234 protein-coding genes, 1 other RNA gene, 4 pseudogenes, 3 riboswitches and 1 other annotated feature (2 of these 243 cut by a window edge) are annotated in these 230,686 nt (G+C 44.9%); of the genes and pseudogenes, 66 read left to right on the forward strand and 173 right to left on the reverse strand.

From position 1 onward, the window contains the following. Together besA and NSQ16_RS16615 are read right to left on the reverse strand one after the other, a co-directional pair. A protein-coding gene (gene besA, locus NSQ16_RS16610) for a ferri-bacillibactin esterase BesA (RefSeq protein ID WP_032722448.1) crosses the window boundary here: on the reverse strand, positions 1 to 501 show its 5' portion. Its footprint begins 369 nt before the window's first position; 501 of the gene's 870 nt are visible here — the first part of the coding sequence; it begins with the start codon at positions 499 to 501; its stop codon lies beyond the left edge, outside the window. A 213-nt stretch (positions 502 to 714) separates the two neighbouring features. Continuing rightward, a complete protein-coding gene (locus NSQ16_RS16615) occupies positions 715 to 1,311 on the reverse strand; it encodes a sulfite oxidase-like oxidoreductase (protein WP_327837306.1) in 597 nt (198 codons plus the stop codon). A 100-nt stretch (positions 1,312 to 1,411) separates the two neighbouring features. Between NSQ16_RS16615 and NSQ16_RS16620 the strand changes: the two genes are divergently transcribed. Next, positions 1,412 to 2,014, forward strand: coding sequence for a BioY family transporter (locus NSQ16_RS16620; RefSeq protein ID WP_003228737.1), 603 nt, complete (start codon positions 1,412 to 1,414; stop codon positions 2,012 to 2,014). A 69-nt stretch (positions 2,015 to 2,083) separates the two neighbouring features. Here NSQ16_RS16620 and NSQ16_RS16625 read toward each other — a convergent pair whose 3' ends face one another. Next, on the reverse strand, positions 2,084 to 3,412 hold the full coding sequence (locus NSQ16_RS16625; protein WP_003228736.1) for a Na+/H+ antiporter family protein: 1,329 nt from the start codon (positions 3,410 to 3,412) through the stop codon (positions 2,084 to 2,086). A gap of 147 nt (positions 3,413 to 3,559) precedes the next feature. Beyond that, positions 3,560 to 5,062, reverse strand: a complete 1,503-nt coding sequence (locus NSQ16_RS16630; protein WP_327837308.1) for a leucyl aminopeptidase — start codon at positions 5,060 to 5,062, stop codon at positions 3,560 to 3,562. A gap of 157 nt (positions 5,063 to 5,219) precedes the next feature. On the opposite strand from NSQ16_RS16630, the gene NSQ16_RS16635 reads away from it, so the two are divergent. Continuing rightward, positions 5,220 to 5,696 (forward strand): divergent PAP2 family protein, encoded by a 477-nt coding sequence (locus tag NSQ16_RS16635; RefSeq protein WP_003244337.1) that lies wholly within the window; start codon positions 5,220 to 5,222, stop codon positions 5,694 to 5,696. A gap of 29 nt (positions 5,697 to 5,725) precedes the next feature. Here the strand turns inward: NSQ16_RS16635 and spsC are convergent, their stop codons facing one another. The 4 genes from spsC to NSQ16_RS16655 form a co-directional block, all read right to left on the reverse strand. Beyond that, complete coding sequence (spsC, locus tag NSQ16_RS16640; protein ID WP_072175151.1) at positions 5,726 to 6,382, reverse strand: stationary phase survival protein SpsC; 657 nt, start codon at positions 6,380 to 6,382, stop codon at positions 5,726 to 5,728. Positions 6,383 to 6,485: 103 nt separating this feature from the next. Next, complete coding sequence (locus tag NSQ16_RS16645; protein WP_339232334.1) at positions 6,486 to 6,806, reverse strand: YuiB family protein; 321 nt, start codon at positions 6,804 to 6,806, stop codon at positions 6,486 to 6,488. Positions 6,807 to 6,859: 53 nt separating this feature from the next. Further along, positions 6,860 to 7,003 (reverse strand): YuiA family protein, encoded by a 144-nt coding sequence (locus NSQ16_RS16650; RefSeq protein ID WP_003243733.1) that lies wholly within the window; start codon positions 7,001 to 7,003, stop codon positions 6,860 to 6,862. Between the two features lie 172 nt (positions 7,004 to 7,175). After that, positions 7,176 to 8,396 carry an NAD(P)/FAD-dependent oxidoreductase gene (locus tag NSQ16_RS16655; RefSeq protein ID WP_339232335.1) on the reverse strand — a complete coding sequence of 407 codons (1,221 nt, stop codon included), beginning with the start codon at positions 8,394 to 8,396 and terminating at the stop codon, positions 7,176 to 7,178. 331 nt (positions 8,397 to 8,727) lie between these two features. On the opposite strand from NSQ16_RS16655, the gene yumC reads away from it, so the two are divergent. After that, positions 8,728 to 9,726, forward strand: coding sequence for a ferredoxin--NADP reductase 2 (gene yumC / locus NSQ16_RS16660; RefSeq protein WP_003220618.1), 999 nt, complete (start codon positions 8,728 to 8,730; stop codon positions 9,724 to 9,726). A 39-nt stretch (positions 9,727 to 9,765) separates the two neighbouring features. Here the strand turns inward: yumC and NSQ16_RS16665 are convergent, their stop codons facing one another. After that, positions 9,766 to 9,906 (reverse strand): hypothetical protein, encoded by a 141-nt coding sequence (locus NSQ16_RS16665; protein WP_003228723.1) that lies wholly within the window; start codon positions 9,904 to 9,906, stop codon positions 9,766 to 9,768. A gap of 278 nt (positions 9,907 to 10,184) precedes the next feature. On the opposite strand from NSQ16_RS16665, the gene guaC reads away from it, so the two are divergent. After that, the gene (gene guaC, locus NSQ16_RS16670; protein ID WP_029318473.1) at positions 10,185 to 11,165 is read left to right on the forward strand and encodes a GMP reductase; all 981 of its coding nucleotides are present in this window, start codon (positions 10,185 to 10,187) and stop codon (positions 11,163 to 11,165) included. Positions 11,166 to 11,238: 73 nt separating this feature from the next. On the opposite strand, the gene paiB is transcribed toward guaC, so the two are convergent. The 6 genes from paiB to NSQ16_RS16700 form a co-directional block, all read right to left on the reverse strand. Further along, positions 11,239 to 11,862: a protease synthase/sporulation negative transcriptional regulator PaiB gene (paiB, locus tag NSQ16_RS16675; protein ID WP_032677055.1), complete on the reverse strand. Its 624-nt coding sequence runs from the start codon at positions 11,860 to 11,862 to the stop codon at positions 11,239 to 11,241. A 23-nt stretch (positions 11,863 to 11,885) separates the two neighbouring features. Beyond that, entirely contained in the window at positions 11,886 to 12,404 is a 519-nt protein-coding gene (paiA, locus tag NSQ16_RS16680; RefSeq protein ID WP_003228717.1) for a spermidine/spermine N(1)-acetyltransferase, read from the reverse strand. 339 nt (positions 12,405 to 12,743) lie between these two features. Continuing rightward, on the reverse strand, positions 12,744 to 13,106 hold the full coding sequence (locus NSQ16_RS16685) for an iron-sulfur cluster assembly accessory protein (RefSeq protein ID WP_003244166.1): 363 nt from the start codon (positions 13,104 to 13,106) through the stop codon (positions 12,744 to 12,746). A gap of 78 nt (positions 13,107 to 13,184) precedes the next feature. Continuing rightward, positions 13,185 to 14,039: a diaminopimelate epimerase gene (gene dapF, locus NSQ16_RS16690; RefSeq protein ID WP_032677054.1), complete on the reverse strand. Its 855-nt coding sequence runs from the start codon at positions 14,037 to 14,039 to the stop codon at positions 13,185 to 13,187. Positions 14,040 to 14,161: 122 nt separating this feature from the next. Beyond that, a complete protein-coding gene (locus NSQ16_RS16695; protein WP_003228710.1) occupies positions 14,162 to 15,376 on the reverse strand; it encodes a NupC/NupG family nucleoside CNT transporter in 1,215 nt (404 codons plus the stop codon). A 136-nt stretch (positions 15,377 to 15,512) separates the two neighbouring features. Further along, on the reverse strand, positions 15,513 to 15,749 hold the full coding sequence (locus tag NSQ16_RS16700; RefSeq protein ID WP_003222913.1) for a YuzB family protein: 237 nt from the start codon (positions 15,747 to 15,749) through the stop codon (positions 15,513 to 15,515). Positions 15,750 to 16,011: 262 nt separating this feature from the next. Between NSQ16_RS16700 and NSQ16_RS16705 the strand changes: the two genes are divergently transcribed. Continuing rightward, complete coding sequence (locus NSQ16_RS16705) at positions 16,012 to 17,079, forward strand: NAD(P)/FAD-dependent oxidoreductase (protein ID WP_003228707.1); 1,068 nt, start codon at positions 16,012 to 16,014, stop codon at positions 17,077 to 17,079. Positions 17,080 to 17,104: 25 nt separating this feature from the next. On the opposite strand, the gene NSQ16_RS16710 is transcribed toward NSQ16_RS16705, so the two are convergent. Beyond that, positions 17,105 to 17,431: a YuzD family protein gene (locus NSQ16_RS16710; RefSeq protein ID WP_049140550.1), complete on the reverse strand. Its 327-nt coding sequence runs from the start codon at positions 17,429 to 17,431 to the stop codon at positions 17,105 to 17,107. 99 nt (positions 17,432 to 17,530) lie between these two features. On the opposite strand from NSQ16_RS16710, the gene NSQ16_RS16715 reads away from it, so the two are divergent. Continuing rightward, positions 17,531 to 17,866: a NifU family protein gene (locus tag NSQ16_RS16715; RefSeq protein ID WP_010886606.1), complete on the forward strand. Its 336-nt coding sequence runs from the start codon at positions 17,531 to 17,533 to the stop codon at positions 17,864 to 17,866. 42 nt (positions 17,867 to 17,908) lie between these two features. On the opposite strand, the gene NSQ16_RS16720 is transcribed toward NSQ16_RS16715, so the two are convergent. From NSQ16_RS16720 to cotNH, 5 genes are all read right to left on the reverse strand, one after another. Continuing rightward, complete coding sequence (locus tag NSQ16_RS16720; protein ID WP_230488095.1) at positions 17,909 to 19,882, reverse strand: S9 family peptidase; 1,974 nt, start codon at positions 19,880 to 19,882, stop codon at positions 17,909 to 17,911. Positions 19,883 to 19,988: 106 nt separating this feature from the next. After that, entirely contained in the window at positions 19,989 to 20,918 is a 930-nt protein-coding gene (thrB, locus tag NSQ16_RS16725; RefSeq protein WP_003228699.1) for a homoserine kinase, read from the reverse strand. Beyond that, complete coding sequence (gene thrC, locus NSQ16_RS16730; RefSeq protein WP_026113691.1) at positions 20,915 to 21,973, reverse strand: threonine synthase; 1,059 nt, start codon at positions 21,971 to 21,973, stop codon at positions 20,915 to 20,917. The genes thrB and thrC overlap by 4 nt, the downstream gene beginning before the upstream one ends. Next, positions 21,973 to 23,274, reverse strand: a complete 1,302-nt coding sequence (locus tag NSQ16_RS16735) for a homoserine dehydrogenase (protein ID WP_003228694.1) — start codon at positions 23,272 to 23,274, stop codon at positions 21,973 to 21,975. Before NSQ16_RS16735 ends, thrC begins: the two co-directional genes overlap by 1 nt. Positions 23,275 to 23,474: 200 nt before the next feature. Next, positions 23,475 to 24,494, reverse strand: a complete 1,020-nt coding sequence (cotNH, locus tag NSQ16_RS16740; protein WP_003242649.1) for a spore coat-associated protein CotNH — start codon at positions 24,492 to 24,494, stop codon at positions 23,475 to 23,477. A gap of 152 nt (positions 24,495 to 24,646) precedes the next feature. On the opposite strand from cotNH, the gene NSQ16_RS16745 reads away from it, so the two are divergent. After that, on the forward strand, positions 24,647 to 25,147 hold the full coding sequence (locus tag NSQ16_RS16745; RefSeq protein ID WP_003243814.1) for a phosphatidylglycerophosphatase A: 501 nt from the start codon (positions 24,647 to 24,649) through the stop codon (positions 25,145 to 25,147). Between the two features lie 26 nt (positions 25,148 to 25,173). Here NSQ16_RS16745 and nucF read toward each other — a convergent pair whose 3' ends face one another. Genes nucF through NSQ16_RS16760 form a run of 3 tightly spaced genes read right to left on the reverse strand, consistent with a single transcriptional unit; the run spans position 25,174 to position 26,706 of the window. Next, positions 25,174 to 25,944 (reverse strand): 5' nucleotidase NucF, encoded by a 771-nt coding sequence (nucF, locus tag NSQ16_RS16750; RefSeq protein ID WP_003243196.1) that lies wholly within the window; start codon positions 25,942 to 25,944, stop codon positions 25,174 to 25,176. Positions 25,945 to 25,972: 28 nt separating this feature from the next. After that, a complete protein-coding gene (locus NSQ16_RS16755; protein WP_003228684.1) occupies positions 25,973 to 26,407 on the reverse strand; it encodes a DUF86 domain-containing protein in 435 nt (144 codons plus the stop codon). A 23-nt stretch (positions 26,408 to 26,430) separates the two neighbouring features. Next, positions 26,431 to 26,706 carry a YutD family protein gene (locus tag NSQ16_RS16760; RefSeq protein ID WP_003228682.1) on the reverse strand — a complete coding sequence of 92 codons (276 nt, stop codon included), beginning with the start codon at positions 26,704 to 26,706 and terminating at the stop codon, positions 26,431 to 26,433. Between the two features lie 113 nt (positions 26,707 to 26,819). Here NSQ16_RS16760 and NSQ16_RS16765 point away from each other — a divergent pair, with 113 nt between their 5' ends. Next, a complete protein-coding gene (locus tag NSQ16_RS16765; protein ID WP_128422387.1) occupies positions 26,820 to 27,452 on the forward strand; it encodes a YhcN/YlaJ family sporulation lipoprotein in 633 nt (210 codons plus the stop codon). A gap of 15 nt (positions 27,453 to 27,467) precedes the next feature. Here NSQ16_RS16765 and lipA read toward each other — a convergent pair whose 3' ends face one another. Continuing rightward, entirely contained in the window at positions 27,468 to 28,364 is an 897-nt protein-coding gene (gene lipA, locus NSQ16_RS16770) for a lipoyl synthase (protein ID WP_003222888.1), read from the reverse strand. 234 nt (positions 28,365 to 28,598) lie between these two features. Here lipA and lytH point away from each other — a divergent pair, with 234 nt between their 5' ends. Continuing rightward, a complete protein-coding gene (gene lytH, locus NSQ16_RS16775; RefSeq protein WP_003243462.1) occupies positions 28,599 to 29,579 on the forward strand; it encodes an L-Ala--D-Glu endopeptidase in 981 nt (326 codons plus the stop codon). Between the two features lie 27 nt (positions 29,580 to 29,606). On the opposite strand, the gene yunB is transcribed toward lytH, so the two are convergent. From yunB to NSQ16_RS16810, 7 genes are all read right to left on the reverse strand, one after another. Beyond that, entirely contained in the window at positions 29,607 to 30,371 is a 765-nt protein-coding gene (yunB, locus tag NSQ16_RS16780) for a sporulation protein YunB (RefSeq protein ID WP_009968113.1), read from the reverse strand. Between the two features lie 72 nt (positions 30,372 to 30,443). Next, positions 30,444 to 30,749 (reverse strand): YunC family protein, encoded by a 306-nt coding sequence (locus NSQ16_RS16785; protein WP_038429565.1) that lies wholly within the window; start codon positions 30,747 to 30,749, stop codon positions 30,444 to 30,446. A 64-nt stretch (positions 30,750 to 30,813) separates the two neighbouring features. Then, positions 30,814 to 32,202, reverse strand: a complete 1,389-nt coding sequence (locus NSQ16_RS16790; RefSeq protein ID WP_069837739.1) for a bifunctional UDP-sugar hydrolase/5'-nucleotidase — start codon at positions 32,200 to 32,202, stop codon at positions 30,814 to 30,816. 19 nt (positions 32,203 to 32,221) lie between these two features. Beyond that, positions 32,222 to 33,043, reverse strand: coding sequence for a sulfite exporter TauE/SafE family protein (locus tag NSQ16_RS16795; protein ID WP_230488094.1), 822 nt, complete (start codon positions 33,041 to 33,043; stop codon positions 32,222 to 32,224). A gap of 17 nt (positions 33,044 to 33,060) precedes the next feature. Beyond that, positions 33,061 to 33,909: a DUF72 domain-containing protein gene (locus tag NSQ16_RS16800; RefSeq protein WP_003243895.1), complete on the reverse strand. Its 849-nt coding sequence runs from the start codon at positions 33,907 to 33,909 to the stop codon at positions 33,061 to 33,063. A gap of 37 nt (positions 33,910 to 33,946) precedes the next feature. Continuing rightward, positions 33,947 to 34,294, reverse strand: coding sequence for a hypothetical protein (locus tag NSQ16_RS16805; protein WP_029318465.1), 348 nt, complete (start codon positions 34,292 to 34,294; stop codon positions 33,947 to 33,949). A 98-nt stretch (positions 34,295 to 34,392) separates the two neighbouring features. Next, on the reverse strand, positions 34,393 to 35,733 hold the full coding sequence (locus tag NSQ16_RS16810; protein ID WP_230488093.1) for an allantoinase: 1,341 nt from the start codon (positions 35,731 to 35,733) through the stop codon (positions 34,393 to 34,395). Between the two features lie 174 nt (positions 35,734 to 35,907). Between NSQ16_RS16810 and pucR the strand changes: the two genes are divergently transcribed. The 6 genes from pucR (at position 35,908) to yuzJ (ending at position 42,690) form a co-directional block, all read left to right on the forward strand. Next, on the forward strand, positions 35,908 to 37,503 hold the full coding sequence (pucR, locus tag NSQ16_RS16815; RefSeq protein ID WP_230488092.1) for a purine catabolism transcriptional regulator PucR: 1,596 nt from the start codon (positions 35,908 to 35,910) through the stop codon (positions 37,501 to 37,503). A 144-nt stretch (positions 37,504 to 37,647) separates the two neighbouring features. Beyond that, a complete protein-coding gene (pucJ, locus tag NSQ16_RS16820) occupies positions 37,648 to 38,997 on the forward strand; it encodes a uric acid permease PucJ (protein WP_085185902.1) in 1,350 nt (449 codons plus the stop codon). Between the two features lie 5 nt (positions 38,998 to 39,002). Next, the gene (gene pucK, locus NSQ16_RS16825) at positions 39,003 to 40,295 is read left to right on the forward strand and encodes a uric acid permease PucK (RefSeq protein WP_085185900.1); all 1,293 of its coding nucleotides are present in this window, start codon (positions 39,003 to 39,005) and stop codon (positions 40,293 to 40,295) included. 12 nt (positions 40,296 to 40,307) lie between these two features. Continuing rightward, the gene (gene pucL, locus NSQ16_RS16830; protein WP_106611026.1) at positions 40,308 to 41,792 is read left to right on the forward strand and encodes a factor-independent urate hydroxylase; all 1,485 of its coding nucleotides are present in this window, start codon (positions 40,308 to 40,310) and stop codon (positions 41,790 to 41,792) included. Then, entirely contained in the window at positions 41,792 to 42,136 is a 345-nt protein-coding gene (gene uraH / locus NSQ16_RS16835; protein WP_044052460.1) for a hydroxyisourate hydrolase, read from the forward strand. Before pucL ends, uraH begins: the two co-directional genes overlap by 1 nt. Positions 42,137 to 42,558: 422 nt before the next feature. Next, positions 42,559 to 42,690, forward strand: a complete 132-nt coding sequence (gene yuzJ / locus NSQ16_RS16840; RefSeq protein WP_009968115.1) for a YhzE/YjcZ family sporulation protein YuzJ — start codon at positions 42,559 to 42,561, stop codon at positions 42,688 to 42,690. A 205-nt stretch (positions 42,691 to 42,895) separates the two neighbouring features. Here the strand turns inward: yuzJ and pucE are convergent, their stop codons facing one another. The 7 genes from pucE to allC form a co-directional block, all read right to left on the reverse strand. Beyond that, the gene (gene pucE / locus NSQ16_RS16845) at positions 42,896 to 43,417 is read right to left on the reverse strand and encodes a xanthine dehydrogenase subunit E (RefSeq protein WP_032722466.1); all 522 of its coding nucleotides are present in this window, start codon (positions 43,415 to 43,417) and stop codon (positions 42,896 to 42,898) included. After that, positions 43,408 to 45,645, reverse strand: coding sequence for a xanthine dehydrogenase subunit D (gene pucD, locus NSQ16_RS16850; protein WP_160221797.1), 2,238 nt, complete (start codon positions 45,643 to 45,645; stop codon positions 43,408 to 43,410). The genes pucE and pucD overlap by 10 nt, the downstream gene beginning before the upstream one ends. After that, positions 45,646 to 46,479 carry a xanthine dehydrogenase subunit C gene (pucC, locus tag NSQ16_RS16855; protein WP_160221798.1) on the reverse strand — a complete coding sequence of 278 codons (834 nt, stop codon included), beginning with the start codon at positions 46,477 to 46,479 and terminating at the stop codon, positions 45,646 to 45,648. Next, positions 46,476 to 47,093 (reverse strand): xanthine dehydrogenase accessory protein PucB, encoded by a 618-nt coding sequence (gene pucB, locus NSQ16_RS16860; protein ID WP_038427899.1) that lies wholly within the window; start codon positions 47,091 to 47,093, stop codon positions 46,476 to 46,478. The genes pucC and pucB overlap by 4 nt, the downstream gene beginning before the upstream one ends. Then, positions 47,090 to 48,082 carry an XdhC family protein gene (locus NSQ16_RS16865; protein WP_160221799.1) on the reverse strand — a complete coding sequence of 331 codons (993 nt, stop codon included), beginning with the start codon at positions 48,080 to 48,082 and terminating at the stop codon, positions 47,090 to 47,092. The genes pucB and NSQ16_RS16865 overlap by 4 nt, the downstream gene beginning before the upstream one ends. Positions 48,083 to 48,310: 228 nt before the next feature. Next, positions 48,311 to 49,561 (reverse strand): (S)-ureidoglycine--glyoxylate transaminase, encoded by a 1,251-nt coding sequence (gene pucG, locus NSQ16_RS16870; RefSeq protein ID WP_160221800.1) that lies wholly within the window; start codon positions 49,559 to 49,561, stop codon positions 48,311 to 48,313. A 16-nt stretch (positions 49,562 to 49,577) separates the two neighbouring features. Beyond that, positions 49,578 to 50,816 (reverse strand): allantoate deiminase, encoded by a 1,239-nt coding sequence (gene allC / locus NSQ16_RS16875; RefSeq protein ID WP_160221801.1) that lies wholly within the window; start codon positions 50,814 to 50,816, stop codon positions 49,578 to 49,580. A gap of 224 nt (positions 50,817 to 51,040) precedes the next feature. On the opposite strand from allC, the pseudogene NSQ16_RS16880 reads away from it, so the two are divergent. Beyond that, positions 51,041 to 51,160: pseudogene (locus NSQ16_RS16880) on the forward strand (hypothetical protein); the annotation flags it as partial. Positions 51,161 to 51,241: 81 nt separating this feature from the next. Next, on the forward strand, positions 51,242 to 52,108 hold the full coding sequence (locus NSQ16_RS16885; RefSeq protein ID WP_014480775.1) for an endonuclease I family protein: 867 nt from the start codon (positions 51,242 to 51,244) through the stop codon (positions 52,106 to 52,108). A 33-nt stretch (positions 52,109 to 52,141) separates the two neighbouring features. Here the strand turns inward: NSQ16_RS16885 and ugpC are convergent, their stop codons facing one another. Then, the gene (gene ugpC / locus NSQ16_RS16890) at positions 52,142 to 53,245 is read right to left on the reverse strand and encodes a sn-glycerol-3-phosphate ABC transporter ATP-binding protein UgpC (RefSeq protein ID WP_160221802.1); all 1,104 of its coding nucleotides are present in this window, start codon (positions 53,243 to 53,245) and stop codon (positions 52,142 to 52,144) included. Between the two features lie 181 nt (positions 53,246 to 53,426). On the opposite strand from ugpC, the gene frlR reads away from it, so the two are divergent. Further along, on the forward strand, positions 53,427 to 54,155 hold the full coding sequence (gene frlR / locus NSQ16_RS16895) for a transcriptional regulator FrlR (protein ID WP_014480777.1): 729 nt from the start codon (positions 53,427 to 53,429) through the stop codon (positions 54,153 to 54,155). A 24-nt stretch (positions 54,156 to 54,179) separates the two neighbouring features. On the opposite strand, the gene frlD is transcribed toward frlR, so the two are convergent. From frlD to NSQ16_RS16930, 7 genes are all read right to left on the reverse strand, one after another. Next, a complete protein-coding gene (frlD, locus tag NSQ16_RS16900; protein WP_003228626.1) occupies positions 54,180 to 55,034 on the reverse strand; it encodes a fructosamine kinase FrlD in 855 nt (284 codons plus the stop codon). A gap of 13 nt (positions 55,035 to 55,047) precedes the next feature. Beyond that, positions 55,048 to 55,950: a carbohydrate ABC transporter permease gene (locus NSQ16_RS16905; RefSeq protein ID WP_003228625.1), complete on the reverse strand. Its 903-nt coding sequence runs from the start codon at positions 55,948 to 55,950 to the stop codon at positions 55,048 to 55,050. A 3-nt stretch (positions 55,951 to 55,953) separates the two neighbouring features. Then, the gene (locus NSQ16_RS16910; protein WP_014477910.1) at positions 55,954 to 56,832 is read right to left on the reverse strand and encodes a sugar ABC transporter permease; all 879 of its coding nucleotides are present in this window, start codon (positions 56,830 to 56,832) and stop codon (positions 55,954 to 55,956) included. Positions 56,833 to 56,889: 57 nt separating this feature from the next. Next, positions 56,890 to 58,158 (reverse strand): ABC transporter substrate-binding protein, encoded by a 1,269-nt coding sequence (locus NSQ16_RS16915; protein WP_230488091.1) that lies wholly within the window; start codon positions 58,156 to 58,158, stop codon positions 56,890 to 56,892. An 80-nt stretch (positions 58,159 to 58,238) separates the two neighbouring features. Beyond that, positions 58,239 to 59,225, reverse strand: a complete 987-nt coding sequence (gene frlB, locus NSQ16_RS16920; protein WP_015251278.1) for a fructosamine deglycase FrlB — start codon at positions 59,223 to 59,225, stop codon at positions 58,239 to 58,241. A 215-nt stretch (positions 59,226 to 59,440) separates the two neighbouring features. Continuing rightward, a complete protein-coding gene (locus tag NSQ16_RS16925) occupies positions 59,441 to 59,815 on the reverse strand; it encodes a nucleotide excision repair endonuclease (protein WP_230488090.1) in 375 nt (124 codons plus the stop codon). A gap of 102 nt (positions 59,816 to 59,917) precedes the next feature. Beyond that, positions 59,918 to 61,036, reverse strand: a complete 1,119-nt coding sequence (locus tag NSQ16_RS16930; RefSeq protein ID WP_230488089.1) for an FAD-binding oxidoreductase — start codon at positions 61,034 to 61,036, stop codon at positions 59,918 to 59,920. A gap of 158 nt (positions 61,037 to 61,194) precedes the next feature. Between NSQ16_RS16930 and sspG the strand changes: the two genes are divergently transcribed. Together sspG and NSQ16_RS16940 are read left to right on the forward strand one after the other, a co-directional pair. Further along, entirely contained in the window at positions 61,195 to 61,341 is a 147-nt protein-coding gene (gene sspG, locus NSQ16_RS16935; protein WP_003228613.1) for an acid-soluble spore protein SspG, read from the forward strand. After that, a complete protein-coding gene (locus NSQ16_RS16940; protein ID WP_003243521.1) occupies positions 61,341 to 61,616 on the forward strand; it encodes a hypothetical protein in 276 nt (91 codons plus the stop codon). Before sspG ends, NSQ16_RS16940 begins: the two co-directional genes overlap by 1 nt. A gap of 63 nt (positions 61,617 to 61,679) precedes the next feature. Here NSQ16_RS16940 and glxB read toward each other — a convergent pair whose 3' ends face one another. Both glxB and NSQ16_RS16950 read right to left on the reverse strand, forming a co-directional pair. Beyond that, the gene (glxB, locus tag NSQ16_RS16945) at positions 61,680 to 62,063 is read right to left on the reverse strand and encodes a methylglyoxalase (RefSeq protein WP_003240869.1); all 384 of its coding nucleotides are present in this window, start codon (positions 62,061 to 62,063) and stop codon (positions 61,680 to 61,682) included. Between the two features lie 109 nt (positions 62,064 to 62,172). Beyond that, positions 62,173 to 62,451 carry a metalloregulator ArsR/SmtB family transcription factor gene (locus NSQ16_RS16950; protein ID WP_009968126.1) on the reverse strand — a complete coding sequence of 93 codons (279 nt, stop codon included), beginning with the start codon at positions 62,449 to 62,451 and terminating at the stop codon, positions 62,173 to 62,175. Positions 62,452 to 62,740: 289 nt separating this feature from the next. Between NSQ16_RS16950 and NSQ16_RS16955 the strand changes: the two genes are divergently transcribed. Continuing rightward, entirely contained in the window at positions 62,741 to 64,093 is a 1,353-nt protein-coding gene (locus tag NSQ16_RS16955; protein ID WP_230488785.1) for an IS1182 family transposase, read from the forward strand. A 449-nt stretch (positions 64,094 to 64,542) separates the two neighbouring features. Here the strand turns inward: NSQ16_RS16955 and NSQ16_RS16960 are convergent, their stop codons facing one another. The 4 genes from NSQ16_RS16960 to NSQ16_RS16975 all read right to left on the reverse strand — a co-directional run bounded on the left by NSQ16_RS16960 (position 64,543) and on the right by NSQ16_RS16975 (position 68,043). Continuing rightward, positions 64,543 to 64,698 carry a hypothetical protein gene (locus NSQ16_RS16960; protein WP_230488680.1) on the reverse strand — a complete coding sequence of 52 codons (156 nt, stop codon included), beginning with the start codon at positions 64,696 to 64,698 and terminating at the stop codon, positions 64,543 to 64,545. Between the two features lie 18 nt (positions 64,699 to 64,716). Continuing rightward, the gene (locus NSQ16_RS16965; protein WP_230488679.1) at positions 64,717 to 64,890 is read right to left on the reverse strand and encodes a hypothetical protein; all 174 of its coding nucleotides are present in this window, start codon (positions 64,888 to 64,890) and stop codon (positions 64,717 to 64,719) included. Between the two features lie 250 nt (positions 64,891 to 65,140). Further along, positions 65,141 to 66,760: a DNA methyltransferase gene (locus NSQ16_RS16970; protein WP_230488678.1), complete on the reverse strand. Its 1,620-nt coding sequence runs from the start codon at positions 66,758 to 66,760 to the stop codon at positions 65,141 to 65,143. 17 nt (positions 66,761 to 66,777) lie between these two features. After that, positions 66,778 to 68,043: a DNA adenine methylase gene (locus tag NSQ16_RS16975; protein WP_230488677.1), complete on the reverse strand. Its 1,266-nt coding sequence runs from the start codon at positions 68,041 to 68,043 to the stop codon at positions 66,778 to 66,780. A 181-nt stretch (positions 68,044 to 68,224) separates the two neighbouring features. On the opposite strand from NSQ16_RS16975, the gene NSQ16_RS16980 reads away from it, so the two are divergent. Both NSQ16_RS16980 and NSQ16_RS16985 read left to right on the forward strand, forming a co-directional pair. Next, a complete protein-coding gene (locus NSQ16_RS16980) occupies positions 68,225 to 68,764 on the forward strand; it encodes a hypothetical protein (RefSeq protein ID WP_230488676.1) in 540 nt (179 codons plus the stop codon). A gap of 1 nt (position 68,765) precedes the next feature. Next, complete coding sequence (locus NSQ16_RS16985; RefSeq protein WP_230488675.1) at positions 68,766 to 71,189, forward strand: restriction endonuclease; 2,424 nt, start codon at positions 68,766 to 68,768, stop codon at positions 71,187 to 71,189. Positions 71,190 to 71,390: 201 nt separating this feature from the next. On the opposite strand, the gene NSQ16_RS16990 is transcribed toward NSQ16_RS16985, so the two are convergent. Then, the gene (locus NSQ16_RS16990) at positions 71,391 to 71,816 is read right to left on the reverse strand and encodes a hypothetical protein (RefSeq protein WP_339232340.1); all 426 of its coding nucleotides are present in this window, start codon (positions 71,814 to 71,816) and stop codon (positions 71,391 to 71,393) included. On the opposite strand from NSQ16_RS16990, the gene NSQ16_RS16995 reads away from it, so the two are divergent. After that, positions 71,806 to 72,072 (forward strand): hypothetical protein, encoded by a 267-nt coding sequence (locus tag NSQ16_RS16995; protein ID WP_230488673.1) that lies wholly within the window; start codon positions 71,806 to 71,808, stop codon positions 72,070 to 72,072. The two genes, NSQ16_RS16990 and NSQ16_RS16995, sit on opposite strands and share 11 nt — an antisense overlap. A 196-nt stretch (positions 72,073 to 72,268) precedes the next feature. Continuing rightward, on the forward strand, positions 72,269 to 72,514 hold the full coding sequence (locus NSQ16_RS17000; RefSeq protein WP_230488672.1) for a tyrosine-type recombinase/integrase: 246 nt from the start codon (positions 72,269 to 72,271) through the stop codon (positions 72,512 to 72,514). 131 nt (positions 72,515 to 72,645) lie between these two features. Here the strand turns inward: NSQ16_RS17000 and sufB are convergent, their stop codons facing one another. From sufB to NSQ16_RS17095, 19 genes are all read right to left on the reverse strand, one after another. Then, positions 72,646 to 74,043 (reverse strand): Fe-S cluster assembly protein SufB, encoded by a 1,398-nt coding sequence (sufB, locus tag NSQ16_RS17005; RefSeq protein ID WP_003228608.1) that lies wholly within the window; start codon positions 74,041 to 74,043, stop codon positions 72,646 to 72,648. 20 nt (positions 74,044 to 74,063) lie between these two features. Then, on the reverse strand, positions 74,064 to 74,507 hold the full coding sequence (gene sufU, locus NSQ16_RS17010) for a Fe-S cluster assembly sulfur transfer protein SufU (RefSeq protein ID WP_003222809.1): 444 nt from the start codon (positions 74,505 to 74,507) through the stop codon (positions 74,064 to 74,066). Beyond that, positions 74,497 to 75,717, reverse strand: a complete 1,221-nt coding sequence (sufS, locus tag NSQ16_RS17015; protein WP_015251273.1) for a cysteine desulfurase SufS — start codon at positions 75,715 to 75,717, stop codon at positions 74,497 to 74,499. Before sufS ends, sufU begins: the two co-directional genes overlap by 11 nt. Continuing rightward, positions 75,717 to 77,030 (reverse strand): Fe-S cluster assembly protein SufD, encoded by a 1,314-nt coding sequence (gene sufD, locus NSQ16_RS17020; protein WP_208556102.1) that lies wholly within the window; start codon positions 77,028 to 77,030, stop codon positions 75,717 to 75,719. The genes sufS and sufD overlap by 1 nt, the downstream gene beginning before the upstream one ends. A 17-nt stretch (positions 77,031 to 77,047) precedes the next feature. Continuing rightward, positions 77,048 to 77,833, reverse strand: coding sequence for a Fe-S cluster assembly ATPase SufC (sufC, locus tag NSQ16_RS17025; protein ID WP_003151872.1), 786 nt, complete (start codon positions 77,831 to 77,833; stop codon positions 77,048 to 77,050). A gap of 193 nt (positions 77,834 to 78,026) precedes the next feature. After that, a complete protein-coding gene (locus NSQ16_RS17030) occupies positions 78,027 to 78,164 on the reverse strand; it encodes a hypothetical protein (protein ID WP_003228600.1) in 138 nt (45 codons plus the stop codon). Positions 78,165 to 78,357: 193 nt separating this feature from the next. Beyond that, positions 78,358 to 78,735: a carboxymuconolactone decarboxylase family protein gene (locus tag NSQ16_RS17035; RefSeq protein ID WP_014477920.1), complete on the reverse strand. Its 378-nt coding sequence runs from the start codon at positions 78,733 to 78,735 to the stop codon at positions 78,358 to 78,360. 285 nt (positions 78,736 to 79,020) lie between these two features. Continuing rightward, positions 79,021 to 79,845 (reverse strand): methionine ABC transporter substrate-binding lipoprotein MetQ, encoded by an 825-nt coding sequence (metQ, locus tag NSQ16_RS17040; protein ID WP_003228595.1) that lies wholly within the window; start codon positions 79,843 to 79,845, stop codon positions 79,021 to 79,023. Between the two features lie 13 nt (positions 79,846 to 79,858). Then, the gene (metP, locus tag NSQ16_RS17045) at positions 79,859 to 80,527 is read right to left on the reverse strand and encodes a methionine ABC transporter permease MetP (RefSeq protein WP_003228593.1); all 669 of its coding nucleotides are present in this window, start codon (positions 80,525 to 80,527) and stop codon (positions 79,859 to 79,861) included. After that, positions 80,520 to 81,545 carry a methionine ABC transporter ATP-binding protein MetN gene (gene metN / locus NSQ16_RS17050; RefSeq protein WP_003242531.1) on the reverse strand — a complete coding sequence of 342 codons (1,026 nt, stop codon included), beginning with the start codon at positions 81,543 to 81,545 and terminating at the stop codon, positions 80,520 to 80,522. The genes metP and metN overlap by 8 nt, the downstream gene beginning before the upstream one ends. A gap of 105 nt (positions 81,546 to 81,650) precedes the next feature. Then, positions 81,651 to 81,757, reverse strand: a riboswitch (SAM riboswitch). Positions 81,758 to 81,871: 114 nt separating this feature from the next. Further along, positions 81,872 to 82,216 (reverse strand): SCP2 sterol-binding domain-containing protein, encoded by a 345-nt coding sequence (locus tag NSQ16_RS17055; protein ID WP_003228587.1) that lies wholly within the window; start codon positions 82,214 to 82,216, stop codon positions 81,872 to 81,874. A 106-nt stretch (positions 82,217 to 82,322) separates the two neighbouring features. Continuing rightward, complete coding sequence (locus NSQ16_RS17060) at positions 82,323 to 82,643, reverse strand: thioredoxin family protein (protein WP_014480792.1); 321 nt, start codon at positions 82,641 to 82,643, stop codon at positions 82,323 to 82,325. 1 nt (position 82,644) lies between these two features. Continuing rightward, the gene (locus NSQ16_RS17065) at positions 82,645 to 83,007 is read right to left on the reverse strand and encodes a toprim domain-containing protein (protein ID WP_205589320.1); all 363 of its coding nucleotides are present in this window, start codon (positions 83,005 to 83,007) and stop codon (positions 82,645 to 82,647) included. Between the two features lie 77 nt (positions 83,008 to 83,084). After that, the gene (locus tag NSQ16_RS17070) at positions 83,085 to 83,321 is read right to left on the reverse strand and encodes a YusG family protein (protein WP_003228581.1); all 237 of its coding nucleotides are present in this window, start codon (positions 83,319 to 83,321) and stop codon (positions 83,085 to 83,087) included. 55 nt (positions 83,322 to 83,376) lie between these two features. Further along, complete coding sequence (gene gcvH / locus NSQ16_RS17075; RefSeq protein ID WP_003222781.1) at positions 83,377 to 83,760, reverse strand: glycine cleavage system protein GcvH; 384 nt, start codon at positions 83,758 to 83,760, stop codon at positions 83,377 to 83,379. 66 nt (positions 83,761 to 83,826) lie between these two features. Further along, positions 83,827 to 84,183: an arsenate reductase family protein gene (locus tag NSQ16_RS17080; RefSeq protein WP_003222779.1), complete on the reverse strand. Its 357-nt coding sequence runs from the start codon at positions 84,181 to 84,183 to the stop codon at positions 83,827 to 83,829. Positions 84,184 to 84,293: 110 nt separating this feature from the next. After that, the gene (fadE, locus tag NSQ16_RS17085) at positions 84,294 to 86,078 is read right to left on the reverse strand and encodes an acyl-CoA dehydrogenase FadE (RefSeq protein ID WP_015714672.1); all 1,785 of its coding nucleotides are present in this window, start codon (positions 86,076 to 86,078) and stop codon (positions 84,294 to 84,296) included. A 14-nt stretch (positions 86,079 to 86,092) separates the two neighbouring features. Beyond that, positions 86,093 to 87,268: an acetyl-CoA C-acyltransferase gene (locus NSQ16_RS17090; RefSeq protein WP_003228574.1), complete on the reverse strand. Its 1,176-nt coding sequence runs from the start codon at positions 87,266 to 87,268 to the stop codon at positions 86,093 to 86,095. Positions 87,269 to 87,278: 10 nt separating this feature from the next. Beyond that, positions 87,279 to 89,648, reverse strand: a complete 2,370-nt coding sequence (locus tag NSQ16_RS17095; RefSeq protein WP_131228072.1) for a 3-hydroxyacyl-CoA dehydrogenase/enoyl-CoA hydratase family protein — start codon at positions 89,646 to 89,648, stop codon at positions 87,279 to 87,281. A 175-nt stretch (positions 89,649 to 89,823) separates the two neighbouring features. Between NSQ16_RS17095 and NSQ16_RS17100 the strand changes: the two genes are divergently transcribed. Continuing rightward, positions 89,824 to 89,970: a YuzL family protein gene (locus NSQ16_RS17100; protein ID WP_003240817.1), complete on the forward strand. Its 147-nt coding sequence runs from the start codon at positions 89,824 to 89,826 to the stop codon at positions 89,968 to 89,970. 24 nt (positions 89,971 to 89,994) lie between these two features. On the opposite strand, the gene NSQ16_RS17105 is transcribed toward NSQ16_RS17100, so the two are convergent. Then, positions 89,995 to 90,903, reverse strand: a complete 909-nt coding sequence (locus tag NSQ16_RS17105) for a proline dehydrogenase (RefSeq protein ID WP_339232343.1) — start codon at positions 90,901 to 90,903, stop codon at positions 89,995 to 89,997. Positions 90,904 to 90,997: 94 nt separating this feature from the next. Between NSQ16_RS17105 and NSQ16_RS17110 the strand changes: the two genes are divergently transcribed. The 4 genes from NSQ16_RS17110 to mdtP all read left to right on the forward strand — a co-directional run bounded on the left by NSQ16_RS17110 (position 90,998) and on the right by mdtP (position 93,836). Next, entirely contained in the window at positions 90,998 to 91,243 is a 246-nt protein-coding gene (locus NSQ16_RS17110; protein WP_003228567.1) for a hypothetical protein, read from the forward strand. 12 nt (positions 91,244 to 91,255) lie between these two features. After that, on the forward strand, positions 91,256 to 91,588 hold the full coding sequence (locus NSQ16_RS17115; protein WP_003222766.1) for a spore coat protein: 333 nt from the start codon (positions 91,256 to 91,258) through the stop codon (positions 91,586 to 91,588). Between the two features lie 158 nt (positions 91,589 to 91,746). Continuing rightward, positions 91,747 to 92,214 (forward strand): MarR family transcriptional regulator MdtR, encoded by a 468-nt coding sequence (mdtR, locus tag NSQ16_RS17120; RefSeq protein ID WP_015251263.1) that lies wholly within the window; start codon positions 91,747 to 91,749, stop codon positions 92,212 to 92,214. After that, positions 92,211 to 93,836, forward strand: a complete 1,626-nt coding sequence (mdtP, locus tag NSQ16_RS17125) for a multidrug efflux MFS transporter MdtP (protein WP_015384597.1) — start codon at positions 92,211 to 92,213, stop codon at positions 93,834 to 93,836. Before mdtR ends, mdtP begins: the two co-directional genes overlap by 4 nt. Before the next feature lie 35 nt (positions 93,837 to 93,871). Here mdtP and NSQ16_RS17130 read toward each other — a convergent pair whose 3' ends face one another. Beyond that, positions 93,872 to 94,255 carry a tautomerase family protein gene (locus tag NSQ16_RS17130; RefSeq protein ID WP_029318438.1) on the reverse strand — a complete coding sequence of 128 codons (384 nt, stop codon included), beginning with the start codon at positions 94,253 to 94,255 and terminating at the stop codon, positions 93,872 to 93,874. An 18-nt stretch (positions 94,256 to 94,273) separates the two neighbouring features. Next, a complete protein-coding gene (locus tag NSQ16_RS17135; RefSeq protein ID WP_144500532.1) occupies positions 94,274 to 95,014 on the reverse strand; it encodes an SDR family NAD(P)-dependent oxidoreductase in 741 nt (246 codons plus the stop codon). 134 nt (positions 95,015 to 95,148) lie between these two features. On the opposite strand from NSQ16_RS17135, the gene NSQ16_RS17140 reads away from it, so the two are divergent. Next, a complete protein-coding gene (locus NSQ16_RS17140; RefSeq protein WP_015714676.1) occupies positions 95,149 to 96,036 on the forward strand; it encodes a LysR family transcriptional regulator in 888 nt (295 codons plus the stop codon). Between the two features lie 19 nt (positions 96,037 to 96,055). Here NSQ16_RS17140 and NSQ16_RS17145 read toward each other — a convergent pair whose 3' ends face one another. The 4 genes and pseudogenes from NSQ16_RS17145 to NSQ16_RS17160 form a co-directional block, all read right to left on the reverse strand. Continuing rightward, positions 96,056 to 96,343, reverse strand: coding sequence for a YusU family protein (locus NSQ16_RS17145; protein ID WP_021480568.1), 288 nt, complete (start codon positions 96,341 to 96,343; stop codon positions 96,056 to 96,058). Between the two features lie 24 nt (positions 96,344 to 96,367). Continuing rightward, positions 96,368 to 97,195 carry an ABC transporter ATP-binding protein gene (locus NSQ16_RS17150; RefSeq protein WP_010886609.1) on the reverse strand — a complete coding sequence of 276 codons (828 nt, stop codon included), beginning with the start codon at positions 97,193 to 97,195 and terminating at the stop codon, positions 96,368 to 96,370. Positions 97,196 to 97,412: 217 nt separating this feature from the next. Beyond that, a complete protein-coding gene (locus NSQ16_RS17155; RefSeq protein ID WP_014477935.1) occupies positions 97,413 to 97,850 on the reverse strand; it encodes a YusW family protein in 438 nt (145 codons plus the stop codon). Between the two features lie 109 nt (positions 97,851 to 97,959). Then, positions 97,960 to 99,755: pseudogene (locus NSQ16_RS17160) on the reverse strand (M3 family oligoendopeptidase). A 134-nt stretch (positions 99,756 to 99,889) separates the two neighbouring features. Here NSQ16_RS17160 and NSQ16_RS17165 point away from each other — a divergent pair. Both NSQ16_RS17165 and mrgA read left to right on the forward strand, forming a co-directional pair. Beyond that, positions 99,890 to 100,732 carry an oxidoreductase gene (locus NSQ16_RS17165; RefSeq protein ID WP_129138198.1) on the forward strand — a complete coding sequence of 281 codons (843 nt, stop codon included), beginning with the start codon at positions 99,890 to 99,892 and terminating at the stop codon, positions 100,730 to 100,732. An 89-nt stretch (positions 100,733 to 100,821) separates the two neighbouring features. Beyond that, positions 100,822 to 101,283 (forward strand): metalloregulation DNA-binding stress protein MgrA, encoded by a 462-nt coding sequence (gene mrgA, locus NSQ16_RS17170; RefSeq protein ID WP_128422402.1) that lies wholly within the window; start codon positions 100,822 to 100,824, stop codon positions 101,281 to 101,283. Positions 101,284 to 101,326: 43 nt separating this feature from the next. On the opposite strand, the gene htrB is transcribed toward mrgA, so the two are convergent. Continuing rightward, positions 101,327 to 102,703, reverse strand: a complete 1,377-nt coding sequence (gene htrB, locus NSQ16_RS17175) for a serine protease Do-like protein HtrB (protein ID WP_032726833.1) — start codon at positions 102,701 to 102,703, stop codon at positions 101,327 to 101,329. A 277-nt stretch (positions 102,704 to 102,980) separates the two neighbouring features. Here htrB and cssR point away from each other — a divergent pair, with 277 nt between their 5' ends. Continuing rightward, positions 102,981 to 103,658: a secretion stress-responsive two-component system response regulator CssR gene (gene cssR / locus NSQ16_RS17180; RefSeq protein WP_003228529.1), complete on the forward strand. Its 678-nt coding sequence runs from the start codon at positions 102,981 to 102,983 to the stop codon at positions 103,656 to 103,658. Beyond that, positions 103,655 to 105,010 (forward strand): secretion stress-responsive two-component system sensor histidine kinase CssS, encoded by a 1,356-nt coding sequence (gene cssS / locus NSQ16_RS17185; RefSeq protein WP_003228527.1) that lies wholly within the window; start codon positions 103,655 to 103,657, stop codon positions 105,008 to 105,010. The genes cssR and cssS overlap by 4 nt, the downstream gene beginning before the upstream one ends. Positions 105,011 to 105,037: 27 nt before the next feature. Here cssS and spxO read toward each other — a convergent pair whose 3' ends face one another. Beyond that, positions 105,038 to 105,202, reverse strand: coding sequence for an anti-adapter protein SpxO (gene spxO, locus NSQ16_RS17190; protein ID WP_003221681.1), 165 nt, complete (start codon positions 105,200 to 105,202; stop codon positions 105,038 to 105,040). Between the two features lie 167 nt (positions 105,203 to 105,369). On the opposite strand from spxO, the gene NSQ16_RS17195 reads away from it, so the two are divergent. Beyond that, the gene (locus tag NSQ16_RS17195; protein ID WP_198878514.1) at positions 105,370 to 106,245 is read left to right on the forward strand and encodes a TetR/AcrR family transcriptional regulator; all 876 of its coding nucleotides are present in this window, start codon (positions 105,370 to 105,372) and stop codon (positions 106,243 to 106,245) included. 39 nt (positions 106,246 to 106,284) lie between these two features. On the opposite strand, the gene fumC is transcribed toward NSQ16_RS17195, so the two are convergent. Both fumC and NSQ16_RS17205 read right to left on the reverse strand, forming a co-directional pair. Further along, the gene (fumC, locus tag NSQ16_RS17200) at positions 106,285 to 107,673 is read right to left on the reverse strand and encodes a class II fumarate hydratase (RefSeq protein ID WP_003228523.1); all 1,389 of its coding nucleotides are present in this window, start codon (positions 107,671 to 107,673) and stop codon (positions 106,285 to 106,287) included. Between the two features lie 66 nt (positions 107,674 to 107,739). Next, positions 107,740 to 107,925 (reverse strand): YvzF family protein, encoded by a 186-nt coding sequence (locus NSQ16_RS17205; RefSeq protein ID WP_003244599.1) that lies wholly within the window; start codon positions 107,923 to 107,925, stop codon positions 107,740 to 107,742. Between the two features lie 117 nt (positions 107,926 to 108,042). On the opposite strand from NSQ16_RS17205, the gene gerAA reads away from it, so the two are divergent. Genes gerAA through gerAC form a run of 3 tightly spaced genes read left to right on the forward strand, consistent with a single transcriptional unit; the run spans position 108,043 to position 111,675 of the window. Beyond that, entirely contained in the window at positions 108,043 to 109,491 is a 1,449-nt protein-coding gene (gene gerAA, locus NSQ16_RS17210; protein WP_003243555.1) for a spore germination receptor protein GerAA, read from the forward strand. After that, positions 109,460 to 110,557, forward strand: a complete 1,098-nt coding sequence (gene gerAB / locus NSQ16_RS17215; protein WP_009968145.1) for a spore germination receptor protein GerAB — start codon at positions 109,460 to 109,462, stop codon at positions 110,555 to 110,557. Before gerAA ends, gerAB begins: the two co-directional genes overlap by 32 nt. After that, entirely contained in the window at positions 110,554 to 111,675 is a 1,122-nt protein-coding gene (gerAC, locus tag NSQ16_RS17220) for a spore germination receptor protein GerAC (protein WP_003243203.1), read from the forward strand. Before gerAB ends, gerAC begins: the two co-directional genes overlap by 4 nt. A 7-nt stretch (positions 111,676 to 111,682) precedes the next feature. On the opposite strand, the gene liaR is transcribed toward gerAC, so the two are convergent. The 11 genes from liaR to NSQ16_RS17275 form a co-directional block, all read right to left on the reverse strand. Next, positions 111,683 to 112,318: a two-component system response regulator LiaR gene (gene liaR, locus NSQ16_RS17225; protein WP_003243201.1), complete on the reverse strand. Its 636-nt coding sequence runs from the start codon at positions 112,316 to 112,318 to the stop codon at positions 111,683 to 111,685. Further along, positions 112,296 to 113,378: a two-component system sensor histidine kinase LiaS gene (liaS, locus tag NSQ16_RS17230; protein WP_003244464.1), complete on the reverse strand. Its 1,083-nt coding sequence runs from the start codon at positions 113,376 to 113,378 to the stop codon at positions 112,296 to 112,298. Before liaS ends, liaR begins: the two co-directional genes overlap by 23 nt. Beyond that, positions 113,375 to 114,100, reverse strand: coding sequence for a LiaRS two-component regulatory system accessory protein LiaF (gene liaF / locus NSQ16_RS17235; protein ID WP_003228510.1), 726 nt, complete (start codon positions 114,098 to 114,100; stop codon positions 113,375 to 113,377). Before liaF ends, liaS begins: the two co-directional genes overlap by 4 nt. 33 nt (positions 114,101 to 114,133) lie before the next feature. Further along, a complete protein-coding gene (locus NSQ16_RS17240; RefSeq protein ID WP_198878513.1) occupies positions 114,134 to 115,006 on the reverse strand; it encodes a DUF4097 domain-containing protein in 873 nt (290 codons plus the stop codon). A gap of 101 nt (positions 115,007 to 115,107) precedes the next feature. After that, entirely contained in the window at positions 115,108 to 115,785 is a 678-nt protein-coding gene (locus tag NSQ16_RS17245) for a PspA/IM30 family protein (RefSeq protein ID WP_003228506.1), read from the reverse strand. A gap of 26 nt (positions 115,786 to 115,811) precedes the next feature. Next, on the reverse strand, positions 115,812 to 116,192 hold the full coding sequence (gene liaI, locus NSQ16_RS17250) for a cell envelope stress-induced membrane anchor protein LiaI (RefSeq protein ID WP_003243447.1): 381 nt from the start codon (positions 116,190 to 116,192) through the stop codon (positions 115,812 to 115,814). Positions 116,193 to 116,353: 161 nt separating this feature from the next. After that, complete coding sequence (locus NSQ16_RS17255) at positions 116,354 to 117,622, reverse strand: MFS transporter (RefSeq protein ID WP_015714685.1); 1,269 nt, start codon at positions 117,620 to 117,622, stop codon at positions 116,354 to 116,356. Positions 117,623 to 117,798: 176 nt separating this feature from the next. Continuing rightward, positions 117,799 to 118,380, reverse strand: coding sequence for a cob(I)yrinic acid a,c-diamide adenosyltransferase (locus tag NSQ16_RS17260; protein ID WP_033884696.1), 582 nt, complete (start codon positions 118,378 to 118,380; stop codon positions 117,799 to 117,801). 22 nt (positions 118,381 to 118,402) lie between these two features. After that, positions 118,403 to 119,731, reverse strand: coding sequence for an ATP-binding cassette domain-containing protein (locus NSQ16_RS17265; protein WP_106073456.1), 1,329 nt, complete (start codon positions 119,729 to 119,731; stop codon positions 118,403 to 118,405). After that, on the reverse strand, positions 119,731 to 120,792 hold the full coding sequence (locus tag NSQ16_RS17270) for an iron ABC transporter permease (protein ID WP_106073414.1): 1,062 nt from the start codon (positions 120,790 to 120,792) through the stop codon (positions 119,731 to 119,733). The genes NSQ16_RS17265 and NSQ16_RS17270 overlap by 1 nt, the downstream gene beginning before the upstream one ends. Further along, the gene (locus NSQ16_RS17275; RefSeq protein WP_046663939.1) at positions 120,755 to 121,699 is read right to left on the reverse strand and encodes an ABC transporter substrate-binding protein; all 945 of its coding nucleotides are present in this window, start codon (positions 121,697 to 121,699) and stop codon (positions 120,755 to 120,757) included. Before NSQ16_RS17275 ends, NSQ16_RS17270 begins: the two co-directional genes overlap by 38 nt. A gap of 104 nt (positions 121,700 to 121,803) precedes the next feature. After that, positions 121,804 to 121,943, reverse strand: a riboswitch (cobalamin riboswitch). A gap of 153 nt (positions 121,944 to 122,096) precedes the next feature. On the opposite strand from NSQ16_RS17275, the gene NSQ16_RS17280 reads away from it, so the two are divergent. Further along, on the forward strand, positions 122,097 to 122,888 hold the full coding sequence (locus NSQ16_RS17280; protein ID WP_003228495.1) for an SDR family oxidoreductase: 792 nt from the start codon (positions 122,097 to 122,099) through the stop codon (positions 122,886 to 122,888). Between the two features lie 37 nt (positions 122,889 to 122,925). On the opposite strand, the gene NSQ16_RS17285 is transcribed toward NSQ16_RS17280, so the two are convergent. The 5 genes from NSQ16_RS17285 to sigO all read right to left on the reverse strand — a co-directional run bounded on the left by NSQ16_RS17285 (position 122,926) and on the right by sigO (position 127,253). Next, positions 122,926 to 123,804, reverse strand: coding sequence for an SMP-30/gluconolactonase/LRE family protein (locus NSQ16_RS17285; protein ID WP_003228493.1), 879 nt, complete (start codon positions 123,802 to 123,804; stop codon positions 122,926 to 122,928). A gap of 71 nt (positions 123,805 to 123,875) precedes the next feature. After that, complete coding sequence (gene yvrG / locus NSQ16_RS17290) at positions 123,876 to 125,618, reverse strand: two-component system sensor histidine kinase YvrG (protein WP_131228089.1); 1,743 nt, start codon at positions 125,616 to 125,618, stop codon at positions 123,876 to 123,878. After that, on the reverse strand, positions 125,615 to 126,328 hold the full coding sequence (gene yvrH / locus NSQ16_RS17295; RefSeq protein ID WP_003243545.1) for a two-component system response regulator YvrH: 714 nt from the start codon (positions 126,326 to 126,328) through the stop codon (positions 125,615 to 125,617). The genes yvrG and yvrH overlap by 4 nt, the downstream gene beginning before the upstream one ends. Positions 126,329 to 126,479: 151 nt before the next feature. Continuing rightward, complete coding sequence (gene rsoA, locus NSQ16_RS17300; protein ID WP_003228484.1) at positions 126,480 to 126,719, reverse strand: sigma-O factor regulator RsoA; 240 nt, start codon at positions 126,717 to 126,719, stop codon at positions 126,480 to 126,482. 3 nt (positions 126,720 to 126,722) lie between these two features. Next, positions 126,723 to 127,253 (reverse strand): RNA polymerase sigma factor SigO, encoded by a 531-nt coding sequence (gene sigO, locus NSQ16_RS17305; RefSeq protein ID WP_014477957.1) that lies wholly within the window; start codon positions 127,251 to 127,253, stop codon positions 126,723 to 126,725. Between the two features lie 201 nt (positions 127,254 to 127,454). Between sigO and NSQ16_RS17310 the strand changes: the two genes are divergently transcribed. The 3 genes from NSQ16_RS17310 (at position 127,455) to rsiO (ending at position 129,356) form a co-directional block, all read left to right on the forward strand. Further along, positions 127,455 to 127,607, forward strand: a complete 153-nt coding sequence (locus NSQ16_RS17310) for a YvrJ family protein (RefSeq protein ID WP_003244090.1) — start codon at positions 127,455 to 127,457, stop codon at positions 127,605 to 127,607. Between the two features lie 120 nt (positions 127,608 to 127,727). Continuing rightward, complete coding sequence (gene oxdC / locus NSQ16_RS17315) at positions 127,728 to 128,885, forward strand: oxalate decarboxylase (protein WP_014477958.1); 1,158 nt, start codon at positions 127,728 to 127,730, stop codon at positions 128,883 to 128,885. 60 nt (positions 128,886 to 128,945) lie between these two features. Further along, positions 128,946 to 129,356, forward strand: coding sequence for an acid stress-sensitive anti sigma factor RsiO (rsiO, locus tag NSQ16_RS17320; protein ID WP_003243579.1), 411 nt, complete (start codon positions 128,946 to 128,948; stop codon positions 129,354 to 129,356). A gap of 33 nt (positions 129,357 to 129,389) precedes the next feature. Here the strand turns inward: rsiO and NSQ16_RS17325 are convergent, their stop codons facing one another. From NSQ16_RS17325 to NSQ16_RS17350, 6 genes are all read right to left on the reverse strand, one after another. Then, positions 129,390 to 130,619, reverse strand: coding sequence for an ABC transporter permease (locus NSQ16_RS17325; protein WP_327836515.1), 1,230 nt, complete (start codon positions 130,617 to 130,619; stop codon positions 129,390 to 129,392). Beyond that, the gene (locus tag NSQ16_RS17330; RefSeq protein ID WP_021480586.1) at positions 130,612 to 131,301 is read right to left on the reverse strand and encodes an ABC transporter ATP-binding protein; all 690 of its coding nucleotides are present in this window, start codon (positions 131,299 to 131,301) and stop codon (positions 130,612 to 130,614) included. The genes NSQ16_RS17325 and NSQ16_RS17330 overlap by 8 nt, the downstream gene beginning before the upstream one ends. Further along, positions 131,285 to 132,478, reverse strand: coding sequence for an efflux RND transporter periplasmic adaptor subunit (locus NSQ16_RS17335; protein WP_339232348.1), 1,194 nt, complete (start codon positions 132,476 to 132,478; stop codon positions 131,285 to 131,287). Before NSQ16_RS17335 ends, NSQ16_RS17330 begins: the two co-directional genes overlap by 17 nt. Positions 132,479 to 132,647: 169 nt before the next feature. After that, positions 132,648 to 133,457, reverse strand: a complete 810-nt coding sequence (locus NSQ16_RS17340) for an ABC transporter ATP-binding protein (protein ID WP_339232351.1) — start codon at positions 133,455 to 133,457, stop codon at positions 132,648 to 132,650. A 15-nt stretch (positions 133,458 to 133,472) separates the two neighbouring features. Next, positions 133,473 to 134,483, reverse strand: a complete 1,011-nt coding sequence (locus NSQ16_RS17345) for an iron ABC transporter permease (RefSeq protein ID WP_048655209.1) — start codon at positions 134,481 to 134,483, stop codon at positions 133,473 to 133,475. Continuing rightward, complete coding sequence (locus tag NSQ16_RS17350; RefSeq protein ID WP_327836510.1) at positions 134,483 to 135,529, reverse strand: iron ABC transporter permease; 1,047 nt, start codon at positions 135,527 to 135,529, stop codon at positions 134,483 to 134,485. Before NSQ16_RS17350 ends, NSQ16_RS17345 begins: the two co-directional genes overlap by 1 nt. Positions 135,530 to 135,735: 206 nt before the next feature. On the opposite strand from NSQ16_RS17350, the gene NSQ16_RS17355 reads away from it, so the two are divergent. Beyond that, a complete protein-coding gene (locus NSQ16_RS17355) occupies positions 135,736 to 136,683 on the forward strand; it encodes an iron-hydroxamate ABC transporter substrate-binding protein (protein ID WP_029318412.1) in 948 nt (315 codons plus the stop codon). A gap of 234 nt (positions 136,684 to 136,917) precedes the next feature. Here NSQ16_RS17355 and NSQ16_RS17360 read toward each other — a convergent pair whose 3' ends face one another. Both NSQ16_RS17360 and sspJ read right to left on the reverse strand, forming a co-directional pair. Continuing rightward, the gene (locus tag NSQ16_RS17360) at positions 136,918 to 138,327 is read right to left on the reverse strand and encodes an amino acid permease (protein ID WP_069837773.1); all 1,410 of its coding nucleotides are present in this window, start codon (positions 138,325 to 138,327) and stop codon (positions 136,918 to 136,920) included. Positions 138,328 to 138,430: 103 nt separating this feature from the next. Further along, positions 138,431 to 138,610: riboswitch (Lysine riboswitch) on the reverse strand. Between the two features lie 116 nt (positions 138,611 to 138,726). Beyond that, complete coding sequence (gene sspJ / locus NSQ16_RS17365) at positions 138,727 to 138,867, reverse strand: small acid-soluble spore protein SspJ (RefSeq protein ID WP_003221612.1); 141 nt, start codon at positions 138,865 to 138,867, stop codon at positions 138,727 to 138,729. 166 nt (positions 138,868 to 139,033) lie between these two features. Here sspJ and NSQ16_RS17370 point away from each other — a divergent pair, with 166 nt between their 5' ends. Both NSQ16_RS17370 and NSQ16_RS17375 read left to right on the forward strand, forming a co-directional pair. Continuing rightward, positions 139,034 to 139,516: a metal-dependent hydrolase gene (locus NSQ16_RS17370; protein WP_003228444.1), complete on the forward strand. Its 483-nt coding sequence runs from the start codon at positions 139,034 to 139,036 to the stop codon at positions 139,514 to 139,516. A gap of 101 nt (positions 139,517 to 139,617) precedes the next feature. Continuing rightward, a complete protein-coding gene (locus NSQ16_RS17375; protein WP_230488665.1) occupies positions 139,618 to 141,471 on the forward strand; it encodes an LTA synthase family protein in 1,854 nt (617 codons plus the stop codon). A gap of 28 nt (positions 141,472 to 141,499) precedes the next feature. Here NSQ16_RS17375 and NSQ16_RS17380 read toward each other — a convergent pair whose 3' ends face one another. Further along, a complete protein-coding gene (locus NSQ16_RS17380) occupies positions 141,500 to 142,426 on the reverse strand; it encodes a substrate-binding domain-containing protein (protein WP_101172330.1) in 927 nt (308 codons plus the stop codon). Positions 142,427 to 142,536: 110 nt separating this feature from the next. Between NSQ16_RS17380 and modA the strand changes: the two genes are divergently transcribed. Both modA and modB read left to right on the forward strand, forming a co-directional pair. After that, positions 142,537 to 143,319, forward strand: a complete 783-nt coding sequence (modA, locus tag NSQ16_RS17385; RefSeq protein WP_003228438.1) for a molybdate ABC transporter substrate-binding protein — start codon at positions 142,537 to 142,539, stop codon at positions 143,317 to 143,319. Next, on the forward strand, positions 143,291 to 143,983 hold the full coding sequence (gene modB / locus NSQ16_RS17390) for a molybdate ABC transporter permease subunit (RefSeq protein ID WP_121572477.1): 693 nt from the start codon (positions 143,291 to 143,293) through the stop codon (positions 143,981 to 143,983). The genes modA and modB overlap by 29 nt, the downstream gene beginning before the upstream one ends. A gap of 30 nt (positions 143,984 to 144,013) precedes the next feature. Here the strand turns inward: modB and pgoN are convergent, their stop codons facing one another. After that, complete coding sequence (gene pgoN, locus NSQ16_RS17395) at positions 144,014 to 144,844, reverse strand: glyoxal/methylglyoxal reductase (protein WP_015483687.1); 831 nt, start codon at positions 144,842 to 144,844, stop codon at positions 144,014 to 144,016. A gap of 222 nt (positions 144,845 to 145,066) precedes the next feature. On the opposite strand from pgoN, the gene yvgO reads away from it, so the two are divergent. After that, positions 145,067 to 145,552 carry a stress response protein YvgO gene (yvgO, locus tag NSQ16_RS17400; protein WP_003243913.1) on the forward strand — a complete coding sequence of 162 codons (486 nt, stop codon included), beginning with the start codon at positions 145,067 to 145,069 and terminating at the stop codon, positions 145,550 to 145,552. A 44-nt stretch (positions 145,553 to 145,596) separates the two neighbouring features. Here yvgO and NSQ16_RS17405 read toward each other — a convergent pair whose 3' ends face one another. The 11 genes from NSQ16_RS17405 to csoR form a co-directional block, all read right to left on the reverse strand. Beyond that, positions 145,597 to 147,609, reverse strand: a complete 2,013-nt coding sequence (locus NSQ16_RS17405; RefSeq protein ID WP_230488664.1) for a Na+/H+ antiporter — start codon at positions 147,607 to 147,609, stop codon at positions 145,597 to 145,599. 254 nt (positions 147,610 to 147,863) lie between these two features. After that, on the reverse strand, positions 147,864 to 149,579 hold the full coding sequence (gene cysI / locus NSQ16_RS17410; protein ID WP_029725918.1) for an assimilatory sulfite reductase (NADPH) hemoprotein subunit: 1,716 nt from the start codon (positions 149,577 to 149,579) through the stop codon (positions 147,864 to 147,866). Positions 149,580 to 149,604: 25 nt separating this feature from the next. Continuing rightward, entirely contained in the window at positions 149,605 to 151,422 is a 1,818-nt protein-coding gene (locus NSQ16_RS17415; RefSeq protein ID WP_230488663.1) for an assimilatory sulfite reductase (NADPH) flavoprotein subunit, read from the reverse strand. A 170-nt stretch (positions 151,423 to 151,592) separates the two neighbouring features. Next, entirely contained in the window at positions 151,593 to 153,917 is a 2,325-nt protein-coding gene (gene helD / locus NSQ16_RS17420) for a DNA helicase IV (RefSeq protein WP_230488662.1), read from the reverse strand. A gap of 196 nt (positions 153,918 to 154,113) precedes the next feature. Next, on the reverse strand, positions 154,114 to 154,722 hold the full coding sequence (locus NSQ16_RS17425) for a trimeric intracellular cation channel family protein (RefSeq protein WP_003219999.1): 609 nt from the start codon (positions 154,720 to 154,722) through the stop codon (positions 154,114 to 154,116). Positions 154,723 to 154,908: 186 nt separating this feature from the next. After that, the gene (locus tag NSQ16_RS17430) at positions 154,909 to 155,325 is read right to left on the reverse strand and encodes a disulfide oxidoreductase (protein ID WP_033883427.1); all 417 of its coding nucleotides are present in this window, start codon (positions 155,323 to 155,325) and stop codon (positions 154,909 to 154,911) included. Positions 155,326 to 155,329: 4 nt separating this feature from the next. Further along, positions 155,330 to 155,998, reverse strand: a complete 669-nt coding sequence (gene bdbD / locus NSQ16_RS17435; RefSeq protein WP_003228414.1) for a disulfide bond formation protein BdbD — start codon at positions 155,996 to 155,998, stop codon at positions 155,330 to 155,332. 119 nt (positions 155,999 to 156,117) lie between these two features. Further along, positions 156,118 to 158,226, reverse strand: coding sequence for a heavy metal translocating P-type ATPase (locus NSQ16_RS17440; protein WP_230488661.1), 2,109 nt, complete (start codon positions 158,224 to 158,226; stop codon positions 156,118 to 156,120). A gap of 160 nt (positions 158,227 to 158,386) precedes the next feature. After that, positions 158,387 to 160,798: a copper-exporting P-type ATPase CopA gene (copA, locus tag NSQ16_RS17445; protein ID WP_230488660.1), complete on the reverse strand. Its 2,412-nt coding sequence runs from the start codon at positions 160,796 to 160,798 to the stop codon at positions 158,387 to 158,389. A gap of 83 nt (positions 160,799 to 160,881) precedes the next feature. Further along, a complete protein-coding gene (gene copZ / locus NSQ16_RS17450) occupies positions 160,882 to 161,091 on the reverse strand; it encodes a copper chaperone CopZ (RefSeq protein WP_003228406.1) in 210 nt (69 codons plus the stop codon). A gap of 75 nt (positions 161,092 to 161,166) precedes the next feature. Continuing rightward, positions 161,167 to 161,472 (reverse strand): copper-sensing transcriptional repressor CsoR, encoded by a 306-nt coding sequence (gene csoR / locus NSQ16_RS17455; RefSeq protein ID WP_003228404.1) that lies wholly within the window; start codon positions 161,470 to 161,472, stop codon positions 161,167 to 161,169. 127 nt (positions 161,473 to 161,599) lie between these two features. Between csoR and iolW the strand changes: the two genes are divergently transcribed. Next, positions 161,600 to 162,676, forward strand: a complete 1,077-nt coding sequence (iolW, locus tag NSQ16_RS17460; RefSeq protein WP_114523636.1) for a scyllo-inositol 2-dehydrogenase — start codon at positions 161,600 to 161,602, stop codon at positions 162,674 to 162,676. A gap of 36 nt (positions 162,677 to 162,712) precedes the next feature. On the opposite strand, the gene azoRB is transcribed toward iolW, so the two are convergent. From azoRB to secG, 11 genes and pseudogenes are all read right to left on the reverse strand, one after another. Beyond that, on the reverse strand, positions 162,713 to 163,348 hold the full coding sequence (azoRB, locus tag NSQ16_RS17465) for an FMN-dependent NADH-azoreductase AzoRB (RefSeq protein ID WP_003243587.1): 636 nt from the start codon (positions 163,346 to 163,348) through the stop codon (positions 162,713 to 162,715). Between the two features lie 159 nt (positions 163,349 to 163,507). Continuing rightward, on the reverse strand, positions 163,508 to 165,403 hold the full coding sequence (locus NSQ16_RS17470; RefSeq protein ID WP_230488659.1) for an FUSC family protein: 1,896 nt from the start codon (positions 165,401 to 165,403) through the stop codon (positions 163,508 to 163,510). A 165-nt stretch (positions 165,404 to 165,568) separates the two neighbouring features. Next, positions 165,569 to 165,970, reverse strand: coding sequence for a YvaD family protein (locus NSQ16_RS17475; protein WP_017695155.1), 402 nt, complete (start codon positions 165,968 to 165,970; stop codon positions 165,569 to 165,571). Beyond that, entirely contained in the window at positions 165,967 to 166,326 is a 360-nt protein-coding gene (locus NSQ16_RS17480; RefSeq protein WP_032722522.1) for a multidrug efflux SMR transporter, read from the reverse strand. The genes NSQ16_RS17475 and NSQ16_RS17480 overlap by 4 nt, the downstream gene beginning before the upstream one ends. Next, positions 166,323 to 166,895 (reverse strand): TetR/AcrR family transcriptional regulator, encoded by a 573-nt coding sequence (locus NSQ16_RS17485; RefSeq protein ID WP_217011538.1) that lies wholly within the window; start codon positions 166,893 to 166,895, stop codon positions 166,323 to 166,325. Before NSQ16_RS17485 ends, NSQ16_RS17480 begins: the two co-directional genes overlap by 4 nt. A gap of 109 nt (positions 166,896 to 167,004) precedes the next feature. Continuing rightward, positions 167,005 to 167,797: pseudogene (locus tag NSQ16_RS17490) on the reverse strand (SDR family oxidoreductase). Between the two features lie 182 nt (positions 167,798 to 167,979). Continuing rightward, positions 167,980 to 168,342, reverse strand: a transfer-messenger RNA (tmRNA) gene (gene ssrA / locus NSQ16_RS17495). A 176-nt stretch (positions 168,343 to 168,518) separates the two neighbouring features. Continuing rightward, entirely contained in the window at positions 168,519 to 168,989 is a 471-nt protein-coding gene (smpB, locus tag NSQ16_RS17500) for an SsrA-binding protein (protein ID WP_003220025.1), read from the reverse strand. Positions 168,990 to 169,133: 144 nt separating this feature from the next. Then, positions 169,134 to 171,473 (reverse strand): ribonuclease R, encoded by a 2,340-nt coding sequence (gene rnr / locus NSQ16_RS17505; RefSeq protein WP_003228386.1) that lies wholly within the window; start codon positions 171,471 to 171,473, stop codon positions 169,134 to 169,136. 18 nt (positions 171,474 to 171,491) lie between these two features. Further along, positions 171,492 to 172,232, reverse strand: a complete 741-nt coding sequence (locus NSQ16_RS17510) for a carboxylesterase (RefSeq protein WP_230488658.1) — start codon at positions 172,230 to 172,232, stop codon at positions 171,492 to 171,494. A gap of 131 nt (positions 172,233 to 172,363) precedes the next feature. Beyond that, a complete protein-coding gene (gene secG / locus NSQ16_RS17515) occupies positions 172,364 to 172,594 on the reverse strand; it encodes a preprotein translocase subunit SecG (protein WP_003220028.1) in 231 nt (76 codons plus the stop codon). A 148-nt stretch (positions 172,595 to 172,742) separates the two neighbouring features. On the opposite strand from secG, the gene NSQ16_RS17520 reads away from it, so the two are divergent. Continuing rightward, positions 172,743 to 173,513 carry an alpha/beta hydrolase gene (locus tag NSQ16_RS17520; protein ID WP_230488657.1) on the forward strand — a complete coding sequence of 257 codons (771 nt, stop codon included), beginning with the start codon at positions 172,743 to 172,745 and terminating at the stop codon, positions 173,511 to 173,513. A 39-nt stretch (positions 173,514 to 173,552) separates the two neighbouring features. Here NSQ16_RS17520 and NSQ16_RS17525 read toward each other — a convergent pair whose 3' ends face one another. Continuing rightward, on the reverse strand, positions 173,553 to 173,786 hold the full coding sequence (locus NSQ16_RS17525; RefSeq protein WP_009968172.1) for a helix-turn-helix transcriptional regulator: 234 nt from the start codon (positions 173,784 to 173,786) through the stop codon (positions 173,553 to 173,555). Between the two features lie 151 nt (positions 173,787 to 173,937). On the opposite strand from NSQ16_RS17525, the gene rghR reads away from it, so the two are divergent. The 4 genes from rghR to NSQ16_RS17545 all read left to right on the forward strand — a co-directional run bounded on the left by rghR (position 173,938) and on the right by NSQ16_RS17545 (position 177,040). Beyond that, positions 173,938 to 174,345 (forward strand): transcriptional repressor RghR, encoded by a 408-nt coding sequence (gene rghR / locus NSQ16_RS17530; RefSeq protein ID WP_003220034.1) that lies wholly within the window; start codon positions 173,938 to 173,940, stop codon positions 174,343 to 174,345. A gap of 29 nt (positions 174,346 to 174,374) precedes the next feature. Further along, the gene (locus NSQ16_RS17535) at positions 174,375 to 174,794 is read left to right on the forward strand and encodes a helix-turn-helix transcriptional regulator (protein WP_230488656.1); all 420 of its coding nucleotides are present in this window, start codon (positions 174,375 to 174,377) and stop codon (positions 174,792 to 174,794) included. Between the two features lie 91 nt (positions 174,795 to 174,885). Next, the gene (catR, locus tag NSQ16_RS17540) at positions 174,886 to 175,212 is read left to right on the forward strand and encodes a catDE operon transcriptional regulator CatR (RefSeq protein WP_003242888.1); all 327 of its coding nucleotides are present in this window, start codon (positions 174,886 to 174,888) and stop codon (positions 175,210 to 175,212) included. Positions 175,213 to 175,339: 127 nt separating this feature from the next. Next, a complete protein-coding gene (locus NSQ16_RS17545; RefSeq protein ID WP_230488655.1) occupies positions 175,340 to 177,040 on the forward strand; it encodes a methyl-accepting chemotaxis protein in 1,701 nt (566 codons plus the stop codon). Positions 177,041 to 177,078: 38 nt separating this feature from the next. On the opposite strand, the gene opuBD is transcribed toward NSQ16_RS17545, so the two are convergent. The 4 genes from opuBD to opuBA are packed head-to-tail and all read right to left on the reverse strand — an operon-like array spanning position 177,079 to position 180,523. Next, positions 177,079 to 177,759 carry a choline ABC transporter permease OpuBD gene (opuBD, locus tag NSQ16_RS17550; RefSeq protein ID WP_230488654.1) on the reverse strand — a complete coding sequence of 227 codons (681 nt, stop codon included), beginning with the start codon at positions 177,757 to 177,759 and terminating at the stop codon, positions 177,079 to 177,081. A gap of 16 nt (positions 177,760 to 177,775) precedes the next feature. After that, complete coding sequence (gene opuBC / locus NSQ16_RS17555) at positions 177,776 to 178,696, reverse strand: osmoprotectant ABC transporter substrate-binding protein (protein ID WP_230488653.1); 921 nt, start codon at positions 178,694 to 178,696, stop codon at positions 177,776 to 177,778. Positions 178,697 to 178,707: 11 nt separating this feature from the next. Continuing rightward, a complete protein-coding gene (gene opuBB / locus NSQ16_RS17560; RefSeq protein ID WP_003228370.1) occupies positions 178,708 to 179,361 on the reverse strand; it encodes a choline ABC transporter permease OpuBB in 654 nt (217 codons plus the stop codon). 16 nt (positions 179,362 to 179,377) lie between these two features. Further along, positions 179,378 to 180,523 carry a choline ABC transporter ATP-binding protein OpuBA gene (gene opuBA / locus NSQ16_RS17565; protein WP_187956595.1) on the reverse strand — a complete coding sequence of 382 codons (1,146 nt, stop codon included), beginning with the start codon at positions 180,521 to 180,523 and terminating at the stop codon, positions 179,378 to 179,380. Between the two features lie 283 nt (positions 180,524 to 180,806). On the opposite strand from opuBA, the gene NSQ16_RS17570 reads away from it, so the two are divergent. After that, positions 180,807 to 181,340: a GbsR/MarR family transcriptional regulator gene (locus tag NSQ16_RS17570; RefSeq protein ID WP_230488652.1), complete on the forward strand. Its 534-nt coding sequence runs from the start codon at positions 180,807 to 180,809 to the stop codon at positions 181,338 to 181,340. 31 nt (positions 181,341 to 181,371) lie between these two features. Here the strand turns inward: NSQ16_RS17570 and opuCD are convergent, their stop codons facing one another. The 4 genes from opuCD to opuCA are packed head-to-tail and all read right to left on the reverse strand — an operon-like array spanning position 181,372 to position 184,813. Then, on the reverse strand, positions 181,372 to 182,046 hold the full coding sequence (gene opuCD, locus NSQ16_RS17575) for a glycine betaine/carnitine/choline/choline sulfate ABC transporter permease OpuCD (RefSeq protein WP_015714713.1): 675 nt from the start codon (positions 182,044 to 182,046) through the stop codon (positions 181,372 to 181,374). Between the two features lie 17 nt (positions 182,047 to 182,063). Beyond that, a complete protein-coding gene (gene opuCC, locus NSQ16_RS17580) occupies positions 182,064 to 182,975 on the reverse strand; it encodes an osmoprotectant ABC transporter substrate-binding protein (protein ID WP_230488687.1) in 912 nt (303 codons plus the stop codon). A 19-nt stretch (positions 182,976 to 182,994) separates the two neighbouring features. Next, positions 182,995 to 183,648 carry a glycine betaine/carnitine/choline/choline sulfate ABC transporter permease OpuCB gene (gene opuCB / locus NSQ16_RS17585; RefSeq protein ID WP_003228349.1) on the reverse strand — a complete coding sequence of 218 codons (654 nt, stop codon included), beginning with the start codon at positions 183,646 to 183,648 and terminating at the stop codon, positions 182,995 to 182,997. A gap of 22 nt (positions 183,649 to 183,670) precedes the next feature. Continuing rightward, entirely contained in the window at positions 183,671 to 184,813 is a 1,143-nt protein-coding gene (gene opuCA, locus NSQ16_RS17590) for an osmoprotectant ABC transporter ATP-binding protein OpuCA (protein WP_003243370.1), read from the reverse strand. Positions 184,814 to 185,076: 263 nt separating this feature from the next. Between opuCA and opcR the strand changes: the two genes are divergently transcribed. Continuing rightward, positions 185,077 to 185,634, forward strand: coding sequence for an opuC operon transcriptional regulator OpcR (opcR, locus tag NSQ16_RS17595; protein ID WP_003228345.1), 558 nt, complete (start codon positions 185,077 to 185,079; stop codon positions 185,632 to 185,634). 17 nt (positions 185,635 to 185,651) lie between these two features. Here the strand turns inward: opcR and NSQ16_RS17600 are convergent. Next, positions 185,652 to 186,286: pseudogene (locus NSQ16_RS17600) on the reverse strand (NAAT family transporter). A gap of 149 nt (positions 186,287 to 186,435) precedes the next feature. Between NSQ16_RS17600 and NSQ16_RS17605 the strand changes: the two are divergent. Beyond that, positions 186,436 to 187,050: a PH domain-containing protein gene (locus NSQ16_RS17605; protein ID WP_003228342.1), complete on the forward strand. Its 615-nt coding sequence runs from the start codon at positions 186,436 to 186,438 to the stop codon at positions 187,048 to 187,050. Between the two features lie 132 nt (positions 187,051 to 187,182). Next, on the forward strand, positions 187,183 to 187,881 hold the full coding sequence (locus tag NSQ16_RS17610) for a zinc ribbon domain-containing protein (protein ID WP_160221819.1): 699 nt from the start codon (positions 187,183 to 187,185) through the stop codon (positions 187,879 to 187,881). 35 nt (positions 187,882 to 187,916) lie between these two features. On the opposite strand, the gene NSQ16_RS17615 is transcribed toward NSQ16_RS17610, so the two are convergent. Further along, positions 187,917 to 189,734: a zinc ribbon domain-containing protein gene (locus tag NSQ16_RS17615; RefSeq protein ID WP_230488651.1), complete on the reverse strand. Its 1,818-nt coding sequence runs from the start codon at positions 189,732 to 189,734 to the stop codon at positions 187,917 to 187,919. 125 nt (positions 189,735 to 189,859) lie between these two features. On the opposite strand from NSQ16_RS17615, the gene NSQ16_RS17620 reads away from it, so the two are divergent. Further along, positions 189,860 to 190,321: a GNAT family N-acetyltransferase gene (locus NSQ16_RS17620; protein WP_021480624.1), complete on the forward strand. Its 462-nt coding sequence runs from the start codon at positions 189,860 to 189,862 to the stop codon at positions 190,319 to 190,321. A gap of 44 nt (positions 190,322 to 190,365) precedes the next feature. Here the strand turns inward: NSQ16_RS17620 and eno are convergent, their stop codons facing one another. The 7 genes from eno to araE form a co-directional block, all read right to left on the reverse strand. Continuing rightward, the gene (gene eno / locus NSQ16_RS17625; RefSeq protein WP_003228333.1) at positions 190,366 to 191,658 is read right to left on the reverse strand and encodes a phosphopyruvate hydratase; all 1,293 of its coding nucleotides are present in this window, start codon (positions 191,656 to 191,658) and stop codon (positions 190,366 to 190,368) included. 29 nt (positions 191,659 to 191,687) lie between these two features. Continuing rightward, entirely contained in the window at positions 191,688 to 193,223 is a 1,536-nt protein-coding gene (gpmI, locus tag NSQ16_RS17630) for a 2,3-bisphosphoglycerate-independent phosphoglycerate mutase (protein WP_003228330.1), read from the reverse strand. Further along, positions 193,216 to 193,977: a triose-phosphate isomerase gene (gene tpiA, locus NSQ16_RS17635; protein WP_003243394.1), complete on the reverse strand. Its 762-nt coding sequence runs from the start codon at positions 193,975 to 193,977 to the stop codon at positions 193,216 to 193,218. Before tpiA ends, gpmI begins: the two co-directional genes overlap by 8 nt. A 30-nt stretch (positions 193,978 to 194,007) precedes the next feature. Further along, the gene (locus NSQ16_RS17640) at positions 194,008 to 195,192 is read right to left on the reverse strand and encodes a phosphoglycerate kinase (protein WP_003243051.1); all 1,185 of its coding nucleotides are present in this window, start codon (positions 195,190 to 195,192) and stop codon (positions 194,008 to 194,010) included. A 316-nt stretch (positions 195,193 to 195,508) separates the two neighbouring features. Next, a complete protein-coding gene (gap, locus tag NSQ16_RS17645; RefSeq protein ID WP_003219957.1) occupies positions 195,509 to 196,516 on the reverse strand; it encodes a type I glyceraldehyde-3-phosphate dehydrogenase in 1,008 nt (335 codons plus the stop codon). A gap of 46 nt (positions 196,517 to 196,562) precedes the next feature. Beyond that, complete coding sequence (gene cggR, locus NSQ16_RS17650) at positions 196,563 to 197,585, reverse strand: gapA transcriptional regulator CggR (RefSeq protein ID WP_009968188.1); 1,023 nt, start codon at positions 197,583 to 197,585, stop codon at positions 196,563 to 196,565. 297 nt (positions 197,586 to 197,882) lie between these two features. Next, entirely contained in the window at positions 197,883 to 199,277 is a 1,395-nt protein-coding gene (araE, locus tag NSQ16_RS17655; RefSeq protein WP_327836491.1) for an arabinose-proton symporter AraE, read from the reverse strand. Positions 199,278 to 199,480: 203 nt separating this feature from the next. On the opposite strand from araE, the gene araR reads away from it, so the two are divergent. Beyond that, positions 199,481 to 200,569 (forward strand): arabinose utilization transcriptional regulator AraR, encoded by a 1,089-nt coding sequence (gene araR, locus NSQ16_RS17660; protein WP_003243070.1) that lies wholly within the window; start codon positions 199,481 to 199,483, stop codon positions 200,567 to 200,569. 49 nt (positions 200,570 to 200,618) lie between these two features. Here araR and NSQ16_RS17665 read toward each other — a convergent pair whose 3' ends face one another. Then, positions 200,619 to 201,629: an MsnO8 family LLM class oxidoreductase gene (locus NSQ16_RS17665; protein WP_003228318.1), complete on the reverse strand. Its 1,011-nt coding sequence runs from the start codon at positions 201,627 to 201,629 to the stop codon at positions 200,619 to 200,621. Between the two features lie 156 nt (positions 201,630 to 201,785). Continuing rightward, the gene (locus NSQ16_RS17670; RefSeq protein ID WP_015251206.1) at positions 201,786 to 202,664 is read right to left on the reverse strand and encodes a LysR family transcriptional regulator; all 879 of its coding nucleotides are present in this window, start codon (positions 202,662 to 202,664) and stop codon (positions 201,786 to 201,788) included. Between the two features lie 99 nt (positions 202,665 to 202,763). On the opposite strand from NSQ16_RS17670, the gene NSQ16_RS17675 reads away from it, so the two are divergent. Continuing rightward, the gene (locus tag NSQ16_RS17675; RefSeq protein ID WP_128441853.1) at positions 202,764 to 203,681 is read left to right on the forward strand and encodes a DMT family transporter; all 918 of its coding nucleotides are present in this window, start codon (positions 202,764 to 202,766) and stop codon (positions 203,679 to 203,681) included. 40 nt (positions 203,682 to 203,721) lie between these two features. Here NSQ16_RS17675 and NSQ16_RS17680 read toward each other — a convergent pair whose 3' ends face one another. The 11 genes from NSQ16_RS17680 to NSQ16_RS17730 form a co-directional block, all read right to left on the reverse strand. Next, complete coding sequence (locus NSQ16_RS17680) at positions 203,722 to 205,065, reverse strand: amino acid permease (RefSeq protein WP_003228313.1); 1,344 nt, start codon at positions 205,063 to 205,065, stop codon at positions 203,722 to 203,724. Between the two features lie 68 nt (positions 205,066 to 205,133). Next, positions 205,134 to 205,369: a binding site (T-box leader), on the reverse strand. A 97-nt stretch (positions 205,370 to 205,466) separates the two neighbouring features. Beyond that, positions 205,467 to 206,501: a glycoside hydrolase family 18 protein gene (locus NSQ16_RS17685; protein WP_326149864.1), complete on the reverse strand. Its 1,035-nt coding sequence runs from the start codon at positions 206,499 to 206,501 to the stop codon at positions 205,467 to 205,469. Between the two features lie 107 nt (positions 206,502 to 206,608). Beyond that, positions 206,609 to 207,331: a lactate utilization protein LutC gene (gene lutC / locus NSQ16_RS17690; protein ID WP_029725947.1), complete on the reverse strand. Its 723-nt coding sequence runs from the start codon at positions 207,329 to 207,331 to the stop codon at positions 206,609 to 206,611. Continuing rightward, positions 207,331 to 208,770 (reverse strand): lactate utilization iron-sulfur protein LutB, encoded by a 1,440-nt coding sequence (lutB, locus tag NSQ16_RS17695; protein WP_014480926.1) that lies wholly within the window; start codon positions 208,768 to 208,770, stop codon positions 207,331 to 207,333. Before lutB ends, lutC begins: the two co-directional genes overlap by 1 nt. Before the next feature lie 26 nt (positions 208,771 to 208,796). Further along, positions 208,797 to 209,513, reverse strand: coding sequence for a lactate utilization iron-sulfur protein LutA (gene lutA, locus NSQ16_RS17700; RefSeq protein WP_119899768.1), 717 nt, complete (start codon positions 209,511 to 209,513; stop codon positions 208,797 to 208,799). 174 nt (positions 209,514 to 209,687) lie between these two features. Continuing rightward, complete coding sequence (locus tag NSQ16_RS17705) at positions 209,688 to 210,305, reverse strand: DUF2812 domain-containing protein (RefSeq protein ID WP_257437086.1); 618 nt, start codon at positions 210,303 to 210,305, stop codon at positions 209,688 to 209,690. Continuing rightward, the gene (locus NSQ16_RS17710) at positions 210,302 to 210,631 is read right to left on the reverse strand and encodes a PadR family transcriptional regulator (RefSeq protein ID WP_327836484.1); all 330 of its coding nucleotides are present in this window, start codon (positions 210,629 to 210,631) and stop codon (positions 210,302 to 210,304) included. Before NSQ16_RS17710 ends, NSQ16_RS17705 begins: the two co-directional genes overlap by 4 nt. Before the next feature lie 122 nt (positions 210,632 to 210,753). Continuing rightward, complete coding sequence (gene yvfU / locus NSQ16_RS17715) at positions 210,754 to 211,356, reverse strand: two-component system response regulator YvfU (RefSeq protein WP_015251201.1); 603 nt, start codon at positions 211,354 to 211,356, stop codon at positions 210,754 to 210,756. A 16-nt stretch (positions 211,357 to 211,372) separates the two neighbouring features. Next, positions 211,373 to 212,488, reverse strand: coding sequence for a two-component system sensor histidine kinase YvfT (yvfT, locus tag NSQ16_RS17720; RefSeq protein WP_327836483.1), 1,116 nt, complete (start codon positions 212,486 to 212,488; stop codon positions 211,373 to 211,375). Between the two features lie 3 nt (positions 212,489 to 212,491). Beyond that, positions 212,492 to 213,229, reverse strand: coding sequence for an ABC transporter permease (locus NSQ16_RS17725; protein WP_327836482.1), 738 nt, complete (start codon positions 213,227 to 213,229; stop codon positions 212,492 to 212,494). Continuing rightward, the gene (locus NSQ16_RS17730; RefSeq protein WP_327836481.1) at positions 213,230 to 214,135 is read right to left on the reverse strand and encodes an ABC transporter ATP-binding protein; all 906 of its coding nucleotides are present in this window, start codon (positions 214,133 to 214,135) and stop codon (positions 213,230 to 213,232) included. A gap of 283 nt (positions 214,136 to 214,418) precedes the next feature. Between NSQ16_RS17730 and rsbQ the strand changes: the two genes are divergently transcribed. Together rsbQ and rsbP are read left to right on the forward strand one after the other, a co-directional pair. After that, positions 214,419 to 215,228, forward strand: coding sequence for a sigma factor SigB/phosphatase RsbP regulator RsbQ (gene rsbQ, locus NSQ16_RS17735; protein ID WP_003228292.1), 810 nt, complete (start codon positions 214,419 to 214,421; stop codon positions 215,226 to 215,228). Positions 215,229 to 215,263: 35 nt separating this feature from the next. Then, on the forward strand, positions 215,264 to 216,475 hold the full coding sequence (gene rsbP, locus NSQ16_RS17740; RefSeq protein WP_327836479.1) for a phosphoserine phosphatase RsbP: 1,212 nt from the start codon (positions 215,264 to 215,266) through the stop codon (positions 216,473 to 216,475). Positions 216,476 to 216,527: 52 nt separating this feature from the next. On the opposite strand, the gene ganB is transcribed toward rsbP, so the two are convergent. The 7 genes from ganB to lutR form a co-directional block, all read right to left on the reverse strand. Then, positions 216,528 to 217,817, reverse strand: coding sequence for an arabinogalactan endo-beta-1,4-galactanase (gene ganB, locus NSQ16_RS17745; protein WP_185183970.1), 1,290 nt, complete (start codon positions 217,815 to 217,817; stop codon positions 216,528 to 216,530). Between the two features lie 79 nt (positions 217,818 to 217,896). Further along, positions 217,897 to 219,960, reverse strand: coding sequence for a beta-galactosidase GanA (ganA, locus tag NSQ16_RS17750; protein WP_327836475.1), 2,064 nt, complete (start codon positions 219,958 to 219,960; stop codon positions 217,897 to 217,899). Positions 219,961 to 219,978: 18 nt separating this feature from the next. Then, positions 219,979 to 220,830 carry an arabinogalactan oligomer ABC transporter permease GanQ gene (gene ganQ, locus NSQ16_RS17755; protein WP_014478026.1) on the reverse strand — a complete coding sequence of 284 codons (852 nt, stop codon included), beginning with the start codon at positions 220,828 to 220,830 and terminating at the stop codon, positions 219,979 to 219,981. Positions 220,831 to 220,833: 3 nt separating this feature from the next. Further along, positions 220,834 to 222,090: an arabinogalactan oligomer ABC transporter permease GanP gene (gene ganP, locus NSQ16_RS17760; protein WP_029946017.1), complete on the reverse strand. Its 1,257-nt coding sequence runs from the start codon at positions 222,088 to 222,090 to the stop codon at positions 220,834 to 220,836. 39 nt (positions 222,091 to 222,129) lie between these two features. Further along, positions 222,130 to 223,395, reverse strand: a complete 1,266-nt coding sequence (gene ganS, locus NSQ16_RS17765; RefSeq protein ID WP_110109487.1) for an arabinogalactan oligomer ABC transporter substrate-binding protein GanS — start codon at positions 223,393 to 223,395, stop codon at positions 222,130 to 222,132. 140 nt (positions 223,396 to 223,535) lie between these two features. Continuing rightward, positions 223,536 to 224,528, reverse strand: coding sequence for a galactan degradation operon transcriptional regulator GanR (ganR, locus tag NSQ16_RS17770; protein WP_003244199.1), 993 nt, complete (start codon positions 224,526 to 224,528; stop codon positions 223,536 to 223,538). Positions 224,529 to 224,709: 181 nt separating this feature from the next. Continuing rightward, positions 224,710 to 225,432: an L-lactate utilization/bacilysin biosynthesis transcriptional regulator LutR gene (lutR, locus tag NSQ16_RS17775; protein ID WP_327836471.1), complete on the reverse strand. Its 723-nt coding sequence runs from the start codon at positions 225,430 to 225,432 to the stop codon at positions 224,710 to 224,712. A 227-nt stretch (positions 225,433 to 225,659) separates the two neighbouring features. On the opposite strand from lutR, the gene lutP reads away from it, so the two are divergent. Continuing rightward, positions 225,660 to 227,351 (forward strand): L-lactate permease LutP, encoded by a 1,692-nt coding sequence (lutP, locus tag NSQ16_RS17780; protein WP_327836469.1) that lies wholly within the window; start codon positions 225,660 to 225,662, stop codon positions 227,349 to 227,351. 26 nt (positions 227,352 to 227,377) lie between these two features. Here the strand turns inward: lutP and rpoN are convergent, their stop codons facing one another. After that, positions 227,378 to 228,688: an RNA polymerase factor sigma-54 gene (gene rpoN / locus NSQ16_RS17785; RefSeq protein ID WP_160221988.1), complete on the reverse strand. Its 1,311-nt coding sequence runs from the start codon at positions 228,686 to 228,688 to the stop codon at positions 227,378 to 227,380. 78 nt (positions 228,689 to 228,766) lie between these two features. Between rpoN and yvfG the strand changes: the two genes are divergently transcribed. Further along, positions 228,767 to 228,985, forward strand: coding sequence for a protein YvfG (gene yvfG, locus NSQ16_RS17790; protein WP_003219905.1), 219 nt, complete (start codon positions 228,767 to 228,769; stop codon positions 228,983 to 228,985). A 9-nt stretch (positions 228,986 to 228,994) separates the two neighbouring features. Here the strand turns inward: yvfG and NSQ16_RS17795 are convergent, their stop codons facing one another. Further along, positions 228,995 to 229,963, reverse strand: coding sequence for a polysaccharide pyruvyl transferase family protein (locus NSQ16_RS17795; RefSeq protein WP_327836467.1), 969 nt, complete (start codon positions 229,961 to 229,963; stop codon positions 228,995 to 228,997). After that, positions 229,942 to 230,686 carry the 3' portion of an aminotransferase class I/II-fold pyridoxal phosphate-dependent enzyme gene (locus tag NSQ16_RS17800; RefSeq protein WP_015714743.1) on the reverse strand. The gene runs 422 nt beyond the window's last position, so the window shows 745 of its 1,167 coding nt (coding positions 423-1,167); the start codon falls outside the window, past its right edge; its stop codon occupies positions 229,942 to 229,944. The genes NSQ16_RS17795 and NSQ16_RS17800 overlap by 22 nt, the downstream gene beginning before the upstream one ends.

Genomic DNA, 230,686 nt, shown 5'->3' on the forward strand with positions numbered 1-230,686 from the left:
AAGCCCTCCGAGCGAATGGCCAAAGATTGTTTGTCTTTTTTTATCAATCTGGTAATCTCGTTCTATCTCCGGTTTTAAATCCTCTTCAATAAATCTGAAAAAGCCCTCTGCTCCGCCATGCTCCGGCCATTCTCTGCCGTCGGGCCTTTCCGGCAGCTTCGATTGGGCTGTTGGCATTGTAAAATCCCGGTGGCGTGCTGAGGAGAACGGCTCCGCTGTCTCATAGCCAATGCCGACGATCACTGCAGGGATCACCCCGGTTTTTTCTGGTCGGCGTCCCTGTATTCGAACGGCTTCCGTCATCGTTCCGAAGACAGAATTGGCATCCAGCAGATAAATCACAGGATAACCAGCGGGTGGCGGCGGCGTACTAGGTTTCGAGATAAAAATGTGATAGGTACGGTTTTCATTGCGTGAAGACATCATACGCACTTCCGTACCAGGAATCGTAAATGCGTTTGATGTCCCGCCATTTGTCCGGTCTGTTGTTTGTTCTTTCATGCAGTACGACATTCCTCTCCTTAAACTAAACCGCAATGTATGATAATGATTTTCACTATCAACTAGACACCTCAAATAATAGGTTTTCTTCCAAAGAAAGTCAACTTTTTCCCGAATAAAAAAGGCACCTTGATCAAATAAGGTACCTGCAGACTATCAATATGGAAGTAAAAGCCTAATAAAGATGCATATTGTCCTATTTGAAATAGAACCTTAATCCCATGTAAACCTTTGATTTTGCCAAGGGTCGCCTCTCATGTGATAGCCATTCCGCTCCCAAAAGCCAGGGTGATTTTCTTTCGTAAATTGGATGCCGCGCAGCCACTTGGCGCTTTTCCAAAAATACAGATGCGGAAATACACCCCGCAGCGGAAAGCCGTGTTCAAGGGTTAAAGGTTCGCCATTATGCGCATAAGCCAGAAGGGAAGTTTCCGCTAAGAAATCATCAAGCGGCAGATTGGTCGTCCAGCCCTCTTCAGCATGTAAAATGACGTAGCCCGCTTCTTCTTTTACACCCGCTTTTTCCGCTATATCACAAGCCCGCACGCCTTGCCACACATTATCAAGCCTTGACCATCCCGTGACGCAATGAATGTCGTTTTTCGATTCATACCGTGGAAAGGCTTTGACATCTTCAAAGCTTAGCAGCATCGGATGGTCAACCAAACCGTATACTTGAAGATTCCATTTCGTCATATCTTCGTAATATGGGACATCTCCGGTATGAAGCACAGGAAATGAAGTGGTGACGTTTTGATTTGGCGGCACTCTTCCAGATTGATCGGACTGTCTTGTTTTTCCGAAATACATATGGGCCTCCTTTTTGTTAACCTAATTTAAAATCATGTTGACAATCTTTTTGTTCTTTATTACTCTATGATTGTGTATGTCAACCTAAGGGGGAACAACGATGAAACAACGTAAACTTCGTGCGGGAGATATGGCGCTGATTGGCATGTTCGCCGCACTTATGGCTGTCGGGGCCAACATTACATCAGTAGCACCCTTTTTACAAGTAGCCGGCATTCCGCTTTCGATGCAGCCGTTTTTCTGTCTCTTGGCAGCTTTGCTTCTTGGCAGCAAACGGGCAGCGATTGCCATGATTGTATATGCACTTGTGGGATTGGCCGGAGCGCCTGTGTTTGCTCAATTTTCAGCAGGCTTCGCACCGTTTGCAGGGAAAAGCGGCGGGTTTATTATCTCATACATTCCGGCAGCATTTGCAGCGGGATGGTTTTTAGAACGAAACATTCAGCCAAGTAAAATTCGATTTCTCATTGCTTCACTTATCGGAACGGCGATCATGTATCTCATCGGCACTACCTATATGTATCTTGCACTGAAGCTGTGGATTCATACGCCAGTGAGCTACGGCACGGCTTGGGGCTTTATGATTTGGTTTATGGTAAAAGATACAGCGCTGGCTGTGATACTGTCGTTTATCGCACCAGCAATCTACCGCTCTATTCATAAAGCAACCGGCTTTAACAGAAATCACATATCATCTACGTAAAAACCGTTCTATTGGACGGTTTTTTTATCATAACGAGAAAAGGCTCCCCAGTAAAGGGGAGCCTTTTTCCTATAAAACAAGCGCTGCAATCCAGCCAAAGATGACAAGCGGAATATTATAAAATATAAATGTCGGCACACAAGTATCCCAAATGTGGTGATGCTGGCCGTCCGCACTCAAACCTGAAGTCGGTCCAAGCGTACTGTCACTGGCAGGTGAACCGGCATCGCCAAGCGCAGCAGCAGCCCCGATAATCGCAATCGTTGCCATCGGGCTGAATCCAAGCTGCATGCATAGAGGCACGAAAATGGTTGTGATAACAGGAATCGTCGCAAAAGAAGATCCGATCCCCATTGTAATTAATAAGCCGACAATGAGCATCAGCAATGCGCCCAAGGACTGACTGTGTCCGATAAAACCAGCTGACGTTTTGACCAGTGACTCGACATCTCCGGTTTTCGTCAATACGTTTGAAAACCCGGCTGCAACAAGCATGACAAAGCCGATAAAGGCCATTAAAACCATTCCATCAGTAATCAGTGAGTCCGCTTCATCACGCTTCATCACACCACTGACAAACAGAACAATCAGACCAGCGAGCGCCCCCATAATCATTCCTTCTACTCCCAAAGTCTGAGATAAGTAAAGCTGGACGCCGAGTGACACAACAATGGCTAGAACCGCGATACCAATACTTTTTCTCGTATATGGCGATGCTTCTGCACCTGAAATGTCTTTTGTTTCATATTGTTTCGGTTTACGGTATACGATCACTGATAAAATAAGGCCGACAACCATACCTGCAACTGGAATAATCAGTGCGTACGGAATGTCAGCAAGCGGAACGTTTAACCCGGCATCCGCCATATTGTCCTTCAGCATGCCTTGGAAGATTTGGCCGAAACCCACCGGAAGCAAAATATAAGGAGCCGTTAAGCCAAATGTAATTACACACGCGATCAGACGGCGGTCCATTTCAAGTTCATTAAAGATTTTCAAAAGCGGCGGAATCAGCACCGGGATAAACGCGATGTGAACCGGAACGACGTTTTGCGAAAAACAAGATACAATTAAAATAATCAGCACAATCAGCACCTTAGACAGTGCTTTTTTTCGAGAATCTTCTTTATTTCCGATTAATTTAACGGAGGCTTCCACCATTGCGTCCGGAAGACCTGTTTTCGTCAAAGCGGCGGCAAACGCGCCAAGCATGGCATAGCTAACTGCAACGGTGGCATTTCCGCCGAGACCGTCTGTGAAAGCTTTAACCGTTTCGCCAAGACCGAGCCCGCCTGTTAACCCGCCGGCCAAGGCGCCTATAATTAATGCGATAACAATATTGACACGCAGCAGGCTTAATACAAGCATAAGCAGGACTGCGATGACGACTGCATTCATGATGATACCCCTCCAAAAATCCTTTAGTTTGCTAATGTAGTAGATAAATAAAGTACGAACGTATCGTATCATAACCGATCCACTTTAGTCAACTAAAGATTCCAGAAGAAAAAAATCCCTGCCTCATCATACAGCAGGGATTTTTCATTACTCGTTTTTATCTTCTTCCAATGTAAATCGCTCCGCAAGTGTAGCCAGTGTTCTTGCCATAACGCCAGTAGCCCCGGCCGGCCCGAAGCAGGTTGCTTTATTGGCAGTCGCTGTTCCTGCAATATCAAGGTGAACCCAAGGTGTTGACTCAGCGAATTCACCAAGAAACGTTCCAGCCATAATCGCATGCCCTTCGCGTCCCGGCGAATTGCTGAGATCCGCCATTTGGCTGCTTTTCACGCGTTTTTTATCCTTCTCTGTTATCGGCAGCTGCCAGATCGCCTCGCCGCACTCTTGTGCAGCATCAGCTACCTGCTGGTAAAAGCTTTGATCATTTGTCATTGCACCGGTTGTATCTGTTCCTAATGCCACAACGACGCCGCCGGTAAGCGTAGCTACATCGACAAGAACTGACGCGCCATGCTGTTTCGCGTATGTAATGCCATCTGCAAGCACTAGCCTTCCTTCAGCATCCGTATTAAGGATTTCTATTGTTTTTCCGCTTAAAGATACGATCACGTCATCCGGCTTCATGGCCCCGCCGGAGATCATATTATCGGTTGATGGAATAACGCACAGCACGTTTTGCTCAGGACGAAGCTCTCCGATCGTTTCCATAGCCCCGAGAACCGCAGCTGCTCCTCCCATATCTGATTTCATGCCGACAATTCCAGATTTCGTTTTAATGGAGTAGCCGCCTGTGTCAAAGGTAATTCCTTTCCCGACTAGTCCGACGACGTCTTCCCATTCCTTTTTGCCCTGATATTTCAACACAATCATTTTCGGCGGTTCGGTGGAGCCTTGGTTTACCGCAAGTATTCCGCCCATACCGAGCTCTTCCATCTCTGATTTCTCCAATATCTCACACTCAAAATCATATTTCGCCGCAAGCTCTTCAGCATACGAAGCAAGGTCAGTCGCTGTCAGCATGTTTCCCGGCATATTCACCAGCGTTCTAGCCGAATTTGTCCCTTGTCCGTATGCCTGGCCGACGCGAAGCCCTGCCTGCACTTCCTGTGTATCTTCATCTGTTACAACATACACGGCTTCAATTTGTTTGTCAGGCTCATTTGATTTGTGCTTATAATCCTGCACCTCATAGGAAGCAAGCAGGCAGCTCTCAGCTAAAGCATGAGCGGCATCGGCTGGAGGCACGTCTTCCGAAATAAACGTATCAAGCAGAACAGCAGTTTCTTGTTTTCGATCTTTATGAATGGCTTGAAAAACATGAGCAAAACGTTCCTTCGCCTGTTCAAACGAATAATTTGCTTCTCTCCCCAGACCAACGAAATAAATCCGTTTCATACCCGCAGAAGATGGAGGGAATACTTTTGATACTTGATTCGGTTTCGCAGAGACATCACCCTCTTTTAAAAGCTGTGTCAGATGGCCTTCGAGCATTTCATCAATTTCCAACGCTTTTCCTGTCAGCTGGCTTTTTTGAAAAAGCCCGACCACAAGGGTTTCTGTATGCTCTGATTGTTGAACCGCATAAAACATGAGGCTTACACTCCTAACGTAATGGGTATTTGTAATGAACAATGGTATAATAGGAAAAACATTCTTTCCACTATACTTATTTTAACAAACAACAGTCTAAGACTTGCTTTTTTCTTTTGAAACACGAAGGATTTTTCAAATAGAAAGGATGTCGCCGATGGAACTTTTAACGAATTTTCCTTTATTATCAAGCCTGGCCGCAATTATTTTTGCTCAGGTCATCAAAGTGCCCATACAGTTTATCGTGTCCAGAAAACTGGACTGGTCGCTGGTCACAAGCACAGGCGGCATGCCCAGCTCTCACTCCGCAGCGGTCACTGCACTTTCAACAGGCGTAGCCTTGGAGCATGGATTAGACTCCTCACTCTTTGCGGTTTCCGCCATTTTCGCCGTCATAACCATGTTTGACGCAACTGGCGTCAGACGCCACGCCGGTGAGCAGGCAACAGTCATTAATAAGCTTGTCATTGATTTTAACCGTTTCGTAAATGAAGCGAAGGACTTCCCTAAGGCTGCAGAGAAAGAAAAGCAAAAAAAGCTGAAAGAGCTTCTCGGACATCAGCCGATCGAAGTCTTTTTCGGAGGATTAACAGGTATTTTACTGACATTGGTACTCGCTTACTTTTTCATGTAAAAAAACGCTCCTGCTTTCGCTGGAGCGTTTTATTCTTTCACAGTTTTATATTGATTTCTGAACACTTGCAAAGATTTTGTTTCATTGAGCTTCTCAAGCTCATCCTCGGTAATCTTTCCCGTTCCCTTTTTAATCACATATACATCAAGGGTTTTTTTGCCCCATTCATTGTATACATCTTTGACTGTCTCAAAGTACAGATCAAGGCGGTTTCCCTTAATAGCTGATCCTGTGTCGGCCACAACTCCGAGACCGTAGTTCGGAATGAATAAAATTGTTCCGATCGGGAAAACGGACGGGTCAGCAGCAACCGTGGAATATAAATCCCGTTTCACTTTCACACCTGAATATGTAAGCCCGTATAATGGATCACCGGGATTTTTGCCCGTCGACTCAGCTCCTGCTGTGTAGCCTGTTGCTGTTACTCTTTGGACTGGATATTCATCCCAATCAAATGCCTCTTCTAACGGTTTTGTTTTATCCTCAGCCGCGGACGTGGTTTGTGTTTGTTTCTGCTGCAATGCTTTTAATGTCAGTCCTGCATGCTTCAAGTGCTTTTCCTGATGTTCCTGCACCCATTTTGACAAGTCCTTCGCTTCAATTCCTGACACTGATAAAAATGTCGTGCCAAATGCAAGCAGAAATAAACAGGTCATCAGCAAACGTCTGATCATATTCAACATCATTCACCTCTCCTCCGAATCATTGTTCCCAAGTGGAGAGAGCATTATTCAAAATGGTGAATGAGCTGAACGCATAAAAAAAGCTTTCTTTAGAAGAAAGCGGCATTTAAAACATTTGATATCCTCTTTTTCTGAGCATGTTGATCGCTATACCGGACACGATGGCGCCGGCCAAACCGCTGACTAAAATCAGCACATCGGCAGCCGCTAATGATAAGACACGATGAAACAGGCTGGCAAAGGATTCTCCCGGCGACTGGACATAGCTGATCAGCTTTTCTTTGCTGATAATGGAAAGGCATACAATCGGATAAATCACAGCCATAATCCAAGACATTCTCAGCAGCATGTTTAATAAGAAACCGATTCCAAAAAACAAGACAAAAAACAAAACAATTGAGATGATTACAACTGGCAGACTAATCAACCTATTCCACCCCCCTGCGTTGTTTTTAGTGTAACGCGGGGGCTGAAATAAAGTCAACGGCTGGAAAAAGAATGACTGTCTTTTCCTGTCCCCTGGCAAGACGGACAAGTCTCTGAACCGCCGAGAATCAATTGAAAATATCCTTTCCCTGAACAAAATGGGCATGCATGTGAAGCGGTTGTCGTTGCAGTTTTCATCTAATCATCACCCTTTTTCTTAATTTTCTGATAATATACCATATCAAGCTGTCAACAATAAAGTCAGATCATGTAACAAATCTTTTGATGTAAGCGGAAACATACTTGTTTTCCTCTCGTTCTCTTTTTATTTTGGCGTTTTTTAATAAAGAAAACCCGCTTCCGCGGGTTTTTAGAAAAACTTGAACTTGCCTTTTTTCAGTGTCAGTCCGAGTCCGCCAATCATAAACAGCGAGCGGTTATCAATGACTTTTTTCATAAACGAAGCGGGCGTGCCTTTCAGCTTTCTGCCATAAACAACCCCAACCGCGTTATGCTCGCCAAGAGAAGCCACTGTTCCCTTAATGTCCGGCTTGAATTCCTCAAGCTCTCCGCCTTTAATAAGCCTGCCAAGGTTTTTAGCGACCGTTATGCCCTGCTGCATTGCAATTTGCGCAGTCGGCGGATACGGACGCTCTGTATCTTCATTCATAAACAGCGAGCTGTCGCCGAGAATAAAGACATTGTCATGTCCCGGGGCGCGGAGATCAGGATTAACTTTGACTCGGCCGCGCATATTTTCAAAACCGGCTTCCTCCACAATCGGATGGCCGCGGACACCTGCCGCCCAAACAACGGTTTGCGATTTGATCTGCTCTGGTTCCTCATCTTTTTTGCCGACTCTGACTCCTTCTGGTGTACATTCTTGTACAGCCGTGCCGATCTTGAACTCAACTCCGTTTTCCTCAAGATAATGTACGGCATAGTCAACAAGTTCCGGATCAAAGCCCGGCAAAACGGTCGGCGCTGCTTCCACACAAATGATACGGACAAGGCTTCTGTCAACGTCATATTCCTTACAGAGCTCCGGCACGCGAGCAGCCAGCTCGCCAAGAAATTCAATTCCCGTAAATCCGGCACCGCCAACAACGATCGTTAACCTGTCCGGCCGTTTTTCCGCTTCCGTATTGTAAGTCGCAAACTGCAGCTCAATATGTTCCCGCAGCAGGCGCGACGTGTTGATGTTGGTAATCGGAAACGCATATTCTTTTAAGCCTTTAATGCCGAACGTTTCAGGCACGGCGCCGAGCCCGATGACTAAATAATCGTACTGCAGTTCTCCATTCGCAAGCACAACTTTTTTCTCATCAATTTTGATTGCCTTTACGGTATCCTGTACAAAATTCACCCGTGACTGGTTGATTACATCTTTTATCTGATAACGGCAGCGGTCATGATGGAGCGTACCCGCGCTCGCTTCATGCATCCATGTCGTTTCATAATGATAATTGTGTTTATTTACAAGCGTAATGTCAGCATCATTCGGCCCGACATACTTCGTCAGCCTTGTCACCGTCATCAATCCGCCATATCCTGCACCTAAAATCACGATTTTGGGCTTATTCAATGCCATCACATCCACCTTCTCTTTTTTTGCTTTTGTTAGACCCATAATAAAATCATCATTTGTGTTAGCTTCAGCTTATTGGCGGGATTTTATGAAATATATTGAAAAGTTTTTTGTGAAGTCCTTACCCGTAGCACTATTATCATGTTTATCCGGCTGGCCCAAGAAACATTCAGAAAAAGATCATTTCATTTGGTTATTATCGTAGCGGCCTGCGGAAATATTTTCAAGAACGGATGGGCACGTTAGATCCTTACGATTTTTTCTGCTGACTCGTCAATTTGAACGGCAATATGGTATAATTAATAACAATTTTCATTTAGGAGGCAATTTTCGTATGCGAGAGGATACAAAGGTTTATGATATTACAATTATAGGCGGGGGACCGGTCGGCTTATTCACCGCTTTTTACGGCGGGATGAGACAGGCAAGCGTCAAAATTATCGAAAGCCTGCCTCAGCTCGGCGGACAGCTTAGCGCCCTATACCCTGAGAAGTATATATATGATGTAGCGGGATTCCCGAAAATCCGCGCGCAAGAGCTTATCAATAACCTAAAAGAGCAAATGGCGAAATTCGACCAAACCATTTGTCTGGAGCAAGCGGTTGAATCTGTTGAGAAACAAGCGGACGGCGTGTTTAAGCTTGTAACAAATGAAGAAACCCACTACTCTAAAACGGTCATCATCACTGCAGGAAACGGCGCATTCAAACCGAGAAAGCTGGAACTTGAAAATGCCGAGCAGTATGAAGGCAAAAACCTCCATTACTTCGTTGATGATCTGCAAAAATTTGCCGGCAGACGCGTTGCGATCCTTGGCGGTGGAGATTCCGCGGTTGACTGGGCGCTTATGCTTGAGCCGATCGCAAAAGAAGTATCGATCATTCACCGCCGCGACAAGTTCCGTGCGCACGAGCACAGTGTGGAAAACCTTCATGCGTCGAAGGTTAATGTCCTGACACCATTCGTCCCTGCGGAGCTGATCGGCGAAGACAAAATCGAACAGCTAGTGCTTGAAGAAGTGAAAGGCGACCGCAAAGAGATTTTAGAAATTGATGACTTAATCGTCAACTACGGTTTCGTTTCATCTCTTGGACCGATCAAAAACTGGGGTCTGGACATCGAGAAAAATTCCATTGTCGTAAAATCAACAATGGAAACAAATATCGAAGGCTTCTTTGCAGCAGGTGACATTTGTACATACGAAGGAAAAGTCAACCTGATTGCCAGCGGCTTCGGTGAGGCACCGACAGCAGTGAACAACGCCAAGGCTTACATGGACCCGAAAGCCCGCGTACAGCCTCTTCACTCAACAAGTCTTTTTGAAAATAAATAATAAAAAAAGAGAGCTTGTGTCTGCGACACAGCTCCTTTTTTATTTGAAGATATTTATATAATTCAATGCAGTTCCTACAACCAGCGCAATCACAAGGGCTGCGACTACCCAGATCATTGCCATAATAATGCGGTCCTGAATCTTTTGGGACTTCGGTGTTTTTTCTTCGTTTTGGGCCATCTTATTCGCTCCTTTCCCATGTCCATGCCATAAAGAAAGCCTGGTGCTGAACGACCAAGCTTTGCTGAACGTATATCATTCGCGTTTTGATCCGCTCTCTAAGACCATTCGTTAAAACTATGATACCTAAACTCACCCTGCATGACAAGCTTCGGCACTTGCACCACACCTGCCAGCAAATCATAATGTTTGACATCCTAAATAAAACAGAGTACATTATATAAGGCGAACATTTCATATATTATACTTTTAAATATTCGTTTTTAGGAGTGAAAACCATGGAAAACGTATTTGATTACGAAGATATTCAGCTAATTCCTGCAAAATGCATTGTGAATAGCCGTTCAGAATGTGATACATCCGTACGTTTAGGCGGACATACATTTAAATTGCCCGTCGTCCCTGCCAATATGCAGACGATTATAGATGAAAAACTAGCGATTTCATTAGCCGAAAATGGCTACTTTTATGTGATGCACCGATTTGAGCCTGAGACACGAATTGATTTTATTAAAGATATGAATGCACGCGGGTTATTCTCTTCTATCAGCGTGGGCGTCAAAGATGAGGAGTATGAATTTGTCCGCCAGCTGGCAGAAGAAAATCTGACTCCTGAATACGTGACAATTGACATTGCTCACGGGCACTCAAATGCTGTCATTGAAATGATCCAGCACCTTAAAAAACATTTGCCGGACAGCTTTGTTATTGCTGGCAATGTCGGAACGCCGGAAGCGGTCAGAGAGCTTGAAAATGCGGGAGCGGATGCCACTAAAGTCGGCATCGGACCGGGAAAAGTATGTATTACGAAAATCAAAACAGGCTTCGGCACAGGCGGCTGGCAATTAGCAGCGCTGCGCTGGTGTGCCAAGGCTGCCAGCAAACCGATTATCGCGGATGGCGGCATCCGCACCCATGGCGACATCGCAAAATCAATCCGATTCGGCGCAACGATGGTCATGATCGGTTCACTATTTGCCGGACACGAAGAATCGCCAGGCCAAACGATCGAAAAAGACGGAAAGCTTTACAAGGAGTACTTCGGCTCAGCCTCTGAATTCCAAAAAGGCGAAAAGAAAAATGTCGAAGGCAAAAAAATGCACGTGGCGCATAAAGGCTCAATCAAGGATACACTGATTGAAATGGAGCAGGATCTTCAATCTTCTATTTCTTATGCAGGCGGAACAAAGCTTGACGCCATCCGCAATGTGGATTATGTGATTGTGAAAAATTCCATTTTTAATGGGGATAAATATTAATCATAAAAAAACGCCAAGTCAGCGGTTCTCCGCTTGAGTTGGCGTTTTCTGCTACTTCTTCAGCAAAGTAAGCTTATATTTGCTTTTTGAATTTATCTTCCATCAGTTCTGCCATTTGTTTTGCATTTGGATTTTCTTCATTTTGCAACTGTTCAATGATGTTCATATAATCCGTTTCATTTCGGTTCTGGCTTAATTTATATGCCGCTTGAATGTCTTCCACCTTAATCTTAAATCCAACGATACCTTTCAATTCACTTTCTAAGAGTTTTGGAGAAAGCTTATCCCATAACACAGGATTGTCACGATGTTTTTCGTATTTCTCCAGCATGATTGTTAATTCTTCTGCTAATTCATCTTTCTCTAACATACTTGCTTTTCCATACATGTGGACAGTCTGATAATTCCACGTCGGAACATTTTCGCGTGAATACCAGGAAGAAGAAATATAAGCGTGCGGTCCCTGAAACATGACAAGCACATCTTCACAGGCTTCAAACGTTCTCCACTGAGGATTTCCATAAGCGAAATGCCCCGTAATATAGTAATGATCATCTTTTTTATTGAATCCTAACGGCAAATGTGTGGCAATTGGTTTTCCTTGTTCTGTTGTGACAATCGTACCAAAGGAGTTTTCTTGTACAAAATTCCAAATTTCTTCAGCATTTGTGACTTTAAAATATTTTGGAATATACATCATCATCCACCCTTCGAAAAATATTATATGAGTGTTTTAGCCATGATTAAATCCGTTTGCTCTTCATCACCCATATAAAAAGAGTGGGCGCCGGTCTGAACAAACCCCATTCTCTTATAAAAGGCAATGGCATTTTCATTTTTTTCCCACACACCTAGCCAAATGTTCTTTTTATTACGTTCCAGTGCAATTTCTATAGCTTTATTCAGCAGATGTTTGCCAAGCCCATGTTTTTGAAAGTTGTTCTTTATATAAATTCTCTCAATTTCAAGTGATTCAGCACCCATTTCTTCAGACTGAGCATCATCGATATTGACCTTTACATATCCAGCGATTTCATGATCAAAGTAAATAAAAAAGAATTGCGAAGACATATTGGATAACTCTTTTTCCAGCTGCTCAGTGTTAAATGCGCTTTCTAAATAGGCTTTCATATTTTCAGGTGAGTTCTGTTCTTTAAAAGTGTCATTGAATGTTTCAATACTCAATTGTTGAAGTGTTTGTAAATCTTCCCGGCTGCATTTTTTCATTTTTACACTCATTGTTCGGATTCAGCCCCTTTATTTAAAATTCAATTGTCTTGTGTCCCTTTTTAATATATTTAAACACGGAACAGATACTGACCTTGTTACCATTCCAAAAATCTTCTTCATCACCAACTCCCTATCGTGATTTTGTTGCAAATGCAATAAAACATACCCCGCATTAAATATAGCGTAACTTTGCTGTATTTACAACAAAAATCAAACAACAAAGCAGCGTTTCTCTTGCCGAAGTCCCCGGAACTCTCTGCATCATTTCCCCATAATAAAAACGCCTCCCTTAACGATGATTTATCGCTAAGAAAAGCGTCAGTAATAGTTGCTATCCGTTTTTAGTGCTTAGCACTCTTCAGGCTTGCCTGCATTCGTTGCTGTTCTGAACGAAGAACCGCAGCCGCATGAAGCGATGGCGTTTGGATTGTCGATGGTGAAGCCGCCGCCGAGCATGGATTGTTTATAATCAATCACGGTGCCGTTCATGATGTCAAGGCTTTCTTTGTCAACTAGAACAGTGATGCCGTGCTGATCAAACACACTGTCTGATTCACTCTTTTCATGCTCAAAGCCCATGCCGTAAGAAAGTCCGCTGCAGCCGCCGCCTTTGACGCCTACACGCAGAAACGCGTTTTCTTCTTCATGCTCTTTCATCATATCTTTTATATGCAAAGCTGCTGCTTCTGTAATTGTTACCGGGTTGCTCATCATTGTGAACCTCCTTTTAAAAACCGGTTGCTGTCTTTTATTATAAACATGATCGTTCCAATTCTCAAACAAGGTGTTTTACAAGAAATAGACACCCTCACAAACGGTTTCAGCCGGCCCTGTCATCATTACATGGCCGTTATCTTTCCAGTTTATCACCAAATCCCCGCCTGCTAAATGCACCGTGATGTCTTGATTTCGCTTTGATACGCCGTTTAATACAGATGCGACTGCCGCTGCACATGCTCCTGTCCCGCATGCCTGAGTAATCCCTGATCCCCGTTCCCAGACGCGGAAATGCAATTCTTGTTCATTCACGGTTTCAACGAATTCCACATTGATGCCTTCCGGAAATCTCGGATCTTTCTCAATCACCGGCCCCAGTGTCGTTAAGGGTGCCTGTTCAATGTCTGCGATCGGAAAAACGATATGCGGATTTCCCATTGAAACGGCAGTGCCTGTTAGTTCTACTTCACCAAATGCCATCGTTTCATTGATTGTGTGCTCTCCCCCGCCGTCAAGCATCGGAAGCTCGGATTTTGTCAAGCGCGGTTCGCCCATATCGACAGTGACCACATTCACTTTTCCGTTTTCGACTTGAACCTCCGCTTTCACAAGCCCGGAGAGAGTTTCAATCAGAAAAGATGTTTCCTCAACTAGCTTATGCTCATATGCGTATTTTGCGACGCAGCGCAGGCCGTTGCCGCAGTTTTTCCCTTCAGATCCGTCATTATTAAAAATCCGCATTTTAACAGGCGCTTGGTCTGATGGGCATATCAGGATCATTCCGTCCGATCCGATCCCTGTATAAACAGAAGAAACCTGAATTGCAATCTCTGACAGTTTTTCTTCTGGAAGCTGTTCTTCAAATTGATTCACATAAATATAACTGTTTCCCAGGCCGTGCATTTTGGTAAATCGAAATGAGTTCATAGGTGCCTCCAACTTTTTTTCTTTTTCTTAGTATAAAAGCTATTATAAGCGGACACAATACAATTATCCCCCGTTTTTCATACATAAAAGCTCCTTGCACTGACGCAAGGAGCTTTTATCGTTTATATAAACATGCCGGCAATGGCTGCGCTGAGCAGATTGGCTAATGTTCCTGCAAGAACAGCCTTCAGGCCGAGACGCGCGATATCTGAACGGCGGCTGGGTGCTAATCCGCCCAGCGTACCAAGCATAATCGCAATTGATGAAAAATTGGCGAATCCGCATAACGCGAAACTGATAATGGTAGCAGTTTTCTTAGAAAACTCGCCGATGTGCGGACCGAAGTTAGAATAAGCGACAAACTCATTCAGCACCAATTTCTGGCCGATATAGCTTCCCGCCTGCAATGCTTCATGCCAAGGCACGCCAATCAAAAAGGCGATAGGAGAAAACACATAGCCGAGAATGGATTCTAATGTTACGCCTTTTAAACCGAACAAGCCGAAAGCCCCACCGAGAATACCGTTTACTACAGCGATTAACGCAACAAACGCAAGCAGCATCGCCCCAACGTTTAACGCAATTTGCAGTCCTGTTGACGCTCCCTTTGCCGCTGCGTCAATGACATTGGCTGCGCCTTCGCCTTCATCCATTTTGAAATCGCTTTTTACGGTTTGCGTTTTTTCCGTTTCGGGTATAATCAATTTACCAAAGACTAGTCCAGCTGGAGCAGCCATAAAGCTGGCCGCCAGCAAGTATTCAATCGGAATACCGAGAAGCGCGTACCCAAACAAGGTAGATCCCGCAACTGCCGATAGACCGCTCGTCATAATCGTAAACAACTCAGAGCGCGTCAGTCCCGCAATCAGGGGTTTGATCACTAACGGAGATTCTGATTGTCCTACAAAAATATTGGCAGCAGCCGCCAGAGATTCCGTTTTGCTTGTTCCAAGGAGCTTCGACAATCCGCCGCCAATGACACGGAAAACGAGCTGCATGATTTTCAAATGATATAAAACTGCAATCAGTGCTGAGAAGAAAATGATAACGGGCAGTACACTTAATGCAAAGGCCGGACTGTCTCCGACCTTTAGAAGCGGTCCAAAAATAAAACTGATGCCTTCATTGGCATAGTCAATCAGAAGCTGTACACGGCTTGAAAACCATAAAAAAACAGCGCGTCCCGCTTCCCATTTCAACACGATGTATCCAAACGCCACCTGTGTGCATAAACCAACGATGACGGTTCTTATCTTAATATTGCTTTTCTTTTCTGAAAATAAAAACGCGATAGCAATGATCGCAACTGCGCCCAGCAGCCCCCACAGAACATTCATGAATACTCGTACACCTCTTAAATTTTATTTAAAAAAATATCTTTTATACGATAACAATAATATTTTTTGATGTCTACACATTTTTTTAGTTCTTTTGTACAGCAAAATAAAAAAGGGCCTGTCCAGGCCCTTTTCTTTAAAACATTGGATTTTCTTCAATAAAGGTATATATATTCTCAACAAGCTCAGCAGGCGTTTCACCCATGACGACTTCTCCGTTTACCAGAGCGAAAAGCGATTCCATGCATGTCCCGCAGTAGCTTAAGCAGCCATATTCAAGGACATCAAGGTTGGGATCCTTCTCCAAAATCGCCCGGGCTTCCTGAGAGCCGTGAGCCAGATTGCTGACACAAAATTCAATCATTGGATTCATGCGGTTTCACCTCACATATGTCCATTATCGCGAATTTTTCACTATTCGTCAAAGACAACGGATGATTCAAAATTTATTATCGTAACATATTATTTCTCAAATAACGTTTTACTAATTTGTGTTTTCAGGCTAAATTGTAGGTTATTTTGAAACTATTATTGTGATTTTAGATCAAATTCGATATAATTCTAGATGTTATTTTACATAGTTCGTATTTTCTTCAATGTATCTATCATACTCTTCGGATTAAAGGGGAATTCAAATGAAAAAATTGGTCTTGATCGGCGGAGGTTACGGGAACATGCGTGTTCTTCATCGCTTATTGCCAAACCAGCTGCCTGATGATGTTTCAATCACGTTAATTGACAGAAATCCTTATCACTGCTTGAAAACAGAATATTATGCCCTTGCCGCAGGCACAATTTCTGACCATCATATCAGAGTGTCATTCCCAGAGCACCCTCGCCTGGATGTCCAATACGGTGATATCACATCAATTGATATTGTACAAAAACAAGTGCTGTTCCAAGATCGTGAACCGATTTCTTACGATGACGCCGTAATCGGGCTCGGCTGTGAGGATAAATATCACAACGTGCCGGGAGCGCCTGAATTCACCTACAGTATTCAAACCATCGATCAGTCCCGCGAAACCTACCAAAAGCTGAATAATCTGAGCGCTAATGCCACCGTCGCCATTGTCGGAGCGGGCTTAAGCGGCGTTGAGCTTGCAAGTGAATTGAGAGAAAGCCGTGATGACCTGAACATTATTTTGTTCGACCGCGGTAATCTCATTTTATCAAGCTTTCCCGAGCGTTTAAGCAAATATGTGCAAAAATGGTTCGAAGAGCACGGTGTCCGCATTATTAACAGGGCAAATATCACAAAAGTAGAAGAAGGCGTTGTGTATAACCACGATGATCCGATTTCTGCAGACGCCATCGTGTGGACAGCCGGCATCCAGCCAAACAAAGTCGTCAGAGACTTAGATGTGGAGAAGGACGCACAAGGGCGTATTGTATTAACGCCACATCACAATCTTCCAGGTGATGAACATCTGTACGTTGTCGGCGATTGCGCCAGCCTTCCTCATGCGCCGAGCGCCCAGCTGGCAGAGGCTCAAGCAGAGCAGATTGTCCAAATCTTGCAAAAACGCTGGAATGGAGAAGCCCTGCCTGAATCAATGCCTCAGTTTAAGCTTAAAGGCGTCCTCGGTTCACTCGGAAAAAAAGCCGGCTTCGGGCTTGTTGCTGACCGTCCGCTGATCGGCCGTGTTCCGCGTATGCTGAAATCCGGCTTGCTGTGGATGTATAAACACCATAACGGTTAATGATAGAGAAGAACCGCTGATCAAGTCAGCGGTTTTCTGTATACCCATGCTTCTCCATTTCCTCATAAACGTCTTTTAATTTTGGATTGCCTTCACCGACAATTTTGTCTTCTACAAGCACAAGCGGATAAAAATACTCGTCATTTCTGATTTTTTCCGCAAGCTCTTTCGCATGTTCATTGTCAGGCGGCTCATGAATATCGATGTACTGCATCTCAAAAGGCTGATTTGGATATTTTCTTTTCAGCGCAGCCCCAAGCCACTCGTATGTATCCTTGGCTGTAGGCATATTTACACAGCTCGCACAAACGGTTTCTGCCCCGTACACGCTTAGCATGACTGGTTTCATCACTTGTAGACGCCCCCTTCTCCTATGTAAGTCCTTTCTTTTAAGTATACAGAGCCTAATGGCGTTTTTATAGAAAAAAACCGTTTTTGTGTTGAAGTCTGAATGTGCTATAATAGGGAAAGCAACTTTGCAAACCAAACAATAGATTTTTATTGTTACACTGAATATAATGGTTTTATGACGACGAAAGGAGCGAATGTCATGACTGAAGTTGAAATGAAAGAACAGGTGCAGGAAGTACTGGACAAACTTCGTCCGTTTTTACTTCGTGACGGCGGTGACTGTGAGCTTGTAGACGTAGATGAAGGTATCGTTAAGCTTCGTCTTCTAGGCGCATGCGGCAGCTGCCCAAGTTCAACAATTACGCTGAAAGCCGGAATTGAGCGCGCTCTTCTAGAAGAAGTGCCGGGTGTCGTTGAAGTAGAACAAGTCTTTTAATAAAGCAGCCAGGCGGATATTTGATCAGCCTGGCTTTTTTTATTAGAGATATTGGTCAAACCATGAGCTGATATAATTCAGGCGCTTGATCCGCTGTCTTGGGTGTCCGGTGCGTGACAAATTGTGCGATGCATTCGGAAAACGGACAAGCTTGGTTTCCTTGCCCATTTTTTTCAGAGCGATAAACAGCTGCTCCGCCTGCTCGATCGGGCATCGGTCATCCCGCTCGCCATGCAGAATCAAAAGCGGTGTCTCCACGTTTGCTGCGTATTTTAAAGGAGACCGGTCCCAGAGCTTTTCTGTGTCCTCAAACATGTCATGCTCAAGCTGCCAGTCTGTAAAGAAATAGCCGATATCACTGACGCCGTGAAAGCTGATCCAGTTTGAAATCGAGCGCTGGGTGACGGCAGCTTTAAAGCGGTTTGTCTGTCCGACGATCCAGTTGGTCATAAAACCTCCGTAGCTTCCGCCCGTGACACCAAGCCGCTTAGGATCAATATGCGGATCTCGCTTGATAGCCTCATCCACAGCTTGCATCACATCGTCATAATCCTTTCCTCCATAATCTCCTCTGACCGCATTCACAAATTCCTGCCCGTAGCCGTGGCTTCCTCTCGGATTGATATAAACGACCGCGTATCCTTTCGCCGCCAGCACCTGAAACTCATGAAAATATGTATGTCCGTACATCATATGCGGACCGCCGTGTATGTTGAGAATAAGTGGATATGATGTCTCACCTTCCATTTGTGCAGGCTTCATCAGCCAGCCGTTCACCGTCACGCCGTCTTCTGTAGCATATTGAATCTCTTCAGGTATAGATATCGTATGCTCACTGACAAACTTGTCATTCGCGCCAGTCAGCTGTTTCTCTTCCTGTCCAAGCGGGATACTGTAAAGCTCACTCGGTCTATCCGGCTTTGTCACACTGGCAATAAAGTGCTGTTCATCAGGTGAAAGAGAAAAGCTATTGATATACTCTTTTTCCAGACGAACCGGATACACAAGGCCTTCAATCGAAATATAATAGATGCCCGTGCTGCCTTGATCTGTGCCGATGACATAAAACCCTTGGCTGTCCTTTGTCCAAATCGGGCGCTGTTCAGCACCACCGATCAATGAATCTCCAATCAGCGCATCCGCTAAATGAACGTCCAGCATCTCAGTCAGACATGTGAGGCGGCCTTGTTCGATATCATAGAGCCACGCCTTTGAGAGCGTTGCATTCTTATATTCCTTTTCATTTCCAAGCAAAGCAAGATACCTTACGTCTGGTGAAAATGAACTAGATCCGAATGAGCCGCGATGAGGTGTAACCTGCTTAAGATCTCCAGACTCCAGTGACATCATGTAAACATCATGCGGCTTGCTGGCATCATCTGTTTCAGTTAAATTAGCTGAGAAAACAAGCCATTTGCCGTCAGGAGAAAAAGCAGGATCACCATGATCAGCTTTGTGACTTGTCAGCTCCTTCATCTCACCCGACTTTACGCTGACAAGCACAAGCTGGGCATACGCGCCTCTCGTCAGCCCTTTGCCGTCCCGTTTGTAGGAGAGGCTTTGCACCTCAACAGGTTCATAGCTGTCCTGCTCTGTTTTTTCTCGGTCATCAATGCTTTCTCCCTCTCCTAAACTGACAGTGACCAGAATCGATTCGCCATCCGGGGACCATATTGGCTTTGACACGCCATACGGGATATCAGTCAGTTTTCTCGCTTCTCCGCCTTCAGCGCTCATCATATACAGCTGTGCCGCATCGCCTTCTCGATCAGAAATAAAGGCAAGCGTGCGCCCGTCCGGAGACCATCTTGGGTCGGTGCTTCGCTTTTCTCCATGTGTCCAAGGAACAGACCCGCCCGTTTTCGTTTCATAGATCCATATATTTGATGTATACGAATCTTTCTCTTGATTTACTTGTGATTTTACATATGCGGCACGGGTGCCGTCTGGAGCGTATTGAGGATCGGTCACAGAGACAATCGCTGTGATGTCGTCTGCGGTTATCAGCTTTTTCATATTCATCTCCTCCTTTTTACATGTATTTCGTTTTTCTAAATAAAAACTCCTTTATCTCCAGCAAAAAAAGCGCCCTCCGCTGACGCTGAGGAACGCTTGGCATGATCTATACACTTTTTACTTGATATAAAGGATTTCGCTCTATTATACTTCCCTCTTTCGGAACGGTCAAAGCGTCTACTTCACAATGAGGGAAATGAAGCGCGAGCTGTTCTTTTAGCTCTTCTCCCTTTCCTTTTTCGGTCATGACGAGAATCGTTGGGCCTGCTCCGCTGAGAGCCGTTCCATATGCGCCCTTCATCTCGGCGACGTGCTCTACTTTTGACAGCTCAGGCACAAGCATCGCCCGGTACGGCTGATGGAACATATCCTTCTTCATGATTTTCCCGACAAGCGGCCAATCCTTGGACATGATCGCAGCAATGAGGATATTGCTGACAGCACTTGCTTTTACGGCATCGGCATATGGAAACTCCTTCGGAAGCACGTCTCTCGCGTCTCTTGTCAGCACTTCATAAAAAGGAATGACAACGACTACGTCAATGTCAGCATTCGGGACGCGGATCATTTGGGTCTCGTCATCCTCATGCAGGCCGATCACAAGTCCGCCGACGAGAGAAGCGCCAGCATTGTCCGGGTGTCCTTCTTCTAGACTGGCTAAATGCAGCTTGTCCGCTTCAGACAGCTTTAAGCCGCATAATTCATCAGCCAGTTCAATGGCCGCTACAATCGCCGCGGCGCTGCTGCCAAGGCCGCGTGCAAGCGGGATGTCGCTCCACACCTTCACATGGACAGGAGGCATTTCTTTTCCGTACAAATCTGCGGTCCGTTTAGCCACTTGATAGATCAGGTTATCTGTACCCGCCGGAATTCCGGCGACTGTTTCTGTTTCAGCCTCAAAAGACCATTTGTCGCTTTCAAAGACGGTCAGCTTCAAATATCTGCTGAGCGCCATTCCGACTGAATCAAAGCCGGGGCCTAGGTTAGCTGTGCTTCCGGGAACAGTGACAGAGAACAGCATGTCGGCTTCGTTCATACACGGGCCGCTCCTTTTACATATTCAAGGATGCTGTCTTCATCAGTCGGCAATGTGACAGGCTTGATTTCTGAAATGTCGACCGCTGTGTTCGGATCTTTCAGTCCGTTTCCTGTTAACACAGCTACGACCTTGCTGCCTTTCGGAATTTCTCCGGATTTCACCTGTTTCAGCACTCCTGCGATAGACGCGCAAGAACCTGGTTCTGCAAACACGCCTTCTACACGGGCGATCAGCTGATATGCGTGAAGGATTTCATCATCAGTGACTTCGTCAATTTTCCCATTGGATTCCTCGGCTGCCTTTACAGCTTTGTCCCAGCTTGCCGGGTTTCCGATACGAATGGCTGTCGCTATTGTTTCCGGATTTTCAATCACTTCATTGCGCACGATTGCCGCCGCACCCTCAGCTTCAAAGCCGCGCATTTTCGGAAGGCCTGTGCCGTTTTTCTCATGATATTCCTTGAAGCCCTTCCAGTACGCAGTGATGTTTCCCGCGTTTCCGACCGGGATCGCTAAAACATCAGGCGCTTGCCCCAGCTGTTCACACACTTCGAAGGCAGCAGTTTTTTGGCCTTCAATGCGGTAAGGGTTGACTGAGTTGACAAGGGCAATCGGTGATTTCTCACAGATGGAACGGACAATTTTAAGCGCATCGTCAAAGTTTCCGTCAATTGCGATAATCTCGGCTCCGTACATGACAGCTTGAGCGAGTTTTCCAAATGCAATTTTTCCGTTCGGGATGATGACAATGCATTTCATGTTAGCACGGGCTGCATATGCTGCCGCAGCAGCGGAAGTGTTACCTGTTGACGCGCACATAATCGTGTCATTGCCTTCTTCTTTTGCCTTTGCCACAGCCATAACCATTCCGCGATCTTTAAATGATCCCGTAGGATTGACGCCTTCCGTTTTGACATGAAGCTCAATTCCGAGCTGCTCAGACAGCTTCGGCAGGTGAATAAGAGGTGTGTTTCCTTCATGTAAAGTTAGCGCTGGTGTTTGATCTGTTACAGGTAAAAATTCTTTATATTGATGGATAAGTCCTTTCCACATTAGCTCCAACCGTTCCCTTCTACACGATATGTGCTTTTGACTTCTTGAACGACTTCCAAATCATTTAGGTTTTGCAGGATATCACTGAAATCAGCTTCTGATGTATGATGTGTGACAATTACGATTTCAGCTAACTCATCATGGCCTTTAATTGGCAGCTGAAGGATTTTTTCAAAGCTCACGCCCCGCTCTGAGAACACAGATGTAATTTTCGAGAATGAACCAACCTCATCTTTTACATGAATTCTTAAAAACTGCTGTGCATAAATGTCAGACGGCGATTTCATGTTTTTCTCATATTGCGGTCCGACAAAGCTGTTGCCGGTTACACCGAGGCGCATATTTTTCATGACAGCGACGAGGTCAGAAACAACGGATGTCGCTGTCGGCATGCTTCCGGCTCCCGGCCCGTAGAACATCGTCTCACCGACAGCCTCGCCGTATACATAAACAGCGTTAAACTCATTATGAACAGCAGAAAGCGGATGGTGGTCAGGAAGCAGTGTCGGCTGTACGCTGACCTCGATTTTGCTGCCGTCACGCTGAGCAATCCCGATCAGCTTCATTGTATAGCCGAGGCGTTTGCTGAAGCTGATGTCCTCGTCTGTAATTTGGGAGATCCCCTTTACTTTGACGTCTTCCAGATCCACGTTCATCGAGAAGCCGAGGCGCGCCAATATCGCCATTTTCCGTGCGGCGTCAAGCCCTTCCACGTCAGAAGTCGGATCAGCTTCGGCAAAACCGAGATCCTGCGCTTCCTTGAGCACTTCCTCGTATGGGCTTTTCTCTTTGATCATTTTGGTTAAGATAAAGTTTGTTGTGCCGTTCACAATTCCCATCATTTTTGTAATTCGATCTGATGAGAGGCCTTCCTCTAACGTGCGCAGAATCGGAATCCCGCCGGCAACACTGGCTTCAAAGTAGATATCGCATCCATTTTCCTTCGCTTCAGCAAGCAGCTCGGAGCCGTACACAGCCATTAAGTCCTTGTTTGCTGTGACAACATGCTTTTTCGATCTCAGCGCGTCGACCAAATATTGTTTTGTCTGTTCAACGCCGCCGATCACCTCGATGACGACATCAACATCTGGATCATCAATGACATCATACACTTCTGTCGTGAGCACTTCCTTCGGCAAATCTACTTCTCTCTTTTTCTCTAAATCTTTTACAAGCACTTTTTTTATCGTAACCGGACAGCCGACCTGATGCATAAGCTTATCCTGATGGTCTTGAATAATTTTAACGACACCGCTTCCGACGGTACCTAAACCTAAAAGCCCTACACGAATCGCTTTCAAAAAAACTCCACCTTTCTTTTGATTGTCCTCTTGGAAAAGACAATTGTTAACTCAACACAGACATATAAGTTACAAACATTATATAAGCCCGCTCCTGTTTTGACAAGACAGCATTAGGCTGAATTTTGCGAATGTAAACGCTTAACGCATTGATATGACAAGATTCTTTATTTTCTAATTATTTTTGTCAGATTTTCTCCTCACCTTGAGCTGCCTTTGCCGAGCCAGCTGACGCGTGGAACAAACAGCTTCTGCGCCCGCATATTCATGAATTCCTGCGCTGTATTGAGAAATTGTTCATAACGCCCACAGTCATTAAGAATGAAGTCAAGCTGTTCTTCAAAATAATGCTTTTCTGATTCTGATGACATGTAATAGCTTTCTACGATTTCAAAATAATGAAGCGGGAAAAGCAGACGGCTGTATAAAAGGCGTTTCGAAAATGAAGACAGCGGTGTGACTTGCTCGTATTCCTGTAAAAAGAGAAAGCCCTGCTGATTAAAATCTTGTCTGTGATGCAAAAACGTATGCCTCATATATTCAGCCAAATCACGGGAAGCGTGGTCAAACACCCAATCCGCCGGAATCCTGATCAATGATTCCGGTGACCATGTATGCCTTTCCATCCGCTGATGGCATATCGTTCCTGAATCAGCGGCTTGGGGCTTGTCATCCAGCTCAGTGTCCACTAAATATTGTATCGCGTTTTCTGACAGTCCTAAATAATATGGAAATGATTCGATCATTTTTTTATCGAATGGCTCATGCGGAGGGGTCTGAACCTTTCTCTGCCAGAATGCTTCCAGCTGATCAATTCGTTTTCCCCACAGATCCTTCCACTGGCCGATTCTTCCGGCTGCCTTCACCTCATATGGATATCCTCGGCCTTTTCGGTGAAATTCCGCAAGCTCCGCTCCAATGGAGAACGCCCTGTTTGAATAAGGGGGGGCCGCCTTCAGCAGAGCGTACGTTTTTCCCTCATGTTCAAATGTCAGTTCACCTTCTTTTGTAAAGATAAAAACCGAAACGTATGGGTCACTTTGTTCTTGTAAATACTGACTCATGTAATAAAGCTCCGCCAGCTCTGTTTCTGAGAATTGGGAAACGGGGACAATCAGAAAGTATGAATTAGGCGTCTGAAAGCATTGATATGTGTGCTGGTACATGGAAAGCTGCCTGATGTGAATGCCGTATTTTTCTTTTATTGTACCTTTCACCATGATCACCTGCCTGTTGAATTAGGGCTCATCACATCGTAGTCATACACAGCCGGAATTATGAATACATATTTTAATCCGAAGAAGGCGCAAGAAAAAGTCGTAAACTTCTCAAGCATTTTGTATAAACTAGTAAAAAAGATTGGGTGAAGCTGATGTCAGAAAACGAACAATTCAGTCAGATGGAAGCTAAAGCAAGAGCACGGATGAAGGAGCGCGGCGTTGAGGTATCAGACATTGCCGAGCTTGTCTTTTTTCTGCAGAAAAAATATCATCCGGATTTAACCATTGATGAATGCACGCTGAACGTCAATCGTGTTCTCGCAAAACGCGAGGTGCAAAACGCGATTTTAACGGGCATTGAATTGGATGTTCTTGCTGAGCAGAAAAAACTGTCTGAACCGCTGCAAACGATGCTGGAAATAGATGAAAGCCTATATGGAGTAGATGAAGTTCTGGCATTTTCCATTGTGAACATTTACGGATCGATCGGGTTTACGAACTACGGTTACATCGACAAAGAAAAACCCGGAATCCTTAAACGATTGAATGATAAATCAACCGGTGAATGCCATACCTTTTTAGATGACATCGTCGGAGCGATTTCCGCCGCGGCTTCAAGCAGACTTGCTCACCGCGCGCGGCATACAGAATAAGGGCACCCTTTTAGGGCGCCCTTTTTTCAAATGTATGGAATCCATTCAGTCAGAGAGTCAATGGCGTGAGTCGGTTTTTCCATATCGTCTGTCATATGTTCTCTTTTCGTTACGCCTGTGTGAACGAGCAGCGTATCCATACCCGCGTTTATGCCGGCCATAATATCAGTGGCGTAGTTGTCGCCGACCATGAGTGTTTCAGACACATCTGTGCCGAGAACGCGCATCGCCTGCTCCATAATAATTGATTCCGGCTTGCCGATAAATACAGGCTGTACACCTGTAGATACGGTTAACACCGATGTCAGTGAGCCGTTTCCCGGCAGAAGCCCTCTTTCAGTCGGAATCGCAATATCTCCGTTAGTGGAAATAAAGCGGGCGCCATTTCTGATTGCCAGGCAGCCGACAGCAAATTTTTCGTATGTAATGGAACGGTCGATGCCAACAACGACAAAGTCCGCGTTTTCTCCGCCAAATGTCAGGCCGTTTTCTTCAATCGCCTGGCGGATTCCTTCCTCCCCAATCACATACACAGACGCGTCTTTTTTCTGCTGTGCAATGTGCTGGGCAGTTGCCATGCTGGTCGTGAAGACCTGCTCTTCTGTTGCCGGAATATCAAAAGACACGAGCTTGTCCGCTACCTGCTTCGGTGTGCGCGAAGAGTTGTTTGTCACGAAAAGATAAGGAACGCCGCGATCTTTCAGCGTTCTGACAAATTCACACGCTTCCTCGATTTTTTCCGTGCCATTGTACATCGTTCCGTCTAAATCAATTAAATACCCTTTATATGTTTTCATATCCAACACTCCTGTGGCTTTCCAGTTGTTATTTAAACGCGGAAACAGGTCCTAGCTCTGTTTCCAAATAGCTTCTGATCCGTTTCGGGAAGTCCTGAAGAGCTGTTTGATGCGCCTTGATCAGCCTGTAAAGCTCGCCGCTGTCAGCGAGCAGATACTGTTGAACCAACGTTTTGCGGTAGGCGATCAATTTTTTGAGCTCATCACCCTCTTTTTCCGTGACAACTTTCTCATCAACAAGTATATCCATAATGTCGTCATAGCTGCCCGGGTCCCGCATAATAAAGCCGTCAATCATGTCATTGCCTGTATCCAAAATGCATTCGATTAACAGATGGCCTATACGCTGAAGTGCCAATTCCCCGATTTCAGACTGCCAGTCTGTTTGTGAGTCAAATAGCGCCAGCTGGTGCTCGAAGAACCCTAGTGTTTTCTCGATTTTGCTTCTGTCAACAAAATACATGACAGCATCCCCTTTGTGTATATTTATTTTCTGATCCGTTTCAAGACAAAATACGCACAGCCGAAATTGCAGTATTCGTAAATATATTCATCTAATGTGCTGATTTTCGTTTCGAAGGTTGCCTTTTGATTCTGGTCGTCAAAGAAGCCCTTGAGCCTTAACTGACCGTATCCCCAGTCTCCCACAATATAATCGTATTTATTTAATATATCGGAGTAGCGGGCTTTAAAAGCCTCTTCGTTGAAGCCGTCTTTGAAATTGTGCACCAATTCAAATTCGGCATTTTGAATAAGAATCATGATCTCACCTCTTTTTCACTCATTCCTATCATAATTCATTGCCCCGTCCCCATCAATTGCTAAAGAATAAATCATGCGATTTGGCTACCCTACACATGAGGAGGGATTGATAAATGAAACGAACCGCTGTCAGCCTCTGCCTTCTGACCGGACTTTTATCCGGGTGCGGAGGCGCAGGATTGGATAATGCCCAAAATGTCCGGAATCAGACGCAGAATCAAACCAAACCCATTCATGTGTCGGACCGCAACGAGGCTTTTAACAGGCATAATGAGAACGAACAATTTGGCTATGTCCGCTATCAAAGAGAACAATTTGACGGAGACCAGCAGAAAACGCCGGTGATGAACCGGGAAGAAACCGCTCACATGATATCAAGTTTAACGGTTCAGCTCCCCCATATTCAAGATGCTGCGACATTGGTGACTGACCGAGAAGCGCTTGTCGTATACAAAACCGATTCTAAAAACCGGGAGCTGACCGCCGATCAAGTGAAGAAAACAGCGGCTTCTGTGATCCCGCGATACTATCATGTGTATATTTCAGATAACCCAAACCATATGCAGTCGATCGAAAATTACAGCAATCTCGGCTCTGGTTCAAGGGATATCAGAGAGATCATGTCGGGGACGATTCAAGAAATGAAAACCTCCCCGCAAGGAAGCCCTGTCTCAGAGAATGAAAATGCCAATGGAAAAACGCGTCAGGACATGAAAATCGATAGGAATGACAAAAACGCCAGATGATCTGGCGTTTTGGCATTATGCTTGGGCTTGACGCTTTTTAGATGCTTCGTTTACTTGTTCATCCGCATGGTAAGAGGAACGGACAAGCGGACCGGCTTCACAATGGCTGAAGCCTTTTTGCATCGCGATTTCTTTTAATTCTGCAAATTCATCAGGATGGTAGTATTTTTGGACTTTCAAGTGTTTCTTCGTCGGCTGCAGATATTGGCCGATTGCCATAATATCCACGTTGTTCGCCAAGAGGTCGTCCATTACTTCAATAATCTCTTCTTTTGTTTCGCCGAGCCCGATCATGATACTTGATTTTGTCGGAATGTCAGGCTGCATTTCCTTCGCACGGCGCAAAAATTCCAATGAACGGTCGTACGTCGCACGCGCGCGGACTCTTGGCGTCAGGCGGCGAACCGTTTCGATATTGTGATTCAGGATGTCTGGGCGTGTATCCATCAAGGTTTTTAGGTTATCATAGTTTCCGCCCATATCAGACGGCAGCACCTCAATTGTTGTGAACGGGCTTTTTCTGCGGATCGCACGGACAGTTTCCGCGAAAATGCCTGCCCCTCCATCTTTCTGATCGTCACGCGCAACAGCCGTAATGACCGCGTGTTTCAAATTCATAAGCGCGACTGAATCCGCTACGCGTTCCGGCTCTTGCAGATCAAGCTCAGTTGGAAGGCCTGTTTTGACAGCACAGAAACGGCATGCTCTTGTACAAACAGAACCTAAAATCATAAATGTCGCTGTACGTCTGACCGCCCAGCATTCATGAATATTCGGACACTTTGCTTCTTCGCATACGGTATGCAGGTTGTTTTCCCGCATGAGTTTTTTGAGCCCTGTATAGTTTTCATTTGTATTTAATTTAATTTTAAGCCATTCGGGCTTTCTGAGGTGTTCGTCTTTCTTTGCCAATTCCCATCATCTCCAATATCCAATATACTCAATTTCTGACACGAAACATTCTGAAAACGAGAAAGGTGCAGGTTTTAGTTCTGCAACAAAAATAATGTTTTTCTAACTAAAGAAAGTCTTTTCTTTAGACACTTTAACATAGGAAAAATTTCTCGACAAGGGAAGATGATTACTGACATTTTTAAGCCGGGTTGCCGCAAACTATGTGTATTCAATATGAAAGGAGATTATTTTGTGAAAGTTTTGTTATCCGCTCTTCTTCTCCTTTTGTTTGCATTTGAGCCTTCTGCGTCTGGAAAAAAACTTTCAGATCCAGTGCTGTCGAAACGGATGGAATTATATCATAAAATCGAAGCTGTGACGCAGATCCCTTGGTATGCGCTCGCGGCTGTTGATCAATACGAAGAAAACGTGCGGAGCAACCGGAAAGATCTGCCTGAAAAGGCGGGAATCATCAGCATCTATATACCCGATGACATCTGGAGCGGGCCTGAAAACCCGAATCCGAAAGACGATGCGCCGTTAAGCATTAAAGTGTTTGACGGAATCGGAATGGATGGCGATGGAGACGGGAAAGCCGAGGTCAGCAACGATGAAGATATCTTGTATACGTTCAGCCAATACTTACTGTCGTATGGCACAGATGAAGACAACATCCGGATCGGGCTTTGGAATTATTACCGGCGTGATCAGACAGTGGGGATTATATCTGAATTCATGAAGCTGTTTAAAGCCTACGGCCATATTGATCTGGGCGAGCATGCATTCCCGCTTCCGATCAGAACCGATTACAGCTACCGAAGCACGTGGGGAGATGCCCGCGGCTTCGGTGGAAGGCGGATTCATGAAGGTACGGATATCTTTGCCCATTACGGCCTTCCTGTCAAATCCACATGTTACGGCGTAGTTGAAATGAAGGGCTGGAACCGCTTCGGAGGATGGAGAATCGGCATCAGGGACATTAACAATACGTATCATTATTTTGCCCATCTCAATGGGTTTGCCAAAGGGATTAAAACAGGACAAATCGTTGAGCCTGGCCAAGTGATCGGATCAGTCGGCAGCTCCGGATACGGCCCGCCGGGAACCGCCGGGAAGTTCCCGCCGCATCTGCACTATGGCATGTACAAAGATAACGGAAGAACCGAATGGTCATTTGATCCATACCCTCATTTGAGGGCGTGGGAGCGATATGAATACCAAAAAAAGAAGTAACAAAAAGCCGCCTCTTCAACAGGCGGCTTATTTGCTGCTTTTTTCTTTTTTTGAATCGGCACCGTTTTCTTTGCTGCTCGGAAGCTGGACAGAAGGCGTGACACCCGAGCCGCCGCTTCCATTATAAAACTGCGGCACTTCGCCCTGCACTGCTTTAATCGATACAGGAACATTATTTGTGACGACAGCGGTTTTGCTGGCAAATGGAATGATGACCTTCACTTTAATTTCGACAAAGATGCTGATATCAATAAGTGCGTTATTTATGCCATACGGCTTGATTTTGGTTTTGACATCTGTAAAAGCGTCACCGATTAAATTGAACCGGACCGGGATTTTCGGCCCGAGGTTTCCAAGAAGGCTGTTGCCGGTTACCTGTCCCAGCGGAATGTTGATCATAATGTTTTCACTGGCGCCGCTGTGTCCGGTATGGGTTTCCATCTCTTTCAAATGAGCCTGAAGCTGCTTTGTCACTTTTGTTTTCACACTGTTTACAACCTGTGTATTAAAATCGATTGTCGTTAAGTTTCCGTTTTCATCAGAATTCATTTGAAACATATCTTTCATATTTTCACTGTCAGACATATAGTCCTCAATCGAATCCTGGATCACCTCTGTCGCTATACGCTTCGTTTCCATCTCGCCGATGTCCATTAAAACAGGTTTGATCGAGCCATTGATCATCCAAAGGCTGACCGTTGTTGACAGGATAAAAAAGACAACGGACAGGAGCATCACGTAACGGAAAGGCAAAGGTCCTCTCTTGCGAAAAGGGCCGCGATATCTTGGCAAGAAAATCCCCCCTTACATATCACAATGTATGCTTGTAAGAGGGGACATAGTAATAGCCGGGGCCAATTTATTTTATTTCACCATTTTTAAAAGCGCTTCTCTGCCGCTCATACCGACTTTGATGCCAAGATCTTCCGCGGCGTACGTGACGGATTCTAAAGGTGCGTCTAACAGCTGGTCAATGGTGCGGACACCAACTGCGCGACCAGCAACAATGCCGCGCTCCTTTAATTTTTCATTCAGCAGCGCCACATCAAGCGCGCCGCACATAATGTATCCGTGATCATTGGTGACGGCCATAAAATTCGTTTTGGGAAGTTTCACTGTCACAGCTGTAAAAGGCTGTCCTTCTATCATGATCGGTGTCAGGTTTACCACGTCAACCACTCCCTTCATTCATCACTTTATGATGAAGGGCACAGCTTGTTGTGGGCTGACTGCCTTATTGTGCAAGCTTCCAAGCAAGCAGATCCCGCAAAAATTCCGGCATAAAATATTCTTTTTCTGCAGCGTCGCGAATCAACGGAAACAGTTTGCCGAGCGTAAACATATCAAGCACCGCAACGGAGTATTGTTTATGTTTTTTAATATCTTCCCCGTTCAGTGTGATCCGGGTGACGTGGGTGATCCCGTCATCGAGCCGTTTCGTTTCTACCTCAACGCCGGCATACACCATTTTCCCCATCACTTCTCCGCGGAAGCCGAGTCCTTTGATCCGGAGCTGCTCCATTTGTTCGGAAGCGGCATGGACAATGGTTTCCTTCAATTCTTCTCCCGTCAGGCGGACAGCCACCGGGTTGATCGGATGCGGACAGATGCGGTGCAGATCCAGCTTTGTCACAGGACCTGCTTTTAGCGGACCGAGAATGACACCTGAATTGACCATACTGATGTCCGTCTCGCACCATTCCTTTAAGGCGTATGCCAAAAGCAAAGGCAGCTCTGATTCTTCAAACCACTTCACCTCAGCATCTTGTGCAAGCTCTGCAACGGCATCGGACAGTTTCTCCTCGGCTTCACGTTCTTTTTCATTGAGAAACGCTTTTGTTTCTGCGGATTCTCCTGTCCATTCCGCCATGTTCTGCACAGAAGCCGTTTTGCTGATGATGCTTCGCTGTACGCTGTCCACCGTGATTTCTACACAGCCGACATAATGCCCGTATTTCTCGGCGCTGGCCAGCAGTACCCCATTAACCACTTGTCCATCTTCAAGCAAATGATGGGTATGTGATTCGAGGATTACATCAATCTCAGGCACCGCTTCAGCCACTGCCTGATCATCAAGAATGCCTAAATGTGACAGCAGAACGATAATATCAGCCTGCCCTTTCACTTCCAGAATGGTTTCCTTTATGCTTTCAAGGGCATCCGTTACTGTCCACCCCAGCTTGTCATAAACAGGATAATACGGCACAGTTACGCCTAAGAAAGCAATGGACATGCCGTTTTTCAATGATTTGATATGGTAAGGCACCGCCCAGGACGGACGGTTTCCATTTTTATCAAACAGGTTAGAGACGATGACAGGAAATTCAGCATGATCATATAAGGCAGCAAGCTCTTCATGCGGAAGCGTAATCCCTTCGTTATTGCCGATCGCCGCTCCATCAATGTGAAGGCGGTTTAAGAGATCGACATTCGCTTTTCCGAATGTCGCCTCTGTCACGAATTGAAAACGATCTAGATGATCGCCAATATCAAAAACGAGCGTCTCTTCGCCGTCTGACTGATGCTCTTTTCTTTTCTGCTCGATATAATCTACAATTTTCGGCCAGTTTTCAAAATGGCTGTGCAAATCATTTGTATGATATAAGCGGAGCTTCTCCTTCATAATATCTCTCCCTAATCGTTCAGCTGAAAATGCCTTCATAAATGAGCTGGCAGCCGATCAAAATCAATACGATCCGCATGATCATAACGATCGTTTTCGTCTGCATTTTTCTGTTGATGGCGGCGCCAAGCTTTCCGCCGAACCAAGCGCCGGGCACAAGCGCGAGGGCGTACAGCCAATTGACGTGCCCGGAAATCATATGTGAAACAGACCCTGTCATAGAAGACAGAAAAATAATAAACATGGACGTTGCCACCGCAACCTTCGGCGGAAACAGAAATAACAGCATCATCGCCGGAACCATCAGTGATCCGCCGCCTATACCGAAAAGTCCGCCTAAAAAACCGACAACAAAGGCAATGGCAATGCCGACAGGGGCCTGATATGAGTACGTATAAGGCTCACCGGCATCATCCTGAAATGTCCGGATAATTCCTTTGTGCGCTTTGTTGATTGGCCGGGCTTTCGCTTTCAGCATTAAGGATAATGAAATCAGAATCATAAAAATGCCAAACCAAACGGAAAACGAGCTTGAATTGAACAGCTTTGACACGTAAGCCCCGATCATGCTGCCGGGACCTGAACCGATAAAGAAAATGAGCCCGCTCTTATAATCAACGGTTTTATATTTAATATAAGCCAAAGTTGAAGAAAGACCCGTAAAAATAATGACCAAAAGCGAAGTTCCAATCGCAACCTGCGGCGTCACATCCTGAAACAGTTGCGTCACTGTGCTTAAAAACATCAGAGACGGCACAATGACAATTCCGCCGCCAAGCCCGATCAGACTTCCTACCGTACCTGCGATTAATCCCAGGACGACCAAAATCACAAACGACATCAGTAAAAACCTCTTTTCTAAAATAAATCGAGCTGTCTCGGAGCAAGTCCGCTGTACTCGATATCAAGCAGTTCAAGCATCTGCTTGCCGTTATCCGCGGCGTCACCGCCGGAATTGTTGTTGAACAGGACAAAAACATCCTTACATTGCTGCTGCAATTCATTCAGGTGCTTTTTCCAATCCTCCAGCTCCTGTTGGTTGTAGCGGTATAAGTACCTGACCTCCCGCCAGTTTTTCCCGCCATCAGGCTTCATCCAGCCCTGCTTGTTGCGTCCGTGAAATCTGACGAGCGTTTTGTTTTCATCGGTCGCGCGCAGCACAGTCGGAACGCTGCCTTCTCCGATTTGCGGTTCATCACAGACACTGTGAATCCAGCCTTCCGCTTTCATAAATGAAAGCGTCTGCTCATAAAATGGCGGCGAGAACCAGGAACGGTTTCTGAATTCAAGCGCACAAGGGATATCTCCCATTTGGTGCTTGCACCATCTCAAATAGGCGACATTCTCCTTCTTGCAGTCAAACCACGGCGGAAATTGAAACAGCACCATGGCGAGCTTATTGCTATGTAAATATGGCGTTAAAGACACCTTAAACGCATCAAACATCTCCTCTTTTGAGTCAAAGGGAATTTCGCCGCGCTGATGCCCTGTCATGCCCTGATATGCTTTCACGATAAATTGGAAGGTTTCGGGCGTTTCCTTCACCCACTTTTCATTATTGCGCGCCGGCTGAATCGCGTAAAAACTCGCGTCTAATTCCACGATCGGAAAATGGGAGGAATAGGCCTGCAATTTTTTCTGGCTGGCCGTTTTCGGCGGATAGATGCTGTCATGATCCCCCCACCCCGTCAGTCCGATATAAATCACACTCATTCACCTCTCTTCCAGTTTATCACACGTGTTTTCAGGTTTCCTTGGAAATGCTGTTCATATGGCGGGAAAATGCAGAACGAAGATGCTGATATTGTTCCTCATTCGTATCTAAAAACGCCTCTTCTCTTGAGGTAGGAATATGCTGATATTCAATAGGCGCCTGAAACTGCTCACTCGTAAAATCGTACATCACACCATTGATGCTGTTGTAAAAATGCCAGCTCTCACCGACTTTTGTTTTGAAAATCGTGCCGCCGAAATGGTCTTGAATCACCAATGCCGTCACGCCGCATTGGCCGCATGACGGGCATTCTTCCGTCCATTTAGAGCTCGAATGACGCGACCAGGATTGCTTAAGTATGTATTTGACATGTTCCATTGCCTCCGCCTCCTTTTTTAAAAAAGATACCACGTTGATGAGATTTTAAAAACTAGAACGGAGGAAATCAAAAAACCCGGCGGTAAAATCCGCCGGGCTTACGAAGGAACGACCAGAGCTCCGTCTATTCCAGTGACTTTTTCCCCATCATTGTACACGCACCGGCCTTTGCTGTAAGTGGCCGAAATGCTGCAGGGAAATGTATGTCCTTCGTAAATGCTTTTTTTATGCTTTGCAAACATCGATTCTCTTGTAACAGTGTACGGCTCCATGCTGACGACCACGAAATCTGCATCACACCCCGCCTCAAGCCGCCCTTTTTTCTGAAGGCCGAATCGTTTTGCAGGGGCCGCCGCTGTCCATTCTGCGATGGTTTCAAATGGAATCTGATGCTCAAGCGCCAGTTCCAGCATTCCTAATAAAGTGAACTGCCCGCCGCTGATTCCGCCCCATGATAAAAACATGTTATCCTCCCGCTTCAAGGATGGACGGCAAGGGGAATGGTCTGAGGAAACCATGTCAATGTCCCCGGCAATGAGCGTTTCGATCAGCGTCTCTTTTGATTGCAGCGACCGGAGCGGAGGCGCGCATTTTGCGACAGAGCCCCTTTGCCGTAAATCGTCATGGCTGAACAAGACATAATGCGGACATGTTTCAACCGAAACATCAAGACCTTCCTGTTTCGCCTCTCTGATCAGCCGGACCGCTTTCGCCGTGCTGATATGGACAAAATGAACCGGACAGCCTGTCACCTTCGCATACTGAATCATGCGATACACCGCTTCAACTTCTGCTTCCTCCGGGCGGGAGGCGGCGTACGCATCCGCATCCACCTTTCCTTTATTGGCCAAAACCATCTGCAAGTAGCTTGTGATCGCGTCGCTTTCCGCGTGGAGAGCGAGGATTTTTCCTGCAGCCGCGATTTCTGCCATGCCTTTGAGCAATGTCCGTTCATCAACAGAGCGGAACTCATCAGTGCCTGACTTTGATAAAAACGCTTTAAACCCGATCGCTCCCGCTTCAGCCATCGGACGGATGTCCTCGATATGGCCTGGCACAAGGCCGCCCCATAGCGCAAAATCCACGGCAGATTTTTGCCTGCCTAGCTCAGCTTTTGCGAGAAGATGCTCTGCCGTCACGGTTGATGGAATACAGTTGAGCGGCATATCAAAATAGGTAGTGCAACCGCCTGCGGCCATCATTTGAGAACCTGTTTCAAACCCCTCCCAATCCTCCCTGCCCGGTTCATTAAAATGAACATGGCAATCTATCACACCAGGAAACACGTATTTCCCGTCTGCCTGGATGATTTCCGTCCCGCTTGCTTCAATGTCAGAACCTATCTCGGCAATGACACCGTTTTGAACTGCAATATCAGCTTCTATAACGCCATCTGGCGTAACTGCCTTCGCACCTTTTATCACCATATCGTAAGCCATATTGATCCCCCCATGTAAGGATGACGATTTTCCATGTCAGTTTATGTAACACAACCAGTTCTATTTTCAACAGTTTACTGCTACTATGATCGTATTACATCAGCAAAACCGCTAGAATTCCTATTGAAAATTATTCACCTTAACCAATGTTTTTATAGAAAAGGAGAATGCGCTATGAATATTTTTGATGTGATGAAAATACCGGCTTTTGAAAACGCCAATTTAATTGCTGGTAAAGCAGGAGGAGAAAGAGAGGTTCAGCATGTCAATATGATGGACGCTCCGGATATCGCAGACTTTTTGCATAAGAATGAATTGCTCGTCACCACCGCCTATCACCTGAAGGATCACCCGCATCAATTATCTGAACTGATTCAGCAAATGGCAAAACGGGGCTGCGCGGGCCTCGGCATTAAAACAAAGCGCTATCTGGAAGATATCCCGAAGGAAATCATCGAACTGGCCGATTCATATGCGTTTCCGATAATTGAGCTTCCGGAACACATCCGCCTCGGCGATATTGTGAATGCCACACTCAGCCATATTCTCGATATGCGTTCTAACGAGCTGCAGCAAGCCATTTACGCGCACAAAAAATTCACAAACCACATTATGAGCGGCAAGGGGCTGCAATCCCTCCTCAAAAAGGTGTCAGACCTCCTTCAGCTTCCCGTGCTGCTGCTTGACCAGCATGCCAAAATGCTGTCTGCGTCTCATCAGATTTCAGTTGAGACCGAAAAGCTGAAAGGCACCCTGAATACCGTATCCGGGCCATTTTTCACTTGTTTCTCTACAATCTCAGATCAGAAAACATATTCTGTCCTGCCTATTTATAATCACGAAAAAAACTGCGGCTACCTGCTGATACCGGACATGGTGCAGGCCGGCGACAAAGGATTGATCCTCACGATTGAACAAGCGGCCAACGTCATTTCCTTTGAACTGCTGAAGGAAAATGCGCTGAAGCAGTTCAGCCGGCGGGCCCGCAATGAGTTTTTCAACAATTTTATTGAGCGGTCCTTTTCTTCAGATGACGAAATCAAAAACCGGGCGAAAGAATTCAAGCTGCGATGGGATCAAAAATACATGTGCATTGCCGGCAAACTCGATCGCAATGACGAATCAATCAGCTTTACAGAAAATCAGCTCGCTTCCGACAGCGTATTCGAATTTCTTGAAGGTGAATTATCAGCCTTCCCGTTTCCGCCTCACTTCTTTATGAAAGGAAATGTCGGCATTATTCTAATCGAAGCGACAGACAGCTGGAGTGAAATGCACGCCTCGGTGATCAGCTTTTTAGAACAGTTTCAAACACAGGTCAGCGCTCAATTTAAACGAACCGTGTCCTTTGGCATCAGCAATATCTGCCAAAAGCTCATTGATGTTCCCGACGCTTTCACAGAAGCTTCTGATGCTCTGCAATCGGGGCATTTGTCAAGAAGCACCGCATTTATCCAGGTGTATCACGCCAAAGATGTGCCTGAGCTTCTGCGCTTGCTCCCGGTTGAGGATTTGAAGAAATTTTACAACTCCACGCTTCAGAGCCTCGCTGAAAAACAGCAGGAGGATCAAAGCCTGCTTCATACGCTTTCCGTCTATTTAGAGACACACTGCCAAATTTCAGAGACGGCAAAGCGTCTGTACATTCATCGCAATACGGTCATATACCGCCTTGAAAAATGCGAAGAGCTTCTGGGGAAAAGCTTAAAAGATCCTGAAACAACGATGCGTTTGCGGCTTGCATTACGTATGCAGCGGCTGATCAGCTAATGTTTGTTACATTTTATTACAAAACGAATCATTTTTCGTCACTTTCAGCAATCACACCTGTCTTTTTCAGCTACTGTATCCAATGACACCCCTCGATCGGCACGATATCATGTTACTAAAGTTCACATACAGGGAGGGACTATAGTGAAAAAAAGATCGTTTAAGGTGTTTACGCTTAGCCTGCAGCATGTGCTCGCCATGTATGCAGGTGCGATTTTGGTGCCCCTGCTTGTCGGCAGGGCGCTGAATGTAACAACTGAACAGCTGTCCTACCTATTGGCGATTGACCTGTTAACATGCGGCGTCGCGACGCTTTTGCAAACCTTGCGCGGAGCATACATCGGCATCGGGCTTCCCGTCATGCTTGGCAGTTCATTTGTGGCCGTCACCCCGATGATCGCAATCGGCAGCAATTACGGCATTCACGCGATTTACGGTTCCATCATAGCGGCCGGTGTGTTCATCTTTTTGTTTGCGCGTTTTTTCGGCAAGCTGACTGTGTTATTTCCTCCTGTCGTAACAGGTACCGTTGTGACCTTGATCGGCCTTTCACTTGTTCCGACAGGTGTGAAAAATATGGCTGGCGGCGAAAAAATAAACGGCAGCGCCAACCCCGAATACGGTTCGCTCGAAAACCTTCTTCTCTCTGTCGGTGTCCTTGTTCTGATCTTAGTCCTCAACCGCTTTCTCAAAGGATTTGCCCGAACACTGTCCGTTCTGATCGGCATCGCCGCCGGAACAGCGGCAGCAGCGATCATGGGCAAAGTCAGCTTTTCTTCTGTTACAGAAGCACCGTTCTTCCAAATCCCGAAGCCTTTTTACTTCGGAGCCCCTGCGTTTGAAATCGGTCCGATCTTAACGATGCTGATCGTCGGAATCGTCATTATTGTGGAATCAACCGGCGTTTTTTACGCAATCGGAAAGATATGCGGCAGACCTTTAACTGAAAAAGATCTCGTCAAAGGCTATCGAGCGGAAGGAATCGCCATTCTCATCGGCGGGCTGTTCAATGCCTTTCCTTATAATACCTTTGCGCAAAACGCCGGCTTATTGCAGCTGACCAAAGTGAAAACAAGAAACATCGTCGTTACCGCAGGCTGTATCCTTGTCTGTCTCGGACTGATTCCGAAGATTGCCGCCCTTGCATCTGCCGTTCCTGCTGCTGTACTTGGCGGCGCGACCGTCGTCATGTTCGGCATGGTGATTGCCTCCGGCGTCAAAATGCTCAGCACAGCGGATCTCAAAAATCAATACCACCTCCTGACCATCGCATGCTCAATCGCACTCGGCATCGGCGCCAGCACGGCCCCCGGGATTTTTGCTGAATTCCCCGCTCCGATCCGGATTCTGGTCAGTGACGGCACCATCACCGGAAGCCTAACCGCCATCTTTTTGAATCTATTTTTCAGCTTGCGCGACAAAAAAGAATTAACAGCACAGCAAACAGAACTTCCGGTATTAGAACATACACTCGCATTAGAAAAAGAGGTGTAAAAAAGATGAAGGAACAGCACAATGCCTTACAACTGATGATGCTGGGGCTTCAGCACATGCTTGCCATGTATGCGGGAGCCATTCTCGTTCCGCTGATCGTCGGAGCGGCGATCGGGCTGAATGCGGGGCAGCTGACGTATTTAATCGCGATTGATTTGTTTATGTGTGGGGCGGCAACTCTTTTGCAGCTCTGGAGAAACCGATATTTCGGCATCGGCCTGCCCGTTGTGCTCGGATGCACGTTTACCGCAGTCGGCCCGATGATTTCCATCGGAAGCACTTACGGTGTCCCAGCGATATATGGTGCCATTATCGCCGCAGGACTGATTGTCGTCTTAGCCGCGGGCTTCTTCGGGAAGCTTGTCCGTTTTTTTCCGCCTGTCGTAACCGGATCAGTCGTCATGATCATCGGCATCAGCCTGATTCCAACGGCAATGAATAACCTGGCCGGAGGTGAAGGAAGCAAAGAATTCGGCTCACTCGACAACGTGCTCCTCGGGTTTGGCGTCACAGCTTTTATCTTATTGCTATTTTATTTCTTTAAAGGCTTTATCCGCTCCATAGCGATTTTACTCGGTCTTATCGCAGGAACAGCGGCTGCATATTTGATGGGAAAGGTCGATTTTTCTGAGGTCTTGGAAGCGTCTTGGCTTCATGTTCCGTCTCTGTTTTATTTCGGACCGCCAACCTTTGAGCTGCCGGCTGTTGTCACGATGCTTCTCGTTGCGATTGTCAGCCTCGTTGAATCGACAGGCGTTTATTTTGCCCTCGCTGATATCACAAACCGCAGGCTGTCGGAGAAGGATCTGGAAAAGGGCTACCGGGCAGAAGGCCTTGCGATTTTGCTGGGCGGCTTATTTAACGCGTTTCCCTATACAGCTTTCTCGCAGAATGTCGGCATCGTTCAGCTCTCAAAGATGAAAAGTGTCAACGTCATCGCCATCACAGGAATCATACTGGTCGCGATCGGGCTGGTTCCAAAAGCAGCGGCCCTGACAACAGTGATCCCCACCCCAGTTCTCGGCGGCGCAATGATCGTCATGTTCGGCATGGTCATTTCTTACGGGATCAAAATGCTATCCAGTGTTGACCTTGATTCGCAAGGCAACTTGCTGATTATCGCCTCTTCCGTCAGCTTGGGGCTTGGCGCTACAACAGTTCCCGCGTTGTTTTCATCTCTTCCGGGCGCGGCCTCTGTCTTGGCAGGAAGCGGAATTGTGATCGGCAGTTTGACGGCCATTGCACTGCACGCTTTTTTTCAAACCAAACAGTCGAATGGCGCAGACATAAAAACGTAAAGGAAGATGCCAATGTTCACAATGGATGACCTGAACCAAATGGACACACAAACACTGACAGACACACTTGGCTCTATTTTTGAACACTCTTCATGGATTGCGGAGAGATCCGCAGCACTACGGCCGTTTTCGTCGCTTTCTGATCTTCACCGCAAAATGACTGGCATTGTAAAAGCCGCGGATCGCGAGACACAGCTTGATTTAATCAAAAAGCATCCCCGGCTCGGAACAAAGAAAACAATGAGCGGTGACTCGGTACGAGAGCAGCAGAACGCGGGGCTCAGCAAATTAGAACAGCAGGAATACGAGGAGTTTCTCAAGCTGAATGAACACTATTATGATCGCTTCGGCTTTCCTTTTATTTTAGCGGTGAAGGGAAAGACGAAACAGGACATTCACCAAGCCCTTCTGGCAAGGCTTGAGAGCGAACGAGAAACGGAGTTCCAGCAGGCCCTTATAGAAATTTACCGAATCGCCCGCTTTCGTCTGGCTGACATCATCACTGAAAAAGGAGAGACGCAAATGAAAAGAACTATGTCTTATGGCAAAGGAAATGTATTTGCATACCGAACGTTTTTAAAACCGCTCACTGGAGTGAAGCAAATCCCAGAATCATCTTTTGCCGGGAGAAGCAATACCGTTATCGGCGTAGATGTGACATGCGAAATTGGCGGAGAAGCCTTCCTGCCATCATTTACAGACGGAGACAACACTCTCGTCGTGGCAACGGATTCAATGAAAAACTTTATCCAGCGCCATCTCGCATCCTATGAAGGAACGACAACCGAGGGGTTCCTACACTATGTAGCTCACCGATTTTTAGATACCTATTCTCATATGGACACGATCACTCTGACTGGCGAAGACATTCCGTTTGAAGCAATGCCTGCATACGAGGAGAAAGAGCTCAGCACAAGCCGCCTCGTCTTCAGAAGATCGCGTAATGAACGAAGCCGCTCTGTGCTGAAAGCAGAACGAAGCGGGAATACCATAACGATTACAGAGCAATACAGCGAAATCATGGATCTTCAGCTCGTCAAGGTGAGCGGCAACTCCTTCGTCGGCTTCATCCGGGACGAATATACGACTCTCCCGGAAGACGGCAACCGCCCGCTGTTTGTCTATTTAAACATCAGCTGGCAATATGAAAATACCAATGACGCATACGCTTTTGATCCAGCCCGCTACGTCGCGGCTGAACAAGTCCGCGACTTAGCGAGCACCGTTTTTCACGAGCTCGAAACCCCTTCAATCCAAAACTTAATCTATCATATCGGCTGCAGAATATTAGCGAGGTTCCCGCAGCTCACTGATGTCAGCTTCCAATCTCAAAATCACACGTGGGATGCGGTTGTCGAAGAAATCCCGGGCTCAAAAGGAAAAGTCTACACCGAACCGCGCCCGCCATACGGTTTCCAACATTTTACCGTGACAAGAGAAGACGCCGAGAAAGAAAAACAGAAAGCCGCTGAAAAATGTCGGAGCCTGAAAGCCTGATGGGAAAACTGACAACCCATATTTTAGATTTAACCAGCGGCAAACCAGCGGCGAACGTAAAAATTGAATTGAAGCGGCTGGGCGAAAGTATTTTGAAAGAGGTTTACACTAACAATGACGGCAGAGTCAATGTCCCTCTGCTGGCTGGTGAAGAGCTGGTTTCCGGAGAGTATGTGATGGAATTTCATGCAGGAGACTATTTTGCGAATAAAAACGTGAATACGGTCGACCAGCCGTTTTTAACCATAGTCACCGTCCGTTTTCAGCTAGCAGATCCAGATGCACATTATCATATCCCGCTCTTGCTGTCGCCGTTTGGTTATCAGGTGTATAGGGGGAGTTAAGAAGGAAGCCCGCCTCACCGGCGGGCTTCTTTTTGCACTTCAATAAACTTTTGATCCTAGGACAGTACTTGAAGTGATCCCCACACTTAGTGAAACAACAGCTAGAATAAACATTCACCTATATTTTTCAGGATAATTGCCTACGAGAAAAATATCCTGTAGTCCTTTCATTTATAAATCGAGGTTTCAAACTAATAAGTCAGCTCTTAGCAGCCGAGCTCCCTTCTCCAATCCTATAAACAGACCGCGTTTTTTCTCGAAAAAATACTCTGAAGACAATTGCTGCGTTTTTAATAGTTTTGATAACGCGTTCTCTCTTACACCTTTAGACAAAATATTCATTTTTTCTTTTTTAGACTTAAATCTATGTCGAAAATGATCGTTGGCATATCTTATACTATCTCCACTAAGGAGGTGACATTATGGGATTCTACAATTCTGGTGGATACAGTGGAAACTCTGGTTACTCAAACGGTTTCGGGAGCTCCTTCGCTTTGATCGTGGTGCTATTCATTTTGTTGATCATTGTTGGAGCAGCTATCTTTAATTATTAAGTTTAACTTTCCTTGCCTCCGCCGTATCCAACACCTCCCTGTCCGACAGACGCCATAAGAAGTTTTTATGGCGTCTTTGCTATGTGCTCACTAATCTTTTTGTAATTCAGAAGCTGTCAAGTTCTACGAGATTTATCGTGTGTTTTCCCACAACGCTTCTGCGTCTTGATCGCGCTGTCTGACTGAGGCTAAAAAAGTCCGGCTTTTAAAAGCCGGACTCCCGTCTACCCCCGTTCAACTCTCTTCTAATCCTGCAAGCTGACCGCATAATCCCGCCATACCCGGTACACCGGCACAAATTCCCCGCCAGCCCTTCTTCTATATCTTCGTCAGAAGGTTGAGGGGTTTCCCGAAACAGTGCTTTAAGCGCAATTATCATTCCTGGGGTACAGTAGCCGCATTGGAAGCCTCCTTCTTCCAAAAAAGCGGTTTGGCAGATATCCAGTTCCTCTTTTTGTACGCCCTCGATTGTTGTAATGGAGTGGCCGTCCACTTGATAAGCCATGGTCATACACGCATTGGCCAGTTTTCCGTCGATTAAAATAGAGCAGGCTCCGCAGCGGCCGATTCCGCAGGACACCTTTGTCCCGGTCAGCTGAAATTCCTTTCTAAGCAGGTCACTCAGATGTGTCGTAGGAACGGCAGCAACCTCCCACTCCTGCCCATTCACGGTCATCCGGAACTGTTCCTTTTTTACAGGAAATGGCCCGGCCTCTTTTACGTCCATTGCTTCAGCCCCTTTCTGTCGATCGCTTCAAGCAGCTCTTCTCTTGAAATTGGCAGCTTGTTTATCCAGCATCCGACCGCATCATGTACTGCCTTTACAATCGCCGGAGTGATGGCGATTGTTCCGATTTCGCCAACACCGCGCGGTCCATATGCATCACCCTTCATTAGTTCTTCTATTGCGATCACCTTCATGTCAGGAACGTCTTTGACTCCAGGGATCAAATAGTGATCTAGATTTTCTGCGGCATAACGGCCGTCCGTCATTTTCGCTTCCTCCATCAGTGTGTAGCCGAGTGCCATGGCAGCGCCGCCTTCAATTTGACCTCGATATCCCTGCGGACTGACAACCGGACCTGCCGCAATAGCGTGCTCACAATCTATCAATTTGACATCGCCTGTTAACAGATCTACCTCCACCTCAACGGCAGCCGCTCCAAATGAGTAGAGGAAATGGCCGCCCACCACAGGATCAGGCGTTGTTGGAAAGTCAAAGGCCGTTTCCTCTGCCAAAGGGCCTTTTTCAGCCAGCTCCTTATACGTCACCACGAGCGCCTTTGTGTTTTTGTCACGCAAGCCTGCAGCGCCGGGAATAAGATTTTCCGCTGAACAGCCGTTCCATTCTGCCGCCCGTTTTTTCAACTGGGCTAGAAACGGCTTCTTCAAACGCTGGATCGCGTGCCACACCATGCTTGTGCCGCGGGATGCTGTGGAGGAGCCTGACTTCGGCACTTTTGCGGTATCCCCAATAACAATGGAAATATCTTCTGCGGCACAACCTAGCTCCTCCATGACAATCTGTTCAATCGCTGCTAGAATCCCCTGTCCGCATTCTTCAAATCCGAACGATGCTGTGATTTTGCCTTCACTCGAAAGGGACAAACGGCCTCCTGCCGCATCCATTCGGCCATACCCCAGCCCGCCGCCGTGCATTGTAATTGCCGCTCCCGTGCCTCTTTGCAGATACCCGCAGTTCCGGCTGGTTCTTGTAAGAATGGGAGATTTAGATATGGCATTCAACACCTGTGCCGCTCCGTCAGTTGGTGCAATTCGATGCTCAAGCGGCCCCAAGTCATGCGGTTTTCTGATATTTTTTCTTCTCAGCTCGAGCGGGTCGATGCCGAGCATGCCGCTGAGACGATCGAGATGGGTTTCGAGTGCAAATGTGATTTGGTTGCCGCCAAAACCCCGAAATTCCCCCGCCACCCCGTTGTTCGTAAATACTGATATTCCTTCAGTCCGGATATTCGGAATACGGTACGGCCCCGCGGCATGCTCGACAGAAAAATCAAGAACAGCCGGTCCGAGCGTAGCATATGCGCCTGTGTCCGCCACAATTTTCACGTCATGCGCCAATAGATTTCCCGAATGATCCGCACCCGTTTTTATCGTAATCTTCATCGGATGGCGCTTAATGCCAGACCGTACAGATTCCTTTCGTGTCTGATGGATTTTGACAGGACGTCCACTTTTCAGTGACAAAAGCGCGACATACGGCTGAATATTCAGCTCATCCTTCCCTCCGAACGAGCCGCCCATCGGACTTGACACAATCCTGATCTTCTCTTCAGGAATGTCAAAAATACGGGCAAGCTGGAAACGGTCTTTATAGCCGTGCTGGGTTCCTGCATACATCGTAAACCCCCCGTCGTCTTCCGGAACGGCTACGCCTCCCTCCGTTTCCATATACGTATGCATCTGCCGCGGCAGCTCATAGGTTTCTTCAAGGACTGTGTCAGATGCTTGAAACCCTTCTTCCACATCGCCGTTTGAAAAAAACGCGCGGTGCAGGATATTCCCGTCCTCATGCAGTCTTTGCGCATTCAACCGAAGCGCTTTTTCTGGTGAATCCATGACTTCCAGCTCTTTATACTCAACTCGAATCAGCTCCAGCGCCGCTTCCGCGATTTCTTCCGTTTCCGCAGCAACTGCGGCGATCGCATCCCCGACATACCGCACCCTGTCCTCACATAAAACCGGCTGATCAGGGATGACAATGCCAAATCGGTTTAAGCCGGGAACGTCTTTATGTGTGACGACGGCTTGTACGCCTTCCATTTTCTCAGCTTTTATGGTGCAAATCGACACAATCTCTGCATGAGGATAAGCACTTCTCAGCACCTTGCCATACAGCATTCCTGGAAAGCTGAGATCGGTCATATATTTCAATTCCCCTGTGACCTTACCCCTTCCATCCGGCCTGACTCTTGACGGTTTGTTGATGATCATTTATTCCCCTCCCTCAGCCATCAACTCTGCCATGATGACGTTGGCAGCAGCTTTTTTTCTGTATGCCGCTGACATAAAAGCATCTGAGGAAAACGGCAGCTCATGGATAAGTGTTTTGTACAGATCATGCGAGTCCCCTCCTGGTGCCATCCATTTCGCTTCGCTGTCCAATAATCTCCTAGGAGTGATATCGGCATGGCCAGCGGCGAGGCGAATGCCGCCGTCTTTCAAAAAACGTCCAGCTGCAACAGCAACCGCTCCTGTAAAAGCCTGACGCCTTCCAAGCTTGTGATAAAATACACGCTCTCCCTCCGCCCGCGGGATGATGACACGCGTGACGATAGCCGTTCTAAAGTCTTCCTCAATGAGCCAAGCGCCAAGCGGCAGCCTGATTAGCTTCTTTTGATATACGATAAGATCAGCATCAAGCACAAGCAGAAGCGGAATGAAATCACCGATTTTACTCGCTATGTTGCCGCCAATCGTGGCACGGCTGCGGATTCCCGGTGCGGCGACAGCGGAAGCAGCGTCACTGAAACAGCCAAGCGTGCTCTTGATCAAAGGGTTCTTTCTGCATTCACTCAGTGATGTGAGCGCCCCGATCGACACGTGGGTGTCACTGGCGCTGATCCCTCGCATCTCGTCAATCCCTTCAAGGCTGACAAGGTGCTGTTTCGGTAGAGTTCCTTTGTCCCACTGAAGCTGAAGCAGCGTGCTTCCCGATGCGGCACACACATCCGGAGCAAGCTTCTCTAAAAGCGAATAGGCCTCATCAAGCGCTGCCGGCCTCCATAATTGAATATTCATCCTTGCTTTTGTCACTTGGCCGTTCAAGCCATCGCCCTCCTTACCATGTCATATTCCTCGGGTGTATCAATATCGTCCAACTCGCCGCTATCCTTTGCCTCCAAAACCGCTCCTGCTCCAAGCTGTCCGCTTTTCAGGAGCCTGCGAGCCCCTTCATCTCCCGTTAACCCCTTTACATAAGGAAAACAAGCCGACGAGAAGTAGATTGGCGGGGTGAACGCCCCTAAAAACGATGACACGGCAAATGGCTCAGGGGCCAGTGCCACAAGGGCATTGAGATGATCGACGGAAAGCTGAGGCTGGTCGGCTAACAAAATGACAACGCCGTCCGCCCCCATGCTTTCTGCTTTTCTCACCCCGCTGCTGACTGAATGCCCCTGACCCTTTTCTGCGTCTTGGCAAACGTGCAGGCTCCAGCGTTTTTGAAAAGGCGGAGCGTGATACGGCGCTCCTATCCACTCAAGGGAGGCATGTTCTGTCCGCTCGACGACCAGCACGTGATCAAGGCGGGACGACAGAGCAGTTTTCAAGGAAAGTGAGCCTATGTTTTCTCCTTTTAGCGGCAAAGCCAGCTTGTTTTGGCCCATTCTTCTGCTTTTGCCGGCAGCGAGAAACACGCCGATCAGATAGGGGCTTCTCATACAACCGCCACCCGTTTTCTTGTTTGAATAATTTCTGCAACTACACTTACCGCAATTTCCTCGGGACCTTCCGCACCGATTTTCAGCCCGACCGGACTGTAAAAGTGAGACGGAGGATGTTTTCCGCTCAGCAGCCGTTTCGTGCGGTTTGCCGAACCCAACAGTCCAATATAATGGAGGTTTTGAGAAAATAAGAAGTTGATGATCGTTTGATCGTGCTGATAATGATGGGTTGCCACAACAGCTGCATCATGTGGAAAAAATTGAAATTCGCTAAGCATTTGTTCCGGAAAAGCGGTGATCAGCTGATCCGCTTTTGGAAAAAGAGAGGATGTACAATAAGCGGGCCGCCAATCCGTCACGATAACAGAAAAACCTGTGTCAGCCGCCAAATTGGCCAGCGGTACAGTATCCGGTCCCGCCCCAAACAGAATGAGGCGCGGCTTCGGTTCAATTCGCTGAATAAACATGTTAGTGGGTGGATCGAAATGCGGTAAATGAAGCGTTGAAACAGTACGTTGAATAGCTTGCAGAGGCGCGTCCGGCCAGTTGCCAAAATGCCCGTTCTCCGTCAGAAATAAATAATGGGAGGATTCAATCTTTATAACAGAAGTGACAGCTTTGCCTGAATGAAGGCAGTCTCTCACTTTCTCATAGTGCCGCCTTTTTTCCTGAGTGATTCGCTCTGCATGAACATGAATAATGCCATTGCACCCGGCTCCCATGCCCCAAGAAAGATCGTCCTCTGACCTCATGTCGTAGGGAATCAGCGTTGGTGTGAGCTGATCGCCCAGCGCACTGATTCTTTGGAATACATCTTCTTCCACACACCCGCCGCTCAGCAAGCCAATCCGTCTGCCATTTTTCTTAAAGAGCATAGAGGCGCCTGCTTTTCGATACGCGGAGCCTTCCACTTGAACAATTGTCGCCAGTACAGCCTCCTCCTGGTCTTCCAGGAGCGCATCTAACATCGTGTGAAAATTCCCCAATGCCGCATCCTCCTCTCGAAAATTGCCGTGAGAAACAACTAGTTCAGCGTGATTTTATAGGTAACTTGTATAAAGAATAGACGATGGAAGAAAAAATGACTCATGATTTGTCAGAAAATGAAACACATAGAAAGAGGATTTGTAAAAAGAGTCAAACGAAGAAAATCAGATTGGAGAAAACACGAAATCATATCGTTAAAAAGCTTGCGGAGTTCCGCAAGCTTTTCTTTACACCGCTGCCTGGCGGCCAGCGTTTTCATACACATCCAGCGCTGCTTGGAGCGCTTTTCCTGCTTCGATTCCTGCGTTATGTCTGAGAAGCACAGCCTCTAACCCGGCAAGCACGAATAGGACGTTTTCTTTTCTGCAGCTGTACCCCATCGTGCCGATCCTCCAGATCTTCCCTGCAAGCGGGCCGAATGAGCTGGCGATTTCAATGCCGAATTGTGCCAGCAGCATGTCACGGACAGACTCGCCGTCAATGCCGCCGGGAATTTCGACACAGGTGACAACAGGCATTTTGCAGCTGTCATCTCCAAACAATCTTAGCCCCATTGCCTTTATCCCTGCTGCTAATGCGGCTTCATGGTGCCGATGCCGCTCGAAACGCGTCTCAAGACCTTCTTCAAGCACCAGTCTGACTCCCTCACGTAAGGCGTACAGCATCGTCGTCGCTTCTGTATGATGATTGAGCCGTCTTTCGCTCCAATAATCCTCAAGCTGGCTCAAATCAAAGTAGTTGCTTGTAATTGGCCGATTTCCCGAAAGTGCTGCCCTGTCAGCTTGTGTCGCAATCCCGCGTTCCACCTTTTTGCGAGCTGCAATCACGTCCGCCACCCGCTCATTATATGTAATCGGCGCCATTCCTGAAGGCACAGACAAACATTTTTGCGTTCCGCCGATGGCAGCGTCAATCTTCCATTCATCGACTTTAACCTCGCAGCCCCCAATCGTTGCGACTGCATCGACGATAAACAATGCATCCTCGGTGCGGCAGGCTTCGCCGATGGCTTTCAGCTGGTGAATCCGTCCTGTCGATGTTTCTCCATGCACCATGGCCACAATTTTCGGCTTCACTTTTTTTATCTCCCGTATAATGTCCTCCGGGTCAAAAACCGTTCCCCATTCGCACTCCAGCATATGAACATTTGCCCCATATCGCTCGGCGATTTCAGTCAGCAAATAACCGAAACGGCCGTAAATGGGAATGAGCACATCATCTTCCGGCTCTATCACACTAGCCAGCACTGCTTCAATTCCCGCCCGTGAAGTGCCGTCAATCGGGTATGCCCAGCGGTTTTTTGTTTGGAACAGCTCCCGAAGCATCTCCATCGTTTCATTCATAATACCTGTAAACGCCGGATCAAATTGGCCGACAACCGGGGTGCTCATTACTCTTAATACACGCGGATCAACCTCAACAGGCCCCGGCGTCATAATCGTTCTTAACGGGGTGCATAATTCTCTTCTGCCTGACACAGCCATTCCTCCTTTATCAGTAAGCCAGTTTGTATAATAAATCAGTCAGTGCGCGGACGCCGATCTCAAGCTGTCTGGCTGACGTATATTCCTTCGGTGAGTGGCTGACGCCGCCTCGGCTCGGCACAAACAGCATACAAGCAGGATAGCGCCTTCCGATCATTTGCGCGTCATGGCCTGCTCCGCTCACCATTTCCTCACAGCTGAAGCCGTTTTCTAATGCTGTTTCAAAAGCCGCAGCCTTCAGCCTTTCGTCCATCGGCACAGGCTCTATCCGCATATATTCATCAATCACGGCGCGAATTCCTTTTTGTAGGCAAATGCCGTTGATCAAAGCAACCATGTCTTGATGAAACTGTTCCAGCACATGCTGATGCTGATGGCGAATATCGATTGAAAACTGGACGCGGCCCGGTATGACATTGGCTACATTGGGCTCTGCCGTTATTTTTCCGCATGTCAGACGGAGCTCCTCCGGCAGTTCCTCCGACCGCAGCAACAGCTCATGAATGATACGGCTGCTGGCTGCGAGCGGGTCCTTGCGCCATTTCATGGAGGTGGTTCCCGCATGATTGCATTCACCCTCCAGCGTGACGAGATAGCGCCTCTGCCCCGCAATGCTTGTCACAATCCCGAGATCCCGTCCTGACATTTCCAATGTCTGTCCCTGTTCAATATGGAGCTCAACAAAAGCGCTGATATCTGTCCGATATGCTGCCTGAAACACACCTTTGCCAAAACCGTTCTCATGCATCGCATGTTGCAGCGAGACTCCTGATTCGTCTCTTGGCTCTGCTCCATCCTGTAATGAAAAAACACCCGTCATATTCCCTGATCCCCAATAGGTCATTGGAAAACGGCTGCCCTCCTCCTCACATAAGGATACCGCTTCGAGTGTTTTTTTCGGCGATCCATATGTCTCTTTGAGCCGCTTTATCGCAAGCATTGCCGCCAGAACACCATAGGCGCCGTCGTATTTCCCCCCATTGATGACAGTATCGATATGTGAACCGGTTACAATGACTTCATCCGGAGACTGGGTGCCCGAAAGCCTTCCAAACACATTGCCGACATCGTCGAATCTTGTGTCAAGCCCGAAAGAAGACATTTCCGTTTTCACAGCAAGCTGTGCGTCCATCCACTCTTTTGTGTATAAAAGCCTCGTTACGCCGCCATCCGCAGACGCACCGTATTGGGCGAGCCATTCAATATAATCTGTGATGCTGTTTTTTACTGAAAGCTTCTGCTTTTCCATGTACTCCCCCCTCTGGCCGCTATGGTGACTTCATTATAGAAGGAGGAACATGATAGTTCATTGACAGATTAACCAAAAAAACGTTTATTTTTTAGTCACAGTATCTATCCAGCAACCAGATTCACCCTACATGTCACAACTATTTTGATGTAAAGGTCAAAAGAAAACACGGTAAGGAAGAGAGCCAGCAAGAGCGAAAGAGAGGGTCAAGCTCAGCTTGCCAGAGAGGCGATGTTTGCGGAACGGATGAAAACGGAAATGCCGGCAGCTCGCAAAAACAGGACCTAAAGATATGGGAACAGGAGATTTCCGCCTCCTCCAAAGGGACTAATTTACAATTTTAATGAAAAATATACAAAATGACACTTCTATCCTTTATTTCAATTTTAGATAATAGACATGATCTGATAAAAGGAGGGCAAGTGATGACAAAAAAAGCATGGTTTCTGCCGCTCGTCTGTGTATTACTGATTTCCGGATGGCTTGCGCCGGCAGCTTCAGCAAGCGCGCAAACCGCATTAAGCCTCAATGACCGATTGGCGTCTTCCCCTTCAGGAACAGGGAGCCTTCTCTCATTAGCCGCCCCCGCTGCACCCTATGCTGACACAGATACCTATTATGAAGGGGCTGAAGGTAAAACAGGCGACTCGCTAAAAAGCACCCTGCACCGTATTATCAGCGGACACACGATGCTGTCCTACAGCGAAGTGTGGAACGCGCTGAAAGAAACGGATGAAGACCCGAGAAATCCGAATAACGTCATCCTGCTCTATACGAATGAATCGCGGTCCAAAAACCTGAACGGCGGCAATGTCGGCGATTGGAACCGCGAGCATGTCTGGGCGAAATCCCATGGCGATTTTGGTACGAGCAAGGGACCTGGTACTGATATTCATCATTTGCGCCCAGCCGATGTTCAAGTTAACAGCGCCAGAGGAAATATGGATTTTGACAATGGCGGCACTGAATATGCGAAGGCACCCGGAAATTATTATGACGGCGATTCATGGGAGCCCCGCGATGATGTGAAAGGCGATGTTGCCCGCATGCTGTTTTACATGGCTGTCCGTTACGAGGGTGATGACGGCTATCCTGATCTTGAGCTTAATGATAAGACAGGCAACGGCTCAGCTCCTTATCATGGCAAACAATCTGTCCTGCTCGAATGGAATAAGCAGGATCCGGTTGACGACCGCGAGCGGAAAAGAAATGAAATCATTTATGAAAAATATCAGCACAACCGCAATCCATTTATCGACCACCCTGAATGGGCGGATGAGATTTGGCCGTAAGAAAAAGGTGCTCCTTTTGAGGAGCACCTTTTTCTAATACACAGCCTCTTCCGTTTCCGCATCGAAAAAGACGACGTGGTCCATTTTCACTGAGAGCTGGATTGAATCGCCTGCATCGATTCGCGTGTTTCCGTCCAGGCGGACCTTGAGCCGCTCGTCCCCAGCCATGACATGCACTATGAGCTCCGAGCCCAGATTTTCATTCACTTCCACGTTCGCTTGAAACACTGAATCAAACAACTGGTCATTTCCTGTCATTTGTGTGATGTGCTCCGGCCGTACACCGGCAATCATCTGTTCTCCGGCATATCCCTTTTCCTTCAGCCGCTTTGCTTTTTCTTCAGGAATATGAAGCCGGATCGAAGAATTTGTGAAAAACAGCTCGCCATGCTGCTGTTCTATAATGCCTTTCAAAAAGTTCATTCCGGGAGAGCCAATGAAGCCTGCGACAAACAAATTGGCCGGGTAATGATAAATGTCATGAGGTTTCGCCACTTGCTTAATTTCCCCTTCATTCATGACGACAATCCGATCTCCCATTGTCATTGCTTCGGTCTGGTCATGCGTGACATAAATGATCGTTGCCTCTAATCGCTGGTGCAGCTTGCTGATTTCTGTCCGCATCGTCACTCTTAGTTTTGCATCCAGATTAGAAAGCGGCTCGTCCATTAAAAAGACCTTCGGCTCCCTCACAATCGACCTGCCAAGCGCCACCCTTTGCCGCTGCCCGCCGGAGAGCGCCTTCGGTTTTCTCTTCAGCAAATGTTCAATTTCTAAAATTCTGGCTGCCGCATGAACCCGCTCGGCAATTTCATGTTTCGCCATCTTTCTGAGCTTTAATCCAAACGCCATATTATCAAAAACCGTCATATGCGGATAAAGCGCATAGTTCTGGAATACCATCGCAATATCACGTTCTTTCGGCGGAAGATCATTGACCCGCTCCCCATCAATAAGAAGATTTCCTTCAGAAATGCTTTCTAATCCAGCCACCATCCGCAGCGTTGTTGATTTTCCGCATCCTGACGGCCCCACCAGCACCAAAAGCTCCTTATCCTTTACATCTAAATCAAAGTCCTTCACGGTTAATTGTGAGTGATATGATTTTTTGACGTGTTCAAATGTTAATGAAGCCATCAGAAAAGTCCCCCTATCTTTTGACCCGTTATTTCGTCACTGGAAACAACTTGGTCTTTCTGTTATTTTTAGAGTAATCGATTCCCATTTTTGCTATATTTCTAAAATAAAAAATGTAAATTTGTATTATAACGTCATAATACATTATAATATAAATAATAGGTTAAAAGGAGGCTACCCTTTGTTAAACAACGGAAGTTCTACACCTTTATACATTCAGCTAAAACAAATCATCACTGATGACATCAAAAAGGGCGTGTATTCCCCAACCGCCAAGCTGCCTACCGAAAACGAGCTTTGCACCAAGTATAACGTCAGCCGCATCACCGTCAGGAAAGCCATTCTCGATTTAGTCGAAGAAGGCTATCTGATCAGGCAGCAGGGAAAGGGAACGTTCGTTAAAAGCCCTAAATTAAAACGAGAGCTGATCGCTGTAAACGGCTACTCGGAATTTATGGAATCAACCGGCAAAAAACCGAAGCATCATGTGCTGTCCCATGACATCATTCCAGCGTCAAAACCCATCGCAGAAAAGCTTCAAATCCATCCCGAGAGCCCTGTCGTTGAATTAAAACGGATTTTATATAATGATGATCAGCCTCTCACCTTTGAAGTGACGCATTATCCGCTTGATTTGTTTCCCGGCATTGATACCTTTATTGCTGACGGCGTCTCCATGCATGATATTTTGAAACAGCAATACAAAGTTGTACCCACGCACAATACGAAGCTATTAAACGTTGTATATGCCCAACAGGAGGAAAGCAAATACCTGGATTGTGATATCGGGGATGCGCTGTTTGAAATTGATAAAACGGCTTTTACATCAAACGACCAGCCAATCTATTGCTCATTGTTTTTGATGCACACAAACCGTGTCACTTTTACCATCAACAGCCCCTACACATAACAGGCATAAAAAACGAGACACTGCTTATAGTATTCTCGTTTTTTCACTGCTTCCCCCGTCCTCCAAGCGATAAGGATAGCCATAGCCGAAAGCTCCGTACACACCGCATGTTTTCGCAGCCGTTTCAGCAGCCTGGCGCAAAGCATACGTTATATCCTGCTTCACGCAAAAGGCAGTCAAAAAGCCTGCTATAAAAGAATCTCCCGCTCCAAGTGTATCTATTATATCAGCTTCCACAATCGGCTGATGATAGACTCGATCACCCGCAGACAGGATTGCTCCTTGGCCCCCTCGGGTCATACAAACCATTTTGGCTCCGTACCCATGAGCTGTTTTGGCAAGCTCACCGCATTCCGACTCACTCAAATCGCTTCCTGAAAAAAACGCATACGTCACATAAGGACAGACCCTCCTCAAATAATCATCCTCCCGATTGGTTGAAAAATCAAATGAGACAGGGACAAGCCCGCACAGCTGCGGAAGATCGTTCTCAAGCCTGCTGTACACGCTCGTATGCAGCAGATCATGCCCGCTGATAAAAGATACATCTTTCTCCTGAAACGCGAGGCGAAGCCGGGACTGAATGCCGCCTTTATTTGATCTGACAAAAATGCGGTCCCCCTGTTCATCAAGGGTGACAATCGCCATCCCGTTTTCTCCGTGCGCCTGGCGGATATAATCTGCATTGACCTGCTCCAGCTTGAGAACGTTCAACAGATGCGCCGCGGCTTCGTCATTGCCGACGATTCCGATATAGGAAGACTCATGCCCGAGCCGCTTGGCAAGCACAGCAACGTTTAAGGCATTTCCTCCCGGGTAGAATGTTTCTTGATCCTGGTAATAATCTACAACATTATCTCCAACCGCAATCAATTTCATAGTGCTTCCTCCTTTATCCTTTTACACTGCCGCTTGCAATCCCGCGGACAAAATATTTCTGCATCAATAAAAATAGAATAATAATCGGCGCGGCTGAAATCGTTAACCCCGCCAGCAGGACGCCCCAGTCTGTCTGCAGCGCGTCTCTGAACTGCATCAGCCCGGCTGGAATGGTCCGCAAATTCTCATCATCTATGAAAATAATCGCAAACATAAACTCATTCCATGTATGGTAAGCCGTCAAAATGCCGGATGTCACCAAAATTGGCACGCTCATTGGTAAGAAAATTCTGAAAAATACTCCAAAACTTGTACACCCATCCAAATAGGCCGCCTCCTCCAATTCTTTGGAAATAGAAAGAAAATAAGAGCGGATCAAAATGATGGTGAATGGGATCCGATAAGCCGCATACGGCAGGATTAACGCCCAATACGTATTGTACAGGCCAAGCGACTGAATAATAGAATAAAGCGGCACAAGACTGACCTGCGGCGTCAGCATCAATCCGCCAAGACATAGCACCAAAAAGAATCCTTTTCCTTTAAACTCAAACCGGGAAAGGCCATACGCTGCCCATGCACTGATAAAGACAGTGATCACACACGTCAGCGCCGTAACGATGACACTGTTCATAAAATAAGAAGAAATCCCCTGGTTCCAGGCGGAAACAAAATTTTCCGGATGCCACGAAGACGGCAGCGACCAGCTGTGCTCAAAAATATCGTCAGAGTTTTTAAAGGCGCTCATCACCATCCAGAGAAGCGGATAGGCAATCGCAATCAGATAAAGAAACAGAAAAACCCACACAGACGTTTCTCCGATATACCATTTTCGTCTAGGCTTATCTTTAACCTCAATGTGCTGGTCAGGCACAGGCTCCAATCTGAACGAATCTGTCTTCTTCTGAGGCAGCATCAGTTACTCCTCCTTTCCGGTTTTAAAGAACTTCATTTGCATGAGCGATAATGCAAGCGTAATGATTAACACGACAGTGGCAATCGCTGAGGCGTAGCCCATCATATCCTTTGTAAAGGCGCTTTTATATAAAAACGTGCTCAAGACTTCTGACGCGTTTCCCGGCCCGCCGCCTGTCAAAATGTACGGCTCATTAAAGACCGTAAAGGCCCCGGTCAGCGTCATGACCACCGCAACAAAAGACATCTCTTTCGTCTGGGGAACAGTAATATGAAAAAACTGCTGAATTTTACCCGCGCCGTCAAGCCGGGCCGCTTCATACAGTTCATCCGGTATTTTTTGAATCGACACGATGTACAGCATCGCAATATAACCGACAGATTGCCACTGGGACACAAAAATGACAGAAAGCATAGCTGTGCTGTCATCCCCGAGCCAGGCCCTCGTCAGCTGATCAAGACCGATGGCCTGAAGCAGCTGATTCAAAAGCCCTGTCTCCGGATTGTAAATAAAATCAAACAAAAGCGCGATCACCGTCATTGAGATGACAACCGGCAAAAAGAAAACGGTACGAAAAAACGGCGACCATTTTCTGACCAGCTTATCCTCAAGCACCGCCGCCAAAATCAAACCGCCAAATACCTGGCATACAATTGAGATCACTGCATAAAGCACATTATTGGTCAGTGCCTGATAAAAGACAGGATCATGAAATAATTCAACATAGTTTTTTAAGCCGATAAACGTTTTTTCCGGAGAAAATGAGCTCCACTGAAACAGGCTGAGGAATACATTCTCAAAAATCGGGATATAAACGAAAAGTAAAAAAACGAGAGCGGGCACCAAAAACAAATAGGGGATTATTTTATTCTGATTGACCAAGGGTATCTCATCTCCTTTATAAAAAGAAAAGGTGCGAAGCTTCACCTTTTCTTTGATTTATTCAGCTGACGCCCTCACCTGCTTTGCTGCCTTTTGAACGGCTTTCATCACCTGCTGCGGTGTCATGTCGCCGCCAAGCATTTGCTGGACGCCTGTTAGGTACGCATCTGCGACTTCAACATCGACATCCATATCAAACCATGGAACCATTGATTTGGCATCAACAATATGCTGAACGGCTTCACGCTGAATAGCTGTTGCATTTTCTTCAGTAGCCGTACCTTGCACTGCACTGTATTTCCCGACATCTTTCACGAGCTTTTCGCCCATTTTTTTCGACGTCAAGAACTGCAAAAATTCCATTGCTTCCTTCGGATGTTTTGTTCTTGAGGAAATCATGAATCCTTCCGGCGCTCCCGTTAACGCTTCTGAAGATCCTTTCTGCCCGCTGATTTCAGGAAATGGGAACATCCCGAGATTAACCGGTTCAACCAGCTTGATTTCCGCTGTTTCCGCATATATCATCGCCGACTTTCCGCTCTTAAATTGCTGTCTCACATATTCGTGGTCGACGGAGTTTACATGTTTATTAAAGTAAGGCATCAGCTCTTGAAGCTTTTCAAGTGCTTTTACGTAGCCTTCATCAGTAAATTCACCCGTTTTGGCGTTATAGTCCTTGTCTCGCGTTTTTTCATCGACCATCCGCTGATTAAGCGTGCCGATATAGTGCGAGATTGTCCAAGTCGCCTTTGTTCCGAAGCTGATCGGTGTGTAGCCATGTTCTTTCAGCTTTTTTGACACATCGATTAATTCATCCCACGTCTTCGGGGGATCAAGATTCAGCTTTTGGAAAATGTCTTTATTATAGAAGAATGATTTAGCGTCCATTTGCCACGGCACGCCATATTGCTTGTTTTCATAAGTAAATGGTGTAATTTGCGATTGAACGAGCTGTGATGACCAATCGGTGTCATTTTTGTAGTAGGACGAGAGATCAAGTGCTTTATTGCCTCTGATAAATTTAAAAGCAAACTCATCGCTCCAAGAGAAGTAAATGTCAGGAGGGCTGGTAGTTCCCAGCATGACCTTAATTTTATCTTTATAGGAGTCATTTAAAACGGCTTCAATTTGAATGTCGATATCTGGGTGATCTTTTTCAAATTCTTTTACAACCTCTTCAAAATAACTTTTTTCCGGCTCCTTTGGCCATCTGTGGAAAAATTTCAATGTCACCTTTCCGTCCGCTGAACTGCTTTGGCTCGAACAGCCTGCAATGGTGAACATACTGACAGCTGCAATGATCAAGAACAACAACATTTTCTTCAAAGGGTTGGCCTCCTCTGGACATTAGACTATAATGTTATATAACATTATAGTCTAATGCATAATGGTTCCTCATTTTCAGATCAATACTCAACTTTCCACATGTATCTTCTATGAGATAAAGGATGATTTCTCGCCTCTGCCAGCTCGTCTGCATAGCTTCTCAGCACACGATTGAGAACGAGCGGAGCAAGATAGCCTTTAACTGAATCGTCAATTGCAGTGAAGTCGTAAGATGCAGCATCAAGCACAGTGAGCTTTTTGCCATACTTTTTCGAGAAGGTAAGCGCCCGCTCTTCAAGAGGTCTTGTTTCATCTAAACCGAGCAGGATGATAAACGGCACGGATTCATCAATAATTTCAAACGGTCCGTGAAAATATTCTCCGGCATGAATGGCGTGGGAATGAATCCATTGCATTTCCATGAGAATGCAGATGCTGTAGGAGTAAGCGACACCGTAGTTTGCACCGCTTGCCATGGTATAAATAATGCTTTCTTTTTCATGGGCTTTTGCAAATTGCTTGGCGTTGTCAGCTTCCTGCTTAAGGGCTTTTTCATATACAGCCTGCAATTGATCTAAGCCTTCAATTGCTTGTTGGAATTTCGTATTGTTTTCTAATACTTGCAGGGTGCCAAAAACGATTTGATACAAAACGCCATAGTTTGTATTGATCGCAAGCGCCTCATCACCCCAATCGTACTGGGCAACATATTGCGCTTCCTGCGCTAAAGGAGACTCCGGTTTAAATGTCATCGCAATCGTAAGTGCACCCTTGCCCCTTGCAAACGCAGCAGCTTTGACTGTCTCCGGGGTATTTCCCGAATGCGAGCACAAAATAACAAGAGACTTTTCACCAAGCTGAACAGGGTTGCGCTGAATAAATTCGTTGGCGCTGTAGAGGTCGGAGTTTATTGATTTTGACTCTCTGTCAAACACATACTTACTCGGATACATAATGGCAGAAGACCCTCCGCATGCGACAAAGAATACATGATCAATGGTTTTCCCTTTCAAATCCTGCAAGAAAGCTTGAACCTCACGATTTACTTTTGCTGTGGCCTGACTCAAATCCTTCACTCCCCGTTTTTATTATATAACGTTATATAACATTATATATTGTTATATTAAAGTCCGCGGGTAGGATTGTCAATATTATTTTCTGAAATTTCTCAATAATTTATTCGAATGACAGACAAAGAGTCTATATGCGAAAAAATGCCCAAATCAAAAGCCAGAACTTGACTTAAGTTCTGGCTTCGCTGTTCAAGCCGCAGACTGACGTCTTATTTAAAAAATACCTTGTCTATATTGTACTTTGAGTGCTGTGTATTGATGATATATGTTTCGTAAATCTCTCTTTCCATTGGATCATCAACTACACATACCTCGATTTTATAGACTTCATCTCTGTGATGTTTGATCGGTGAAACAGTGTCTTCGAAATGCTTCTTAATTCTCTGTCTTAACTTTCTGGCTTTACCGACAAACAGCAGCTCGTCATGAATGTTGTAAAACATAAAAATGCCGCCTTTATCCCTTGGGATCTGGTGAAAGTCGATGAATCCGTGAATCGGTTTTATCTTCGGTTCGTTATCATTAGCTGACTGCTGTCGTTCAGTGATGATGACATTCGGTGCGGGTATATCAATTTTTATCAAAATCAGTTCACGTCCTCTTTTTCATTAAAGATAAATGCTAACACATACAGAAAAGAAAAGCTAGAACAGCTTTATTATATTTGTTTGTTATGCTCTTGCTTATTATGCAAGTGCTCCGGCTGGATGATAAGGACTAAGGTCTAATTCTGTCTGCTTTCCGAGAACTAGCTTTGCGAGCTCTGCACCCAAGAACGGTCCCATCGTCAGTCCAGAAGCACCCAAACCGTTTGCAGCATATAGGCCTTGAACATTCGGCACGGCCCCTACGACCGGCAGAAAACCCGGTGTAAACGGCCTGAAGCCCACTCTTGTTTCAACTGCAGCGGCATCAGCAAGACCCGGTGCAACGGCTAACGCTTTGCTCAATACTTCGTGCTGGCCTCCGGCTGTCACACGAAGATCATCAAGGCCGGCATCGTTTTCGTGTGTGGCGCCGGCTACAATTCTGCCGTTATCAAACGAAAGAATGTACTGATCACTCGGCGGCATTACAACCGGCCACGATCCTGTATCTGCATCTGGCATTTCAAAATGCATAATCTGCGCTTTTTGAAATGACACTTGAAAATGAATGCCAAGAGGCTTCAATATCTCATTGGCCCATGCTCCCGCCGTCACAATGACCGCGTCAGCCGCAAACTGCTTTGTATCTGTTTGCACGCCGGTGACTGTTCCGTTTTCAAAAAGCAAGGACGCATTTCCTTTGATGACCGTTGCGCCGCGTTTCTCTGCAGCGCTTAAAAGCGACCGGCACAGCGCTCTTCCGTTCACACGGGCGGCACCGCTGATATGAACCGATTCATAGCCGTCAGCTAAAATCGGAAACAGCTTTTTCGTTTCACTTGCAGACAAGCGGGTAATGTCGCCGATTTCCGGCGCATCCTCCCGTCTCTTATACGCTCTTTCCTCCATTTTATCGAGTTTAGACGCGTCAGTATGAATGCTGATGGCACCGACACGTTTGTATCCTGCATCCGTTTCACCATCTTTTTCCAATTGATGGATTAAATCCTTATAGTACCGCGCTCCCTCCTTAGCAAGCTGGTACCAATCCTGATTACGGCGTTGCGAGAGCCATGGACAGACGATCCCCGCCGCCGCATCAGTCGCTTGTCCCGGCTCTTTCCGATCAATGACAGTAACGCGAGCGCCTGATTTTGCGAGATGATAAGCCGTCGACGCGCCCAGAATCCCTGCGCCGACGATGATGTACGATTTCATATGCAAACACCTTTTCTATTATAATGTCTATTCATTTTACCAAATAGAATGCTTTCCTTCGACCTTTTGCCCTAATGTGGAAAAACCGCGAAGTTCGTCCAATCTCTTTACTCTCCTATCGAATATCCTGTCACTATCAATAGAGAAAGGATGATACCATGAGCGAAAATCGTCATGAAAATGAAGAAAACAGACGCGATGCGGCAGTCGCAAAAGTCCAAAACAGCGGTAATGCAAAAGTCGTGGTCAGCGTGAATACAGATCAGGATCAGGCACAGGCGCAGTCACAAGACGGAGAAGACTAATGAACGAAAACATCATTCCTCTCAACAGACATACTCAAGAGATACCCACTACTGAATCTGTTATCAAAAACAGCGGCAACTCAGAGGTCCATATCGACATTCACATTGATACAATGCCAATTGCTTTTGCTATATTATGCTCTGCATTAGCCGCAAAGCAGATGACAAAAGAGGAATTCGATATGGCTTATACTCAATTGCGAGAGATGAACAGAGAAAATAACAGCAGATCATCTGTAAAGCAAATTATCAATCAGGAGACAGAAGAAGAGTAAAAAACCGCGGCCCCTCGGCCAGCGGTTTTTCTTCTGCATACAAAAAGGACGCGACTGAATCGGTTACTTCTGTACAATTTGAATAAGGTTACCGCATGTATCGTCGAAGACAGCTATTGTGACTTCGCCCATTTTTGTCGGTTCCATTGTAAACGTCACGCCTTTTTCCTTTAATCGGTTGTACTCTTTTTGAATATCTGCAACGCCAAACATTGTGGCCGGGAAGCCTTCGGAGAATATCTTCTTTTGATACTCCTTGGCGGCAGGATGTTCATTCGGTTCGAGTAAAAGCTCGGTTCCGTCTTGATCATCTGGAGAAACAAGCGTTATCCACCTGAATTTCCCCATGGGAACATCCTCCTTTTTTACAAACCCCAGTTTTTCTGTATAGAACTTCAGTGCCTTGTCTTGATCTTGCACGAATATACTAGTCACAATGATTTTCATATTGTTGTTGCCTCCTTTGATATTTATGGTGCATGGTACTGTGCAAACAATCCGGCTTCAAGCAAAACAAACCAACATATGTCAGAAAATCAGTGCTGGTTTTATAAAATTACTCTATCCATCCTTTCAGCAAATTTTTAAGCGGTTCGTTGTTGAATATAAGTACTCGATATTTTCCCTTTCGTTTTGATGTTACGAGTCCTGCATCCTCCAGTACAGAAAGGTGTTTAGCTATCGCCTGTCGCGTAATAGAAAGGTCGTACTTTGTAATAAGACGTATCGTAAGTTCATACAACGTCAGCTCGTTGCGTTCAGATAATTCGTCTAATATAAGCCGCCGGGTCGAATCGCCGAGTGCTTTGAATATAGCGTCTTTGTTCCCATTCATATATTGAGTATAAGCAACTCATTAGTTGCATGTCAAGTATAAGCAACTGTATGGTTGCGTGATATAGGAACTCAACCTATCCGGTGCAGATCTGAAATATTTTAATCGATAAGGACTTAAAACCATCAAAATAAAAGTGGATATGTCTCTGAAAAATAAAAGAAGACGAACTTCAAAAGTTCCTCTTCTCAGGCTGTCGAGAAAATCTCGACAGCCTTTAATTTTCCTTAAAATATCCATTCTCCTGTAATAAAATAAAAGAAAGACTTAAAAGGACGGTGTCTTTCTCATGTTCCACACAAGAAATTCTTCTCAAAACGCAGCCGAATTTGTTCTGCTTGACCAACTCATTGAAGAGGATCACCTGCTTCGGAAAATTGATCAGTACATAGACTTCTCTTTCATCATTGAAAAGGTTAAACCTTACTACAGTGAAAATAAAGGCCGCCCCTCACTTGATCCGCTTATTTTATTTAAAATGATGTTTATCGGATACCTCTATGGTATCCGTTCAGAAAGACAGCTTGAAAAAGAAATTTACTACAATATGGCATACAGATGGTTTCTCGGATTGAATATAAACGATCCAGTTCCGCACCACTCCACCATCAGCTGGAACAGACGCACACGCTTTAAAGATACTACCATCTTCCAAGACATCTTTGATGAGATCGTTCTCCAGGCCATCAATCATGACATGGTGGGCGGACGAGTCCTATTCACCGACTCCACACACCTTAAAGCCAATGCCAACAAGCATAAATACACAAGAAAAACAATTGCGCAGGATACCCAAAACTATATCAAGGATTTAAATGAAGCCATTCAAGAGGATCGGGAGGAACACGGAAAAAAGCCACTAACAGCCAAGGAGGAGGTGAAAGCTGAAAAAGAGATCCGCCACAGTACAACCGATCCGGAAAGTGGCTATCTGTATCGTGAAAACAAACCAGAAGGTTTTTTCTATTTAGATCACCGCACAACAGATATGAAATACAACATTATCACCGATGCCTACGTCACATCCGGAAATGTCCATGATTCTGTGCCTTATCTTGACCGATTAGACCACCAAATCGCACGATTTGGTTTTCAAGTAGAAGCTGTCGCCCTTGATTCTGGATATTTAACTACTCCGATCTGTAAAGGATTATCTGACCGACAAATCTTTGGTGTCATCGCACATAGACGTTATCATCCTATCCGAGGATTGTTTCCAAAATGGAAATTTCATTATGACAGTGAACAAGACAGATACATTTGTTCAAATCACCAAACACTTACATACTCAACAACTGACCGAAAAGGCTACCGGTCATTCAAATCAAATCCTGAAATATGTTCCTCATGCCCGCTGCTTGAAAACTGTACAAAATCAAAGAATCGGCAGAAAGTGATTACTCGACATGTATGGGAAGATCATAAAGAAAAGGTCAGACAAAATCGCTTGTCTGTTTCAGGAAAAAACCTCTACAAAAAAAGAAAAGAAAAAATAGAGCGAAGCTTTGCAGATTCAAAACAACTGCATGGGCTTCGCTATTGCAGGTTGAGGGGAAAACGAAATGTGAGTGAACAAGTTCTCCTCACAGCCGCATGCCAGAACATGAAGAAGATTGCCACATACCTAGCCAAGCAAGGCTAGGCATGTGGGAGCGCTTTTTCTGCATCTGAAACCTGATGAATATCTAAAGAAACAGTATAAAACAAAAAAGCTTGTAGAAAAAACATCGTTTTCTCTACAAGCTGAGAAGACGAACTTCAAAGGTTCGTCTTCTACAATCAAATTCGGCACGCCGGCCATTTTAAAATTGATAACTATCTCTAAACCCCTTGATAAACAAAGGGGTTTTCATCATTAACCGATTGACCCTTCCATTTCGAACTTGATTAATGTTGCTCGAAAAGTCATGAAATAATTTATAAAAAGGGAGGTCAAACCCCTATATAAAGGCATTTCTTCAAATAGAGTAAAATGGTTTGTAATTTCAACTTGGCACGGACTTGGCATGAACTTGGCTTGGACTTGGCACGATAAATCAATGAAATAACCGAAGGATGTCCTTATTTAGCTCGCAGTAATTGCGAGCTTTTTTAAGAAAGTTTTGAGTTGCTCTTTATCCAGGTTATCGCTATTGCTGTTCCACAACCAAGCCCTAAACCCATCAAACCATACTGGCAGTAACTTTTTTTAAGCTCACCTTTTCTAATATCTTCTCTTTCGGCTTTATCTTCTGCTGTTTTATACATATGAATTACTGTTTCGGTTCATTTTTTCATTCCATATCTAATGGTTTTTGATATATCTTTTCCTAATTCAGTTACGGGTTTTTCTGTGGATTTGTCAGTAATATCTTTCGCTGTATCTAATGCCTTTTTCCTAAATCCCTCTTTTTTCTCCTTTTTATCATCTAATGAAACCACATTTTCACTATTGCCCACATTTTCATCCCCTTTCTATTATTCATAAGTATATTTATACTACGTTCGCTTTTGATAGAAGGTTTCAAATTTTTGTTGCTTGCTTTGTTAGGTTAATTAAGGGTCAAAAAATAATAAATGTTGTTATATCAATAAAAATAAGAGTACGAAACGCCGCTATGCGATTTGTACTCTTATTTGGTGTGTTAGTTACTATTTTTTCCTAGGTCTGAACCCGTTACCTTACGGCAACATCTCTTTTTCTTATTTATTACAGAACCCATTTACCTTTTTCTTTGTCCCATTTCACATAAGGTTCAAAAACATCAATAATACTCTTATATTTTGAACTAAGTTCACCTAACCAGTTGTTTTGTATTATATATTCCATTAATCCGTCATCCATCAATTGTGTCGTAGTTAATGAACCTTTATTTTTAAGTTCAAATTTAACATGAGCGACAACATTCTCAACTATTTCATCAAGCGTTTCTGCTTCAATTACTTCGTAATCTCTCTTTTCATTTATAAAAAATAAAATGGAATCCCCTTGGAGTGATTTTTTAGGGCTTAGGATATTTTTAAGTGTCAGTTTTTTATAAACATGAACTTGTCCTAAAAAGTGCAACCCGTGTTTCTTCGTAATATTTATTAGCCTGTTCCATACATCTAAATTACTGTCATGAAAATATATGCACATTATTTTTCCCTTTTTAAGCTTTTTGGTTGTTTTCCCAAAGCTCTGGTCAAGTAAATCGAAATAAGATTTTTCATCTTTATCCCTACCCTTTGCATTGGATATAACAATTTCATCCTCTAAATTGAAGTTCAGGTCTAAAAATGGATAGTATAACTGCATATACTCAGAATATAGTACTTGTCCTAAGTATGGCGGATCGGTTATGACTAAATCTATACTCTTATCAGGAATGTCATCACTATTAAGGTGCTGAGTGCCTTTATTTAATATTAAGTAATTTCCATCATCAGACAGTTCTTTAAAATCTGATACTTTCTTTATTGTTTCATTGAAATTTTTATCAACAAAATCATACGAGTCATAAAATAACCGAATTCGTCTTTTAATTACATCAATAGCGTTTTTTTCTAAACAATTTTCCTTAGGCGTCCAGAGTGGCCATTGAGAATTAGATTTCAAATCTGTAATTTTTATCAAATGAAGTGAACTCATTAAGATGTATCTAATTATGTCCTGATAATTTCGGTCATCTAAACTAGCTTCATACCCTAAGATATCATCTATTACACATAATGCTCTTGGTGTAAAAAGTGAAGCTACACTTTGTTCATTATGAACTGCTAAACGACTATTTGGCACCATCACATAATCACGTATATATTTATAACCTTTATTTAAAGAAAATTGTTCAACATCAAAAATATCTGGCTCTTTTATAAAGTTGGTTCTGTTTCCTTGATGCTGATAGTGTATTTCCTTAATAATAGGTTCAGCAAATGGTGACTCTCTGTCAAATATTACTTTTTTTACAATTCCATGATCATCATTTTCAGCTGACCATGTTTTATAATATTTGTTTAGTCCATCTACAAAATCTTCAAAATCCTTAAGAAAATTATTAAGGTTCTCCATGTTTCCTACTTTTCGTAACAGTGTATCCACAATGAAAATCGGTAATTCGTTTATTTCCACACCTACTGACTTACGGTTTAGCAAAACTGACTCTATAATACTTACACCCGAACCCATGAATGGGTCGAATACAATATCGCCTTCTTCTGTAAGTTCTTCAATTAACAAATCACTGATATTAAAAGGTTTTTGTGACCAATACAAATGAGATTGATAAAGAGGGTTACGATTTGTTGGCTTTATCCCTGAAATCTTCTGTTTTAGTGAATATAAATCCATTTTTCATCCCCTCTTTTCTATGGTGTATACAGTAATAGATATTCGAGTACTTTCTTCGAATTGCTATTGCGATTATTAGAATGATTATAGTCTTGAGTATAGTATTGGAAATCACCTTTAAATACACTTTTGCCATAGTCAATTAAATCGAATATGTTTAAAACATAGCGATTAGTCGGTTGACTATTTGGATCAAAAGGATATGCAAAACTAAATGCAAGTCCAATTTTTTTATCCTTACAATAATCAAAAAGTTGTTTATGATAATCAATCGCTTTTGATTTTTGACTTAAAGGTGACTGGAATCTATTTTCGGTGTATAGCCCCTTGGATAAATTACCCCTATACATTGTCATTTCTGGATACTGATAATTTACTAACGTATTTAGCAAGTGGAAATACCGAGAATACTGCATATCTGTATATGGTGGATCAGCATAGATAAATCCTACATCATTAAATAATTCCGATTTATTGAATAACAACTCGTCAAAGGTATAATTAAAAACTTTATTACCTTTATCCTCCGTTAAAAAACTAACAGAAAAAAAGTCTGTTACCTTTAAAACAAATTTTTCATAAATCGATACATTTCTTCTTTTAAATAACTTTTCCAAGTTATTACTCAATCCAAGCGGCTGAGCCATGTGACCGTCCTTACTAAAAACCGCTTCTTTCATTGCGTAAAACAATGCTGAAAGGAGCATATTTTTAGTTTTAACATTTATGTCAGCTTTCTCTATTGCATACCTTATGCTGTCTATTTCCACAGATTGATAAACGCCAAAATAATTCCCCGAATAGTAACTAGTAAAAAGGCAATAAAACGGGAGTGTCCTCAACGTTTCAATAGTTATTTCCATATTATTCAAAACCACATTTCCCTTCCATACATTAGGGAAAGACAAATAAAACTGTTCAATCTCATCAAATTTTAATGACTCTAACAATTCTTTTTCTTTATTAATCCAATCGCTATATATACTTATTAATTTCAGCTTATTAAAATCGCTAAAATGATCCATTTCTTTTAATAATTCATCAATCTTATTGTTAGGCTGGAATTTTAATAACGCATTTAGTATTACAGATGAATACTGTTCTGAATCATTTGCATATACCTTAAATCTATCTTTATAAAAGTATGAAACCGCTCCACTACCAGCGAATATATCAAAGACTGCCTTATCTTTCGGAATATGGCTAGTTGTATATTCATCAATAAAGCTTAACAAGTTACGTTTACTACCTGGATAATTAAGTATTGGGAATTCATTTTTCATTGTTCCACCTCTTAGTCTTCAAACACTCATTATATCTTAAAATTCGACAACAATAAATCATTTTCCTCGAATCGTTCATTTTCCTTAAATCGATCATACTATGAAATTACACTCTCAGTAACAAATAATCGTTGCGTTTTGAAATAAACTGATAACAACTTGAAAATTTGGAGTGTTTCAGTTGGATTATCAATTCAAAAAAATAGTTGATATGAAAAAAGATGATGTTAAAGAACAGGTGTACACCAATATCAATTTTCTTATTAGACATTATAGGTGGTCTAAAAACAAAGATTTCTTTGAAAACATTAGTGGAAAAACAGGCATTCCCTATCGAACAATTTCTAGCTGGTACTACAAAGAAAAGCTTCCAGAACTTCATCATGCGGAAATAACTATGCTAACAAGCAGCTTGAAAGTTCATTTTTCAGATTTTGTATCCACGAACATTACTGAGGATAATATTTTACCGCAAAGTCCAGATGTTTTCATACCATCAAACGTTGCTAAACAAAACATTCTGAAACTCTTAATTGATCATGACATTCAAAATCCAGACAAGTTTGAGAGCTTCTTCGAAAGTAACTACTCAAGTAACTATTTCTATGTCCTACAAAGAAGGCGGAACCACCAAAGGAACTTGTCATGGACGTTTATTGTTACAGCTGCACACTATTTCAACATTTCTGTTGGTGATTTATTTAAAAATGAGGAGGATTAACATGGAGAATCATATTTCATACCAATCAATGGCTTCAAAAGCCGACCCAAAGGTTATTGAAAAAACCTTAATGTTAAGAAGGAAACTTCGTGATGTAAAAAGCAGTGTACCAACCCTTTTAAAAAATCAATTTAATTTTAAGGGGCGGAAATCCCCCGAAATAGGAAAAATTATAATGGACACACTTACCGACTCTGACGGTATTGTTCTTGATCCTTTTATTGGTTCAGGTACTTATATCAATTCAGCTTGCGCAAGTAATAAAACATTCTATGGAAGTGAACTAGATAACTATACGTTTGACGTAGTAAATACTTTTTATCACACTGCAAATTTAAGCCGTTTATTGAAGTTGTTTAATCAAGTTAAAGAACAATGTTTCGAAGAAATACGTTCTCTCTACGAAACTCGTTGCTGTAATACAAAAAACTATATTAAAAAGCTTCATTTTGACCCTGAAACCGATAATTATCTCCATCCTAAAGCACACCGTGATATAAAGGATGGAAAAAATATAATAATGCTCCACAAGTGTCCTGAGTGTGGAAATACAACAAAACAGTTTGACTCATTTGACGATCAAAAAATTAAATCCCTTGAAAAATGTGATGTTTCTAAATTCCCAAGCCATAACCTAATAGAAAATAGTAGGATTAACATTACAAAAGGCACTGGCGCTGACAAATATGATACTAATTTTACAACTCGTAATAAATTGGCATTATTGAAATTACAAGGAGCAATTTCATCCTTGCCAGAGTGCCACGAGAAGAATTTGCTCCAACACTTCCTAGTTGCTAGCTTGACCCTTTCTAGGATTGCGCAATATGGATCTGGGTCTGAGTATATCTATCAAGTTATGCGTGAACAAGCCCAGGAAATGAATGTCTGGTATCTATTTGAAGAAAAGTACAACAAATTCAAGCAGTTTCACAAAAAATATGTTGAAGAAAACGGTGAATGGCTACAGAACTGTTTTACATTTGTGAATTCTGATTACAACGATTTTATGTCATCAACTTTCATAGGGGATAATAAAGTGGATTTAATTCTAACTGACCCCCCTTACCACGACCAAGTTCCTTATTTGGAACGAAACCAGTTATACCGTGATTGGCTATATCACTTCGTTGATAAATCTAGGTATGCTTTAAAAGGTGAACTCCTAGAAAAAGAAATCGTTGTTTCAAACGCACCAACCAGAAAAAGAGATAAAGATTACGAACATCATGTAAGTGATATTAACAAAATGTTTAGTACTTTTAGCAATAGCATCAATACCAACGGCTTTGTGGTATTAGCCGTAAACCTTGGACAGAAAAAGTATTTCGACTTGCTTTCTCAGTATATTTTAAAGGCTAGACAAAATGGGTTTGAATATATAACACGGATTGATAAGACAATATCTGACCCTACATTACGCAAGCAAGCAGCATTTAAAAGCACACTTTCAAAAGAAATGTACTTGATCTTTACTAAGTTACCTGAAAACCAGAAATATTGGTTTATTGGTGATAAGAATGTAGAGTTTGACATTAAAAAGTTTGTTTACAAGAAAATCCAAGAAAGCTCTGCACCGTATAGCTTGAGTAAGCTAATAATCGATATCGAAAGTGAAGTTATTAAAAATCGTACTACCGCAAATTCTCCTCAACAGGAAAGAGTTAAGCGGATTATAAAGGATAATTTTAAAATCGATTTTAAACATCACGTTTACCTTGATGAAGATAAACTCTATGTTGACCTAGAAGATTCTGAAACCCTGTTTGTAAAGCTTTATGATATTATTCCTGTTATTATTGAAAATCTACTGGTTAAACAAAACGGTATTTTTGCTTTGGAAGATATCTATTTTGAAATAAGTGATAAGCTTTGCAACGGAGACCCTGGATTACTTGAGGAAATAATTGACTCAAAATCAAAAGAATCAGATATAAACAATCTCCTTTTAAATTTTTGCGAAGAAACAGAACGTGGTTATATCAAAAAAGAATCCTATAAAAATCAATATGGAGAAAACCTGATTGACCTGAGGACAATTGACCCTTATGGTTTAGAAGAGTTAATAAAACAGTTGCTAATTAAGGAAGGGTACCAAAATGTTGCTCGAATGGGTGGAGCGGGTGACCGTGGAGTCGATCTGGTTGCAACAAAATTAAATATACGTACTAATAAGCAAGAAAGGTTTATTTTCCAAGTGAAAAGATGGATTGGAAATGTTGGAAGTGAACCAATCCAACGTCTAAACAGCGTTAAAATGACCGACCGATTTACTCAAGGTATTTGTATTACAACTTCTGATTATACACAAGCTGGATTACAAGAAGGTAAATTAACAGGTGTAGAATTACTAAAAGGCTCTGACCTTCTCGAAATGCTAAACAAACACTTCCCTAACAAATATTTTATTAGTGAAATTAATTAATGACTAACAATTAAAGTCAATTTTCTAAAACGTTAGGAGAATTTAACTCCTAACGTTTCCTTTTGTACCTCCTAGAATGATTTTAGTTTACAAAAAAACTTTTAGAACTTCTGCTTGGTCGGAAAAGGTTCCCTTACCGCCATTTATCCCATTACGTAATAAAGAACATTACATAGAGGGGGCTTCCAAAAGGGGCAATCATTAGTTCAAGTACTCCACTAAATGATTGTTCAACACTTCTACAAGCATCCTGTCTTTCACTGTAGTTCCGTTCTTAGGTGACCATCTTCTCTTTACTTTTTCCAACAGCTCTTTGTCCTTCAGTTCTTTGTCGAACCGCTTATATAACTTCTCTCGTAATTCTTTATCCAGTATTAGTTGTATTGGTATCTTTCTGTTATCATGCCTGAGCTGATTTTGGCTTTCACGTTCTGCAATCTCTTCATGAGCTAACTTTTGGTTAAGACTATAAATGATTCCACGAATATAATCAGCTGGACTCTGTTCCTCTTTATTAGCTTCTTTTATCAGAGCCTTGCGTATACTCTTTTCAAGCCAGACCTTACCTTGAAAAGAAAAATATTCATTTGGTTCAAAATTAAAATATCTTTCTGTTATGAAAAGCATCTTACATTATGCCGTTCATGAACTTGAAGTGCTTGAAAAAAATCCAGCTGATAAATTAAGAGTTCCTGTTCAAGATTCTGTTGCTATAAAGAAGGAAAAAGTGAAATATTTCAGACTTGAAGAATTAAATCAGTTATTAGATTTCATGAAAACATATAAACATCAACGTTTTCCCGATTATCAGCTTTATTACATGCTTATGTACTTTTTAAGCATTACTGGTTTAAGGATTTCTGAAGCTTTAGCTTTAAGATGAGAAGATATTAATGGTGATAAAATAACCATAGAAAAACAAACAAGCCGTGATGATAATAACAATGTAAAATTGACCACATTAAAAAATTCTTCTTCCTATCGCACTATCAAAATAGACCATGATCTAGTCCGTGAATTAAAGAAATTTAAATTAAAGCAAAATGAATTAATTTTAGGAAATGAAAGATTTCATAAAAATGGAAGATAGTATCATTTTTCAAAATTGTCACGGTCATTATTTAACACCTTCTACTATCCGTGATACCATGCAGGGTTACTGCAAAAAAGCTGGTGTTGATTATAAAGGCACCCACGGCTTTAGACATACCCATGCGGTTCTGCAACTTGAATCAGGTGCAAACCTTAAATATGTATCAAATCGTTTGGGGCATAAAAAATCAAAACAACAGCGGAAACTTATCTTGATATTACTGAAAAAATAGAAGAAGACGAACTTAAAAAGTTCGCCTACTACACTAAAAGATAATTTCGACTTAGCACAAATTTGGCATGACTCAAACTTGGCACATATAAAAGCCTCTCAAACCCCTGATAAATAAAGTTTTTTTATTTTCTAACCGATTGACCCTTCCATTTCGAACTTAATCAAACGGTTCATTTCAACTGCGTATTCCATTGGAAGCTCTTTTGTGAATGGCTCGATAAAGCCCATTACGATCATTTCAGTTGCTTCTTCTTCAGAAATACCGCGGCTCATCAAGTAGAAGAGCTGCTCTTCAGATACTTTAGACACTTTCGCTTCGTGCTCCAATGAAATGTTATCATTTAAGATTTCATTGTAAGGAATTGTGTCTGAAGTTGATTTGTTATCCATAATGAGCGTATCGCACTCGATGTTAGAGCGGGCGCCTTCCGCTTTGCGTCCGAAGTGGACGATTCCGCGGTACGTTACTTTTCCGCCCTGTTTTGAAATCGATTTTGATACGATTGTAGATGATGTGTTTGGTGCAAGGTGAATCATTTTCGCACCTGCATCCTGATGCTGGCCTTTACCCGCAAGAGCGATAGAAAGCGTCATACCGCGCGCGCCTTCGCCTTTTAGGATACAAGCCGGATATTTCATTGTCAGCTTAGAACCGATGTTGCCGTCGATCCATTCCATTGTTGCGTTTTCTTCACAGACTGTACGCTTTGTTACAAGGTTGTAAACGTTGTTCGCCCAGTTTTGGATCGTTGTATAACGGCAGTAGCCGCCTTTTTTCACGATGATCTCAACGACCGCACTGTGAAGTGAGTTTGTTGTGTAAACAGGCGCAGTACAGCCTTCAACATAATGAACACTTGCTTCTTCGTCAACAATGATCAGTGTACGTTCGAACTGACCCATGTTCTCAGAGTTGATACGGAAGTAAGCTTGAAGCGGTGTTTCAACCTTCACGCCTTTAGGCACGTAGATGAAAGATCCGCCGGACCAAACAGCTGAGTTAAGCGCCGCAAACTTGTTATCAGTCGGCGGGATTACTTTTGCCCAGTGCTCACGGAAAATATCTTCATTCTCTTTCAGCGCGCTGTCAGTGTCTTTAAAGACGATGCCTTGCGCTTCAAGATCTTCTTTCATGTTGTGGTATACAACCTCAGATTCGTACTGAGCAGAAACACCCGCAAGGTATTTTTGTTCAGCTTCAGGAATACCGAGCTTGTCGAATGTTTGCTTAATTTCTTCAGGAACTTCATCCCAAGAACGCTCTGAACGCTCAGACGGTTTTACGTAGTACGTAATTTCGTCAAAGTTCAGTGAGTTTAAATCTCCGCCCCATTGAGGCATCGGCATGTTGTAGAAATGCTCAAGTGATTTCAAGCGGAAGTCAAGCATCCATTGAGGCTCTTCTTTCATGCGAGAAATTTCTTCTACGATTTCTTTTGTCAATCCGCGCTCTGAACGGAAAATGGAAACGTCCTTGTCGTGAAAACCATACTTGTATTCACCAATATCAGGCATTTTTTTAGCCATCCATTTTCACTCCAATCCTTTTAATTGCCGCCTTCTTCTTTCGCGACTCCTTTTTCAAGTGCTTTCCATGACAGGGTTGCACATTTGATACGGGCCGGGAATTTTGAAACGCCTTGAAGGGCTTCAATATCCCCGAGATCTATAGAATCATCATACTCTTTCCCTTGCATCATATCCGAGAAAATCTTAGACATGGAAAGGGCAGTTTCAATATCTTTCCCTTTAATCGCCTGAGTCATCATCGAAGCGGATGCCATTGAAATGGAACAGCCTTCCCCTTCAAACTTCGCATCTTCCACAATGTCTCCGTCAAGCTTCATTGTCAGTCTGATGCGGTCGCCGCATGTCGGATTGTTCATATCCACGACAATGCTGTCATTCAAAACCCCTTTATTTCGCGGGTTTTTGTAATGATCCATAATCACCTGTCTGTACAATGTATCTAAGTTTGCATTAAAAGACATTTGTAAAATACTCCTTTGTCTTTTGAAGAGCTTCCACAAGCTTATCAATCTCTTCCTCTGTATTATACAGATAAAAGCTTGCTCTTGCAGTAGCAGTTACATCCAGCCATTTCATCAGCGGCTGCGCACAATGGTGGCCGGCTCTGACTGCGATTCCCTCCGCATCAAGCACAGTCGCCACATCATGCGGATGAACATCATCAAGGTTAAATGTGACAAGCCCGGCACGCTCTTCCGGCCCGTAAACCGTTACGCCGTCAAGCTGGCGGAAGCGTTCAAGCGCATAAGCTGCAAGCTTGTGCTCATGGCGGGAAATCTCATCAAGACCGATTTCTTCGAGAAAATCAATGGCGGCACCGAGGCCGATTGCTCCTGCAATAATCGGCGTACCCGCTTCGAATTTCCACGGAAGCTCTTTCCAAGTTGATTCATAAAGCCCGACAAAGTCGATCATTTCACCGCCGAATTCGGCAGGCTCCATGTTTTCCAGCAGGGCTTTCTTTCCGTACAGCACACCAATACCAGTAGGTCCGCACATTTTATGGGAAGAAAGCGCAAAGAAGTCGCAATCGAGATCCTGCACGTCAATTTTCATGTGAGGCGTGCTTTGTGCACCGTCCACCACAATGACAGCCCCATTGTCATGAGCGATTTTCGCCATTTCTTTAATCGGGTTGACCGTGCCGAGAACATTAGATACATGAGACACCGCAACAATTTTTGTGTTGCTTGTGACCGTTTCTCTGACGTCTTCTAAAGAAATCGTTCCGTCTTCCTGCAGCGGAATATATTTTAATGTGGCGCCAGTTGCTTTTACAGCCTGCTGCCACGGAATGATATTCGCATGATGCTCCATGTAGGTGATGACCACTTCATCACCAGGTTTCAGGTTGGCGCGCGCATAGCTTAACGCCACCATATTCAGTGATGTGGTCGTGCCTTTTGTGAAAATAATCTCAGCCATTGACTTCGCGTTAATAAACTTGCGGACTTTTTCACGCGCTCCTTCATAACCATCTGTCGCTCTGGTTCCAAGTGTATGGACGCCCCGGTGAACATTGGAATTGTATTGGTTATAATACTTATCCAGTGTTTCAATGACAGCACGCGGCTTCTGGGAAGTCGCCGCGCTGTCGAGATAAACGAGATCATGTCCGTTCACTTGCTGATGAAGGATCGGGAACTGTTCACGAATATCTGTGATATTCATTACTTCACTTTCCTTTCGATAACAGAAACTAATTGTTTCTTAACGCCTTCAATCGGAAGTTCATTTACTACCGGTGCTAGGAATCCGTAAATGACTAAGCGTTCTGCTTCTTCTTTCGGAATTCCGCGGCTCATCAGGTAGTAAAGCTGAATAGGGTCCACACGGCCGACAGATGCCGCATGTCCTGCAGTTACATCGTCTTCGTCAATTAAAAGAATAGGGTTTGCATCTCCGCGTGCTTTTTCGCTAAGCATCAGCACGCGTGATTCTTGCTCCGCATTCGCTTTAGAAGCGCCATGTTCGATTTTGCCGATTCCGTTAAAGATAGAAGAAGCGGAATCCTTCATCACACCGTGCTTCAAGATATAGCCTTCAGAAGCTTTACCGAAATGGATGATTTGTGTTGTGAAGTTTTCTGTTTGCTCTCCTCTTCCGACAACAACCGTTTTCGTATCGCCGTATGTGCCGTCACCGTAAAGGTTTGTTGTGTTTTCGGAAATCGTGTCGCCGTCGTTCATCAGGCCGAGAGCCCACTCAATTTTGCTGTCGCGTCCGCGCGCAGCACCGCGGCGGTTCACATAAGTTGTCACACCGCTTGACAGATTATCCACCGCACCGTATGTCACGCTGGCATTATCACCTGTGATGACCTCACTGATAATATTGAAGACAGCTTCTTTCGGGTTTACAGTGCTGATGTAGTTTTCTACATATGTTACAGAGCTGTGGTCTTCAGCCACAATCAGCACGTGGTTGAATAGAGCTGTATCATTGCTTTCGTGGACATAAACAGCCTGAACCGGCGTCTCCACCTGAACATTTTTCGGAACATAAAGGAATGCTCCTCCGTTCACAAGAGCCGCGTGAAGTGCAGTTAACTTATGTTCGTCAACCTTCACGCCGTCCTTCATAAAGTATTTCTCCACCAAGTCGCTGTGCTCGCGTGCAGCAGTCAGAATATCAGTGAAGATGACGCCTTTGTCTTTCAATTCTTGAGAAAGAGAAAGATGTGCCGGCGTCTGGTCACGCTGTACGTATAATGTTTTATCTTCGTTTTCAACGTCGATCAGCGCTTTTACTTCATCAGTCAAATCTTCTAATGAAGAAAGCGGTTCGTTATCCACTGTATGCTTCGCGAAATTCGTGAAGTTCCAGTTTGTGATTTTTGTTTTGTCAGGTTTCGGCATCGGCAGATCCTCAGCTTGTTCAAGAGCCTGTAAGCGCAGGTTCTTCAGCCAGGCAGGTTCTTGGTGCTTTTCGGAAAAGCTTTTGAGATACTCCTGATCTACGGATAGTTTTGTACCTAGTGTCATATTAATCCCCCTAACGCTTACGCTTCTTGGCCAACAGTTTCGTCTTCAATGCCAAGTTCTTGTTTGATCCAGTCATAACCTTCTGCTTCAAGACGCTGTGCAAGCTCTGCACCGCCGGATTTTACAACGCGGCCTTGCATCATAACGTGAACAACATCCGGAGTGATGTAGTTTAACAGGCGCTGATAGTGAGTGATCATCAGGCAGCCAAAGTTTTCGCTGCGCATTTTGTTGATCCCTTTTGATACAACTTTCAAAGCGTCAATATCAAGACCTGAGTCGATTTCATCGAGGATGGCGATTTTCGGTTCAATCATCATTAATTGAAGGATTTCGTTGCGTTTTTTCTCCCCGCCTGAGAAGCCTTCGTTAAGATAGCGCTGAGCCATTTCAGGGTCCATTTCAAGGAACTCCATGTTTTCGTCCATTTTGCGGATGAATTTCATGAGAGAAATTTCATCGCCTTCTTCTCTGCGCGCGTTGATTGCTGAGCGAAGGAAGTCGGCATTTGTCACACCGCTGATTTCACTTGGGTACTGCATCGCAAGGAATAAGCCTGCCTGCGCACGCTCGTCCACTTCCATCTCCAGTACATCTTTGCCGTCAAGCGTGATGCTGCCTTTTGTTACTTCATATTTAGGATGCCCCATAATAGCAGCTGATAAAGTGGATTTACCAGTTCCGTTCGGGCCCATTACTGCGTGGAATTCTCCACCTTTTATTTCAAGGTTTACACCCTTTAAGATCTCTTTCCCTTCGATTTCAACGTGAAGATCTTTGATCGTTAATGTTGAAGCAGCCATATCTATACCTCCAAAAATATATAATCATTATTCTCATTTTATTCTCATTCTAATTTTATAACAAATGAAAAGTAAATACAACTTTTTATCGTGCCTTGCACATTCCTCAAGTTTAACAAAGATCAGCACTTTATTAAAGCGATTGAAAAAGAAAAAGAGTGGATTCCCACCCTTTTTTAAAAGATTGATTTTCTCAATAAGCTCCCGCAGAAATCCGCTTGCTTTTTTCATAATCAAGCTCTCTCTGCCGCTCTACTTTCATTCTTGTTTCCAGCCGGCGTCCATATTCCTCGTATCCAATTCCGTGTGACAGCTGCATCGCTTTTTCCATTTCTGACGTATAATCGAGGTTCAGTCTGTCCTGGCTGCTGCAAATAATGAATCAATCCCTTCATATATTTGCTTTTTATTGTACCAGTGCTGCGTTGGATGCCGCAAAAACGATTTGGCGTGAAATAGCGGCAGATGAGACGAAAGCATCCTTTCAGAACAAATGAGAATGGTTTTTCGGAATATTCCTTCTCTTAATGCGTGGTGTTTCCGAATTCCTCAATGCACTGTTGAACGACTGTCACGCCTTGGCTGAAAGCCGCGCCGCCTCCAAATGCCGCTGCCACACTGACGGCTTCGAGAATGTTTTCTTCTGTCGCTCCCTGATCGAGACAGCCTTTTGTATGATAGATCATGCAATATTCGTCCTGAGCATTGATGGCAATTCCGAGGGCGATCAGCTGTTTTTCTCTTTCAGTCAGAGAATTCCCGGCAAAGCACTGTTCAGTAAATTCGTTAAATTTTCTTCCCATCAGCGGCATCTTTTGTTCAAATGTACCTAAACCATGTTTATATTGTTTTAACGCGTCCTGCATGCTTCCTCTGTCTTGATTCAAAGAAAATCCCTCCATCTGTTTAACATTCCTTTTTATTATGAACAGCTTTTAGGAAAATACGCGAAAAAAACCCCGGATTTCTCATCCGGGGTTTCACCGTGTCAGCAAACCCTCGCATTCGTTGTCAGACCTGCGCGTTGGTGCTCACGAATTGCAACATTCGCTCCGCTCCAATGCTCGGCCTTCCTAGACTTCAAGGGTTTTCAATCACGCTGAAAAGATGACAAAGCCCTAAAACGAATATCGTTTTAGGGCTTTGTCAATAATTGAACCCCGGAATTCTCATCCGGGGTTTCAGTCTTATTCAGATACAGGAAGCACAGCTCCGTCGTATTTTTTCTCGATGAAGTCTTTGATCTTTTTAGAGTGAAGAACTTCCATCAGCGCTTTGATTTTTGCAGAATCTTCTTCGCCTTTTCTTACTGCGATGATGTTAGCGTATGGGTTGTTTTTCGTTGATTCTACTTCAATTGCGTCTTTTTTAGGATTTAATTTATTTTGGATCGCATAGTTTACATTGATGAAGACCGCGTCTCCTTCTTTGTTTTCATATGCTTTTGCCGTTAATTCAGGCGCTACTTTTTTGAATTCAAGGTTTTTCGGGTTTTTCTTAATGTCTTTCAATGTTGCGTCAACTGTTTCCACTTTAGAATCAAGAGTGATTAATCCAGCGTTTTCAAGCATTGCAAGCATACGTCCTTGTTCAGCAACGTTGTTTGTCAGAATGATTGTCGCACCGTCTGGAAGGTCTTTCAGTGATTTGTATGTTTTAGAGTAAATACCGAATGGCTCTAAGTGAACAGCGCCGGCATTCACAAGTTTGTAATCTGTGTTTTCTTTCATTTCTTGCTCAAGGTAAGGAATGTGCTGGAAGTAGTTCGCGTCCACTTCTTTATCAGCTAAAGCTTTATTGTACATTTTGTAATCACTAAGCACTTTCACTTTCAGCGTATAGCCTTTTTCTTTCAGCAATGGTTCAGCTTCTTTTAAAATTTCCGCATGCGGTGTTTTTGTTGCCGCAACGACAATTTCTTTCTTGCCAGATTCAGCGCCGTTATTCGAACCGCAGGCAGCCATAACTCCTGCAAATACAAGCAGTAATGCACCCAAAAATAGCTTTTTCAATGTAAATCCTCCCTTATCGTTTGTCTATAATATTTGTTATTAGATCACCGATGATTTGAATAATAAACACGATGATTAAAATAAACACAGTAGCAACGAAGGTAACATCAGCGTTATTAGACTGATATCCTTCTACGTACGCAAGGTTTCCAAGGCCTCCTGAACCAATGGCTCCGGCAATTGCCGTTGAGCCGATCAAAGCGATGGCAGTAACCGTAATGCCAGAAATAAGAGCAGGCATTGATTCCGGAATCAGCACTTTGAAAATAATCGTAGACGTTTTCGCGCCCATTGATTTAGCGGCTTCAATCACACCTTTATCCACCTCACGCAGCGCGATTTCAACAAGGCGCGCGTAAAATGGTGCCGAGCCGATTACCAGCGCCGGCAATGCGGCGTTTGGCCCTAAGATCGTGCCGACTAAAAATTTCGTAAAACCTAATAGTAAAATAATTAAAATAAGGAACGGAATCGATCTGAATATGTTAACAACGGCCGCAATCACAGAGTTGACCGCTTTATTCTGCCAGAGGCTTCCTTTGCTCGTCAGAAAGAGCAGCAAGCCGAGGATGACCCCGATGACAAAAGCAAACAGTAAAGAAATCAGCGTCATATAAAGTGTTTCATATGTCGCGTTCCATAATTCAGTTAAATCAACGTTCGGGAAGTATTTTTCAAACATTCGTGATCACCTCTGCTTTCACCTGTTTGTCATTAATGAATCGGATCACGTTTTGCACTTCTTCCTCGTCCCCGTCAATGTGGATGAACAATGAACCGTAAGCCCCATCCTTCGTCTGCGAAATTTTCCCTTGCAGAATATTGACGCTGACATTGAAGTTTCTGATCATCTCTGTAATCAGAGGCTGTTCAGCTGACTCACCGACAAATGTGAGCTGAACCATTTTTCCTGATGCTGTATCATCAAGAAGGTGCTGAAGCGTCTCTTTCGTTTCTTCCGGCTCTGTCACCTGCTGAACAAATCGTTTTGTCATTTGTTCCTTTGGATTTTTAAAGACATCGAGAACCTCGCCTTCTTCGACCACCTTGCCGTTTTCCATGACGGCGACTCTGTTGCAGATTTTGCGGATGACATGCATTTCGTGCGTAATCAGCACAATCGTCAAACCGAGTCTTTCATTAATATCGGACAATAGATCCAGAATTGAATCTGTCGTTTGCGGATCTAATGCTGATGTCGCTTCGTCACAAAGGAGAACCTTCGGATTGTTTGCAAGCGCTCTGGCAATTCCGACACGCTGCTTCTGACCGCCGCTCAGCTGAGACGGATAAGATTTTTCTTTTCCTTCTAAACCTACCAGTTTAATCAGTTCATTGGCGCGCTTGATCCGCTCGCTCTTTTTCACTCCGGCAATTTCCAAAGGAAACATGATATTATCTCTGACAGTCCGCGACCAAAGCAAATTGAAATGCTGGAAAATCATACTGATCTCATGGCGTGCTTTTCTTAAACCGCGTCCATTTACTTCATTAATCTTGGTTCCCGCCACTTCCACGGTTCCTGAGGTTGGTTTCTCAAGGCCGTTCAGCAGACGGATTAAGGAACTCTTACCAGCTCCGCTATATCCTATAATTCCAAAAATCTCACCTTTTTTAATGGAAAGCGAGACGTTTTGGACAGCATTGACATCTCCATGTTTCGACTTGTAAACTTTTGAAACATCCTGAAGATTGATCAAAGCAATCACCTGCCTTAACACTATTCTAAGAAATCTTCCGGTTTTTTCTGCAAAAGAAAAGCCTTTCTGCACACTTGAGCAGAAAGGCTTATATAAAATGCCTTTCTCTCATCTTTCAAAGCTGAACGCTTCGTGTGAATTGGCACCATTTCAACAGCGTTGATGGTTGCCGGGCTTCATAGGGCACTTCCCTCCACCTCTCTTGATAAGAGAAATATATAGTCTTTTTCGTCCGGAAATTCTTAATGTAGAATAGCACGGCGAATGATTAAATGTCAACAAAATAAATGATGTCAACTTTTACTATTATAATAATTTATTATTTTTTAATTTTTTAAAATCCTCTGAAAAAATCCATTTGTCAGCCAGAGAATGGCTTCCAGTTTTAACAGGGCCCTGAATGACCCCTTTACTTTGAGGCTTCCGCTCTGAATCAGGTGCTGAAGGGAAATGTCTCCGTGCAATAAATCAATAATTTCCGTTTGGTTTCCGTAAAAGGTCAGGTTGGACGTTTGGGGCGGAGAAACTTTTTTCATTTCTCCCTGTTCGTTTATTGAGACGGTTAAGGCTTCTGCTTCTCCTTGGAAGGTAATGAGCAATGTTGAGGCATTCAAAAGGGGTTTTAAAAACAGATGCTGATACTCATCTTCTAAAACTTCCGCTTTCTCCATATGTACAACCTCCTATTTGTTGGTCATACATACACATTTCTCTCTTTGTCGCAAGAACCCCTTTATAAAACGAACGACAATTTCATTGGATATGCTGAGAAATATGTCATAAATGGGATGCGGAAGATGATTTTTGTTTGATCAGCTCATATAAATAAGAAACGGAATGAAATGCATATCCTCTTTCGACCACCTTTCCGCCTTTAAACAGCAGAAAACAAGGGACGCTTTCAATTTGATACGCTTTTGCGAATGTCGGAGAGTAATTGACATTGTTTTGATAGAAGGCGACATCCGGCAGCATTTCTTTCACCACTGTCAGCATTTTGCTTGCAAGCTGGCAGGTGCCGCAAAACGGAGTATATAAATATAGAAGGTACACATCATCTTCAATGTGATCAAGTTCGTGTTCTTGGAGTTCTTTCATGCTATACACCTCGGGACTTTCTTTCAAGAAAAATAGTATGGACATTCAGATTCGCACGCAGTAATACAGAAGCGACATGGTGCCTGGGCGCAGCCGCTACTTCCTTATAGGCTCTGTCGATATGGAGATGGCAGGCTTCATTAAATTCACGCTTCAGCTGTTTTCTCAATTTCTCACCTGATTCATCAGCATCAACTAATATATAGACGTCTTTATCATAAAGCTCGTCAGCCAATTCCTCGAGCCTCAGCTGGCTGATTGTTCCGTTTGTGCAGATAATGCGCATCGGTTCATTCAGGACGCTTTCGATTTTCTCTTTATCTGATTTCCCCTCGACAATCATAACCTTTTCCAGCTCATCCATCTTCATCTTGTTCACCTGCCGCGTCAAATTTGAAACGTTCAGATTGTAAAAGAAGGCAGTGAAATTCACCGCCAACATTAACACCAGCCGTTTTCGTAGTCACAATCTACATATTTTGCGTCGTCTCCAGAGACCACATCGGCTGTCTTATAAAATTTCTCATTTTCAAAGGAATAACCGGACTTAAGCTCATATTCATTCATGCTTGTCATTTGGCCGATCATCTCATTATCATGATATAACGAGAGCCGGCCATTTTGAAAGCGGCCTGTCACGTCATTGGTGACATCGAGCTTTTGTTTGTCGAAAGCCATATTGGACACCTCCCATAACGTTAGCGTGTCCAATTGCTTTTACGGCTATCCTGTTTTAGTCTTCTTGTGTCATCTCTTCGTATTGCTCTGCTGTCATCAGTTTTTCAATTTCAGAAGCGTCAGATGGCTCAACGACGATCATCCATGCTTTTTCGTACGGAGATTCGTTGACGAATTCCGGACTGTCATCAAGATCTTCGTTTACTTCCACAACCGTTCCGTTAATCGGTGCATAAAGCTCAGATACCGTTTTAACGGATTCAACACTGCCGAATGGCTCGTCCGCTTTGATTTCAGCGCCCACTTCAGGAAGTTCGACAAACACGATGTCGCCTAGTTCGGACTGGGCAAAATGCGTAATTCCGATTCTGGCTTTTTCTCCTTCAACTTTTACCCACTCGTGTTCTCCTGAGTAACGCAAATCTTTTGGTATGCTCAATTGAATCCCTCCATTTTTTACAGCACTACAATAAGAAGATACCACACTTTTCAAAAAAAATTTACATTAAGCCCAGTTTTCTTCAAATTGGTCTTCTTTAAATCCGACAGTCACTTTTTCGCCGTCTGTTGTAAGCGGGCGTTTGATCAGCATACCATCTGAAGCCAGCAGCTCGAGCTGTTCGTCCTCTGACATGTGATACAGCTTTTCCTTGAGATTGAGCTCGCGGTATTTCATGCCGCTCGTGTTGAAAAATTTCTTGAGATCCAGCCCGCTTTTTTCATAAAGCGCTTTTAATTCTTCTTTGCTTGGCGGCTGCTCAGCAATATGTATTTCGTTTATTTCTTTCCCATGCTCTTCAAGCCACTTCTTTGCTTTGCGGCACGTTCCGCATTTAGGGTACCAGTAAAAAGTTAACGACATCTTCTTCCCCCTCAATAAAATAATCGAGGTTATTTTAACACAGTTTGTTTTAAAAACCTAAAACAGTGCTTCTTAAAAAAGAGCTCCGCGCATGCGGAGCTCATGGCCAATCAGACAATATATTTCTCAGCCTCAAAAATGCCTGCCGCCGCCTCGCGTTTTTTCTGAATCACGTTTTTAGGCGTTACGCGTGTCAGCTTGCGCAGAGCGGAAAGCATCATGCGGAGTGAATCTCCTTCTTCCATTGCGATAAGGGATTCCTTCGCATGCGCTTCAATTTCGTTAAAGGCCTCTTGAACGAAAATTTCTGTGTACAGCACCTTTTGCGCTGCTTTTTCAGCGCCTTGTGCGGCAATGGCCTTTTCCGTTCTGAGCACGGCTGATTCCATTGCGTATACATTGCTGACGATATCCGCTACGTTCACGAGAATTTCTTGCTCACGATCGATCGCTTTTCCGTATTTTTGCGCGGCTAGGCCGGCAGCAAACAACGCAATTTTTTTGGCTTGCTTGACGATATATTTCTCCTGCTCTAAGACGCCGCTTCCAGGCTCTTCAGGCATAAGCATCATGAGTTCTTCCTGCAGCGACTGCGCTTTTTCGAATAAAGGCAGCTCGCCTTTAAGCGCTTTTTTCAGGAAGGTGCTTGGCACGATTAACCGGTTGATTTCGTTTGTGCCTTCAAAAATCCGATTGATCCTTGAATCCCTATAGGCCCTTTCTACTTCGTACTCCTGCATAAAGCCGTAGCCTCCATGAATCTGCACGCCTTCATCAACGATATAATCAAGCGTTTCAGAGCCGAATACCTTATTCAGAGAGCATTCGATGGCGTATTCCGCAATCGATTTGGCGATTTGCCGGCCGTCCTTGAGATCTTCTGCCGTGAACTGGCTCATATTGTCTTCAAACAGCCCGACGGTTCTGTATACAGAGCTTTCCATCGCATACAGCCTTGAGGCCATTGTCCCGATTTTTTCCTGTGTCAATGAAAAACCAGCAATCGGCGTTTTAAATTGGCGGCGCTGATTTGCGTATGCCGCAGACAGCTCGATGACGCGTTTAGATGCGCCGATTGTGCCAACCGCCAGTTTGTAACGGCCGATGTTTAAAATATTAAAGGCGATGACATGCCCTTTGCCGATTTCTCCGAGCAAGTTTTCCTTTGGCACTTCAGCTTGATCCAGAATGAGGGTTCTTGTCGATGATCCCTTGATTCCCATTTTCTTTTCTTCCGGTCCCGTGGAGACACCCGGGAACTCTTTTTCTACAATAAAGGCTGAAAACTTGTCGCCGTCTACCTTAGCGTAAACCACAAATACATCGGCAAAAGCAGAGTTGGTAATCCACTGTTTTTCCCCTGTTAATACATAATGGGTTCCTGCTTCATTCAGCACAGCTGTTGTTTTTGCTCCAAGTGCATCAGACCCAGAGCCAGGCTCAGTCAGAGCATAAGCGGCGATCTTTTCGCCTGAAGCGAGTCCAGGCAAATATTTTTTCTTTTGTTCTTCTGATCCGAAAAAGACGATCGGCAAGGAACCGATACCGACATGCGCGCCATAAGAAAGAGAAAAGCTTCCCGCACGCGAAAATTTCTCAGTGATGAGTGCCGAGCTGATTTTATCTAGGCCGAGCCCGCCGTATTCTTCCGGCACATCGGCACCAAGCAGCCCTAGTTCGCCCGCTTTCTTCAACAGTCTGACAGAATGCTCGAATTGATGGTTTTCGATATCATCTATATGAGGGAGAACATCTTGCTCGATGTAATCCTCTGTTGTTTTCGCAATCATTTTATGCTCGTCAGTGAAATCCTCCGGTGTATACATTTGATCGTATGTGACATCCTCGATTAAAAATCCGCCGCCTTTTTGTACGTCAGCCGCTTTTTTTGCCATTTGTTTTTCCCCCTTTAGCATAATTCAAATACACCGGCCGCTCCCATTCCGCCGCCGATACACATGGTCACGACTCCAAATTGCTCGTTTCTCCGTTTCATTTCATGGATGAGTGAGAGTGTAAGCTTTGTGCCCGTACAGCCAAGCGGGTGTCCAAGCGCGATTGCGCCCCCGTTGACATTCACTTTTTCTTCATCAATTCCCAATTCCCTGATTACTTGAATGGCCTGTGAGGCAAAAGCTTCATTCAGTTCAAACAAGCCGATGTCCTGCAGCTGAAGTCCGGCAAGCTTCAAAGCGCGCGGAATCGCTTCCACCGGTCCGATTCCCATGACTTCCGGCGGCACGCCGCCTACTGCAAAGGAACGGAATTTCACAAGCGGCGCCAGGCCAAGAGCATCGGCTTTTTCCCGGTCCATCAGCATGACAGCCGCCGCTCCGTCACTTGTCTGCGAGGAATTGCCCGCAGTCACCGTCCCATCAACGGAAAAGGCCGGGCGCAATGTCGATAAGATGTCTGCAGTCGTTTGCGGGCGAACACCTTCATCCTGAGAAAACACAAACTGTTTTTCCATAGGCTTATGGTCTTCTCCGATTTCTGTCACCGTCACTTCTACGGGTACAATTTCATCTTTAAATTTTCCTTCTGCAAGGGCTTTAGCAGCGTTTTGGTGGCTGCGAACGGCAAACGCGTCTTGATCCTCACGGGAGACGCCGTATTTTTTCGCGACTTGCTCGGCTGTGTGGCCCATGCTCATATAATATTCCGGTGCCTTTTCTGCCAAAGCAAGGTTCGGACGGGTAACATGCCCCATCATCGGAACTTGCGACATGGATTCTGCTCCGCCGGCGATCGCTGTATCGTAGGCGCCCAGCATAATTTTTTCTGCTGCATATGCAATAGACTGAAGGCCTGAAGAGCAATAACGGTTAACTGTAATCGCCGGAACCGTGTACGGCAGGCCCGCGAGCGCACCGATATTTCTCGCCATATTAAGCCCCTGCTCCGCTTCAGGCGTTGCACAGCCAATAATCAAATCGTCAATATTGCCTTCGTAACCGCCTGCCCGTTTCAGTGTCTCTTTTACACAAATCGCTCCCAAATCATCCGGGCGAACGGTGGCCAACGATCCTTTTTTTGCTTTTCCAACCGGTGTTCTTGCACCTGACACAATGACTGCCTCTTTCATAAGCTCCCTCCTAATTCCGTAAAGGTTTACCTTTCACAAGCATATGCTGCATTCTCGCTTGAGATTTTGCTTCTCCTGCCAAACTCAAAAACGCTTCTCTTTCGATCTCCAATAAATACTCTTCATCAACCTCTGTACCAAACGGCACTTTTCCGCCCGCAATGACATAAGCGAGTTTTTTCGCGATCTTGAAATCATGCTCAGATATATAGCCGGACAGCTTCATCTGCTCAGCGCCAAGCAAGAGTGCCGCATAACCGGTTTCTCCCGGCACCTTGACCTTTTCTTTTACAGGCGGCCGCCAGCCGGTATCGTATAAAGATGCGGCCAGCTGCTTCGCATCGTATAACAGGTGGTCTTGATTCACGCTGATCTGATCCGTTTCTTTTAAGATGTTCATCTCACGAGCCTCTTGAGCGGAAGCGGACACTTTCGCCATCGCAATCGTTTCAAATGTTTTCATTGCCGCATTCATCGGATCAAGGCCACGGCGTAGATGATTGATGTACAGCTCTTTGTTTCCCCCTCCGCCAGGGATGAGGCCGACACCTGATTCAACAAGGCCCATATAGGCTTCGCTTGCCGCTTGAGTACGCGCCGCAGGCAGGCATACTTCCGTTCCTCCGCCGAGCGTCATGCCAAATGGCGCGGCGACGACCGGTTTCGCACTGTATTTGATCTTCATCATCGTCTCCTGAAAACGGCGGATCACAAAATCAACTTCCAAAAAGTTGTCATCTTGGACTTCCATTAAGATCATGGCGAGATTCGCGCCGACGCAGAAATTTTTCCCTTGATTGCCGATGACAAGCCCCTTGTAATTCCGTTCTGTTTCCTCTAATCCTTTGTGGATCATTTGAATGATATCAAGGCCGATCGCATTGCTTTTCGAATGAAATTCAAGAAGGGCCACATCATCTCCAAGGTCAATTAAGCTTGCTCCGCTGTTTTTCGCAATCACGCCTTTTGTTTCTTTAAGTGCTTGTAAATGAATTCGTTTTTTGTTTTCTTTCACGGCTCTGTATTCGCCGCGGTCATAATAAAATACCGTTCCGTTCTCTTTGATGTAGAAGGTTTCATTTCCTTTGTCCAGCATCTCTTTTATCCAGCCAGGCATATCTGCTCCAAGCTGCTCGAGCTTTTCTGCTGACTGCTTGAGGCCGATGGCGTCCCACATCTCAAAAGGTCCCAGTTCCCAGCCGAATCCCCACTTCATGGCTTGGTCAATCGCATGAATATCATCGGCAATCTCGCCAAGCAGCTCGGCTGAGTAAAGCAGGGTTTGAGATGTGATATTCCACAGCAATCGGCCGGCTCTGTCATCCGAATAAATAAGCGCTTTCATTTTGGCTTTTGTCCCTTTTGCCTGTTTTGCCGCTTCAAGTGCCGGTGTTTTCATTTTTGTCCGCTCGCCGTAAGTAAGCGTCACTGGGTCAAGCTCATAAATCGTTTTTCCTTCTTTTTTATAAAAGCCTTGGCCGGCCTTACTTCCGATCCACCCTTTTTCCAGCATATCGTTCATGAAGCTTGGAAGGCGAAACACTTCTTTTTCATCGCCATCAGCTTTGTCATACACATTTCGGGCAACGTGGGCGAATGTATCGAGACCGACCACATCAAGCGTTCTAAAGGTAGCGCTTTTCGGCCTGCCGATCAGCGGTCCTGTGATCGAATCAACCTCCCCGACCTGATAGCCGCCTTTCAGCATTTCTTGGACTGTCACGAGAAGCCCGTACGTCCCGATGCGGTTTGCGATAAAGTTCGGTGTATCCTTTGCTGTAACAACGCCTTTCCCGAGGACATTTTCTCCGAAAGCTGTCATAAACTTTAAAATATCAGGATCCGTTTCCTTAATCGGAATGATCTCCAGCAGCTTTAAATAGCGTGCGGGATTAAAAAAATGTGTTCCGAGAAAATGGGCTTTAAAATCATCCGACCGGCCTTCAGCCATTTCCTGCACTGATATGCCGGATGTGTTGCTAGAGACGATGCTTCCAGTCTTTCGATGTTCATCCACAAGAGCGAAAATTTTCTTTTTGACTTCAAGGTTTTCGACAACGACCTCAATAATCCAATCTGCTTCTTTCAGTTTTTCTGCATCATCCTCCAGATTGCCTGGTGTAATATAGGAGGTATTTTTCGCTGATGTGAGGGGAGCGGGCTTTTGTTTCAGCAGTTTTTTCATCGCCTGCCGGCTCAGCCTGCTGCGCACCTCCGGACTGTCCTTCGTCAGCCCCCTTTTTTCCTCTTCCTTTGTCAAATCGTTCGGCACAATATCTAGCAGCAGGACAGGAATTCCGATGTTAGCCAAATGCGCCGCAATCCCGGAACCCATTACCCCCGATCCTAAAACGGCTGCCTTCCGAATGTGTTTGTGCATGAGATATCCCCCTTGAACATTGAATGAATAGTCATTCATTTTTTGACTAAAAAAAATGAAACCCGTTTCTTCTTTCATCTTAAAAGATTTCCGGTTCGACTTCAATAGCTAATTTGTTATTTTTTTTGTATGAAGCCTATAAAAGTCGGGCAACTTAAGCCCGGAGGTGAAGGGAATGGTACGAGAGAAAAAAAATCCGTCTTCAGCGGCAGTCAGCGCGGCGAGCGTAAAGGGAGATGCCGGTCCGACTCAGCATTACGGCGGCGGAAAACGGACAAGTCAAAATCAGCAGTATAAAAAACATAACATGGAACAATCATAATGCAGCTGCTTCCCGCGGCTGCTTTCACTTTTTCAAAATTCCTTTTAACACAAACGCTGCATTGGCAGGCCGTTCGGCAATTCTTCTCATAAAGTAGCTGAACCAGTCCGTTCCATATGGGACATACACACGCATTCTGTAGCCTTCCTTGGCGAGTTCCTTCTGACGCTCCGGCCTGATGCCGTATAGCATTTGAAACTCAAATTGCGATGCGGGGATTTGATGTTCGGCGACGAGCTGTTTCGTAAATGCAATGATGTCATCGTCATGTGTGGCGACAGCCGTGTAGTTCCCGCTTAACAACTGCAGCTTTATTAAGCTCTGAAAATGAAGGTCCGTTCCTCTTTTGTCGGGAAACGCTACAGCCGCAGATTCTTTATAAGCGCCTTTTACAAGTCTGAGATTCGGCTTTAAGTCCCGCATCTTTCTGATATCTTCTGCCGCCCGGTACAAATACGCCTGAATGACCGTGCCGAGCTTCTCAAATTCCTGTTTGCATTGCCTGTAAATAGAAAGTGTCTGTTCATAATGAGAATAGTCTTCCATATCAATGGTCACAGCAACATCATATTGCTTCGCAACGGAAAGAATGGCGCGCAAATGAGTAAGAGCAAGTTCTTCTGAAAGATCGAGCCCGATTGAGGTCAGCTTAAGTGAAAGCTCTGAATTCAATTGATGTTCGGCAATGGCTTGAATGGCTTTCTTGCATTCCTCTGCGACTTGGTTTGCTTCTTTTTCCGAAGCTGTATACTCGCCTAAATAATCAATTGTTGCACACAAACCGGATCTGTTTAGCCTTTTGACGGTCTTAACCGCCGATTCAATCGTATCCCCTGCGACAAACCTTCGTGCTCCAAGCCGCGTTCCGTATGCTTTTGCGAACTTGGTAAGTGTTTTATTTTGAGATAAGAATAAAAACACATGTCTCAACATCCGACTCCCTCCCGCCGTCATCTTCAAAACACCTGTATATAACTCCCAGTCTGAAGGAAACTATAAAATGAACAGAAACCAAAGGAGGATCACAATGGATAATCAGCAGCAATCTCAAATGCCGCCTTCCGTTATTTCGACAAAGGATCATTTGTATCTCAATGACATGCTGAACTGGAATTTGCTCGCGATGAAAAAAGCGCATTTCATGGCGCAGCAGTGCCAGGATCAAACGTTAAAGCAAGAACTCGACCGCGTCGGACACATGCATCATGATCACTATCAAAGAATATTAAAGCACCTGCAGCCAGGCCAGCAGCAGTCCGGCTACATCCAATAAGGAGGCGCCAGAATGAATCAGCAAAATCAAAAAATCAGCAACCCGCAGACACCTGTACCGACAACATCGGAAATGAATGACAGAGATTTCGTCAACGAATTGCTGACAACCGAAAAATACATGACAACAGCTTATTGCACTGCCTTGCACGAATTCAGCCACGAGTCTCTTTATCAGGATATTCAATCCATTTTTGATGAGTCACAAAAAGCGCAAAGAAAACTATATGATCTCATGTTCCAATATGGATGGTATTCTGTTGAAGCGGAGGATGCACAAAAGCTGCAGCAGTCCTATCAAAAATTCCAGCAGACCATTCAGCAGCAGTCTCCTTATCAGCAATAACAACATTAGTAAAAAGGATACGATGTTCTTTCGGGCATCTATCCTTTTTTTGTGTAAAATCAGTTGACTTTTCATTTACGCTTATTTATATTTAATAAGCATTAACTATTTTGTCATTAAAATATATATACAGTGTATGTAACAGAGGGGAAATGAATATGAAGAGTGCGGATCAGTTAATGTCCGATATTCAATTATCGCTTCAGGCGCTCTTTCAAAAGATACAGCCTGAAATGCTGGAAAGCATGGAGAAACAAGGTGTCACCCCAGCGCAGCTGTTTGTGCTGGCCAGCCTAAAGAAACACGGCAGCCTCAAAGTTTCTGAAATTGCCGAGCGTATGGAGGTGAAGCCAAGCGCGGTGACGCTGATGGCAGATCGCCTTGAACAAAAAAATCTTATCGCCAGAACACACAACACAAAAGACAGGCGAGTGATTGATCTCAGTCTTACTGACGAAGGAGACAGAAAGTTCGAGGAGGTTTTGGCGGGCAGAAAAGCCATAATGGCGCGCTATCTTTCCTTTTTGACGGAGGAGGAGATGCTGCAGGCGGCGCATATTACAGCAAAGCTCGCACAAGCAGCAGAAACGGATGAAAAGCAAAACATGAAAAGAGGAAACGGATGAAAATGAGTAAAGAAGGCAAACAATCAAAACGAACGTTATTAATAACAGGCTTAATTATTGCCATGTTTTTTTCAGCCCTTGACGGTACCATTGTCGGAACGGCCATGCCGAAAATTGTCGGTGATCTGGGCGGTTTGAGCATGATGACCTGGCTGACAACTGCATATTTGTTAACATCAACAACCATTGTTCCAATTGCCGGTAAACTGGCTGATTTATTGGGACGCCGCATTGTCTATGTATCAGGTTTGATTATTTTTATGGCCGCTTCTGCTTTGTGCGGAATGGCCAACAACATGACGGAATTGATTATCTTCCGTGGACTGCAGGGCATCGGCGGAGGCATCATGATGCCGATGGCGATGATTGTCATCGGTGACTTGTTCACAGGAAAACAGCGTGCTAAATTCCAAGGTGTCTTTGGCGCAATTTACGGGCTGGCTTCAGTGATTGGGCCGCAAATCGGCGGCTGGATTGTAGACTCGTTAAACTGGAAATGGGTTTTCTATATTAACCTGCCAGTCGGAATTATTGCGGTTATTTTTATTGCCAGAGGATTACAGGGACGCCAGCAGACTGGTCCGATCAACTTCGATATCGCTGGTATTTTCACAATGATTGTCGGTGTGGTCAGCCTCCTGCTCGCCTTAAGCTTTGGCGGAAAAGATTATGCATGGGATTCATGGCAGATTCTTGGGTTGTTCGCTCTCGCACTGATCGGCATTGTCAGCTTTATCATCGTAGAATCAAAAGCAAAAGAGCCAATCCTGCCAATGTATTTATTTAAAAACAGAACATTTACATTTCTAAACTTGATCGGCTTCTTTATGAGTATCGGTATGTTTGGCGCCATTACGTTTGTTCCTTTCTTTATGCAGGGAATTGTCGGTGTAAGTGCGTCTGAATCGGGTACAATTATGACACCGATGATGATTTCTATGATTATTACAAGTATCATCGGCGGACAGCTTGTTTATAAAATTGGGATTAAACCGCAAATCATTACAGGCATGCTGGTTATGGCCGGCGGATTCCTGCTGTTAACGACATTGGATCTCGACACGAGCAAGCTTGTCGCTACATCTTTTATGGCGATTATTGGTCTGGGAATGGGTCTTGTTATGCCGATTCTGACATTGGCTTTACAGGAAAGCTTTTCGAAGGAGGAGCTTGGAGTTGTCACTTCATCCAGCCAATTCTTCCGTTCTATCGGCGGAACATTCGGCATTACCATGCTGGGAGCCGTAATGAATGCGAGATCAGGAAATCTATTAACAGATAAATTGGTGCCATATTTAGACTCTCTTCCGGCACAGGCAAGCTCGTTTGCCGCCCAGCTAAAGGGTATGATTGATACAAATCCGCAAGGGCTGCTGCAATCGCTGTTCAGTCCGGACGCGGTCAAACAAATCCCTGCGGCTTTCTCATCCCATATTGTGCCGATTTTAAAAACATCGTTGATGGATTCGCTCCACAGCGTGTTTTATACGGGCCTGATCTTTATCGCAGTCGGAGCCGTATTCACCTTGTTCTTAAAACCTATCAAGCTATCAAATAAGAAAACGGAAGACCAACAAGAAAAAGAGAAAGCGGCAAAAGCCGTTGAATCACCTTCCCATTAATAGAGCACCCCGCGGGTATCAATCCGCGGGGTTTTTTATTCAATCATCTGGGCTCTTCCATTTCCGAAAGACCAATCCTCAGCCTGATTTCCGGCCAGCATGATAAACACATCTTCTTTTCTGACGCCAAGCTCGGAATGAATCCGGCTCGCGATTGAGCGGTAAAGTGCTTTTTTCTGTTCAGTTGTTCTTGACTGTTTCAGTGTAAAATGAATGTATATCAGTTCATCAGTACGCTCGACTTGGAGATAAAATGGATCATAAAAAAATTCGCTTTTTTCATATTGTCTGATGACTTGGAAATAGTCATCTTCCGGCACATTGATTTCTTCAATCATCGATTGGTGGATAGTCCTGCTCAGTTTTTGAAGCCACACTTCGCTTCTTCCCGACCGTAAATGAATCTGTACAAATGGCATCTCCCCGCATCCCTTTCTTTACAGCGTCTGTCCGCTGTCAATTGTGATAATTTGGCCTGTGAGTGATTCCTGTTCAATTAGTGAACAAATCAATTTGGCAACATCATCTGGTTCAGCAATACACTGCAGCGGCAAAGAGCCGATCATGCTTTTCATTTTTTCTTCCCGGCCGGCCCACCATCTCGTTGCCACAGCTCCTGGTGCTACACCGCTCACTCTGATTTCAGGCGCTAAGGCGTGGGCCAATGATTTCGTTAAACCGTGCACCGCTGATTTTGATACTGCGTAAGGCATAGATGAGCCGGCACCAGTTACCCCTGCGATGCTGCCGACGTTTACGATCGCCCCGGCCTTGCTTTTCTTCATGAACGGAACCACTGCCCGCGCGCAGAAAAACATCCCTTTCACATTGACGGCATACAGCTCATCCCATATGTCTTCTGTCGCAGCCTCAAGATCATCCATTGGAATATGCCGTGTAATGCTGGCATTGTTGACTAAAATATCAACCGTGCCGTGTGTGTTCACGATTGCTTGAATCATATCCTGCACGTCACTGTTTTTGGATACATCTGCTTGGATGGCGAAGGCTTGCCCGCCAGCTTTTTTAATCATTTCCACTGTTTCCTCCGCTTCTGATTGCGAGCGTGAATAATTCACCGCCACAATCGCCCCGCGCTTTGCCAATTCCATACTGGCTGCTTTTCCGATTCCTGTGCCGCCCCCCGTTACGAGAGCTATTTTGTTCAAGACATTCATTGCCGCCACTCCTTGCTGTTGACTAAAGTATATTTCTGATTCCATTGTAATCCAGCTTTGATGTTACGTATAATGATTGTTAAAGATACTAGATATCACTCAGATTGATAGCAAACGAACGGAGGAATTCAAAAATGGAAAGCGGAGATTTACGTGTGTTTCAAATGGTAGCCCGTGAAGGGACCATTACGAAAGCAGCACTGCAGCTTGGCTATGTACAATCGAATGTCACAGCCAGAATTCAACAATTGGAAGCTGAGCTGGGTACCACGCTGTTTTTGCGCCATAATCGGGGCATGACACTTTCTGCAAGCGGAAAATTGCTGCTGGACTACGCAAATAAAATTATAGGCCTGCTTGATGAAGCGTCTAAAGCGCTCTCATCCTCCGCAGAACCAAGCGGGCCGCTTATGATCGGCTCCACTCAGACAACCGCCGCGGTAAGGCTTCCAAAGCTCCTGGCATCTTATTATGAAGAACATCCAAACGTCCAGCTATCTTTAACAACAGGACATACGCAATTTCTCCTTGATAAAGTTCTTCGTTATGAATTGGATGGCGCGTTTATCGGATGCGAATGCCATCATCCTGAGCTCGAATCCTATCCTGCGTTTGAGGAAGAACCAGTAGTTGTTTCGGCTGCCTCCGTGCCCGATGTTGAGGAAGCCATCACAAAGCCGATTCTCGTTTACAGCACAGGCTGTTCGTATCGAGAAACACTTGAAAAATGGCTGCGCTCCGTCGGTGTCACACAGCCGGTCATTATGGAATTTGGGACGCTTGAAGCAATTATCGGCGGGGTTACAGCAGGTCTTGGCATCTCGTTGCTGCCAAGAACGGTTGTGCAGAAACATGAAGCAGAAGGATCAATTCGATTGTACCCGCTGCCTGAAGCGCTCAGCCAGATGAAAACAGAGTTTATTGTTCGAAAAGATTCGTTTATCAGCAGCGCGCTGAGAACCTTTATGGATTCCTTTACGCCAGATAAAACGGCTGAATCACAAAAAAGCAGTCTGCTATAATGTACAGACTGCTTTTTGGCTATTGTTTGTTTCGATGCGCTTCATTTAATTCCTTAATATGCTGAATGATCTCTTTAATGCCCTGCTTTGCGTCGGGGTATGTCGCATTCCAATGCTTAGCGAGCGGTGGCATGCTCTTGGCTATATGCGTGTACAAAATCCATTGCTTCACTTCTTCTTTTAGCTCATCGTTTGTCTCACCAAGCAGAAGCTCAGTATACTTCTCCAGCAATCCATCCAGCTGCTCCTGAAGTTTTTGTTCCATTTGCCATCTTCCTTTCGAAAAAACAGCAAGGAGCTTTCTCAATTGAAAGCTCCTTCGCTGCGTTATTTATCCATGTGATGTGAAAGCCGCTTCCTGGACAATGCATCTGCCCCTGCCATGAGGAATGCAAAGAGGCGTTCCGAAGAGCGGGTCCTGTGTAACCTGACAGTTCATAGAAAACACATTTTGCACAAGATCACAAGTGATGACCTCTTCCGGACGGCCTTCTGCATAAATCCGTTTGTCTTTTATGGCCACAAGATGATGTGCATAGCGGCACGCCAAGTTTAAGTCATGGAGAACCATAACAATCGTCCGGTCTTCCTTTTCATTCAGCTCAAACAGCAAATCAAGAATTTCAATTTGATGCGTCATGTCTAAATACGTCGTCGGCTCGTCAAGAAGGATGATATCCGTTTCCTGGGCAAGCGTCATCGCAATCCAAGCCCGCTGGCGCTGTCCGCCTGACAAAGAATCAACGGCACGGTCAGCCATGTCCTCAAGCTTTGTTGCTTTAAGCGCTCTTTCAACTGCTTCCTCATCCTCTTTTGACCACTGCTTCAGCCAGTTTTGGTAAGGATATCTTCCTTGCTTCACCAGCTGATGCACCGTCAGCCCCTCTGGAGCCGAAGGACCTTGGGGCAGGATTGCGAGCTCTTTTGCGACTTCCTTCGTCGGAAGCTTGGCAATCGCTCTTCCTTCCAGCAGCACTGAACCGCCTCTCGGCTTCATCAGGCGCGCTAATGAACGTAAAAGTGTCGATTTTCCGCAGCCATTGCTGCCAATAAATACGGTAATTTCACCTTTGGGAATTGTTAAATTCAACTCATCAATAATAACGGCATCCCCGTATCCTAAGCTCAGCGTTTCTGTAGAAATTGCACTCATACCCATAACCGCTCCTTTTTGCTGGCTTTTTAGCAGCACTATGTATTGCACGTTTTCTATATACATGCTTTTAAGTCAATTGTCATCAATGCAAGTGATTCCGATATTCAGCCATTTGATATGGTCATATATCCCTCATTGTAGCAGAAAACACTGACTTTGAAAATCATTTTCAATTAGTTTTATGGACATAATTGACGTTTATGGGTTTTTTATCACAAGATTACTTCTTGATTTCTCTGATGGAGCCGTCCTTCAGCTTCAATTTTAAATCGATATGATCATAATGACTGTCCAGATTAAATGCTGCCAGCACACTGTGTATCACTTCTGTTTCAGCCATTTGGTCTGTCACGGAAAGCTCGCTCAAAATCATTTTCATCTCATCCAATGCTTCTTCTCCCTCCTGATTGACACCGGAGAGCTTATCCTGTATTTCCGCTTTTTCCTGAGTTCCGTTCTTTGTATAGATTCCTTCATAACGGTTATGCTCACCATCCCCGTAGCTCACACGAAGCGAAAAATTACTGTAGGGAACGGACTTCAGCTGGGTGACGGCTGTATTTTCTCCTTCTGCCTGCTGCTGGTCTTCATTGAAACGGCAGCCCGCAATCAGAACCACTGCGAGACATACAGCCCCGGCTGCTCTGATCAAATGCATATGTTTCCCCCCTGTAGGATTCCATTTATTTTAGGTATATCCAGAGAATGAAATCCTCATTCAGAGAAGAATTGAAAAAGCCGGGGCATTTAACGCCACGGCTTTTTCTTTAAGATTCGGTCATTTGTAAAAAGGTTTCGGCGTCACGCACAGCCAGCTTGATGGCATTCTCCCAGAAATCGCGCTTTGTGATGTCAGCGCCCAAATGCTTCATCGCCAAATCCTCCACTGTCATAGAAGCCGTATCGCGCAATAGCGCCATATACTTCTCTTCGAATGCATTTTTTTCTTCAAGCGCCAGCGCGTAAATGCCAAGAGAAAACAGGTAGCCGAATGTATAAGGGAAATTGTAAAACGGCACCCTCGTGATGTGAAAATGAAGCTTTGATGCCCAAAAAAGCGGATGATATTCTTCTAACGCATTGCAGTATGCCTCTCTTTGCGCCTCTTCCATCAGCTCATTCAAGCGGCTGGCCGGTACCACTCCCCGCTTTCGTTCCTCGTAGAATCTCGTTTCGAATAGAAATCTTGCGTGAATGTTCATGAAGAACGCAACGCTTCTTTGCACTTTATCCTCCAGAAGAACAAGCTTTTCTTCCCTGGTCTCGGCCTGCTGGACAGTCGCGTCCGCGACTATCATCTCTGCAAACGTTGAAGCTGTTTCTGCAACATTCATGGCGTAGGAGCGGTTTAACGGCCTGACGTTGAGCATTGCTTCCTGATGGAACGCGTGCCCGAGTTCATGCGCAAGGGTAGAGACATTTGAGGCGCTTCCCGAAAATGTCATGAAAATCCGGGATTCCCCGCTGTCCGGAAAACTGGTGCAAAAGCCGCCGACTCTTTTTCCGCTCCTGTCTTCCGCCTCAATCCAGCCGTCCCGAAACGCTTTTTCAGTGAATGAGGACAGTTTTTTGCCAAACGTTGAAAACTGGCTGGTAATGATATTTGCGGCTTCATCATACGAATAGACCTTTCCGTCAGAACCGATCGGTGCCTCGACATCGTACCAGCTGAGTTTTTCAAGGCCGAGCATGGATGCTTTCCGGTTCAAAAACTGAACGAACGGCTTCTTGTTTTCAGTGATGACCTGCCACATCGTATCAAGTGTTTCTTTTTTCATCCTGTTGATTTGCAGCGGTTCCTTCAGGACATTCTCCCAGCCACGCGCTTTATAGGTTTCAAGCCGGAATCCCGCCAAATGATTCAGCGTGCTGCTGAAAAGATCCTGCTTGCTCTCCCAAGCTTGGCGGAAACGTTCATATACTGTTTTTCTGACAGCACGGTCTTGATGGTCCATCATATTCTCCGCCTGACCGACAGACAATTGCTTGTTTTCACCGTTTTCCTCATACGGGATCGTCATTTTCCCGACAATCATATTGTATAAGTCACTCCAAGCGTGATATCCGTCCACCGCAAGGTTCCCGATCAGTTTTTCTTTACCGGGGCTAAGCTTTTCGGCAACCCTCTGTCTTCTTTCATTTAATATGTAAGATATATCTCTTAATCCCGGTTTTGTTAACAATTCATTCCACACGTCTTGATTAATGTCCACAAGTTTATGATCTAATGTAACGAGCGACGATTGAAAATCTGCGGAAAGCCGATTCATGAGCGCCTGATGCTCTATAGCCTTTGGACATTGATATTCTGGGCCTGGAGGCAAGCAACAAAAGCGCCGGCCTGCTGAAGCTTGACGGATGTCTGTTCGAATAAATCAAGCAACGCGGTCAGCCCTTCAGCCTCTTCAGGCGATTCAGGCACCTGAAACGCATCAGTCCTGTCTTGAAATGCACGCAGACTTTGTGACAGCTTCTCAATATAACCTTTGAATTCTTCCGATTGGCTCCCGCCCTTAAAAAATGAATCAAGATCCCATCTTTGGCCTACCCCTTGCAGCGCCATATCACAAAACCCCTTTCCTTCTTTCGTTCTATTATAGAACAATTCTGAATTGTTGTATAAAAATTTCTTTTTACAGGCGTCATCTCCTGTTCAGGATAGTACAATAGCTGTAGCAGTTTAATAGGAGGGATAGGATGAATAAAAAAATAGCAATCGTAACGGGAGCGTCCAGCGGCTTCGGTCTGCTGGCAGCTGTAAAGCTTGCCCGATCATTTTTCGTGATAGCCACATCAAGACAGCCTGAAAAAGCGGAACAGCTTCGGGAATTGGCTGCAGCACACAATGTGTCTGATTCTATTCACATTACAGCTCTCGATGTCACCGATGAACAATCTATAGTCTCATTCGGAAAAGCTGTTAGTGCTTACGCCCCGATCGACTTACTCGTTAACAACGCCGGAACGGCTTATGGAGGATTTATCGAGGATGTGCCGATGGAACATTTCAGACAACAATTTGAAACGAATGTCTTCGGTGTGATCCATGTGACAAAAACCGTTCTCCCTTACATAAGAAAGCATGGCGGCGCAAAGATTATAAACGTGAGCAGCATCAGCGGACTGACCGGATTCCCAGCGCTGTCACCATATGTTTCTTCTAAGCATGCATTGGAAGGTTTTTCTGAAAGCCTGCGTATCGAGCTGCTTCCGTTCGGTATCGAAACCGCTTTGATCGAGCCGGGCTCATACAAGACATCGATCTGGTCAACGTCATTATCAAATTTTATGTCGGTGCCTGCTGACGATTCAGCCTATCATCAATACTATAAAAAGATCCTTTCCTACGTTGAAAAAAACGGAGAAGAAAGCGGAGATCCCCAAGAGGTTGCCGACCTCATTTATCAATTGGCAACAAAACAGCACATCAAGAAATTGCGATACCCGATCGGAAAGGGCATCAAGCTCACCCTGCTATTCCGATCGCTTTTTCCTTGGTCTGCGTGGGAGTCTATCCTGAAGAAAAAGCTATTCAAATAACCTAAATTATAATTATTATAATTTAGTATTGATTTTTATTTAGTATATGGTATAATTAAAACAACAGATCACAAGGAGGACGTTATCTTATGAAAACTGAAAATGCAAAAACAAATCAAACATTAGTTGAGAATTCAATGAACACACAATTATCAAACTGGTTTCTTTTATACTCTAAGCTCCACCGTTTTCATTGGTATGTGAAAGGGCCTCATTTCTTTACATTGCACGAGAAATTTGAAGAACTTTATGACCATGCGGCTGAAACAGTGGATACCATCGCTGAGCGCCTGCTGGCGATTGGCGGACAGCCTGTTGCCACAGTGAAAGAATACACTGAGCATGCATCTATCACAGACGGCGGAAACGAAACATCAGCTTCAGAAATGGTACAAGCATTGGTAAACGACTACAAACAAATCTGCAGCGAATCTAAATTCGTGATCGGCCTGGCTGAAGAAAATCAAGACAATGCGACAGCGGACTTGTTTGTCGGATTAATTGAAGAAGTTGAAAAACAAGTGTGGATGCTTTCCTCTTACTTAGGATAAAAAAAGCTGAACCCTATTTTGGGTTCAGCTTTTTGTTTTTTTCTTAGCTTGAACTGCTTTCTGTCTGCTTGGTCAGTGTCGCGTTCAACGTTTTCGTTTTTCCCTTTCGCAGCACTTGGATTGTTGTTTTATCTCCGACTTTTAAGTCTTTGTAAAGGATCTGACGGATATCCGCACTGCTTTCCACGTCTTTACCGTTTAGTTTGACAATGACATCCTCAGATTTAATACCTGCTTTTTCTGCCGGTGAATTTGCTTGAACTTCTTTTACATAAACACCTTTGCCCAATTGATCTCCAAACAGGCCGAGCGTATTTTCCTGATAGGTTTCAGGAACTTGTGACATGTCAATCATCTGCACGCCTAAAAACGGACGGTCCACCTTCCCGTTTTGCAGCAGCTGGTCAACAATCGGCTCGACATCATTGCTTGGGATCGCAAATCCAAGTGATTCCACGCCGCTTTCGCTCACCTTCAAGCTGTTTATGCCGATGACCTGGCCGCTTGCATTGATTAATGGGCCTCCGCTGTTCCCCGGATTGATCGCTGCATCGGTTTGCAGCACGTTCATTTCCACCGTCCCTTGTGTTGTATCCACATCAATTGTCCGGTTCAGTCCGCTAATGATGCCTTGTGTCACCGTACCGGAAAACTGCTGTCCGAGCGGGTTACCGATAGCGATTACCTTTTCGCCAGTGCGCAGCTGTGAAGAATCACCAAAGCTCGCCACTTTTTTGACGTTCTTGCTGCTGATTTCCAAAACTGCCAAATCAGTAATGGTATCGCTGCCGACAAGCTTGGCAGTTTCCGTTTCTCCGTTGTATAGCGTAACAGTCAGCTTGTTCGCGCCTTCAACGACATGGTTGTTTGTAATGATATACGCTTTATCGCTGTCTTTTTTGAAAATAACACCTGACCCGGTTCCGCTTTCACTTTCTGAGCTGGAGCCTCCTCCCGTGCCGAATGTGTTATTTTGAGAGGTTTGGATATTTGAGATTCCGACAATCGTAGGCTCTAAATCCTCTACCATATCAGCGATGTTTGATGCGTTCGTTATCGGCGCCGTTGTAAAATTATCAGACTGCACCTGTTTATTTGCGGAAGCGGTTTCGGTCGCCTGATTTTGGTCTGACGGCAGATAAGGCGCGATGCCAAGCATGAGGCCCCCGCCGATAATACCGCCTAAAATCGGGCTCAGCCATGCGGCTCTCCGTTTCTTTTCTTTTTTCACAGCCGTTTCTTGCTTTTCCATTTCTAAAGCAGAAGCCGTTTCCTGCCGTCCCGCTTCATACGACACAGGCGCGTCAAGCAATTCTTGTTCAGAATGTCCAATCAGCTTCTGGTTTTCTGTATTCTGCTGTTCTGTATGTGAAGGTTCAGTTTGATGTTGATCGTTTTGGCCATCACGTCGATAATCCATGTTCTTACACTCCTTTAACGGTTATTCATTTATCGTTACATATTCATCGCATGTACAAGTTCAATTGTCCCAATAATGAGGAGAAAAGCAAAGCACCAAAATAGAATATGTTTGATCATCCTACATCTTCCTCGCTCTTTTTCTCTTCCTTTCTTCCCTTATACATATCATAAACAAACATTGTGGGATAAAAATGAAAAGAATATGTGAAATTATGAAAATTGCCTGCCGTATGTTAAAACTAGTTTATAATGACGTTGAAAGGATGTGAAGAGCCTTGTCATACACCATTTATCTAGTTGAAGATGAGGATAACCTGAATGAACTGCTGACGAAGTATTTAGAGAATGAGGGCTGGAACATTACATCTTTTACGAAAGGTGAAGACGCCAGAAAGAAAATGACACCGTCTCCCCACCTATGGATTCTCGATATCATGCTGCCGGATACCGACGGCTATACATTAATAAAAGAAATCAAGGCGAAAGATCCTGACGTGCCGGTCATTTTTATTTCCGCCCGAGATGCGGATATTGACAGAGTGCTTGGCTTAGAGCTTGGCAGCAATGACTACATTTCCAAGCCGTTTCTGCCGCGGGAGCTGATTATCCGTGTGCAAAAGCTGCTGCAGCTCGTATATAAGGAAGCTCCTCCTGTCCAAAAAAATGAAATTGCCGTCTCCTCGTATCGGGTTGCTGAAGACGCCCGCGAGGTTTATGACGAAAACGGGAATATCATCAATTTGACGTCAAAGGAATTTGATCTGCTGCTATTATTTATCCATCATAAAGGGCATCCATACTCTCGTGAGGATATCCTCCTAAAAGTGTGGGGACATGACTACTTCGGAACAGATCGGGTCGTTGATGATCTCGTCCGGAGACTGCGCAGAAAGATGCCTGAATTGAAGGTGGAGACGATTTACGGTTTCGGCTACAGGATGATGTCATCATGAAAAACAAGCCGCTCGCGTTTCAGATATGGGTTGTCATATCCGGCATCCTGTTAGCGATATCGATTTTACTGCTTGTGTTATTTTCAAACACGCTGCGAGATTTTTTCACTAATGAAACGTATACGACGATTGAAAATGAGCAGCATGTGCTGACAGAGTACCGCCTGCCAGGTTCGATTGAAAGGCGCTATTACAGCGAGGAAGCGACGGCGCCGACAACTGTCCGCTCCGTACAGCACGTGCTCCTTCCTGAAAATGAAGAGGCTTCTTCAGACAAGGATTTAAGCATTCTGTCATCTTCATTTATCCACAAGGTGTACAAGCTGGCTGATAAGCAGGAAGCTAAAAAGAAACGTTACAGCGCCGACGTCAATGGAGAGAAAGTGTTTTTTGTCATTAAAAAGGGACTTTCCGTCAATGGACAATCAGCGATGATGCTCTCTTACGCGCTTGATTCTTATCGGGACGATTTGGCCTATACCTTGTTCAAACAGCTTCTGTTTATTATAGCTGTCGTCATTTTATTAAGCTGGATTCCGGCTATTTGGCTTGCAAAGTATTTATCAAGGCCTCTTGTATCATTTGAAAAACACGTCAAACGGATTTCTGAACAGGATTGGGATGACCCAGTAAAAGTGGATCGGAAAGATGAAATCGGCAAATTGGGCCATACCATCGAAGAGATGCGCCAAAAGCTTGTGCAAAAGGATGAAACAGAAAGAACTCTATTGCAAAATATCTCTCATGATTTAAAAACGCCGGTCATGGTCATCAGAGGCTATACACAATCAATTAAAGACGGGATTTTTCCTAAAGGAGACCTTGAAAACACTGTAGATGTTATTGAATGCGAAGCCCTTAAGCTGGAGAAAAAAATAAAGGATTTATTATATTTAACGAAGCTGGATTATTTAGCGAAGCAAAAAGTGCAGCACGACATGTTCAGTATTGTGGAAGTGACAGAAGAAGTCATCGAACGATTGAAGTGGGCGCGGAAAGAACTATCGTGGGAAATTGATGTAGAAGAGGATATTTTGATGCCGGGCGATCCGGAGCAATGGAACAAACTCCTCGAAAACATTTTGGAAAATCAAATCCGCTATGCTGAGACAAAAATAGAAATCAGCATGAAACAAGATGATCGAAATATCGTGATCACCATTAAAAATGACGGTCCGCATATTGAAGATGAGATGCTCTCCAGCCTCTATGAGCCTTTTAATAAAGGGAAGAAAGGCGAATTCGGCATTGGTCTAAGCATCGTAAAACGAATTTTAACTCTTCATAAGGCATCTATCTCAATTGAAAATGACAAAACGGGTGTAACATACCGCATAGCAGTGCCAAAATAGACTGTAGATGTTTTGCAGTCTATTTTTTTATGTGAAAGAATAGCCGTTAAAATCTCTGTAATTTGTTTTGAGCGGCTGTTTGCATTGATGAACCCATTTTTTCTCTGACAAGGTCTGCTTCGGATATTTGACTTTCTCCACTTTGATTCCTCTGTTTCGCAAGCGGCTGATCATTTCGTCCAATTCTCTCATTCTAGATTCACCCTTTCACTTGAGCTTTGACCATTCGGTCATCTCAATTTATAATATAAATAATACATGATAAAAAAACAAGTTACAATAAGGTTAATTTTATAACAGACGGTGTGACTATATGGTCATATCCTAGCAGGCCTCCGGGCTCCGAAAGGGTGGAACCATTGAAGGAAAAAGAAAAACTGATTATTGAAACAGCCTTAAAACTATTTGCCCAAAAAGGATACAACTCAACATCAGTCCAGGAAATCGCAAAAGAATGCAAAATATCTAAAGGCGCTTTTTATATTTATTTTCCTTCGAAAGAAGCGCTTCTTCTCTCTATGCTGAACTACTATTATGATAAAACGTTTACCCGAATTTTAAATATTAAAACGAAGGGCGACAGCCCCAGAACGGCTTACCGTAAACAGCTGACCGTCCTCTATGAAAACATTCTTGAACACAAAGATTTTATCAGCATGCAGTTGAAGGAGGGTTCTCTGCCTTACACAGAAGAAGTGGAGCAATGCGCAAAAAAAATCCGCCAGTCCTCACTTCAATTTCATATCGACAGCCTGCTGAACATCTATGGAAAAAAAGCGGAACCCTACACTGCTGAGCTTTGTTTTTTAATAGAGGGCATCAGCCAGATTTACCTGGAATGCATGATTTTGCTCGGGTACACTGTGAAGCCGTCTCAATTAGCTAATATCATTATGAATCGAATTGATGATATGGTAAAAGGCATGTCTGAACGAAACGATAAGCCTTTCATCACATTGGAAGACGCTAGCTCTTTATTCGGGCCTCTTACGCACGGACGGCCTGACCCGCTGACTGAATCAATTGTGAAAAGCCTACGTGACAAAATTAACAGCTTAAACACAAACTCCTCTCTTGAATTATCGGAGAGCTTAGACATACTTGAAGCAGAAATGAAGAAAAAAACACCGAAGCTGGCGATCATAAAAGGAATGATTCATAATCTGACGGAGTCTGAAGCTCTCGCCAAAGATGCGGAACAGCTTAAATATTTATTAAAACAGCAACATATTTAGAAGAACGGCTGCTTAAAAAGCAGCCGTTCTTTCTTCCTATTACGCCTTTGGTTTTACCATGTCTTCCGGCTTAACCATTTCGTTAAATTGCTCCTCTGTCAGCAATTCAAGCTTCAAAGCTGCTTCTTTGAGCGTCAATCCCTCTTTATGGGCAAGCTTGGCGATTTTCGCCGCGTTTTCATAACCGATATGCGGGTTCAGCGCCGTAACAAGCATTAATGAATTTGACAGGTTTTCCTGAATGGTTTCTTTATTAGGCTCAATACCGACAGCACATTTATCATGGAATGAATTCATGCCGTCACTGAGCAGCTGCACAGATTGCAGGAAGTTGTAAATAATAACAGGCTTAAACACGTTCAGTTCAAAGTTCCCCTGACTCGCCGCAAAGCCGATTGTCGCATCGTTCCCCATGATTTGCGCTGCGATCATTGTTAACGCTTCGCTTTGTGTCGGGTTGACTTTACCAGGCATAATAGAGCTTCCCGGCTCATTTTCAGGAATGACGATCTCCCCGATGCCGCAGCGGGGTCCGCTTGCGAGCCATCTGACATCGTTCGCGATTTTCATTAAGTCAGCCGCAAGCGCTTTTAATGCGCCATGCGCATAAGTGATTTCGTCATGGCTTGTCAGCGCGTGGAATTTATTCGGCGAGCTGCTGAACGTTTGGCCGGTCAGCTTAGTGATCTCTTCTGAGACAAGCTCTCCAAACTCTGGGTGAGCGTTGATACCCGTTCCGACAGCCGTTCCACCAATTGCAAGCGCACGCATTTTATCTGTCGCTTCCAAAATCATTTCCTTCGAACGGTCCAGCATGTGAACCCATCCGCTGATTTCCTGTCCGAGGGTCAGTGGCGTAGCATCCTGAAGATGCGTGCGTCCGATTTTGACAATATCATTGTATGCTTTTGCTTTTTCATCCAGTGTATTGCGAAGCTGATCAAGCGCCGGCACAAGCTGCTCGTAAACAGCCAAAACAGCGGCAACATGCATCGCAGTCGGGAATGTGTCGTTTGAGCTTTGGCTTCGGTTCACGTCATCATTTGGATGAATCGTTTGATCAGAGTTCTTCTCTTTTAATAAAGCAGTCGCACGGTTGGCTACCACTTCGTTCATGTTCATATTGCTTTGTGTGCCGCTTCCGGTCTGCCATACGACAAGCGGGAAGTTGTCATCGTACTTGCCTTTGAGCACATCATCACAAACCGCTGCAATCGCTTCTGCTTTTTCAGCGTCCAGATTGCCGAGGCGTTTATTAGCTAGAGCAGTGCTTCGTTTTAAAATTGCAAACGCCTTCACAACACGCATCGGCATTTTTTCAGAACCGATCTTAAAGTTCTCCTTGCTTCGCTGTGTTTGGGCGCCCCAAAATTTATCAGCAGGAACTTTTACTTCTCCCATGGTGTCTCGTTCAATTCTGTATTCCATTTATGTATCCCTCCATAAAGGTTGCTTCAATAGATCATAATTCGCCAATGACACAAAAAATCCTTTTTATTTTTCGATCTTGGCAGATTTTAATTTTAATTCAAGATATACGCGGGAATCCTTTGAATATTTGTATTTTGGATTTGTCCTGCCGTACTCCTTTGATGTATAAGAGACATCATAATGCTGTTCAAATGATCTAATGAGCTGTTCAATTTCTTCTTGTTTTCCAGCTAGCCTTACCTGTGCCACTTCGTATCCTCCGCTTTCATAAAAAAACTTACTCCATGAAATACTCTAACACAGTATATCATTTTTTTAACAGGAAAAGATAACCTCTACTAAGGTTTTGGATAAGAGGTGACCTCATTGGAACAAACAGAGTTTAAGGAATATATACACGATAATTTAGCATTGGTGCTGCCAAAATTAAAAGAAAACGATGATCTGGTGAAAAACAAAAAAATGCTTGCGAACGGACTGGTTTTTTACTATCTCTATTTCAGTGAAATGACTGATGAGAATAAGGTGTCAGAAGCCATTAAAACTTTGATTAAAGATGAGGAGACCTTAACGCTTGACCAGGTCAAAAAACGCCTTGACCAGCTTGACGCAAGACCTGTTGAAACTGCAAAAAAAACGATTGAATCGATTCTCAACGGCAATTGTGCTGTGTTTATCAACGGATTGGATAAAGCCTATATTCTGACCACAGGAAAGAAAAAAACAAGAAGCCTGACAGAGCCGACAACTGAAAAAGTGGTTCGCGGCCCAAAAGTAGCGTTTGTAGAGGATATTGATACAAATCTCGCTCTGATCAGACAAAGAACCTCTCATCCGAAATTGATCACCAAAAAAATCATGATCGGCGAAAACAAGCTGAAGCCTGCAGCCATTATGTACATTGAAGGCAAAGCAAAAAAGTCCGTCATAAAAGAAGTGAAGGCGCGGCTTAAAAATATCCAGCTGGAAGATATCCAGGACAGCGGAACGCTCGAGGAGCTCATTGAAGATAATAAATATTCACCATTTCCGCAGATACAAAATACGGAAAGACCTGACAAAGTATCTTCAGCCCTGTTTAACGGCCGTGTGGCAATTTTGGTCGACAGTTCACCATTTGTGCTGCTGGTGCCGGTTTCTCTCGGCATCCTGATGCAATCCCCGGATGACTACTATGAACGCTGGATTTCAGCATCTCTTATCCGGTCGCTGCGCTTTGCTTCTATCTTTATCACCTTGTTTTTGTCATCGATTTATATAGCACTTGTTTCCTTCCATCAGGGGCTGCTGCCGACCGCACTCGCCGTCACGATTTCGGCGAACAGGGAAAACGTGCCGTTCCCTCCGATATTTGAAGCCCTGCTGATGGAAGTAACCATCGAGCTGCTAAGGGAAGCCGGACTGCGACTCCCCAATCCGCTCGGACAGACGATCGGCCTCGTTGGGGGCGTAGTCATCGGACAGGCTGCTGTAGAAGCGAATCTCGTCAGTTCGATTATGGTCATTGTCGTCAGTGTCATTGCCCTGGCATCCTTTACCGTTCCTCAATACGGAATGGGTCTGTCTTTCCGGGTGCTGCGTTTTATTTCGATGTTTTCCGCCGCTATTTTAGGGCTATACGGCATTATTTTATTTATGCTTGTCGTTTATACGCACTTAACGAGACAAACGAGCTTTGGGTCTCCGTATTTTTCGCCAAACGGATTCTTTAGCCTGAAAAATACGGATGACTCCATTATCCGTCTCCCAATTAAAAACAAACCAAAAGAGGTGAATAATCCAAATGAGCCAAAAACAGACTCCACTGAAACTTAATACCTTTCAAGGTATTTCTATTGTTGCAAATACAATGCTTGGGGCCGGACTTTTAACATTGCCGCGAGCGCTGACCACTAAGGCTAATACGCCTGACGGCTGGATCACGCTGATATTAGAAGGTTTCATTTTTATTTTCTTCATTTATTTAAACACGCTCATTCAGAAAAAACATCAATACCCTTCACTCTTTGAATATTTGAAGGAAGGGCTTGGGAAATGGATCGGCAGCATCATCGGCCTTTTGATCTGCGGCTATTTCCTCGGCGTAGCCAGCTTCGAGACACGGGCAATGGCTGAAATGGTGAAGTTTTTCCTGCTGGAGAGAACCCCAATTCAAGTCATTATTTTAACGTTTATTTGCTGCGGCATTTATTTAATGGTTGGGGGCTTAAGCGATGTGTCGCGGCTGTTTCCCTTTTATTTAACGGTAACCATTATTATTTTGCTGATTGTGTTCGGGATCAGTTTTAAAATTTTTGATATCAATAATTTGCGTCCTGTTTTAGGCGAAGGCCTTGGACCCATTGCAAACTCCCTTACCGTCGTTTCCATCTCTTTTTTAGGAATGGAAGTGATGCTGTTTCTTCCTGAACATATGAAGAAAAAGAAATACACGTTCAGATATGCGTCTCTAGGATTTCTGATTCCGATTATCTTATATATCCTTACGTATATTATCGTTGTCGGAGCTTTGACCGCTCCCGAGGTGAAAACGCTGATTTGGCCGACTATTTCTCTCTTTCAGTCCTTTGAGCTTAAAGGCATATTTATTGAACGGTTTGAATCCTTTTTACTGGTGGTCTGGATTATCCAGTTTTTCACCACATTTGTCATTTACGGATACTTTGCCGCTAACGGGCTAAAGAAGACATTTGGATTATCGACTAAAACAAGCATGGTGATTATCGGCATAACGGTCTTTTATTTTTCTCTCTGGCCGGATGACGCCAATCAAGTCATGATGTATAGCGATTATCTTGGCTATATTTTTGTCTCCCTGTTTCTGCTTCCGTTCATTCTCTTTTTCATTGTAGCTCTCAAGAGGAGGATTACAACAAAATGAAAATCCGGATTTTATGTATGTTTATATGCACCCTATTGCTGTCCGGATGCTGGGACAGTGAGAATATCGAGGAATTAAGCTTAGTGATCGGAGTAGGGCTAGACAAGCCTGACGATGAAAATTTAGAGCTGACACAGCAAATTCTCGTGCCGAAAATAATCAGCGCCAAGGAGGGCTCTTCATCTGATCCGACACAGCTTTCTATCACAAAGGGTAAAACTGTCCATCAAATGATGAGAACCTCTGCATTAAAGCATAAGCCTACGTTTTCACAGCATTTGCGTCTCATTCTGCTTTCCAAAAGCGTGATTGCGGATCAAATTGGAATGGACGCCATTATTAACCAGTTTGTCAGAGACAACGGAACAAGGAGGAGTTCCTACGTCTTTATCACCAACGGCCGAACTAAGGATATATTTAACATGAATGATGAAGGCGAACCCGCATCCAACGTGATATATGATCTGACAGAGAATAATAAGGTGACGATCAGAACGATGGAGCCAGTTACATTGGGGGAGATCTCAGAACACTTAACCTCTGACGATTCATTCCTCATCCCTCATGTCGGTAAGGAAAACGGCAAGCTCGCGATAAACGGAGCCTCTATCATAAAAAATAAATTATGGCACCGGGACCTCACCCCGATTGAGGTTCAAAATATCAGCTTATTTTCAGGCACTGTCGAGGGAGGCGTCATTGACTTGAAGCGCGATGGCCATCTCTTTTCTTATGAAGTATATTCAAGCAATCGGAAGATCAAGACGGCATACAAGGACGGAAAGTTCAAATTCACCGTTACCCGCAATATTGAAGGTCGTCTATCTGAGGACTGGAATCCCAATGAAGACTCGTTTAAGGATTCATATATTAAAAGTATTGAAAAGACAGTCGAAAAACGAGTACACGAAACAGTAACGTCATTTATTACAGAGAAGCTGCAGAAAGAGATCAAAGCGGACGTAACCGGGCTGGGAAACGAGGTCAGAATTCATTATCCTCAAAAATGGAAAAAGATTTCAAGAAAATGGGATGATGATTATTTCAGCAATGCGGAAATAGACTACCGGGTCAATGTGATTGTCAGAGACTTCGGAACGAAAGGCGCAAACAAATAGCAGCCGCCTAATTCACGAGATGATTTCGGTGTGCGTACACCGCCGCCTGCGTCCGGTCACTGACATCCAGCTTTGATAAAATATTCGTAATATGTGTTTTGACTGTTTTAATCGTAATAAACAGTTCCTCGCCTATTTCTTTGTTTGTCTTTCCTTCTGCGATCAGGCAGAGTATTTCGAGCTCCCGTTTTGTAAGCGATTCATGCGGGAGCGCGTTTTCACCTGAGTGGCGCAGCCTGGATAATACTTTTCCCGCCACTTTTGACTCCAGCTTCGGCTCTCCCTTGCTTGCGGCGCGGATGGCATCGGCGATTTCTGCCGCTTTTGAGGTTTTCAACAGATAGCTGAGCGCGCCAGCTTCAATAACCGGGTACACTTTGTCATCATCAATGAAGCTAGTGAGCACAATAATTTTCGGGTCGGAAAGCTCCCGGCAAATTTGCTTTGTAGCTTCAATGCCATCCATGCCCTCCATGACAAGGTCCATTAAAATGACATCAGGCGACAGTTCCACAGCAAGCCGAACACCTTCGCTGCCGTCCGATGCTTCGCCGATGACTTCAATATCGGGCTGCGCCTCCAAAAAAGCCGCGAGCCCCATTCTGACCATTTCATGATCATCAATCAATAATACTCGAATCACGTTCGTTCTCTCCTTTTTCTTCCGGAAAAATCGGGACCTTCACTTCGATTTGAGTGCCTTTTCCTTCTACTGAAATCACTTCGGCGACACCGCCGATTTCACTTGCACGTTCTTTCATAGAATTCAAGCCGTATGAGGAGGCTTTCACCTGGTCCATTTTAAAGCCTTTTCCATTATCAATCACCTTCAGACGGAGCTGGCTGTTCTTTATGCCCAGAATCACGGTTACTTTTGACGCTTTTGAATGTCTAAATACGTTTGAAAGGGCCTCCTGCACGATTCTGAACAAGTGGTCTTCAACACCCTTGGATATCGCTGTGTCCTGTATATCCCACTCAATATCAATCGGCTGCTTTTTTCGGAACTCGTCCAAAAGCTCCGTAAGGCCCTCCTTCAGCCCTTTTCCTTCAAGGGTAACAGGCCGTAAATGGAGCAGCAGCGCCCTCATCTCATTTTGGGCTTCGCCTGCCATATGCTCTACCATCCTGATCCGCTTGACTGTTTTGTCATCAGCATCCTTGACATGTTCCAGCACGGCTGATGTCATCATCGATATGGCAAAGAGCTGCTGGCTGACCGCATCATGAAGATCTCTAGCCAATCGCTGGCGTTCTTCTGAGATAACCGACTTCTTCATTTGAGCCTGCCATTCCGCACGTTCATTGGAAAGTTTCTGGAGGGATGCGACTTGAAGCTCCACGCGCTTCGCCATTTCGTTCAGCTGATCAGCGGCCAGGCCGATTTCATCATCACCGAGCGGCGGTATCCGATAAGCGAAATTGCCGTTTTCAAAGGTTAAAATGGATTCAATTAATGTATCAATCCTTGTCTTCAACCGGTTGCCGTACATATACCCTGAGGCGAAACCGACGGTCACGCTGATCAGAAGCAAAATCAGGATAAACGGAATTCCGAACCAGCTAGATGACAGCAAAACAAGCGGATCGAGCCGATAGTAAAACATCATAAAGGAAATCAGGCAAACAAAAAGGAGCAGGCTGATTCCCGTTGTCATGCGGATGGCGCGCCATTGGAGGCTGGCAAGCATTTTTTTTCTCATACGTACTTCACATCCACATCACCGATAAATAAGGAAACGGACACTTTGACACGGCGCTTTGACTCGCTGAAATCGGTTGACGCGGCATATACCTTCGTGCTTAATCCGCTTTTCTTCGAGCCGATCAGATTGATGTCACCTATAAAAACAGCTGAGCTGACAGCCACTTCAAGGTCCGATGGTACATAAATATCAACGTTTCCAATGACTCCGCTAATGACGATTGTACTTTCTCCCTCAGGAATCATCGCTTTAGATAAATCGATTTTGATATCACCGATAAAACCAGAGACATTTAAATCATTCAGGTCAAACGGCTGCTTCATCATTTGCAGCTCACCGATAAAAAAGCTGCGCATGTCGGGATGTTTTACATCTTTTGGCGGATCATGATGTTCTTTTTTATTGAGGTTGACCTGTTTCTCATTCGGTTCGAATATCGGCTTCCCTTTGACAAGCCTGTAGCCGGCGTAAATCAGAAATGCGGCAAACGCATAGCCGAATAAATTAAAGGTGATGCTGAAGAGGTTTTTCAAAAATAGAAACGCGGCAAAGATATACATGACGGAGCCAAGCCAATCACGGGAATATTTTTTAAGGAAATAGCCGGCAATCAGAAAAAAGAGCGGCCAAAACAGCAGATCGCCTATTCCGATAATTTGCAAAAACATACTGATGCCGAATAAAGCAATGATCAATCCGAGAAGCTGTTTTTTTGTCATTCCTGGTGTCCGCCTCCTTTCTTCTGCCTAGTGCTACCGTATCGCTAGATCCCCGCTGTCCGTTTTGATGTCGATTGGATGCTGGCCGCTTCCTTGCGTGCCTGTGATGTGATGCTGTTCTTTATGTGCTTTATCAGCAAATGAATACGGCGAACTGACGTCACCGCTTGCTGATAAAGCATTGACTGCAAAGCTGCCGTTTTGGGGAAGGCTTACATTAGCATCACCGCTTGTCAGCGTGACAGATACGGGACCGGTTACCTTTTTCAATACAGCATTAAAATCTCCTGAAGTCATTTTCACATCAAGAGAGCCTGATACATGAACCAGATTTGCGTCCCCTGAAGCTAAATCAATGCCGGCTGTTTTGGAGACGGTATTTGAAATGGAAACATCCCCCGATGATGCCTTCACTTTCAGATCTTGAATGCGGACGTCCGTCACGCTCGTATTTCCGCTCGCAGATACTGCGTTCAGCCCGGAAAGCGCAAGATGGTCATTCCCGGCCACAGACACGTCACCGCTTGAGGTTCGTACTGCCAGATCACCTTTATAATCATACGGAAGCCTGACGATAAGAGTTGAACGGTTAAATCCATTCAAAAATTGAAATTCTTTTTCCTTTACGGTCAGCTCCAGTTTTCTTCTGTTTTCAGTAACAAATAACTTTCCTGAGTCTCCTGAAATGCCTGCCGATATGTCACTTCGTTCTTCCGCTATAATCCGGACATCCTTGCTATCCGACTCAATGACCATGCTGTCAATGTCCCGCGGCGATGCGCTGGCTGAATCAGCTTCTGTGCCATTTATGAAACCTAGGCCTGCAGCAAACACATCTTTTACGACAACAGCGAAAAAAACCAGAATACCGGCAGTGATCAACAGTTTGCCAAGCATTTTTTTCATTCGGTTTCATCCTTCTCATTCATTCTATTATAAAGGAAAAGCTTGCGAATTGATACGTGCGGAAGGGGAAGGACTTGACCGCAAATCCTTCCCCGTTCCGCTTATTCATTTGCCGCTTGTGTCTGGTCTGATTTTTGCAGTGAAAGTGTCCGCATTTTTTCAATCTCCGCTTCTACATCGTCTGCGAATTCTTTACGTGTAAGTTCTGTGCCGGCTTCCGCTGACTTTGAATAATTCGCGCGGATTTCCATTTCTTCAATACGATTTTCAATACGCAAAAATTCACGATACGCGCTTTCACTGTCAATTTTGTCAAATGTGGTATTCATATGCTCTTTAGCTTTCGCCGCATTTGCCCGCGCAATCAGCGCCTGTTTTTTATCCTTTACGTCCTGAAGCTTTGTTTCAAGTGCAGCCAGTTGCTCTTTCAGATCGGCCAGCTGACTGTTTGCCTGTTCATAGGAAGCTTTATGCTCAGCCGCCTTTCCTTCTAAATACTTCATTTCAGTCAGCGCCTTTTTCGCCAGTTCTTCTTCACCTGCGTCAAATGCGAGCTGTGCCTGATTTTTCCGTTTTCCAGCCACTTCAGCGGCTTCTTCATATTTTTTCTTAAATTGATAGGCAATCGTGTGCTGTTTCACAATTGTTTGCTTTGCTTTTGCGATGTCGCTTTCCATATCGCGTACATATTGATTCAGCATCACCTTTGGATTCTCCATTTTATCAAGTCCTTCATGAACTGACGCAACAAACATATCTCTGATTCTTTTTAATACCATACCTAATTCCTCCTAATATATTGATATTATTTTTTCTTCAAAAATTCTTCCCATTCATCATCAAAGTGAGATTGGTAGGCAGCAGAAGCCGGTTCAGGATCAAAAGATGATACACCGTTATCAGCTGATCCGTTTTTCATCAGCTTCCAGCCGTAATACACCATAGCGGCCGCCAATGCGATTCCGACGACAAACGGAAGTGAGCAGATGAGCATAATGGCTCCGATACCGCCCACGATGATTCCCGTGATGGTTTTTCCCGCGGCAAACCTTTTGATTCCTGCGTATGTCATCAAGCTCCCGATGGCGAGCGGGATGATAAAGCCGAAGCTTCCTCCTCCAAAAAAGACAGAGATCCCAAATACAATTAATAAGAATCCGCCTATTGTTTTCTTGTTTATCTTCATGCAGATCCTCCTTTCGTTTTCCTTGTCTTCATCTTATACAAGTTGGAAGATATGCAAAACGAATCAGAGATTGATTTTTATATAAGACCGGAGTCGTATCTCGCACCGGACCCATTGGCACAAAAAAACGCCATGCACGAGGCATGGCGTTTTAAAACCCTTTACAGATGAACACTTGCTTCCCTTTCTTTAATCAGGTCGGACCTTTCTGCTTTGGCCAGTTTTGTAAACAGCAAAATTCCGATACCCGCAATAATTTCGACAATCCCGCCGGCAGCGATCACTTTACCTGAGCCGAAAGCATTAGCGGCATACCCGCAAATGACAGCTCCGGCTGGGATCGAAATATTGGAGATCATATGTATAACGGCGTAAACCTGCGGCTGATCCTCACTATCCACAGACGTCTGGATAATCGTGTACTCAGGAACATTAACAGCACTGACTGCGGCGCCAAAGGTAAAAGCAGCGAAAAAGACGAGCGGCAAAAAGGTATTCATCCCGGTAATAAAGAAAGCAAATCCTTCAATAATACCGGCAGTGACGAATAACAAGCCGTACCTGTTTACCTTGACTTTCGCCAGCACAAACCCTAATAAAAACGCGCCCGCGGCGGTGGTGGCCTTTAAAAGCGAGTATACGATCGGCTGGCCGTTTAAATCTTCCGCAACGTATACGGCAGAGAGCGCTTCCCATGGGGCAGCCGCGAAATTCATAAAGATACAGTAAATGGCGAGCGGATATAAAATCTGGTGTTTTCTGACGAGCCTAAAGCCGCGTTTCAGTCTTCCGATATATGTGCCTCTCTGTGTAACAACCGCAGACTCTGATTGAGATTCAACCGCAGTGTACTTAATAAAAAGAACGAGAAAACCTGACACCAAATAGAGCACAAGTGCGATAAGCATGGTATAAGAAGGACTGATAAATGTGAGAAAAGCGCCACATAATGTGACAGCCCCGAGCCTGACAATTTGAGCGGAGGACTGCAGCACAGCATTTGCTTTTTGAATGCCCTGTTCATTTACGATTTGAGGAATCAAAGCGATAGAGGCGGGATTGTAGGCAGCTCCAGTAGCTGAATGCACAATCATAAGCGTCATGACAAACCACAGCGGAGAGAAGCCCGCAAAATGACATAGAGGGATAATCAAAACAATCGCCGCCCTTGTCAGATCTGAAAAGTACATCCAAAATTTCAGCGTGGTCTGTTTCATAAAAGGCCCCGTCACAGGCGCCAGAACGGCTTCCGGCAAAAACGTGACAGCAATCAATAAAGCAGTGCCGATCGCACCTTTGCCGTCATAAATTAAAAACCATAATATTGAATTAAATGCGAACATATCGCCGGATATCTTGACTATTCTTGAGAAAAACAGATAATTGAAATTTCTCTTCCAGATGCTATCACTTTCAATTAAATTCACCATCCATCAGAGCCCCCCGTTGCCTATTTTTTACATCTATTTATTACAATATCTCATTTTTCCATTTTTCAGTCAATAATTCATAAGGTTCATTTTTTGTCGTAAAATGGGAAATTGACAGAGTGAAAAACAAAAAAAGCCGGCATGTATTTGAACACGTCGGCTTTCGTTTTCACTTTTTATGATTCACTGCTGTTTCGGTCCCGAAACACAATGGCACTTCTTTCATATTCTACATCGCCAATACCGCTTCTTGCATTCACAACCCGTGCGGCGGCAAAGAAATAATCGGACAGACGATTGAGATAACGCAGCACTGTTTCATGAATCTCCTCCGATTTCATCAGCGCCACCACTCTTCGTTCTGCCCTCCTTGTAATGGTGCGTGCGATATGGAGAAGCGAAGCACACTCTGATCCGCCTGGAAGAATAAATTTCTTCAGTTCCGGCGCTTCTGCTGTATAGGCATCAATGCGCGTTTCTAAAAAGGAAACAGATTCTTCCGTTAGTTTGTAGTCTTTTCTTTCTGTGACGATTGCCAGATCGCCTCCGCAGTCAAACAGCTCATGCTGGATGGTCAGCAGCTCGGCTGTCAGATCTTCAAAGCCGGGCTGCCCGGAAAGCTCTGCCAAAGCAAGCCCGATAAAGCTGTTAAGCTCGTCAATCGTGCCGTAGCTTTCGACGCGTAGGCTGTCCTTGTCCGTTCTGCCCCCGACTAAGCCCGTTTGTCCCTTATCGCCTGTTTTTGTATATAGTTTCATACCCTGAATCTCCTTTACAGACTTATTCAAACAACTCAGCAGCCTCTTTTACACATTCAGCTGTCCCTTTCTTTATCAATTGGTTCAGCCGCTGTTCTATGTTTTCGGATTGCTGAGTTTGAGTCGCGGCGATGAGAATATCACCTGTGCCTCCTCCGTCTCCCAGCACTTTCGTCCGTTCTGCTTCGGCAGCCATAAGAGCTTTGATGAAGAATTGATCTGCCGCATAGCCGTTAATCAAAATCCAAATCGAAAAGCCGGTCTGAACGCATATGAAAACGGATAACTCTCCGTCTTCATAAGTTCGATACACGAAACGGTCAAGTCTTTCTGAAGAAGCCATCGCACACGTCTCCTGCAGTTGAAAACCGCTTTCTGAAAGACAGGCCGTAAGTCCTTCTATCGGATCTGGCTGATCTGGCAGCCGTTTATGGATCAGCGTCCTGCTCCACGAAAACCCTGCACCGATAGGCGTCGAGGACAATGTTCGAAGCGGGATTTCCGTTTGCAGAAGAATGTTATCACGCCCCGCTTGGAGCAATGCTTCAAATGGGATAGACTGCCGCTTCACGCTATCTTTTTCAGGCTGAATCACAATCATCGGTTTAGGTGAGCTTTGATGAACCAAGGCGGTGACATCTGTATCGTACACCGCCTTTATGCTTTGTTCTGTAACAGCATATTCCGGTTTTTGCTTTGGCCCAGCGGTACCGTTTTTCATAAACATGAGCTCATCACAGTACAGGCTTGCGGTGTTCAGATCATGAAAAACACTGACAGCTGCCAATCCGCTTTCTCTCGTCAGGCGTTTGATCAGATCAAGCAGGTCTTTTTGATAAGCCAGATCGAGAAAACTAGTCGGCTCGTCCAAAAATAAAATACGCGGCTGCTGCGCCAAAGCTTGTGCCAAATACACCCGCTGCTGTTCCCCTCCGCTTAGTTCGCGAATCGGCTTTTGCGCAAAAGCGGCCACTCCTGTTTGCTCCATTGCTTCCTGTACAATGGCTTCATCCTTTTCAGTCTGCTGTCTGAACAGCCCCGTTTGGAATGGATATCTGCCAAAGGCTACAGTTTCTTCGACGGTAAAGGTGAAGGCTTGTTCCGTTTTTTGTGGCAGGACGGCCATGATTTGCGCCAGTTCCTTCGGTTTATAGTCCGCCAGCAGTTTTCCGGCCAGATAAACGCTGCCTTCCTTGGCCGGCAGCGTGCCTGTCAGCAAGTGCAAAAGCGTGGTTTTTCCGCTTCCATTGGGGCCGAGAATTCCGAGAAAATCTCCCTTCTCCACTGTTAAGCTGACATTGTTGATTAGGCGGCGGTCCCCGTATCCTCCCGACAGCCCTTCTGCCTTCATCATAAGCTTCTCCCCCCGCGGTGCTGCCGAATTAAAATAAGAGCGAACACAGGCGCTCCCGCCAAGGACGTAATGATCCCGATCGGCAGTTCAATCGGCTCAATGATGGTTCTGGAAAGCAGATCGGCTAAAACGAGAAACCCTGCCCCGAGCAAGGCGGACAGCGGCAGTAAATGCCGATGGTCCGTTCCCCACAAAAGCCTTGTGATATGCGGAATCACAAGGCCGACAAAGCCAATCGTACCCGATACTGCCACAGCGCTTCCCGTCAAAAGAGATCCTGCTATTAATATCATCATCTTCCTCTGCTGAACGCTGACTCCAAGAAGCTTTGCTTTATCTTCTCCATATGTCATCACGTTCAATTCCCTACCGTTTAAAATCAATAAAATGGTTCCCAAAAGAAAAAACGGGAGAAACAAAATAACATAGCTCCAGCCCCTCATTGAGACGCTGCCAAGCAGCCAATGCACAATCGGAAGCAGGTTGTCTCCTGTCAAGGCGATGATAAGAGAAATAAATGCGCCCAAAAAAGAGTTAGTGATTACACCGGTCAAAATGAGGGTGGAAACAGACATCGAAGCATGAACGAGGCGGCTGAAGAAAAGGACCGCCGCCATCGTGGCAAGTGCCGCGGCAACACTCACAACCGGGAGTGTAAACTCTCCGATGACAGGAAGGTGCAGACCTAAGAACAGAGTCACAACAGCTCCGACTGAAGCACCGGATGACACACCTAGCGTATAGGGATCAGCAAGTGGATTTTTCAATAATCCTTGAAAAGCGGCCCCTGCAATAGAAAGAGCCGCCCCCACAAGGGCGGCCAGCACAACTCTCGGCAGTCTGATATTCATCATAATATTAGTGTACATCGGATCATCAGAACCGATAGAGCCGCCGAAACCTTGATGCCAAAAGACACGAAAAACAGCGGGAATAGGAATATGCAGGCTGCCGCAAGAAATTCCTAAGATGATGCTCACGGCTAAAAATGAGAAACCAATGATATATGCGGCATAACGATTATTCCTTAAACGTATCCGGGTAAATGCTTTCCGCAAGTTCTTCGACCCCTTCGATCAGACGGGGACCGGAACGTGTCACAAGATCAGGGTCCACATCATATACACGATGATGTTTCACAGCATTGATTTCGCTCCAGCCATCGCGTTTTTCCACAGCTTTCGCTTTCACACCGTCCGTTGTAACAATTGCATCAGGATTGAGTTTTACGATCGCCTCGTCTGTCATTTGCACCCATCCTGTCTGATCCGCAGCTGCGTTTTTAGCATGGATGACATTCAGCATTTCATTCATAAACGTATCTTTTCCGGTTGTATAAATGTCAGGATCAGGAGAAACCTCGATAAATACGCTTTTCTCCTCGTCTTTTGAAATGGTTTTCGCTTTTTCTTGAATATCCTTTAGATCTGATTTCATGCTTTTCACGAGCTGATCGGCTTTTTTCTCCGCCCCGCCAGCTTCTCCGATCATTTCGATTGATTTGTACACCTCGGAGAATGATTGTGCATCATTGACAGTCAGCACTGTAATGCCCGCGTCCTTCAGCTGTTTGATGGCATCCGCTGATGCTGACATGGAAGACTCATGGGCCAGAACGAGATCTGGTTTTAGAGAAATGACTTTTTCAACGTTTACATTCATATCTCCGACTTTCTCAACCTTTTTGACTTCCTTTGGATAGGTATCGTTTGTGGTGACACCGACCACTTTGTCACCAAGGCCAAGTGCGTATGTAATTTCTGTGTTGCTCGGCATTAATGAAACAATCTTTTTTGGCTCTTTTTTGATGGTTACATCTTGGTTTGACGCATCATCAATGGTGACAGGAAACGCTTCTGTTTTTTGTTTTGTCTTTGAATCCTTCTGATCCGCAGGATTGCCGCAGCCTGCCAGCATAACAGCAGCCAGCAGGAGCGCAGTCCATATCCCGGCTCGTTTTTTCATAATATTTTCCTCCTAAACGAACTAAAAAAGCATCTCTACGACGGTAAAGATGCTGTAAACAACACAAAAAAGCCTATTGTTTACACATCATCTGTCCTCGCAGAATTCGTGCTGATCAAACAGGCAGGTATCCTGGCTCTTGGCGCTTGGCCAATTACAGTGGCGGGACCGCACCGGCTTTTACCGGTTTCCCTTTTAAGCCGGCTGTTGTTCACGGACCGGCACCTATTTGACATTCGTATCCTTTTTTCGGAGTAATTATACTATATGACTGACAGGCTTGTATATGCGTCCTGAATGACTTTTCCCCGTATTGTGTATGGGAGCAAAATCCTCGTAAACACTAAATTTGATCTTGTATACTTAATACCATCATCAATCAAAAGGAATGATTCTTATGGATTTACAGCTAAAAGACAAACTCGTCTTAATCACCGGCTCGACGTCCGGCATCGGGAAAGCCGCCGCAAAAAGCTTTCTGCAAGAGGGTGCGGCAGTCATTGTCAACGGACGCAAACAGGAGACTGTCGATCGCACGATTGAAGAGCTTTCTGGCTATGGAACAGTGCACGGTGCTGCTGCCGATTTGTCAAAAACAGATGAAGCAGCGGCTTTTATCGAAAAAGTAAATGAAATCGGTGATATCGATATCCTTGTCAACAACCTTGGTTTCTTCGAGGTAAAAGACTTTGCCGATGTGACAGATGAAGAGTGGAATCAATATTTCGAAGTGAACGTGATGAGCGCCGTTCGGACAAGCCGTCACTTCCTTCCAAAAATGCTTGCCAAAAACAGCGGCCGCATTTTAAATATTGCAAGTGAAGCAGGCGTCAAACCGCTGCCAACGATGATTCCATACTCAATGACAAAAACGGCGCTGATCAGCCTTTCAAGAGGAATGGCTGAAATGACAAAAGGCACAAATGTGACGGTTAACTCAGTGCTCCCGGGACCTACTTGGACAGAGGGCGTGGCATCCTATATGGAAGGTGCCGCACAAGCAGCCGGCCAGGATACAGATTCATTTATCAAAGACTATTTCAAGGTCAATGAGCCAACCTCACTTATTCAGCGATACGCGACAGCAGAAGAAGTCGCTAACACAATCGTATTCCTCGCGTCTGACGCCGCATCCGCCATTAACGGCACGGCACAGCGTGTGGAAGGCGGCATTATCCGTTCTCTGTAGTATAAAAAAACGCATCCGTGTTTCGGATGCGTTTTTTTTATACGTCTCCAGCAAATGGTACCGGCTGATATCCGCCTGTTTCCAGTTGTGCTGAAAACAACCCTCCAGCGTGAGGCTGCTCGTATCTCTCTTTTTCTGTCATTTGTTCTGTTGCCGTTGTAATGTAAAGAGTTTTTAAGTCTCTGCCGCCGAACGCGCAGCACGTGACATATTTAGCCGGCACGCTGATTGAATTGATTTCTTTTTTCTGAAACGGGTCAATGTGAACAACGCGGCTGCCGCCAAACAGCGCCACCCACAGCATGCCATTTTGGTCAATTGTCATGCCGTCCGGCAATCCGTCTGACTGATCAAAACGATAGACAGGTTCTGGATTCGAAACATCTCCGCTTTGAGGATCATAGCTGTAACGCACAATCTCCTGCGTCGGCGTGTCGATGTAATACATCAAATTCCGCTCGCGGTCCCAATCCAAACCGTTTGAGGTGGAGACTTGATCCTTGATTTTGACAAGACTGCCGTCTAGATTCAAACGGTACAGCGACGCCTGTTTTTGCTCGCCTTCCATGCTCGTCGTCCCCGCCCAAAGCCTTCCGTACGGGTCACATTTAGCATCATTAAATCTCAGGCTCTCATGCATGTCCTTCGGCTGTTTAATTTTTTCCAAGCTGTCATCCCGAAGATGATACAGGTAAAACCCGTCCTTCATCGTCATAATCAGTTCATCCTTTGAATATTTCGCAAGCGCCGTCACAAAGGATTTGAATTTGATTGATCGGTTGATTTTTTCTTCAGGGTCAAAGATGTGGAGCTCGCTCCCCAGGATATCAACCCAATATAAGCGGCCGTTCTCTTCATCCCATAACGGGCCTTCACCAATCACTGCCCGAGTGTCTGCTTCCAATACTGCATCCATGTGTTACACCTCTTTAGCTTCAGTCTATATATTGTTATTCCCGGCAAAGAGGTGTCCAAACCACTTGATGTTTAATGTTTTTTAAAAAGGATGGTAATGACCGTTCCAATGTTCATTCTGCTGTTCACATGGATCGTTCCGTTATGCAGATGGACAAGCTCCTTGGCAATCGCGAGCCCGAGACCCGTTCCGGCAGTTGAATCTTTTGTGTTCGTCCCTCTGTAGTAACGGTTAAACAAATGGGTAATCGTTTCTTCATCCATTCCTTTCCCATTGTCCTTCACCTTTAAAGATATATGATTTTTTGTTTGCTCCAGAATGACTTGAATCTCTGTTCCTTTGTCGTTGTGCTTCACGGCATTCCCAAGGAGGTTTTCTAATATGCGCCTGAACCACGCTTCATCAAGGGCAAATTCAATATGCTCTTCTTTGGATACAAACGAGATATCATAGCCTTCAGAAAACGGATTTTTCTTAAAATCCTCAATGACATTTTTAAAAAACGGGATAAGGCTAGTGAGATTTCTCTCAATAGGAAGAGCATCATTTTTCAGGCGATACGTTAAATTTAAGTCTTCAATCAGCTTGGACATGTATTCAGATTTTTCTCTGACAACCTGCCCCATTTCTTTCACTTCTTCCGGCGACCAGTCATACTGCTTCGACTCGAGCATCATGCTGTAGCCGTAAATGCTGCTGAGCGGTGTTTTTAAGTCATGTGACAAACCGGCAATCCATTCTTCCCTTGTCGCCTGGATTTTTTCTCTGTTTCTTTTATCCCTTCTCAGCGTTTCAGTCAGCTGATCCATTGATTCAAATATCTCACCGAAGAAGCGGTACGGCTGTTTGATTTTTCCCTTTTTATTTTTGCTGACAGGACGGCCGTCCCGGTTTCTGGGTTCCTCAAGCTTCCCTTTTGACAGATTGACCAGCCATCTAATCGTGTGAAAAATCGGCAGCCCGAATCGGAACATATACCAAACGGTCATCCAAATGATATACATGAACAAAACGGCCATCACGAGAAACATCGCTTTTAATACAACCTTCAGGAATGATTTGTTAAACTCCTGATCGGTTACATAGACTGGGTTCGGCACCGTAGCGACCATCCATCTGTCTTTATTGAGGATCTTAACGGAAATTTCCCGTTTATAGTTCCAAGGCTTAGAGCTGTATTTAAGCAGCTCCAGCTGGTTCATCGTTTTTCTTTCGCTTTTTGTGCTGTTGATGCTGTCGAGAATCTTTCCATTGCTGTCTAACAGGTAAATGGCGCCTTTTTTCCGTTTAATATAGTCGATGGTACTAGACTTATAGTGCGCTAGTGAGTCTATCTTTTGTTCGCGCTTTTCAACGGAAGTCAGGAGCTGTTCACTTTTTGATTTCCAGCCGGACAATAGAAGATACGACTTATCTTCAATATTGATGGCCCAATAATTCAGTTTATAGTTATGAAGCTTTTTGGTTTTATAAATAGACAAAAGCTCTTTCTTGGTATAGGTGCCCGGCACGTCTTTTGGCACGCCGTAGGAATAATCAGTGTTTCCTTCCGAATCAATGATTTGCATCCAGCCGTGCTGTTTATCAACAGATTTCTTCAGGAAATTATCCACTTCCCATGTCCCGTCTTCGTTTACATCGAGATATGCCTCAAGTGTGTCGGTCGTTGCCTTCGTCAGCCCTGAATTGGATTCCGCATCGCTAAAACGAGCGTCTAAATAGAAAAACGACGCAACAAGCATAACCGTAAGCAGCAGGATCACAATCAGCATCTGGCCGAAAAAGTGAAACAAAAACTTCCATCTTAACCTCATGACCGCTTGCCTTCAGGATTTGGGATAAAACGATAGCCGAGACCTCGAACGGTTACAATATACTCCGGATTGCTCGGATCGCGCTCAATCTTCTCCCTAAGCTTGCGAATATGAACCATGACGGTGTTGTTGTCACCGTAGGAAGGATAGCCCCATACTTTTTCATATATTTGATCTTTGGAAAGCACCACGTTAGGGTGTTCACAAAAATACTGCAAAAGCTGCAGAAGCTGGGCTGAACAGGCAACGGCTTCCCCGCCTACGATCAACTCGGCATTTTGCGGAGAAAAAGTAAAGTAATCATATGTGTAGGTTTGATTTGAACTCGTTTCTTTCGATTGATATGTACGCTTGAGATGCGCTCTGATCCGCGCCGCTAATTCCAGCGGATTAAATGGTTTTGTGATATAGTCATCAGCTCCAACCGCAAAGCCCGATAATTTGTCCGCGTCGGATGATCTTGCCGTCAGGAAAAAAATCGGAGCGTCTGAATACTCTCTGATCAATGTGCAGGCTTCAAAACCGGACATTCCGCCCATCATGACATCCAGCACAATCAAGTCAACCTTATTGGCCTTCACAACGGGAATCGCTTCTTCTGCGCTTGCCGCATCCAGTATATTTCGATAACCTTCTTTTTCGAGAACGCGTTTGATCATGTCCACAATCGCTTTCTCATCGTCTACGATTAAAATTGACGCATTTTCCACTTTTATGTTCCTTTCTGTCACTGTTTTTTTCATCTTATCATTATATCGTTTATTTATGGTACATTTTTGAATACATTGGAGCTTGGCAAATCAAAACAGCAAAAAAGGAGCAAACAAGCGCTCCCTTTTGATGTTTTTTCATATGAAAATATTATGAGTTCTCATCTACCATGTACAAAATAAACTCCCAAAACCCCGGTACATCCTGACACAAAAGCATATCAGCCTTTTCAAACATTTTGATCTTCAGCTCTTGCTCTAAATCTTCTCTTTCTTGATAGGACGTATTGCTGAGTTTTTTTCTGATCATCGGTGAAAAGCATGCAATCAGGTGCTCAATGTCATAAGTCTCGTCTTTTTGTTTCTTTTTTTGTTCAAACTGGCCGTCCACAGCTTACTTTTCCCCCTTTTTTTGCGCCGCTAGCTGCTTTCTGATATTCTCCAGCCCCTTTTTATGAATGTTGGAGATGTTTTGTCGGGACTCCCCTAATGAATCTGCAATCTCCTGCATCGTGGCACCGTGAAGATAGACTTTCGTCAGCACACTTTTTTGTTTGTCAGTCAGCTTCTGGATCGCTTGGTAGAGCTGGTAATCCTGGACATGCTGGCTCAAATCATCCTGCCTGTCTAAAAATTCTTCAAATGCATCGCTTCCTGTTTCGGAAGGAAGCCGATCTCCTGCCTCCGGATGATCAACCGTCAGCGGATACCGTTTTTGATTTTTGCGAACCCGCTTATCAAAATCAATAGAAAAGATGCGAATCATTGAATTCATATACTTGACGATGCGGATTTCTTTATAAAACTGCTTAAATAGCTCGTCCAATGATTTTGCATCTTTTTCGTTAGGGCTTTCCATTACGTTTTTGAACAAACGGTAATGCTGAGGATTGCTCAAAAAATGCTTCACGATGGGATGCTTCATTATCTCCTTACATTTTGACCGTAAAAGACTTTGATAGTCCATCAAACCGCCTCCCTACTAAATTAAATGAAGGAAAGCAAAAAAAAGTAAACTACTACTTTCCGACTAGTGTCTTCCAAAATACTTTGCAGCAGTTTACGTTTTATCGGATTTCCTTCACTTACATACATGACTGCAGAAAAAGAAGGGAGGTATTTTCCAATGGATCAGGTTTTTATAGAGGAAGTCGTAAAACAGATCGGCAATTTGGGGTTTCCCGCGCTGATTGCAATGTATCTGCTGACCCGATTCGAAAAGAAGTTTGATCAACTAATAGAACTAATGACAGAACTGAAAGATCATGCAAAAAAATAATTTTTCAATCGAAGTTGACTTTTCACTGTTTTTTTTCACTTAACAAAACAGAAGGGGAAACGAAAGGCCTTTCACCTTCTCTTTCTGCTATCACATTTAAATGTAAGGAGGAAACATTTCATGAAAAAACAAAATGACATTCCGCAGCCAATTAGAGGAGACAAAGGAGCAACGGTAAAAATCCCGCGCAATATTGAAAGAGACCGGCAAAACCCTGATATGCTCGTTCCGCCTGAAACCGATCATGGCACCGTCAGCAATATGAAGTTTTCGTTCTCTGATACACATAACCGATTAGAAAAAGGCGGATATGCCCGTGAAGTGACAGTACGTGAATTGCCGATTTCAGAAAACCTTGCATCCGTAAATATGCGGCTGAAGCCAGGCGCCATTCGCGAGCTTCACTGGCATAAAGAAGCAGAATGGGCTTATATGATTTACGGAAGTGCAAGAGTCACAATTGTAGATGAAAAAGGGCGCAGCTTTATTGACGATGTAGGTGAAGGAGACCTTTGGTACTTCCCGTCAGGCCTGCCGCACTCCATCCAAGCGCTGGATGAGGGAGCTGAGTTCCTGCTCGTGTTTGACGATGGATCATTCTCTGAAAACAGCACGTTCCAGCTGACAGATTGGCTTGCCCACACTCCAAAAGAAGTCATTGCTGCGAACTTCGGCGTGACAAAAGAAGAGATTGCCAATTTACCTGGCAAAGAAAAATATATATTTGAAAACCAACTTCCTGGCAGTTTAAAAGATGATATTGTGGAAGGGCCAAATGGCGAAGTGCCTTATCCATTTACTTACCGCCTTCTTGAACAAGAGCCGATCGAATCTGAGGGAGGAAAAGTATACATTGCAGATTCGACAAACTTCAAAGTGTCTAAAACCATCGCATCAGCGCTCGTAACAGTAGAACCCGGCGCCATGAGAGAACTGCACTGGCATCCGAATACCCACGAATGGCAATACTACATCTCCGGTAAAGCTAGAATGACCGTTTTTGCATCTGACGGCCATGCCAGAACATTTAATTACCAAGCTGGTGATGTCGGGTATGTACCATTTGCAATGGGTCATTACGTTGAAAACATCGGGGATGAACCGCTTGTCTTTTTAGAAATCTTCAAAGACGACCATTATGCTGATGTATCTTTAAACCAATGGCTTGCCATGCTTCCTGAAACATTTGTTCAAGCGCACCTTGACTTGGGCAAAGACTTTACTGATGTGCTTTCAAAAGAAAAGCACCCAGTAGTGAAAAAGAAATGCAGTAAATAAAAGACTTGCGGCTTGCAGAGAGCACTTGTTCTCTGCAAGCCTTCATAAGGAGCTGAACCAGTGAAACATCAAAACCCTTCAAAACGCTTATTGCGGCTCTCCATAAAGTACTTGCTGGCCGCAGCAGCAGTGGTGTTGACCTATTTTGCTGTCATCTATATATTGTTTTCTTTAGCGGGAACGAGCTACCGCTCAGCAGCTCATGTCCTGCTTTTTGCCGTGGTATTTCTTGTTCTCGGATTATGCTTTGAACCATTTGAAAGGCTGATGATACATAGCTTTACATTTTTCAAGACAGGAAAACGTCTATTCATTCTCCTTGCCGGCATCGTACAGCTGCTGTTTTTGTGGATGACTGCTCATACAACAGACCAATTGATCAGCGACATCTGGCTGTCCACCACAGAAGAAATGATTGTCGCAGCCGTTTTTTTGATTTTAGACAAATGCAACTCGGCTCTTCCCAGCTAAAAAAAGAACGCATTCCAATTGGATGCGTTCTTTTTATTCATAGCGAAGCGCGTCTACAGGCTGAAGCTTCGAAGCCTTGATAGACGGAAGCAAGCCGAAGATAATGCCGACTGCCATTGAAAAGATGAGTGCTCCGACAACAGCTGGAATGGAGACGATAAAAGGCATCGGAAAAATGACCGTCAGCAGCTTGGCGATGCCGAAGCCCGCCAGCACACCGAGTATTCCGCCAATGCTTGTCAGCACGACAGCCTCGGTTAAAAATTGAAATAAAATCACACGCCGCTTAGCACCGAGCGCTTTCTTAATTCCGATTTCCCTCGTGCGCTCCGTTACGGAAACGAGCATAATGTTCATGACGCCGATACCGCCCACCAAAAGTGAAATACTGGCGATTCCGCCAAGCAGCAATGCAAATGACTGATTAAAGGACTCCACTTCCTGCGCGATCTCCTGAAGATCCATTACACTGTACTCTGCTTTTTCTAGCTCAGCTTCTGACAGTCCCTGATTTAAAAGATCTGCAGCCATTACACCCGCTTCTTGGATATGCTGAGAAGAATCAGCCTGCACGGCAATCTGCGTTGGCGCGTCAAACCCTTCAATAAGCGGCCACACTTTTTTTGGCACGTACAAAACCGGGTTCGCATAGTCGCCTTCAAACATGCTTTCCTGTTGATTTTTTTCTTTAAAAACACCGACGACCTTAAACGGCACACCATTCATCTCAATGTTTTTATGCAGAGCTTCTCCGTCTGGAAACAGTTCATCTCTGACAGCTTCATTGATCATCACTACTTGGTGTGTGCTGTTTAAATCGTTTTCCGTCAGCTTTCTCCCTTCGGTTATTCGGATTGGAAACATGTCGAAGTAATCATCGTCCACTCCATACACTTGGGGATACGAAACGTTAGTTAAATGAAAAACGCTCGCGCCTTCTGATAAGTAATATAAGGATAATCCTTTGACCATCGGATCTGATTTGATCGCCTTTACTGTTTCTTCCGCTACAGGCGGCGCGGACGCATACGACACCTGAGGGCCGCCGCTCTCCTCTTCTCCGCCAGACGGCTGGTAGACAACATTGATGGCGTTGTTTCCCATGCCGATCATACTTTGCTTTAATTGCTCACTTTGGCCCTTCAGCATTGAAACAATCGCGATGATTGCCGCTATGCCGATAATCACGCCGAGCATTGTCAGAATCGATCTTAATTTATGAGAGAAAATGGATTGAAAGGAGATTCGAATATGTTCAAGCATGGCTGATTTCCCCTCTCTCATCTAATACCAGCTCTCCGTCTCTGATAAAAACGGTTCTGTCAGCTTTTTTGGCAACGTCCGGGTCGTGGGTTATCATAATAATGGTTTTGCCTTCCCGATGCAGTTCGGAAAACAGTGACAAAATTTGTTCACTTGATTTGGTATCAAGCGCCCCGGTCGGTTCATCAGCTAAAATAAACCTCGGCTGATTGACAAGGGCCCTCGCTATCGCCACCCGCTGCTTTTGGCCGCCGGACAGCTTAGGCGGTTTGTAGGAGACCCTGTCTTTTAATCCGACCTTTTCCAGCGCTTCATATGCCCGTTGTCTTCTCTCTTTTTTCTTCACTTTATTGTAGATCATCGGCAGCTCGACATTTTGCAGCGCGGTGAGACGCGGCAGCAAATGAAAAGTTTGAAACACAAACCCGATTGATTCATTGCGAATTTCGGCTAAAGCCCCGTCTTTCCCTTTCAATATATCGATCTGGTCAAGCATATAGGTTCCTGAGGTTGGCCTGTCCAAACAGCCGATAATATTCATTAACGTTGACTTTCCAGAACCTGAAGGCCCCATAATAGCTAAAAACTCCCCCGCCTGAACAGTCAGATTGATATGTTTCAAGATTGGAACTTCTTCTTTTCCCAGCTTGTATGACTTCGAAATATTATTCAGTGTCAGCATTGACTGTAACCTGCTTTCCTTCCTTGACCGCGGGATCAGGATAGATCACATAATCTTCCGGCGTCAGGCCGCTCTTAATTTCCACCATGTCATTTTCATCAGTCTCTCCGATTTCAACAGGCTGCTTAACCGCTTTGTGATTCTCATCAGCTTTCCACACATACGGTTCGCCGTCATCCTGAATGACCATGTCGGACGGCAGCTTGATCGTATCCGCATCAGCATTATCACTCATCACTTCGATGTTGACATGATAGCCGACTTCAAGACCTTTATGGCTGTCTAATAAAATGGTGAAAGGATAGTTAGAGGACTGGGGGTTCATTTCTTCATCAGCAAAGCTTTCTGATTCTTCACCCTCGCCTGCTCCCGCTGGAAGCTTGCCGATCGAGGTGACCTTTCCTTTCCACTCGCCCTCACCGCCTGTTTTCAGCGTGACCCTGACTTTGCTGCCTTTTTTGATCGTGTCCATTAACAGCTCATTGATTTGGCTTTTGACCAGATATTTGCCCGTCGAAACAATCTGGATATACGGGCCCGTTGCCTGGTCACCTGTTGCACCGTCAGCGATATCCTGATTGACGCTTTGAACGATTCCGTCATGCTTGCTTGTAATGACATTGGAACCTTTGTTTTTCGTCAGGCCAGCCAGTTCTTTTTGATGCTGCTTCAGTTCAAGCTGGCTTGTTTTCAAATCGAAATTGGCTTGGTCAAGTTCATCTTGAAGCTGGGTTTTCTCTTCTTTTCCTGCAACTTTCAGCTTCTTTTCCGTTTCCGTTATTGATTTTTGCAAACGGTTGATTTGCAGATTTGTCATTTCAATTTGCAAATTGGCTTGCTCCACTTCATCAGAATGATCCTCGCCCTCATACTCAAAAAGCTTATCGCCCTTTTTAACCTGATCGCCTTCTTTGACGTATGTTTTTTTAATGCTGCCTTTTTCTGAATCTATGTATACTTTCTGCTGTTTCTCAGGTTCAACCTTTCCAGAAAACGTTTGGCCTGATTCTGAATCTCCTCCCATGTATACCGCGACCGATTCAGCATAGGGCTCCGATGATACAGCAACTTGGTTCATTTGGGTAAAAAAGTAAAAACCGCCAGTGCCGATCCCAGCCAATACAAGCACACCGGCACATATCGCACCGCCAATAAGCCATTTTTTCTTCTTGGACACAACGATCTCCTCTTTCTGTAAACTATGTAATATTTTCGAAACATTCTAACCAATATTATCTATTAATTCAAAAAGACTTGCAATCCTTTTATTGAAATGACGGAATCAAATAGAAAAATTGTATTTTCAAAGCCGAATAAAAAAATCCCGGCTTCAAACCGGGATTTTTTCATACAGTAACTAGCTCTTTTTCATTTTTAATCAAGTCATATGTCAAGCATACAGGTTTATTTGTACGGGGATCAGTCACGATTTCGGCATCAATCTGAAATACCTGCTTCAAAATGTCTGGTGTCATGACCTCCAGAGCAGTTCCTTCCTTGATGACCGTGCCTTTTTTGAGCGCGATCATATAATGAGAAAAACGAGCTGCATGGTTAAGATCATGAATGACCATTAAAATCGTCCGCCCTTGCTGTTTGTTGAGTCTGTCAAGCAGCTGCAGAATTTCAAGCTGATGTGCAAGATCAAGATACGTTGTAGGTTCATCCAGCAGAAGAAGTTCCGTCCCTTGCGCAAGCGCCATGGCAATCCACACGCGTTGACGCTGTCCGCCTGACAATGCCTCAATCGGCCGTTCAGCATATTCAGCCATGCCTGTTTCTTCAAGCGCCCATTTGATAATCCGGCGGTCTTCGTCATTTAATCTGCCGAATCCTGATTGATGCGGAAACCTGCCGTACGACACCAATTCGTGCACTGTTAGGCCGCTCGGCGCTTCAGGTGTCTGTGGAAGAATCGCCATATCTTTCGCAATGTCCTTTGTAGACATTTTATGAATCGCTTTGCCGTTTAAATAGACGGCACCTGCATGTGAACGCATAATTCTGGACATTGTTTTTAAAATCGTTGATTTCCCGCAGCCGTTCGGGCCAATTAAGGTGGTAATTTTCCCTTTAGGAATCGATATATTTAAATCCTCTACAATCACCCTGTCGCCATAACCGATTCCAAGCTGTTCCGTTGATAATGAATTCATATTCGGCCCCCTCCTCTAATTCGCTTTCATCAATAAATAAATAAAGTAAGGCGCACCTAGCACGGAAATGACAAGTCCGACCGGAATTTCTGATGGTGCCAATACATTTCTCGCCAGCGTATCAGCAAGCAAAAACAGGAATGAGCCGATGAAAGCGGAGACCGGTATCAGCGTCTGGTGACGTGGACCGGTCAGCCTTCTAGCCACATGCGGCGCGATCAATCCGAGAAACGCGATGCCCCCAGCAGCTGCCACGCATGAAGCGGCAAGAGTGACCGCTGCCAGAAGAAGAATCCGTCTTTCCCTTTCAACAGCGGTGCCCAGCCCAGTCGCCAATTGGTCTCCGAGCTGCATAATGTTCAAATAGCGTGCCTTATATAAAGTAAACAGAAGCAAGATCACAATCCAAGGGAGAATCGCCCAGATCATATTCCAGTTCGCCCCCCATATTGAGCCGGATATCCAAACCGCGGCTTGCATAAAATCGTGAGGGTCCATCTTAAGCTGAAAAATCAGCAACAGGGCATTGAATCCGGCATTCACCCCTATGCCGACTAAAATCAGCCGAATCGGTGTCACGCCTTTTTTCCATGCCAGAATATAAATGAGAAACGCAGCGAGGATTGCTCCTGCCAAAGCACTGAACGGCAGCATAAATGTTCCGAAAAAGCTGAGATCTGAAGCTGACCCTTGAAAAAAGTATATAAAAAGCACTACAGCAAGTGAACCGCCGGCGTTAATTCCGAGAATACCAGGCTCGGCAAGTTCATTTTGAGACACGCTTTGCAAAATGGCTCCAGCTACGGAGATCCCTGCTCCAACAAGCAAAGAAAGGATGATCCGAGGCAGCCTGAACTCAAATAAGACAAGTTCATCACGCGCCGTTCCTTGGCCGAAAAAGACCTGAAGCGTTTTAAGCGGTGCAATTTTGATAACGCCCAAATTGAGACTGATAAAAAAGACCACCACGATAAGCAAAAAGGTCACAGCCATTACAATAAGCGGTTTGTTTGTTTTTGTTTTCATTACAGCCCTCTCCTTTCACGACGTGCCAAATAAAAGAAAAAGGGAACGCCGATCAGAGAAGTCAGCGCGCCGACAGGCGTTTCAAAGGGCGCATTTACGAGTCTGGCCGCTATGTCAGCAAAAACAAGCAAAACAGCACCGAGCACCGCCGAGCAAGGAATGATCCACCGATAATCCACACCGACCAAAAAACGGGTAATATGCGGAATGATCAGCCCGATAAATGCAATGGTGCCGGCAATGGAAACCGCAGCTCCGGTCAGAATTACTACAATAAGCATGCCAACCAGTTTCACCGCTGATGTATATTGTCCAAGCCCTTTCGCCAGATCGTCACCGAGACTTAACACTGTCACAGACCGGGCGATGAAAAACGCGAGCGTTAAACCGACAGCCCCTGCAATAAGCAAAAGCTGGACCCCCGACCATTTCACACCCGCTACCCCGCCTGCGTACCAAAAGCTGATATCCTGAGCGACATCAAAGCGAATTGCAATGGCAGTTGAAATGCCGGTAAAGAAATAAGTAACTGCCGTACCCGCCAGAGCAAGCTTTACAGGCGTAAGTCCGCCCCTTGAAAACATGCCTATGCCAATTACCGTCGATGCCCCCAGCCCCGCTCCCGCAAAGGACCATAGCACAAGCCCCATTGCAGAAAGTCCGGGAAAAAAGGCAAACGCAATCGAAACTGCAAACGCAGAGCCAGATGTCACACCCATAATCGAAGGCTCTGCCAAAGGGTTTCTCGTCATCCCCTGCATGATTGCTCCCGACACTGCCAACAATGCGCCTACAAGCGCGGCAGCCGCCGTTCTCGGCAGTCGAAGATCATGTATAATTTGGTGAGATGTCTTTGTCGGCTGATAATGAAAAATGGCGTCCCATACAGTGCGCAAATGAATATCCGCTGCACCGAGGGATATGGATAAAAATGCGCCAAGGCAAAGCAGGCATAGACCTGCAATAAGGACGATAATCGCGCCATATGTCCTTGACGTCCATTGGATTTTTTCTGATGCAGTCCGTATATTTTTATGTTGACTCAACTGCCGTACTTCCTTTCTGTTACTGATAATGATTATCAATTGCTGTTTCAGTATATCACTTTTTTCAGCTGATTTAATAGAGTGTTTTGAACAAAAATGAAAATGCATTTGCAAAAATATCGTGTCAACCGGCACTTGCAGTGGTATAATCACAGATGATAATGATTCTCTTTTTCATCTATTTTTTTAGAAAGAAGGTATGAGATATGACCCATATATACAAGAAACTCGGAGCCGCGTTTTTTGCCCTGTTATTGATTGCAGCGCTGGCAGCCTGCGGGAATAACTCAGAAAGCAAAGGTTCTGCCTCTGATTCAAAAGGCGCAGAAACCTTTACATACAAGGCTGAAAACGGAAATGTAAAAATCCCGAAGCATCCTAAACGGGTGGTTGTCATGGCAGACGGCTATTACGGCTACTTCAAAACACTCGGCATCAACGTTGTCGGTGCGCCTGAGAATGTATTTAAAAACCCTTACTACAAAGGAAAAACCGACGGCGTTGAAAACATCGGAGACGGCACTTCGGTTGAAAAGGTCATTGATTTGAACCCTGACCTGATTATCGTCTGGACAACACAGGGCGCTGATATTAAAAAGCTTGAAAAAATTGCGCCGACTGTCGCAGTAAAATACGATAAGCTCGACAACATCGAACAGCTGAAAGAATTTGCAAAAATGACGGGAACTGAAGATAAAGCTGAAAAATGGCTGGCCGAGTGGGATAAAAAAGTTGCGGCCGCTAAAACAAAAATCAAAAAAGCGGTCGGTGACAAAACCATTTCCATTATGCAAACGAACGGAAAAGACATTTACGTATTTGGTAAAGACTTTGGAAGAGGCGGAAGCATCATTTACAAAGACCTCGGCCTGCAGGCTACAAAGCTGACAAAAGAAAAAGCCATTGACCAGGGGCCAGGTTATACAAGTATTTCATTAGAGAAGCTCCCTGATTTCGCCGGAGATTACATTTTCGCGGGCCCATGGCAATCAGGCGGTGATGATGGCGGCGTATTTGACAGCTCCATTTGGAAGAACCTGAATGCCGTTAAAAATGGCCATGTCTACAAGATGGATCCGATTGGCTTCTATTTCACAGACCCGATTTCATTAGAAGGACAACTGGAGTATATTACGGAAAGCTTGACTAAATAAACAAAAGAGCCGCCTGCCCGCGGCTCTTTTGCTTATTTATAAGGGACAGCTCAATTTGAATCATATCGGATATTTTCTTTGAGCCATTCATATTAAGCTGCATCCTTATCACGATCAGTTTTTTTATGCTGGAGAGACTGAAAAACGTTTTTTGCATATTTAACGAACGGATTCCTAACAGGAGAAATTGTGATTTTATAAAAAAGACACCTGAGCAAATCAGGTGTCTTTTCATTATGCATGTTTTTCTTTCTGGAACTTTTTACTCACAAATGGATAAACGATTAAGCCGACAAAGAATAAACCGATGCCGAGGATAAATGTCGTTAAATCTGCTGTGCCTGTTACGATAACAAACACGGAGTATGCACACGCCAGTATTGCGATCAATCCGTCTCTTACACGGGAGCCTTTCAGCTGGTCATACGTTTCACCTTTGATGACTACCTTCAAGCTGTAGATTGCAGATACAAGATACGGAATTAAATATGCAAGTGTAGCCGCTGTCGTTAAAAATGTAAATGCGTCACTTATTGTCCGGGAAATAACCGAGAAAATGAAGACCTGTGACATGACGTTTGTAATAATGAGTGCAATAACCGGACTTCCCTTTTTATTCGTTTTTGCAAAAAATGCCGGGAAATCTCCTGCTTTAGCTGCTTGGTATGGCACCTCAGAGCCAAGCAAAATCCAGCCGAGCATCGTTCCGAATAAACAAAGGATAGCCAAAAGCGCCATAATCACGCTTCCCGCGTTTCCAACAATCGCATAGAGTACATCAACAAATGGTTTTTCAGAGCCGACAAGCTTATCATGCGGCAGAACACCCATCGTAATTAAAGTCACAATAATATATATGCTCAAGGCAATCAGCAAGCCGGTAATTGTCGCACGTTTCACATCACGCTGAGAGCGCGCACGGCCGGACAGGATCACCGCGGATTCAATTCCGACAAACGCCCACAGTGTAGAAATCGCGGCGTTATGAACCTGGCCGCCAATTCCAATGCTTGTGCCGTTTTCTCCTTGAACCGGGAAATAAAAATGACCGAATAATGCCGTTTGAAACACAAACAAACCGGCAACGATAAAGAAGACAAAACCTAATACTTTAGAAAGCGTTGTGACAAAGTTTAGTTTACTTGCGCCGTTAATGCTGGCAACAAGAATCGCGTGCGTTCCCCATAACAAGATCGTACATACGGCAAACGTCAGTAATTGGCCGAGTGTCACCTCTTGCCCGCCGATCGAAAACATCTCACGTTTATCAACCAAGATCGGGAAGAACGAAGTCAAGTAACCGGCGAGACTTGTGATGATCGCCACGTTACTGATCCAGCTCGCCACCCAGTAGCCCCACACCATTGTGAAACCGGCAGCGTTGCCTTTTTTCGGGTCAGAAAACAGCGCTCTTGCATAACTTTGCGGTCCCGCTGTCAGTTCAGGCTTGCGAATGGACAAGTGTCCGAACACAAGTGCAATCATCAGCACGCCGGCACCTGTCAAAAGCCAGGCGGACGTAGCTCCAAACGGACTCGCAATTGAAGCAAGCGAGCTCGGCAAGGAGAAAATTCCTGATCCAACCATATTTCCAACGACAAACGCCGTTAATAACCAAAAACCCCATTTTTTTGTCTGTTCCATTCCAGTACCTCCATGATTCTTTGTACGGACCAGACCCCGAGATCATATAAACGCAAAAAAAGCCTGAACAAAAGTCCATGCTTAAAGAAACACACACCCTTGATCTCCGGATAGCCCTCCGCGAAAAAGCACGCGGCAGTCCTGCACTTATTCAGATACAGTCCCAGCATAGAGAAGGATCGGCTTTCTCCACACTTCGGCGCTGATGCCTTTTACACATGTTTAACAGCTCCTGTCAGCCTGGCATGTGTGACTTATCATCCGCGCAACCTCTACCTCACTGAGAAAGAGTGAGGATTTAATTATTCAGTTACTCCCAGAAGGTTATCAAAGAAAGGATGATCTGTCAAAGGGAACAGATGGAAAATACGGATAGAGCCAAGCTCTATCCGCATGTGGTTATCGATTATTTTTCTTTTTTTGCACAGCTTCTTGAAGCGGATCATCTTTTAGAGCTGAACCAGCATCTTCAAGAGCTCCTTGGATTACGTTTTTTTCTTTTTCGGAACGTTTTCCTTTATCTTTATTAAAGAAACCCATTCGTATCACCTCTTTTAAAAAATAGGTACATGTTTAAGATGCCTCTTTCCTGAAAAATTATGCGGGATATTTTTTATCGTCCAAAGTCCTGTTGATCAAACATACATTCTCTTGATATATTTGTAATTCAGAGATTTTTTGCAAAAGATAAAAGGAGAAGCGGCAAATGACAGGAAAAACACACATCATGGGAGGCATCGCTTCTTGTACGGCAGCGGCTTATTATTATGGATTTGATCCAGTGCTTATGGCTGCGTCAGGCGCGGTTGGAGCATTAATACCCGATATCTGCCACACACAAAGCAAAATCGGGAGAAAATTTCCTATTTTATCGAAAGTGGTCAGCTCCGTTTTTGGCCATCGTACATTTACACACAGCTTGCTGTTTATGCTCATCATGTTTTTTATCACTTCTACATACATTCCAGATAAAAACATATCAGCCGGCCTGATGATCGGAATGGCGAGCCACTTGATTCTTGACGCTTGGACGGTGAACGGAATCAAATTATTATTCCCTTCAACGATCCGCGTTCGGCTTCCATTATATATGAAGACAGGCAGTTTTTCTGAGCAGCTCGTGCTAGCCGGCCTGACCCTTGCTTCATGTTACTACTTTTATATGCTGTTTCATGGGCGCATGTTTTAAACACATGAGTGCTGAGACTTGTCTGAACCGGCTGTTTTTAGTAGGTTTTACTTAAGAAGCATTTCATGCAGATGATCAAGAAAACGTGAGGAGTCATATTGATGAAAGGAACCTTTTTTCACAATCAGCGGTTTTTATGTTTTTCGATCTTATTTATGTGGATCAAAACGTATGTGATATATAAACTCGGCTTTGATTTGCAAATCGATACTCTGTTGGAGGAGCTAATGCTGCTGGTCAACCCGCTCAGCTTTATTCTTCCTTTATTCGGTATCGGCCTGCTTTTAAAAGAAAACAAGCAGCGGGTCTTTTTGCTGATTGCCAATTTGGTTCTGACTGTCATCTTGATCTCCAATACGATTTTTTACGGCTTTTATATCGATTTTATTACCATCCCGGTTTTATTTCAGGCCAGCAACATGAGCGATATGGGCAGCAGTGTAAAAGAACTGTTCCATCCTCTGTTTATCGCCCTGTTTGTGGATTTGGTTTTTCTGCTGCTGCTCGCCAGAAAAACCAAACACCCACAGACAAAAGCCGCTCCCCGCACGATCAAACGGTACTATGCAGCTTCCTGCGGCATGCTTTTATGCACACTGGCACTTGCAGAAGTACAGCAGCCGAAGCTTTTGGCACATTCTTTTGACCGAGAAATGCTAGTCAAAAGCATCGGCCTGTTTCAGTTCCATATTTACGATACAATTTCTCAGACTGTTAATATCAGCGCGAAAGCTTTTGCCGATGAAGACAGTATAACTGCCATTAAAAACTACACAGAGGCTGATTACAGTAAGCCTGATCAAAGCAAATTCGGTCTTGCAAAGGGGCGCAATGTCATCTTTGTAACACTTGAGTCGACCCAAAGCTTTGTTCTAAATGAAAAAGTAAATGGAAAAGAAATTACCCCATTTATGAATGATCTCATTAAAAAAAGCTATTCCTTTGATCATTTCTATCAGCAAACAGAACAAGGCAAAACATCAGATTCAGAATTTATCGTCGCTAACTCACTGTATCCTTCCCTTAGCGGCGCCGTCTTTTTCACGAAAAGCGACCATCAATTTCATACGATGTATAAATCGCTGAAGCAGCACGATTATTATTCAGCCGTCTTTCATGCTAACCATAAAACATTTTGGAACAGAGATGTCATGTACGATACATTTGGCATTGACCGCTTTTTTGATGTTGATGATTTTCATGTCACTCCCGGGACATCGACAAGCTGGGGCTTAAAAGACAAAGAATTTTTAGAGCAGTCCGCCGAAAAGCTGAAAAGCCTGCCACAGCCGTTCTACAGCAGTTTTATCACGTTAACGAATCATTTTCCGTTTGAGATTGATGAAAAGGATCAGCTGATAGATGAATTCGATTCAAGCAGTGATCTGTTAAACCGCTATGTGACCACGGTTCGCTATGAGGATGAAGCATTGAAGCATTTTATCAAAAAACTGAAAGACGAAGGCTTATACGAAAATTCGATGATCGTATTTATGGGAGATCATTACGGCATTTCTGAAGCCCATAACGAGGCAATGGCTGAGTTTTTAGGGAAAGACGAAATCACACCGTATGACAACGTTCAGCTCCAGCGGGTGCCGTTTATCATACATATCCCGGGAATCACCGATCAAAAGCCGGAAACCATCCCTGATGCCGGGGGACAGGTCGACGTCAGGCCGACGCTGATGCATTTGCTCGGCGTTGAGACAAAAGGCGATATCCAATTCGGCAATGATTTGCTGTCGGGCGACCGCACCCCATTCGCCGTTCTGCGAAACGGCAGCTTTATTACGAACGATTATATATACACAAAGAACACGTGCTATAGCCAAAAAACAGGTGAAGTGCTGGAAGATCAGGATGCGTGCCTCCCTTATAAGGAGAAAGCAAACGAAGAACTGTCTTTCTCTGATAAAATTTTAAATGGTGACCTGCTCAGGTTTTCCGAATGAAAAAAATCCCTCTATCAAGAGGGATTTTTTACGTTTCCAATATCACCTTGCCAGTCAGCTTCGTTTCATAGCCGTTTAAATGAGACAAATTCGCCTTGTATTCCTCAGAATTCAAAATCTCCTTCACGGCTTTCAGCAGCTGCTCATGTTTTTTCAAAACAACGATATCATATTGTTCGTCGATGAGCGGGATAAAATCAACACTGCCCATATGTGCCGCGTGCTGCGCCCCGATTCCCGCGTCAGCCTGTCCGCTTGAAACTTGTGAAGCGGCAGCGTAATGATCAGTCACGATATCGCCATATCCCACTACATCAGCCGGATTCACACCAAGCAAGCCAAGCTGTTCATCAAGGAGCACCCTTGCGCCAGAACCCTTTTCCCTGTTGATGATCCGGATATCGGCTCTTTTCAAGTCTTTCCAGCCTTGAATGTTTTTCGGATTCCCTTTTTTCACATACAGTCCTGCTTTCCGGAGAACGACATTGATGAGACAAAACGGTTCACCTGTCAAGATCCGTTTCACATAAGGCGCGTTATACTGGCCGGTTTCTGCATCGTACAAATGGAGGCTGACAATGTCACACTTGCCTTGATACATATCAATCAGGCTGTTTAAGCTTCCTTTGTATTTACGGAGCGGCGTCTCCTGAATGGCATTCTCCAAATGCTTGCTGAGAAGATCCATCGAAATGTCCTGTCCGCTGATCATGACATTCGGTCTGCCGTCCGGCTCAGCCTCCTGCACCTGTTTCGGCGCTTCTGTTGCAGCGATGGGCTGAGACATTCTCATATTCGTTTTATATTGCTTTAAATCTTCTTCATCCACACGCATCTGCCTTCCGACACGATAAGCAGGCAGCACGCCTTTTTTAATCAAATCATAAACGGTCAGCTTTGATACCTTCAGCAGACCTGCAACTTCTTCTATCGTATAGGAAGAGGTTTCATTCATCATCATCACTCTCCTATTTTATTATACCTTTTCGCCGAATGTAAAAAAACCCACATAAACCAAACATAATCAGTTATAATTAGTTATATCTAATGATAAGGGGTGCAATCATGTTTAAGAAGTATTCTATTTTCATCGCAGCCTTAACTGCCTTTCTCCTTGCAGCAGGCTGTTCTTCAAACCAGTCTTCAACGGACAGCGAGAAAAAAGTAACGTTAACCATCTCAGCTGCCGCCAGCGCGCAGGATGCACTTGAGGAAATCCAAAAAAATTATGAAAAAGAGCATCAAAATATTACCATCCAAGATAACTATGGCTCTTCCGGCGCCTTGCAAAAACAGATTTCTCAAGGAGCAGGAGCAGATCTGTTCTTCTCAGCTGCTGAGGATAAATTTAAAAAGCTGGTGGATGATGGAGATATCGCAAAAAAAGACAGCACTGATTTAGTCGGTAATGAAATTGTGCTGGTCGTACCGAAAAACGGAGATTCACCTGTGACAAGCTTCAGCAATCTGGCTGAATCAGAAAAAATCGCCCTTGGCACTCCGGAATCCGTACCGGCAGGAGCTTATGGGAAAGAATCACTGACAAAGCTGTCTTTATGGGACAAAGTGAAGGATAAAATTGTGTATGGAAAAGACGTTCGCCAAGTTCTTTCTTATGTTGAAACCGGCAATGTAGACGCAGGTATTGTTTATAAAACAGATGCCCTGGTCTCGAAAAAGGTCAACATTATTGACGAGGCAAAAGCAGATACACACAGCCCAATTGTCTATCCGTTAGGAATCGTAAAAGATACAAAACACCGTAAGGAAGCGAAGGAATTTTACGAATACCTGCAATCTGATGAAGCAATGAAAGTATTTGAGAAATATGGCTTTACTGCCGAGTAGCATAAGCGCTTCAGAATTTTTCACACCCGTTGCGCTTTCCTTTCAGGTGGCGGCAGTTGCCGGAATTGTTGTCATTATTCTCGGAACACTTGCTGGAGCATGGATGTCACGGGCATCATTTTTCGGAAAAACGGCACTCGAAACATTTTTTATGCTTCCGCTCGTTCTTCCGCCTACTGTTGTCGGTTTTATTTTGATCGTCATTTTCGGAAAGCACAGCCTCATCGGACAAGCCATCGAGTGGATTTTCCAGCAGCCTGTCATTTTCACCTGGTGGGCCGCTGTGATCGCCTCGGCTGTTGTAGCCTTTCCGCTTATGTACCAATCAGCCAAAACCGGATTTGCTGACATTGATCCCGATATACAAGGTGCGGCAATGGTAGACGGCGCTAGCAGATGGAAAGTGTTTATCCATATCTCCGTCCCGCTTGCCTATCCTTCGTTACTGACCGGAAGCATCCTCAGCCTTGCGCGGGCGCTCGGAGAATTTGGCGCAACACTCATGTTTGCAGGAAACATCCCCGGTGTTACGCAAACACTGCCGACGGCGATATATGTCGCATTGGATTCCGGCAACAATACCCTTGCTTGGGCGTGGGTCGTCTGTATTGTTGTCATTTCCTTTTTGATGCTGTTTTTCATTCAACAGAAAAAAACGCACTAAAAAAACTCCCCGTAACGGGGAGTTTTTTGATTAAAACAGAAGCTCATCAGGATTTGGACCGACACGCTCATCTTTATTTAATGCGTCAATTTTGTCCATGTCTTCTTGAGACAATTCGAAATCAAAAATATCAGCGTTTTCGATGATACGGTGTTCTTTAATGGATTTTGGAATGGTTACAACTTCATGCTGCAGATCCCAGCGCAAAATCACTTGAGCCACAGATTTATTGTGTTTTTCAGCAATCTGTGTCAGCACTTCGTTATCCAAAAGCTGTCCCTGCATGAGCGGAGACCACGCTTCCAGCTGAATGCCTTGCGCTTTGCAGTAATCTCTTAATTCTTTTTGCGTCAAACGAGGGTGAAATTCAACTTGGTTCACCATCGGTTTGATTTCAGCATCTTTCAACAGCTCTTCTAAATGATGAACTTGGAAGTTGCTGACGCCGATCGCGCGAATTTTGCCATCTTTGTACAGCTTTTCAAGCGCGCGCCATGTATCTTTATATTTATCTTTGCCAGGCCAATGGATCAAATATAAATCTAAGTAATCAAGCTGTAATCTTTCCAGGCTTTTTTCAAAGGCAGCAAGCGTTGTTTCGTAGCCTTGATCTTCATTCCACACTTTTGATGTGATGAAGAGCTCTTCTCTTGCCACACCGGATTCTTTAATCCCGATGCCAACGCCTTCTTCATTTTTGTAGATCGCTGCTGTATCAATACTGCGATAACCATTTTTAATTGCCGCTTTCACTGATTCAGTCGCTTCATTACCATTTTCTACTTTAAAAACACCCAGACCGAACCAAGGCATTTCAACTCCGTTATGTAACTTTACAGTATCTTTTAAACTTGTTGGCACTTGAACATCCACCCTTTCACTGAAATGTAAGCGTCTATATTATCTCACATTCCTCTCAGCCGATACCAATAATACGCTTAAGACCCTCTTTTTGCTTCTTTTTTCACAGCACACGCAAAGTCAAACACTATTTTTTTCCTATTTTAACAATATTGAGATTACAAATACATTGAGCAGGGTATGCGTGTAGTGTAACCAAATGAAAACAAAGGAGGAAACAACTTGAAACGTATTCGTATCCCAATGACACTTGCTCTTGGTGCCGCTTTGACAATTGCCCCTTTGTCCTTTGCTTCCGCTGAAGAAAATCCTGCTCCGAAGATGTCGCAGACAACTACTGCTGGAACAACTGCCGCTGATGTAGGTTTAAACGTCAACCTGGATGTACTTGGAATTGCCAACCAGATCGCTGATGCCATCAAATCCGCACAGAATAGGGATGGCTTTGTGAAAAACCTCATGGAGTCTTCCTTCTACGCGTCCGGCCAAAAATATAACGTCATGGTCTTTAATTTAAGCCAGGAATATGAAGATCATTTGAACGGTGTGCAATTTTACGGCTCAGCCGTTTACGACGGCATTACGTATGGCATTTGGGTATTTGAAGACGGAACCTTTACAAACAAAGGCGATGGCGGCTGGATCAACTGGGCCTTCAGAGGCTGGTTCGACCGGGATGGCAGCACTGTCGCATTTCATCGCCCTTAATATAGAAAAAAGCTGGCGCTCTAACGCCAGCTTTTTTGCTGCATTTATTCGCCGCCTTCAAGCATGGCGGCTTCGACATCATTAATGTATTGGCGAAGCTCATGGGAGATGTCCCGGGAAATTTCTCTTTCCTCGAAAAGTGTTTGAATTTCATTTCTGATCGCCTGTACAGCCTTCAGCTTCACTTCCAGCTTCTGATTTTCAAACTGGGCGCTTGATTTCAGCTCATGATGGCTGTGCTCCAGCCTGAAAATTAACTGCTTATAGAATGTAATGACAGATAAAAACACTTCTTTATGCTCTTCCGTCTTGTGTTTTTCCAGATATTCTATCGCTGCTTTTGCCGTTTTCACTCTTGTTGCCCGTATCAATCCCGCTTCATTTAAAATCGACATCTCCGGCTTTTTATGTTCACCGAAGAAAATCCAATACATCAGCCTCTTGAGCCTTGTTTTTGATAATCCGACTTTAAACGGGTTCGCATACAAAATTTCCAACTCGTTAAATCGTTCTTGCAGCACATTTGCTGTTTCTTCCGGGATGTCTCCCCGCTCCAGCATTTTCATCAGCGCCTCTTGCTCTGCCTTAACCCCTTGGGCACGGACTTTACGCTCGTGCTTTTTGATGCGATTAGACGATGTATATTGCTGAAAACGAAGATTTTTCATTTTCTCATTGTATTCAGCTATCACCGCAAGAGAGGCCGTTTTGTTTGTCTCATTCATGTCCTCTTTAATCGTTTGAAGGGCTGTTTTGATCAATTTGCGTCTCGCCGTCAGCAGCTTCTTGTTTCGTTCCTCGTCCTCTTCTTCTTTTTCAGTCAGAATCGGCAGCACAACGGTAGCAATGACAAGCGTGCATAAAATGACGCCGGCTGCTAAAAAGAGAATCAGATTTCTTTCCGGAAACGGCGTGCCGTCCTCCAGGAAATACGGAATGGAAAAAGAACCTGCAAGCGTTACTGCTCCACGCACACCGGAAATCGAAATTAACAGCGTCGAACGAAGACCCGGTTTATAGATGTTCTGATCTTTATTAAAGAACCATTTGCCGTTCCAGAAGAACAGCACCCACAGGAATCTCAGGAGCATTAACGTAAATGTGATGACTAGGATATAGCCGATCACCTTCATGTTGCTGATGGCAGTGTCGTTAAAGATAACAGAAATAACATCAGGGATTTGCGTGCCGAGAATAACGAAGACCAGGCCGTTCAAAATAAATAAAATAATGTTCCACGTACTTGAGGAGACAATTTGCAGCTTGATCATCGTTGATTCCAGACGATCCTGTTCAACCGCATGGGTAATACCGCCAGCTACAACAGCTAAAATGCCGGAAACGCCGATTTCTTCAGCTGCCAAATAAATCACAAACGGCGTCAGAATTTGAATCAGCATATGCATCGTGACATCCTGCATGCCAAGGCGGCGCAGAAATAGGCGAAAACGAATAATCAAAAATGAAATGACAACCCCGCACAGCAAGCCTCCGAGAGAAATAAAGACAAAGCTAACAGCCGCTTGTGCTAATGAAAATGCACCAGTCACTGCCGCTGCAATCGCAAACTTAAAGGCCACCAGACCTGATGCGTCATTCATCAGCCCCTCACCTTCCAGCAGGCGAAGAATCCCTTTTGGCATTTTCACTCTTCCTGATAATGCGCTGACAGCGACGACATCAGTCGGTGAAAGAATGGCCGCAAGTCCAAAGGCCGCTGCCAGCGGAATAGCAGGAATCATCCAGTGAATCGTGTAGCCGCCTACAATCACAGTCGCAAATACAAGGCCGAGTGCAAGCAATAAAATCGGAGCCCTTAAATTCCAAAGCTCTGCCCGCGGTGTCCTCTTTCCATCATTAAATAGCAGAGGCGCGATAAACAGAACAAAAAACAATTCGGTATTTAATTCAAAATGAAGACCCTGTGGAAATGAGGCGGCAAGAATCCCAAGAGCCACTTGAATCAGCGGCACCGGAATAAACGGAATAAACCGGTTCACGATATTAGAAATCGCAATAATCGTTAATAATACGAGCACAACTAAAAATATGTCCAAATGCATGACCTCCTTCGTCTGTTGTGTGTCGGCATGATGAGCCAAAAAATCTGTTTGTCTAAAAGCCCTTGAGCTAGGGTGGCCTTGCATACGCTATGTGGTTTCGCAGGAGTTCTCTCCACACTTGTCTTCTTTTATAGTACCCTTTTTAGGGTATTTTTTCTCATAATATGCTCACAGTGAACTTTTTTGCAGCAGAGCAAATTACAGAAAAAAGAGACAGGAAGCTACTCCCTGTCTCTCATCTTTCTTTCTCAATCATGAAAATTCGTACCGTCAGTTGTTGCTTTGATAATGCCCGCGCGGATGACAAAGTCACCGAAGTGCTCGCCTTCCTCACGTTCTTTCGCATAGCGGGAAAGAAGGATGCGCAGCTCGCTTAAAATGTCTGCTTCACCGATGTTTTCACGGTACATTTTGCTTAAACGGCTTCCGTCAAACGCAGCGCCAAGATACATATTATATTTGCCCGGCGCCTTTCCGATAAATCCGATCTCACCGAGTGCATGACGTGCACAGCCGTTCGGACACCCTGTCATGCGAATGGTGATTTCCTGATCACGAAGGCCGTTTTCGTCAATAATCTCTTCAATCTTATCTAACAGGGTCGGCAAATAACGTTCTGCTTCGGCCATTGCCAATCCGCAGGTCGGAAGAGCGACGCATGCCATCGAGCTGCGGCGAAGTGCTGAATAGTGCTTGCCGTCAGTTAGTCCGTACTGTTCAATTAAAGCACTGATTTCTTCTTTTTTATCGCTTGAAACGTTCGCAATCATTAAGTTCTGATTGGCTGTCAGCCGGAACTCACCTGTATGAACTTTGGCGATTTCCCGCAAGCCAGTCATCAGCTTATAATCACCGTAATCCGTTATACGGCCGCCTTCGACAAACAGCGTGAAATGCCATTTATCCTCGATGCCTTCCACCCAGCCATAGCGGTCGCCGTTATGATCGAAATGATACGGCTTCGCTTCTTCCAGGCTCCAGCCGAGACGGTTTTCCAATTCTTCTTTTACGTTTTCTAAACCGAGGCGGTCAACTGTGTATTTGAACCGCGCATTTTTACGGACAGAACGGTTGCCGTAATCACGCTGAATCGTAATCGTTTTTTCAGCAACGTCATACATTTGCTCAGGCCGGCAGAAACCGATCACCTTGGCTAATTGCGGATATGTCGCAGTATCGCCATGCGTCATTCCCATACCGCCGCCGATTGCCACGTTAAAACCGATCAGCTTGCCATCCTCGACAATCGCAATGAATCCCAGATCTTGTGAAAAGACGTCAATATCATTAGACGGCGGAACGGCAATACCGATTTTAAACTTCCGCGGCAGATAGAGCGGTCCGTACATTGGCTCGACTTCTTCCTCCGGCGTGCCGGCAACTCTTTCCTCATCAAGCCAAATTTCATGATATGCTCTCGTCCGCGGCAGCAGATCATCACTTAATTTTTTAGACCACTCGTATACCTCTGAGTGGATTTCAGATTGATAAGGGTTTGATGCACACATGACGTTACGGTTTACGTCTCCGCAGGCTGCGATCGTATCCAAAAGTGCTGAGTGGATCGTCTGAATGGTTTTCTTCATGTTCCATTTCAGAATTCCGTGCATTTGGAATGTTTCACGTGTCGTCAATTTTAATGTGCCGTTCCCGTATTTCTGGGACAGGTCATCCATGACAAGCCATTGTTCAGGCGTCGAGACGCCCCCTGGCATACGCACGCGCAGCATGAACTGATATGCGGGCTCAAGCTTCTGCTTTTGGCGTTCATTTCGGAGGTCGCGGTCATCCTGCAAATAACTGCCGTGGTGTTTCATCAGGCGGTTATCATCATCCGGAATTCCCGCACTGATTCGATCGAGCATCACTTCTTTCAGCGTGCCGCGCAAATAATCACTTTCTTTTTTAATGCGTTCAACATCACTTGGAGAGCCGTCCGGTGCTTTTAGAATTTTGGTCACCATGTTGAAAAACTCCTTTCAAGTCAAATCAATATACATCACGCTGATAGCGTTTTTGCTGCTGCATATCGGCAAGATAAGCCTCCGCCTCTTCGCGGCTCATATTGCCTTCTTTTTCGATAATTTCAAGCAATGTGTGATGGACGTCATGCGCCATGTGCTTTTCATCTCCGCAAATGTAAACAGCCGCTCCTTCTTGAAGCCATTCAAACAATTCTGCGCTATGTTCAAGCATGCGGTGCTGCACATATACTTTTTCTTCCGTATCACGTGAGAACGCCACATCCATTTTTGTCAGCACACCGTCTTTGAGCCAATTCTGCCACTCTGTCTGGTAAAGGAAATCCGTGACAAAGTGCTGATCGCCAAAGAACATCCATGCCTTTCCTTCCGCTCCCGTCTCCTCACGCTCCTGCATAAAGGAACGGAAAGGTGCGACGCCTGTCCCAGGGCCCACCATGATAATCGGTGTTTCAGGGTCTTTCGGAAGCTTAAAGTTTTGATTGTGCTGTACATAAACCGGCAGTGTGTCTCCTGGCTGCAGACGTTCCGCGCACAAAATCGAGCAGACGCCTTTTCGTTCACGGCCGTGCGCATCGTAGCGGACTGCGCCGATTGTTAAATGCACTTCATCCGGATTTGCGGATAAACTGCTTGCAATCGAATAAAGGCGGGCAGGCATTTTTCGCAAAATCGAGACAAACTCCTGCGCAGATACACTAAATGGGCCATAGTCACGGACGAGATCAAGCAAATCGCGCCCTTCAATATAGGCTTTTACATTCTCCTCATTTCCCGGGGCTAAAAGCTCTCTAAGCTCATCGTTCCCTGTCAGCTGGGCTGCCTGTTCAAGAAGCGGTTTTGTGAGAACGGTAATCTCATAGTGAGAAATCAGCGCTTCTTTCAGCGGTCGGACATCACCTTGCTTATTAAGCGTCACAATTTCTTCCGGGTCCCAATTCATTTCCTTAAGGAGCAGCTCGACAAGTTCCGGATCGTTTTCCGGATAGACGCCGAGGCTGTCACCAGGCTCGTAAGTCAGGCCAGATCCTTCAAGAGACAGCTCCACATGGCGTGTTTCTTTATTTGATCCTCTGCCGTTTAAATTTAAATTTTCTAACACTTCAGCCCGAAACGGGTTTGTTCTGGAATACGAAGACTCACCGGTTTGTGACGCAGCCGCCGGCGCAGGCGCGGCGCTTCCGCCCCCAGCTTCATTTAATCCTTTCAATACACCCTCAAGCCATTCGGCTGCCGGTTCATCATAGTCAAGATCGCAATCAACGCGCGGAGAAATCCGTTTTCCGCCGAGTTCTTCTAAGCGTTGATCAAATTCTTTCCCTGTCTGGCAGAAAAATTCGTACGAACTGTCACCAAGCGCCAAAACGGAAAAGCGCAGGTCTTCAAGCTTAGGCGCCCGTCTTCCGTGCAGAAATTCATGAAACGACAGCGCGTTATCAGGCGGCTCACCTTCTCCATGCGTACTGACGACGATTAAAAGATTGGTTACCTTCTTCAGCTGATTCGGCTTAAAATCGCTCATGGATGAGACGGTCACTTGAAAACCGCTCTGTTCAAGCTGCTTGCCGGCATTTTCTGCAAGCCCCTGTGCGTTTCCCGTCTGTGAACCATAAAGAACGGTCACTTCTTTTGAAACGGCCGGTGCCGCCGCTTCCGCAGACACAGCTGCCGCCGGCGCACCCGCAGTTTCTTGGGCGGAAACAGATTGAGCGGATAAATATCCGCTCAGCCAGATTTTCTGGGATTCGGTCAAGGTCGGCAGAAGGCGGTTAAGGAGCTCTGCCTGCTCCTGATTAAACGGACTGTTCATTACCTGAAGTTGCAACGTATCCACCTCACAAAGTTATAAACTGATCGAAAATTGCATCTAATTGAACTTTACCGGAATACTAGGCTTAAGTAAAATATATTTACATGATGATAACTATTAAGAATCCTAATGATAAAACGGCTATGCTTCATGTAAATAGAAAAAAGAGAAGGACTCCCTTCTCTTCATTCAGCAATCTGATATAAGTGAGGCGGCACAGCGGTTACAAACGGACTGGCTTCACCTGTATAAAATACCGCCAGCATGTGCATCGCACGGGTGCACGCAGTATATAAAAGCCTGCGGTCGTGCTCTGTATGATAGTGTTCTTCAGATGCATCATAGACAAGCACTGCGTCAAATTCAATTCCCTTCGCTAAATACACCGGAATCACGCAAACACCCTTTTGGAATGGTTGATTTTCTTTATGAATCAGGCGAACATCTGTATATTCACTCATGTAGGCGTGCGCCTGTATGCATTGCTGCGCAGTCTTGCAGATGACGGCTATTGTTTCGTGCCCTTTTTTCTTGAGCCGGCCAATTTCTTGCGCGAGCTTTTGGCAAAGGCTCTCATGTCCTTCAGTTTTGACAACGAGCGGCATTTCCCCGCTTCTATTAAACGGCTCAATATCCGCTCCATCTTGAAGCATCGCTTTGGTAAACTCGACAATCTGCCTTGTTGATCTGTATGTTCTCTTTAAACGAACATACTCAGCAGGCTCATCCTCAAAGCACGCATCCATACGCTGATCCCCGTGTATGGTATGCGCGTAGATGGACTGATTGATATCACCGAGCACTGTCATGCTGGCAGCCGGAAAAATGCTTCTCATGTAAGCCATCTGAAACGGTGAATAGTCCTGGGCTTCGTCAATAAATAGATGTTTGATCTTCGTATTTTTCTTTCTGCCCTCAATCAGATCCTGCATATAAAGAAACGGTGCCGCGTCCTCATAGAGCAATTTATTATCCGTAAATGCCGAACGGGTCAGCTCACCTATCACGGCCATCTTCTCATGCTGAAATTTCCCTCCCCAGCCAGAAAACAATTGCAAATACAGCTGTGAAACATCAAGAAATGCAAGGAGCCTGACTGCCTGCTTGAGCGGTTTGAAAGCTTTTTTCACAATGATGGCGGCAAGCAGCTGCTGCTCTCTTTGATAATCGTTAAACGTACTCTCGCTGAACCGTTTCCTTTCTTGCAGTTTTTTGTACACGTCCAGGTAGTCCTCTTTATCAAGCAGCTCAGCTTCATGAACGACCCAATCCTTTCGCCGTTCCTTTTTCTCAAGCTTGTTAAGCTCACTCAGCAGCCACTTCGCGGTTTGCTCCATCCGATTCGGAATGGAGTGATTTTGATCCAATGAGTAAAAATAGGATTGAATTTGCTCCTTTGTGATCAGCTTTTGTCCGCGGAATATAATATTTTTAAAAATCATCCCTTCAGAGGAAAGCCGTGTGACGTATTCATCAATGAATTGCTGAAAGGATAAACCCGCCTTCCATGTGATTCCCGCAAGCCTTGTTGGAAAATCGCCTTCCTTTGTTTCGGTCAGGCAATATTCGAGCTGATCAAAGGGGCTTTCACATTTGAACTTGCGGCCAAGACGATGCTCGATATATTCCTGAAACGTCGCCTGCTCCATATTCTCTTCTCCTAACTCCGGCAAAACAGAGGAGACATAGCTGTTAAATAAGAAGTTAGGAGAAAACAAAACGATTTGTCCGGCATCAATGACACCGCGGTGCCTGTATAACAAATAAGCGACACGCTGAAGCGCAGCCGATGTTTTCCCGCTGCCAGCCGCTCCCTGCACGATCAGGATCTTGCTTTTTTCATTACGGATAATCTGATTTTGTTCTTTCTGAATCGTAGACACGATGTTTTTCATTTGGGTATCGGAGTGATGGCTTAATACCTCTTGCAGCATTTCATCGCCAATCGTCATATCGGTATTAAACATCGCCTTGAGAGTGCCGTTTTTGATCATAAACTGGCGTTTCAGCACCATTTCCCCTTCTATCGTTTCACCGGGCACCTCGTACTCCGCTTTTCCTGGAGAATAATTGTAGTACAAACTTGATATCGGCGCCCTCCAGTCATAGATCAGAAAGTGTTCCTCCTTCTCATCCAAACAGGAAGCTAAACCGATATAAATTCGCTCTGCCTGCTCCTCGCCGTTTTCAATAAAATCAATCCGGCCGAAATAAGGCGATTTTTTCAATTGATGAATTCGTTTGAGCTGCTGATCCATGCGCCGATGATTGTGTTCCCGATCAGACAGCAGCTCTGCCTGCTGCTTAATGCTTGCCATCGTTTCAATCGCTTCATGGGCATCATCAAAATTAACCTTAACATCCTCCCAAAAGCTTTTTCTTAATCCGATGATATCATGCTTCAACCCGCCCGCAGACGTTTCCAGAAACCGCTCTTTTTTTTTGAGCACCTGCAGCACCTCATCTATTCTCGACTGCTCTTCCTTCCATTCCTTATCCTGCTGATTCATGAACGGCACCTCCAGAAAATAGTTGACAAACATAGATGAAATACTGTATAATATAATCGGATACATATATTAAATATATGATGTAAACTGGCAAATACAATTTATAATAGCACATTCACCCAACATCGTTCAAGGTTTGGGTTATTTATATTATGCAGAAAAAAACCGATTTCACTTCGAAATCGGTTTTTTGCTATTAATTATCTAAGCGAAAAGAACGGTTTGGCAGCTTCCAATTAAACATATAGGAACAAACCCGGCAAACAACGAGCACGAAAAACAGAACGTATAAGCCGAACGAGTTCCCCAGCCAGCCCAAGCCGACGATTAAACCGCCGAGAGCCGCCCAGACTGCATAAATTTCTGCCTTCAGCACAAGCGGTTTGCGCCCGGCAAGAAGGTCGCGGATGATTCCGCCCCCGCTTCCCGTCAGCACCGCAGCCACGATCACGGCACTAAGCGGATGGCCCATTTTGACAGCATACAGTGCGCCTTGGATAGCAAAGGCAGCGAGGCCGATCGCATCTGATAAATTGCCCCACTTATTCCAATGCTTCAGCAGCAGCTTCGGAAACAGAAACACAATTGTAATAGATAAAAGCGCGATTTGAAAGTACGCTCCCTGCTCCCATAGCGCTGACACCGGAACACCGATCAGCAAATTGCGGATCGCTCCTCCTCCAAAAGCGGTGACAATCCCTAATATATAAACTCCTAAAATATCATATTCCTCTTCCATCGCAACAATTGCGCCGCTGACTGCAAACGCAATGATGCCAATCACACTGAGCAGCTCCCAAGCCATTCTGATGACTCCCTTTTATGTTTGTTAAATTTTCTGACGACCTCTAGATTTTATAATCGCTCAAGCGTAAAATCAATAACATTTTTATGAGAAAAAAAGATAAATTTAGAGGGAATACGGCTATTGCTGATGGACATGAGTTTGCGAAATTAAAAAAGCGTCCGGCATACGCGGGCGCTTTTTTTGTTATTCAGATTTTTCGCCTTTCAGCAGGCACATAAAAATGATAATCAGGATAAAAGCAATCAGGGCCAAGAATGGAATCGTAATAAAACCAAACCAGTTAATATATTGGCCCGAGCACGGCACGCCGCTGACACATGGCTTAATGCCGCTAAAGCCGGGCACTTTTTGCTCTAAGTAATGCATGATCGAAATGAATGCCCCTATCATCGCCATCGGGAGCACATATTTTTTCACTCGTGTGTCCCCTTGAAAGGTGGCGATGCCTAAAATCAGGACGAGCGGATACATGAGGATACGCTGGTACCAGCACAGTTCACATGGAATAAACTTTCTGATTTCACTGAAATACAGGCTGCCCAGCATAGCGATAAGAGCCACAACCCAGGAAGCATATAAAAATACGATTCTATTTTTCATATCGTTACTTCCCTTTCAGCTCTTTTTCTATTGTCTCTTTGATTTCATCATAATCCGCAAAATTTTTGATCACTTTATCATTGACGTAAATCGTCGGTGTTGCCTGTATGTTCATTTTTTGATTAAGGTCAGAATCCTTTTCCACTTGAGAAGCGAATGTTTCCTTATCAAGATTTTCCTTGAGCGTCTCAGGTTTTATCTTTGTGGTGCTTTTTGCAAGATCACCAAGGAGGCCTGGGGTTACCCATTCCTGTTCCGTATCCGGCTGTTTTTCGAACAGCTTTTCATGGAAATCCCAGAAAGAGTCAGGGTCTTCCTTCCATACTTCTTCAGATGCAAGAGCCGCTAACCTTGAACCTTTTCCATGGAACATGACGTTCACGAAAGAAAATTTCACATCGCCCTTATCAATAAAGTCTTTTTGTATTTTTGGAAAGATGTCACTGTTAAACACCTTGCAAGACGGACATTTGTAATCTCCGAATTCTACTACAGTTACCGGTGCATCGTCCTTGCCAAGCACAGGCTGCCCTTTGATAGACGGCTGTCCGGACACCGCATCATTGCCTTGTTCCGTTTTGTTATTAATGATGACAATGGCTGCTAGCAATACAACAACCACAACCGTAAGGATGACCGCGAATTTTGCAGAAGACTGCTGTTTCTTTTTCACTCCGACACCTCATCGTTTTAAAATTAAAAAAGAAGCGGATCGCAATTGACCCACTTCTTTATTTTAACAAGACAAGCGCTGATAAGAAAACCCCGAAAAAATGAATTCTCTCCGACAATTTATTTGTTTTTGAGACGCATGACGCGCATGGCGTTCGCCACAGCAAGCAGTGTAACGCCGACATCTGAGAAAACCGCTTCCCACATGGTCGCAATTCCAAATGCACCAAGAATGAGAAAGATCGCTTTCACACCTAAAGCAAAGCCGATGTTTTGCCACACGATTCGCCGTGTCCGTTTCGCAATCCGAATCGCTTCCGCTATTTTTGACGGCTGATCTGTCATCAGCACGATGTCTGCGGCTTCTACTGCGGCGTCTGAGCCAAGGCCTCCCATCGCGATCCCTATATCTGCGCGGGCAAGCACCGGCGTATCATTGATACCGTCACCGACAAAAATGAGTTTTTCATTAGGTGAAAGCTTAGCTTCCAATGCTTCGACCTGCGCGACTTTATCTTGCGGCAGCAGCTCTGCATATACCTCACCAATCCCAAGCTGTTTTCCGACGGCTTCTCCCGTTTGTTTCGAATCACCCGTCAGCATAGCTGTCTGTTTGATCCCAAGCGACTTCAGATCAGCAACCGCTTGTGCTGCGTCTTCCTTTATCTCATCCGCTATGATGATTGCTCCGGCATAGCGTTGATCAACAGCAACGTGTACGATTGTTCCAGCATTTTCATCCGGGACATCCTCAATTTGTTCTCTTTCCATGAGCTTTTTATTCCCAGCAAGGATCTCAGTTCCATTTACCTTTGCAAAAATGCCGTGGCCAGAGATTTCTTCGTATGACTCAATCTCATCGGAGGAAAGCATTTTCCCGTAAGCTTTACGCACAGATTCAGCAATCGGATGCTGTGAATGAAGCTCAGCATATGCCGCCGCTTCAAGTAAACTTTCCTTTGTAAATCCTTCAGCAGGTTTGATTTCTGTCACTTCAAAGCTGCCTTTTGTTAATGTTCCTGTTTTATCAAACACAGCGTATTTGACTTGATTCAAGGCTTCTAAATAATTGCTTCCCTTTACAAGCACTCCGGCCTTTGAGGCCGCTCCGATTCCGCCGAAGAAACCGAGCGGAATGGAGACAACAAGCGCACAAGGACAAGAAATCACTAAAAAGATAAGCGCGCGGTACACCCAATCGGAAAGCGCGGCGCCAGAAAGAACAAGCGGCGGAACAAAGGCCAGCAATACCGCGATGATCACAACAGCAGGTGTATAATACTTGGCAAACTTCGTGATAAAGTTTTCTGTCCGGGCTTTACGGCTGCTCGCATTCTGAACCAAGTCTAATATTTTTGATACTGCTGATTCCTGATAGCCCTTTGTGACTTCAATATGCAGAACGCCGTTTTGATTGATAAAGCCTGACATTACATCTTGTCCTTCCGCAGCTTTTCTCGGAACGGACTCACCTGTTAAAGCAGATGTATCAACCATCGCTGACCCTTGCACGACCTTACCGTCCAGAGGTATGCTTTCTCCCGGATTAACCACAATGATGTCTCCTGTCTGAACGTCCTCCGGGGAAACCTGTTCGATGCCGTTCTTTGTTTTGAGATTGGCGTAATCAGGCCGTATGTCCATTAACGCACTAATTGATTTTCTGGAACGGCTGACCGCGGCTCCTTGAAAAAGCTCACCGATTTGATAAAACAGCATAACGGCGACGCCCTCAGGGTATTGCTGAATCAGAAAGGCGCCGATTGTAGCAAGAGTCATTAAGAAATGCTCATCAAACACCTGACCGCGGATGATGTTTTTGACTGCGCGGATCATAATGTCACCGCCGATGATCAAATAAGCAGCGAGGAAAAGGAAAAGTTCAATGGTTCCCGAATGAACCAAATATGCCGCTGCGCCGAGAATGACAGCCGCCGCCATTCTGATCAGCATATTGACCATTCGATTACGATAGCCATCATCAGCTGATTTCTTTATATGCTTTTGGCGAACCGTTACATGCGGATCAATTGATTTCACTTTTTTCTCTACTTTATTCGTGACCCATTGCTCTTCTTTCCCATCGGCTGAGACAGTTAAGGTGCTTGCCGCAAAATTTACCGCGCATCCGTCAATGCCTTTTATGCCTTTGACTCCATTTTCGATTTTTTGGGCACAATTGCTGCAATCCAAACCGTCCAGAACGTATTCCTGTTTCACTAGTCTCACCTTACCTTCCGATTTAGGGTTCCCTCTTCAAAGCGTATCAATGAGTATTGCATTCATTTTAATATATATGAGCATATACTCATATATAAGTTACACCTATTATATGTTGTTTTCCAAGAAAGTGTCAATGAAAAACAAAAACCGGCATATAGCCGGTTTTTCATTTTACTTTTTGCAGACGAAGAGCATTCAGAACAACGGAAACGGAGCTGAATGCCATTGCTGCTCCTGCTATCCACGGTGCTAAAAATCCAAGTGCTGCGATTGGGATGCCGAGGCTGTTATAGCCAAGCGCCCAGAATAAGTTTTGTTTAATGTTTTTCATTGTCAATCTGCTCATGCGGATTGCGTCGGCAATGCTGTTCAGATCGCCGCGAATCAGTGTAATGTCTGCTGTTTCCATGGCAATGTCCGTGCCGGTTCCAATCGCCATGCCGATGTCAGCTGTGGCAAGCGCCGGCGCATCGTTAATTCCGTCGCCTACCATTGCCGTCTGGCGGCCTTCTTTTTGCAAGCGGGCGATTTCCGCCGCCTTTTGTTCAGGAAGGACTTCCGCAATGATATTCGCAATTCCCGCTTCCTTCGCAATGGCTTCTGCGGTTCTGCGATTGTCTCCTGTCATCATGATGACATCAAGACCCAACTCTTTCAGACGGGCAACAGCCTTCCGCGACGTGTCCTTAATCGTATCTGCAACCGCTACTAGCCCAGCTGCTTCTCCATCAATGGATACAAGCATAACTGTTTTCCCTTCTGCCTCTAGCTTTTCCATTTTGGCGAGAAGAGCCCCATGCTCAACCTGTTCGCTCTCCATTAATTTTCTTGTGCCGACGAGAATGCTTTTTCCTCCGGCTTCAGCCAAAATGCCTGCGCCGACTTTTGCTTCAAAGCGGGTAAGCTTCGGTATCTCAAGCCCTTTATCTTTCACGCCAGCAATAATCGCTTCGCCAAGCGGATGCTCTGATCCCGTTTCCGCTGCCGCTGCAAATTGAAGCAAATCTTTTTCTTCAAAATGGCCGAATGGAATGGCATCTGTCAGACGCGGCTTCCCGTTTGTCACGGTTCCGGTTTTATCAAGAACAATTGTATCGAGACGATGTGTTTTTTCTAAATGCTCGCCGCCTTTAAATAAAATCCCGAATTCAGCAGCGCGTCCAGATCCAGCCATTATGCTCGTCGGAGTGGCAAGACCGAGGGCGCAAGGACAGGCAATGACAAGAACCGCAATGAACTTGCTGATCGCTTCGGCAAAATCGCCAGGAGCCGCCCAAAGATACCAAATGAGAAAAGTGAGAACGGCAATCCCCAATACAATGGGCACAAAAATACCTGAAATCTGGTCAGCGAGACGCTGGATCGGCGCTTTTGACCCTTGTGCTTCCTCAACAATTTTGATGATATGAGAAAGCGCAGTATCCTTTCCGACGTTGACAGCTTTCATTTTCAGAAAGCCGTTTGCGTTAACGGTTGAACCTGTCACGCTGTCACCAGGATTTTTGTCAACAGGAAGACTTTCTCCTGTAATCATCGATTCGTCAACCGCTGAGCGGCCTTCAACCACTTCTCCGTCGACAGGAATTCGTTCGCCAGGTTTGACGTAAACAATGTCATTAACAAGCACTTCGTCGATCGGGATGATTTGCTCCTGTCCGTCTCTTACAACAGTCGCTGTTTTCGCTTGAAGCTTCATCAGCTTTTTAATCGCATCCGAGGAACGGCCTTTTGCTTTTGTTTCAAACAACTTGCCTAATAAAATCAGCGTCAGCAAAATCGCGCTTGTTTCATAGTAAAGGCCGTCTGTATGCCCGTGAGAGCCAAGGCTTTGAAAAGTAAGATAAAGACTATAAGCGTAAGCAGCCGTCGTACCGAGGGCGACCAATACATCCATATTGGCGCTTTTATTTCTGAGTGCCTTATAAGCACCCACATAAAACGGCCAGCCGATCAGAAATTGGACTGGTGTCGCCAGCGCAAATTGCATCCACGGATTGAGAAATATATCCGGTACCCAAATGAATGATGTAAATGTAAAATGGCTCACCATCGCCCAAAGCAATGGAAATGACAGGACAGCTGAAAAAATCAGTCTCGCCGTTTGCTTCCGTTCTTCTTTCTTTTTAGCAGCAGCAGCCTCACTGTCCTGTTCACCCTTCAACTTTAGCTTATATCCAAGCTTATCTACCGCTTCTTTTAAATCGCCGACAGACGCTTCTTTCGGATTGTACTCGACCGTAACCGTTTCTAAAGCGAAGTTTACTGGAGCGTTTGCGACGCCTTCTATTTTGTTAAGCCGTTTTTCAATCCGATTGGCGCAAGCCGCACAGGTCATGCCTTCAATATCGAATTCAGCTTTTTCTGTAACGACGTGATAGCCCAGCTTCTCTATTTTTTCCTGAATCGCTGCAGTCCCTGTTTCAGCAGGATCGTAGATTACATTTGATGTTTCCGTTGCCAGATTAACATTTGCATCCGTGACACCGGGCATCCGCTTCAGGCCTTTTTCAATTCTGGCAGCACATGCCGCACAGGTCATACCAGAGACCTGCATCGCGATTTCCTTTTGTTCACTCAACATACTCACTCCTTTATATACACCTGGGGGGTATATAAAAATGAAAGAAATATCGCGCCTCCCTAAAGGCGCGATACCTTGAATCACTCAGCTACGTCATAGCCCTGATCTTCTATCGCATCCGCAATATCTTTGACTGATACTTTGTCAGCATCAAACGAAACATCGACTTTACCCGCTTCCAGATTGACATGAACGGCACTGACGCCGTCCAGTTCTCCTACGCTTGTTTCTACTGCTTTGACGCAGTGCTGACAAGACATTCCTTCAACTTGCAATGTTTTTTGTTCCATAATCAATTCCTCCTGTTTATTCTTTCTATTTTCATCCTACCATACCCCCGTAGGGTATTACAATAAAAAAACGCTTTATGATTTTGTGAACTTTTTAAATACGTCCAAAAGCTCAGAAATGGCCTGTTCCCCGTCTCCGCTTTTGATGGCATCTGCTACACAATGATGGGCATGATCCTCAAGCAAATGAAGCGCCACATTTTTCATTGCCGCCTGAACAGCTGAAATTTGCACAAGAATATCTACACAATATCTGTCGTTTTCCACCATGTTTTGAATGCCTCGGACTTGACCCTCAATCCGCTTAAGCCGGTTTGTAATCTGATCCTTTTCTTTCGAGCTTTTATGGTTTAATGTTTTATGTTCGTTATGCTTTTCCATGCGTACACCTCTGTTTAATGATATTAATTCCCATTATACTGATTGTCCAAACGGTTGTCTAAGCATGCCGATGCAAAAAATGAATCAGTTAGGTTTTACCATTTGATCAGGAGGGTATATACTTCTGTTGATAACGCTTTTAAAGGGGAGAAGAAAAGTGGATGCGATCAAGGTTGGAATATTAGGATACGGATTGTCCGGTTCTGTTTTTCACGGGCCGCTGCTGGATGTTCTGGATGAATATCAAATCAGCAAAATCATGACATCTCGGACAGAAGAAGTGAAACGGGATTTTCCAGATGCTGAGGTTGTACATGAGCTTGAGGAAATCACAAATGACCCTGCCATTGAGCTTGTCATTGTCACCACCCCGAGCGGCCTTCATTACGAGCATGCTATGGCATGCATACAGGCCGGAAAACATGTTGTGATGGAAAAACCAATGACAGCAACGGCCGAAGAGGGGGAAACATTAAAAAGGGCTGCCGATGAAAAAGGCGTATTATTAAGCGTATATCATAACCGACGCTGGGATAACGACTTTTTAACGATTAAAAAGCTGATCTCTGAGGGATCTCTTGAAGATATCAATACATATCAAGTTTCCTATGACCGCTACAGACCTGAAGTTCAAGCGCGGTGGCGGGAAAAAGAAGGCATTGCCACTGGTACGCTGTATGATCTCGGCTCCCACATCATAGACCAAACCCTGCATTTGTTTGGGATGCCTAAAGCCGTGACTGCAAACGTGATGGCCCAGCGGGAAAATGCCGAAACGGTTGACTATTTTCATTTAACCCTGGATTATGGCAAGCTTCAAGCCATTCTATACGGAGGATCAATCGTTCCGGCAAACGGACCTCGTTATCAAATCCATGGAAAAGATTCCAGCTTTATCAAATATGGAATTGACGGACAGGAAGACGCACTCAGAGCGGGAAGAAAACCAGAGGATGACAGCTGGGGTGCGGATGATCCGGAGTTTTACGGAAAGCTTACAACCATTCGTGGCTCCGACAAAAAAACAGAAACGATTCCATCAGTAAATGGCTCCTACCTTACTTATTACCGTAAAATAGCGGAAAGCATACGAGAAGGTGCTGCGCTGCCAGTCACTGCTGAGGAAGGTATTAATGTCATCCGCATCATTGAAGCCGCGATGGAAAGCAGTAAAGAGAAACGAACCATTATGCTGGAGCACTAAAACAAAAGCCTCCCCAAATAAGGGGAGGCTTTTTCATTAGAATGTTTTTCCTGCTTCTTTCGCACGCGCAATCGCGTCTTCTTTGATTTGCTGTGCTTTATCAGGCTCCGCATTATGTCCCTCTACGAAAATGCCATCGAATGATGGTACGCCGAAGAAGTTCATCATGATGCCGATGTAGCGGTGCCCCATTTCCATCTCAGCCGCAGGGCCTTCTGAATAGTAGCCGCCGCGCGCTTGGATATGAATTGCTTTTTTATCAGTTAACAAGCCGACAGGACCTTGTTCTGTGTATTTGAATGATTTTCCTGCAACAGCAACAGAATCGAGATACGCTTTCATCACTGGCGGGAATGAGAAGTTCCATAAAGGAGTAACAAATACGTACTTATCAGCTGATGCAAATTGATCGCTAAGCTCTCCCAAACGGCCTACTTTCGCTTTTTCGCTTTCAGAAAGCTCTTCAAAGCCTGTACCTGACTGAAGCTTTCCCCATCCGCTGAATACATCTGCGTCAATATGCGGGATGTTTTCTTTGTACAAATCGATATGTACAACTTCATCATTTGGATTCGCTTCTTTGTAAGATTCGATAAATGCTTTACCTGTTGCCATACTGTACGAAGTTGCTTCGTCATGCGGATGAGCAGTGATATATAATACTTTTGCCATTTTTACCAGCCCTTTCGTTTTTAAAAATCACACATCAATTATTATCATACAGATGCATAATGATTATTCTGTCTCTCTTAGACTTTATTATAGAGACAAAGAAATTTACTTTCAAGTAAAACATCTCGAATTAAAGATTATTTAACTTTCCCAAACAGCTTACTTTTCAAAAGCTGTTCTCAAGCCGGAATACAGCGCGGACAATTCTTTACTGATCCGAGGATAATGAGGGACATGCGGCACTTGAATATCCGCAGGCATCCTTTTCATGATAAAGGATTGCTCAGCCTGTTCAAAAAACGCCCGCAGCTGGTTGATCTCTTCATCAGAAAACGGAGCAGACGGACGGCGGTGAGCTTGCGCCGAGAGCAAATAGTACCCTAAGTGCTGAGCACCGGAAATGGCAGGCCAGAGCGCCTCCGCATTCGCATGAGGAAACTCTCCAAGGGCCTTGTCATACGCATCCCGAAGCCTGACAAGGCTCACCCTTAACTTGTGTTCGTCGGCATTCTGCCCGGTTAACAGTTTCTCCATAAACTGCCCTTCCAACCGGATGACATTCCGCACAAGTTCTGGAAGCCGCTTGGTTGAAAACCGCCGCCACAAAAGCATTGTTCCCAACAGCCCGATCACGCTGCCGACAGCTACATCAGTCAGCCTCGCTATCATAAAATAACCGGCGCCCGCGCCGCCATGCATACTTTCTGTGATAACAAGCGCATTTGCGGTTAAAAAGGGAACAGCCAGCGCATAATTGCGGACGATCAGCATCTCAAGAAGACATTGCAGCGCTGCAATACATAACGCAAGATAAACACCGCCCGGCTTAAAAAATAAGATTGCGCCTGCCAGCATAACACCGATCACCGTTCCGGCCGAACGCTGAATAGCCCTGTGAAGCGTAAAAACAACAGTAGTGCCAAGCATGACCGCTGCTGCCGAAAGCGGAATCCAATAGGAGCGTGCAAAGCCGAATGCGAGGGCAAACATATCGGCGGCAAACAGAACAATTCCGTACTTTAACGCTCTAATCAAAACCGGAGACTTCCAGTCAAAAGCATTTCTCAAAAAGTAAAAAGAGGATGGCAAGCGGCTCGGTTCCCCGTCAAGCTGCTTTTCCAAACGTCCTGAAGCGATTTGCAAAACCTCGTTGATTTCTTCAAAAAGCTTTCGCCTTGGCTCAGATTCATTTTCATTAATCTGAAACGTATTGAAAACCCGTGCATTCGCAAGCATATCTCCGGTTTGGCGAAGCGCCTTTTCAATCTGCGCGGTCTCTCTGTCCGGCGTTTCAGCTGAAAAATGAATAATGGCAATAAATATGTCGTCAGCTTTTTCAAGGAGGCGGAAAAACCGTTCATCATGCCGCGATTTTTTCCGTTTATTCCCTTTCCCAAGAACCGTTTGGCGGGCTGTTCTAAGCATGAGCACGGTCTGATGCTGTGCGTTATGAAAACCTGGCGTTCCGACGGCTGAAAGACATGCAGCCAGCTGATGATATGTTTTTTGCAGCACCGCTCCCTCCGGTCCATGTTTGTTCCATAACGAGCCGATTATAGCGATACCCATGGCGAAGATGCCGCCGAGAAACGTCAGTCCCGCTCTGAACAGCGCTTGTGAAGGATCGGCCGGCAGCCCGGAACTGACTAAAAAGGCAAGGACAAAAAACATCGGCGCAGGGCCTTGAATGCCGAGCGCGCTAAAAATAAACATCGCCGCTGCACCGATCAGCCCCAAAACAGCCGCCATCATCCAAAGCATCCCGGACAAAAGCGTCCCTAAACCAAATGAGAGGGCGATCCCAATAGAAACCAAGAGCAGCTTCAAGGCGCGCTTTTTGTACGATTCACCGCCCGCATATAAATAAACAAAGCCTCCGATACTTGCAGTTAATCCGTAATCCGTGTGACCTGCCAATGCACCGACCAGCACAGGAACCCCTGAAGCGAAACCTGATCCGATAGCCTTCTTCCAAGGAAATGGATTTGCATAAATGCGAAAGGCATCCTTCACGATAGGCATGATTCTTTGATTGTTCGCAGCAGTTTTGTTCATTTGACAAAATCCTTTTCAATGAATGTGTAGAACTTTTCCCGTTTCTTCGCTTTAGTATGCCCAAAAACGCGGTTAGCTTCTCAATTGGTGCGCCCGATAAAAAAACAGAGACTTATACCGTCTCTGCTTCATTACATCAGTTTATTATCATAAAAGCGGCACCTGTCAGGACTGTTTTGTCCTTCTGCCTTCCTTTAAGAGCAGGTGAATAAAAAATAAAGGATAAATCAATAGATACCCATTAAACAGCCACCACACAAGATCAAAGTCCCTGCTGAATGTCCAGAATGATAGCGCCTGCAGACCTGAACAACAGGTCAGCACAAGAGAAATCAGCGCCATCAACTTCCAGTCAGCACGATTCACCCGCTGTAGGTACAAGCTGTACAACCCTGTGACAGAAATCAGGATATCCAGCGGAAAAAAAGACCAGTTCCAAGCGATCATAAACGGATGGTCATGATGTTTAAAAGCCCAGCTTTCCGGTATGAGCGAAAATCCGGCTGACAGCCAGTACAAGATAAAACCGATATCAGTCACGAGAAAAAACAGCTTCATATATCTCATTTGTACTGCCCGCTTTTATGTACCGGCTCAGACACCGCAGCATGCTCGATCAGGTTTAAAGACACAACACCGGCAATAATCAATCCAATTGAAATGACTTTCATGACACTAAAATGTTCTTGAAAAAACAAAAAACCAACGACTGTAATCAGGACAATTCCCATCCCTGACCATACAGCATAAGCAACTGATACATCAATGGATTTAAGCGTAAGCGTCAGAAAGAAAAGACTCCCTCCATAAAAGAAAATCAACAGCAAACTGGGAATAAGCTTTGTAAAACCAGACGATAGCTTCATGCTGACAGTTCCCGCAACCTCAAACAAAATCGCCAAGCATAGAAACACCCAATTCACGTCGCATCAGCCTCCTCATCAGCTGTTATACCGTTAAACAAAACATCTACAATTGATTCAAGCACCTCTCCTGTCGTGAACTGATGTTTCAGCGGATATTCAGGGTCATACACTTGATTGATGCTCCCTATATACATGTGAATAAACAGGTCCGGATTGATGTTTCTGATTCTCTTTTGCTGCTTGCACTCGTTTAATAATGCTAGGACAATGGCCCATTCTGCCTTAATAAACGTGTCTAATGTAAGCCACGCATCGTAATGGTATTTCTTTAGTTCATTTAATAATCCCATGTTCAGCAGATCCATCCCCTGCGGAAGGCTGATCAGCATTTTTTTCACCTTTTCAAGCACATTTAAACTTTCATTTTCATAGATGTCTCTTTCCATTTGCTTCATTTCGGCTAAAAATTGTTCGACAACCGCCTCAACAAGCTGATCTTTAGATGAATAATATGCATAGAGCGTCCGTTTGCTCGTTCCCAGCGCTGCAGCCAAATCATTCATCGTAAATGAAAATCCTTTTTGCTTGATCAGCCGGAAAGTTTCCGCCAGAATTCTTTTATCCATATTAATCCCCCGCTTTCGGTACCAAGAAAACTATTTCGGTACCAATATTATACGGCAGAAATTTATGGAAATCAACAATATATAAAAAACCTCTCCTGTTGGGAGAGGTTTAAAAGACACTGCGGACCAAACCGCCGTCCGCCCGAAGTGCCGCGCCATTGATCGCAGAGGAAAGCGGGCTGCTTAAAAATGTAACGAAGTGGGCGATTTCTTCCGGACGGATCAGTCTTTGAATAATAGATGTCGGCCGGTTTTCTTTCATAAAACGTGCCTCAGCTTCTTGAACAGTCAGGTTTTCACCAGGATACAGCGAGTTCAGCATGGTTTCCACACCCTCTGTTAAGGTAGAGCCCGGCATGACGGTGTTGACTGTGACATTCGTGCCGGTTGCCAGCTCCGCCAAACTGCGGGAAATGGACAGCTGCATCGTTTTTGTCGCACTGTAATGGGCCATTTCCTGTGACGGCATAATCGCCGCTTCACTGGCAATGAAAATCACACGCCCTTCTTTTTTCTCTATCATGTTATGCAAATACCTGCGTGTCAGCCTTACACCGCTCATAATATTCACTTCAAAAAAACGAAACCATTCATCGTCGGGAATATCAAAGTACTCCGCCGGTTCAAAAATCCCTAAATTGTTGACCAAAATATCAACCTCTGGATATGCCTGAAACAGCTCATTGCAGCCTTCTTCAGTTCCCAAATCAAATGCGGCCGGATAAAACCGCTTCAGCATGTTGTGTTTTCAGTTCATCTATCGTCTGATTCACTTTCTCTTCCCGGCGTCCGTTAATGATCACTGCCGCACCTTCTTCAGCTAACGAAGAGGCAATAGCTTTTCCGATCCCAGATGTCGAACCGGTCACCAGTGCGGTTTTTCCTTGTAAATTCAGCTTCATTATTCATCCCTCCGTTTTTGATTCCTCTTATTTATTGACAGAAATCTGATTGGTGAAACATCTGCTCTGCAATCAGTATGAAACAGCTGGGATTGAAATGGAAGTACGCACTTTTTGGTGCCTGTGGTTTGGAGAAAAAATAAAGCAGAACCTCTTAAGAGGTTCTGCTTTATTGTCAGTATGTATGGAGACGGTGGGAGTCGAACCCACGTCCAGAAACATCGATTACTTAAGCGTCTACGAGCGTAGCCTGCATATTTATGGTTTCACTCATCTTCTTGCCTGCGGGCGGGCCTTCCGAGAGCTAGTCTGTTCATCTCTTCTTACGTTCTCAGACAGGAACGCAAGCGTAGCCTACTTGGATGTGCTCTTCACAGACACATAGGCAATGTCAGGAAGAGCTCGCTGCGCTTATTAGGCAGCTAATGCTACGTTTTGGTTAAAACTGTTAGTTTTGCCAGTTATATTTAAGTGCGTGTTTACGAGATCGCCTCTCGGCTCGCAGCTCAAGCTCGATCCATCCCTGTCGAATCCGTAACGTCCCCTTGGTATAAGGGAAATACGGGAGAAAATATCAAGCTCTCACTCAAACTGGCTATAGTCTTATTATAACATGATCACGGCTCTTTCCAATTGTCAAATCCTTCAAATGAATGGCGTCGTGATCTGATCGTGAACACAGTATAGCACAGGCCTGATTTTCGAATCAAGCACTATGCCTTTAGAAGCCTTTTTGACTGTCTCTGAACGCTCTTTCGATTTCCCGCTTCGCGTCCTTGCGCTTCAGGTCTTCCCGTTTGTCATAGTTCTTCTTCCCTTTTCCAAGGCCGAGAAGCACTTTGGCAAAGCCGTTTTTTAAATACAGCTTCAGCGGAACGAGAGAATAGCCTTTTTCCTTTGTTAACCCGATCAGCTTATTAATCTCCTTGCGGTGCATTAACAGCTTTCTTGTCCGGAGCGGATCGTGGTTATAGCGGTTTCCCTGCTCATATGGGCTGACGTGCATATTGTGGAGAAACACTTCTCCCCGTTCGATTTTGGCGAAGGAATCTTTAAGGTTTACGCGGCCGGCGCGAATCGATTTGATTTCGGTTCCTTGCAGAACGATGCCTGTTTCATAGGTTTCTTCTATAAAATAATCGTGGTTGGCTTTCTTATTTTGAGATAATACTTTTCCTGACCCTTTTGGCATGCCAGAACCTCCTCTCTCTAAGGAAAAACTGTCCACCTTTTGCGATACGCTCTATTTTACCAAATGTCACGTACCGCTACAATGAAAAGCTGTTTCCGAAAGAAAGCAAATAGAGCGCTGCGACCCTATTTGCTGGTTGAGCTGCTATTTCTTCTTTTTCCGTTTCTGTTTCGGAGCATTCTGGAAGCCGCGTTTTTTCTTTTTCTTCTTCGGCTTAGTGAACCACTCCCCTTTTTCCTCAGACGGAGCTGGAGAAACAGGTGTATTGGTGCTTTGAACACGTTTTCTGGCAGGCTTTCCGCGTTTTCTGCTCCGGCTGCTGTCCAATTCTCTCGGACGCCGCGGAGTGCCCTTCATGCCGACAATTTCAAAGTCGATATTGCGCTCATCTTTATTGACATCGACAACCTTGACTGTGATTTCATCCCCGATGCGGAAGACGTTGCCTGTCCGCTCGCCAATCATTGCGAAATGCTGTTCGTCAAAGCGGTAGTAGTCATCTGTCATAAAGCTGACATGGACGAGTCCTTCAATTGTATTCGGCAGCTCGACGAACATTCCGAAGTTTGTCACAGAGCTGATCATGCCGTCAAACTCTTCACCGATTTTATCAAGCATGTATTCCGCTTTTTTCAGATCATCCGTCTCACGCTCGGCGTCAACTGCACGGCGCTCCATTGATGATGTATGTTCGGCGATATCCGGCAGGCGTTCAGCCCACTTTTCCTGTGTCGCTTCATCGACTTTGCCGTTGATCAAATACGTTCGGATCAGACGGTGAACGATTAAGTCCGGGTAACGGCGGATCGGCGATGTGAAATGCGTATAGAATTCCGTTGACAGACCGAAGTGCCCCAAGCTTTGCGGGTCGTATTTCGCCTGTTTCATCGAACGGAGCATAACAGTAGATATAACCGTTTCCTCTGGTCTGTCACGTACAGCGTCCAGAATGCTTTGCAGCGCGCGCGGATGAATATTTCCCGCCGTTCCTTTCACCACATAGCCAAATGTCGTCACAAACTCTAAAAACTTTTGCAGCTTTTCAGCATTCGGCTCTTCGTGAATCCGGTATATAAACGGGACGTTCATCCAATGGAAATGCTCTGCCACTGTTTCGTTTGCCACAAGCATAAATTCTTCAATCAGCTTCTCGGCGACAGAGCGTTCTCTGATCACAACGTCTTTAACCGCTCCTTCGTCATCAACAAGCACCTTTGCTTCTTTGAAATCAAAGTCAACGGCGCCGCGGTCCATCCGCTTATCGCGAAGAATTTGGGCCAGGCGCTCCATGTCTTTGAACATCGGAACAAGAGGCTCGTATTTTTGCTTCAGCTCTTCATCATCGTCAACAAGAATTTTATTCACATCTGAATATGTCATTCTTTCCGTTGTTTTGATGACACTTTGGAAGATCTCGTGCTCTGTCACCTGTCCTTGACTGTTAATTGTCATTTCACAAGAAAGCGTCAGGCGGTCAACCTTTGGATTTAAGGAGCAGATGCCGTTTGACAATCTGTGCGGAATCATCGGGATGACACGGTCAACCAGATACACACTTGTCCCTCTTTCAAGCGCTTCTTTGTCAATCGGCGAGTTTTCGGTTACGTAATGGCTGACATCAGCTATGTGAACGCCAAGCTTGTAGCTTCCATCATCAAGTTTCGTCACGGTAACTGCATCATCCAAATCCTTCGCATCCGCACCATCAATGGTGACAATCACCTGGTCACGGAGATCACGGCGGTCTTTCAGATCTTTTTCATCAATCGTGTCAGGCGTACTTGATGCCTGTTCCATCGCGTCAGCTGGAAATTCTCCCGGCAGGCCGTGCTTATGAATGACCGATAAAATATCAATGCCCGGGTCGTTTTTGTGGCCGAGAATGGTTTCAACCTCACCCTCTGCGTTCATGCGGCCTTCAGGATAGCTCGTCAGCTTGACAACAACCTTATGCCCTTCCGCAGCTCCATTTTTCCCATTTTTCGGAATGAAGATGTCACTCGTGATTTTTTTGTCGTCCGGAATGACAAAGCCGAAGTTTCTCGTTTCTGTATACGTGCCGACAACCCGCTGAATCGCTCTTTCTAAAATCCGTATGACGGTTCCTTCCTGCCTGGAGCCGCTTGACTGTGAATTCAGACGCACCATGACGATATCGCCGTTCATTGCCGTATTTAGCTCATTAGGCGGAATAAACACATCACTTAACGACGTATCCTCAGGCAGCAAAAAGGCGAATCCTTTCGCATGGGCTGAAATCTTTCCTTTTATTAAATTCATCTTCTCCGGAATGCCGTAACGGTCGCTTCTCGTCCGTACGATAAGGCCTTTTTCTTCCAAGGCGACTAACGCTTTGACGAGCTCTTTAAACTCCTCGGCTTCCGTAATATTTAACATCTCCTCAAGTTCCTGAACGGTCAGAGGTTTGTACGCCTCTTCCTTCATAAACGAGAGAAGCTTTTCCATAAATGCTTCTTTTTCCATTATCCGACCTCCTGTTGATTACCAATCGAGCTTCTCTAAAAATTCATACACATCCTGATGGACGAGGTCACGTTCTTTGTCGAGTGTAATGACATGCCCTGATTCCTCGTACCATTTCAGCTGTTTATCATCAGTTTCCACTTCGTTGTAAATAATATTGGCGCTTTCGGTATTAATCATGTGGTCATGACGGGCCTGCACCACAAATGTCGGTGAATAAATCATATCGACATTATTCCGCACATCAGCAATTAAGTCTTGCAGCGCCTTGAGGGTATTCATCGGCGTTTTTTCGAATTCTTTCATTTCCTCTTCAATTTGCTCAGGGCTTTTCCCCTCAAACTTTTTGTAATTGCGAGCGTATGAAAGAACGCCTTGATACATGACCTCTTCACTCTTAATATGCATCGGTGCGCACATTGGGACAATTCCCTTTATGGGTACAGTGTAACCCAATTTCAGCGAAAAAACCCCGCCAAGCGACAGTCCGCAGGCAGCAATGCTCTCATAGCCTTCAGATTTTAAGTATTCATAGCCATCCATTACGTTTTTCCACCAGTCTTCGGGCCCCGTATGTACAAGTTCTTCAGGCGGGACGCCATGTCCTGCATATTGAGGCGCGTGGCACGTATAGCCGCGTTCATTCAAATATCGTCCCAGCATCCTTACATCCGCTGTATTGCCTGTAAAGCCGTGCAGCAAAAGCACCGCTTTGTCTCCGCCTTTAAATGTAAATGGTTTTGGTGTCACAACTTTCATGCTCATGTCTCCCTTTCTATCTGCACGATCATTTTAGTTTTCCACAGTTTAATCAGAAAAAAACGTTTTGAATATCATCCAGAAACGTGAAAAAGGCCTGACTTCACATCAGACCTTATACAAACATTGCCCTATAGGATATAAGCAAGCGCAATCGTTAACACGAAAAACAAGACTGCCAGCACTACCGTAATGCGGTGCAAAATTAAATCAAGACCTCTTGCTTTTTGTTTCCCGAAGAGCTGCTCCGCTCCGCCTGAAATCGCACCAGATAATCCGGCGCTTTTACTGGATTGAAGCAAAACGACAATAATAAGTGCAATGCTGACGATAACCAATAAGGTAATCAAAACTGCGTGCATCCCATACACCTCCAGACTCACTGGCTACATTACTTCTATTTTACATGAAAAGGGTTGGCATGTCACGCTGTATCAGACGCCAAAAGGCCGGATAAGACGTTTTATCTTGGTTACCCTATTCATATGAAAAGGTCAAAGGAGAAAAGCGATGCCGCTTATCAGCATAGACAGCAGGAAACATCTTTTTTATGAAGAATATGGACAGGGAATCCCTATCATTTTTATCCACCCGCCGGGCATGGGACGCAAGGTTTTTTATTATCAGCGCCTTCTATCCAAGCATTTCAGGGTGATTTTTCCCGATTTAAGCTGCCACGGTGATAGTGATCACATCGATCAGCCAGCGTCTATTTCCTATTACGCAAACGAGATCGCGCAATTCATGGACGCTTTGGACATTGATAAAGCTGTGTTATTCGGGTATTCTGCCGGAGGCTTAATCGCGCAGCATATCGGCTTCACCCACCCGGACAAAGTGTCACACCTTATTCTGTCCGGCGCCTACCCCGCTGTTCATAACGTAATCGGCCAGAAGCTGCACAAACTGGGAATGTATCTGCTTGAAAAAAACCCCGGTTTGCTCATGAAAATCCTCGCTGGCAGCCACACAAAAGACAGACAGCTTCGCAGCATATTAACAGACCATATGAAAAAAGCAGACCTGGCCCATTGGCATCAGTATTATCTGGATTCGCTTGGCTACAACTGCATTGAACAGCTGCCCCGCCTAGACATGCCAATGCTGTTTATGTATGGCGGCCTGCGGGACTGGACCTTTACAAACGCAGGCTATTACCGAAGATCGTGCAGACATGCCGAATTTTTCAGATTGGAATATCAGGGACATCAATTGCCGACAAAACAATGGAAAACGTGCAATGAGCTGGTGACAGGGTTTGTGCTGACACATCATTCATAGGAATAGAAAACGCTTGGCTTCCTTGCGTTTTTTGTTACTTTATTGACTTTTGTCAACAAAATCATAGTAAAAAAGATCCTCAAATTTCAAATTAAAATAGTGAAGCATTTTACCGATCACAAGCTGCCCCGGCCGTCTTTCTCCATTCAGCACGCGGCTCAGTGTGGCGGGTGAGACTCCGATTTCCAGCGCAAGCTGATTAAGGGAATAATCGTTATTAACCATATACTGCAAGACATAATCACGTCTAATCTGTATCTTTTCTACTGGCACTTTCCTCACCTTCCATTCCTGAAAAACTTTTTTCTATACTTTTACATTACGGCTTATGTTAACTTTTGTCAATACATTTCCAGTCTACCTATTCCCTTTAGTCAATAAACATACTAAAATATGAGTAACAGTGAGGGACGGGGTGAGATATATGGAAAGCTTTGGCGAACAATTACGGGCATTGCGTGAAGAGAGAAAGTTAACAGTCAACCAGCTGGCGACTTATTCAGGCGTAAGCGCGGCCGGCATCTCCAGAATCGAAAACGGAAAACGGGGCGTTCCCAAACCTGCCACCATCAAAAAACTGGCAGAGGCCTTAAAAATTCCTTATGAGGGGCTTATGTACAAGGCTGGTTACATCGAAGAAGTGCATGAAGCCAGGGCCCCTTACGAAACGAAGTGCAAGCTGCTTGAAAAAGCGGAGGCCTATGACCTGAAAAACCTTGCGCTTCTTGAGAACGAAAAGTGGCAATATCTCAATAAAGAAGATTTGCTCATGCTGGATCATTATTTTTCGTTTATTTCAGACGAAGCCAAAAAACGGTCTGCTGATGACTGACTCTTGATAGAAATGTGAGGCGATAGACCATGTCACCGTTCGGACAGCAATTACGGGAGCTGCGCCGCGCCCGCAAACTGACAGTGAATCAGCTTGCGGTGTACTCAGGCATCAGCTCGGCCACCATTTCAAAAATTGAAAACGGCAAACGCGGGACGCCAAAACCCGCCACGATTAAAAAACTGGCAGCCGTCCTGAAAGTGCCGTACGAAAACCTAATGGCCGCCGCAGGCCATATTCAGGCCTTTCCTGAAGAAATCCGCGAAGCATCAGAAAGCTATCAATCCATTTATGAAATTTACCAGACGGCTGTCACGCGCGGAGCGGAGCACCTCCCGATTTTCAATAGTCAAAAATGGGAACATCTCTCAAAGCAGGATATTGAAAATCTCAGCAAATACTTCGATTTTTTGTCTTCAGAAGCAAAAAAACGCGCCTCTTCCTCTTAATCCCCTGTTTCTCTTTCTATATTTTATCAATCACGCTTGCATACCCTCCCTCGTTATTTGCGTTATAATAGTGACAGACGAGGTGAAAAGTATGAACCAATCAGAAATGTGTCCTAGATTTGAAAAAGCAGTCGACATCTTAAGTAAACGCTGGGTCGCTTTAATCGTATTTCAGCTCTTGAACGGGTCTCAGCGATTTAGCGAAATTGAAGCAGCACTTCCAAATCTAAGCGGCAGAGTTCTGTCAGAACGGCTGAAAGAACTTGAGCTTGAAGGAGTAGTGAAGCGGGATGTCATCCCTGAAACTCCGGTTCGCATCGAATATTCATTGACTGATAAAGGAAAGGCACTGGCACCCATTTTAGGTGAGATTTCTAAATGGGCGACTGAATGGATTGACCCTTCCTTTCTTGACTAATTGCTAAAACGGTTCTGATCTCAAAGACGAGAAAAGAGCCGTTTTTTATTTTTTCCCAGGTAAAAAAACGATTTCTCAGCCGATATATAGTACATCCACACATTACGTTTTTAAAGGAGACCACTATATGCGACTGACGATTTCCCGCAAATTCAGCCTGGTATTTTTGACACTGATCCTGATCAATTTACTTGTAGGCGGAATAGGCGTTCTTAATATGCAGCATATCATTCAAAAAACAGATGAAATCAACACAAAATGGATTGACGGCATCAAAGGAATCACTTCAATTAATTATGTAACCGAGCACCTGTCTTCTAAAGAAAAGGACTTTCTGATTTATACAGACAAAAGCAAAATGGATACACTTGATCAAGAAATGAATCAAATCATGGAAGACATTAACCAAAAGCTCGATAACTACGAAAAAACGATCTCCACTGATAAAGAGCAGAAACTGTTCGAGCAGCTTCAAACTGAAGTGAATACCTATATGGATATTCATTCGCAAATTATCGAAAGCGGCCGCACGAATGACATGGACAAAGCAAGAGGTTTATTGGTTCAGACTGAGGCCAGCTTTGAGGATATGAAAAAAACAATCACTCAGCTTGTTGACTTAAATCAAGAAGGCAGCAACACAGCGGTAAAAGAAACGAAGGCCGTCTATCATAAAGGGCTCATTTACACTGCTTTGCTTGCGACAGCATCGATCCTCATCAGCATTTTCATCTGGCTTTATATCACGCGAAACATTGTAAAGCCTATCATTCGCATGAAGGAATCTGCCAATCATATTTCCGAAGGCGATCTGTCGAACGATATGGAGCTGCTCAACTCAAAAGACGAGCTGGGTGATCTGAATGAAGCGCTGCAAAAAATGGTAGGGAATCTGAGAGATATTGTCGGATATTCTAAAGACATATCAAGCCGGGTTCTTTCTTCTTCACAGGTGCTTGCAACCGCAACGAATGAAACAAGATCCGGCAGCAAACATATTACTGAAACGATGAACGAAATGGCTGAGGGCTCTGAACAGCAGGCCCAAGACGCGGTGACGATTGCCGAATCGATGAATGAGTTCACTGAAAACATTGATAAAGCCTATAATCACGGCATCACAATCAGCGATACGTCTCAAAACGTTCTCGAACTCGCAGTAAGCGGAAACGAAAATATGGCTACGTCATTACAGCAAATGAAAACCATCCATCATATTGTTCAAGAAGCCGTGCATAAAGTGAGATCACTGGAACAGCATTCTCAGGATATCAACAAGCTCGTTCAAGTCATCAACGGAATTGCCGAGCAAACGAATTTGCTGTCCCTTAACGCCGCGATTGAAGCTGCCCGCGCAGGAGAAAGCGGCAAAGGCTTCGCCGTTGTGGCAGAGGAGGTCAGAAAGCTGGCTGACGGCGTTTCTGATTCCGTGCAGGATATTACCCGGATTGTAGGCGGGACACAGCAGGAGATCCACACTGTCATTACGTACTTGGAAAGCAGCTTTACAGAAGTCGAAAAAGGAACGGAAAACCTGACAGACACCGGGCAGGCTATGCGGCATATCAAGCAATCCGTCACTCACGTTGCAGACAGCATTAAGGAAGTAACGGATGGCTTGAAGCAGTTAACAAACCAATCGATTACGATCAATCAATCGATTGAAAATATCGCTTCTGTATCCGAAGAGTCGGCCGCCGGCATTGAAGAAACATTTTCAATAACCGAGCAATCCGCCCATTCGATGGATCAAGTGCTTCAAAATGCTGAAGAGCTTGAGCAGCTGGCCAATGAGCTTAATGAGAAGATGGGTCAGTTTACGATTTAAATAGAAAAAGAGGCTGGACTCCAGCCTCTTTTTCTATTCTATGCAGCTGATTGAACGTGTTTCGCCCAAGTTCTTTTTTTCTTCACCGGACTTAATTCCCGCTCCAGCCAGGCCATGAGCAAATCCGCCCCTACCGCCATCACCGCAGTTGGTATCGCTCCGGCTAGAATAATTGCAGTTCCGTTTGTCGCGTTTGAGCCGCGGACGATCATGTCCCCGAGTCCTCCGGCACCGACAAATGTGCCGATCGCTGTAATTCCGATGGCAATGACGAGAGCCGTGCGAAGGCCCGCCATAATGACAGAAAGTGCGAGCGGGAGCTCAACCATTCTGAGTACTTGGAATTTCGTCATGCCCATTGCTTTTCCCGATTCTAAGTAGGCATGCTCAATACTGATAATGCCTGTGTACGTGTTTCGAATAATCGGCAGCAGGGAATACAGAAATAATGATAGAATCACGGTATTTGCGCCGAGCCCCATAACAAGCATTAAGACGGCCAGCATAGCGAGCGCCGGGATTGTTTGAATAACGTTTGTTACTGCAAACACCCAGGCTGACAAACGGCGAAAATGCGCGATGAGGATTCCGGCCGGAACCCCGACGACAGCGGCAAATAAAACGCCGTAAGCCGACATGAGAAAGTGGCGGCCGAATTCATCCATGACGTAACTGCCATTCTGCGCGTAATACGTCATTAACTGTTCAAGCACGTTCATTGACCTCTTCCCCCTTTCACGATTCGAAGTAGTGATGTTTTTCTAAATATTCCTTGGCAACGACAGACGGTTCTTTGAGATTGCCGTCGACTTCATAGTTAAGCTCCTGCATCGTGGCTGTGTCGATTTTTCCGAGCATTTTCTTGATGATGCCTTCAAGCTCAGGATGTTCTTTGAGCACCTTTTCCGGAACAACCGGAGAACAGTCGTACGGCGGGAAAAATTGTTTATCATCCTTTAGCATTTTGAGACCATAGGACTTGATTCTTCCATCGGTTGAATACGCAAGCACAATGTCCATTTTTCCGCTTTTCACCGCGTCGTACACAAGGCCGATCTGCATCGGATACGTGCCGCCGAATGTCATGCCGTAGGTTTTCGTAAAATCCTGATAGCCGTTTCCTTTGAGCTTCATCCAATAGTTATCAACGCCCAGCTTTAATTGCGGCGCCCATTTTTTAACGTCTGATACGGTCTCTAAATGGTATTGGTCGGCCAGCTCCTTGCTGACTGTAAAGGCATATGTATTATCAAACCCGTAGGAGTCATACCACTTTAAATCATATCTTTTTTTAAACTCCCGCTGAGTAAGCGCCAGCGCTTTGTCCGGATCTTTTTCAGGTTCCATTCTCAGCGTGCCTGTCAGCGCGTCTCCCGTATATCTTGTGGCGGCAATGTCGATTTCCCCGTTCATTAAAGCCTGCTGCTGCACCGCGTTGGAGCCAAGATTTTTAATCGTTGTTGTTTTGAGATCTGTATGGTGTTCGATCAACTGACCAAGCATGCTGGCGATGATTTCTGATTCGCTCATGCTTTGCGCGCCGATTTTAATGGTCTGGTCTGCAGCAGCGCTGAGACCAGGAAGCGAACATCCGCTCATCGTCAGCGTTGCCACAAGTGCTAAACCTATCATTAATTTGAGATATTTTCTTTTCATGAGCCGCCTCCTTATGACAATTCCTTCAATCTCTGCATGCCGGCAGGTGTCAGTTTTCGTTCAGCAACTGCCAGCACATAATCAATCACAATTGCCAATATCGTGACAGGTACCGCGCCCCCGATGATATATTCCGGCTGATATAAATTCAGTCCGATAAAAATGTAATCACCCAATCCGCCGCCTCCGATAAAGGAAGCAAGCGTGGCCCAGCCGATTAAGTAAATCGTCGATGTTCTGATTCCCGCCATGATCACTGGCGCGGCAAGCGGCAGCTCCACCAAGCGGACTTGTTCAGCCGGCGTCATTCCGATGCCTTTGCCAGACTCGAGCAGATTTTTGTTGACGCCGCGAATGCCGGTATACGTGTTGCGAAGAATCGGCAATACGGAATAGAAAAACAAAGCCACAATGGCCGGAACCTTTCCTACACCAAGGAGCGGGATAAAAAAAGCGAGGATGGCCAGACTCGGCAGCGTCTGAATGATATTGACAATGCCGATAATGGTGCCGGCTCCTTTTTTCATTCTGGTAAGCACAACCCCGAGGGGGACGGCAACCAGCACACCTAAGATCACAGCAATGAGCGATATCGTAATATGCTCGTATGTTTTATAAAGAAGCTCGCCCCCATTGGTTTGCAAAAATTGAACAATATGATGCATGACTTATCGCCCCTCCCTATGACAATGCTGCGAGCTGCTTTTCTTCTCCCCAGAGGGAGTCATACACGATGTCGACCAGACTTGCCCTCGTCACAATTCCGATCAGGCGTCGATCTTCATCCACAACGGGAACATATTTGACACCCCGTTTTAAAATTTTGCGGACCGTGTCGCGCAGCAGTGTGCCGCCCAGTACTGTGTATATATCTTCATGTAAAACTTCACTGACGAGATTGGCCTTTTTCCGGCATTGATCAATGATTTCAACATCGACATAGCCTTGCAGAACGTGCTCGTCATCGACGACCAGCAATGAATCGACCCGTTCCTGCCTCATCAGCTGAATGGCCTCAGAAAGCGTTTTATCCGCGGTGATCGTTACAGGCTGTGTGTTCATAATCTGGTCAACCCGTTCAACATCCGGGCTGGATGACTGAATCAGCCGCTCCTTGCCGATAAATTCCTCAACAAATTCGTCTGCCGGATTTCTTAAAATGTCATCGGGCGTTCCTACTTGAACGATTTCTCCCGCTTTTAAAATCACAATCCGGTCTGCCAGCTTAATCGCTTCATCCATATCGTGGGTAACAAATACGATGGTTTTATGTAAGGTTTTTTGCAGTTTTTTAAATTCTTCCTGGAGGGAATCCCTCGTAATCGGGTCGAGTGCCCCAAACGGTTCATCCATTAAGATAAGCGGCGGCTCCGCGGCAAGTGCCCGTAATACACCAATACGCTGCTGCTGCCCCCCGCTTAATTCATGAGGGTAACGGTCTAAATATTCAGGCCCCATATCGACCAATTTTAAAAGCTCACGCGCCCGTTCTTTCCGCTGCTGCTCCGGCCATTTCAGCAGTTTTGGGACGAGTGAGATATTCTGCTGAATGGTCATATGGGGAAACAGGCCGATCTGCTGAATCACATAGCCAATTTTGCGCCTGAGCTCTACAGGATCCTGGTCCATGATGTTTTCGCCGTCAATGAAAATCTTTCCGGCGGAAGGCTCAATTAATCGGTTAATCATTTTCATTGTTGTCGTTTTTCCGCAGCCGCTCGGCCCGATAAAGCAGATAAATTCGCCTTTTGCAATCTTAAGATTTACGTTGTTCACAGCTTTTTTGCCGCCCTTGTATGTTTTCGAGACATTTTCTAATGTCAGCAAACATCGCACCTCCAAAATTAAGTTTATTCAATTTGTTCAGTTTAAATTTAATTTTTCAGACAATTGAATGCTTCCCATTATAGAATAAAGTTTATAAAATAAAAAGTTTACAATTTGTTCATATTATTTATAAAGTATGTGTAAACGCTGATTTACCCGCATTGACGTGTGTTGATCTCCTTATTGCTCCAATTTCCTGCCAAATTCTCTTTTGACAGCATTTTCGCCGTATCAAAAATGTGGTATATTGACATCGGAATTGTTAGCTGAAAGGATGAAACCGTTGGAGAAAGATCCGTTAACGATCATTGAACAAGCCGAGGACCATTTTATAGAAAAAATCGCGGAAAACATGCATGCATTTGGAATGCCCTCTACCGTCGGACGTGTGCTGGGCATTATTTATATGAATCGAAAACCGATGAGTCTTACGGAATTATCTGAGGCCACCGGCATGAGCAAAACACGCATGAGCCAGGTAGTGCGGGAAATGCTTGATGCCAACATTGCCGAGAAGGTATTCGAAAAAGGCGTGCGAAAAGATTTATATGAGGTTGAGCAGGACTACTATCAAACATTTATCACGCTGTTTTCAGCCACCTGGAGCAAAGTCGTCAGCAAAAACAAAATGATGCATAAAAAACTCAATCGGGAGCTGCTTAGCGTGTTGGATGAAGAGCTTACTCCTGAAGCGGAAGAAAAAGTGAATGAGCTGCTGAAGGAATTAAAGGAATGGCTCGATTATTATAATTGGCTCAGCCGTTTGATTGAGTTTTTTGAGAGCGAAGACATTTTTAAATATGTGCCGAAGCCGTAAAAAACGCCCTGTCATTACAAGGCGTTTTTTCTTATGCGGCACCTGCCAGATTTTTCTTCTTTCTCTTTTTAATCGGGCTTAATGCTCGTTCAAGCCAGCCCATGACCAAATCGGCAATCACCGCCATCAGAGCCGTGGGGATCGCTCCCGCTAATATAATCGCGGTTCCGTTTGTGGCGTTTGATCCTCTAACGATGATGTCCCCGAGACCGCCAGCACCGACAAATGTCCCGATGGCCGTAATGCCGATGGCAATGACAAGCGCGGTGCGCAGGCCGGCCATTATGACAGAAAGCGCAAGCGGAAGCTCGACCATCCGCAGCACTTGAAATTTTGTCATCCCCATTGCTTTTCCCGATTCAAGATAGGCGTGCTCAATACTGATAATCCCTGTATACGTATTTCTGATAATCGGCAGAAGAGAATACAGAAATAATGACAATATCACCGTATTAGCGCCCAGCCCCATGACAAGCATCAGCACGGCGAGCATGGCGAGAGCCGGGATGGTCTGAATGACGTTCGTGACCGCAAAAACCCATCCGCTTAATCTTCTGTATCTGGCTATCAGGATGCCGAGCGGAATTCCAACAATGGCTGCAAATAAAACGCCGTACACCGACATCAGAAAATGGCGGTAAAATTCCTGCATCACGTAACCGCCGTTTTGCGAATAGTATGTGCCAAGCTGCTGTAGTACTTCCATATGATTCACCTCTTTTCTTAGTCAAAATAATGATGTTTCTCTAAAAATTCCTTTGCTACAACAGACGGCTCCTTCAGCTTGCCATCCACCTCATAGTTAAGTTCCTGCATCGTTTCTGTGTCGATTTGCCCAATCAGCTTATTGATCACACCTTCAAGTTCCGGATGCGCCTTAAGCACCTTTTCCGGAATCACCGGTGAACAGTCATACGGAGGAAAGAAACGCTTATCGTCTTTTAAGATTTTCAAGTCATAGGCTTTAATCCGTCCATCCGTTGAATAAGCCAGAACGGCGTCCATTTTCCCGTTTTTGACTGCGTCATAGACAAGCCCGATCTGCATTGGATAAGTTGTGCCGAATTCAAAGCCATATGTGCTGACAAAGCCTTTATACCCGTCGCCTTTTCGTTTCAGCCAAGCATTGTCGACGCCTAATTTATATTGGGAAGCATTTTTTTTTAGGTCGGACACGGTGTTAATATGCTCCTTTTCCGCAAACTTTTTTGTTACGGTGAAGGCATATGTGTTATCAAAGCCGTAGGAATCAAACCATTTATAGGAAAAGCGCTTTTGAAACTCGTTCTGCACAATGTTCAGCGCTTTTTTCGGATCTTTCTCCGCTTCCTTGCCGAGGGTGCTTGTTAAATCTGTTCCGGAATAGCGCGTGGCTGAAATATCAATGTCACCGCCCAGCATCGCTTGGTGCTGAACATAGTTTGAGCCGAGGTTTTTCACTAAAGCAGTATTCAAATCTGTATCATGTTCAATAAGCTGCGCGATCATATTCGCTACAATTTCTGATTCTGTCATGCTCTGCGCCCCGATTTTGATCGTATCGTCAGAAGCGCCGCCTAGACCCGGCAGAGAGCAGCCGCCTAGCAGCATGACAAAGACGAAAGCAAACGCGCCCAGCCATTTGATTTTTGTCATTTTCAACAGTGCCAACTCCTTACGAAACTTCCTTCATCCCTTGCAAGCCTTTCGGCGTCACCTTTCGTTCTGTCACGGCCAGCACATAATCAATAATAATTGCCAGAATTGTGACAGGCACGGCACCGCCAATGATATATTCAGGCTGGTATAGGTTCAGGCCGATAAAAATATAGTCCCCGAGGCCGCCTCCTCCGATAAACGACGCAAGTGTCGCCCAGCCAATTAGGTAGATCGTTGATGTGCGGATTCCCGCCATGATGATGGGAATCGCCAGCGGAATTTCAACGAGCCGAATCTGCTCCCAGCCGGTCATGCCAATCCCTTTCCCCGATTCCAGGAGGTTTTTATTTACACCTTTAATGCCGGTATACGTATTGCGCAAGATCGGCAGTACCGAATAGAAAAATAAAGCGACAATCGCAGGCACTTTTCCTACGCCGAGAAGCGGAATAAAAAAGGCTAAAATCGCCAGACTCGGCAGGGTTTGCACAATGTTTACGAAACCGATAACCGCACCTGCGCCTTTTTTCATTCTGGTAAGAGCAACGCCGAGCGGCACTGCAACGATAATGCCCAATACAACGGCTATGAGTGAAATATATAAATGCTCTCCTGTTTTATACAACAGCTCTCCGCCGTTCGTTTGCAAAAAAGTCATCATTTGATTCATCTTAAAAGAGCTCCTCCCCTGGTCAGATCGTCATGAGCTGGTTTTCCTCGTCGCCCCAAATGGAATCGTACACGATATCAACAAGGCTCGCTCTTGTCACAATCCCTGCTAAATGGTTCTGTTCATCGACCACCGGAACATACTTGATCCCCTGCTTCAAAATTTTTCGGACTGTATCGCGAAGAAGCGCCCCTTTTTGAACGGTATATATATCTGAGCGGTATACATCGCCAACGATGCTCGCTTTTTTGCGGTTTTGATCAATCATTTCCACATCAACATAGCCCTTCAGCACATTTTGCCGGTCCACAACGAGCAGCGAGTCAACACGTTTTTCTCTCATCAGCTGAATCGCCTGAGAAAGCGTTTTGTCCGCAGATACCGTCACCGGCGTTCTGTTCATCATTTGCTCTACCCGCTCGATATCCGGTCTTGACTGAATCAGGCGCTCTTTCCCGATAAATTCTTCAACAAACTCATTTGCCGGGTTTCGAAGAATCTCATCAGGTGTGCCGACTTGAACGATTTCTCCCGCTTTTAATATCACAATCCTGTCAGCAAGCTTAATCGCTTCATCCATATCGTGGGTTACAAACACAATCGTTTTGTTTAAGGTTCTCTGCAGTTTTTTGAATTCTTCCTGAAGGGAATCACGCGTAATCGGATCAAGCGCTCCGAACGGTTCATCCATTAAAATGAGAGGGGGTTCCGCTGCCAGGGCGCGCAGCACGCCGATTCTCTGCTGCTGTCCGCCGCTGAGCTCATGCGGATAACGGTCTAAATACTCCGGGCCCATATCCACAAGCTTTAACAGCTCGCGTGCCCGTTCTTTCCGTTTTTCCTCAGGCCATTTCAGCAGCTTTGGTACGAGTGAGATGTTCTGCTGGATGGTCATATGGGGGAACAAACCAATCTGCTGTATCACATAGCCGATTTTTCTCCTCAGCTCAACCGGGTCCTGTTCCATAATATTTTCTCCGTCGATAAAGATCCTTCCAGACGATGGTTCTATCAGTCTGTTGATCATCTTCATCGTTGTCGTTTTTCCGCAGCCGCTCGGGCCGATAAAACAGATAAATTCACCTTTTGCAATATCTAAATCAATGCTGTTCACAGCTTTTTTGCCGCCTTTATATACTTTTGACACTTGTTCCAATTTCAGCAATCCGTGCACCTCCGCAGGTTTCCTTTAAATTTTCTGAAAAGTATAATCCTTATTATAGTTTGAACTTTGTAAAATAAAAAGTTTACAATGTGTTGAAATTATATGTTATTTATAGATTATTTATTGTTATGACCGAGACGGAAAGGGTGTTCTTACAATTACGCCGGATACCTCCCACTTCCTCTGCATTCAGCTATTTTCAACACCAGGAAGAAATATGATATATTGACACCATCAATTGCCATTTGAAGGGATGATCAGCTGTGAAAAAAACCGCTCTCGACATCATTGAACATGCTGAAGAGCATCTCATTGAAAAGATTGCCGAAAATATGCATACGTTTGGAATGCCTTCAACTGTCGGACGTGTGCTCGGAATTATTTATATGAATCGAAAACCAATGACCTTAAGCGAGCTCTCTGAGGCAACGGGCATGAGCAAAACACGGATGAGCCAGGTTGTCCGGGAAATGATCGATGCCAATATCGCCGAAAAGGTGTTTGAAAAAGGCGTACGAAAAGACCTTTATGACGTCGAGCAGGATTATTATCAAACCTTCATTTCTTTATTTGCGGCGAATTGGACAAAGGTCGTGAGCAAAAACAAAGTGCTGTATAAAAAATTAAACCGGGAGCTGAGTGATCTTTTACAAAGGGACGGGCTTACCCCGGAAGCGGAAGAGAAAGTCAATCAGCTGCTGAATGAATTAAAAGAATGGCTTCATTACTATGATTGGCTGAGCAGGTTGATTGAATTTTTTGAGAGTGAGGAAGTCTTTCGGTACGTGCCAAAAACAAAAGAAAGCAGCTCTCTAAAATAAGGGAGCTGCTTTTTGCATCATGAGGTTAAGATCGGAAACATGCCTTTCAGCCCCGCACCAATCATCCCGACCGCAACCACGGCTAAGATTAATCCCATCAGTCTGGTAATCACATTCATCTCGGTTTTTCCGAGTTTGCTGCTGATAAAAGCAGAATAGTGGAAAAAGAGAAAGGTCAGGGCAATAACGGCGGCTATGCCGATCGTGACAGCCGCATAATGACCAATGCCGCTATGACCGGCGGAAAGGCTCATCACTGTTGCAATCGTTCCGGGCCCAGCAATGATCGGAATGGATAAAGGTGTGACTGATATATCCGCTTTTTCCTTGCTTTCCTTATGTTCATCATGGTGAAGAGATTGCACGTGTGATTCTTTCGCATTCAATAGATTATAGGCAATGCCGAAAATGAATATGCCGCCCGCCACTCGGAGCGCGTAAATGTTGATATCAAACAGTTTAAAGATAAGATGACCGAAAACCAAAAAAGCTGCGAGAATAAAAAAGGATAAAATAGCTGCCTTCCGGGCAATCGCTTTTCTTTCCGCTGCAGTATAGCCTTCTGTCAGCGTCAGAAATATCGGTACGTTTCCGATCGGATTCGATACTGCGAATAAAAAATGAAGACGTGAACGATAAATGAGAACATCATATACCTCCTTGTTGATAGTCTCTGCACAGGAAATAGAATTATTCTCCACCCTTTTACCCGGAGGCGATTTCCCGGTAAACCTTTATAGCATGTCAGAAACGCGCCATGCTACAATGAAGTGACAAATTGAATAGGAAGGACGTATACAGATGTTCAAAAAAATTGCGGCAGATGCCTTGGGCTTATCTGATATCGGAAAAATTATCGAACCTCAGGACTATGACAAAACAGACGCAGATGACTATGTCATGCATGAAGATAATGAGAAAATTTATTTCTTGATTAAAACAAAAGCAGACGAGTATTGCTTTACGAACCTGGCCCTGATCCATGTGGACGGCGAACGCGCCACTTCCTCAAAACGAACGTTGAAACGCTATCCTTATTCGCAATATAAAATCTCTGACGTTTTTCTTGAAACTGCCGGAAAAGTGGATTTGGATGTTGAAATTAAGTTCAAGCTGGGCGGTGAACAATTCGACATTGATGTCCACAAAGACCAGATTGAAAAGTTAAAAGACCTTTATAAAGCACTGCTTCGCATCGCTGAAACAACCTATGAAAATGACATTTTAATCAATCAAGCGGAGCAAAGCTTAGATAAAGCAGTGACGATTCTTCACCATACCCGCCCTGAGCACGTCAATATTGAAACGCAATACAAAGAGCTGACCGAATTCGGATTTACTTGGCTGACATCCGTTCGCTCGCAGTATCATATTAAGGATTTTGGAGATGTATTTGAGAAATATATGAATAACTAGCATAAAAAAAGACACAGCTGCTATCGGGCACGTGTCTTTTTTTGTATGAATATTGATTACTTTACAACTTTTTTCTTTTATAATAAAACTATTAGTCTATTTTCCCTATATTACAGGTAAAGGAGTTATTTTATGTATTGTCCTCAATGCGGCCATCAAACAGATGGCGGAAATTTTTGTGAGAAATGCGGATCACCGCTCTCCGGTCAATCAGGCCACCAGCATGCAGCTCAAACTGGAACCGCTGCAAAGCAAGCAGCAAAACAGTTCGGTTCATTTGTCTTATCCGTCCTGAAACGCCCTTATCAGGAATGTAAAGCAACAGGCGGAGAACAGCTGATCAGCGCAATCATTACGATGGTTCTTTTCAGTTTGCTGACCCCTTTGATGTTTTATATTCTTTTTTCAGACGGTCCCGGAAGCGTAAGCTTTACAGCAATCTTCTTAGAGCCAACCATTTATTTTATTTTATTTCTATTTGGCCTGCATGCATGCATCTTTTTCGCCCTGAAAATCGCGGGAAACCAAGTATCTTTCAAGGATTCATTCTCAAGATTCGGAGCGTTTCTCATACCGTTTACGGCTATTTTGATTCTTGCCCTTTTCTTCTTTTTATTACATACAGACATTTGCTTTACCATATTAGCCGTTGGTTTAATCGGTGCATTCTTCGCCATTCCTCCTGCGATGCTGGGCAGTTACCAGCATTCATATAAAGGGAAAATTGATGTCATTTACTCAACGATTGTGATTTATCTGATCATCTGCGTTACATTTCAGCTTATTATCGAACACTATGTCAAAGAAATTTTCCGTTATATGCTCTTTTAAAAACAACCCCATCACCTGCTGGTGATGGGGTTGTTTTATTGAATAGACGTTAAGTAAATTCTTCCGTTCTTCACTACGCCGGTATAAGTCCAGTTATATGTTCTGAGCTTTGGACTGCCGCCTGATTTTGTGATATAGAATTCTTCATACGTCTTAATCGTGATAGCCGACCCATTTTGGCTCCAGCTTTTCACTTCATAGTTATTAAAGTCTTCTGTTGTCCCCTCTTTATTTAATTTCGACACGAGATGCTGCTGGTCGGAATAAAGGGAACTGCCTTTTTCAAGGCTGTCTTCCATCAGTGAGAAATTATTTTGATTCACGGCATCTGCCTGACTTTGCAGATAACTGCCCATAAATAATGTCACTTGTTCATCTGTAACATCGCCGCTTGCAGAGCTTTCACTGCCTTTGTTTTTCGAGCCAGCCCAGGCGGAAGTGTATGTCTCTGGTTTATCATTTTTGATTTTCTTTATATTTGTGCCTGCAGATTGGAATGTTGATTCTGCATCTTCGAAAATCCACTTTTTCTGTTTTTTATCATATAAAAGAAGATATTCATAACTCGGACTTTCGTCAGTCATTTCAGATTTTGTATAGTCGTTATACGAAGAAGACTGGTGAAGTTCTTTTCCTGTTACCGATACCTGCCACGTTCCGTCGTTTTTCTGAGAGAGGGCAAATGTGTCCAGGTCAAAATCAGTTTCCAAGTATCTATCTTTTAAGTATGAATCCGCGCTTTTCATAGAATCGACGGTGTCCTTCGTCTCCGCCTTCCAATTGGCACTTGCCTCTGTCATCTGGGCTGTATTCCCATCAGATAGAGCTTTGGAGTATTGTTTTGTTGTTTTGACAATTGTGTTCATAATCTGTTCCTGTGTATCTTGATCAGGAATTAACGTTAACTCCATTTCTTTATCATCGATCGGAACGCCGGCAGTTTTTGTTTTTCCCCACGGAAATTCTGCCTCGACTGAAGCTGTCATTGATCCATCTGTCAGCAGCGGACCGTATGTTACGGATTTGAATGGGTCTTTATGAATCGACTTGCCGTTAATCAGCAAATCTCCCTTCCCGCTCTTGATGTCATCCGCTAAGCTGAATGTCACATCGTCTGCTTCCAATGAGAGATCAACACGAAAGCTGTTATCGCCAACCGCCTGAATGTCTTCCTTTTTCACAAGGTCAACGACATCGTTTTTCAGTTTGGCTGAGACTGTATATTCGCCGGGAATGTACGGACCGAGGGTTTGTGCTTGATCTGCTTTCTTTACAGATCCGGCTTCCTCTTTATTGACATATAGATCGGTATTTTTATAATTGCTGCTCACTTCAAAATAAACAGGTGCTACCTTTAAGTCATAATGATCAAATACCAGCAGGCTTTTCCCGTCTTTTTCTGCATATACGATATCCTTCTGGGCTGTTTCATCCCGCAGCGATGCAAAAAGTTCATCTTTTTTGTCTGGATGATCCTTCAAATATGTAAGAAACGGTTTTACATTATTTTTAGTGAGTTTAAGATTGTCATTTACCGGTGTAAGCAGAGTCGCGATTTGGTCCTGATCCCCATCATTTACGGCCTGTTCAAACTTGTCGACTAACCTATCCTTTGAAGTAAAATACGCTCCGGTTTTATATGCGGCGAATAATATAACGCACGCCGCGGCAATGCTGCTCCATAAAATGATGGTTTTCTTAGGGATCGGTTTTCGCGGAGCCTGCCTCGTTTCTGCAGTGCTAGCTGTTTCTTGATTTGCCTGTTTGCTGCCCCCTCCGACCGGGGTGCCGCATTGTTTACAAAACTTGGCTCCTTCATTATTCTGGGAGCCGCAATTCTTACAAAAAAACATGACTTTCCTCCTATTCTACTAATTTGATAACATTTACTGCTTTTCATATTTTATAATAAAACAGAATGAAATTGGGAACGAATGAAAAAATTAAATGTCTATCAGACTAAAAAGGTGGTACGAATATGCAAAAGCTCAGGATTGAATTAGGAGAAGAAACAAATGACGAACTATATGATCTATTGCTGCTCGCTGATCCATCGAAAGACATTGTAGATGAATATCTTGAGAGGGGAGAATGTTACACAGCTTGGGCCGGTGATGAGCTTGCAGGTGTTTATGTATTGCTAAAAACAAGGCCGCAAACAGTTGAAATTGTAAATATTGCGGTAAAAGAATCTCTTCAGAAGAAGGGCTTTGGCAAACAGCTTGTACTTGACGCCATTGAAAAAGCGAAGGAGCTGGGGGCGGACACGATTGAAATCGGAACGGGGAATTCGAGCATTCATCAGCTTTCCCTCTATCAAAAATGCGGATTCCGCATTCAGGCGATCGACCACGATTTCTTTCTCAGACATTATGATGAGGACATTTTTGAAAACGGGATTCAATGCCGCGATATGGTAAGGCTTTATTTGGATCTCTGAAAGCATAAAAAAGCCGCCGAGAGAAAATCCCGGCGGTCTTTTTATTACTTGTTTAAGTTGTAGAAAGAGTTGATACCGTGGTATTGAGCAGTTTCAGCCAACTGATCTTCGATGCGAAGAAGCTGGTTGTATTTCGCAACACGGTCCGTACGAGACGGAGCACCTGTTTTGATTTGTCCTGCGTTTGTTGCCACAGCGATGTCAGCGATTGTGCTGTCTTCAGTTTCACCAGAACGGTGAGAGATAACAGCTGTATAGCCTGCGCGTTTCGCCATTTCGATCGCATCGAATGTTTCAGTCAATGTACCGATTTGGTTTACTTTGATCAGGATAGAGTTGCCTACGCCGTTTTTAATACCTTCAGAAAGTTTTTTCGTGTTTGTAACGAAGAGGTCGTCACCAACAAGCTGAACTTTTTTGCCAAGACGCTCAGTAAGAAGCTTGTGGCCTTCCCAGTCGTTTTCGTCAAGTCCGTCTTCGATAGAGATGATTGGGTATTTAGAAACAAGCTCTTCATACCAGTCAACCATTTCAGCAGATGTTTTCACAACGCCTTCGCCAGACAGATGGTATTTGCCGTCTTCTTTGTTGTAGAACTCAGAAGATGCAGCATCCATAGCAAGTTTAACTTCTTCGCCAGGTTTGAAGCCGGCTTTTTCGATTGCTTCAACGATTGTTTGAAGCGCTTCTTCGTTAGAACCAAGGTTTGGAGCGAATCCGCCTTCGTCACCTACAGCAGTGTTTAAGCCTTTTGCGCTTAATACTGATTTCAGGCTGTGGAAGATTTGAGCGCCCATGCGAAGTGCTTCACGGAAGTTAGGAGCACCTACAGGCATGATCATGAATTCTTGAATATCCACGTTGTTATCAGCATGCTCTCCGCCGTTTACGATGTTCATCATCGGTACAGGAAGCGTTTTTGAGTTGAATCCTCCAAGGTATTGGTAAAGAGGAATCTGTAAGAAATCAGCAGCAGCACGCGCACAAGCCATAGATACGCCAAGGATTGCGTTCGCACCAAGTTTGCCTTTGTTTTCAGTACCGTCAAGCTCGATTAAAAGCTGATCGATTGCGTTTTGTTCAGTTACATCAAAGCCAAGAAGCTCTGGAGCAATGATTTCGTTTACGTTGTTAACAGCTGTTAACACGCCTTTTCCAAGGTAACGGTCTTTGTCGCCGTCACGAAGCTCAACCGCTTCGTATTCACCTGTAGAAGCTCCGCTTGGCACTAATGCGCGGCCGAAAGCTCCTGTTTCTGTATATACTTCAACTTCAACTGTTGGGTTGCCGCGGGAGTCTAATACTTCGCGTGCATAAACATCAACAATGTATGGCATGAGTTTTGTCTCTCCTTTTGATTTTCAAATTATTTTTGAATTAAAGATGTTCCTGTCATTTCTTTCGGTTTTTCAACACCAAGAAGGTCTAATAACGTTGGTGCAAGGTCGCCTAGGATTCCGCCTTCACGCAGCGTAATGCCTTCTTTCGTTACAATCACAGGGACTGGGTTTGTTGTATGCGCAGTGTGCGGTTCGCCTGATTCTGTAATCAGAATGTCAGCATTACCGTGATCAGCGGTAATGATAGCGTGTCCGCCTTTAGCAAGGATCGCGTCAACGACTTCGCCCAAGCATTCGTCCACTGCTTCAATTGCTTTAATTGTTGGTTCAACCATTCCGGAGTGGCCGACCATATCAGGGTTTGCGAAGTTAAGAATGATCGCGTCATGCTTGTCAGCTTCAATTTCTTTGACAAGCGCGTCCTTCACTTCATACGCACTCATCTCAGGCTTCAAGTCATACGTTGCAACTTTAGGCGAGTTGATGAGAATACGCTCTTCACCCGGGAATTCAGCTTCACGGCCGCCGCTCATAAAGAACGTGACGTGCGGATACTTTTCAGTTTCTGCAATTCGAAGCTGTTTTAACCCGTGCTGAGATAATACTTCTCCGACTGTGTTATCAAGATTTATCGGTTTAAACGCTACATAGCCGTCAACTGTTTCACTGAAGTGAGTCAGGCAGACGAAATACAGGTTCTTTGGATAATTCTCGCCGCGGTCGAAGTCACGGAAGTCTTTGTTTGTGAACGTGTTGGAAATCTGGATGGCGCGGTCCGGTCTGAAATTATAGAAAATCACAGAATCGCCGTCTTGGATTTTCGCAACAGGCTCACCGTTTTCTTTTGTGATGACAGATGGAATCACGAATTCATCGTAGATACCATTTGCATATGAATCATCAACAACATCCAGGGCGCTGCGGTAAGATGGGCCTTCGCCGTACGCCATTGCGCGGTACGCTTTTTCTACACGGTCCCAGCGTTTGTCGCGGTCCATAGAGTAGTAACGTCCGGAAATGCTGGCGATTTCACCTACACCGATTTCCTTGATTTGATCGTTCAACTGGTTGATGTACGTTTTCGCTGTCTGCGGACCTACATCACGGCCGTCAAGGAAGCCATGGATATAAACCTTTGTCAGCCCTTCTTTTTTCGCAAGCTTTAACAGTGCGAATAAATGGTTGATATGGCTGTGCACGCCTCCGTCAGATAAAAGACCGAACAGGTGCAAGGCTTTGTTGTTTTCTTTCGCGTTGCTGATCGCGTCAAGGAATGTTTGATTGCGTTCGAACTCTCCTTCGCGAATGGCAACATTTACGCGTGTTAAGCTTTGGTACACAATACGTCCCGCACCGATATTTAAGTGACCTACTTCGGAGTTCCCCATTTGCCCTTCAGGAAGACCTACAGCCTCGCCTGAAGCAGTCAATGTTTGATGAGGATACTGGTTCCAATAGCGGTCAAAATTCGGTTTTTTCGCTAAAGCGACTGCGTTCCCTACTGTTTCGTTACGTAATCCGAACCCATCAAGAATGATGAGTGCAGCTGGTTTTTTACTCATATTGACCTTCCTCCAATAATTGAACGAATGACTGTGGCTCAAGGCTCGCGCCGCCGACCAAAGCACCGTCAATATCGGACTCTGCCATATATTCTTTAATGTTTGCAGGCTTTACGCTTCCGCCATATTGGATGCGAAGCTTGTCTGCAGCTTCTTGGCTGAAGCTTTCAGCGACGGTTTTACGGATATGCGCACACACGTCATTCGCATCTTTCGCTGTAGAAGATTTGCCTGTTCCGATTGCCCAGATTGGCTCATATGCAATAACAGAAGCAGCAACTTGTTCTTCAGAAAGACCAGCAAGGCCTTTTTTCACTTGGTCAGCAACAAGATCATTTGTTTTGCCGGCTTCACGCTCTTCAAGCGTTTCACCTACACAGATGATCGGCACAATGCCGTGTTTGAAAGCTGCGTGTGCTTTTTTGTTAACTGTTTCATCAGTTTCAGCGAACATTTCACGGCGCTCAGAGTGGCCGATGACGCAGTAGTCAACGCCAAGGTCTTTCAGAGCAACCGGGCTGATTTCGCCTGTGAACGCGCCGCTTTCTTCGAAGTGCATGTTTTGAGCGCCGACTTTAAGGTCAGTGCCTTTCACAGCAGAAGCAAGCTTTTCTAAGAAAAGCGCTGGCGCGCAAACAACAGCTTCAGCTTTGTCTGCTGCTGGAATGGAAGATTTCACTTCTTCAACGAAGCTGACAGCTTCGCCGAGTGTTTTGTTCATTTTCCAGTTACCGGCGATAATTGGTTTTCTCATCTGTTCCACTTCCTTATAGCAGTTTTGAGATTATTTATCGTTCAGTGCAGCTACCCCTGGAAGCTCTTTGCCTTCCATAAACTCAAGGGATGCGCCGCCGCCTGTTGAGATGTGGCTCATTTTGTCAGCAAGGCCGAATTTTTCAACCGCTGCCGCAGAGTCTCCTCCGCCGATGACAGAGTATGTATCTTTCGCCTCTGCCAATGCTTCCGCAACCGCTTTTGTTCCTTGGGCGAACAAGTCGATTTCGAATACGCCCATTGGTCCGTTCCACACGACAAGTTTGCTGTTTTTGATGACGTCAGCATACGTTTCGCGTGTTTTCGTACCAATGTCGATTGCTTCTAAATCACTAGGGATTTCAGAGATCGGCACAATTTTCACGTTTGCATCGTTAGAGAAATCATCTGCAACGAGTACATCTTCAGGCATGTAGAAGTTAACGCCTTTTTCTTTAGCGCGGTCCATAAATGATTTCGCAAGCTCGATTTTATCCTCTTCAAGAAGACTTTTACCGACTTCATAGCCAAGCGCTTTTACGAAAGTATAAGCAAGACCTCCGCCGATGATCAGGTTGTCTACTTTATCAAGAAGACTTTCGATTACACCGATTTTGTCTTTTACTTTCGCTCCGCCGATGATCGCTGTGAACGGGCGGTCAGGATTGGAAACCGCTTTTCCAAGTACATCAAGCTCTTTTTCCATTAAGAAACCTGCAACTGCTGGCAGATGCTCGGCAATTCCAGCTGTAGATGCGTGAGCACGGTGGGCAGCACCGAATGCGTCATTTACATATACATCTGCAAGCTCAGCAAATGCTTTTGCAAGCTCAGGGTCATTTTTCTCTTCACCAGGATAGAAACGTACGTTTTCCAATACAAGAACGTCTCCGTCCTTCATCTCGGAAATTTGTGCTTTTACAGCATCGCCGTATGCTTCATCCGCTTTTTTCACTTCTTTGCCAAGCAGTTCGCCGAGACGTGCAGCGACAGGAGTTAAACGAAGCTCCTCAACCACTTCGCCTTTCGGGCGGCCTAAGTGGCTCGCAAGAAGGACTTTTGCGCCTTGGTCTGCAAGGTGTTTGATTGTTGGAAGCGCAGCACGGATACGTGTATCGTCTGTTACTTCCCCGTCTTTCATTGGAACGTTAAAGTCAACGCGGCAGAATACAACTTTGCCTTTTACGTCGATGTCTTTGAGAGTTTTCTTATTCATGCCTAGGAGATCCTCCTTCAAAATGGTTTGCATACAGCACGAAAAACGTGAAACCGTCTGTTCAAGCGATAACTCCGCTAGGGCAGATCGCAGTCTTTTTCGGCACAGGGCAGTTCGTCTAAAAGCCAGGGCAGCGGCCTTAGGCGAAAGCGCCGGCAAAGCTGCTTAAAACGCGGTCGTTTCTCTATCACAGAGCGTTTTCTGAAAGCCGGTCTTCATGGAAAAAGGGAAAGGGAGTCCGTCCCCTTCCCTTGTCCGCTTTCATTATAGCGCTTCTATTCGAAAGAACCAAGTCAGGTCCTTTTTCAGCTATAAATTAAAGACCTTTTTTTGCGATGTAAGCTGCAAGGTCAACAACGCGGTTAGAGTAGCCGCTTTCGTTATCGTACCAAGAGATTACTTTTACCATGCTGCCTTCCATAACCATTGTAGAAAGAGCATCGATTGTAGAAGAGTTTTTGTTTCCGTTGTAGTCGCCAGAAACTAATGGCTCTTCGCTGTAGCCAAGGATTCCTTTAAGGTCGCCTTCAGCCGCTTCTTTAAGAGCTGCGTTTACTTCTTCAGCTGTTACTTCTTGGTTCAGTTCAGCAACCAAGTCAACTAGAGAAACGTTTGGAGTTGGAACACGCATTGCTCCACCGTTCAGTTTGCCTTTTAGTTCAGGAAGAACTAGAGAAACTGCTTTAGCAGCACCAGTTGATGTTGGGATGATGTTTTCAGCTGCTGCACGCGCACGACGGTAGTCTTTGTGCGGAAGATCAAGGATTTGCTGATCGTTTGTGTAAGAGTGAACAGTTGTCATCATACCGCGTTTGATGCCGAATTTATCGTTAAGTACTTTTGCAAACGGCGCAAGGCAGTTTGTTGTGCAAGATGCGTTAGAGATAACATCGTGGTTAGCCGCATCGTATTTATCTTCGTTAACACCCATAACGATTGTGATATCTTCTTCGTTAGCAGGAGCAGAGATGATTACTTTTTTCGCGCCAGCTTCTAAGTGTTTCGCAGCGTCTGCGCGTTTTGTGAAGAAACCAGTAGATTCAACTACGATTTCAACGCCTTGTTTGCCCCAGCTAAGTTTAGCAGGATCGCGTTCTGCAGAAACTTCAATTGTTTTGCCGTTAACAACAAGGTTGTTACCGTCAACTGAAACTTCAGCGTCTAATTTTCCGTGTACAGAATCATATTGTAAAAGGTGAGCCAGCATGTTAGCATCTGTTAAATCGTTAACCGCTACTACCTCAACTTCAGGATTGTTTAATGCTGCGCGGAATACGTTACGTCCAATACGACCAAAACCGTTAATACCGACTTTTACTGCCATGATTGTTTCCTCCTTTAAATAAGTGAGAGATATTTATATTGAGGGATTATTCATCCCTTAATAACTTCTTTGCGGCTCCTTCGTCTGTGACGAGAACCGTGTTGCGTGGCTTTTTAAAGTAAGCCTCGATCGCCTCGGCTTTTGATGATCCGCCCGCTACCGCAATAATATCGGGGATGGCGTCTATGTCATCCAGCTGCATTCCGACAGAATGCACTTTGTGAACCACTTCGCCGTCCGCGTTAAAATAGTAGCCGAACGCTTCCGTCACCGCGTCGTTATCATCTATTTTCTTTAAGTCTTCTAAAGGCGTGTTTCTGCGCTGAGCCATAGTTTTAGCTTCGCCGATTCCATGAACCAGCATACTCGCTGATTTAATGGTGTTCAGCACCTCTTTGACAGAAGGCTCTTCAATAATAGATGAATAGGCGCCTTGTGACAGCTGTCCCGGAACAAACAAAAGCCGGTAAGTGCCTGAAGCCTTCTCCGCCATATGCGCGCATATGGTGTTCGCCTGGTTTTTCACGTCTTCGCCTAAACCGCCTCTTGCAGGCACAAACAAAAGCTCGCGGTTTTTAGAATCCGGCGTCATCATTTCGGCGACAGCTTCAATTGTCGTACCGCCAGTTACAGCGACGATATTTTTGCCTGAAAATCTTTTTTTCATACATGCGACAGCCGCTCTTCCCATTTCTTTTTTGACCCATGGGGATTGATCGCTGTCTCCGGATACGATAATGGCATCCTTTAGATTTAAACGTTCTTTTAATGTCTTTTCCAAAAGAGTCAAACCTAAAACATCTTTCATCGTATCTTCCAAAACAGAAAGCAGTTCATAGCCCTCTTCTGTCAATGTCATGCCGTTTGTCTTAATATCGACCAGGTTCTGTTCCTTTAAAAACTGAACCTCGCCCCTCAGCACACGCTCGCTGATTCCGAGACTGGCAGACAGGCTTCTTCGCCCGATGGGTTCTGTCAGCCTGATATACTGCAAGATTTCAAACCTCTTTTGCATAACGAGCAGAAGATCAGGCAATAATTTTTTTTGAGCTTGTATTAACTGGTTCATGACTCAAACGTTCCTTCCTTTTTTGCTGGACATTATATGTCCCGCTATGACAAAAAACGTCCCATCATAGCCAAAAAAAATCATTTCTGCTTTCTTTAATTATTTTAACAGGGTGGAATTGTTTATTCAACTGTTAAGAGCCAATTCATCGACAATATTCGCAGAGTTTTCATGCCGCGTCGTTTTATCCAGCAATATTTTCTCCTATATATCTTTATCTTATACAGAAAGCGCCAAATGGTGCATCCCAATATAAACAGCCCTTCCCGTAGAAAGGGCTGTTTCATTAAAGCGTTTTCATTTTATCCAAAGCTTTTCAATTTCCTCGAGCGATTTGTTCTTCGTTTCTGGACAGATCGTAACGACAAACAGGAAACAAAGGATGTTAATCACCGCAAAGATCCAAAATGTATAGGCGAGCCCGAAAGAATCGATCATCATTGGCACAAACTGTCCAATCGCCCAGTTTGCTCCCCATAAAAAGATGGTCGCAATGCCCGCGGCCCGCGCACGCAGATGGTTCGGAAAGATTTCAGAAATCATAATCCATGTGATCGGTCCGACCGAGACACAGAAAGCAGCGACAAAACCTAATATAAGGACGATCATCATGATCCCGCTTGTTAACTCAAAGTAAAACGACGTCCCGATTAAAATCATAAAAATAGCCATAAAAGCAGAACCGATGGACATCAGTTTTTTTCGTCCGACTTTATCAATCAGCAACACCGCAATAACGGTAAAGATGACTTCTACAACACCGACGATACAAGTTGTCACAAATCCGGCGTTTTGCCCGAATCCCATCATTTTAAAGATTTCCGGCCCGTAGTAAGTAATGGCGTTCATGCCGATGACTTGGTTAAAGAGCGCCAGCAGGATTCCAATGACAAGCGCCTTTCTTAGCCCCGGCTTAAACAGCTGGGAGAGCGACCCCATTTGTTCTATTTTTAAAGAGTTCTCAATGCTCTTTAATTCTTCTTTTGCAACAGTTTCTCCATTAATACGTGTCAGTATCTTTAAAGCTTCATTTGTTTTGCCCGCTTTCGCCAGCCATCTCGGGCTTTCCGGGACGACGAGCAGGACAAGGAAAAAGATGACGGACGGCACCATTCCGTAAGCAAGCATCCATCTCCAGCCGGTGTGCACGCCCCATTCGTATGTTCCGGACCGCTGCACAGCTAGATTAATAAAGTAGGTAGCGGAAATACCCAGTATCGTAAAGAGCTGATATAAGGAAGATAAACTTCCGCGTATGGCGGGCGGTGACGCTTCTGTAATATACGTAACAGAGAGCGATGAGCCCATCCCGATTCCCAGCCCCCCGATAATCCTTGCAATGATTAAGGTGGACACGTCTTGAGAAAGCGCTGAAACGATTGCTGATATCGCAAATAACAAAGCGGCTGTCATTAAAATTTTTCTCCGGCCGAATCTGTCACTTAAAAATCCGGATATCCCGACGCCCACAACTCCTCCAATCATAATGCTTGAAATGACAAGTCCCTCCATAAACGGACTCAGGCTGTATAAATCTTTCAGAAAACCGATGGCGCCAGAAATCACTGCCGTGTCATAGCCATACAATAAGCCGCCAAGCCCCGCCGCACATGAGATCAAAATGACAAATCCCATTGAATGGCTTCGTGTTACAGGAACATTTGGTTCTAATTGAGTTGGAGTATTCTTCATTTCAATGCCCTCCCGAATGTTGAGTAAAGCGTTTTCATTCAAAACTTCAATTGTACGTACTTATATTAAAATTTAACGAAAATTACATTTAATTAGTACGTACAAATATAGAATAATCTTGTTTGCATTTTCTGTCAATGTTTTCTTACAAAGAACGCTGTGATATACTGAAATTTGTCCGTATACATTTTGGAGGAATGGATATGTTACCAAAATACGCGCAAGTAAAAGAAGAAATCAGTTCTTGGATTAATCAGGGCAAAATACTGCCCGATCAAAAAATCCCTACCGAAAACGAATTAATGCAGCAATTCGGCGTCAGCCGGCATACCATCCGCAAAGCGATCGGAGACCTCGTATCACAAGGTCTGCTGTACAGCGTGCAAGGCGGAGGCACCTTTGTCGCTTCACGCTCTGCTAAGTCAGCGCTGCATTCCAATAAAACGATCGGTGTTTTGACAACCTACATATCAGACTATATTTTCCCGAGCATCATCAGAGGAATCGAGTCCTATTTAAGCGAGCAGGGGTATTCTATGCTTTTGACAAGCACAAACAACAACCCGGACAACGAAAGAAGAGGCTTAGAAAACCTGCTGTCCCAGCATATTGACGGACTCATCGTAGAACCGACAAAAAGCGCCCTTCAAACACCAAACATCGGCTATTATCTGAACTTGGAGAAAAACGGCATTCCTTTTGCGATGATTAACGCGTCATATGCCGAGCTTGCCGCGCCAAGTTTTACCTTGGATGATGTGAAAGGCGGGATGATGGCGGCGGAGCATTTGCTTTCTCTCGGCCACACGCATATGATGGGTATTTTTAAAGCTGATGACACACAAGGCGTGAAACGGATGAACGGATTTATACAGGCGCACCGGGAGCGTGAGTTGTTTCCTTCTCCGGATATGATCGTGACATTTACAACGGAAGAAAAAGAATCAAAACTTCTGGAGAAAGTAAAAGCCACACTGGAGAAAAACAGCAAGCACATGCCGACAGCCATTCTTTGTTATAACGATGAAATTGCGCTGAAGGTGATTGATATGCTGAGGGAGATGGATCTTAAAGTGCCGGAAGATATGTCTATCGTCGGGTATGATGATTCACATTTCGCCCAAATCTCAGAAGTGAAACTAACCTCTGTCAAACATCCGAAATCAGTGCTTGGAAAAGCAGCCGCCAAATATGTCATTGACTGCTTAGAGCATAAAAAACCGAAGCAAGAGGATGTCATATTTGAGCCTGAGTTGATCATTCGCCAGTCCGCACGAAAACTGAATGAATAAAAAAAGCAATGTATGGGTCTCCCCGCTACATTGCTTTTTTTTATAGCTGTTATCTGTTTTTCCAAACGTCAGCGATGATTTCAAACGAACGCATTCTGTCTGCGTGTTCAAAGGTTTCTGAGTTAACCATAATTTCGTCAGCCTGTGTCGTTTTGACGAAATCTTCAAGCTTCGCCTTCACTTCTTCCGGACCTCCGACAATCGTGGAGCTCAGCTGCTCATTGACCATCGCTTTTTCATACGGGCTCCAGATTTGGTCCATATCCTCAACAGGCGGTTTAAGCTGGTTCGGCGTACCGCGGACAAGATCAAGAAACCTTTGATAATGCGAAGTCGCAAGGTGCTGCGCTTTCTCGTTTGTATCTGCCGCGATAATGGTGACACCGACCATCGCATACGGTTCGTCGAGCACGTCTGACGGCGTGAAGGAATTGCGGTACAGCTCCAATGCAGGAACCGTATTCGCTGGTGAGAAATGAGCGGCAAAGGCAAACGGAAGACCTAGTTCACCTGCCAGACGGGCGCTGAAGCCGCTTGAGCCCAGCAGCCAAATCGGCACATCTATGCCCTCTCCGGGAATGGCGCGAACTTGATTACGCACATTTCCTGACGGTTTAAAATAATTGCGCAGTTCCTCTAATTGTTCTGGAAAATCCTCCCCGCTGTTGATGTTTCTGCGGAGCGCTCTGGCTGTCAATTGGTCTGTTCCCGGCGCACGTCCAAGCCCCAGATCAATCCGCCCGGGATACAGTGTTTCCAGTGTGCCGAATTGTTCAGCAATGACTAATGAAGAGTGGTTCGGGAGCATAATGCCGCCGGAACCGACGCGGATTTTCTTCGTGCCTCCGGCAATATGGCCAATCAAAACTGCGGTGGCAGAGCTTGCAACACCTTCTATATTATGATGTTCAGCAAGCCAGTAACGGTGATAGCCCCATTCCTCTGCCCGGCGCGCCAAGTCCATGCTGTTTCGGAATGATTCTGCAATCGTTCCTCCCTGAACAACCGGAGATAAATTCAAGACAGAAAGCAAGGTATCTTTGCGTTGGTTGTTAGACATATTGTTCTCCTTTGCAAATGTGTTATCAGTAAACAGCCCAAAGCTGTCAGGTCATGATTGAAAGAACTTCTATCACACCATAACACAACTGCATTCAGGAATAAAAGAATTTGATTCGATGAAATTCGAACAATATAAAACGAACGGTTTGGAACATTATTCTGCTCCAAACAGATCCTTAGCCATCTCAATAAAGAGCTTAGCCGCTAGAGAAGCCTCCTTTAGCGACGGAACAGCAAGCTGCACATCACGGTATACCTGCGGGTCCAATTCCCGGGTCACCACATGCTCCGGCAGCGGCATCCCCGACATGGACATTTCTGATAAAATGGCCAGGCCCAGTCCTTCTCTGATCATACTGATCGAGGTGTTGATGTTATAGACCGTGAAAGCTGGGTGCAGCGTAGCGCCCGCCTGCCTGAACATATCGACAAATGGTGATTCATAGCCTCCGTCACAGACGATCATCGGTTCATGGTCAAGATCTTTCAGCGTAATGGCCGAATGACTGGCAAGCGGGTGATCGTCCCTGAGCACGACAGCCATTTTGTCTTTTTTCAAATGAATGTACTCCATCTCCTCTGTTGGATACAGAAGAATCCCGACATCTATCATCCGCGTATGAAGCCACTCCTTGACTTCATTTACAGTTCCCTCGTGCAGCACGAGCTCAAGTTTCGGATATTTTTGTTTAAATTCACTGATCAGCTTTGGCATAAAATAAGCCGAGGCAGTTGAGAATGTGCCGATATGAATCGTTCCCAGTTCAAGCCCTTTTTCCGCTGCTGCTACCTGCTCAACTTTTTCAATGCCTTTTAAGACTTCTCTAATGTGTACTAAGATCTGTTTTCCCGTATCCGTCAGCATCAGGCCATTGCGGCGGTCACGAATGATCAGCTTTACATCAAGCTCAGCTTCGATCGCAGAAATCGCATGGCTGACAGCCGGCTGTGTCATGTTCAGCGCCTGACCCGCTTTTGTAAAGCTTCCCGTTTCAGCTATTTTCACAAAAACCTTTAATTGTGTAATGGTCATAACAATTTACTTATGCTCCTTATAAAAAAGATTCATTTTATTTATCTTATGTTCTACCGTATCATATGATGGAAAAGTTCTACAAGGAGTGAATGAACAATGAAGCAGCTCTCAAAAACGCGGACAGCTCTCCTGCTCGCATTTCTCGTCATCATGTGGGGCGTCAATTGGCCGCTGTCCAAAGCCGCGCTCGCCTATTCTCCGCCATTATTGTTCGCGGGCATCCGAACACTGATCGGCGGGCTTTTATTAGTCATTGTCGCACTGCCGCGTATTCATAAATTACGCTTAAAAGAAACGTGGCCGATTTATCTTGTTTCTGCTCTTTTAAATATTACGTTATTCTACGGCCTGCAAACGATCGGGCTGAATTATCTTCCGGCCGGCCTGTTTTCTGCAATCGTCTTCTTCCAGCCTGTTCTGATGGGTGTATTTTCTTGGCTGTGGCTCGGCGAATCCATGTTTGTAATGAAAGTGATTGGCCTCATCCTCGGTTTTGCGGGAGTAGCCGTCATTAGTGCTGCGGGCTTTAGCGGGCATATTTCTGTCATGGGGGTTCTGCTGGCTCTCGGCTCCGCAGTCAGCTGGGCGCTCGGGACGGTATATATGAAAAAAACAGGCAGCCGCGTCGATTCCATCTGGATGGTCGCTCTGCAGCTGACGATCGGAAGCGTGTTTCTGCTTATATCCGGCTTTTGGACAGAAAGCTTTTCGGCGATTCAATGGACAGCTCCGTTTATTACGAGCCTGCTGTTCATCTCCGTATTCGTTATCGCGCTCGGCTGGCTTGTCTTTTTTACGCTTGTCGGTTCAGGAGAAGCAAGCAAGGTCGCATCTTATACTTTTTTGATTCCGCTCATATCAATCGTGGCCAGCTCCATTTTCCTGCATGAACCGCTCACCCTTAGCCTCTTGGCAGGGCTGCTGCTGATTGTCACGAGCATCTGTCTCGTGAATACAAAATCAAAAGCGCAGAAAGCTGCGGCGATTGGTATAAACGAGAAAGCTGCACAATAATAAAAACCCTCTTGCCGGATGCGGCAAGAGGGTTTCTTATTTACTGATGCTTGCGTCCTTTGACCAAATATGCAACTGTAATCAAAAGGTAGATCGCCGCAGTAATGCCGGTAATGACAATTGATGTTGTCATGATGACCCCGATCAGAATGGCGAGTAATGCCACAATCGCAAACCATGTCGTGTACGGGAACCATTTTACATAATAGGCCGGTGTTTCCGTTTGCTGTTTTCTCGATTTTAAATGAGCGAATCCGATGATCAGCCAAATGAATAAAACGGTATATCCCAATGATCCCATTAAATAATTAAATGTTTGGCTTCCTGCGAACAGAGAAATCAATACGCCAATATAGAGAGAAGAAGTGCACATCAGAATCGCAAACATCGGTACGTTTTTCGATGAAAGCTTCGAGAAGACCTTTGGAAGCCTTCCGTCACTTGCCTGTGTATACAAAATGCGTGATGATCCGTATAAACCTGAATTCATAGAAGAAATGATCGCCAGCAGGATGACTGCATTCATGATATGATCCGCGCCCGGAATGCCTACCATTTTAAAGACCATCACGAAAGGACTTTCCGGAACGGAATTGACTTGGTTCCATGGAATCAGGCTGACGATGATGAAAAACGGCAGCAGGTAAAACGCGACAATCCGTGTCAGTGTGCTGCGGACAGCTTTCGGGACAACCTTTTCCGGATTTTTTGTCTCTGCAAGCGTTACACCGATAATTTCTGTACCGCCGTAAGAGTAGATGACGACAAGCATCGCCGTGATCAGCCCTGTGCCGCCGTGCGGGAAAAATCCGCCGTGGTCTGTCAGGTTGGAAAATCCGGATGCTGTATGATCACCGAATGATACAAATAAGAGCAGCAATCCCAGAATAATAAAGATAATAATAACGGTAATCTTGATCATTGCCAGCCAATATTCAGTTTCGGCGAAGATTTTAACAGAAAGCAAGTTTACAATCGTGACGATAAGAGAAATTCCTAATGCCAACACCCAGATCGGGCAGCCCGGCAGCCAATATTGAATGAAAATCGCAGCTACTACAGCTTCAGCCGCAATGTTGAGCACCCACATTTTCCAGTAGATCCAGTCCAAAAAGTAAGCGGCGTAATTTCCCAATACCTGCTGGACAAGATCACGGAAGGTTCTGGCGTTACGGTTTCGAACAGCCATTTCCGCCAGCCCCTGCATAATAAACAGCAAAATAATCCCGCCGAGCAGGTATGCGATAATGACAGATGGCCCTGCCACATCGATCGCTGAGCTGCTCCCCTTAAATAAACCTGCGCCGATTGCTCCGCCCAGCGCCATCATCATAATATGGCGGGACGTCATCGTGCGTTTTAACGTTTGATTGTCGTTTTTCATCCTCTTCTACCTCTCCTTCTCGTTTTCAAAAACAAAAAAGCCCGCCGTCTCCTACCTAATCTAATAGATAAAGAGACGACGAGCCTTCGGCTGACCGCGGTACCACTCTTGTTGATTCTTCATGAAGAATCCTGCTTTTGACCTGTAACGAAGGTTAGCCGTTAAAACATAGGGAATATTCAATCTATTCCGTTCCGTCTTACCACTCCCGGGCGAGTTCAAAGAAGAATCAGGCTGCGTCGCACCACCCCGCAGCTCTCTGTTCTGATCACTTTCTTTTACTGCTCCCAATCTATGTGTTTTAGTTTTCTGAAAAACTCAAATTTTATGATCTGAATATATTAACATAATATACGTGCTTCTCTTTTAACTGTCAATAACTTCAGAGAAAAAAGAAACTGTTATTTTGTCCCTTTTCGAATGGCTTTCCAAAAGGATTCTGATTCGTTTCCTAATGCGTAAACTGAAACACCTGCTATTTTATATTGCTTTGCCAGATGGCTTTTCGTTTGAACGGTTTTTTCGTTTTCATACCACACGACATGTTTATGCTTCTTTTTGTCAACATAAGAAAACGTCATCGAGCCTGATTTTTTGTTGAATGCCGGCTTTGCTTTTTGTTTTTGGATGAGGGATTTGAGCTCATTCCATTCCCTTATTGTGCTGGTACTTCCGTCTTTTACATCCCAGTCATAGCCGTACGCAGGGATTCCCATGATGACTTTATTGGCTTTGATCTTTTTGACTGAAAACTGCAGAGAGCTTTTGATCCAGTTTGTGCTTGCCACTGACCCCGGCTCACCCCAAATGCCGTGTTCATCGTAGGTCATGACTTGTACGAAGTCGGCATATTTGCCGATTTTCGCATAATCATACGGCCAGCTCCAGTCATCATTTTTATCATCGGCGCTTTTGGCCGGAACGGATACCATTGTTTTAATATGTTTCTTATTCAAAGCCTGTGAGACATATTGAATGAAGGTCGAGTATGCAGCGCGGTCTTCTGGATTTACTGCTTCAAAATCGATATTGATTCCGTAATATGAGTGCTTTTTGGCCAGTGTAATTAACTGATCTGTGAATCGTTTTTTCGCTGTTTTATTACTCATGACTCGACTCGCTAAATCTCCGTCAAAGTCATAAATGGCATCATTATAGTTTGAAATGACAGCCCATGTCTTGATTTTTTTCTTTTTCGCATATGTCAGCTGCTTAGTTGGGGCATCGCCAATCACATGTCCGTTTTTTTCAAACGCAAACGTATCGGTTGCGATGGCATTCATGTATGTATGATATTTCGTGAGAGAATTGTATGAAGCCGTATCCCCAGTCGTGTAGCCTAGTGTCATTCCGACTGCCTTCGCTTCTGTTTTTGTATACATAAACAGAACAATCGCAATCGCCAGTGAAACCGCTATGATCAGCCACTTTTTCATCGCATTTCCTCCTATTTCAAGTCATACTCTTCTCATCGGCCAAAAAATTGGAAGTTGAAGTTTTTTCAAGCAAAAAGCCCGGCATATGCCTGCCGGGCTTCCTGAGTTCAGCGGTCAGAGATGAGAATATATGCTGCCTTTACTGGTCCGTGCACCCCCACAACTAAATCCATTTCAATGTCGGCTGAGTTACTCGGTCCGGTAATGTAGTTGATACATGAAGGAACAGTGACACCGTTCGCAATGTTTTGGCGGATGATATCACTGGCTTGTGTCATTCTCGGTACAATGCTTGATTTCGGCACGATCGCAATATAAGTCGTCGGCAAAAGGCTGACAGAGCGGCCGATGTCTTTTGAGGAGAAGAGGACAACCGTCCCCGACTCAGCCAATGTAATTTCGCTGAATGTAATCCCTACATTGGCTTGCTCCGCTTTTTTGATATTTTCCTCGCCTTTGTCAGCATCCCACTCCCAGACCGGCGTTCCTTCACTCGGCCAGTCCTTGGTGAGCAGGCTTTTCAGTCCGTATTCTTCAAAGCGGGGGTCCTTCGGAATGATGACAGGGCCTCCGGAAAAGCGGCTGACTTGCTCGCGCAGGGCATCATAAAGGCCGGTTGAATCCGTTTCAATCAGCTCTGTATGGATTTTGACACAATGGTTTTTGAGCACTGTGACTAAGTCATCCGCTGAATAACCTTCAAGTGTTTTATATTGCGGCTGATGCGCCCATTCAGGGACTGCCACGCCTCCTGTTCTTCTTTCACGGCCCAGGCTGGATGCGATTCGATTTAAAAAGCTCTCTTGATTCTGAATGGTTCCCTTCGTCATCACTGCTCCTCCTTCGTGCGTTCACTTGTTTCTCTGTCCGCAAACCAGTCTCTGAATCTCGATTTATGCGGTGCCGGGAAGTCACGGATCTGTGTCCAATTTTTAAGCGGGCCGGGCCCTTTCGAAATTTTTTCGTCCTCTGTAAAAGGCGTCATGGCGGCCGGCGCCCATTTTGAGCCCATTTTGTAAAGCGATAAAGAGGATGCGCCAAGTCCGAATGCTTTCATTGCAAGCTTTTCACTGATCGGCGCTCTGCCTTCTTTTTCGACGATATTCTGACGATGCTTGAGTAGCAGCTCATGAAGCGGGATTTTGACCGGGCAGGCTTCTGAACAAGCAGCGCACAGTGAAGATGCGTACGGCAGCTCCTTATAATCGTCATAACCGCCGAGCAACGGTGATAAAACCGCTCCGATCGGCCCCGAGTAGATTGAGCCGTATGAATGTCCGCCGACATGGCGGTACACAGGACAGACATTGATACAGGCTGCACAGCGGATACATTGCAGCACAGACTGGAATTCCGTTCCAAGGATATTGGATCGTCCATTGTCAACGATGACAAGATGAAATTCTTCCGGACCGTCCACTTCACCTTCCAGCTTCGGACCCGTCAAAGCTGTAATATAGCTTGTCAGCCGCTGTCCGACAGCACTTCTTGTCAGCATACTGACTAGCACTTCAAATTCAGAAAATGACGGGACAATCCGCTCCATTCCCATGACGGTAATTTGTGTTTTCGGCAAGGTGCTCACAAGCCGTCCATTTCCTTCATTGGTCACAAGGCTGACGGAACCCGTGTCAGCGATGGCGAAGTTACAGCCGGTAATGCCGATATCCGCTTCCAGAAACTTTTTCCGGAGAATGGCGCGCGCATGCATCACCAGCTCTTCCGGTTTTTCTGTATGTTGATAGTCCAGCCTTTCTTTAAACACATCGCGTATCTGCTCTTTATTTTTATGAAGGGCGGGCGCAACGATATGTGACGGCGGATCGTGATCATCGATCTGCAAAATATACTCGCCGAGATCGGTTTCTACGACTTCACAGCCTTCCTTCTCCAGCACCTCATTCAGATTGATTTCCTCTGTGACCATTGATTTAGATTTCACAATTTTCTTCCCGTTCTTCTTTTGAATGACATCACGAATATAAGAAGACGCCTCTTCCGCTGTTTCCGCGAAATAGACATGTCCGCCTCTTTTCGCCACATTTTCGGCAAGCTGTCCAAGATAGAAATCAAGGTTTTCAAGGACATGCTGCCTGATTTCCTCTGATAATGAGCGCCACTCCTCCCAGTTTCCCAGTTCTTCTGCTGCCTCTAGGCGCCGCGTCCGCAGACGCTCCTGTGCACCCGAAACAGCGCCTCTCATAAATTCATTATCAATCCCCTGTGATACCCGCTCTTTAAAAGCGTCAGTACCGATTTTCATCGCCATGATCCTTTCCCCCTCTGAATCCAGTTTTATCTGCTGTTGAGCACTTCGGCGATGTGCATCACTTTGACATTCTTATCTTTTCGGCCAAGCCGTCCCCCGATATTCATCAAACAGCCGCAGTCAGCACCGATCAGCACCTCTGCTCCCGTTTCCTCCACACATTCGACTTTTTCATCGACCATCTGCTCAGAAATCTGCGCCATCTTGACGGAGAACGTTCCTCCGAATCCGCAGCAGTTATGTTTGCCCGGAAGCTCTGTAAACTGCAGGCCCTTCACATGGCTCAACAGCTTCATCGGCTCCTCCCGAACACCCAGCAGCCTAGTCATATGGCACGACGTATGTAAGGTCGCTTTTGTATGAAGGGTCGCGCCGACATCCTCTACTCCAAGTACGTTCACAATAAAATCTGTCAGTTCATACGTTTTATCCGCCAGCTTTTTCGCTTTATCGGCCCATTTCGGATCATCCTGAAACAGGTGCGGATACTCCCGGAACATCGTTGTGCAGGAACCGGAAGGACTGACAACATATTCGGAATCCTGAAACGTTTCGATCATCCGTTTCATTGCTTTTTTGGCGTCATGTACATAGCCGCTGTTGTAAGCCGGCTGCCCGCAGCAAATCTGCCCTTCCGGAAAATCAACCTCACACCCAAGCCGCTCCAGCAGCTCAACCGTTGCTTTTCCGACATTTGTTTGAAACATATCAACAAGACAAGTGACAAAAAGTGAGACTTTCATGATGAACCCCTCTCTCATCCCCAATATATGATCAGGTCATCTGATGACCTGAGTTAAAATAACTATATGAATATCGTACACTATTCTGACAATGGAAGGAAAGGGTTTTCTAAACATCTCGGCAATAAAAAACGCCTGTTCCACTGGACAGACGTTCATAGCACTACACACTTTTTAATGACCATACAAGCACTTTCTGTATCTTTTAAATGTTTTTACAAATGAATAAAAGAAGCTAAGAGCGCTAAGGAGAACAATCCAGCCCGCTCCCCCTCTCATCAGTGCAAAAGGTGTTTCAAACAAAAAGGCTCCGATAAAAGCTGCTCCCGTCTTATCCCACAGGCCCGGCGTATAATACAAACTCTGGGGACGGATAAATAAATCAGTAGTCAAACCATTGGTAGTAAAGAGGATCAGGATGAAGGATAAGAATATAAAAGAAAGTGCAAAGTACGATTGCAATAGGCGTTTATATCTTCCGGCTCTGGATTCTGTATCCGAAAAAATATCGTCTGATGCACTGGCTTTCTCTTTTCTAAAATAATGCAGGCCTTGTGAACTGAAAAGATGCTTCCATCCGCTGTCTTCAAAGAGAGTTCGATAATCAGTAAAATCTCCCGGATGTTTAAAGGTGCGATAGTCTATTTTGACGGTAGAATTGTCAGTCGATGTTTCATCTGAAAAACAATAGGATAAAAAAACTTTCCCTTTTAATTCGCACCCCTTATCTGCCATCTTATTCAGCCATTGTTCCTCACTGTCTATGTCCATAAAATATCTGTATTTATTCATATGGTCTCCCCCTTTTTATTTACTTCCTGCCTCGTTATGTCAACCAGCCGCTCCATTCTCTCCATATCCTTCCACAACACATTTCTTCCGAGTTCAGTGATGATATATGTTTTTCTGCGGCGATCTTCACTTGGATAAGGCTCTATCAATTGATGCTTCAATAAGTTTTCGATTGCGCCATAAAGAGTTCCAGGCGCCATTTTAACTCTTCCGCCGCTAAGCTCTTCAATATTTTTCATAATGATGTAGCCGTGAGCAGGATGTAACAAAGATAAAAGAACATAATAAACAGTCTCAGTCAGCGGCAAATGCTTATTTTCATTCATATAACAGCCTCCAATATTCAGTATAACTGTATAATCCCATCATATACAGTTATACTGAATATTTCAACCATAAATGACCAGCTAAACACAAAAAACCCTGGCTATAAATAACCAGGTTTCCATTAAATCCAGCCCTTTTCCTCAGCAATGCTGGCGGCTTCTGTCCGATTTTTCGCATTAAGCTTTTGGATGATTTCTGAGATATAGTTTCGAACTGTGCCTTGAGATAAATAGAGCTCCAGCGTAATGTCTTTTGTTGTCTTGCCTAAAGCCGCAAGCCTCAGAATTTCTTGCTCTCTAACGGTTAGCGGATTTTCGTCTCGCATCATATTAAACGTCAGCTCGGGGCTGAAGACACGTTTTCCCTTTACACATTTTCGAATGGCATCGGCCAGATCGTCAATTTCGCCGTCTTTCAGCAGATAGCCATGTGCACCGGCTTTTACGGCACGTTCAAAATATCCGGGTCGGGCAAAGGTGGTTAAAATAATGACCTTGCTGACGCAGCCTTTTTTCATTAATTCCTCTGCCACATCCAGCCCGCTTCGAACCGGCATTTCAATGTCCATAATGCATACATCCGGCTCCAGCTTCAAAATAGCATGTAGCGCCTCTTCCCCGTTCAATGCTTGTCCGATGACTGTCATATCCTCTTCTAAATCAAGCAAGGATCCCAAAGCGCCTAAAAGCATGCGCTGGTCCTCAGCAATAAACAGACGAATCATTCTTTTCGTCCTCCAATCATTCTGCTTTTTTAATAAGCGGAATCGTCAGTGCCACAACCGTTCCGTTATGATCTGAAACCGTTAATCCCCCTTCAATGAGCATGAGCCGTTCTTCCATTCCCCACAGGCCATTCCCAAACATTTTCTCCTTCGCCGCTCCCTTTCCGTCATCCCGTATTACGATCTTCATTTTGTCAGCAAACTGAGAAATGGTAATGGCACAGTGGGTTGCTTTGCTGTGCTTGATAATGTTAGTCACGGCTTCCCGCATACACATACTGATAATATTTTGAGTGACGGGAGATATCACTGAAAAGTCGTCGGCTCCTTCGTATTGAAAGGTAATGTTCCCCGCTCTTAATATGTGCTGAATGTTTACGAGCTCCTCTGTTATCGTGACCGTTCTCATATCAGAAACCAGCTCTCGAACTTGCTTGAGTGCGGAGCGTGAACTGGTTTCCATTTCTTTTGCCTCAAGCTTGGTCCGTTCTGGATCAGATGCAGCCAGCCGCTGAATGAGCTGGCTTTTTAATGTAAGCAGCGACAGGGTGTGGCCAAGAGTATCGTGAAGATCACGGGCGATTCGAACACGCTCCTCTCTTTTAGAGAGTTCTTTTATCTGTTCGTTGGCTTGTGCAAGCTTATTTTCAAGCTCAATTCTCCGAAACATAGAACGAATGCCGAATGGAGAAATGAGCATAATGACGAGAAACGGGAGAACAGAAAAAAGCTCCCGGAGCGAGACCGAATTCGCGATAAATTGGTATAGGCATGGAAAAAGCAGTATAAAGATTAAAGCGCAGAACGCACGGTTAAAATTCGTTTTCTCTTTGAAATAGCCAACAAAGTTTGCCGGGAAAAAACCTAAGTATATATAGGTGATATTGTAAAACACACTATACATCAAAATAACCGCCATTTGCACGATAAGCCAATATGTAAACGAAGCTTTGCCCACGCTGCAGAATAACTGGCGATATGCCGCTACAAAAAGGAGCAGCATGCCATATCCGATCCCCTGTTTGACACCTGATTCTTTTAATAAAGAGAGGAACGGCATAATCGTATACACCAGAAAGATATAAGGGAAAAACCCGAATTCCTTCGGGAAAATAGATATTGCCTTTTTCATGTATTACACCGCTTCTTGTTTTCTTCTTATGTATTTAGATAGTAGCATGAAGAGCATCATATAAGCGATTAATATCAGAATATTTTTCCAAGTCGGACTCCCACCCTGGACAAGTTCCCACGCTCCGCTCCCGAAATGATAAGACGGAAGCCACTGGCCAATGCTCTGCATCATGTCAGGCATGACCTCAAACGGCATCCACATCCCTCCGCCTAAAGCCAGCAGCATATAAAGCACATTACTGATTCCGGCCGCTGTTTCTACTTTTCTCATGAGGCCGATTAGTGTACCTAATGCTAAAAAAGGCAATGCGCCAAACAAAATCCACAGTCCGCTCATCAACCATTCAAACGGTGACAAGGCAATATCATTGATGATTGCGCCGAACAGAAATATGACGGTAATTGATAAAACGTGAATGACACTTTGGCCGATCATCTGAGCTGATAAATAGATATGATCCGGAAGAGGCGTAAGGCGGATAAAGGCGGCCCAGCCTTGTGACCGTTCTTGTACCATTCGGATGCCAAGCGTCATGATAGAGGAACCCATCACGCTGAAGACTGTCATCGACATCAGGTAATGGGCTTCCCATGCACGTTGATCAGGGACGTTGGTATTCACTACATTTGTAAAGAAATAATAAAAGGCAATCGGCATGATCAGAGACCAAAGCACAAAGTACTTGTTCCTAAGCACCCTTTTCATTTCAGCGATGCTTTGCTTTTGCAGCATGTTCACTCACATCGCCTCCCTGTTGCCGTCAGCCAGCTGGCGAAATGCCTCATCGAGCGTCGCTTGCTCAATTTGAATATCCCGGGCTGGGATGTTTTCTTGAAAGATCAGCGCCAACACTTTGTCTGTATTTGATGTCTGGATGATGGTTCTCTCATGCTCGTGGATCACTCTCTCGACTTCCGGGTGACAAGACAGCCTTTCCAATGATTCACTTGAATGAAGCGTAAAGGAAACAGACTGTTTTTGAATTCTTGAGCGGATTTGCATTGGTGAGCCGTCTGCAACAAGCTGTCCTTCAGTAAAAAATAGGATTCGCTGTGCGGCATCATCTGCTTCCTGTAAATAATGAGTTGAAAAAATAATCGTTTTTCCTTGGTCCGACAGTCCGTGAATGGTCTGCCAGAATCGGTGTCTTGATGAAGTGTCCATGCCGACTGTCGGTTCATCAAGTATAAGCAGCTCCGGGTTCCCGGCAAGAGCCAAAGCAAAGCTCAAACGGCGTTTTTGTCCGCCGGATAATTTTTCTGCTCTTGTTTTCAAATCTTCTTTGGTGAGTGCTGTTAACGAAACGAGTTCTTTCATGGACAATGGATTCGGATAATAGCTCCGGAAGAGTTCAAGGATTTCATCCACCTTAAGGCCCGGCATGACACTTACTTCCTGAAGCATTACACCTATTTTTTCACGAACCTGTTGATCATCGGGAACCCGGTTAAATAGTTTGATTTCTCCCTCACTCGGTTTCAGCAATCCTAATATCATCGAGACGACGGTCGTCTTCCCTGCCCCATTTGGCCCGAGAATGGCTGCAATTTCTCCTTTTTCAATACTGAAGCTGATGTGGTTTACAGCGGTTTTTCGCTGGAAATGTTTTGTCACGTTGCTTACTGTTACTGCTTCTTTCATCACATGAGCACCTCCTGATCGTTTACATTGATTGTAAAATGACGGAGAAGACGATGTTAGTATGGGGTGTCATGATGATGGAGTGACAAATGTCATTTTTTTCTCACCCCGGTGTCTAGGCAATCCTCCTCCTGCATCTTCCAATTCATCCATCTTTTCTATCTCCCATGTCCTCTTTCTTTTAAACTGCTGTGACATTCATAGAAAGATACACTCTTCAAACCATCCGAGTGTTATGATAGAAATATTGAACTTTATATTACTTTCCGGCTGAAAGGAGCCAATCATGAACGAAGCGATTTTGTCTAGAAATCATGTGAAGGTGAAAGGCAGCGGCAAAGCATCTATCATGTTCGCACCTGGTTTTGGATGCGATCAAAGCGTGTGGAATGCCGTGGCACCTGCCTTTGAAGAAGATCATCGGGTGATTTTATTTGATTACGTCGGTTCGGGACATTCAGATTTGCGCGCATATGACCTGAATCGTTACCAGACACTTGACGGCTATGCCCAGGATGTTCTTGATGTTTGTGAAGCTTTAGATCTGAAGGAAACCGTGTTTGTGGGTCACTCCGTCGGGGCCTTGATTGGGATGCTTGCATCCATCCGCCGCCCGGAGCTTTTTTCCCACCTGGTGATGGTGGGGCCTTCTCCTTGCTATTTGAATGATCCGCCTGAGTATTACGGAGGATTTGAAGAGGAGCAGCTCCTTGGCTTGCTGGAGATGATGGAGAAAAATTATATCGGCTGGGCGACTGTATTTGCGGCAACCGTTCTGAATCAGCCAGATCGGCCTGAAATTAAGGAAGAGCTTGAAAGCCGTTTTTGTTCTACTGATCCTGTCATTGCCCGCCAATTCGCGAAAGCGGCGTTTTTTTCTGATCACCGAGAGGATCTTTCGAAGGTAACGGTTCCCTCTCTTATTCTCCAATGTGCAGATGATATCATCGCACCTGCAACAGTAGGTAAGTATATGCATCAGCATCTGCCTTATAGCAGTCTGAAACAAATGGAGGCTCGCGGACATTGCCCTCATATGAGCCATCCAGATGAGACGATACAGCTGATCGGCGATTATTTAAAAGCACACGTGTGATATAGGAACGAAAGGGATAGAGGTGACCCTCTTAGATGGACAAACAATTGAATGATGCACCATGCGGTTTCCTCGCTTTGTCAGAAGAGGGGTCGATCATAGCTGCCAACCGCACCCTTATCAAGATTCTGGATTATGAACCGGAGCAGGTTATCGGCCAGCACATGAATATGATGTTGACCATTCCCGCACAGCTTTTCTGCCAGCTTTATTTTTTTCCGCTTTTGAAATTGGAGCATCACATCGAAGAAATATACATTTCCTTGAAAGCAAGAGATGGAGAAGAAATTCCCGTCCTTATCAATGCTATTGCGAGACACGATAGCGAGGCTTCTGTCTTTGATTGTGTTCTTATTCCAATGCGAAAGCGAAATGAATATGAAAATGAGCTGCTGATAGCCAGAAATGAGGCTCAGGAAGCTTTGCTTGCCAAACAGAAAGCCAATGCGGAGTTAGAAATTGCCTTGGAAACGCTGAAAGCAAAGCAAGAAGAACTTCTTGAGATCAACAAACAAAATCAACAATTTAAATTAAACACCAAAAGAGAGCTTGAACTCGCCAGAAAGATCCAGAAAAACTCGTTGACTGAACCGATTGTAAACGATCAGGTTCAGATTGACTCTTATTACAACGCATCGAGTGAATTGTCAGGTGATCTTTACGGATATTATCAAATCGATGAACACCGTTACGGCATTATTATCCTTGATGTGATGGGGCACGGAATTTCATCTGCATTGATTACGATGTCTCTTCATCCTTTGTTCCAGCGCCAGATCACGCAAGGTCTCAGCCCCGTTAAAGTTATGAAGGAATTGGACCGGCACCTTCACAGCTTGTTTCAAAATGATGAGGAAGCAAGACATTATTGCACTGCTATTTATCTCGAGATTGATATAGCACGGCAAAGAATTGATTATGTCAACGCAGGACATTCGCCGGCACTTTGGCAGGACGATAGCGGAACTCAACATCTGCTTCACGCGACTTCGCCTCCGATCGGAATGTTTGAAGACTTAGTATTTCAGTCAAGCAGCCTTTCATACACGGAGGGCGGAAGATTGCTTCTGTATACAGATGGCGTGATGGATCCTACGGCTTCATGTTATTTATATGATTTACTAAAGGATCATCCTGCTTCGCCGATCGCTGACCTGAAGGAGAACATCCTTACATCACTGCAGCATCAAAAGGAAGCTCATCATAAGAGTGATGACGAATGTTTTATATTAGTTGATGTAAAATAAAATGATCCATGAGACATAACAATGATTTGTTACATCTCATGGATTTTTTGTTTCAGCGTTTCTTTGGAATATGTCCTGACTCCGCATATTGAAACACCTGCAAGGAAGGCAGCGGGTGTCCATTAAAATCAAATAAAGCTTGATTATCTACAGCACTTCCCCCATACCACTTCCCGGCGTCTTCAGGGTCGTATTCAGCAGCGTAGCTGGAAGCCCACCCTGACCCGTATGTTTCCCATAACACTTTGTTTTTCTCTATCTGTGTTTTCGGCCCGACTGGAATCCACGCCGGCTCCCAGTAGAAAACACCAAGTCCTGCTTTGCCCGTATTCGCCACTGCCTCCATTACATCTCTTACTGCAGTTGCCTGGCCTTGAACAGAAATTGGATATGGCAGCGTCTGCCCGCTTTTTGGTGCTGTATTTCCATGCCCATCGCCATCCTCGGCGGTATAGGTGTACGATGTCTCCGCCACCATGACTTTTTTGCCGTACGTGTTGGCAACAGCCTTCAGCACGGAGGTCAAATTTTGTAATGTGCCATGCCAGAAAGGATAATAGGAGCTCGCAAACACATCATAATCCACTTTGTTTTTGCTGAGTGTTTCCGCAATAAATGAATACCTTCCAGCCGTTTCAGGATTGGTAAAATGCAGGGCGACCAAAATATTTGAATTTGTCTCCCTGACCGCTCGGCTTCCTTCATTAAATAATTGGCACATCTTCGTCCAATCAGTCTCACCGGCAAATCCTCCTGTTGTTTCATTTCCGACCTGAACCATGCCGATGTCAACGCCTTCCTTGATCATCTTTTGCAGGCTTTGTTTCGTATACTCATAGAGCTTTGCTTTTTTTGCTTCAAAGCTGAGATTCACCCAGGCTTTGGGCACCTTTTGTTTCGCTGGATCGGCCCAGAAATCAGAGTAGTGAAAGTCGGCCAGCACCTTCATTCCGTTCGCTGTCGCTCTTTTTCCGATTTCGATGGCTTTTTGAACATCATTGTTTCCCCCGCCATACCCATTGCCATTTGAATCATACGGGTGATTCCAGATGCGGACGCGAACATAGTTGACCCCAGCCTGTTTTAAGGTTGTAAAGATGTCCTGGCGTTTTCCGCTTGTATTGTAAAAGGTGACACCGCTGTTTTCCAAAGCAATAACGCTGGACACATCTGCCCCTTTGATAAAATCCTTGTTCATCCCCTCTACTTTTTTAACAAAAAGATCCTCTGCCCGAAGCTTTGACACGTGCTTCTCCTTCTCAATGGCAGCGGCATATCCTGTTGAACTACATGCACTCCACACGATGGCAGCCGCAAAGAACATTTTCACTTTGCTTTTCATGATTTCATCCCCCCAAGACTTAGTAAGCGGTTTCATTCTATAGAAAAAAGAATCCGCCCATATCGAGCGGAGCATCAGCCTAATGTGTGTTTACGACAATTCTCACTTCATACTTTTCCATCGTCAGGTCGCCTGACAATATGTCTCCTGTCATTATGTCCTTCACACTCTGATCAAACGTGACCAGCTGTTTTTCTTCCGTGAAATTCATGATAAAAATATAATCATTGTCCTGATCCTGCCTCGCTTGTACGGAGACGCCTTTTCCGTGCCGAACCGGAAAAACTGGAGAAAGAGACAGGTCTTTGATCAGACCCTCATAGAAATCACGCTGAAATTGATCCTCCAAACGCGCGCCGATAAAATACGCCTTGCCTTGCTGATACTCATGGCTTGTGACCGCTGGCGTGCGCGCATAAAAATCTTCTTGATACACCGCTTCCACTGAAGCAGTCTTTACATCAATCACGGTTGCATAATCCTTCATTTCATATATTTGGCTGCGGTAGCTGACAGCGTTTCGATCCTTCGGATACAGGGTGTCCGTTTCAAGAGGCTCAACTCCAAATATAGCTTGAAGATCCGGATGCCATCCGCCTGTGTATGTTAAGTCATGCTCATTCACAATCCCGCTGATATACGTCATGACTAAGGTGCCGCCGTCAGCCGTAAACGCTTTTAAACGGGAAATGGTGTCCTCGCTGATTAAATACAGCATCGGGACGATCAGCAGTTTATATGGTGAAAAGTCTTGTTCTTTCGTGATGACGTCGACAGGGATATCGTGTTCCCAGAATGTGCGGTAATGCTGCTGAAGCGTTTGCGGATAACGTTTTGTCACCTTCGCAAACCCCTGAGCATCCTCGAGCGCCCAATGATTTTCCCAGTCATATAAAATCGCGGTTTGAGCCGGCCTCTTTGTTCCGACAACTTCCGACAGCCGTTCCAATGTCTCGCCTACCTTGGCCACTTCTTGAAAGACGCGGTTCTTCGGGCTATTGTCATGATCCACAACCGCTCCGTGTAATTTTTCTGATGACCCGCGTGATTTGCGGTATTGGAAATAGAGAACGCTGTCCGAGCCGTGGGCTATCATTTGCATAGATGACAGCAGATTCATGCCCGGGCGCTTCGCCTTGTTGACGTTATGCCAATTGACCGCGCTTGGCGTACACTCCATTAATAAGAAAGGCTGCTGCTTCAAGCTTCGGTACAGGTCGTTGATAAAACCGACCTTCATCGCCAAATCAGCTGTGCTTTCCCAGTCATTGTGCCAGACAGGATAAGCGTCCCAGCTGATGACATCGACATGCTTTGCAAATTTGCTGTAGTCGAGGCCCTGATACGGGATCAAATCCGCTGTGTCAGCCATAAAATTCGTTGTGATAGGGATATCAGGCGTCAATTCTTTCAGCGGAATGATTTCATTTTTATAAAACGAAATCGTTTGATCGGTGACGAACCGGCGCCAATCTAAATTCAGGCCATGCAAGCCATTTTCACCGATCGGCGAAGGGCTTTCAATTTGTGACCAGTCATTGAACGTATGGCTCCAAAAAGAAGTCCACCACGCATGGTTCAATGTCTTGAGGCTGTTGTCATATTTCGATTTCAGCCACTCCCGGAAAGCATGCTGGCATAGATCACAGTGGCAATCTCCCCCGTATTCGTTTGAAATGTGCCACATTAACAGCGCCGGGTGATGTCCGTATCGTTCTGCTAATAAGCGGTTGATGTGCCGTGTTTTTTCTCGGTAGACTTTAGATGTGAGGCAGTGGTTGTGCCTTCCGCCGTGCAACTGTTTGACGCGGGAGGCATTGACGCGCAAAACTTCCGGATAGGTTTGCGACAGCCAGGCCGGACGGGCTCCGCTCGGCGTTGCTAATATGACCCGGCCGCCTATACTGTGAATCCGCTCAAAAATATCATCCAGCCATTCAAATTGATATATGCCCTCCTCCGGCTCAAGTGCGCTCCATGCAAAAATGCCGACAGAAAACGTATTCGTATGAGAAAGCTTCATCAGTTTGATATCGTCAGCTAAAATATCGGGCCGATCCAGCCACTGATCGGGGTTGTAGTCTCCCCCATGGAGCATAAATTTCGCTTCTGTTACGTGCGTTTTTTCAAGCTTTGACATCACATTCTCCTCCTTGTTCTCTTAGCCCTTCGTTCCGCCTGCGGTTAATCCGGATACAAAATTCTTTTGCAGCATGATAAAGATAACGGCAACCGGTATGCTGATAAGCAGGGCTCCGGCCGCAAATGTCGTATAGCTGGCCCCCATGACATCATTCACTAAATTGAATAGACCGACGGGCAATGTATATGATTCAGGCGTTCTCAATATGGTTGAGGACAGCACAAAATCTCCGAGCGGACCGGTAAAGCCGTTCATGGCCACGACTGCCGCCATCGGTTTTGATAATGGCAGAATGATCTGGAAGAAGATTCTGGTGCTGCTGGCTCCGTCAATCTTGGCGCTTTCGTCTAAATCCATCGGAATGGAATCCATGTACCCTTTCATCAAATACGTATTCATCGGGATCAGGCCGCCGATATAAAGCAAGATTAGCAGCCAGTGGCTATTGATCATTCCCAAGATTTGCGCCAGCACAAACAAGGCAATTAAAGCTGAAAACTGAGGAATCATCTGCAGCAATAAAAAGAGCGTTAAAGCGTATTTCCTGCCTTTGAAGCGAAAGCGCGAAAACGCATAGGCTGTAAACGTCACACAGAGCAAAGACCCTGCCATTGTAAACAGGCTGATCTTCATTGAGTTGACATACCACTGCACATATTGAAGGCTTTCTTTGCCCGCAAATAATTCCTTGTAATGGTCGAATGTTGGATGCTTCGGAATGATGGATGTACTGATTAAGCTGTTGCCAGGATTAAAGCTTGCGCCTGCCGTCCAAAGGAGAGGATAAACAATGATGACCGCCATAAAGGCTAGCAACAAGTAAGAGAAAAGGAGACGGATATATTTTCTGACCTTCATATCTGCCAGCATGCCTTATGCCTCCTCTTTAAAAGACTTTGTCTGTCTGAACTGCCACAATGCGATGGAGATAACAAATACAGATAATAAAATGGTTAAAGCCGCAGCAAGTGAATATTGGCTTGACTGCATTGTCAATTTATAAATCCATGAAACGAGGATATCTGTCCCGCCAGCTGTTGATCCGGTTACAGCCGGACCTCCGCCATTGAATAGATAGATAATATTAAAGTTATTAAAGTTAAACGTAAACTGGGTAATGATAATCGGAGCCATTGCAATGAACACCATCGGAAGCGTGATGTATCTCAGCTTTGAAAAGACAGAAGCGCCATCAATCGTAGCTGCTTCATACAGATCGTCCGGGATGGATTGCAATACGCCTGTTGAGACGAGAAAGATGTACGGAAATCCGAGCCAGCCCTGCATGAGAATCAACGCAAGCCTCGACCAATTGGCATCTGTCATCCACGGAAGCGGATCTATCCCGAAGAAAGCCAAGATGTCGTGATTCATCGCACCGAAGCTATCATTAAACAGTCCCGCAAAAATTAAAATCGTCACAAAACCGGGAACGGCCCATGGCAAAATCAGAATCGTCCGAAAAAAACGTTTAAACCGAAGGTCTTTCTGGTTAACAATGATCGCGAGAAAAATCCCCAAGCTGACTTGCAGTGTGGATGCAGCAAGTGTCCAAACCACCGTCCAAGCCAGTACATCAAAAAAAGTCGACCTCCAAATATCAACTGTGAAAATATTTGCGAACGTTTGAAAACCGACCCAATCAATTAATTTTGCAGGAGGAGAATGATACAAATCATAGTTTGTAAACGCTAATGCAAAGCTGAATAAGATAGGAAAGATCACGGCGAAAATTAAAATAAACAAAGAGGGGCCGCTGACGACATAAGGATAGCCCTCAGAAATGATATGTTGGTATTGTTCCTTTAAGGAACTTAATGGCTTATTTTCATCACGCTGTTTTCCGCTTTGGAACGCATCGCGAAGATTCACATAATACACCGCAAGGCCAAAGCAGGTCACGATGACAGCGATAATTCCTTCCGCCAGCAGAAAAACGGAATTATCCCGCGGCACTTCTGTTCCCAGTGTAAAGATTCCCCAAAACCCCATATTGAGCAGATCTCCAAAGACCGCAAAAAACGATGCGCCTAAAAAAAGAAAGACAATACCTTTTATCCATTGCTTGTTATAAAATTGCCCGAGCCCCGGGATGATAGAAAGCAACAAAGCGACTTGACGATGCTGCACCGTTTTCACCTCTCTTACAATACAAATCTAGCTTCCTCTTTATTTTCCGCTGTGCTTTGCCTTAATTTGTCCTTTGGCGGTTTCAGCGGCTTGATCCAATGCTTGTTTCGGATCCGCCTTCCCTGTTGCAACCGTCTGTAATGCTGAATCAGCCGGCGTCCATATTTCATTCATTTCCGGAATATTTGGTGTTGGCTCTGAGAAACGGGATTGTTCAGTAACTGCCCGTGCCGCCTCGCTTTTCATAATAGCCGGGTCATTGGCTAGGGATTTCACAGCAGGAACTTCTTTCGTCTCTTCATATCGTGTTTTAGAATTTTTTTCATTTGCCAGGAAAACGGCTAATTCTTGCGCCAGCTCTGCATTCTTTGAAAATGCACTGACGTTGTAGCTTTTGACGCCGATAAAGGAGCTCATGTTTTTCCCATTTTCCAGCTTCGGCAGTTTCGTAATGCCATAATTGATTCCTGCTTTCGAAAAGGCTTCTACATTCCATGGACCAGAAATAATTGCGGCGGCTTTTCCTTCTGTGAACAGCGATTCCAATACGTTAATCCCTTGTTCTCCAATAATGCCAGCCGGGAACAGGCCATCTTTGTAAAACTTCTGAATCAGCGCCGCACCTTTGACAGCTCCTTCATTATTGATTCCAATGTCTGACGGGTTATAGCTCCCATCTTTGGCCTTTCCAAAAATGTATCCGCCATATCCGCTCATCACACTTTCTGCATAATAAATTTGATCGAATAGGGCTAAAAAGCCAAATTTGCTGCCGTCAGCAGTCTTTTTGGAATAGTCGTACCACTCTTCCAGCGTTTTGGGCAATTCCTTTTCTGTGATGAGATCTTTGTTGTAAAAAAGCACAGTCGTTTCGACCGCTTTTGGCAGTCCATAAAGCTTTTGATCTACCATTTGAGACTGAATGGAAGCGTCAGTATAAAGTGATTGAACGTCTTTTTTGACATGTAATTCCTTGAGTAATCCTTCCGTGACAGCGGTTCCGATTTGGTCCCCTGGCATTGTTAACACGTCAGGGCCTGTGCCGGCCGGTCCATCCATTCGCAAATCTTCAATCTGCTTGGCATACGGTTTTTCAACGACTTTGACCTTCACATCATGCTCTTTTTCAAATGCAGCCACAGCGTCTTTAATGCCGTTGCTCTTTTCTTTATCCTCCCATACAACAAGCTCTGACCCTTTTGAACTCGATTTGGCGCTGCTGCTTTCCTTTGGGCCGCAAGCCGCCAAGGATAAACTGACAGCTGCGCAGAGCATGAATACGGAACACTTTTTTGCCATTTTCATTGATTGTCACCCTTTCGGTAGGAATGAAAGCGCTTTAAAGATAATATAGCACGCCTGAGAAAATGTGTAAACAAACTATTTACCTCATAGAGTAAATTTTTTTACTTAAATAAAAAATGACTTAGTGTCCTAAGTCATTCTTAATTCATACTCTTCCTGACGATTAATTCCGCGCCCACATATAATGTTTTTACCGTTCTTCTCTTGTCCTGCACTTGTTCAAGCAGTAATTGAACAGCATTTTTACATAATTCATGTATATCAATATGAAACGTCGTCAGAGGAGGCGAGACATACTTCGCGAAGCTGATGTTGTTGATACTCACAATGCTTACCCTGTTTGGTATGGCAATTCCTTTTTCGTTCAGGGCTTGCAGACAGCCCACTGCAATCGGGTCCGCTGCAATCATAAAAGCAGTCGGAAGCTGATCGCCTAATGTGTCGATCGCTGCTGACATCAGGCGGTAGCCGTTTTCTACAGAGAATCCGCGATGACAGAAAATATAGCGCTCGTCCAGCATGGCTTTTTCCCTCATATAGGATCTGAAGGTTTGTTCACGGATGTCCATTTCATCCTGATTGGTATTCGGATTTTTGTATGTGCCGCCGATAAAACCGATGCTCTTATGCCCCTTCTCAGTCAGGATGTTTACCGTCTTCCTTGTCATTTGTGCTAAGTCAGGCCTTACCGAGTCAAAATGATCGGGATCAGGAGTTGAATCGATAAACACGCCGTTTTCAGTGAGATTTCTAAGGAAAGCCAGCTCTTCATCTGAAAATGTGCCGACGGCAATAAACCCTTCCGTATGTTCAGGAATGCTCTCGATTCCATCCGCTATTTTATAAGTGGTCATATCGACATTGAATGCTTTCGCCAGTTTCTCTACTTCTAATCTCATCGTTTTAAAATAGACATCTTCTAATTCTTCTTTATCTGTCAGCCAATATAAAAACGCAATATGTTTCACCAGCGGCCTTACTGTTTTTTTGCGGTAATTGAGCTTTTCCGCCGCTTCATAGATTTTCTCCCGTGTTTCATCAGGAACAGAAAGGCTTTCATCGTTATTTAAAACGCGGGAAACGGTTGAGATTGAAAATCCCGCTTCCTGCGCGATATCTTTAATTGTCGCCATTGCATCTGCCTCCATTATTCAGCTCGCATTGTTTTAGTAAAATATTTTACTTTCTTTTTCGCAAATGTCAAGTGCACAAAGCCCTCTGGCTGCCTCATGTAAAAAGACTGAACCATTTGCGGCTCAGTCTCAGTTGTTCGTGCCATTCGGAACCGGCGGAATTGCCCGGGAAATGAGTTGGTTATTGCACATTTTCCTCGAAATATCCCGAAAGCACATCTTCCACATTCGTCAAATGCGCCAGCATGGCGGCTTCCGCCTCTGCACCGTTCCCGGCAGCCACAGCATTGTAAATCCGTTCGTGCTCCTCATACAGCCGCTGAACGGAGGTCTTCTTGGAAAACAGCCAGATTTTCCTCGTTTCCCTCATTGTTTCCAGCAGCAATGATGACACGTGATTCATCAAGTGTTTAAGAAGTTCATTTTGAGAAGCGGTCGCAAGCGCAAGATGAAATGCAAAGTCTGCTTTCTCTCCCAGCTCCCCGTCCGCTTCAATGCTGCCCATTTCCTTCAGTGCATCCTGAATTCTTTCGAGATCTGCTTCTGTCCTTTTTTCAGCCGCTAGTGAAGCCACGCCGATTTCAAGCAGTTTTCTGACCTCGAGCAGCTGCTTGACGTCCTCTTTTTTCATCAGAAGGGCGGCTGAGAGCGGCTGAGAAATTTGATTGAGCTCAAATTCCTTCAGGTACGTGCCTTCTCCCTGTTTCATTTCGACAAGCCCCATCGCTTTTAACGCAGAAAGTGCTTCGCGAACCGCTGAACGGCTGACTTGAAAGCTCTCAGCAAGCGCCTGAACAGAGTCCAGTTTATCCCCCGGCTTCAATTCGCCGTTTTTGATCATATCTAATAGGGCATCCGCTACTTCTTCATATATTTTTTGTGTTTTAATCTGTTTATATTTCAATGCAATTCACCCCGTAACTTGTAGGTCTGGCTGTTTACGATCTATTATACTCTGTTTTGTGGGCCGCCAAAAGATTTTGACTATTTTGTCAAAAAGTCTTGTACTTTGATTTTTTTCAAAATATAATGCTAGGTAACTGGTCTTATTACCCAGTCATCAGATGACCATATCATCTATAGAAACCGCTTACATATGGCGCCAGTTTATGTTTCAAGGAGGGGTTTGGGATGCAATGGACACAGGCATATACGCCTATAGGGGGAAATTTGCTATTATCAGCGCTTGCCGCACTTGTACCGATTATTTTCTTTTTTTGGGCACTCGCGATTAAACGGATGAAGGGGTATACAGCTGGCTTGGCCACATTGGGGATCGCCCTTGTCATGGCTGTATTGGTTTATCGGATGCCTGCGGAAAAAGCGCTGATGTCCGCGACACAAGGAGCCGTATACGGAATGTTGCCGATCGGCTGGATCATTGTGACGTCTGTTTTTTTGTATAAAATCACTGTGAAAACGGGACAGTTTGATATCATTCGCAGCTCTGTTCTCTCGATTACTGATGACCGACGGCTTCAAGCTCTCTTGATCGCTTTTTCATTCGGGGCTTTTTTAGAAGGGGCAGCAGGCTTCGGAGCGCCGGTCGCCATTTCTGCCGCGCTGCTGGTCGGTCTCGGCTTTAATCCCCTTTATGCTGCGGGGATCTGTTTGATCGCCAATACGGCGCCGGTTGCCTTTGGGGCGATTGGGATTCCAATTACAGCCGTAGAAGGGCCGACAGGGATTCCGGCGATGGAGATTTCGCAAATGGTCGGGCGGCAGCTGCCGTTTTTATCCGTATTTATTCCTCTTTATTTAATCATCATCATGAGCGGTTTCAGGAAAGCCTTGGAGGTCTGGCCGGCGATTCTCGTATCCGGTGTTTCCTTTGCCGTTGTTCAATATCTCAGTTCCAATTTTTTAGGGCCTGAGCTGCCCGATGTTTTGTCAGCTCTTGTTTCAATGGCTGCACTTGCTGTGTTTTTGAAATGGTGGAAGCCGAAAACAACATTCCGGTTTGCCGGTGAACAAGAGTCGGCCGCCTCAATTGAAACGGCGCGCACAAATCCGGCGGCGCCTGCATACAGCGGCGGACAGATTTTTAAGGCTTGGTCGCCATTTCTGCTGCTGACGGCGATGATTTCCGTATGGGGCATTCCATCTGTCAAATCCGCGCTGACCGGGCATTATGAAGGCTCTGCGGTGTTCTTAAAGTGGCTGAATGCTTTTGGAGAAAAACTGACTTTTTCCCCAGGTGTGCCTTTTTTGAACAATCAGATTGTCAATGCTGACGGTACACCGATTGAAGCGGTTTACAAGTTGGAGGTGCTTGGTTCGGCCGGCACCGCGATATTGATTGCCGCAGTGCTGTCAAAGTTCATCACGGCGATTTCGTGGAAAGACTGGGGAACCGTTTTTAAAGAAACAGTCCAAGAATTGAAGCTTCCGATTTTGACCATTGCTTCTGTCGTTGGTTTTGCCTATGTCACCAACTCCTCGGGAATGAGCACGACACTCGGGATGACACTCGCGCTGACAGGTTCGATGTTTACCTTTTTTTCGCCCGTCCTCGGCTGGCTCGGCGTCTTCATTACCGGCTCGGATACTTCCGCCAACCTGCTGTTCGGCAACCTGCAGAAAGTCACCGCGTTATCGGTCGGTATGGACCCTGTTCTGTCTGTCGCCGCCAACTCTTCAGGCGGTGTCACAGGAAAAATGATTTCGCCGCAGTCGATAGCGGTGGCGTGCGCCGCCGTAGGACTCGCTGGAAAGGAGTCAGATCTTTTCCGCTTTACCATTAAACACAGTCTGTTTTTGCTGCTGCTCGTCTGTATCATCACCTTTTTGCAGCATCACGTATTCAGCTGGATGACTCCTTAAAAAAATCCTCCCGTCTAGGGAGGATTTTATTTATATCGCTTTCTCGCTGCCGATGACGGAATATTCATTTGATCGCGATATTTTGCCACGGTGCGTCTCGAGATTTGGATGCCGTGTTGTTCATACAGCAAATCGACAAGCTTTTGATCTGAAAGCGGTTTTGTTTTGTCCTCTTGATTGATCAGGTCTTCCAGATGCATTTTGACTGCATAATTCGACGCATCTCCCTCTCCTGAAGCCTCGGCTTTTGCTGAGAAAAAGAGTTTCATCTCAAACAGCCCGTAAGGCGTTTGTATTGTTTTCCCTTTAATGGCCCGGCTCACAGTTGATTCATGAAGGCTTAGACAGTCCGCCACCTCTCTGAGAGTCAGCGGCTTCATTGCGCTTCGCCCTTTCAGAAAGAAATCCTTTTGGCGTGTGATCAGTTCATTGATAATTCTCGTGATTGTCTGTTTTCGCTGCCGCAGCGCGCGGCTCAGCCAGCGCCACTCCTGATATTTCGCAGATAAATAGGAGACAGTATCCTGACAGGAGCCGGATGATAAAAGCGTTCTGTACTGCGGATGCAGATCGATCTCGGGAAACGAGCGGGTATTCAGTTCCGCTGCAATGTGCCCGTTTTTTACGGTGATAAAAATGTCAGGCTCAATATACACATCTTGCTCTGGCCGGGCAAACAGAAGGCCAGGTCTAGGATGAAGAGCCGCGATATCATCTGAGATATCTTGAATGGTATGGAGCGGAATTCCCGTCTCTACTGAAAGCGCTTTCCATTTTTTTTGCGCAAAAGCATCAAAATGAGCTGAAATCAGCATTTCCGCTTGTTCATTTCTGTTCGGCAGCCGCTGTAATTGAAGAAGGATGCATTCCTGCAAAGATCTCGCACCGATTCCAGCCGGTTCTAATGACTGGAGTTTTGCCAAAACAGCCTCCGCTTCCTTAGCCGATACAGATAGGCGCCGTGCTGCCTCCTCCACATCTTCTTCCAAGTACCCGTTTGAATCAAGCGAATGAATCAGATAATTAAAAATCTTTTTTTCAGTGTTGGTCAGATTCATATCGAGTGACTGCTGTTTTAACGCATCCTGCAATGTTTTTTGCGGATCACTTAATTGAAGGCCCGCTTCCTGTGCATTCATCCTGTTTTTGTTTGTTTTATGGTAAGATAGTGGCGGTGTGTCTGTTTCCTTTCGTTCAATAAGAGGGTTTTCCAGTGAGAGCTCATCAATGTACTCGGCGAGTTCTGCCGAATGATAGCCAAGCAGCGTGATGGCCTGCCTGAGCTCCTGTGTCAGTTGAGGCTTTAATACTTGTACTTGCTGAAGTTTCATATCCATCTTGCTCACTCCCCTTTCTTCATTGTACATGATTGAGATCACACCGTATACATTTATGAAAAAGGAGCTGCCAAAGAAATGTCTGAACTTTTTTCCGTCCCTTATTTTATTGAGAATTTAAAACAGCATATTGAAATGAATCAGTCTGAGGATAAAATCCACGCGATGAACAGCTACTACCGTTCCGTCGTCTCAACGCTCGTGCAAGACCAGCTGACCAAAAACGCGGTCGTCTTAAAGCGGATTCAGCATTTAGATGAAGCATACAACAAAGTCAAACGTGGAGAATCAAAATAAACCTTCCGCTCACATGTGAGCAGGAAGGTTTTCCTTCTTTGAGGCGTTCTGGATGAGCCGGGTGCTCGGCACTCCTTCCATCCAGGTATGAAAGTAATTGGCGTTTTTCCCATAGGAATTATCAATGACCGTGTTTTCTTTTTGAAGAAGAGAGGACAAGATGTGTCCGTGCAGCCTTGACGTTTCCACCGATTCGTAACGGCTGAAAAACCGAATGGCTTTTTGGACGATATAATCCGAGTATTTTCCCCATATATACGCAATGGGCAAAGGGTTGCCTGCTTTTTTATTCAGGACGTTCAGCGTTTGCAGAAAAGCAATCGTCCGGCGGTCTGAAGCTGACAGCACCGTGCGCCAGTCGTAGCTTTCCGCTTCTGTGTGTTCCTGAAGCGCCTGGTTTGCTTCATGATCTGTTCGGATAAATCTCAGCTTTTGATTGGACGGCTGCTGCGTGGGAATGACGGGAAACAGCTGATGAGCCATATCAGGCAGAAGCTGAATGTGATTTTTTGAAAAATAAGCCTGTGCCGTAGCATAGGAGGCTTTTTCCCTTGTCATGATGTGAAGGTTCGCATGCTTAGAAAATATCTCTGCCGTCCGTTTGAGGTTGTCTTTGTTTTGAAAATAAATCGATTGCGGCAGGATCACAATTTTGTGGTTCGGATAGGTTTGGACGATTTTCTCTCTAAAGCCTTGATAATACGGATACAGATCCCCGAAGTTTCCGCCTCCCTGGCAGACGATGATGAGATTAGGATCCAGCTTTCGCCCGACTGGAAAATTGTCAGGATTCCAGCGTTTTCTGACCCGAATCCCGTGTTCTTTAAAGAAGGCTTCTGTTCCTTTCATAATAAATAAATCCCCTACATTCCCATATAGAGGATAGTCAGCATATATAATCTCTGATTGTTTCGGAATGACGTCGAGCAGCCCGGACAGTTTCTGTTTCAGGCTGATCATCGAATGCTTGCTGTCCATTTCTTCACCTCGGCAGTTTGGAATAAGTGCAGTAGCACTTCAATGACCCGGTCTTGCTCATCTTCTGTCATATTGGACCCCGATGGGAGACAGATTCCTCGCTTGAACAAATCTTCGCATACGCTTCCTGTATCTTCATGAGAATAAAATAAAGCCGGATCGAACAGCGGCTGGGTATGGAGCGGCTTCCACAGCGGACGGGCTTCAATGTTTTCTTCAGCAAGACGTTGAACTACGTCATATGGGCTGAGCCCGTTATCAAGTGTGAGCGTGGTGAGCCAGCGATTGGATACGCCTGCTGCGTACTCCGGCATAAAGCGGACGCCGTCTATGTGACCGAGCGCATTTTTGTATCTCGTGAAAATGGTCCTTCTTTTCTCCACTCGCTCTTCCAGCACATCAAGCTGGGCAATGCCGACGCCGGCTAAGATATTGCTCAGCCTGTAATTATGTCCAATTTGACTGTGTTGATAATGAACAGCCGGCTCTCGTGCCTGCGAAGCGAGAAATCTTGCTTTTTCCATTGCTGCTTCATCATTTGAAACGAGCATCCCTCCCCCTGATGTGGTAATGATTTTGTTCCCGTTAAATGAAAAAATGCCGAAGCGCCCGAAAGTTCCGCTTTGCTTCCCTTTATAGACTGTTCCGAGAGATTCGGCTGCGTCCTCAATGACAGGAACTCCGTATGCATCACACAGGCTTACGATTTCATCCATTTTCGCA

The sequence above is a fragment of the Bacillus sp. PS108 genome, assembly GCF_037963335.1.
Classification (GTDB): Bacteria; Bacillota; Bacilli; order Bacillales; family Bacillaceae; genus Bacillus; species Bacillus subtilis.

Coding starts and splice junctions, on each gene's coding strand:
- NSQ16_RS17255 (WP_015714685.1), bottom strand. CDS start 117,622: ATGGTGAATTTAATTGAAAGTGATAGCATCTGGAAGAGAAATTTCAAT.
- NSQ16_RS17615 (WP_230488651.1), bottom strand. CDS start 189,734: ATGTTTTTTTGTAAGAATTGCGGCTCCCAGAATAATGAAGGAGCCAAG.
- yvfG (WP_003219905.1), top strand. CDS start 228,767: ATGTCTGAACTTTTTTCCGTCCCTTATTTTATTGAGAATTTAAAACAG.
- sufB (WP_003228608.1), bottom strand. CDS start 74,043: ATGGCTAAAAAAATGCCTGATATTGGTGAATACAAGTATGGTTTTCAC.
- NSQ16_RS17280 (WP_003228495.1), top strand. CDS start 122,097: ATGGATTTACAGCTAAAAGACAAACTCGTCTTAATCACCGGCTCGACG.
- NSQ16_RS17165 (WP_129138198.1), top strand. CDS start 99,890: ATGAATAAAAAAATAGCAATCGTAACGGGAGCGTCCAGCGGCTTCGGT.
- opuCC (WP_230488687.1), bottom strand. CDS start 182,975: ATGACAAAAATCAAATGGCTGGGCGCGTTTGCTTTCGTCTTTGTCATG.
- NSQ16_RS16930 (WP_230488089.1), bottom strand. CDS start 61,036: ATGAAATCGTACATCATCGTCGGCGCAGGGATTCTGGGCGCGTCGACG.
- rsbP (WP_327836479.1), top strand. CDS start 215,264: ATGGACAAACAATTGAATGATGCACCATGCGGTTTCCTCGCTTTGTCA.
- NSQ16_RS16695 (WP_003228710.1), bottom strand. CDS start 15,376: ATGAATGTTCTGTGGGGGCTGCTGGGCGCAGTTGCGATCATTGCTATC.
- NSQ16_RS16650 (WP_003243733.1), bottom strand. CDS start 7,003: ATGAAAACTGCAACGACAACCGCTTCACATGCATGCCCATTTTGTTCA.
- copZ (WP_003228406.1), bottom strand. CDS start 161,091: ATGGAACAAAAAACATTGCAAGTTGAAGGAATGTCTTGTCAGCACTGC.
- ganR (WP_003244199.1), bottom strand. CDS start 224,528: ATGGCGACAATTAAAGATATCGCGCAGGAAGCGGGATTTTCAATCTCA.
- NSQ16_RS17105 (WP_339232343.1), bottom strand. CDS start 90,903: ATGTTGAGACATGTGTTTTTATTCTTATCTCAAAATAAAACACTTACC.
- NSQ16_RS17620 (WP_021480624.1), top strand. CDS start 189,860: ATGCAAAAGCTCAGGATTGAATTAGGAGAAGAAACAAATGACGAACTA.
- NSQ16_RS16760 (WP_003228682.1), bottom strand. CDS start 26,706: ATGATTCTTATTCAAAATGCCGAATTTGAATTGGTGCACAATTTCAAA.
- pucK (WP_085185900.1), top strand. CDS start 39,003: ATGAAGGAACAGCACAATGCCTTACAACTGATGATGCTGGGGCTTCAG.
- NSQ16_RS17610 (WP_160221819.1), top strand. CDS start 187,183: ATGTATTGTCCTCAATGCGGCCATCAAACAGATGGCGGAAATTTTTGT.
- NSQ16_RS17055 (WP_003228587.1), bottom strand. CDS start 82,216: ATGGAGAAAGCGGAAGTTTTAGAAGATGAGTATCAGCATCTGTTTTTA.
- NSQ16_RS17310 (WP_003244090.1), top strand. CDS start 127,455: ATGGATCAGGTTTTTATAGAGGAAGTCGTAAAACAGATCGGCAATTTG.
- uraH (WP_044052460.1), top strand. CDS start 41,792: ATGGGAAAACTGACAACCCATATTTTAGATTTAACCAGCGGCAAACCA.
- gpmI (WP_003228330.1), bottom strand. CDS start 193,223: ATGAGTAAAAAACCAGCTGCACTCATCATTCTTGATGGGTTCGGATTA.
- NSQ16_RS17240 (WP_198878513.1), bottom strand. CDS start 115,006: ATGAAAAAAATGCTTGGCAAACTGTTGATCACTGCCGGTATTCTGGTT.
- NSQ16_RS17285 (WP_003228493.1), bottom strand. CDS start 123,804: ATGGATGCAGTATTGGAAGCAGACACTCGGGCAGTGATTGGTGAAGGC.
- NSQ16_RS16715 (WP_010886606.1), top strand. CDS start 17,531: ATGTGCTATAATAGGGAAAGCAACTTTGCAAACCAAACAATAGATTTT.
- azoRB (WP_003243587.1), bottom strand. CDS start 163,348: ATGGCAAAAGTATTATATATCACTGCTCATCCGCATGACGAAGCAACT.
- NSQ16_RS17000 (WP_230488672.1), top strand. CDS start 72,269: ATGGAAGATAGTATCATTTTTCAAAATTGTCACGGTCATTATTTAACA.
- yvfT (WP_327836483.1), bottom strand. CDS start 212,488: ATGAAAAAGGCAATATCTATTTTCCCGAAGGAATTCGGGTTTTTCCCT.
- thrB (WP_003228699.1), bottom strand. CDS start 20,918: ATGAACGAAGCCGACATGCTGTTCTCTGTCACTGTTCCCGGAAGCACA.
- NSQ16_RS17155 (WP_014477935.1), bottom strand. CDS start 97,850: ATGCATTTGATCAGAGCAGCCGGGGCTGTATGTCTCGCAGTGGTTCTG.
- NSQ16_RS17095 (WP_131228072.1), bottom strand. CDS start 89,648: ATGCACAAACACATTCGGAAGGCAGCCGTTTTAGGATCGGGGGTAATG.
- rghR (WP_003220034.1), top strand. CDS start 173,938: ATGGAAAGCTTTGGCGAACAATTACGGGCATTGCGTGAAGAGAGAAAG.
- pucB (WP_038427899.1), bottom strand. CDS start 47,093: ATGAGAAGCCCCTATCTGATCGGCGTGTTTCTCGCTGCCGGCAAAAGC.
- glxB (WP_003240869.1), bottom strand. CDS start 62,063: ATGAAAATCATTGTGACTAGTATATTCGTGCAAGATCAAGACAAGGCA.
- NSQ16_RS17520 (WP_230488657.1), top strand. CDS start 172,743: ATGCCGCTTATCAGCATAGACAGCAGGAAACATCTTTTTTATGAAGAA.
- rnr (WP_003228386.1), bottom strand. CDS start 171,473: ATGGAAAAAGAAGCATTTATGGAAAAGCTTCTCTCGTTTATGAAGGAA.
- sufU (WP_003222809.1), bottom strand. CDS start 74,507: ATGTCTTTTAATGCAAACTTAGATACATTGTACAGACAGGTGATTATG.
- NSQ16_RS17135 (WP_144500532.1), bottom strand. CDS start 95,014: ATGAATGTCTTGAACAAAATAGCTCTCGTAACGGGGGGCGGCACAGGA.
- NSQ16_RS17640 (WP_003243051.1), bottom strand. CDS start 195,192: ATGAATAAGAAAACTCTCAAAGACATCGACGTAAAAGGCAAAGTTGTA.
- opuBD (WP_230488654.1), bottom strand. CDS start 177,759: ATGAACGTGCTTGAACAGTTAATGACGTATTACGCGCAGAATGGCAGT.
- lutB (WP_014480926.1), bottom strand. CDS start 208,770: ATGGCGATGAAAATCGGTACTGACGCTTTTAAAGAGCGGGTATCACAG.
- NSQ16_RS17680 (WP_003228313.1), bottom strand. CDS start 205,065: ATGAAAAACGACAATCAAACGTTAAAACGCACGATGACGTCCCGCCAT.
- nucF (WP_003243196.1), bottom strand. CDS start 25,944: ATGAAAACATATAAAGGGTATTTAATTGATTTAGACGGAACGATGTAC.
- paiA (WP_003228717.1), bottom strand. CDS start 12,404: ATGAGTGTAAAAATGAAAAAATGCAGCCGGGAAGATTTACAAACACTT.
- NSQ16_RS17670 (WP_015251206.1), bottom strand. CDS start 202,664: ATGACCATTACACAATTAAAGGTTTTTGTGAAAATAGCTGAAACGGGA.
- mdtR (WP_015251263.1), top strand. CDS start 91,747: ATGAAGAGTGCGGATCAGTTAATGTCCGATATTCAATTATCGCTTCAG.
- NSQ16_RS17360 (WP_069837773.1), bottom strand. CDS start 138,327: ATGGAACAGACAAAAAAATGGGGTTTTTGGTTATTAACGGCGTTTGTC.
- NSQ16_RS17685 (WP_326149864.1), bottom strand. CDS start 206,501: ATGAAAAAGTGGCTGATCATAGCGGTTTCACTGGCGATTGCGATTGTT.
- sufD (WP_208556102.1), bottom strand. CDS start 77,030: ATGACACTAGGTACAAAACTATCCGTAGATCAGGAGTATCTCAAAAGC.
- NSQ16_RS17485 (WP_217011538.1), bottom strand. CDS start 166,895: ATGGATAAAAGAATTCTGGCGGAAACTTTCCGGCTGATCAAGCAAAAA.
- NSQ16_RS16950 (WP_009968126.1), bottom strand. CDS start 62,451: ATGAATGGGAACAAAGACGCTATATTCAAAGCACTCGGCGATTCGACC.
- NSQ16_RS16790 (WP_069837739.1), bottom strand. CDS start 32,202: ATGAAGGAGAAGCTCCGCTTATATCATACAAATGATTTGCACAGCCAT.
- NSQ16_RS17115 (WP_003222766.1), top strand. CDS start 91,256: ATGAATCAGCAAAATCAAAAAATCAGCAACCCGCAGACACCTGTACCG.
- NSQ16_RS16635 (WP_003244337.1), top strand. CDS start 5,220: ATGGAACTTTTAACGAATTTTCCTTTATTATCAAGCCTGGCCGCAATT.
- gerAB (WP_009968145.1), top strand. CDS start 109,460: ATGAGCCAAAAACAGACTCCACTGAAACTTAATACCTTTCAAGGTATT.
- NSQ16_RS17080 (WP_003222779.1), bottom strand. CDS start 84,183: ATGTCGTTAACTTTTTACTGGTACCCTAAATGCGGAACGTGCCGCAAA.
- NSQ16_RS17375 (WP_230488665.1), top strand. CDS start 139,618: ATGAAAGGAACCTTTTTTCACAATCAGCGGTTTTTATGTTTTTCGATC.
- sigO (WP_014477957.1), bottom strand. CDS start 127,253: ATGAAGCATCCCATCGTGAAGCATTTTTTGAGCAATCCTCAGCATTAC.
- csoR (WP_003228404.1), bottom strand. CDS start 161,472: ATGGAAAAGCATAACGAACATAAAACATTAAACCATAAAAGCTCGAAA.
- NSQ16_RS17795 (WP_327836467.1), bottom strand. CDS start 229,963: ATGGACAGCAAGCATTCGATGATCAGCCTGAAACAGAAACTGTCCGGG.
- NSQ16_RS16685 (WP_003244166.1), bottom strand. CDS start 13,106: ATGAGCAACCCGGTAACAATTACAGAAGCAGCAGCTTTGCATATAAAA.
- yuzJ (WP_009968115.1), top strand. CDS start 42,559: ATGGGATTCTACAATTCTGGTGGATACAGTGGAAACTCTGGTTACTCA.
- tpiA (WP_003243394.1), bottom strand. CDS start 193,977: ATGAGAAAACCAATTATCGCCGGTAACTGGAAAATGAACAAAACACTC.
- opuBB (WP_003228370.1), bottom strand. CDS start 179,361: ATGCATCATATTGTTCAATTTTTGCAAACCAATGGGGGCGAGCTTCTT.
- NSQ16_RS17130 (WP_029318438.1), bottom strand. CDS start 94,255: ATGCCATTTGTACAGATTCATTTACGGTCGGGAAGAAGCGAAGTGTGG.
- lutP (WP_327836469.1), top strand. CDS start 225,660: ATGCAATGGACACAGGCATATACGCCTATAGGGGGAAATTTGCTATTA.
- fadE (WP_015714672.1), bottom strand. CDS start 86,078: ATGGCAAAAAAAGCGGCTGACGTACAAAAAGGCGGCGGATTTTTAATC.
- frlD (WP_003228626.1), bottom strand. CDS start 55,034: ATGAAATTGATTGCGGTTGGAGATAATGTTGTAGATTATTACCAGGAT.
- mrgA (WP_128422402.1), top strand. CDS start 100,822: ATGAAAACTGAAAATGCAAAAACAAATCAAACATTAGTTGAGAATTCA.
- gerAC (WP_003243203.1), top strand. CDS start 110,554: ATGAAAATCCGGATTTTATGTATGTTTATATGCACCCTATTGCTGTCC.
- NSQ16_RS16885 (WP_014480775.1), top strand. CDS start 51,242: ATGACAAAAAAAGCATGGTTTCTGCCGCTCGTCTGTGTATTACTGATT.
- cssS (WP_003228527.1), top strand. CDS start 103,655: ATGAAAAACAAGCCGCTCGCGTTTCAGATATGGGTTGTCATATCCGGC.
- NSQ16_RS16720 (WP_230488095.1), bottom strand. CDS start 19,882: ATGAAAAAGCTGATAACCGCAGACGACATCACAGCGATTGTCTCTGTG.
- catR (WP_003242888.1), top strand. CDS start 174,886: ATGAACCAATCAGAAATGTGTCCTAGATTTGAAAAAGCAGTCGACATC.
- lutA (WP_119899768.1), bottom strand. CDS start 209,513: ATGAAAGTCTCACTTTTTGTCACTTGTCTTGTTGATATGTTTCAAACA.
- yvrG (WP_131228089.1), bottom strand. CDS start 125,618: ATGAGGTTAAGATGGAAGTTTTTGTTTCACTTTTTCGGCCAGATGCTG.
- paiB (WP_032677055.1), bottom strand. CDS start 11,862: ATGTATATTCCAAAATATTTTAAAGTCACAAATGCTGAAGAAATTTGG.
- NSQ16_RS17260 (WP_033884696.1), bottom strand. CDS start 118,380: ATGAAACTATATACAAAAACAGGCGATAAGGGACAAACGGGCTTAGTC.
- ganS (WP_110109487.1), bottom strand. CDS start 223,395: ATGAAAATGGCAAAAAAGTGTTCCGTATTCATGCTCTGCGCAGCTGTC.
- NSQ16_RS17535 (WP_230488656.1), top strand. CDS start 174,375: ATGTCACCGTTCGGACAGCAATTACGGGAGCTGCGCCGCGCCCGCAAA.
- NSQ16_RS17330 (WP_021480586.1), bottom strand. CDS start 131,301: ATGCTGACACTGAATAATATTTCGAAGTCATACAAGCTGGGAAAAGAA.
- NSQ16_RS17380 (WP_101172330.1), bottom strand. CDS start 142,426: ATGAATGAAACCTCTTCCTATACGATAGAAGAAGTTGCAGGTCTGCTG.
- NSQ16_RS17470 (WP_230488659.1), bottom strand. CDS start 165,403: ATGAACAAAACTGCTGCGAACAATCAAAGAATCATGCCTATCGTGAAG.
- NSQ16_RS17150 (WP_010886609.1), bottom strand. CDS start 97,195: ATGGGTATGAGTGCAATTTCTACAGAAACGCTGAGCTTAGGATACGGG.
- sspG (WP_003228613.1), top strand. CDS start 61,195: ATGAGCGAAAATCGTCATGAAAATGAAGAAAACAGACGCGATGCGGCA.
- NSQ16_RS17275 (WP_046663939.1), bottom strand. CDS start 121,699: ATGAAAAAACGAGCCGGGATATGGACTGCGCTCCTGCTGGCTGCTGTT.
- NSQ16_RS16805 (WP_029318465.1), bottom strand. CDS start 34,294: ATGGAACATGTCAAATACATACTTAAGCAATCCTGGTCGCGTCATTCG.
- NSQ16_RS17030 (WP_003228600.1), bottom strand. CDS start 78,164: ATGGAAAAAGCGATGCAGCTGTCACACGGAATTGGATACGAGGAATAT.
- NSQ16_RS17475 (WP_017695155.1), bottom strand. CDS start 165,970: ATGAGATATATGAAGCTGTTTTTTCTCGTGACTGATATCGGTTTTATC.
- lutC (WP_029725947.1), bottom strand. CDS start 207,331: ATGACGAAGGGAACCATTCAGAATCAAGAGAGCTTTTTAAATCGAATC.
- pucD (WP_160221797.1), bottom strand. CDS start 45,645: ATGATCATCAACAAACCGTCAAGAGTCAGGCCGGATGGAAGGGGTAAG.
- smpB (WP_003220025.1), bottom strand. CDS start 168,989: ATGCCAAAAGGGTCAGGAAAAGTATTATCTCAAAATAAGAAAGCCAAC.
- thrC (WP_026113691.1), bottom strand. CDS start 21,973: ATGTGGAAAGGACTTATCCATCAATATAAAGAATTTTTACCTGTAACA.
- NSQ16_RS17665 (WP_003228318.1), bottom strand. CDS start 201,629: ATGTCTAACAACCAACGCAAAGATACCTTGCTTTCTGTCTTGAATTTA.
- NSQ16_RS17060 (WP_014480792.1), bottom strand. CDS start 82,643: ATGAAAGAACTCCAAGAACACGAACTTGATCACATTGAAGATGATGTG.
- sufS (WP_015251273.1), bottom strand. CDS start 75,717: ATGAATATCACAGATATTCGTGAACAGTTCCCGATCCTTCATCAGCAA.
- NSQ16_RS17340 (WP_339232351.1), bottom strand. CDS start 133,457: ATGAATTCATTATCAACGGAACAGCTTGGAATCGGTTATGGCGACAGG.
- mdtP (WP_015384597.1), top strand. CDS start 92,211: ATGAAAATGAGTAAAGAAGGCAAACAATCAAAACGAACGTTATTAATA.
- NSQ16_RS17370 (WP_003228444.1), top strand. CDS start 139,034: ATGACAGGAAAAACACACATCATGGGAGGCATCGCTTCTTGTACGGCA.
- NSQ16_RS17345 (WP_048655209.1), bottom strand. CDS start 134,483: ATGAAAACAAAAACAAACAAACCGCTTATTGTAATGGCTGTGACCTTT.
- NSQ16_RS16665 (WP_003228723.1), bottom strand. CDS start 9,906: ATGGCCCAAAACGAAGAAAAAACACCGAAGTCCCAAAAGATTCAGGAC.
- NSQ16_RS17090 (WP_003228574.1), bottom strand. CDS start 87,268: ATGAAAGAGGCAGTCATTGTGTCAGGTGCAAGAACACCGGTTGGAAAA.
- NSQ16_RS16985 (WP_230488675.1), top strand. CDS start 68,766: ATGGAGAATCATATTTCATACCAATCAATGGCTTCAAAAGCCGACCCA.
- cysI (WP_029725918.1), bottom strand. CDS start 149,579: ATGGTGACCAAAATTCTAAAAGCACCGGACGGCTCTCCAAGTGATGTT.
- NSQ16_RS17265 (WP_106073456.1), bottom strand. CDS start 119,731: ATGAAGGCAGAAGGGCTGTCGGGAGGATACGGGGACCGCCGCCTAATC.
- fumC (WP_003228523.1), bottom strand. CDS start 107,673: ATGGAATACAGAATTGAACGAGACACCATGGGAGAAGTAAAAGTTCCT.
- NSQ16_RS16745 (WP_003243814.1), top strand. CDS start 24,647: ATGTCAGAAAACGAACAATTCAGTCAGATGGAAGCTAAAGCAAGAGCA.
- opuCB (WP_003228349.1), bottom strand. CDS start 183,648: ATGAATCAAATGATGACTTTTTTGCAAACGAACGGCGGAGAGCTGTTG.
- NSQ16_RS16970 (WP_230488678.1), bottom strand. CDS start 66,760: ATGGATTTATATTCACTAAAACAGAAGATTTCAGGGATAAAGCCAACA.
- NSQ16_RS17035 (WP_014477920.1), bottom strand. CDS start 78,735: ATGGAGGGATTTTCTTTGAATCAAGACAGAGGAAGCATGCAGGACGCG.
- rsbQ (WP_003228292.1), top strand. CDS start 214,419: ATGAACGAAGCGATTTTGTCTAGAAATCATGTGAAGGTGAAAGGCAGC.
- NSQ16_RS16755 (WP_003228684.1), bottom strand. CDS start 26,407: ATGTATTTTGTTGACAGAAGCAAAATCGAGAAAACACTAGGGTTCTTC.
- liaI (WP_003243447.1), bottom strand. CDS start 116,192: ATGAAGATAAACAAGAAAACAATAGGCGGATTCTTATTAATTGTATTT.
- NSQ16_RS16765 (WP_128422387.1), top strand. CDS start 26,820: ATGAAACGAACCGCTGTCAGCCTCTGCCTTCTGACCGGACTTTTATCC.
- NSQ16_RS16630 (WP_327837308.1), bottom strand. CDS start 5,062: ATGTTTTATGCGGTTCAACAATCAGAGCATACAGAAACCCTTGTGGTC.
- NSQ16_RS16995 (WP_230488673.1), top strand. CDS start 71,806: ATGAAAAGCATCTTACATTATGCCGTTCATGAACTTGAAGTGCTTGAA.
- spxO (WP_003221681.1), bottom strand. CDS start 105,202: ATGAGAGAATTGGACGAAATGATCAGCCGCTTGCGAAACAGAGGAATC.
- NSQ16_RS16975 (WP_230488677.1), bottom strand. CDS start 68,043: ATGAAAAATGAATTCCCAATACTTAATTATCCAGGTAGTAAACGTAAC.
- NSQ16_RS16625 (WP_003228736.1), bottom strand. CDS start 3,412: ATGAATGCAGTCGTCATCGCAGTCCTGCTTATGCTTGTATTAAGCCTG.
- pucR (WP_230488092.1), top strand. CDS start 35,908: ATGAATATTTTTGATGTGATGAAAATACCGGCTTTTGAAAACGCCAAT.
- yvfU (WP_015251201.1), bottom strand. CDS start 211,356: ATGATTCGTCTGTTTATTGCTGAGGACCAGCGCATGCTTTTAGGCGCT.
- rpoN (WP_160221988.1), bottom strand. CDS start 228,688: ATGGATATGAAACTTCAGCAAGTACAAGTATTAAAGCCTCAACTGACA.
- NSQ16_RS16705 (WP_003228707.1), top strand. CDS start 16,012: ATGAAAAAATTGGTCTTGATCGGCGGAGGTTACGGGAACATGCGTGTT.
- pucL (WP_106611026.1), top strand. CDS start 40,308: ATGTTCACAATGGATGACCTGAACCAAATGGACACACAAACACTGACA.
- sufC (WP_003151872.1), bottom strand. CDS start 77,833: ATGGCTGCTTCAACATTAACGATCAAAGATCTTCACGTTGAAATCGAA.
- NSQ16_RS17140 (WP_015714676.1), top strand. CDS start 95,149: ATGGAAAGCGGAGATTTACGTGTGTTTCAAATGGTAGCCCGTGAAGGG.
- NSQ16_RS17545 (WP_230488655.1), top strand. CDS start 175,340: ATGCGACTGACGATTTCCCGCAAATTCAGCCTGGTATTTTTGACACTG.
- modA (WP_003228438.1), top strand. CDS start 142,537: ATGTTTAAGAAGTATTCTATTTTCATCGCAGCCTTAACTGCCTTTCTC.
- opuCD (WP_015714713.1), bottom strand. CDS start 182,046: ATGGAAGTACTACAGCAGCTTGGCACATACTATTCGCAAAACGGCGGT.
- NSQ16_RS16960 (WP_230488680.1), bottom strand. CDS start 64,698: ATGTATAAAACAGCAGAAGATAAAGCCGAAAGAGAAGATATTAGAAAA.
- NSQ16_RS16810 (WP_230488093.1), bottom strand. CDS start 35,733: ATGGCTTACGATATGGTGATAAAAGGTGCGAAGGCAGTTACGCCAGAT.
- eno (WP_003228333.1), bottom strand. CDS start 191,658: ATGCCATACATTGTTGATGTTTATGCACGCGAAGTATTAGACTCCCGC.
- liaF (WP_003228510.1), bottom strand. CDS start 114,100: ATGACAAAAAAACAGCTTCTCGGATTGATCATTGCTTTATTCGGCATC.
- NSQ16_RS17705 (WP_257437086.1), bottom strand. CDS start 210,305: ATGAATAAATACAGATATTTTATGGACATAGACAGTGAGGAACAATGG.
- NSQ16_RS16940 (WP_003243521.1), top strand. CDS start 61,341: ATGAACGAAAACATCATTCCTCTCAACAGACATACTCAAGAGATACCC.
- liaS (WP_003244464.1), bottom strand. CDS start 113,378: ATGAGAAAAAAAATGCTTGCCAGCCTCCAATGGCGCGCCATCCGCATG.
- allC (WP_160221801.1), bottom strand. CDS start 50,816: ATGGAAAAGCAGAAGCTTTCAGTAAAAAACAGCATCACAGATTATATT.
- dapF (WP_032677054.1), bottom strand. CDS start 14,039: ATGAACTCATTTCGATTTACCAAAATGCACGGCCTGGGAAACAGTTAT.
- ganQ (WP_014478026.1), bottom strand. CDS start 220,830: ATGCTGGCAGATATGAAGGTCAGAAAATATATCCGTCTCCTTTTCTCT.
- sspJ (WP_003221612.1), bottom strand. CDS start 138,867: ATGGGTTTCTTTAATAAAGATAAAGGAAAACGTTCCGAAAAAGAAAAA.
- metP (WP_003228593.1), bottom strand. CDS start 80,527: ATGTTTGAAAAATACTTCCCGAACGTTGATTTAACTGAATTATGGAAC.
- guaC (WP_029318473.1), top strand. CDS start 10,185: ATGGAAAACGTATTTGATTACGAAGATATTCAGCTAATTCCTGCAAAA.
- oxdC (WP_014477958.1), top strand. CDS start 127,728: ATGAAAAAACAAAATGACATTCCGCAGCCAATTAGAGGAGACAAAGGA.
- opuBC (WP_230488653.1), bottom strand. CDS start 178,696: ATGAAAAGAAAATATCTCAAATTAATGATAGGTTTAGCACTTGTGGCA.
- NSQ16_RS17510 (WP_230488658.1), bottom strand. CDS start 172,232: ATGAAAGTTGTGACACCAAAACCATTTACATTTAAAGGCGGAGACAAA.
- NSQ16_RS17065 (WP_205589320.1), bottom strand. CDS start 83,007: ATGGATGAGCTGGAAAAGGTTATGATTGTCGAGGGGAAATCAGATAAA.
- NSQ16_RS16795 (WP_230488094.1), bottom strand. CDS start 33,043: ATGTCGTTTGTGATTTTGGTCGTCCTGGGATTAATCGCAGGTACGGTA.
- ugpC (WP_160221802.1), bottom strand. CDS start 53,245: ATGGCTTCATTAACATTTGAACACGTCAAAAAATCATATCACTCACAA.
- NSQ16_RS17430 (WP_033883427.1), bottom strand. CDS start 155,325: ATGAAAAATAGAATCGTATTTTTATATGCTTCCTGGGTTGTGGCTCTT.
- ganB (WP_185183970.1), bottom strand. CDS start 217,817: ATGAAAAGCAAAGTGAAAATGTTCTTTGCGGCTGCCATCGTGTGGAGT.
- NSQ16_RS17355 (WP_029318412.1), top strand. CDS start 135,736: ATGACCCATATATACAAGAAACTCGGAGCCGCGTTTTTTGCCCTGTTA.
- gap (WP_003219957.1), bottom strand. CDS start 196,516: ATGGCAGTAAAAGTCGGTATTAACGGTTTTGGTCGTATTGGACGTAAC.
- NSQ16_RS17100 (WP_003240817.1), top strand. CDS start 89,824: ATGGTACGAGAGAAAAAAAATCCGTCTTCAGCGGCAGTCAGCGCGGCG.
- NSQ16_RS16655 (WP_339232335.1), bottom strand. CDS start 8,396: ATGGCATTGAATAAGCCCAAAATCGTGATTTTAGGTGCAGGATATGGC.
- NSQ16_RS16990 (WP_339232340.1), bottom strand. CDS start 71,816: ATGCTTTTCATAACAGAAAGATATTTTAATTTTGAACCAAATGAATAT.
- NSQ16_RS17710 (WP_327836484.1), bottom strand. CDS start 210,631: ATGAATGAAAATAAGCATTTGCCGCTGACTGAGACTGTTTATTATGTT.
- NSQ16_RS16700 (WP_003222913.1), bottom strand. CDS start 15,749: ATGAATCCAATGATTGAATTTTGTGTCAGCAATCTGGCTCACGGCTCT.
- NSQ16_RS17605 (WP_003228342.1), top strand. CDS start 186,436: ATGTTCAAAAAAATTGCGGCAGATGCCTTGGGCTTATCTGATATCGGA.
- NSQ16_RS17070 (WP_003228581.1), bottom strand. CDS start 83,321: ATGGCTTTCGACAAACAAAAGCTCGATGTCACCAATGACGTGACAGGC.
- NSQ16_RS16955 (WP_230488785.1), top strand. CDS start 62,741: ATGTTCCACACAAGAAATTCTTCTCAAAACGCAGCCGAATTTGTTCTG.
- helD (WP_230488662.1), bottom strand. CDS start 153,917: ATGAATCAGCAGGATAAGGAATGGAAGGAAGAGCAGTCGAGAATAGAT.
- pucE (WP_032722466.1), bottom strand. CDS start 43,417: ATGGACGTAAAAGAGGCCGGGCCATTTCCTGTAAAAAAGGAACAGTTC.
- NSQ16_RS17110 (WP_003228567.1), top strand. CDS start 90,998: ATGGATAATCAGCAGCAATCTCAAATGCCGCCTTCCGTTATTTCGACA.
- NSQ16_RS17325 (WP_327836515.1), bottom strand. CDS start 130,619: ATGCTTGAACATATTCGAATCTCCTTTCAATCCATTTTCTCTCATAAA.
- secG (WP_003220028.1), bottom strand. CDS start 172,594: ATGCACGCAGTTTTGATTACCTTATTGGTTATCGTCAGCATTGCACTT.
- NSQ16_RS16615 (WP_327837306.1), bottom strand. CDS start 1,311: ATGTATTTCGGAAAAACAAGACAGTCCGATCAATCTGGAAGAGTGCCG.
- htrB (WP_032726833.1), bottom strand. CDS start 102,703: ATGGATTATCGACGTGATGGCCAAAACGATCAACATCAAACTGAACCT.
- spsC (WP_072175151.1), bottom strand. CDS start 6,382: ATGATGTTGAATATGATCAGACGTTTGCTGATGACCTGTTTATTTCTG.
- araR (WP_003243070.1), top strand. CDS start 199,481: ATGTTACCAAAATACGCGCAAGTAAAAGAAGAAATCAGTTCTTGGATT.
- yumC (WP_003220618.1), top strand. CDS start 8,728: ATGCGAGAGGATACAAAGGTTTATGATATTACAATTATAGGCGGGGGA.
- araE (WP_327836491.1), bottom strand. CDS start 199,277: ATGAAGAATACTCCAACTCAATTAGAACCAAATGTTCCTGTAACACGA.
- NSQ16_RS17245 (WP_003228506.1), bottom strand. CDS start 115,785: ATGGTATTAAAAAGAATCAGAGATATGTTTGTTGCGTCAGTTCATGAA.
- cotNH (WP_003242649.1), bottom strand. CDS start 24,494: ATGGTGAAAGGTACAATAAAAGAAAAATACGGCATTCACATCAGGCAG.
- NSQ16_RS17675 (WP_128441853.1), top strand. CDS start 202,764: ATGAAGCAGCTCTCAAAAACGCGGACAGCTCTCCTGCTCGCATTTCTC.
- NSQ16_RS17425 (WP_003219999.1), bottom strand. CDS start 154,722: ATGGCTTGGGAGCTGCTCAGTGTGATTGGCATCATTGCGTTTGCAGTC.
- NSQ16_RS16905 (WP_003228625.1), bottom strand. CDS start 55,950: ATGCTGCCTCAGAAGAAGACAGATTCGTTCAGATTGGAGCCTGTGCCT.
- cggR (WP_009968188.1), bottom strand. CDS start 197,585: ATGAACCAGTTAATACAAGCTCAAAAAAAATTATTGCCTGATCTTCTG.
- NSQ16_RS16620 (WP_003228737.1), top strand. CDS start 1,412: ATGAAACAACGTAAACTTCGTGCGGGAGATATGGCGCTGATTGGCATG.